Source organism: Candidatus Photobacterium acropomis (genome assembly GCF_030685555.1).
GTDB classification, from domain to species: domain Bacteria; phylum Pseudomonadota; class Gammaproteobacteria; order Enterobacterales; family Vibrionaceae; genus Photobacterium; species Photobacterium lucens.
On record NZ_CP131609.1, the window covers coordinates 1,093,256 to 1,323,941 of the forward strand.

Genomic DNA, 230,686 nt, shown 5'->3' on the forward strand with positions numbered 1-230,686 from the left:
TGCTCAATAAAATGAGTGGTTTGTCATGATCGTGTTGCAATAGTGCTTCGGCATGCCAAGCCAATTGTTTATGGGTATGACGTAAGAAGTAATCGGCTTTAAAGCGTTGCCATAACACCTCAATTTCACGAGGTTGGAAACCTTTGCTACGTAAAATGGCTGACGCTAGTTGTTGATTGTGGCGAATGCGATCTCGTACATCTGGGGTGTTTTCTAGCCCTCGACGTAACGCTTTTTGAGTGGAGTAATACAGCTCCGCAAGCAAGGTGCGTTTCCAGCTGTTCCATAAGTCTTGGTTAGTGGCGCAAATATCGGCAACGGTTAAACAAACAAGGTAATCAAGGCGCTCTTCATCACGTACTTGCTTAGCAAACTCTGCTACTACTTCAGGATCGTAAATATCACGACGTTGTGCTGTGACAGACATCAGTAAGTGCTTTTTCACCAGCCATGACACGATGTTGGCTTCGGGGCGTGAAAGCCCGTGTTGAATACAAAACTCATAGGCATCTACTGCCCCAAGCTCTGAGTGATCACCTTTTCGACCTTTGGCAATGTCATGGAAAATAGCGGCGAGGATTAACAGTTCTTTTTTGACAATACGAGGATAGACCTCACAGCAAATCGGATGGCGTTGTTTGTTTTCGGGAGCAGCAAACTTATTGAGGTTTTTGATCACTCGAATACTGTGCTCATCCACGGTATAGACATGGAATAAGTCAAATTGCATCTGACCGACAATGTGACTCCATTGCGGTAAGTATGCAGACAAGACGCCATGACGATGCATTAATCGAAAGGCTTTTTGCAACGCATTCGGTTGTCGTACTAGTTCCATGAATTTTTCACGGGCAGCAGGAATATCTATGAGAAAACGATTTAAACGACGACGAGCAGTGCGCAATTGACGTAGTGTTGGCGCAGCAATACCTTCAATTTCGGAGTTTTTCGCTACATGTAGAAACATATCTAAAATGGTTTCTGGACGAGCTTGAAATAAAGCGGGTTTGGTCGCTTCAATTAAGTGTCCACGAATTTGAAAGTCTTCATCTAATACAACTGGCGCGACATCTCTTTTGTTAGTGATAATTGCTTGATCAAACAGCTGAAGCAGCATTTTGTTAAGCTCAGCAACGCGACGTAGGGTGCGATAGAACTCTTTCATCATCATTTCAACCGCTTGATTCCCTTCACCTTGGTAGCCAAGATTTGCAGCGACTGATGCTTGATGATCAAAGGTTAAGCGGTTGTCATAACGACGCAGTTCAATATGTAAAGCAAAGCGGATCCGCCAGAGTTCATTTTGGCACTCAACGAGTTCTCGATATTCAGCATCAGTAAGAAAACCATGACGACTCATTTCAAATAAGCTGGTGGCACCAAAATGACGACGAGCAACCCAACTTAAGGTGTGAATATCACGAAGACCACCGGGACTCGATTTAATATCGGGCTCAAGATTATAAGTGGTGTCGTGATAGCGAGCGTGACGGACTTTCTGCTCTTCAAGTTTGGCTTGATAGAACACATGGCTAGGCCAAAATTTTTCTGAGTTTAAGACTTCAGTAAGGTGTTCGAAGATGGCTTTGTTACCGCAAAGATAGCGGGCTTCGGTAAGGTTGGTTGCAACGGTTAAATCGTCTTTACCAATGTTAAAGCAATCATGCACGGTACGGACACTTTGTCCTACTTCTAAGCGAAGATCCCACAAAAGCGTAACAAATTCGCTTATTTTGGTACCGACAGCGTCTTCAATCGGGTCTTCACTTAAAATAAGAATATCAACATCAGATAAGGGGTGGAGTTCACTTCGACCATAACCGCCAACCGCGACTAACGCTAAATCTTCCTGTTGCGAAAACCCATAAAAATGCCATAAACGTTGGAGTAATTGATCGATATAGCGGCTACGTTCAGTGACGAGATCGGCAATAGGAACATGTTGGAAAAAACGTTGTTTTTGATGCTCTGCAAACGCTGTTAGTGCTTGGCGTAGTTTTTCTTGGGTAATGTCTTGATCTGCGTAGCTATCAAGTTGAAGAGAAAGAGTATCCGTCATTGCTGTCCATGCCATTGTTGAATCTTAGCTTTACTATAACCACAACCACATCGGAACAACATGTATAGATAGAAAAAAACCGACACATATGGTCGGTTTTTATTATCTTGTTAACTGAGTAACCATTATGCGTTGTGCATTAGGCGAGGCAGTGATTCTTCTTTACGTAGTGTTAAGATCTCACAACCTTCTTTTGTTACTAGTAGCGTGTGTTCCCACTGAGCTGATTTCTTACCGTCTACAGTGTAAACAGTCCAGCCGTCTTGATCATCTGATTCACAGCCAAATTTACCCGCGTTGATCATTGGCTCAATCGTAAAACACATGCCTTCTTTCAATACAGTGCGATCGCTGTTTTTGTAGTGAACCACTTGTGGCTCTTCGTGGAACTCGTTACCAATACCGTGACCACAGTAGTCTTTAACGATAGAGAAACGGCTATTACCCGCTTTAATGAATTTTTGAATAGCAGTACCGATATCGCCAACACGTGCGCCTGGTTTTACTTTCTTGATCGCTAAGTACAGGCTTTCTTGTGCAACACGGCAAAGACGCTTGTCTTCAAGTGATACTTCACCCACTTCAAACATCTTAGAAGTATCACCGTGGTAACCATCTTTAATGACTGTGACGTCAATGTTGATGATGTCACCATCTTTAAGCACAGCAGGCTTGTTGAATTTACCATTAGCTTCAGGTACTTCTTCATCCGCTTTTGCTGGAATACCGTGACAAACAACGTGGTTGATTGAAGTACAGATTGATTTCGGGAAACCGTGGTAGTTTAGTGGTGCAGGGATCGCTTGTTGCTCTTTAGTGATGTAGTCATGACAAATACGATCAAGCTCTTCGGTAGTTACACCAGCTTTAACGTGGGGTTCGATCATTTCTAGCACTTCAGCAGCCAAACGGCCCGCTACGCGCATTTTTTCGATTTCTTCAGCCGTTTTGATCTTAATGCTCATATAATCGTCTCTATTCGGATGTTTTGCTATAACGCTATGTTACCAGTCGCTAGGGGAGAATGGAAAGATAAGATTAATTCTCATAACCAGATTTGACTGGATTTAGCGACTAAATATGTGGTATAAAGCGCGCCGTGATCAGTGATTTTGTTACTTTCATACTAAGTGTATTTTTGCTTTAGCACTAATATATAGGTACGAAGGTGCAACTTAATTGAGTCATACATACTTAATTTTATTATTCACACATATCGACACATCTGCCGGGGTGCTCGGTTATCTTCGATTAGATAACGATAGCTTATTGCTGTCATCGGGTCGGTTTTAAGATGGGATATGTGGACGCCTAACCCCATAGAGGATTATTCAATGGCAACTGTATCAATGCGCGACATGCTTCAGGCTGGTGTACACTTCGGTCACCAAACTCGTTACTGGAACCCAAAAATGAAGCCATTCATTTTCGGCGCTCGTAACCGTGTACACATCATCAACCTAGAAAAAACTGTACCAATGTTCAACGAAGCACTAGCTGAAATTGAAAAAATTGCAGCTCGTAAAGGTAAAGTTCTTTTCGTTGGTACTAAGCGCGCAGCTAGCGAATCAATCAAAGAAGCAGCAGTAAGCTGTGACCAGTACTACGTAAACAACCGTTGGTTGGGTGGTATGCTGACTAACTGGAAAACTGTTCGTCAGTCAATCAAGCGTCTTAAAGATCTTGAAGCTCAATCTACTGATGGTACTTTCGAGAAGCTAACCAAGAAAGAAGCGCTAATGCGTACTCGTGAAATGGAAAAGCTTGAGAAATCACTAGGTGGTATCAAGAACATGGGCGGTCTACCAGACGCAATGTTCGTAGTTGGTGCTGATTGTGAGCACATCGCAATTAAAGAAGCTAACAACCTAGGTATCCCAGTATTTGCTGTTGTTGATACAAACGCAGATCCAGACGGTGTTGACTTCGTTATCCCAGGTAACGATGACGCAATCCGTGCGATCCAGCTTTACACTGGTGCTGTAGCTCAAACTGTTAAAGAAGCTCGCAACCAAGATATCGCTGTTCAAGCTGAAGAAGACGGTTTCGTAGCTGAAGCTTAATAAGTACTTGGTACTTTACAGAGCCTCTTAAGTTACCTTGTGTAAACTAAGAATGGTTACCAGGGGCCGCTAGAGGCCCCTGATTTTTACTCAAAGAATTAAATCTGAGGATTATGACAATGGCAACAGTTACAGCTGCCCTAGTTAAAGAACTGCGTGAGCGTACTGGCGCAGGCATGATGGAATGTAAAAAAGCGCTAGTAGAAGCTAACGCTGACATCGAGCTAGCAATCGAAAACATGCGTAAGAGCGGTGCTGCTAAAGCTGCTAAAAAAGCGGGTAACGTAGCTGCTGAAGGTACTATCATCATCAAGAACAACGAAACTACTGCAGCTCTTGTAGAAGTTAACTGTCAAACTGACTTCGTTGCTAAAGATGGTAACTTCCTTGCTTTCGCTAACGAAGTAGCTGACGCTGCTCTAGCTAGCAAAGCATCTGTTGAAGAGCTTCAAGCACAATTCGAAGAAGCACGTGTTGCTCTAGTTGCTAAGATCGGTGAGAACGTTTCTGTTCGCCGTGTTGCTTACATCGAAGGCGAGCAAATCGCTACTTACCGTCACGGTGAGCGTATCGGTGTTGTTGTTGCTGGTAACGGTAACGAAGAAACTCTTAAGCACGTTGCAATGCACGTTGCTGCATCTAAGCCAGAGTACGTTAACCCATCTGACGTACCAGCAGACGTAGTTGCTAAAGAGCGCGAAGTTCAAGTTGAAATCGCAATGAACGAAGGCAAGCCTAAAGAAATCGCTGAAAAGATGGTTGAAGGCCGCATGAAGAAGTTCACTGGCGAAGTTTCTCTAACTGGTCAAGCTTTCATCATGGAACCTAAGAAAACTGTAGGTGACGTGCTTAAAGAAGCTGGTGTTTCTGTTTCTGGTTTCGTTCGCCTAGAAGTTGGTGAAGGTATCGAGAAGCAAGAAGGCCTAAGCTTCGCTGAAGAAGTAGCATTGGCTCAAAAAGGTTAATCCTTTTTAGCGAATAGCTTATAGAAGACCGTAGCCATGGCTGCGGTCTTTTTACAACTCCATATCTCAAGTTAGCCTGGAAGGTAAAACACATGACCACAAATCCAAAACCAACTTATCAACGAATTTTGCTTAAGCTAAGTGGTGAAGCACTACAAGGCGAAGAAGGTTTCGGCATTGACGCACAAGTTCTTGACCGTATGGCTCAAGAGATCAAAGAACTCGTTGAATTAGGCGTACAAGTAGGCCTAGTTATTGGTGGTGGTAACTTATTCCGTGGTGCAGGCCTTGCAGAAGCAGGTATGAACCGAGTTGTGGGCGACCACATGGGTATGCTAGCAACTGTAATGAACGGCTTAGCAATGCGTGATTCTTTGCACCGTGCCTATGTGAACGCTCGAGTAATGTCAGCTATTCCTCTTAACGGTGTGTGTGATAACTACAACTGGGCTGATGCGATCAGCCAATTACGTCAAGGTCGTGTAGTTATTTTCTCTGCGGGTACGGGTAATCCTTTCTTCACAACAGATTCAGCTGCGTGTCTACGTGGTATTGAAATTGAAGCAGATGTTGTACTGAAAGCAACCAAAGTGGACGGTGTTTACACAGACGATCCAGTTAAAAACCCAGATGCAACTCTTTGTGATAAGCTAAGCTACCAAGACGTGCTTGAAAAAGAATTAAAAGTAATGGATTTAGCGGCATTTACACTTGCTCGTGACCACAAGATGCCTATTCGCGTATTCAACATGAATAAGCCAGGTGCACTACGTCGTGTAGTAATGGGTGAGCAAGAAGGTACGCTAATCACTAGCGCTTAAGCACAGTGGACAACTGATTAACTAAAAAAGTAATAATAGCTTTTTTATTGTGACCGAATAATCAAGGGTATTTATCGTGATTAACGAAATCAAACAAGACGCGCAATCGCGCATGGAAAAAAGTGTTGAAGCACTGAAAAACCAACTAGTGAAAATCCGTACAGGTCGTGCACACCCAAGCCTACTTGATACTATTTCTGTTGAGTACTACGGTGCAAACACGCCACTAAACCAAGTTGCTAACGTTGTTGCTGAAGATGCACGTACACTAGCAATCACAGTATTTGACCGTGAACTAGCGCCTAAAGTTGAAAAAGCGATCATGATGTCAGATCTTGGTTTAAACCCAATGTCTGCTGGTACTGTGATCCGTGTTCCACTTCCACCGCTAACAGAAGAGCGTCGTCGCGATCTTGTTAAGATTGTACGTGCAGAAGCTGAGCAAGGTCGTGTTGCTGTACGTAACATCCGTCGTGATGCTAACGCGAACGTTAAAGCGCTACTAAAAGACAAAGAAATTTCTGAAGATGATGATCGTCGTGCACAAGACGAAATTCAGAAACTAACTGATGACGCTATCAAGAACATCGATGCTGTTCTAGAAGTGAAAGAAAAAGAGTTAATGGAAGTTTAAAACGTAACTAGTTTTAAATGATTAGGAGCGCTGTGCGTGCAGCACGGCGCTTTTTTTTGAGGGATAGAGATGGCAGAGCATTCAATCGAGGCTGGGCTTTCGGCAGATTGTCTTCCAAACCACATCGCAGTGATTATGGATGGTAATGGTCGTTGGGCAAAAGCCAAAGGCAAAGCTCGGGTGTTTGGCCACAAGGCTGGCGTAGAAGCCGTGCGAAAGACAGTCTCTACTGCAAATCGTCTTGGTATTAAAGCATTAACGCTCTTTGCTTTTAGTAGTGAAAACTGGCGTCGTCCAGAAGCTGAAGTTTCACTATTGATGGAGCTTTTCATGACCGTATTAAGTCGTGAAGTAAAAAGGCTACATAAAAATAATATTCGATTACGTATCATCGGTGATACGACGCGTTTTAGCGGACGCTTACAAGAAAAAATTGCCACGGCAGAAGCATTAACCGCAGATAATACAGGTATGGTGCTCAATGTTGCTGCCAATTATGGTGGTCAATGGGACATTCTTGAAGCTGCTAAACAGCTAGCACAGCGCGCCGTTGATAATGATCTTGATATCAGCGAACTCACAGAGCAGGATTTAGAATCCGGTCTTTCAACCTATGGGCTTCCTGATGTTGATCTGTTGATCCGTACCAGTGGCGAGTGCCGAATCAGCAACTTTATGCTGTGGCAAACCGCTTATGCTGAGTTGTATTTTACTGAGCAACACTGGCCTGATTTTGATGAAGCGAGTTTGATGAACGCAGTAGCGTGGTTTGTGACTCGTGAGCGCCGTTTTGGTTGTACAGGCGAACAGATACAAGCATTGTTAAAATAAAAGTTATTATTTTTCGCCAATGCGCAGAGATGTGCGTTGGCGTTATTATTTACAACAACTAAGGCTTTGAGCCTATACAATAATTATATAGAGGACGCAGTTTGCTAAAGCAACGAATAATTACCGCATTAATCCTCGCACCACTTGTCATTGCGGGTATTTTCTTCTTACCATTTCCTGCCTTTGTTGCTGCGATTGCAGCTGTAACCCTTGTTGGTTTTTGGGAATGGACTCAATTTGTTAATGCATCATCTCGTATTAGTGCGATGGTTCTACCTGTGATTGCATTGGGTGCAAGCCTAGTGTTATTACCAGTAGATGCAACATCACTATCAGCATTAAGTGGTGGTCTACATAGCGTATTACTGATCGGTGGCATTTGGTGGTTAATTGCTTCTTTCTTAGCGATAACCTATCCCAAAACCGATAAGTTATGGGCATCTAATTCTTTTGTAAAACAACTTTTCGGCCTACTAACATTACTGCCATTTTTTTGGAGCATTTTAATGTTACGTGCAGTGGATTACAGCAATGATCCTTATCATGGTGCTAAGCTAGTTTTACTGGTGTGTTTCCTTGTTTGGTCAGCAGATACTGGTGCGTATTTCTCTGGCAAACGCTTTGGTAAACACAAAATGGCGCCAGCAGTTAGCCCGAATAAAACGATCGAAGGCTTAATTGGTGGTGTGGTGTTAGCGGTTATCATTACTTGGATTGGCGCGAATTTACTGGCGATTCCATTTGTATCGATTTCAAGCTTGTTATTGATTGCTATTATTACTGTAGTGATTTCAGTGTTAGGCGATTTGGTTGAAAGCATGTTTAAACGTGCTTCTGGCGTGAAAGACAGTGGTAATATTTTACCAGGTCATGGCGGTATTTTAGATCGTATTGATAGCCTAACCGCAGCAATACCCGTTTTTGCATTACTCTATCTCTGGTTAATGTAAGCCATCTCTTTTTTAAGGCAGCCATTACGCTGCCTTTTTTGTAAATGTAAGTGAATTTATGCGTAAGTTAACGATCCTTGGTGCCACAGGCTCGATTGGTAGTAGTACTTTAAATGTTATTGCAAATAACCCTGAATTATTTGAAGTAACGGCGTTAGCAGCAGGTTCAAATGTCGATAAGATGTTTGAACTTTGTCAGTTATGGAAGCCACAATATGCAGCGATGTTTGATGTTGATGCTGCAAAATTACTTGAACAAAAACTACAACAGCACGGGTTAGATGTTCGTGTTCTGTCTGGCGAACAGGGTGTTTGTGATGTAGCAGCATTAGAGTGCGTTGATACTGTGATGGCTGCTATTGTTGGCGCGGCGGGTTTATTACCTACGATGGCTGCGGTGAAAAAAGGTAAGCGTATTTTGCTTGCTAATAAAGAAGCGCTGGTGATGACAGGTCAAATGTTCATTGATGCATGTGAAAAGCACGGCGCTGAACTGTTACCTGTTGATAGTGAGCATAATGCGATTTTCCAATCGCTACCCGCTGAGATCCAACAGCGTATGGGACGTTGTGATTTATCCGCATCGGGTGTGAGTAAAGTGTTGCTCACGGGCTCAGGTGGTCCGTTTAGATATACTGATATTAGTGAGCTTGATGATGTAACGCCGGCAATGGCGATAGCGCATCCGAACTGGTCTATGGGACCTAAAATCTCTGTGGATTCAGCCACAATGATGAATAAAGGTCTAGAGTATATTGAGGCGCGCTGGTTATTTAATGCTAGCCGTGAGCAAATGGATGTGATTATTCATCCTCAATCAGTGATCCATTCGATGGTGCAGTATAAAGATGGCTCAGTGATCGCTCAGATGGGATTGCCGGACATGTGTACGCCGATTGCTTGTGCGATGGCTTATCCTGAGCGTGTAGAGGCAGGTGTTGCGCCACTAGATTTTAGTCAAGTCGGTGAGTTTACATTTTTGAAGCCGGATTTTGACCGTTACCCGTGTTTGAAGCTAGCCATTGATGCCTGTTATCAAGGTCAAGCAGCAACAACAACATTGAATGCTGCGAACGAAATTGCTGTCGCTGCGTTTCTATCCGGTCAAATTCGTTTTACTGATATTGCTAAAGTGAACAAAAAAGTGCTAGAAATAGCCGTGCTTGTGGAACCTCAAGATATTGAAGAGGTAATGGAAATAGATAAACAAGCTCGTCAACTGGCTTCCGATATCATCATCAAGGAATTTGCATGATTGAATTTATCCGCAATTTAAGTGCTTTTTTAGTTGCTCTTGGGATCTTAATCGCAGTTCATGAATTTGGACATTTTTGGGTTGCACGTCGTTGTGGTGTGTATGTAGAACGATTTTCTATTGGTTTTGGTAAGTCGTTATGGCGCCGAGTTGGTAAGGATGGTACCGAATATACCCTTGCGATTATCCCATTAGGTGGATATGTAAAAATGCTTGATGAGCGGGTGGAAGAAGTACCTGCTGAAAAGCGTCATATGGCGTTTAATAATAAAAAGCTTTGGCAGCGAAGTGCGATTGTTGCGGCAGGTCCGCTAGCTAACTTCTTGTTTGCGATTTTTGCCTATTGGGTAGTTTATCTTATTGGGGTTCCTGCACTTAAACCTGTTATTGGTGAAGTTGCGCCACAATCGATCGCGGCGCAAGCAGGAATCACACCTGGAATGGAACTTAAATCAGTTTCAGGAATCGAAACTTCTGATTGGGAATCTGCCAATATGGCAATGGTTTCTCATATCGGTGATAAAACAATGCAGATCACAGCAACCGAGCCTAATAGCAATGTTGTTGTTACTCGCACTTTAGATTTATCACATTGGTCTTATGATCCTGAGTCACAGCAAGTGCTAAATACCTTAGGTATTATGCCTTATCGACCTGCAATTACGTTAAATGTCGCGCAATTGGTGGATAATAGTGCTGCAGTAGATGCAGGATTTAAATTAAATGATAAGATTGTAGCAATTGATGAAAAACCTGTAACTGAGTGGCAGCAGTTTGTTGATGCCGTGCGTACGCACCCAGAACAACAATTATCTGTTGAAGTCTTACGTGATGGGCAACCAGTGGTGTTATCACTTGTACCTCACAGTAAGGTTGAGCCTGACGGTAGTAAAATTGGTTATGTCGGTTTAGCGCCATCTATTGAACCATGGCCTGAGTCGTACAAAATTAATTTACAGTTTGGTCCACTTGAAGCAGTAGTGAAGGCTACTGAAAAGACAAAACAGCTAGTAACCTTAACATTCGATATGGTAACGAAGTTGTTTACAGGTGATGTTGCAATAAAAAACCTAAGCGGGCCTATTTCCATTGCGAAAGGGGCGGGGATGACTGCCGATTTTGGTTTAGTGTATTTTCTCGGCTTTTTGGCATTGATTAGTGTCAATTTAGGTATAGTTAATTTGTTACCGCTACCAGTGTTAGATGGAGGGCATTTAATGTTCTTCGCTATCGAAGCGGTGACTCGTCGTCCTGTCTCAGAACGAATTCAGGATATTGGCTATAGAGTGGGATCAGCCATTTTGGTTGCGTTAATGGCCGTTGCGCTATTCAATGATTTTACCCGTCTTTAATAATGCGTTTTTAGCAAGGAATAATCAGAACAGTAATGGCGATTAAAAAACTGTTGGTCGCATCGCTGCTTTTAACCAGTAGCGTTGCGCATAGTGCGGAAGATAATTTTGTAGTTGATAACATTCGTTTTGAAGGGCTTCAGCGTGTCACGTTAGGTGCTGCATTGTTAAAGATGCCAGTTCGCGTTGGAGATACTGTTAATCAACAGGATATTTCAGAACTAATTAAATCACTTTATGCTTCTGGCAACTTCGAAGATATTAAAGTTTACCGCGACGGTAATACACTTCAGATAGATGTGACTGAGCGTCCTACTATTGCCAATATCACTTTCGCTGGTAATAAAGCGATCAAAGCTGAACAGTTAAAAGAAAACTTGGAAGCGTCAGGCTTACGAGTAGGCGAGGCTTTGGATCGTACAACGCTACGAAAGATTGAAAAAGGGCTTGAGGATTTCTACTACAGTGTTGGTAAATACAACGCGACAGTAGAAGCGGTTGTGACACCTCTACCTCGTAATCGTGCTGATGTTAAATTTGTTTTCACTGAAGGTGTGTCTGCAAAAATTAAGCAGATTAACATTTTAGGTAACCATGTTTTCAGTGATGATGAATTACGCAGTAAGTTCACACTTAAGGACGATGTGCCTTGGTGGAACTTTATGGCGAATGAGAAGTATCAAAAGCAGGTGTTACAAGGCGATTTAGAAGCGCTGCGTTCTCAATACCTAAATAATGGTTACTTAAAGTACCGTTTAGAAGAAACACAAGTATCGATCTCGCCAGATAAAAAAGGCGTATACATCACCCTTAAGATCCATGAAGGTCATCAGTACAAAGTTAAAAATGTACAGTTCCGTGGTGATGTAGAAGGTCGTGTTGCAGAGTTTGATAAGTTAGTAACGTTTAAACCAAACTCGGTTTATAACGGTGCGGAAGTTACTGCGCTAGAAGAAGCGATTAAGCGTGATCTAGGTGAAGCGGGTTATGCCTACCCTAAAGTAACGACTTACCCTGAGTTTGACGATAAGAACAATGAAGTATCTTTGATTGTTAACGTTGAACAAGGTAAGCGTATTTACGTACGTAATATTGAATTCCGTGGTAACACCAATACGAAAGATGAAGTATTACGTCGTGAAATGCGTCAGATGGAAGGTACCTGGTTAAACGCAAAAGCGATTGAAACAGGTAAAACGCGTCTGAATCGTACTGGTTTCTTTGAAAATGTTGATGTACAGACTGTACGAGTACCTGGTTCAGATGATCAGGTAGATATCAAATACAACGTAAAAGAAGCAAACTCAGGTAGTGTTAACTTTGGTGTTGGTTACGGTACTGAATCAGGTATTAGTTTCCAAGCAGGCCTTACTCAAGATAACTTCTTAGGTACAGGTAACCGTTTTGGTATCAATGCACAAACTAATGATTACTCTAAGAACATTAGTCTAGAGTACAACGACCCATACTTCACGATTAATAACGTGAGCTTAGGTGGTCGCGTTTACTACAACGAGTTTGAAGCCTCTGATGCGAATATCTCGGACTACACTAACCAAAGCTATGGTACGAGCTTAACTTGGGGCTTCCCATACAATGAGCTAAACTACTTCAACTTTAGCTTAGGTTACGATCATAACAAGATCTCTAATACGCAAGATTATTATCAAATCCAGCAATTTAAGAAGATCCATGGTTTTGATCTAGATAGTGACAGTGCGATTGAATTGGATGATTTCAGCTGGACATTTGGCTGGACACGTAACAATTTGAACCGTGGTTACTTCCCGACATCAGGTAACCGTCAAGATTTCTCATTTAAGATGACAATCCCAGGTTCTGATTCACAGTACTTTAAAGCGAACTATAACGTGCGCCAGTACATTCCATTAACGGAAAAACAAGATTACACCTTATTACTACGTGGTCGTTTAGGTTACGGTAACGGTTATGGTAAGACGGATAACGGTAGTGATCAGTTAATGCCATTCTACGAAAACTTCTATGCCGGTGGTTTTAGTACGATCCGTGGTTTCCGTTCAAATACCGTAGGTCCAAAAGCCGTGTTTGTTGGTGGTTGTGGTGTTAATGGACAAGGTAACAACAACTGTGCAACAGGTACAGATGATGCTGCTGGTGGTAACGCAATTGCTCTTGCGAGTATGGAACTTATTGTTCCGACTCCATTAGTATCAGATGAGCTTAAGAATCAAATTCGCACCAGTTTCTTTGTTGATGCAGGTTCTGTTTGGGATACCGAATATAACTTGAACTATAAGAGTAGCGATGGTCAAAAACTGGAAGACTATTCTAAACCAGATATGATCCGTGCGTCTTACGGTGCAGCATTACAGTGGATGTCGCCAATGGGTCCACTTGTATTCTCGGTAGCTAAGCCTATCAAGAAATATGAAGGGGATGATGAGGAATTCTTCACATTCACCATTGGTCAGACATTCTAATTTTTGAGGAGAGAACTTTTGAAACAATGGATTAAAGCAGCAAGTCTTGGCTTGGTAATTCTATCTTCGTCAATGTACGCTAATGCAGCTGAAGCTGCACAAAAAATTGGTTACGTATCTACCGGTCAGGCAATGTCTGAGTTAGCTCAGCGTTACAAGGTTCAAGATAAGTTGAAGAAAGAATTTAGTGGTCGTGTAGCGGCACTACGTTCAATCGAAACAAAGATGAAGAGCAAAATCGACAAGATGAAGCGTGATGGTGAGCTAATGAGCTCAGATCAACGTCAAAAGCTTCAACGTGAACTTGCTCAACTTGACTCTGATTACAAGCTAAAAGCACAAGCACTAGCAGAAGATCAACGTCGTCGTGGTATGGAAGAAGAGCAAAAGCTTGTTAAGAAAATCCGTACAGCAATCGACTCTGTAGCGAAGAAGAATGGCTACGATGTTGTACTTGATGCACAAGCAGTTTTATTCGCAAATAAGAAAGATGATCTTTCTTCTAAAGTGATTGCTGCGGTAAAATAATCAGTAACACAAAGCAATAATGACCGATATATTGGCATTTCACCCAATATATCGGTGGTTATGGTATCAAACAGCCACTTTTGTGGCTGTTGTTACAATAGGTATAAGGTAAATATGGCTGCAATCACTCTTGCTAAACTAGCTGAAAAATTAGGTGCGGAACTTCGTGGCGATGGTTCTGTGGAAATTCATTCTATTGCTGGAATGGGCAAGGCAGTGGAAGGTCAAATAACGTTCCTTTCTGATAGCAAATACCGCAAGCAACTTACTGAGTGCAAGGCTGATGCAGTAATGCTACGAGAAGCGGATGTAGAGTTCTTCCAAGGTAATGCATTAGTCGTTAAGGATCCTTACTTAAGCTATGCATTAGTTGCACAGTTACTCGATACAACACCGGCTGCAGCCTCTGATATTGCCGCTTCTGCGTTTGTTGATCCTACTGCTGAGCTTGGTGACAATGTAGCGATTGGTCACAATGCAGTGATTGAAGCAGGTGTTAAGCTTGGCAATAACGTACAAGTGGGCGCAGGTTGTTTTATTGGCAAAAACGCAGTGATTGGTGATAACACTAAGCTTTGGGCTAATGTAACTATCTACCACAACGTAGAGCTAGGTAGTGATTGTTTAGTGCAATCAAGTACTGTTATTGGCGCTGATGGTTTTGGTTACGCTAATGATAAAGGCGAATGGGTTAAAATTCCTCAGCTTGGCTCGGTTCGTATTGGTAATCGTGTTGAAATTGGTTCATGTACTACAATTGACCGTGGCGCACTCGATGACACCATTATCGAGGATAACGTTATCATTGATAACCAAATGCAAATCGCCCATAACGTGCAGATCGGATATGGTACAGCGATGGCGGGTGGTACAATTGTCGCAGGTAGTACCAAAATTGGTAAATACTGCATCATTGGCGGTGCGTCGGTATTAAATGGCCATATTGAAATTGCTGATGGTGTGACTATCACTGGTATGGGCATGGTAATGCGTAGTATTGAAGAAAAGGGTATGTATTCTTCTGGTATTCCATTACAAACCAATCGCGAGTGGCGTAAGACTGCAACGCGTGTTCATCGTATTGACGAAATGAATAAGCGTCTAAAGGCTGTTGAGAAAGAATTAGCAGCAAAAGATAAGTAAGATTTTACCTAATAAGTTAACGCGCCTACCTTTGTGTAGGCCGTTTTGCATTGATATTGAATATTATTTTATTCTCATTAAGACAGGAATTTAGTTTTGACCAGCGAAAATAAGACGCTAAACATCACAGAAATTCAGGAACTGCTTCCTCACCGTTACCCATTCCTAATGATTGATCGTGTGATCAACTATGATGAAGGTAAGACGTTAACAGCTATTAAAAATGTTTCTGTCAATGAGCCTCAATTTACTGGTCATTTCCCTAATATGCCGGTATTCCCAGGCGTCATGATCCTAGAAGCAATGGCACAAGCAACAGGTTTACTAGCATTTAAAACCTTTGGTGCGCCAGCTGAGAATGAACTGTATTACTTTGCAAGTATCGATAAAGCGAAATTTCGTAAACCAGTAGGCCCTGGTGATCAACTTGTACTAGAAGTTGAATTTCTAAAAGAGCGTCGTGGTATTGCTATGTTTAACGGCGTAGCGAAAGTTGACGGCGAAGTAGTATGTTCTGCTGAACTTAAATGTGCACGACGAGTATTCTCATGATCCATGAAACCGCACAAATTCACCCGTCAGCAGTCATTGAAGACGGTGTAAAGATTGGCGCTAACGTGAAAGTTGGCCCATTCACTTATATTGCCACTGATGTTGAAATCGGTGAAGGTACTGAAGTGATGTCACATGTTGTGATCAAAGGTCCAACTGTGATCGGTAAAGATAACCGTATCTTCCCATTCGCGGTTATCGGTGAAGAGTGCCAAGATAAGAAATACCAAGGTGAAGCGACACGCCTTGTGATTGGTGATCGCAACGTGATCCGTGAAAGCGTACAAATGCACCGTGGTACGGTACAAGACAAAGGTGTGACTATCGTCGGTAGTGATAACCTTTTCTGTGTTAACGTCCATATCGCTCATGACTGTGTTGTTGGCGATAACATTATTATGGGTAACAACGCGACATTAGCTGGTCACGTTACCGTTGAAGATTACGCAATTATTTCTGCACTGTCGCCAGTACACCAATTCTGTACTGTAGGCGCACATAGCTTTATCGGTGGTGGCTCTATCGTTGTTCAAGACGTACCACCATTTGTGATGGCACAAGGTAACCACGCAAAACCATTCGGTATCAATATCGAAGGCTTAAAGCGTCGTGGTTTTGAAAAGCCTGAGCTACATGCTATTCGTCGTGCTTACAAAGAAATTTACCGCTCTGGTAAAACACTAGCAGAAGTGAAGCCAGTACTTGAGGAAATGAGTCAAGATTTCCCATCAATTGGTTTATTCTTGAAGCTATTTGAAAACTCGACACGCGGTATTATTCGCTAATGACGAAGCCACTTCGAATAGGAATTGTCGCCGGGGAAATCTCCGGCGATATTTTAGGTGCCGGTTTTATTAAAGCGGTTAAAGCGCAATACCCAGACGCAGAGTTTGTTGGTGTTGCGGGGCCTCGTATGCAAGCTGAAGGTTGTGAAGCCTTGTTTGATATGGAAGAGCTTGCCGTGATGGGCATTGTTGAAGTATTAGGTCGCTTACCTCGATTATTTAAGGTCAAAGCAGAGTTAGTTAAATACTTTAGCGATAATCCACCAGATGTGTTTGTTGGTATTGATGCCCCTGATTTTAACTTACGCCTAGAAAAAGATTTAAAAGATCGCGGTATTAAAACCGTTCATTACGTCAGTCCATCAGTATGGGCATGGCGTCAAAAGCGCATTTTTAAAATCGAAGCTGCGACCAACCTTGTACTTGCATTCTTACCGTTTGAAAAAGCGTTTTACGATAAGTTTAATGTTCCTTGTGAGTTTGTCGGCCACACTATGGCAGATGCAATCCCATTGCAAACTGATCAAGCTGCAGCACAAGCGTTATTAGGGTTAGATTCTGATAAACGCTGGCTGGCGGTATTACCGGGCAGCCGTGGCAGTGAGATGGAAATGCTTGCCCCACCGTTTATTGAAACGTGCAAACAGCTTAAAGTTAAGCATCCAGAGTTAGGCTTTGTCGTGGCGCTTGTTAATCAAAAACGTCGTACTCAATTTGAACAAGCGTGGCAACAGACAGCACCAGAGCTTGATTTCGTGCTGGTGGATGATACAGCTCGTAACGTGATGATTGCCTCAGATGCAGTGTTACTCGCATCGGGGACTGTGGCGCTCGAGTGCATGTTGGTTAAACGTCCTATGGTGGTGGGCTATAAAGTCAAACCATTAACGGCGTGGCTAGCGAAGAAAATGCTTAAAACCAAGTATGTATCGTTGCCGAATATCTTAGCAGACGAAGAGCTAGTCACAGAGCTGCTGCAAGAAGATTGCACGCCAGAGAAGCTTTATCACGAAGTTGATAAGATCCTCTACGGTGATACATCAGCGTTGATGGCAAAATTTGAACAAATGCATAAAACCATTCGTTGTAATGCTGATGAGCAAGCAGCGAATGCAGTATTAGCTTTAATTGATAGAGCGTAATATGGCTGAGAAAAAAGAATTTGAACCGTTTGTTTACCCTCAAGCTAATTGTATTGCAGGGGTAGATGAAGTCGGTCGTGGTCCGTTAGTGGGGGCAGTTGTAACAGCAGCGGTAATTTTAGATCCGAATAACCCTATAGAAGGCTTAACGGATTCTAAAAAACTGACCGAGAAAAAACGCAATCTGCTGTTTGATGAAATCAAAGAAAAAGCCTTGTCTTGGTCATTAGGTCGTTGTGACGCTGATGAAATTGACGAGCTGAATATCTTGCAAGCGACCATGGTAGCGATGCAGCGTGCAGTGGCAGGTTTACATGTTCAGCCTGATTTTGTGTTGATTGATGGTAACAAAGTTCCTGAATTGCCAATGGCTGCCCAAGCTGTAGTGAAAGGGGATCTACGTGTCGCAGAGATCAGTGCCGCATCCATTATTGCCAAAGTGACGCGCGATCGTGAGATGGAAGCATTAGATGCTGAATATCCACAATATGGTTTTGCTAAACATAAAGGCTACCCAACTAAAGCGCATTTTGAAGCGCTAGAGCAACATGGTGCGATTGATCAGCACCGTAAAAGCTTTAAGCCTGTTAAACGTATTCTTGGTTTAGATTAAGTCTGCTCATCAGAATGACAATATCGATGGCATAGCATTCAGCTGTGCCATTTTTTTATTGCCTCAATACCTCTCATATCCGGTTTCGGGTATAATTTTCTTAATTCAGTAACGTAACAAATTAGGTTGTCATGGCAGAACCACGTTTTATCCACCTTCGTGTGCATAGTGATTTTTCGATGATTGATGGTTTGGCGAAAGTAAAGCCAATTGTCAAAAAAGCATCGGATCTCGGTATGCCAGCACTCGCTATTACAGACTTTACTAACCTGTGTGGTTTGGTGAAGTTTTACTTCGCTGCCCATGATGCTGGAATGAAGCCAATTATTGGTGCTGACTTCAAAGTTCAGTCTGCAGAAATGGGAGACGAGTTATTTGAACTCACCATTTTAGCGGCAAACAATGAAGGTTATAAAAATCTAACTTTATTGATTTCAGAAGCCTATCAGCGTGGACATGTACAACACCTGCCAGTTATTGACAAAGAATGGCTGATTACTCACCGTGAAGGTTTAATTGTCCTGTCTGGTGGCAAAAATGGTGATGTGGGTAAAGCCTTGCTGAAAGGCAACCAGAAAATGGTGGACAGCTTTGTCAGTTTCTACAAAACCCATTTCCCTGATAGTTACTATTTAGAGTTGGTACGCACAGGTCGTGCCGATGAAGAAGCTTATTTACATTTTGCGGTTGAACTGGCTGAAAAAGAAGATTTGCCCGTTGTTGCCACCAATGATGTGCGCTTACTGACGGCAGATCAATTTGATGCACACGAAATTCGTGTTGCCATCCATGATGGTTATACGCTTGTCGATCCTAACCGACCAAAGCTCTACAGCGCACAGCAGTATCTTCGTAGTGAAGAAGAAATGTGTGAGCTGTTTGCTGATATTCCAGAAGCGCTGCAAAACTCGGTAGAAATTGCTAAACGCTGTAACGTTACTGTGCGTTTAGGGGAGTACTTCCTGCCAAACTTCCCAACCGGTGATATGAGTATCGAAGACTTCTTGGTCATGAAATCCAAAGAAGGCCTTGAAGAGCGTTTAGAGTTCCTTTTCCCCGATCCAGAAGTACGTGCAGCGCGTCGTCCTGAATACGATGAACGCTTGGATGTGGAGCTTCAAGTTGTTAACCAGATGGGGTTCCCAGGTTATTTCTTGATCGTAATGGAGTTCATCCAGTGGTCGAAAGATAATGATGTGCCAGTAGGCCCTGGTCGTGGTTCAGGTGCGGGCTCATTAGTCGCTTATGCCCTGAAAATTACCGATTTGGATCCGTTGGAATTTGACTTACTTTTCGAACGTTTCTTGAACCCTGAACGTGTCTCCATGCCCGATTTCGATATCGACTTCTGTATGGATAAGCGTGACTTGGTTATTGATCACGTGGCTGAAATGTACGGTCGTGATGCGGTATCGCAGATCATTACGTTTGGTACTATGGCGGCAAAAGCGGTGATCCGTGATGTCGGCCGTGTACTGGGTCACCCGTATGGTTTCGTCGATCGTATCTCTAAGTTAGTGCCAGCCGAGCCGGGCATGACACTGGCCAAAGCGTTTGATGCCGAACCTCAGCTAGGTCAATCTTATGATGCGGATGAAGAAGTCCGTGATTTGATTGATATGTGTCGCATCCTTGAAGGGGTAACACGTAACGCTGGTAAACACGCTGGTGGTGTTGTGATCTCGCCAACCACGATCACTGACTTTGCGCCATTGTACTGTGATGCGGAAGGTAATAACCCGGTTACCCAGTTTGATAAGAATGACGTTGAAACCGCAGGCTTGGTTAAGTTCGACTTCTTGGGACTTCGTACATTAACCATCATCGACTGGGCGTTGGGGCTGATCAACCCTCGCTTAATTGAGCAAGGTAAAGAGCCGGTCAATATCGCTGCTATTGCGATGGACGATCCAAAATCTTTTGCCATGCTGCAACGCTCAGAATCTACCGCAGTATTCCAGCTTGAATCCCGTGGTATGAAAGATCTGATCAAACGTCTTCAGCCTGACTGTTTCGAAGATATGATCGCATTGGTGGCACTGTTCCGCCCAGGACCTTTGCAATCAGGCATGGTAGATAACTTCATTGACCGTAAGCACGGTCGAGAAGCGGTGTCTTACCCTGATGAAAAATGGCAACACGAGTCACTAAAAGACATTCTTGATCCGACTTACGGCATCATCCTGTATCAGGAACAGGTAATGCAGATCGCACAGGTACTGGCTGGCTACACCCTTGGTGGTGCGGACATGTTACGTCGTGCGATGGGTAAGAAAAAACCGGAAGAGATGGCGAAACAGCGTGCTGTTTTCGAAGACGGGGCGATCAAGAACGGGGTTGATGGCGAACTGGCAATGAAAATCTTTGACTTGGTGGAGAAATTCGCCGGTTACGGATTTAACAAATCGCACTCAGCCGCCTATGCCTTGGTGTCTTATCAAACGCTATGGTTAAAAGCCCACTATCCAGCCGAGTTTATGGCAGCGGTAATGACCGCAGATATGGATAACACCGATAAGATCATTAGCTTGGTTGACGAATGTCACCGTATGAATCTGAAACTGCTGCCACCTGATGTCAACAAAGGTTTGTACCGCTTTAACGTTGATGACGAAGGTGCTGTGGTTTACGGTATCGGTGCGGTGAAAGGTGTCGGTGAAGGCCCGATCGAGAATATTATTAGCGCCCGTGATAAAGGCGGCCACTTTAAAGATTTATTCGATTTCTGTGCCCGTATCGATACCAAAAAAGTGAACAAGCGTGTACTTGAAAAGCTGATCAAATCAGGGGCTATGGATCGCTTAGGTCCTAACCGTGCAGCTATGTTAGCAACACTGGATGATGCCATTAAAGCGGCAAGTCAGCATCACCAAGCTGAAGCTTTTGGTCAAACCGACATGTTTGGTGTTCTAACTGCAGCGCCTGAAGAAGTAGAGCATAAGTATGCCAATATTCCAGAATCTCCTGATAAAGTTTGGCTGGAAGGCGAACGTGAAACCTTAGGTTTGTATTTAACTGGTCACCCGATCAATGCTTATATTCCTGAGTTAAAGCATTACACGACTTGGCGTTTGAAAGATGCGCAGCAAACTGGGCGTGATAAAGTAGCTACGGTTGCAGGTTTAGTGATTGCAGCCCGAGTGATGACAACCAAACGTGGCACCAGAATTGGTTTGATGACATTAGATGATCGTTCAGGTCGAATGGAAGTCATGCTATTCTCTGATGCCTTAGATCGTTACATTGATCTGCTTGAAAAAGATAAAATAGTGGTGGTATCAGGACAGGTCAGCTTTGATGATTTCAATGGTGGCCTTAGAATGTCAGCGCGTGAAGTGCTCGATATATCAGAAGCGAGAGAAAAACATCTCCGTGGTCTTGCGATTTCAGTCACCGAACAGCAGATCGATGAGCAGTTTTTCGCCCGTTTCAGCCAAGTGCTGGAACCACACCGAGCAGGTACAGTACCTGTGAACGTGTACTATCAGCGCTCGAATGCCCGTGCCAAACTCACATTAGGAACAGAATGGCGAATTACGCCAGCAGATCAGCTAATTTCTGATCTAAAAACACTCCTAGGTGATAAGCAGGTCGAGCTTGAGTTTAATTAAGTTAGCTTAATGGTTTATGATAGGGTAATAAGAACCCTATCATCTTCATAAGCAAAAGGATTTTAAGTGGTATGAGCCTGAACTTCCTCGAGTTTGAACAACCGATTGCAGAACTAGAAGCAAAAATTGAAGCATTACGTGATGTATCTCGTCGTGATGAATCTAACTCGGTTGATCTAGAAAAAGAAATTGAGCAACTAGAAAAGAAAAGCCTAGAGCTAACCAAGAAAATCTTTGGTGATCTTGGTGCATGGCAGGTTGCGCAACTCGCACGCCATCCTCAGCGCCCATATACTTTTGATTACATCGAGCACATGTTCGAAGAGTTTGATGAATTAGCAGGTGATCGTGCTTTTGCTGATGATAAAGCATTAGTGGGTGGTATTGCGCGTATTGATGGTCGCCCTGTTATGGTGATTGGTCATCAAAAAGGTCGTGGTACGACTGAAAAAGTAAAACGTAACTTTGGTATGCCAAAGCCTGAAGGTTACCGTAAAGCACTGCGTTTAATGAAAATGGCAGAGCGTTTTAATATGCCAGTGATCACTTTCATTGATACTGCAGGCGCTTACCCAGGTGTGGGCGCGGAAGAGCGCGGTCAATCAGAAGCGATTGCAATGAACCTTAAAGTTATGGCTGGTCTAAAAGTGCCAGTGATCTGTAACGTTGTAGGTGAAGGCGGCTCTGGTGGTGCACTTGCGATTGGTGTGGGCGATTGCGTGAACATGCTGCAATACTCAACTTACTCTGTTATTTCTCCAGAAGGTTGTGCATCAATCTTATGGCGTGATTCAGACAAAGCACCACAAGCAGCAGAAGCAATGGGTATGACAGCTCCTCGTCTTAAAGAGCTTGAGCTAATTGATAACATCATTGAAGAGCCACTAGGTGGTGCGCACCGTAACGTGCCATTGATGGCTAACACACTAAAAGCACAGCTGAAAGCAACGCTTGAAGAGTTAGATACAATGGACACTGAAACGTTACTTGAGCGTCGTTACCAGCGTCTAATGAGTTACGGCTACTGCTAAAATTACAGTACGCTATCAATTGAAGAGGTCAGCATAATGCTGGCCTTTTTTGTATTTCTCGTTTAGTACGGCTTGTTGCTGCGTTAAACTGGTGTTTTATCCCAATGTTGAAAGAAGCCATGTTGTATTCCTCTTTTTCTCGCCAACTACTTACAACTCACAATGTCGACAGTAAACGTTTTATCCTCGCTTTTAGTGGTGGGTTAGATTCGCGAGTATTACTGGATTTAATGGCTCGATTTATCGCTCAATTCCCGATCTATTCTTGCCATGCCGTTTATGTACATCATGGCTTGAGTAACAATGCCGATGTGTGGGCTGAGAAGTGTTTAGCATGGGCTAAGCAATGTGGGATCAGCTGCGATGTTGAACATGTGATGGTTGAGACGGGAAACCGTATTAGTCTTGAACAAGCGGCGCGAGAGGCTCGCTACAATGCATTAGCAAAACATATTCAACAGGGAGATACCTTATTAACGGCTCAACACAGTGATGATCAAATAGAGACTTTTTTGCTGGCGCTTAAACGTGGTAGTGGTCCTGCAGGCTTAGCTTCAATGCCGACTATTTTGCCTTTTGCAAAGGGTAAACATTTAAGACCATTATTGAATGTGACTCGTGCTGAGATTGAACAATATGGTAAGGAGCACCAACTGGAATGGGTAGAAGATGAGAGTAACCAAGATGAACGTTATGATCGTAATTTTATCCGCCACCAAATCACTCCTCGTCTGGTAGAACGTTGGCCGGGCATTCATAAAGCGGTTGCACGAAGCAGTGCATTGTGTGGTGAACAAGAAGCGTTATTAGAAGAACTATTATCGACGCAGTTGGCTCAAGCAACACAATCCGATGGTAGTTTATTGCTGGCTGACAATACAACTCAACGTATAGGTATGGCGTTGATCCGACAGTGGCTAAGGCAACAAAAAGTGGTGATGCCGTCTTTAGCTCAGCTAGAACAACTTTGGTTTAATGTGGTATTAGCAAAACAAGATGCTAACCCTAAGTTATGTTGGGCAAATGTGGAAGTGCGCCGTAGCCAAGGGAAACTGTATTTACTTCAGCAATGGAGTGATATCAGTCAATGGCAAGCTCCTTTTGAAATTGATGCTATTTGTCATCTACCGCAGGAGCTAGGGACATTACAATTATCTCAAAGTAGCAATGATAAGGTACTTCGATATCCACGGGCTGATGAAAAAGTGACAGTACGTTTTTGCTATCAAGGTGATCCTATTAAACCGCTTGGTCGCAGCGGTAGCCGTAAACTGAAGAAATTGTTTCAAGAATACCAAGTTCCGAGTTGGTTACGCAGTCGAACGCCTTTCATTTTTTATGGTGAAAAGCTGGTTGCTGTCGTTGGGTATTTTGTTGTTGCTGATTTTGCTGGTGATGATCTTGCGATCATTACGTCGAATTTAACTGATTAATTTTATTAATCTTCAAGAAAGGTCACATAAATTATATTCAATTGGTTTATATGCTATTTACTAGTTAATTAAGCGTTACATTTGCTGTATTTTTAGCGCTTTATTTTTTGAACTGAAGGAATGCAAATGCGGATTGGAGTTTTATGTGGTGGCAGATCGAGTGAGCGAGAAGTTTCATTAAAGTCAGGAGCACAAATTGTATCTGCGGTGAAAGCTCTAGGTCATGACGTGGTGCAGTTAGATCCGTGTAGCATTGATCTCTCCATGCTGAATCTTTATAAGCTCGATAAAGTTTTTATTGCATTACATGGCGGGTTAGGTGAAAGCGGACATATCCAAGCATTGCTCGATATTTTGCAAATCCCTTATGTAGGCAGTGGTGTATTAGCATCTGCGATTTCATTAAATAAGCTAAAAACCAAAGAAGTGTGGTCGGCAAATGGTTTATTGACCGCACCTTGGGTATTGGTACGTAAATCGACATCTCAATCAGATATTTTAAAGAGCTGTGGTGAAATCACATTTCCAGTTGTGATCAAGCCTTTAAATCAAGGCTGTAGTATTGGCGTTGCAAAAGCTGATAATGAAGAACAATTATGGCAAGCACTGCTAGCAGCATTTGAATATGATGATGAAGTGTTGGTAGAGCAATTCATTGTTGGGCGTGAATACACCTGCGCAATATTGAATGATGAAGCACTACCTGTAGTACAAATTTGTTCAGATACATTTTTTGATTGGAGTGCCAAGTTCGGAACACAAAGCGCGACGTATCATTGTCCATCAGATCTGAGTGAGCAAGAAGAAAAGAACATGCAGCAAGTTGTTAAGGCTGCATATAAGGCCTTAGGTTGTCGAGGTTGGGGGCGCGTAGATGTGCTGTTAACCGAAAATAACGATGTGTATTTAATTGAAATGAATACCATTCCAGGGATGACAGAGCGTAGTGTTTATCCAATGGCTGCAGCCCAAGCCGGTTTAACTTATAACGATCTCATTGCTAAGTTACTCGATAAAGCACAATTTGATACGATTTAATTCAATTTCTTAAAACACCGTGATAGCCATACTATCACGGTGTTTTTTTATGCTGATGTATTTGGATTCTTATAGATGGATATATATGAGAACCACCTGATGTTGTTTTTTTTATCTATTTGGTAACTTTTTATTGCGAGATAATATAAAAAGCATTAATGTACTAGTTCACTGATACGTTGGCTGTAAGGAAGAGATATGAGCAAACCATCCACACTTGGCGGTGCATGCATTATTGCAAGCGTTTGTGTTGGCGCAGGCATGTTAGGTTTACCGAGTGCAGGGGCGGGCGCATGGACATTTTGGAGTGTTATTGCGATCTCATTGACCATGGTCATGATGACCCTATCAGGTTGGTTACTGCTAGAAGCATTAAAGCATTATGATTTTAAGGTTTCTTTTAACACCATTACCAAAGATGTGTTGAACCGTAAAATCAATGTTGTTAATAACCTATCGTTGTATTTTGTTGGTTGTATTTTGCTTTATGCCTATATCTCATCATCGGGCATGATTTTTAGTAATTTGCTGGGCATTAATGAAAAGCTAGCGTCGGTTTTATTTGTAGCGGTATGTTCTGCATTTGTGCTGCATTCTACTCGTGCCGTTGATCGTATTTCTATTTTGCTCATTATCTTCATGTTGGTGAGCTTCTTAATCGGTATCTCTGGTTTAGCGGCCAATATCCAATTACCTGTACTGCTCGATACTACCCACTTGCATTCAAGTTATTCACCGTATGCATTAGCCTTGTTACCGATTGCATTAACCTCGTTTGGTTATCACCACTCTGTCAGCACCATGCGTGATTACTACCGAGATGAACACCGCGCAAAGAATGCAATTTTAGGTGGCACTTTTATTGCGTTAGGTTTCTATCTGGTATGGGTGCTATGTATTTTTGGTAACTTGCCGCGTGATGCGTTTGGCCCTGTAGTTTCTGCTGGTGGCGGTATTGATGCACTGACTCATGCTCTTGATAGCGTAATTGATTCAAATAGTGTGAAACAGGCTATTCGTATTTTCTCTATTGCTGCTGTTGTGTCGTCATTTATTGGTGTTGGTTTAGGTGTCTTTGATTACCTAGCAGATTTATTTGGCTTTGAAGATACCAAGCAAGGCCGATTGAAAACGTGGGCGATTACTTTTGTTCCACCATTACTGTTTTCATTGGTGTCACCATTTGGTTTCCTTGCTGCAATTGGTCTAGCAGGTGCTGCGGCAACTATCTGGGCATGTATTATTCCGGCATTGTTAGCGAAGAAAACCCGTCAATGTAAAGCGTCGAAAGAAGGTTTTGTGGTGCCGGGTGGTAATGTGACGGTATATGTCGTGATTGGTTTTGGTGTAGTCACTGCCGTTTTCCATATTATGGCAATGGCAAATTTACTACCGATTTTTAAAGGCTAATAACAGCTTAATTCAGAAATAAAAACGGAAGCTTTTAGCTTCCGTTTTTTTGTTTAGCGAAATTGTTTGGCTTCAGGTAAGTATTCAAACCCAGCACTTGCCAGTTTATCGATCAGCTTTTGACGATCGATATCGTAGAATTTCACTAGTTCATCAAGATCTTGGAAATCATCACGGATTTTCATGTTAACGATGCTCATCAACATAATAGGATCCATGGATTCAAATTTAGCTAAGTCCATTATTTGTCCTCATGATCACTAATTAATAAATTAGCCGCAGCAAAAGCCGCACGTTCACGCACTTCTAACGGTAAGTTGGTATCTTCAGCAATGTCATTGAAGGTTTTGATCGCACAAGCAATAGCTGCTGGAATATAGCCTTGATCGCCACTGCCAATTTGCGCATAGGTAGCACGAATAAGCTCGCCGCATTGATAAACTTGCATAATTATCCCTCTTTAGAAAATGTTCAAAAAGATAACAATATCTATTTGAATACTCTCATTATCTAGAGAGAGCATCATAGCGTTAAATGAAATAAAAACGTAGCTGTTATGGTGGTTAGCGCAACGGAATGATTATTTATTACGCTTGTGTTGATAGAGTTGACGATCGGCACGTTCAATCAGTGACACCATCGAGTCACCTTGCATGAAAGTGGCTGTGCCATAAGAAAAGCCAATATTGAGGGCATTTAGGATCGGGCTTTGATCAATGTAGTCACTGATCCTCGCTGCCACTTTTACTTCCGAGCGAGGACTTGCAGGTTGCAGTAAAATAATAAATTCATCACCACCAATTCGGTAGCAACGATCAGAATTTCGGATTGCATGTTTTAAAGCTTGAGAAAACGCTTTAATAACCTTGTCACCATCAAGATGACCAAAGTTATCATTGATCTGTTTGAAGTTATCTAAATCACAGATAAACAGCACGAGTTCTACACTGCGCTTTTCACTCATCGCAATGGCGTGGTGAATATCTTGCTCAAAGCACATTCGATTACATAAGCCTGATAACTGATCCATTAATGCCATATTTTTTACTTTACGGTATTCAATGGCGTTAAATAATGGGCCAGCAAACAGACGGTGATATGTATGCAGTAAGCTGATTTCGTCATCATCTAGAGGATATAAGGTGGAGTATTGCAGAGTGCCTAAACAGCTATCACCAAAACGAAGCGTAAAACTTTTTTGGTGAGGACTCGCTTGTCCTTTGCGGATCAAGGTGGTGGTTTTATCTAAGGTCCAAACCAAACGGCAAATATCAATTTGTTTATCAAGCTCGCGACACAAGATCTCAAACAGTGAACGGATCTCTAATTTTCCTTGTAGCTTTTGTAGGATCAACAGGCGTTGATCTGCGGCTAAAGGTTTTTGCTTTAGCTTAAGAGAAGGAGATGAGGTTACGTGTTTAAATAAAGCGTGTTCCATCACTACAAGATCATTAACTATTTAATTTGTCACTATAGGGGATCTAAAGAGTAGATCAATCGTAGCAACAGGTTTATGCAATGATTTTAACATGTTACATAAAAAAATGGGGGAGATGTTGAGGTTTTTATTAATAAAAAAGCTGCCATATTCGGCAGCTTTTTCAATATGTTATGAAGCTTTTGAATTAAGCAAGTTTTTGCTTAAGGAATTCAACAACATCATTAACAGCCACAGCTTCTTTAGTACCAGTGCGACGGTTCTTATATTCCATCTCACCGTTTTCTAGGCTACGGTTACCGATAACGATAGTGTGTGGAATACCGATCAATTCGTGATCTGCAAACATAACACCTGGGCGTTCTTTACGATCATCAAATAGCACGTCGATACCCGCAGCAGTTAGATCAGCGTACAGTTTTTCTGCCGCTTCTTTCACTTCTTCAGACTTCGCCATGTTCATAGGAACGATAGATACTTGGAAAGGTGCGATTGCGTCAGGCCAGATAATACCGTTTTCATCGTTGTTTTGTTCAATAGCAGAAGCTACAACACGAGAAACACCGATACCGTAACAGCCCATTTCTAGGATTACGTTCTTACCGTTTGAGTCTAGTACGCCACAGTTCATCTTCTCAGAGTACGTAGTACCTAGTTGGAAGATGTGACCTACTTCGATACCACGCTTAAGCATTAGCGTACCTTGACCACATGGGCTTGGATCGCCTTCTACTACGTTACGTAGATCTTCAACACGACCTAGTTCAACGTCACGGCCCCAGTTGATGCCAACATGGTGTTTACCATCGATGTTTGCACCTGCAGCAAAATCGCTCATTACAGCAACTGTGCGGTCAACGATGAATGGTAGCTCAAGACCAACAGGACCTAGTGAGCCTGGACCTGCGTTAACGAACTGGCGAATTTCTTCTTCTGTTGCCATTTCCAGTGGAGAAGCAACACAATCTAGGTTTTCTGCTTTAATTTCGTTCAATTCGTGATCACCACGAATTAATAGCGCTACGATAGGCGCATCGATCTCATCAGAAGCTTTAACAAATAGCGTCTTGATTGTTTTTTCGATAGCGATACCGTGTTGCTCAACTAACTCATCGATAGTTTTCGCATTTGGTGTATCGATAACAGAAAGCTCAACCGTTGGCGCTGCACGATCGTGAGCAGGGGCTAGTGCTTCTGCTTTTTCGATATTTGCTGCGTAGTCAGATTCAGTTGAGAATGCAATTAAGTCTTCGCCGCTTTCTGCTAATACGTGGAACTCTTGAGAGCCATTACCACCGATTGCACCAGAGTCAGCCCATACTGGACGGTACTCAAGACCCATGCGATCGAATGCTTTACAGTAAGCGTCATGCATTGCATCGTAAGACTTTTGTAGACCTTCTTTGTCAATGTCAAAGCTGTAAGCATCCATCATGCAGAATTCACGTGCACGCATTACGCCGAAACGTGGACGACGCTCGTCACGGAATTTAGTTTGGATTTGGTACAGGTTCAACGGAAGTTGCTTGTAAGAGCTAACTTCGTTGCGTACTAGGCTTGTGATCACTTCTTCTGCTGTTGGACTAAGCACAAACGGACGAGTATGGCGGTCAGTAAAGCGAAGTAGTTCAGGGCCCATTTTCTCAGAGCGGCCTGTTTCTTCCCATAGTTCAAACGGCTGAACAACGGGCATCAAGGTTTCGATTGCGCCTGCATTGTCGATCTCTTGGCGAACGATGTTTTCGACCTTACGCAGTACACGCAGACCTGTAGGTAGCCAGGTGTATAGACCTGAAGCCAGCTTACGGATCATACCTGCACGTAGCATTAGCTGGTGGCTAATAACTTCTGCGTCGTTTGGAGTCTCCTTCAGAGTAGAAAGAAGATAATTACTGGTACGCATTGATGGTATCCGTTGATTAATTAAATTAAAAAAGAAGGGATAAATCCCGCCCGTCAGCGATCTGACGATAGCCGAATATCTTACCAGCCTACACGCTATTCGCCAAAGAGAACTGTATAAGATCTGCTATTGATTAACTTTCTCGATCTGATTAACGGTTATTTGTTGTTCAGTCACCGAGAAGTGCACATTAAAATCAAACAAGTGGACAGCATATTGCTTAGGATCTGGCTTGCCTTTCTTATAAGCCGGACGAGGATCTTGGGCTAATACTTCACTGATCACGGTTTGATAATAGGCTTTATTTTTTGCTGGTAGTTGATTGAGTGCGGCTTCGCTAAAACACACTGGCATGAGATCCGGTGTGCTTGATGCAAAGCCACCTTGTGCGTGTGGCAGACTGTCGGAATAAGGAATATAAGGTTTTATATCAACAATAGGCGTGCCATCAACCAGATCGACCCCACCTAATTCGATGATCACATTGCCGTTTTCATGGCGAATCCCTTTTAATTCGACCGCTGACATACCAATGCCATTTGGACGAAATGTGGCACGGCTAGCAAACACGCCAATACGTTCATTGCCACCTAAACGAGGGGGACGAACAGTTGGGCGCCATCCTGCCTCTAAATTCTGATCAAATAAAAATAACAGCCATAAATGGCTAAATTGTTCGATGCCTCTTACCGCTTCTAATGAATTTGCTGCACCTTGCAATATAATTTCAGAACGTGCACTCGGTACTAACCCTGGCTGTCTAGGAACTGCAAATTTTTCTTTATAAGGGGAGAGGATAATACCGATAGGATCAATGCTATAAGACATGAAATGAAGCCAGCTAAGAAGTCAAAAGAGCTGAGAATATAACATAAAAAAGGGTAGGTGCTGAGACCTACCCGATAAGTGTATGGTTATAAAACGCTGAGATTACCAGCCTTTAACCACACCACCATTGAAGATGTTTTTCGCTGAGTTATAGACATCTTCAGATTGGTATGCTTGAACGAATTTCTTCACGTTTTCCGCATCTACATTGTTTGCACGAGAGACAATCAGGTTCACGTATGGCGATTCTTTATCTTCTACAAACACGCCATCACGCTCTGGTGTTAAGTTAATGCTACTTGCGTAAGTGGTGTTGATGATCGCCAGTGCTACATCATCAAGTGAACGTGGAAGTTGTGCCGCTTCTAGCTCAACAATCTTCAGATTTTTCGGGTTTTCAACAATATCTAATACAGTTGCTGTTAAACCTGAACCGTCTTTTAGCTTAATAAGGCCTTGCTGTTGAAGTAGTAACAATGAACGACCAAGGTTAGTTGGATCGTTTGGTACAGCTACTTTGTCGCCCTCTTTTAGCTCATCAACAGTTTTAATCGAGTTTGAGTAACCTGCGATTGGGTAAACGAATGTATTACCTGCAACAGCAAATTTGTAACCACGATCTTTAATCTGCTGATCAAGGTATGGCTTATGTTGGAATGCATTGGCATCAATTGAGCCTTCTTCTAGTGCCGCATTTGGTGATACGTAATCAGTAAAGGTCACAAGCTCAACATCAAGACCATATTTCTCTTTTGCTTGTTTTGCCGCAACTTCAGCAACTTGCTCTTCGGCTCCTGCCATGACGCCAATTTTTACCTTGCTGTTATCAACCACGGCTTCTTTTTCACCACAGCCTGTTAATGATAGGGCTGCTGCAACACCGGCAAGAGCAAAAACATGTTTTAGATTAAACGCCATACAACTTCTCCTTAAAATGGGGTTTTCCTTAAAGTGTTTTGATTATCGATGATCAACACGTTTTACGAGGTAATCACCGACAGATTGAATAATTTGTACCAGTACGATCAGAATGACGACAGTGATAGCCATCACAGTGCCATCAAAACGTTGGTAGCCATAACGAATACCTACATCACCTAGACCGCCGCCACCAACGGTCCCCGCCATCGCTGAATAGCTCACTAAAGTAACTAAGGTGATCGTAACCGCATTAATGATGCCCGGTAACGCTTCTGGCAATAGTACTTTCTTAATGATCTGTAGCGGTGTTGCTCCCATAGATTGGGCTGCTTCCACGAGGCCAGATGGAATTTCTAACAATGCCCCCTCTACTAAGCGAGCAATAAAAGGAATAGCCCCTACCGCTAAAGGTACAATTGCTGCTGCAGTACCAATTGAGCTACCGACTACAAAGCGGGTAAAAGGAATGATGGCAACCAGCAAGATAATAAAAGGAATAGAGCGACCGATATTGACGATAATGCCAAGGATGTTATTAACAACGGTATTTTCTAATAAGCCATTCTTCTTAGTTAAGTGAAGGGTAACACCCAGCGGAATACCAATAACAAAACCAATTAGCCCTGATACAAACACCATGGTTAATGTCTGTCCCAGTGCTTCAATAAGTAAATCAATCAGGCGGGTATTTTGTTGCCACCATAGGGTTAAATCATTAAGCGACATAGCCAAGTACCTCAACATTCACTTTATTTTGACGAAGAAAATCAACCGCATTATCAACGGCGGTGTGATCGCCAAAAAATTCTGCCAGCATCAATCCAAACTTCACACCGCCTGCGTAATCCATATCAGAGCTAAGAATGCTGATATCTAAGTTAAACTTACGGGTTACTTGGCTGATCAATGGGGCATCTACAGAAGCACCAGTGAACTCTAAACGAATCAGAGGGAATGAGTTTTCAACTTGAGTTGGAGTCATACGTGCTTGGTAATCAGCAGGAATCGACAGATCTAATGTTGAGCGAATAAAGTCTTTAGCTAATTCAGTTTTAGGATGTGAGAAAATATCACCAACCGATCCTTGTTCCACTAATTTACCGCCGCCGATAATCGCTACTTCACTACAGATACGTTTCACCACATCCATTTCATGAGTGATCAGCAAAATAGTCAGATTGAGCTTACGGTTAATTTCTTGAAGTAGTTCAAGAATTGAATGTGTGGTTGCTGGATCTAATGCGCTGGTGGCTTCATCACACAGTAGCACTTTGGGATCGGATGCCAATGCACGTGCAATCGCAACACGTTGCTTCTGACCACCACTTAAATTTGATGGGTAACTTAAGTGTTTATCTTCAAGCCCGACTAAAGCTAAGAGCTCTGTCACTTTTGCTTTAATCGTTGATTTATCAGTATTGGCAAGCTCTAGCGGCAAAGCAACATTATCAAAAACTGTGCGAGATGAAAGAAGGTTGAAATGTTGGAAAATCATGCCGATTTTACGGCGAGCTAAAGTGAGCTTCTGATTAGATAGGGTAGTGAGATCGACACCATCGACAATCACTTGCCCATTAGAAGGGCGCTCTAACAAATTAACACAACGGATCAGAGTACTTTTACCTGCGCCCGATGAGCCAATAACCCCGAAGATAGTTCCTTGCTGAATCGTAAGGTTGATATCGCTTAATGCGTTAATAGCCTTATCGCCTTGATAGAAGACTTTATTGAGTTGTTTTATTTCTATCATTGAACGTCCTGCTCCTAGATAAAACTATTGGATGATATTAAATATCTATTGTATAAATTTACGGTCGATTGTTTTAATGGTGTTAAATAAGCAATCATCCTGTGATTCTGATGCTATGTTCTATCACAAAAACTGTCAATAGCTATTTTTACGTCTAGACGTCTAAATAAACTCCTACCAATGAGTTAGTGAATAACGAGTACTTTTCACTATTAACTCGTGCCATAATCTAAGAAATTGTGATTTATGAGGGCTAACCTTTGGCCAAACCTGCAGTCTTTATTGACCGTGATGGCGTAATTAACGTTGATCATGGCTATGTACATACCGTTGATGATTTCGAATACGTCGATGGTGTGTTTGAAGCATGTAAAAAATTAAAAGAGATGGGCTACCTATTAGTATTGGTAACAAACCAATCAGGTATTGCTCGTGGTATGTTCACTGAAGACGAATTTCTATCTTTGACAGAATGGATGGATTGGAACTTTGTTGATAATGGTGTTGAGTTTGACGGTATCTATTACTGCCCACACCATGCAACAAAAGGTCAAGGTGATTACTTACAAGACTGTAATTGTCGTAAACCAAAACCAGGCATGTTTATCTCTGCCCGTGATTTCCTCAAGATTGATATGGCAAAGTCAGTCATGATTGGTGATAAAGCAGATGATATGAAAGCAGCAGCTGCTGCCGATGTTGCCGTTAAGGTATTAGTGCGTACAGGTAAACCAATCACCGAAGAAGGTGAAGCATTAGCAAACGTCGTATTAGACAGCATTGCAGATGTTCCAGCTTGGTTAGCACAGCAATAATGTCCATCGAATCTTGCTAAAGATGATTGAGAAATTGAGAAAAGCAGCGTTTTGACGCTGCTTTTCTTTTTTAGAGCTTCAAAATGTCTGCGTTAGTGAAAAAACACCCTATTTTGTGATTGTTGTTTGAAAAATGGACAAACGATTGCGGTTGAAGAAAAAACCTTAAAAAAACTATTGTCAGCAAAAAAAATATTCCTATAATGCGACCTCACTGACACGGAGCAAGCCACTGGCAAGCAACGTAATCAGTATTGTTCTTTAACAATTTGACCATGCAATCTGTGTGGGCACTCGTTGAATGATTAGTCAAAAGATTTATCAATGATACTAGTGACCAATACGATAACTTTTATTTAATAAGAGAAGTCGGCACAGTCAATTCATTCATCATTTATGATGAATTAACAGTATTCATTGAGCCGGTCGCCTTTTTACAAGAGCGGCCAACAAAACTTTAATTGAAGAGTTTGATCATGGCTCAGATTGAACGCTGGCGGCAGGCCTAACACATGCAAGTCGAGCGGCAGCGACATGATAGAAGCTTCGGTGGAAATTATGGGCGGCGAGCGGCGGACGGGTGAGTAATGCCTGGGAATATGCCCTGATGTGGGGGATAACTATTGGAAACGATAGCTAATACCGCATAATCTCTTCGGAGCAAAGAGGGGGACCTTCGGGCCTCTCGCGTCAGGATTAGCCCAGGTGGGATTAGCTTGTTGGTGAGGTAATGGCTCACCAAGGCAACGATCCCTAGCTGGTCTGAGAGGATGATCAGCCACACTGGAACTGAGACACGGTCCAGACTCCTACGGGAGGCAGCAGTGGGGAATATTGCACAATGGGGAAACCCTGATGCAGCCATGCCGCGTGTATGAAGAAGGCCTTCGGGTTGTAAAGTACTTTCAGTAGGGAGGAAGGCAGTGTCGTTAATAGCGGCATTGTTTGACGTTACCTACAGAAGAAGCACCGGCTAACTCCGTGCCAGCAGCCGCGGTAATACGGAGGGTGCGAGCGTTAATCGGAATTACTGGGCGTAAAGCGCATGCAGGCGGTCTGTTAAGCAAGATGTGAAAGCCCGGGGCTCAACCTCGGAACAGCATTTTGAACTGGCAGACTAGAGTCTTGTAGAGGGGGGTAGAATTTCAGGTGTAGCGGTGAAATGCGTAGAGATCTGAAGGAATACCGGTGGCGAAGGCGGCCCCCTGGACAAAGACTGACGCTCAGATGCGAAAGCGTGGGGAGCAAACAGGATTAGATACCCTGGTAGTCCACGCCGTAAACGATGTCTACTTGGAGGTTGTGGCCTTGAGCCGTGGCTTTCGGAGCTAACGCGTTAAGTAGACCGCCTGGGGAGTACGGTCGCAAGATTAAAACTCAAATGAATTGACGGGGGCCCGCACAAGCGGTGGAGCATGTGGTTTAATTCGATGCAACGCGAAGAACCTTACCTACTCTTGACATCCAGAGAACTTAGCAGAGATGCTTTGGTGCCTTCGGGAACTCTGAGACAGGTGCTGCATGGCTGTCGTCAGCTCGTGTTGTGAAATGTTGGGTTAAGTCCCGCAACGAGCGCAACCCTTATCCTTGTTTGCCAGCACTTCGGGTGGGAACTCCAGGGAGACTGCCGGTGATAAACCGGAGGAAGGTGGGGACGACGTCAAGTCATCATGGCCCTTACGAGTAGGGCTACACACGTGCTACAATGGCGTATACAGAGGGCTGCCAACTCGCGAGAGTGAGCGAATCCCATAAAGTACGTCGTAGTCCGGATTGGAGTCTGCAACTCGACTCCATGAAGTCGGAATCGCTAGTAATCGTGAATCAGAATGTCACGGTGAATACGTTCCCGGGCCTTGTACACACCGCCCGTCACACCATGGGAGTGGGCTGCACCAGAAGTAGATAGCTTAACCTTCGGGAGGGCGTTTACCACGGTGTGGTTCATGACTGGGGTGAAGTCGTAACAAGGTAGCCCTAGGGGAACCTGGGGCTGGATCACCTCCTTACCTAAAGACTTAACTGTTGAATGCAGTGTCCACACAGATTGCTTGGTTAATAGTAAAGAACGCAAAAAGACTTGGGTCTGTAGCTCAGGTGGTTAGAGCGCACCCCTGATAAGGGTGAGGTCGGTGGTTCAAGTCCACTCAGACCCACCACTTTCTCTTAGATGAAAGTGGCGGTTTTAAGTCTTTTATATCGTTGGGGTTATAGCTCAGCTGGGAGAGCGCCTGCCTTGCACGCAGGAGGTCTGCGGTTCGATCCCGCATAGCTCCACCACTCTTTAAACACATTCTCTTGAGTGTTTTTAAAAAGTGGTTATCTAACGATAAACACAATGCTCTTTAACAATCTGGAAAGCTGACTAGTAAATTCAATCGAATAGATTGATTTATAGTTTTCATCGAAAGATGAAAACGAGTTCTCAAAAACAAACACATTCAAGTGTCTGTTGTTTGCTTTCACTTTTTAAAAGTGAAGACAAATAATGGAGTCCGGCGAAAAACCAACGTTTAATACTTTCTTGATCGAAGTGTTAGACATAAACCTTGGTTGTTTGACCAACTTATTTCACTTTTTAAGTGAAGACTAAGAGTGAAACCTCTTGGGGTTGTATGGTTAAGTGACTAAGCGTACACGGTGGATGCCTTGGCAGTCAGAGGCGATGAAGGACGTATTAACTTGCGATAAGCCCAGATGAGGTAGTAAAAACCGGTGACTCTGGGATTTCCGAATGGGGAAACCCACTTACATAAGTAAGTATCGTGTTGTGAATACATAGCAGCACGAGGCGAACCGGGGGAACTGAAACATCTAAGTACCCCGAGGAAGAGAAATCAACCGAGATTCCGGCAGTAGCGGCGAGCGAAACCGGATTAGCCCTTAAGCTAGTTTGATGTTAGGTGAAGGTTCTGGAAAGTTCCGCGATACAGGGTGATAGCCCCGTAACCGACAACATCTTATCAGTGAAAACGAGTAGGACGGGACACGTGTTATCTTGTCTGAATATGGGGGGACCATCCTCCAAGGCTAAATACTCCTGACTGACCGATAGTGAACCAGTACCGTGAGGGAAAGGCGAAAAGAACCCCTGTGAGGGGAGTGAAATAGAACCTGAAACCGTGTACGTACAAGCAGTAGGAGCCCACTTGTTGGGTGACTGCGTACCTTTTGTATAATGGGTCAGCGACTTAATTTTAGTAGCAAGGTTAACCGTTTAGGGGAGCCGTAGGGAAACCGAGTCTTAACTGGGCGAATGAGTTGCTAGGATTAGACCCGAAACCGAGTGATCTAGCCATGGGCAGGTTGAAGGTGAGGTAACACTTACTGGAGGACCGAACCGACTAATGTTGAAAAATTAGCGGATGACTTGTGGCTAGGGGTGAAAGGCCAATCAAACTCGGAGATAGCTGGTTCTCCCCGAAAGCTATTTAGGTAGCGCCTCGGACGAATACTACTGGGGGTAGAGCACTGTTAAGGCTAGGGGGTCATCCCGACTTACCAACCCTTTGCAAACTCCGAATACCAGTAAGTACTATCCGGGAGACACACGGCGGGTGCTAACGTCCGTCGTGAAGAGGGAAACAACCCAGACCGCCAGCTAAGGTCCCAAAGTTATAGCTAAGTGGGAAACGATGTGGGAAGGCTCAGACAGCCAGGATGTTGGCTTAGAAGCAGCCATCATTTAAAGAAAGCGTAATAGCTCACTGGTCGAGTCGGCCTGCGCGGAAGATTTAACGGGGCTAAGCTATACACCGAAGCTGCGGCAATGAAGTTTTACTTCATTGTAGGGGAGCGTTCTGTAAGCCGTTGAAGGTGAGTTGTAAAGCTCGCTGGAGGTATCAGAAGTGCGAATGCTGACATGAGTAACGATAAAGGGAGTGAAAAACTCCCTCGCCGGAAGATCAAGGGTTCCTGTCCAACGTTAATCGGGGCAGGGTAAGTCGACCCCTAAGGCGAGGCCGAAAGGCGTAGTCGATGGGAAACGGGTTAATATTCCCGTACTTCTTATAATTGCGATGGAGGGACGGAGAAGGCTAGGTGAGCCTGGCGACGGTTGTCCAGGTCCAAGTATGTAGGCTGATGGTTTAGGCAAATCCGGACCATCTTAAGGCTGAGATACGATGTCGAGTCACTACGGTGATGAAGTCATTGATGCCATGCTTCCGGGAAAAGCTTCTAAGCTTCAGATTATAAGAAATCGTACCCCAAACCGACACAGGTGATCAGGTAGAGAATACCAAGGCGCTTGAGAGAACTCGGGTGAAGGAACTAGGCAAAATGGTACCGTAACTTCGGGAGAAGGTACGCTCCTAGCGGTGATGAGACTTGCTCTCTAAGCTGCCGGGAGTCGCAGATACCAGGTGGCTGCAACTGTTTATTAAAAACACAGCACTGTGCAAAATCGAAAGATGACGTATACGGTGTGACGCCTGCCCGGTGCCGGAAGGTTAATTGATGGGGTTAGACTTCGGTCGAAGCTCTTGATCGAAGCCCCGGTAAACGGCGGCCGTAACTATAACGGTCCTAAGGTAGCGAAATTCCTTGTCGGGTAAGTTCCGACCTGCACGAATGGCGTAATGATGGCCACGCTGTCTCCACCCGAGACTCAGTGAAATTGAAATCGCAGTGAAGATGCTGCGTCCCCGCGGCTAGACGGAAAGACCCCGTGAACCTTTACTATAGCTTGGCACTGAACATTGACCCTACATGTGTAGGATAGGTGGGAGACTGTGAAATAATCGCGCTAGCGGTTATAGAGTCGTCCTTGAAATACCACCCTTGTATGCTTGATGTTCTAACGTCGACCCCTTATCGGGGTTACGGACAGTGCCTGGTGGGTAGTTTGACTGGGGCGGTCTCCTCCCAAAGAGTAACGGAGGAGCACGAAGGTGGGCTAATCACGGTCGGACATCGTGAGGTTAGTGCAATGGCATAAGCCCGCTTGACTGCGAGACTGACAAGTCGAGCAGGTGCGAAAGCAGGTCATAGTGATCCGGTGGTTCTGAATGGAAGGGCCATCGCTCAACGGATAAAAGGTACTCCGGGGATAACAGGCTGATACCGCCCAAGAGTTCATATCGACGGCGGTGTTTGGCACCTCGATGTCGGCTCATCACATCCTGGGGCTGAAGTCGGTCCCAAGGGTATGGCTGTTCGCCATTTAAAGTGGTACGCGAGCTGGGTTTAGAACGTCGTGAGACAGTTCGGTCCCTATCTGCCGTGGGCGTTGGATGATTGAGAGGGGCTGCTCCTAGTACGAGAGGACCGGAGTGGACGAACCGCTGGTGTTCGGGTTGTGTCGCCAGACGCATTGCCCGGTAGCTAAGTTCGGAATCGATAACCGCTGAAAGCATCTAAGCGGGAAGCGAGCCTCAAGATGAGTCATCCCTAGACCTTTAAGGTCTCTAAAGGGTTGTTGAAGACTACAACGTTGATAGGTCGGGTGTGTAAGTGCTGTGAGGCATTGAGCTAACCGATACTAATTGCCCGTGAGGCTTAACCATACAACACCCAAGGGGTTTTATACGGACTCCAAGAACACTTGAACGTGTGTTTGAGAATCAGCTTTCTAAGATTGTAACGAATTTGCTTGGCGACCATAGCATTATGGACCCACCTGATCCCATGCCGAACTCAGTAGTGAAACGTAATAGCGCCGATGGTAGTGTGGGGTCTCCCCATGTGAGAGTAGGACATCGCCAGGCTTCAAATTTCACTTTTAGCTAATAGCTGGAAGTTATAAAATTAGATATCTATTTGAACTATGGATATCGCATGTGGTGTTATCGCTCTTAGCCATCCATGGCTTCGCGATATTAGAACATCCATGTTCGTCGGAGCGGTAGTTCAGTTGGTTAGAATACCGGCCTGTCACGCCGGGGGTCGCGGGTTCGAGTCCCGTCCGCTCCGCCACTTTATTTAGACACAGTTAAGTCTTTAAAATAACTACAGGGGTGTAGCTCCAATTGGCAGAGCAGCGGATTCCAAATCCGCGTGTTGGGAGTTCGAATCTCTCCACCCCTGCCATCTTCGAAAGCCTCGTCAGAAATGACGAGGCTTTTTTGCATTTGTGTTTCAGAAAAAAGCCTCAGCAATAAAGTTGAGACCTTAATTATTTGAAGAAATATGCTGAGATTAATAGTTCAGTGAATCTTCTGTGATAACATCTGCGGCTTTTTCGCTAAGCATATAAATGGCAACGGCTGGAAAGAAACCTGGGATTTTTGGGAAGACACTGGCGTCTACAACTCTTAATCTCTCTGTGCCGTGGACTTTAAAATTACTATCGAGCACAGCCATAGGATCGCTTGCTGAACCAATCTTTGCCGTACAAGATGCATGGTGTCCCCATGATTCATTCATAATAAAGTTCTGTATTTCTCTATGCGTATCGACATGTCTACCTGGCCACACTTCTTTATGGTAAACCTTGCCGAAGGTGAGATTGGTTGAATGCTGTGCTGTACGTCGTAATAGTTGAACTCCTTTCATGATTGCTTTGAGATCTTCGTAGTGTTGATTGCTTGGCAGAACGCCAGCTTGGGGATCTCCAAAGTATTTGAAGTTAATGATCGGTGTATCGAGAGGATCGGCACTGCGAAGAGAAACGGTACCACGGTTATTACTGTGTCCTTTTAAGATCAACCAAGTATATTGGTTATCAGGATCAAAGGTATGGTTACTGTAGCCAGGATAATAGCCTTTAAATGTTCCTCCTAACGCAAACATGTATAGATCAGGATCTAGCTGTTCTATCGCATTATTAATGGCAATTTTATTACCATGGATATCATAGCGTTGTGACTTGGTAACCATGCTGATCAACGCACCGGGTTGGGTGTAAACGCCTTTTTGATGATGTTCCCAATTGTAGTGGCAATGATCTTTATGATCGGGATTGTAATTACAGTTACGTAATGCAGGGAAGTTGAGTGGACCAAAATCAAAGATCCAAAAACGGAGCCTTTTCTCAAAAACAAGAGGGACTTCGTAACGATCTTGTAGGTTTTTACCAACTCCTGGCAGATTGACGGTTACGGGAATATTGTGTCGTGCCAGCTCATTACGATCACCTATACCTGATAACATCAGTAACTGAGGGGTATTAAATGCGCCTGCTGATAAGATCACTTCTTTATTTGCACGGTAATAGGTTGGGGCGGGAATGATGCTATTACCTGAGTTTCGATCTGCTTTATAAAGGTGTGCACCGTGCAAGACTTCAATACCTTCTGCTTGTGGTGTTAACCCAGGCTGATGAACCATGATGACTTTTGTCGCTAAGGTATTGGTTTTTAGAGTTAATGGATAACCTGCATCAATAGTGTTGAGGATCCTACCTGCAACGCCACCTCTTCGACCTCTTTCATTGACAGCAACGGGAACTTGATAGAGCCCTTCTGGTTCTCGGCCATCACGTAGTTTATTAATATTCTTGAACGGAAAGAATAAACTTGGGTGATCTGGGCTACCTCTGTCGGCTTGGATACCAGCTCCTGCGATAATGCCTAAGTAGCTAAATTTAACGATAGGAGAGAGTGGTGAATATAAGCCACCGTTAGCATGTGGGGCGAGTAAGGCATTGTGATTGATGGGTAACCAGCCTTGTGTGCCGTGTCCTTGGTGTTCATTCTTGCCATATAAATTACGTTCTACTTTTGTCAGATAGTGACGCATATTATTCGCAGACCAAGAATCATCACCTGTAATTGCTGCGATATTATTCCAATCACTATTATGAGGGATAACTGAAATCATCGCATTTACAGCTGTTGATCCACCAATGGTCGATCCTCTTGGATAGAAAATCCCTTCCGCATCTTGGGGGCAGCCTGCTTTTTGTGGGCAGTGTTTGCTATCTGCTCGATTTCGATTGGGATCGCTGTAGTGATTGACGAAGTATTGCCATGATAGGCGGGGATGCTCACTGGCTTTAACATGCAATACAGGAGCATCCATTAAATCTTTATCTTCTTCTCGTAAATCACCGGCTTCAACAAGTAATACGGTAAAGCCTCGTTCTGCAAGACTTGATGCAAGGGGGCCTCCGCCAGCACCTGCACCGACCACAATATAGTCATAACTTTCTGTGTAATTTGTTGCGCTTGCTAAAAGTGGAAAAAAGAAGAATATGAACATTAAAAAATGGCGTAAAAATGTAGGATAACGATATATATTCATTTGATAACACCTTCATAAAGTTAATACTCTCACCAAAATTAACGGTGTATTTAAATAAAATATGAAACTTATAAATTAATTAAATTAGTAATTATTTATCTTTATTAGGGTTAAATAGTTATATCTTTATCTTGGATATATTACGACCAATACTGATACGGGATAATTCATTGTTATTGTTTTTAGTATTATGAATTAAAAGCTGTTTTTCAGAGTGAATGCTTAGATTGCTAGTATTTAATTGAAAGTGGTTCATTTGGTTTCCTATTGAGGTTTGTTTAATAGGTTGACCGTGTAAAGCCGGTGAATAATTCAGCTAGTCCTTAAAAATATAGTTATTAATACATAATGTATCAATAATGAGAATATTAATAAGTTTATTGGTGTTTTAACTATTCAGCTAAGCTAATGAAATAGCGTATTTCTTTGTTTTTATATTGAGTCAACATTTTTAATTGCTAATTTACCGGGTTTGAATAGTTATTTTTCTGCTCTGTTATGGTGAGGAATAACCTAAAGAGATATGATCCGAGTGATGGGATTGACGGGGGACTAACAATTAACTATCGAGCTTAGGCTATGTTAAGTGGTAATCTAGTTCAGCTAACTTTAACTTATTAAGGATATTTTATGCCTCATCTTCGTTTTCGTGCTGTTGAATTTGATACGGTAAAAGCACTATCAACGGCATTGGTTGATGATTTACAGCCGTTAATGTCATGCCCTCGAGAAGATTTTACACTAGAGCACATTCCTGCTTCATTTATCTTCGATGGCGAAGTATCAGATGCTTACCCGTTTGTTGAAGTATTATGGTTTGATCGTGGGCAAGAGACGCAAGATAAAGTCGCTGCTGTAATTACCGCAGCCGTTCGTAAAGCGGTAGATAATGTAGAGCAAGACGTGGCTGTGATTTTCACTGCGTTAACAGCAACTGCTTATTACGATAATGGACAACATTACTGATCCTTTTCTCCTCAAACAGGCAATGTCACGTTTTTAATTCTTCACTTTCTTATTTTGTCAGCTCATTTCTGATGAGCTGACTTGCTCTGTTTAAGGGTTAATATGGCACGTTACACAAAAACAAAACTGGTTGCTGGTGTCGGAGTTGTTGCTGGTGCTTTAGGCTTAGGTGCGTTTAATACATCATTTGATATATCTACTCAGCCAGATGTCACCAATGAGGTTTTTGCTCCTCATTTTTCATATCGTTGTATGGAAAGCGTGATAGCACCACCATTAGACATTGATGGTGAGTTAACGGTAGCTGTTTGGAATATTTATAAGCAACAGCGCAGTAATTGGCGTAGTGCGTTAGAGCAATATGCTCACGGAACGGATTTAGTATTATTGCAAGAAGCGAGCTTAAATACGGATTTAAAATCGTATTTAGATGCGAATAGCTGGACAGTGAGAATGGCGAATGCGTTTCGATTTCTTGATACACCAGCAGGTGTAATGAATTTATCGCGTGTGGATGCAAAGCAAACTTGTGCTTATTTAGCGATGGAGCCTTGGCTTCGCTTGCCAAAATCAGCATTGCTGTCTGAATTTTCACTATCAAATGGGCAAACATTGGCTGTAGTGAATTTACACGGGGTGAATTTTGCGTTGGGATTGGATGAATATAAAGCGCAGCTTAATAGCTTAAAATCAGTATTAGCAAACCATACTGGACCCATTATTTTGGCGGGGGATTTTAACACTTGGCGTCAAGGCAGGATCAAAGTGTTGAAGTCATTTGCCCATTCGTTAGGCTTAAAAGAAGTGAGTTTTGCAGATGATCAACGTATTCGTGTATTAGGTAAGCCGTTGGATCATTTGTATTATCGAGATTTGAGGCTAGTGGCATCAGAAGCACCACGAACGGATGCTTCTGATCATAATCCACTATTAGCAACGTTTAGATTAAATCACTAATTATTTTAGCTTGCTGTGTTAGGCCACAAGGATCAAAAGTGGCCAAACAATCAGTGTTAAAAGCCAAGGTAGTACAGCAACGATGATAGCTTGAGAGCGATCAAAATCTGTCCAAGCACCTACAGCTGCATAAGTTAATGCGATATACCACGGCGCTAGCAGTGGAATAGTCGTTGCAAACGGCGCCCAAGGATTATTTAACGGCAGTTTTAATAACCCATTGATACTATTTAAATCAGCGGCATTCGGTAGAATATTGGCATGATTAAAGAGCACGTTAATATAACTGGCAATATCACCAATAAATGAAGGCAGCATGATAAAACAAGATGCTGCTAACCATTTACCATAGCTATGTTGATATTGACTGCCCTTGGTTGCCATTTTCAGCCATAACGCTAATAGAAAAATAACTGCCGTTCTACCGATAAAATCACTAAAGACTTCACCTGCTAATAGCACTTCCTTTGTTAGCCATGCTTGTTTAACTTCTTCGTTAACACTGCCTAATTGGCTTTGCATCGCTTGTTGTAACCAAGCGAGATCAACGTGATTAAAATACCCGCCCCATAAGATAAATGAGCCAAGAATAATGATCAGATAGGGTAAGAACGCCCATTTAGGACGTTCATGTACCGCGGCAAAACAATCAATCGGTGAGCGGAAAAGATCAACGAGAGCGATGAATGGATTTTTCGAGGGTGTCATGCTTTAACCTTGCTTGTATCTACGACCAGTTTGAGTGTTTGGCCTTGTTTTAGATACTTTTTATTATCGAGATTATTCCATTTTACTATTTGTTTTACCGTAACTTTGTGACGTTGAGCAATAACACTCAAGCTGTCACCACTTTTCACTTTATAGCTAATCGTTTTGGATTTACTCGTCGGCTTGATATTACTTTTTGCCGAAGACATCGTACTGACTTTTAGCTTTTGACCTAAGCGTAATGTGGCTTTCGTTGATAGCTTGTTCGCTTTTGCAAGCGAGCTAACTGAAGTATTGTATTGACGAGCAATCGCCCATAAAGTATCGCCAGGTCCCACGATATGATGGGTCTGTTTGATTGCCGTACGGTGTTGTACGTTAACCAGAGAGGTTGACGATGATGGCACTTTTAGCTTCTGACCAATACGGATATGACTGCTCTTTAGGTGGTTTGCTTGTTTAAGCGCAGCCACGCTGGTGTTATGACGCTCTGCAATCACACCTAAGCTATCACCAGATTTAACCGTATAAGTTGTTGTCAGTGTGCTTAATGATTTACGTTTGTTATTGGCAAATGCACGATTAAATTCATTTACGTGATTAATCGGTAGCAGTAAGTGATTTAAACCGTTAGGAGCGGTAACACCACGACGATAAGCTGGGTTTAGATCTTTGATTTCCGCTGTACTAATACCTGCAAATTTGGCCGCAATATCTAAATCCATTTGAGTGTTGGGTTTGACGAGCGCAACCGCAGGTTTATTACTGATTGCAGGCAAGTGCAAGCCATACTTGTCTTGGTGTTTGATGATATCAGCGATAGCGTATAGCTTTGGTACATAGCTACTGGTTTCTTGAGGTAAATCTAATGACCAGTAATCCGTTGGTTTACCAAGAGCTTTATTTTTCTTTATTGCACTAAATACTCGGCCTTCACCAGTATTATAGGCAGCTAATGCGTATTGCCAGTTACCATCAAATTTATCGTGAAGATAATTGAGTAGCTTCAGCGCCGCTTCTGTGGATTTAACAATATCGCGGCGACCGTCGTACCAGCTATTTTGTTTTAAGCCAAAACGGCGACCAGTATCAGGAATGATCTGCCAAAGACCTGCTGCAGCACTGCTAGAGTAAGCATTGGTATCAAAGGAGCTTTCTACAATAGGAAGAAGGGCGATTTCTAACGGCATGCCACGTTTTTCAACTTGCTCTGTGATGTAGTACAGAAATGGCTGGGCACGCTCGGCAATGATTTCTAAATTACGTGGGTGTTTTAAGTACCAGTTACGGTAGTAACGGATACGTTTGTTATTCGGGATTGGGGTATCGATTTGCATGGCAATGCGATCCCAGACATCTTTTTGCTGCTGAGGTGTGATTTTTTTTACCTCAGGGATTTCCTTATTTGGTTGAGTTTCAAACAAAGGAGGAAGGGTTACTGTTGCAGGCTTTTCAACGACAGTACTCGTATCGTTAGTATCGGCTTTTTTTGCAGGGGGCTGCGTGGTTTCACAGCCGACAAGCAAAAGCACGCTTGCTAATAGAATTCGTGATTTCATGACAGTCGTCTTTTTATAAAGTGGCTGGAGATAATACTTGTCCAACCACCTTAGTGACAAGACTTCGTCAATTAAAACTTATCCTTCCAGCGTCGAAGTGCTGCGAATGTCTCAAGATCAGAGTCGTCATACGCTTTGTCTGCGACAGAACGTTTGATGCTTGGCTGATCACAACGAAGGAATGGATTGATCAACTTTTCTAAGCTTAATGTTGATGGCAACGTACTTTCCCCATTTGCACGAAGGCGAATTACTTTATCGCGATATTTCTGCAAATGAGGGTTGTCTTGCTCAGCAACAAGGGCAAAAGCAAGGTTGCTTGCGGTGTATTCATGGGCACAAAAAATTTCTGTTTCGTCAGGAAGTGCCGCAATTTTTTGTAGTGAATCGAACATTTGGGCAGGCGTGCCTTCAAATAAGCGACCACAGCCAGCAGAGAAAAGTGTGTCACCACAAAATAGTTTCTCATCTCCCACGTATACAACGTGCCCTAGTGTATGGCCTGGTACGCTCATGACCATAAAACGTTCACCGAAAATATCGACTTGGTCGCCATCTTCGACAGGTTGGGTGATACCTGGGATTGGCTCGCTTGCAGGGCCTACGACTTTGATTGTCGGGAAACGGCGTTTTAATTCGCTGATCCCACCGATGTGATCAGAATGGTGGTGGGTGATAAGAATAGCGTCCAGCGTAAGATTATTTTTTTCTAATGCTTCAAAAACCGGGGTTGCATCGCCCGGATCGACGACAACACAATGATTTTCTTTGTTGTGAATGAGCCAGATGTAATTGTCATTAAATGCGGGTATGCTTTTAACTGTTAGCATGAATTTCTTCTCCAGCCTTATTCAGGTGTTGAGCAGTACTATTATGAAGCCAGCGCGTACAGTAACACATATCGAGGTGCCTTATTCATGGTCTGATGTGACCAATGGAGAATGGGTGGCACAGTTATTACAAGCTCGAATCGATGAGTGGTGTCCGAAGCTGTTTGGTTACCATATGTTAAAGCTTGGTGGCTTAAGTGCAGAGCTGACCAGTGGTCATTGTAATATCCAGCATCAAATTAGTGTAGATAAATTCAGTACTTATCGTAGCGTAGAAGCTGAATCTTTTGAATTACCCTTTATTGAAAAGTCATTTGATGCCTGTTTGCTTATTCATCAACTTGATTATTCATCTGATCCCCATCGCTTGTTGCGTGAAATAGATAGAGTAATGGTTGATGATGGCTATTTATTGCTAAGTGGCAATAATCCATTGAGTATTAATGGTATTTTCGGACTGTTACCGTGGAATCGTAACAAAGCCCCTTGGAATGGTCGGATGTATTTATCGTCACGAGTGATTGATTGGTTAGGGGTGTTAAATTATGAAGTTATCTATCACGAAACGTTTGCCGTTTTACCGGCTACTCGTCATCTCGCGTGTTCAACTTGGTTAGAAAATATGCTATCTGAGCCATTGTCAGCAATTGGTAGCATGTATTTTATTGTGGCTCGAAAGCGCACGTTTCCATTAAAGCCGATAAAACCGAAATGGAAAGTGAGGCGGCAGTTGGCTCCGTTACAAGTCAATTGTCGTACCGAAGCCAGAAGTGAAGCAGTAAAGCAAGAGTCGTCGTTAAATTAACTTGCTTGATAGCCTTCGTCAGTGTGATTGGGAGATTCAGCAGCAGCTCTTGCAAGCTCATCACAACGTTCATTCTCAGGATGACCCGCATGTCCTTTTACCCAATGCCATTGCACTTGATGGCGTTGGGTTTCTGTATCTAACCGTTGCCATAAATCCGCATTTTTAACCGGTTTTTTATCTGCTGTTTGCCAACCACGTTTTTTCCAATTATGGATCCATTGGGTAATTCCTTGGCGTACATATTGGCTATCAGTGGTAAGATCAACGCGACAAGATTCTTTAAGGCTTGCTAGTCCTTCAATGGCTGCAAGTAGCTCCATGCGATTATTTGTTGTCATGAAAAAGCCGTCGCTGAGCTCTTTTTCATGTTGTTTGTATCTCAGTACCGCGCCATAGCCACCAGGGCCTGGATTTCCTAAACAAGAACCGTCTGTGAAAATTTCTACCTGCTTCATCATATTTGGTAGTATTGCCCTAGATAAAAACTTAAGTCTGACACATAAGCCACTATGAAAGCCACTAACCAACGCATTATTGTATTCGATACAGAAACCACCGGTATGAATATGAGCGGCCCGCATTACGAAGGCCACCGTATTATTGAAATTGGTGCGGTTGAAATCATCAACCGTAAATTGACCGGTAACACTTTCCACGTTTACATCAAACCAGATCGTCCTATCGATCCTGAGGCTATTGATGTTCACGGTATTACTGATGAATTCTTAGTCGGTAAACCGAGTTACGCTGAGATCCACCAAGAGTTTATTGATTTCATCGATGGCGCAGAGCTTGTCGCTCACAACGCGTCGTTCGATATCGGTTTTATGGATTATGAATTTCAGTTAATGGGTTCTGATCTAAAGAAGACCGAAGATATTTGTAAGGTGACCGATACCTTGGAAATGGCGAAACGCTTATTCCCTGGTAAACGAAATAACCTTGATATTTTATGTTCTCGTTATGGCATAGATAACTCTCACCGAACGCTGCACGGCGCTTTGCTCGATGCCGAGATCCTGGCTGACGTTTACTTAATGATGACTGGTGGTCAAACATCATTAAAGTTAAGTAGCGACAGTGAAGGTGATAGCGATACCGAATTTGCAATTAAGCGTTTAACGGGGGAGCGAAAAGGATTAAAGGTTATCCTTGCTGCTGCCGATGAACTAACTGCACATGAAGAAAGGCTTGATTTGATCGGTAAAAAAGCTGACGTTCTTTGGCGTCTGTAGGAGAGTTATGCTAAAGCGGTTATGGATATGTTTGGCTGTTTGGCCATTGTTTGCTTGGGCGCAAGGCAATGATCAAATGACGTGGCTTGATAACCGCTTTCGTGTTGATCCTACCATTAAACAAGTCTCGTTTATGGTTAAACGTGAAGAGCCGAGCCGCCCAGTTATTTTAGTTGCTCCTGATGGCTCGAAGTATTATTCAAGTCGCCATCCGAAAAATGTCTCTTGGTACTCTGAAGACGATCTCGACATTATTTCTATTGATTCACCAATGGCTGGACCTTGGCAAGCTATTGGGCGGGTATCGCAAGATAATCGTATTACTTTGCTGTCGAATCTTCGTTTAACCGCTGATACTTTACCGCAAAATTTATATCAATCCGAGGTTCTGAAATTCTCTGCCAAGTTATTACAAAACGAACAACCGTTGACGGTTCATGACTTTTTGGATCGGGTGAAATTACGGATTTTGTTTTATCCATTCATTGCTGATGAGCAGGTGTTGCCTAACAATATGCAGCCAGAGCCGACAGTGATTGGCGATTTTGCAGATGATGGACAAGATCGCGATGAAAAAGCTGGAGACGGTATTTTTACTCTATCGCTACCTGTTAATGTTGATCCGGGTAAATACCGTGTGGTGATCAAATCGATGAATGGCGTATTCTCACGGGCGTTAGAGCAGGAAGTACTGGTTTATCCTAAGCCTTTTTCTGCCACTTTAATTAAAAGTCATAATGCACAAGATCCTCATCAGCTGGTGGTGTTACCCCAAGATGATGCGTTAGTGGTTGGCTCTTTGGCTTCTTACATTCAATATTCATCACCTAAGAATAAACAGCAGATCATTCAACAGCGGGCATTACCGACTGAGAATGAGTTGTCTATTGCATTACCTAATGACGATGTGACAGGAAAATATGCATGGAGTGGCTGGGTGTATGGGACAGATCGATTGCATCAAAGAGAGCTGATTTTCCCATTAGTAAAAAGCCATTTTGCCGTTGTAAAGAATATTCGAGCTGAAAACCATGTCGTTGATCAGGCTGCAATAGAAGCGGAAAGGCAACGCCAGCAAATTTTGCATGATATTGAGCAGCAGAAGCAGTCTCGCGAGAAAACAATACGTATTATGATTATAGGTAATATTGCGATTATTTTCTTCATTGTCGGCAGTATTTGGGGCTGGAGAAGGTTCAAAAAACGCCGTAAAGAGAAGCAAGATGAATTGGTATTGCCATCGTAATACGTTCGTGATGTTTCATTTAATAACGCAAGATATGAAAAGGGAGGCAATGAGCCTCCCTTTGTTTTAATTGTTGTTAGGGCATAGTATCTATGCTGCGTTGTTAATGGAGCGCTTTGGGTGAGTATTAGGCTTTGCTGCGAGCGCTTGTGGCTCAAAGTCATCAACATTGATAGTGCGCAGGCGACCACGTTCGGCTCGGCGTAGTAGCTCAGCCTCAGCTTGTTCAAGTACACCTAGCTCTAATCCTTTGTCTGCCACTTTCCCTAATTGCATAAATGGCAGTTTCTCATTGGCTGCGGTGCAAACTCGATCATAAAGAGGCTCTGCCGCTAAGATATCTTTAAGGGCTGCTTCCATCATACCGACAGGGTTATGCTCGGTTGCTTCAAGGAATTGACCACGACCTAAACGTTCACGTGTTGCTGACGGTGTTTGTGCTAAACGTGCTACCGCATGATCTAAATTATCATTCGGTTTAACACGGCGTTGCCCTAGTGGGAATAAGACAACACGTAGTGCGCCCGCAATAAATTTGTTTGGGAAGTTTTTCAAGAACCCATCTAATGCCTTTTCTGTTTGGTAGAGTGAGTCTTGTAATCCCCAATGTACTAGCGGCAAGTCTTGTGTTTGATAGCCTTCATCGGCATAGCGTTTAAGGATTGCTGATGATAAATAGAGTTGGCTTAACACGTCACCAAGGCGGGCGGATAAACGCTCTTTACGTTTGAGTGAGCCACCAAGTACCGCCATCGAAATATCAGCAAGTAAAGCAAGATTAGCACTGTAACGGTTAAGCTGCTGGTAGTAACGAGCCGTTTTATCTTTACGTGGTGCTGATGAGCCGTAGCCATCGGTAATACCTAGCCAGAAAGAACGTACCATGTTGCTGATAACAAAACCGACATGGGCAAAGACGGTTTTATCAAAGCTATCTAATGCTTGTTGTGGATCATCATTATAAGCGGCATTCATTTCTTCTAATACATAAGGGTGACAGCGGATCGCCCCTTGTCCAAAGATGATCATTGAACGAGTGAGGATATTCGCTCCTTCAACGGTAACGGCAATCGGCGCACCTTGATAACCACGTGCTAAGAAGTTACTTGGTCCCATACAGATCCCTTTACCACCGGCAATATCCATCGCATCAATAAGCCCTCGTTGGCTTCGATGAGTACAGTGGTATTTTACAATGGCAGAAATCACTGAGGGTTTTTCACCTAAATCAATACCTGTCACCGTTAACGTACTTGCAGCATCAAGCACATAAGCATTACCGACTATACGAGCAAGTGGCTCTTCAATACCTTCCATTTTACCGATTGGCATTTTAAATTGACGACGAATACGTGCATAAGCGCCAGTGGCAATCGCTGCAGTTTTTAAGCCGCCCGTTGCGTTAGACGGTAGGGTAATACCACGACCTACAGATAGACATTCAACCAACATCCGCCAGCCTTGTCCTGCCATCTCTTGACCACCAATGATGAAGTCGATAGGGACAAAGATTTTATTACCTTTAGTCGGTCCATTTTGGAACGGTAAATTGAGAGGGAAATGGCGACGACCAATTTCTACACCTTGAAGATCTGTTGGGATCAACGCACAAGTAATACCAAGATCTTCTTGATCGCCGAGTAAGTGTTCAGGATCAGAGAGCTTAAACGCAAGGCCAAGTACTGTCGCAACAGGGGCTAGGGTGATGTAACGCTTATTCCATGTTAGCTCCATACCAAGCACTTCTTCACCTTGCCAGATGCCTTTTTTGACGATACCAAAATCAGGGATTGAGCCAGCATCAGAGCCAGCTTCTGGACTCGTTAGGGCAAAACACGGAATTTCTTTACCTTCAGCTAAACGAGGTAGGTAGTAGTCTTTTTGCTCTTGCGTGCCATAGTGTTGCAGTAATTCACCTGGACCTAATGAATTAGGCACACCAACGGTTGATGATAGTACACCTGACACCCCGGTTAGTTTTTGAAGTACTAGCGATTGGGCATAAGCTGAAAACTCTAATCCGCCATATTGCTTTTTGATGATCATGGCGAAGAACTTATTGTCTTTTAGATATTGCCAGACTTCAGGGGGCAGATCGGCAAGCTCATGGGTAACTTGAAAGTCATTAACCATACGGCAGACTTCATTAACTGGGCCATCTAAGAAGGCTTGCTCTTCTGCTGATAATGTAGGAGCTGGAATATCGTGGAGTTTTTTCCAGTCAGGATCACCGCTAAATAAATCAGCCTCCCACCATACAGTACCGGCATCAATGGCTTCTTTCTCTGTGCTCGACATTTCTGGCATGACATTTTTGAATGCGTTGAGTGCAGACTTACTGAGGTATTTTTTTCGAATAAAAGGAGTATTAAGAGGGATCGCTATCGCTGCAAAAACTATCCAGCTAAATAGACCGGTGATCGACAATGCGCTGCCAACAGCTAACGCTGCAGCAATTGTTACAGTAAATGTTTTTAGCGATGCGCGATGATACGCCAAGATGCAGAGTGCACCGATAAAGCCAATGACATACGCAAGCGTAACCATAGTGATTCTCCTTAATCTGTGTAGCAATACTGTTTACACATAATCAGGAATAGTTAAGCGAGACCTGACTTCATTATGGGGAGTTCAGTACTTTGCTACGCATTCTCTTATATTATTGTAGGGTAATTATTATTTAAGGTAAGAGGTCTTACCACTTAATATTGATTGTAATGTGTTTTTTAACAAAATGTAAATTAAATTCTTTTTATGAAAGTAAACTGTTACGTATACAAAATGCGGTAGAGTCAGGTTTTTATTGGGATTGATCGAGATCATCGTGATTATTTTTTTCACTTGCAGATTTTTAGCAGAGCGTTAACATATGCCGTATTGTGATGCTGTTCACGTTATTACAGGTGGTTACACTTTAATCATCGCAGCGGAATAGTATTTCCTTTTGTTGCCTTTCCCGATTCCGACTGACACATGCCCGCCGGACCCCCTACATCGGGTTGACATCAATTCCTGTTTATCAAATGTACGCAAAGTGCAAGAGGTTTTGTTGTGTTGTTATTTCATGCTTTATCACAGGCGTGGAAGGATGGTTATTCCTTCTCTAAATTTCGTGCCGATATTGTATCGGGTATTACGGTAGGTATTGTGGCTATTCCTTTGGGAATGGCATTGGCAATTGCTGTCGGTGTACCACCACAACACGGATTGTACACGGTGATTGTAGCGGGCTTTTTAGCTGCATTATTAGGTGGTTCACGATTTAATATCACAGGTCCTACTGCGGCCTTTGTGGTTATCCTTTTACCTATTACCCAAAAATACGGCTTATCAGGCTTGATGTTGGCGACCATGATGTCGGGGATCATCTTGCTATTAATGGGCGTATTTCGCTTAGGTCAGCTGGTGGCATATGTGCCATATCCAGTCACGACAGGTTTCACGGCGGGTATCGGCTTTGTTATTGCTTTTTTACAGCTTAAAGATTTATTAGGCCTACATATTCAAGGTAGTCCAATCCATTTTCCTGAAAAAGTAATGGCATACGCACACGCAATGCCAACTGCAAACTATGCTGATGCCATCGTAGGTATCGTGACGATTTTTGTCTTTATTGGTTGGGCAAAATTAAAAACACGTATTCCACCACACCTTGTCTCATTGCTTGTTGGTACGATTTTAGCGTTAGCATTAAATAAATTTGGTCCTGAGCATGTTACTTTGCTTGGTGAGAAATTTAGCTACACCATTGGTGATATTGTAGGTCATGGTATTCCACAAGAAGCGCCACAATTTATGGCGTTATGGAAATCAGATACTTTCAATTGGGCTACTGTGATCGAGCTAATGCCATCTGCATTAACCATTGCCATGCTTGGTTGTATTGAATCATTACTGTGTGCTGTTGTGGCTGACGGTATGACAAGCAAGAAACATAATCCAAACGCTGAGTTGGTTGGTCAGGGTATTGCGAATATGGTGGTGCCTTTCTTCGGTGGTATTCCAGCAACAGCAGCGATTGCGCGTACGGCAACAAATATTCGTTCAGGTGCGTTTTCTCCAGTGTCTGGTATGACTCATGCGTTATTTGTGTTAGCAGCAATGATTGTATTAGCACCTGTGCTTTCTTATGTACCTATGAGTGCACTAGCGGGCTTGCTGATCATGGTTGCTTGGAATATGTCTGAAGCACCACATTTTGTGCATACGTTAAAAGTAGCACCTCGTCGTGATGTTGCGGTATTGATGACTTGTTTCATCCTAACGGTGGCATTTGACATGGTTGTGGCTGTGATTGTTGGTCTATTATTGGCTGGTGTGTTGTTTATTCAGCGTATTGCAACATTAACAACGGTGACAATTACTCATGATGAACATCCGCATTTAAACTTTGGTGATGATGTGGTGGTTTATGATATCAATGGTCCGCTGTTCTTTGCCGCGAGTGAGAAAGCGTTTTCTGTGATTGAGCATGCAACCACTGAAACCCGTGCAGTAGTGCTTGATTTTAGTGATGTATCAACTATTGATATTACGGCTATTCATGCTTTTGAAACAGCACTCGATCGTTTATCAGAGCTACCAGTATATTTAGTGGGTGTGCAATCTCACGTTGAACGTAAGCTCTATCATGCGGGTGTATTTGAAGCGGAGAATGTGTATTTATCGCACTCTGTTGGTCAATTACAGCAAGTTTTAATGATTAATTCTCACAATGGCTCGGTTAAAGAGTCGACACTGTAAGTTATTTGTATGTAAACTGCGAATAACGGTGTATTTAAAACATCAAGCGGGTATTTACCCGCTTGATTTGTATCTAAAGAATAATAGAGAGAATGGCTTATGTATCAGGATTTGATCCGTGCTGAACTAACTGAAGCGGCTGACGTACTAAATCGCTTTTTAAGTGATGATAAGAACATGGCTGATATTGAAGCGGCAGCTAAGTTATTAGCGGATTCTTTCAAACAGGGCGGTAAAGTGCTGTCTTGTGGTAATGGTGGCTCTCATTGTGATGCAATGCACTTTGCTGAAGAGCTAACAGGTCGTTACCGTGAAAACCGTCCAGGGTACCCAGGTATTGCTATTTCAGATCCAAGCCACTTATCGTGTGTAAGTAATGACTTCGGCTATGAGTACGTATTTTCACGCTACTTAGAAGCAGTGGGCGCAAAAGGTGACGTTCTATTTGGTCTGTCTACATCAGGTAACTCGGGCAACATTTTAAAAGCGATTGAAGCGGCGAAAGCGAAAGGCATGAAGACTATCGCTTTAACGGGTAAAGATGGCGGTCAAATGGCAGGCCTAGCTGACGTGGAAATCCGTGTTCCTCATTTTGGTTACGCAGATCGCATTCAAGAAATTCATATTAAAATTATCCATATTTTAATTATGCTAGTTGAAAAAGAAATGGCGGCAGAATAAGTCAAGCTTAGCACTGACCGTTGAGAAGTATCGTTAATGAATAACAAAAGGGCATAAAGGAATATGTGTGAATTGCTAGGCATGAGCGCAAATGTGCCAACCGATATTTGTTTTAGTTTTACCGGTTTAATGCAGCGTGGGGGCAATACCGGCCCTCACCGTGATGGTTGGGGGATTACCTTTTATGAAGGTAAAGGCTTTCGTACGTTTAAAGATCCAAACCCAAGCTGTCAATCGCGTATTGCTGAACTTGTCCAAGAGTACCCAATAAAGAGTCGTGCAGTGGTGAGTCATATTCGCCAAGCCAACCGAGGGGCGGTGAATTTAGAAAATACCCACCCATTTACTCGCGAGTTATGGGGAAATTACTGGACTTTTGCGCATAATGGTCAGTTGACGGGATATGAGAGTTTAGAAACAGGCAGGCATCAAGCGGTCGGTGATACTGACAGTGAGATCGCTTTTTGTTGGTTATTGAATCAACTTGAAACGAAATTCCCGGTACTGCCTGATGATTTGAATCCTGTTTTTAGCTATTTTGCAGAGTGTTGTGATCAGTTACGTCAGCTCGGTGTTTACAATATGTTATTAAGTAATGGTGAGTACGTACTTACCTATTGTACTAATAACTTACATTGGATCACTCGTCGTGCGCCGTTTGGTAAAGCATCTCTTATTGATGAAGATGTCACGATTGATTTTCAGCAAGAAACGACACCTAAAGACGTGGTGACAGTCATCGCTACTCAGCCTTTAACCAATGATGAAAATTGGCACAAAATGGCAACAGGAGAATTTATTGTGTTCCATTGCGGTGAGCCTGTATTTAATCAGCTGGTGGCTGAAGAGAAATAGCTGCGTCATTTTGTAATCGATATGACTGAAATGCGATAAACAGAAAGAGAAAAGGCGATCAGATGATCGCCTTTTTTTATTGAGCTGCGTAACCTTGGGGGGGAAGCGTTTCACCATCTAACACGGCTTTGCCATCAACCATGGTTAAGCGTTTTTCAGCTAACCACTGAGTCACAAGCGGATAAATTGCATGCTCTTGCTTTTGTACCCGAGCCGTTACTTCTTCAACGGTATCATTGGCAAAAATAGGAATTTTTGCTTGCAGAATAACAGGTCCGCCATCGAGCTCTTCTGTAACAAAGTGCACGCTAGTACCATGTTCAGTATCGCCTGCATCTATCGCACGTTGATGGGTGTTTAATCCTGGGTATTTAGGCAATAAAGAGGGATGAATGTTTAACATTTTCCCTTTAAAGCGACGGACAAAATCACCGCTTAAAATACGCATAAAACCAGCAAGGATCACCACATCTGGGTTGAATTGCTCAATACGTTCAGCCAATGCATCATCGTATTGTTCACGGTTGTCATATTGTTTAGGTGCGATATGTATCGCTTCAATATTGGCAGCACGTGCACGCTCTAACCCGTACGCATTCTCTTTATTTGAGATCACAGCAGTAATTTGACTATTTTTAATTAAGCCATTGCTGCATGCGTCAATAATCGCTTGAAGATTACTGCCGCTACCTGAAATAAGGACGACGATATTAGTCATGGTATTACTTGATCTCAACTTGTTCTTCGTTCTCAGCCGTATTGGCAATTTCACCTAATAGCCATGCGTTTTCGCCTTCAGCATTTAGGATATCAATAGCTTGTTGTGCTTGCGCTTGTGGTAGGGCAATCACAAGGCCAACACCACAGTTGAACGTGCGGTACATTTCGTAAGTTTCTACGTTACCTGCCGTTTGTAGCCAGTTAAAGATGGCAGGCCATTGCCAGCTATCACCATTAACAACAGCTTTTGTGCCTTTTGGTAGCACGCGTGGGATATTTTCCCAGAAACCACCGCCAGTAATATGAGAAATCGCGTGAATATCACAGCTTTCCATCATTTTTAGCGTCGATTTTACGTAAATCTTAGTTGGTGTTAACAGGTGATCAGAAAGCGTTTTACCTTCTAACTCTTCGTTTAAGTCAGCATTTGAAACTTCAATGATCTTACGGATAAGTGAGTAACCGTTTGAGTGAGGACCACTTGAACCAACAGCGATAAGTGCATCACCAGCTGTTACTTTTGAACCATCAATGATATCGGCTTTTTCAACGACGCCGACACAGAAGCCAGCAACATCGTAATCTTCACCGTGGTACATGCCTGGCATCTCAGCAGTCTCACCACCGATCAATGCACAACCTGATTGAATACAGCCTTCACCAATGCCTGTTACAACACTTGTTGCTGTATCGACATCCAGTTTGCCTGTCGCGTAGTAATCAAGGAAGAACAGAGGCTCTGCACCTTGAACGATAAGATCGTTAACACACATAGCAACAAGATCGATACCGATAGAATCGTGCTTGTTTAAATCCATCGCTAAGCGAAGTTTAGTACCTACGCCATCAGTACCTGATACTAAAACAGGCTCTTTATATTTGGTTGGCAGTGAACAAAGTGCACCAAAACCACCAATTCCCCCCATCACTTCTGGGCGATGCGTACGCTTTACCACCCCTTTAATACGGTCTACTAATGCATTACCAGCATCGATATCAACACCAGCATCTTTGTAACTAAGAGAAGAGTTTTTGTTGCTCACAGATGATCCCTCAACGTATTAAAGTAAAAAAGCAGGGGTATGATAACAGCAGTCACAGCCTAAAGGAAAACGTTTGCGTCATTTTTTTTGACTGGATATTAAGTAAACAGTCAAACGTTTACTACTATCAGCAATCGTTTGGCTTAGTATATAATAATGCGATTTTATTTTTTATTTGCTCGGGAGTCAGAAGATGAAAGTTGTTGAGGTAAAACACCCACTGGTTAAACATAAGATTGGTCTTATGCGCGAAGGTGACATCAGCACTAAGCGTTTCCGTGAGTTAGCAACTGAGGTTGGTAGCCTACTGACATATGAAGCGACTTCAGACTTTGAGACAGAAAAAGTGACCATTGATGGTTGGAACGGTCCAGTTGAGATCGACCAAATCAAAGGTAAAAAAGTGACGGTAGTACCTATTCTTCGTGCCGGTCTTGGCATGATGGACGGTGTACTTGAACATATGCCAAGTGCACGTATCAGTGTTGTTGGTATCTACCGTGATGAAGAAACACTTGAGCCTGTACCATATTTCAACAAGCTAGCATCAAACATCGATGAGCGTATTGCGCTGGTTGTTGATCCGATGCTGGCAACAGGTGGTTCTATGATTGCGACACTAGATCTGTTAAAAGAGCACGGTTGTACGCAATTTAAAGTTCTAGTACTAGTGGCAGCACCTGAAGGTATTGCAGCACTAGAAAAAGCACACCCAGATGTTGAGCTATACACTGCAGCTATCGATGAGAAGCTAAATGACAAAGGCTACATCGTTCCAGGTCTTGGTGATGCCGGTGATAAGATCTTCGGTACTAAGTAATTAGTAAACAAGATTTAAATAAAAACCGGACGTGATGTCCGGTTTTTTTATTGCTGTTTTTCGTGTTTATTAACGAAAAGAGTAAGCGAGAGCTAAGCTACTCTCGCCTATGGTGGCATTCATTATAGATGCTCTGTATCTTCAATTTGCGCATTATCAACGATATGATTTTCACCTAAATCTTGTGGCAAGATCAGGTTCAGAACAATCGCAACAATACCGCATAAGCTCACACCTTGCAGGCTGAACTCACCAATACCAAATGCCATCCCACCAATACCAAATACTAGCGTTACTGCAACAATCACAAGGTTACGGGCTTTGTGTAAATCGACTTGGTTTTTGATCAGCGTATTTAGACCAACGGTTGCAATAGAGCCGAATAGTAAGATCATGATCCCACCCATTACAGGCACAGGGATGGTTTGTAGCATTGCGCCTAATTTACCTACGAACGCTAACACTAATGCCGTAATTGCCGCCCATGTCATGATCACAGGGTTAAATGCTTTGGTTAGCATTACCGCACCCGTTACTTCAGAGTAAGTCGTATTAGGCGGTGCACCTACCATAGAGGCTGCAATCGTCGCAATACCGTCACCCGCCATTGTGCGGTGTAGGCCTGGCTTTTTCAGGTAGTCTTTACCTGTTACGTTGGAAATCGCTAGCATGTCACCTACGTGCTCAACTGCAGGTGCAATGGCAACAGGGATCATGAAAAGGACTGCGTTAATATTAAACTCAGGGAAAGTGAAGTTAGGAAGTGCTAACCAACTCGCATTATGCACCGGGGTAAAGTCCACCACACCGAACGCTAAACTTGCTAAGTAGCCTGAAGTGATACCACCTACAATCGGTACTAGCTTTAGCATGCCTTTGGCAAACACACTTAAGCCAATAGTCACGATTAATGAAATGGCTGAAATCCATAGCGCAGTGTCATGTGCGATAAGCTGAACACCACCGTCACCTGTTTTACCTACAGCCATATTTACAGCAGCTGGCGCTAAACCTAAACCGATGACCATGATCACTGGGCCGACAACCACAGGTGGTAGCAGTTTATGAATAAATCCCACACCACGAACTTTGATAATGCCACCCAAAATGACATAAACGATACCCGCCATCATTAGGCCACCCATGGTGCTTGCAACACCCCAAGCTTGGATACCGTACATAATTGGTGCAATAAATGCGAAAGAAGAGGCTAGGAAGATAGGAACAGAACGTTTGGTAACAAGCTGAAAAAGGAGGGTTCCTACACCAGCACCAAAAAGTGCCACATTGGGGTCAAGCCCAGTAAGTAACGGAACAAGAACGAGAGCACCAAATGCGACGAATAACATTTGGGCACCTTGTAATACCTGCATCATACTCAAAATCACCTTGTCATAAAAAAAATCGCGCAATGCTATCACAAAAAGCAAACGATTACCTAGTGTGTTAAGAGAAAAAAACTGCTAATTATTTAATGACTGATATTTGTGACTAGAGAAGTTTTTTAAAGCATGTGGTTTGTTTCTTGCAGGCTGTATTGTTTTGGTTCAGGAAAAAGTACATATTGTAGGATAAATTGATGGTAAGCCGTGTTTCTATACAAGACGTCAATCGGTTTAGGAGCTCGCTGATATTCAATTTCTTTTTGCCAACTTACTTTAGTAAATAATGAGTGCTTTATGTTGCGATTTGCGTTGTTGTTTTTAGCGTTACTGGCTTTACCGATTAAAGCTGCGACGGTTAGTAATTTATATCAGGCTCAAGTAGTCATGCCAGCTGGTGGACAGAATGCTGATCAAACAGCACGAGAGCAGGGCTTTAAACAAGTGCTGATCAAAGTGACGGGGGATCAAAATATTGCTAAGAATACTGTAGTAGCTCAAGCGTTAAAAAACAGTTCGGGTTATGTTAGCCAGTTTAGTTATGGTCAAGACAATGGTCAGCAGACGCTGAACTTAACCTTTGATAAGGTGCAAATTAAACAATTATTAACGCAAGCAAAAGCTAATTACTGGAGTGAACAGCGTCCTGATATTTTAGTTTGGATGGTTGATGATAACGGTAATAGTCGTGATATTTTGTGGGATCAATCGGCTAATGCTTTAGTGGCTGACACTAAGCAAGCAGCGAATGTTCGTGGTGTACCTGTTACTTTCCCTATTGGTGATTTTAATGATGTAACTGCACTGCACGTATCTGACTTATGGGGCAGTTTTGTCGATCCTATTTCAAGTGCGAGTAAGCGCTATAACGCTGGTGGATTGCTATTAGTAAAGGCGATTCAGCAAGGTGATGACAAGGTTGAATTATCATGGCAATTATATACGCAAAAGCCGAGCACAATTGCGACAGACACTCAGCCCATCACAGGTAAAGCCAGCGGTACATTAGCACAAGCAAGCAGCGATATGATGAATCAGGTTGCTAATCATCTGGCGCAAAAATATGCCTTAGCATTGGGTAGCAGTGCTGCAGGTAAAGTGAATATTGAAGTTGATAATGTTAACTCAACAGAAGATTTCTTTACGTTAGAGCGCATGCTTAATCATATGACGACAGTAAGTAGTGCAAATGCTGTAAATATTAAAGGTGACAAAGTCATTTTCCGCATGAACTTGTCAGCGTCGACGGCAGAGTTTAAACGTGAATTAAGTCATGATAGCCGTATTAGTGCAGATGATTATGCTGTAACTAATAATAATTCAGCGGTAACAACAGCATCTGCAACTGATGTGAGTACTTCATCAAATGCCGTTGATGTTAGTGCAACTCAAGTACAGCCACCAGTGCAACAAAGCGAGAACTATGTAGCGCCAGACAATATTTATACTTGGCATAATTAAATTTCGTTTAGCGTTACAGTAAGAAAGCCCTCAGTGTGAGGGCTTTTTAGTCTTTGAATTATTCTTTTGGTGGCTCAAAACGTTCACGCTCTTCTCGTTCTACTTGCGATAAGCGTTGTAACTTTATTCCTAATTCTTTAGCTCGAAGGCGGGCAAAAAGAATGTTACTGAGAAACGCAACAGAGACGATGATAAACTCAATGGCTGCTAACCAGCGTTCCCCTTCATCAATGGTCAAAATGGTTAATGCATGTAAGAAATAGAACATTAAAATAAAGTTCGACCATGCATGGGTATAAGGTTTCGCTGCTAGCATGCCACGTAAAGGTAATAGCATCGGCAATATCCAAAGCGCAGCCATTACCCAATTATTTAAATGTGGATGAGGAGAGATCACGATCTGCCATAGGGCGACCCATAGCATCAAACTTAAATTGGCACAGAGTGCAAATCGGTGGATAAATAAAGTGCGAGGTTGCATTGGAGGCATCGAATCATCCTTTTCGTAAGCCATTAATATCAGGAGTGATGAAGTAGCGTTGCCGTGTGTGCTAAGCGTCTTCCTAATGCTTGTGCTAACTCAATTTCATCTTTATGCAATTGCTTATTGGTGCCTGTATTGAGGTGCGAAGCACCGTATGGGGTTCCGCCATGCTGCGTGGTATGCAAGGTTGGTTCGGAATACGGAATCCCCACGATTAACATGCCATGATGTAACAAGGGCAAAAGCATCGATTGCAACGTGGTTTCTTGACCACCATGCATAGACGAAGATGAAGTAAAGACACAAGCAGGTTTATCTATCAATGTGCCTGATAACCATTGTTGGCTGGTGCTATCGATAAAGTGTTTCAGTGGTGCGGCCATATTACCGAAACGTACAGGGCTTCCCATCGCTAGCCCAATACACTCTTTTAGATCTTGATGAGAGACCAAAGGATCCATGTAAGGTTGCTGATGATCATTTGGATTAATATCAGCAACCGTTCTTAGTACCGCTTCACAGCCAGAGATTTGCTCAATACCACGACCAATATGACGGGCTAATTGGCGAGTGTTCCCGTGTTTGCTGTAATAAAGGACTAAGATTTTCTGCATTATAGAATATCCAATACTTGCACTGGTGGACGACCTAATGCAGCTTTATCACCATTGACGACAATAGGGCGTTCGATCAGTTTTGGATGGCTTGCCATTGCTGTGAATAATGCGCTGTCTGTAACGTCATCATTACCTAGGCCTAATTCTTTATATTCTGCTTCTTTCGTTCGCATCATTTTACGCACAGAGTCTAAACCGAGTTGACGGTACAGCGTTTCTAACTCTGTCACACTAGGTGTTTGCTCAAGGTATTTTACAACCGTTGGAGTAATGCCTTTCTCTTCTAATAGCGCTAACGTTTCACGGCTTTTTGAACAACGAGGGTTGTGATAAATAGTAACTGACATGACATCTCCTAATTCTATGCGTGATCTATTTTTTACTTAATTGTTATGTAGTTATTGTAATCGTATTAAATACGCTGGCTACTAAAATTTATTTCTGTAGCGCTTTAAATCGTTGACGTTCAAAGCGTAGTTGATCAATACGAGCATCGTAACGAGCTTGATCCATTGAGCCTAGCTTTGCCATTTGCGCAGCTTGAGTATAGTTATTAATGGCTTTATCCCATTGAGCACGAAGCGCCAGAAGTTCGCCTAATGCTGCAAGCTCTGCACTACGATTACCGAGCTTGGCATAGTTCTTCGCCAGTAATGTCCAGCCATTGGTATCTTTGGGGTGATCGTAAGCATAACGGTTTAGAATTTGGATACTTTGCTGATATTTCCCTGATTCTAAATAGGCGTTAGCTAAATTTAAGCGCAGTACCTTACTGTTTGGATTGCCTTTTAGTGCTGTTGTTAAACGTGAAATTGCACGGTCATATTGCTTTTGGTACAGATCAAGATCGGTTGCCGCATCAATAAAGAATAGGTTATTGGGTTCACTTGCCAATAATGGGTCTAATAATTGATGTGCTTGTTTGTATTTACCATTATCAAGATAGACCAGCGCTTTGCCGTAATTGAGTTCTTTACGACGATTTGGCGCGGCTTTTTTCAGCTCTCTATTTAACCAGTTTAGTGACGATGCCTCACTAAAGTTAGCATTACGCGCCACGATACGGGAACGCGCTAATAAGTAACGCTCAGAAGGTGGCAGTATCACTGTTGGGTAGTTACGAGCACGCATACGACTATCGGTGAGACGGGACTCTGGCAGTGGGTGAGTGAGTAACATTGCTGGTAGTTTAGAGGTATAGCGATATTGATCGGCTAAGCGACCAAAAAAGCGCGGCATTGCATGTGCATCAAAGCCTGCTTTTGCCAATGTTTTGATCCCAATGCGATCTGCTTCTTTTTCATTACTACGAGTAAAATTGATTTGCCCTTGCATACCAGCAGCTGTCGTTGCGTGCATTGCCGCTAATCCCGCTTCTGGTGCTGCAACGGTTAATAATAATGAACCAATTAATGCCGCCATAGTGATCGGAGAGTTTCTAGCGTCGGCTTCCATTTTTCGCGCTAAGTGGCGTTGGGTAACGTGAGCGATTTCGTGGGCCATGACAGAGGCGAGCTCGCTTTCGGTTTTGGCATGCAAAAACAGCCCTGAGTGGATAGCGACATAACCACCAAAGAAAGCAAACGCATTAATTTCTGGGTTTTGAATTAAAAAGAAATTAAAAGGTGTACGCACATCATCTGCACTGGCAACCAGTTTATGACCGAGCGATTGAACATAGTCAGACAATAGCGGATCGTTAATCACCGGCTGGCTGGCACTTAATATCCGCATATAAGCGTCGCCATATTCCAGCTCTTTATCAATAGTTAACGTCGAGGCGGCAGTCGTCCCCATTTCAGGTAAGCGATTAGCATCACTAGCAATAGCTGGAAGACTGCTACTAAGTAGAGCAGAAAGCAAAAGATAGGTTGGTGCTTTGGTAAATCGAAACATGGGAAAGATACTACCACCTTGTAAGTTATCTTTAATATCTAAAGAGTTAGGACAACGAATGACTCCATAGGTTCGTTATTGTGAATCATGTCCTTTATCTATCTCGCATCTTGGTTGTGCTTGAGGTTACAATACGGCAATAGAAAATCTCTGTCACTTAAAGCAATGGAAATTTTATCGCTTGATTTAACGACACAACGCTGCCCATTGGCATTGTTGCTAGCAAAACGTGCGTGCGCAAAACTTCTTTCTGAACAACAGCTTGAACTGCGTATTTCTGACAGCGGTGCAAGAAGCGATATTCCTCGTTTCTTGCTTAACCATGGATACATTATTGACACTGTAGTTAACGATAATACTCAGCTTGTCATGTTAGTGAAAAAAGGACACGTCTCTACATGTTGAACATGTTAAATCGCTGGTATCAGCGTCGATTCTCAGATCCCCATGCCGTCAGCTTAGTCGCCATTTTGCTCGGTGGTTTTCTTACGATTTATTTCTTTGGTAGCTTAATTACGCCACTGCTAGTCGCAATTGTATTGGCGTATTTATTAGAGTGGCCCGTTGCAAGGTTAACCAAACTAGGGCTGCCGAGAACCTTCTCTGTGATGCTAGTTTTACTGCTCTTTGCTGGATTAATGAGTTTAGCATTGTTTGGTTTAGTGCCGACTATTTGGCATCAGGTGGTGAATTTAACTGCAGACGTGCCGAAGATGTTTAATGACTTACAAGTGTATGTATCAAGCCTGCCTGAGCGTTATCCTGATTTTGTCCAGCCTGCGCAAGTTGTTGATTTGATGAATAACTTACGTGAAAAAGTACTGGGAATGGGAGAAAGCGTTGTAAAAGGCTCACTGGCATCACTAGTTAGCCTTGCGACATTAGGTGTGTATTTGATTCTGGTGCCATTGCTGATCTTTTTCTTATTAAAAGATAAAGATGAAATGATGCAGACCTTACTAAAAGTGCTACCTAAAAACCGTCGTCTAGCGAGTAAAGTCGGCAGTGAAATGAATGAGCAGATCTCGAATTATATTCGCGGTAAAGTCATTGAAATCTTAATTGTTGGCATCGCGAGTTATGTTACTTTTGCGGTGATGGACTTACGTTATGCAGTGTTACTTGGCGTGCTGGTTGGTCTATCTGTCTTGATCCCTTATATAGGTGCGGCAGCTGTAACTGTGCCTGTTGCGATGGTGGGGTTATTTCAATGGGGATGGACGCCGGATTTCTGGTGGCTACTGTTAGCTTACGGCATTATTCAAGCATTGGATGGCAATGTATTAGTTCCAATTCTATTTTCTGAAGCGGTGAATTTACACCCAGTAGCGATTATTGTCGCAGTATTAGTATTTGGCGGTTTGTGGGGATTCTGGGGCGTATTCTTCGCAATCCCATTAGCAACATTAGTCAAAGCCGTATGGGGCGCATTGCTTTCTGCTGAAGATGAACTTGATGATGTAGAGCACGTATAACCTATGAAAAAGGCCGCAAGATGCGGCCTTTGTTATATCTATCAATGAGCATGCTTAAGTGATGCTTATTGATTTAAATAATCCAATACCACTTGATGGTGATCTTTGGTTTTAAACTTGTTGAAGACATGTTCAATGGTGCCATTTTCATCAATTAAGAAGCTGATACGGTGTAAACCGTCATATTCGCGACCCATAAACTTCTTCAAGCCCCACACCCCAAATTGTTCTGCAACGGCATGATCTTCATCAGATAATAGGGTGAAGTTAAGGTTATCACGCTCAATAAATTTAGGTAGGCGTTTTACTGGATCAATACTGATACCAAGTACAACCACATTTTTCTCATCAAGTTCAGCTTTGCTGTCACGTAGACCACATGCTTGAACTGTACAGCCTGGCGTCATGGCTTTCGGATAGAAATAAGCCAATACTTTCTTACCTTTAAAATCACTTAGGCTAACAGGCTCGTTATCTTGATTCATTAAAGTAAATGCCGGTGCTGGTGTGCCAGCTGTGAGCGTATTCATAGAAATATCCTTTTAGTTATTGTGATTCAATACACCAAGGTGTCTGAATAAATTAAGGCTGACAATGAAGTTTATGTACGTTTTAGTTAGCTTTTATGACCAATAAAATTCACTGAACCAGAAGCTGAAACTGATTGGCACAAGGTTTCAAATTCTTCTTGTAGCGTCATCAAATTACAGTTTTCCGGCAAGTTAGTGTTTATTTGAAGCACTAGCTGGTTCATTACGCCTTCTGATTGACTCTCAAGTGTATTGGCACTTAATGCTGAAATATCAATATGACGACTTGCCATGAAATGAGTAAATTGCTTGATCAGACCTGGGCTGTCATTTGCTTCAACATGGAAATCTGCCGTATAGGGGAAGAAGCGCTGCTTATGCTTGTTTGTACGTTTCATTACCGTGATCAGATCGTGCTCTTGGCCTTTTAGAGGTAACGTTGATTCAATACGAGAAATCGCATTGTTGTTACCCGATAGCAGCATGATCAGGGTAAACTCAGAACCAAAAAGGGCAATACGGCTATCGACAATATTACAGCCACATTGAGTGACGAGATGGGTGATCTCATCAGAGATACCTGGGCGATCAGTACCTACAGCAGTTATGACAAGGTAATGTTCCATGTTGGTCTTCAGTGTTAAAGAATTATCTAAGCATGTTAGCACAGAGTCATGCTGAAACGATTGCAAATTTCGTTAGAAAAAAGCGAAGACTTCGCGCAGTTTTTGGTGGCTTTTTGAACAAAAAAGTACCTATATTATTCTGTTGTTCAAGATTTGACTTTCAAAGTCGAAAATTGTGACGAAAGCAGACGATAAAGCACGTTAGTTCACTGTTTTCACTCAGCCTTTGCTTGAGTTTATAGTCACTCAAAAGTACCATGACAAAGTTATACCCTAACCGCTTTAGCATAGATCCCCACAAGGTGATGGTGAGAGAGCCGTTTGGATATATAAGAAGAGGGGAGATGGACATGTTTACAGGAAGCATGGTTGCGCTATTAACGCCACTAGACGCTACAGGCGAAGTAGATTATGTCGGCCTGCAAAAGCTGGTGGACTACCATATTGATGCAGGCACTGATGCGATTATTGCCGTAGGTACTACGGGTGAATCAGCAACATTGACGGTTGATGAGCATATTAAAGTGGTGCTAAAAACACTGGAATATGTTGATGGACGCGTGCCAGTTATCGCAGGTACGGGTGCTAATGCGACACATGAAGCCATCACAATTACTAAGCTTTTCTCTGGTACGGGTGTTGCGGCATGTTTAAGTGTGACGCCTTACTATAATAAACCGACTCAAGAAGGTTTATACCAACATTATAAAGCGATTGCTGAAGCAACAGATATTCCGCAAATTCTTTACAATGTACCGGGACGAACTGCGGTAGACTTACTACCTGAAACTGTTGCGCGTTTAGCGAAGATTGAAAATATCATCGGTATTAAAGATGCAACAGCAGATTTATCTCGTGTGAAAAAAACACGGGAACTTTGTGGTGAAGATTTCATCCAATTAAGCGGTGATGATGCTACAGCTGTAGATTTTGTCGCTGAAGGTGGTCACGGTGTTATCTCTGTTACAGCAAACATTGCAGCAGCAGACATGGCAACAATGTTTAAATTAGCATTAAGTGGCCAAATTGACGCTGCACAAGAAATTAATCAGCGTTTAATGCCGTTACATAACAACTTATTTGTTGAAGCTAACCCAATTCCTGTGAAGTGGGCAGCGCATCAACTAGGTTTAATTGAAAACGGTGATTTACGACTTCCGCTAACTGTTTTAAGCGAGTCACAGCAACCGATTGTTAAGCAGGCTCTTTTGGATGCCGGTGTGCTTTAAGTTGCACAAGCGTAGGAGCGCAGGAGCATAAATGAATTATAAATATCGGCTAGCATTAGCTGCATTCATGGTAACGAGTTTGTCAGCCTGTTCTAGCGGGTCAGAAGCTCGCCGTCAGGCAAATCAGGATTTTAACTATCTTGAAACTCAACCTTTAGAATCATGGACTTTGCCAGCAGGGGCTGCCCCTTTCAGTAGTGCAGCTTACGTTATACCTAGCCAGAGTTTTAAAGGCGAAGTTGGCGCTAGCGTTGATATTCGACCACCACAGCAGGTTTTAAATCTCATTCCTGGTATGCGCTCAAGCGTGGATCAAGATGGTGTGACTGTACAATTGCCTCGTAGCTCTGATCTTTCTAAGTTATGGCAAGTGACTCAGAGCTTGATCAGTAAAAACAATATTGGCATTGCTAAACAAAGTGCTGATCAAATTGATACTGATTGGGTGAGTTGGACTAACAAAGATGAAGATAGCGAGATTGGTAGTCGCTACAGCATTGAAAAGTCACCATCAACCAATAGCTACCGTATTATCTTAACGGACTGGCGTGAAGACGGTAAAACAATGCCAGTAACGGCTGATAATAAGCGTCGTTACAGCATTTTGATGACTAACTTAGTTATGTCTAAGTATGATGAAGATATTCGTGAACAAGCACGTTTAGCCGCGGCTCAACAGCTTAAGCATGTTCCAATTTCATTAGGCGTGGATCGCAGTGGTTTACCAGTGCTGATTGCACGTGCATCTTACGATGACATGTGGGAGCGTCTACCAACTGTATTATCAAAGCTTGGCTTTACAGTTGAAGATCGTAACCGTTCACAAGGTTTAATTGATGTTAAGTACCGTGAACCAGATGACGAATTCTGGCAAGAGTTGGGTACTAAGCCAATGAAACTGACGGATGATAAATACCGCATTCTAGTCGGTGATTTAGGTAACCGTACTTCTATCAATATTACTGATAGTGAAGGTAAGCCTGTAACTGATGATATTTTAGAATCAGCAGCGCCTGCATTTGCAGCTGGCTTTCAAAAGTAAGCATTAGCTTGATAAAAAAAACCGCTTTGTTTAAAGCGGTTTTTTTATATCTTTATTTTAAGCTAGCTGTAATTAAGTGCTATTGATTACTTAATTTCTACACCTTGGGCTTGAAGATCGGCATGGTACGACGAACGTACAAATGGACCACAAGCAGCATGAGTAAAGCCAAGATCAAGTGCGATTTGTTTTAGCTCATCAAATTCTTCAGGCGGCACATAACGCTCAACAGGTAAGTGGTGACGGCTTGGTGCTAGGTATTGACCCAGTGTTAGCATCGTCACGCCATGAGCACGCAGATCTTTTAATACTTCAATGATCTCTTCTTTGGTTTCACCTAAACCCATCATCAAACCTGACTTAGTAGGAACATTTGGGTGAAGCTCTTTAAATTTCTTCAGCAGATCTAAAGACCATTGGTAGTTCGCGCCCGGGCGCGCTTTACGGTATAAGCGTGGCGCTGTTTCAAGGTTGTGGTTGAACACGTTAGGTGCTGTATCACGGAAGATATCTAACGCACGATCCATACGACCACGGAAATCAGGTACTAATGTTTCAATATGAATTTCTGGGCTTTTTGCGCGGATTTCATTAATACAATCAACAAAGTGTTGCGCACCACCGTCACGTAAGTCATCACGATCAACGGATGTCACGACTACGTAGCGTAGTTTCATGTCAGCAATAGTTTGTGCAAGGTGCGCTGGTTCTTCAGCATTAGGTGGTAGTGGACGACCATGGGCAACATCACAGAATGGACAACGACGCGTACAGATAGCACCTAGGATCATAAAGGTTGCTGTACCGTGGTTAAAACATTCGGCTAAATTTGGGCAAGAGGCTTCTTCACAAACAGAGTGAAGCTTGTTTTTACGCAGTGCAGATTTAATTTCCTGAATACGTTGGCTGTCAGACGGTAACTTAATCTTCATCCATTCAGGTTTACGTAACACTTCTTTTGGCGTTTCTTCATCCGCAACATTACGAACAGGGATCAAAGCCATTTTGTCGGCATCGCGATATTTGACGCCTTGTTCAATTTTAATTGGTTTACTCATGGTTGATTGCTTTCCGTCATCCACTCGACTTTCGGATAATCGAGTAATTTAGTTAATTCTTCAACGAGTACAGGCTGAACTTCCGTCAGTTCAGTTGGGCCATTGAGTAACGCCGTTTGCGTCATCTCCATTCCTGCATAACCGCATGGGTTAATACGAAGAAAAGGCGCCAAGTCCATATTTATATTGAGTGCCAGACCGTGAAAAGAGCACCCACGTCTGATCCGCAAGCCAAGTGAGCATATTTTTTGATTATTAACATACACACCAGGGGCATCAGGGCGAGCGTTAGAGCGAATCCCAAAGCGGGATAAGGTATTGATTACCGTATTTTCAATGTGTGTGACTAAATCACGCACACCGATTTTTTTCCGGCGTAAGTCGATCAAGATATAAGCCACTTGTTGACCGGGACCATGGTAAGTCACTTGACCGCCACGATCGCTTTGTACAACTGGGATATCTCCTGTGTTGAGCAGGTGCTCGACTTTGCCTGCCTGTCCTTGGGTAAATACAGGTGAATGTTCAACTAGCCAAATTTCATCTGCTGTGTCTTCAGTACGGTTATTGGTGAAGTCATGCATGGCATCGAACGTCGTTTGGTAATCACGACGACCAAGGTTTTTAATAATAAGTGCTGTGTGCAATTTACTACCCAGATATTAATGAAGATGCCAATCATAAAGAAGGCTAGGTCTGGGCATTATACCTAAACTTGGTGCAGATGTATTGTTAACGAGTGATGAAGGAGTTATGGATAATAAGTGAGAATTATAAGAAGGTTTACTGATAGAAATAACAGGCGACGTTGTGCGCCGCCTGATGTCGTTGTTTATAGTACAACGCGAACGATATCGATATCGCCTAACTCTTTGTATAACGTTTCAACTTGTTCAATGCTTGTCGCTGTGATGTTGATTGAAACGGCGCTGTAAGTCCCTTTGCTACTTGGGGTAACTTTAGGTGTGTAATCGCCAGGTGCATGGCGCTGGACTACTTCTACAACACGATCTGCAAGTTCAGGTTTGTTTTCACCCATTACCTTGTAGGTAAAGCTACAAGGGAATTCAAGTAGATCTCTTAGTTTTGGTTGCTCTTGTTCTTGCATATAGAACTCCAAGGTTCGCTTTCAATGTTGTCTTGCAACACCGCTATTATGACTAATATAAGTGTAAGGCAGGCATCTTAATGTGTCAGTCGGTGTAAAACAAGTGGTGGATGATGTCTGTAGGACGTTGGAAAAGTAATGTTTGTCTTTAGTTATGAAAACAAAAGGGAAGCCGAAGCTCCCCTTTTTGAATTGTGCATGAATAGTAATAGATTACTTAAACCAGTTTTGCACTAGCATCATGATGTAATCAACCATACGGCTAAATAGGCTACCTTCTTTTACATCGTTTAATGCAACAAGTGGGTATTGTGCTACTTCTTGATCGCCAACACGGTAAGTTAGAGTACCCACTTCTTCACCTTTGGTGATTGGGGCTTTTAGCTCTTTGGTTAGTACAAAGCTTGCTTTTAAATCTTTCGCTTGGCTACGTGGTAGTGTCACGTAAGTATTTTCAGCCACACCTAGGTTTACTGTGTCAGTATCACCCATCCATACTTTTTCAGTTTCGATGGTTTGATCTTTCTTATTTGGTGACAATGTTTCGTAGAAGCGGAAACCAAAGTTTAACAGCTTTTTACTTTCAGCTAGACGAGCATTCTTGCTTGCCGTGCCCATTACAACCGCAACAAGACGCATGTTGCCTTCAGTTGCAGTACTTACGAGGCTGTAGCCCGCATTATCTGTGTGGCCTGTTTTTAGGCCATCAACGTGCATGCTTTTATCCCAAAGTAAACCGTTACGGTTGTATTGAGTGATGCCGTTGTATGTAAATGATTTCTCAGCGTAGATCTTAAATTCATTCGGTAAATCACGGATCAGGTGGCGAGCCAGAATAGATAGATCGTATGGTGTTGTGTACAGATCTGGACGGTCTAAACCGTGAACGTTAGCAAAGTGCGTAGATTTCATGCCAAGATTCTTCGCCCAACCATTCATGAGATCAACGAATGATTCTTGAGAGCCCGCAATGTGCTCAGCCATAGCAACACACGCATCGTTACCTGAATCAACAATGATACCGCGGTTTAGATCGCTAACTTTGACGGTTTTTCCCACTTCAAGGAACATTTTTGATGAGCCAGGGAAGTTTTTAGCCCATGCATTCTTGCTGATAACAACATTGTCGTCTGGTGAGATATTACCGTTTTTAATTTCTTGACCGATAACATAGCTGGTCATCATTTTCGTCAAACTAGCAGGTGCCAGTTTTTCGTATTCATTATGACCGGCAAGGATTTTGCCAGAGTTATAGTCTACAAGGATATAGCCTTTTGCCGCGATTTGTGGAGCTTCAGGTACGACTGCTGGTGATGCAGCAACAGTAGCTGAAGCCAGCAAAGTGGCAGAAATGGCTACAGAACGGAAAAGCGCAGCTGTTTTCTTCATGGTTATTATAACTTTAGTTTATCTAAGACAAGAAATGGTGCTCACTATAGCAGATAACCTTCTGCCAATCAGTGGAATGAAGGAAGATCCCTATTTATTGACATTAAGCGGACGTAATCCGTGCAATTGCTGGTGTTTAACGTGCTGTTGTGAACAAAAATTAGCTTGTATGTTCTGGTTTTTACACTCTGAACATACAAGCCGTAATTATGATTCCTAAATTAAAATTAGGTTCATATTATCTGTTAGCCGTAATGATAAAGGCTTTTGGATAGTGATGAGCTTTCGCTTTAGTGAGTTGCTTTTCTGCATCGTTATGATCCATGAAAGGACCTAAACGTACACGGTAGACTGTGCGATTATCCACTTGCTCAATATCAACATTTGTATTGTATTGACGCTTAAGCGCGTTACGCATGTCTTCAGCTTTCGCCAAGCTATTTACCGCAGCTAATTGAACAAAGTAGTGATGAGGAATAGGTGAATTCTTCATCGCTTCTTTGCTAGAAGGCTTCGGTATATTAATCACTTCAATTTTTACAGGGGCTGTGCCGAGGCTAATGACGCCAATTTTTGCAGCCGCCGCCATACTTAAATCGATGATACGACCATCATGGAATGGGCCGCGATCGTTAACGCGTACGATAGTAGATTTACCATTACGCATGTTAGTTACACGTACAAAGCTCGGTAGCGGCAACGTTTTATGTGCTGCCGTCATGGCGAACATATTGTATGTTTCACCGTTAGAAGTTTTATGACCGTGGAACTTCTCGCCATACCAAGAGGCATAACCTGTTTCAGTGTAACCTTTGGTGTTTTTTACTATGTGGTAGCGCTTACCGCGTAGGGTGTAATCTTTATTACCTGCACGGCTATACGGTTCATAGTGTGGCACTACAGGTGGTACTTTTGAAAAATCAGGTACAACAGATGGTGCTCGGTCATCTTTTAACGAATAACGGCCAGCATTGGGATCGTCATTCGTTGGAGTATTCGGTTTAAATAATAAGCCTGGGGTGGCGTGTTCTGCTTTTGTCTCTGGCTGCTGAGGTTTATCTGGCGAGGAGCTACATCCTGCAAGTAGAACAAAAAACAATAAAAAAAGTGAACGCATTTAGGTCGCCTTAGACAACATTTTTCTGTGAGTGTGGATAGACATCAAAATACCGAAGCCAGCTAAGAGGGTCATCATGGATGTACCGCCATAACTCACGAGAGGTAATGGAACGCCTACAACAGGCAGAATGCCACTTACCATACCGATATTTACAAATACATAAACAAAGAAACTTAAAACAATACTGCCAGCCATCATGCGTCCGAACGCTGTTTGAGCTCGGCTTGCTAACAATAATCCTCGACCTAAGATAAAGAGATAAATTGTTAATAAACCAATTACACCGGTTAAGCCCCATTCTTCTGCAATCACCGCAAAAATGAAGTCCGTATGTCGCTCAGGAACGAATTCAAGCTGAGATTGAGTACCGTGTAGCCAACCTTTACCACTAATGCCACCAGAGCCAATAGCGATTTTTGATTGAATAATATGGTATCCCGCACCCAGTGGATCTGACTCTGGATTAAACAAAGTCATCACACGTGTTCGCTGGTAGTCGTGCATGAGGAAGAACCATAACACAGGAATAAAGGCACCGAGTAATACTAAAGCACCGATAATCAGTCTCCAGCTAATTCCTGACAGAAACAGAACAAAAATGCCGGATGCTGCCACCAAAATTGATGTACCTAAGTCTGGTTGTTTAGCGATTAATATTGTCGGTGTGAATATCAATACTAATGCGACGAAGATATTCCGCATGGATGGTGGTAGTGGACGATTACCGATAAACCTTGCCACCATCAAAGGTACAGCGAGCTTTAATAGCTCCGATGGCTGAAAGCGAACAAAACCTAAATTTAGCCAACGCTGGGCACCTTTTGATACCTCGCCAAATGCTAATACACTGAATAATAACAGTAAACCGACACCAAACAGGTAAGGTGCCCAAGCTTCGTAATGGCGTGGGGCGATTTGTGCAAGCAGCACCATGATGCCAAGTGACATCAACATGCGCATGGCTTGACGTTCCATCATGGCAACATTTTGACCACTTGCGCTCCACATGATGATCAGGGCAAACCCCATCAGGGTTAAGATCCCTAGTAATAGTGGCACATCGATATGTAAGCGTTCACTTAGTGTTCGCTTGGTACCGGTTGCCGCCATAATACTCATTGTTGTACCTCTGTTGTTTCTGACGCCGTGAGTGCTGAGTTGGACTCAGATTTACCTTCAGGGTTCGGTTTGATCAGCATATGGTCGAAAATTTTTCGCGCAATTGGACCACCATTACTTGAACCACCACCGGCATTTTCTAACACCATAGAGACCACTACTTCAGGTTTATCAAATGGCGCAAATGCGGTAAATAAAGCATGGTCGCGAAGGCGTTCTTCTAGCTCATCGGCATTGTATTTTTGGTTTTCAGCAAGGCCAAATACCTGTGCTGAACCTGATTTTCCACCGGCTTCGTAAGGCGTATCATAAAACGCTTTACGTGCTGTACCACGGGTGCCATAGAGTACACGGTGCATGCCTTCACGGGCGATTTCCCATGTCTCAGGTGAGACTTCTGATATTGGTGGGAAGTCTTTAAACTCAGCCGGTTTTTCTACTTCTTCATCGACAATATCTTTCAGTAGGTGTGGGCGATGGACAACACCGTTATTAACCAGCACAGATGTTGCTTTTGCTATCTGTAGCGGTGTTGCAGTCCAATAACCTTGCCCGATACCGACAGGGATCGTATCGCCTTGATACCAAGGACGTTTATGTCTTGCTTGTTTCCAGTCGCGAGTTGGCATATTAGCTTTACTTTCTTCATGAATATCAATGCCTGTGTATTCACCGTAACCAAAACGGTTCATCCATGTAGAAAGTTTGTCGATACCCATATCGTAAGCAACTTGATAAAAGTAAGTGTCCACTGACTCTTCAATCGCTTTGTAAATATTAACTGGGCCGTGCCCCCAACGTAGCCAGTCACGGAACTTACGACTGGTTGAGTTAGGAATTTGCCACCAACCGGGATCGTTACGGGTAGTTTTTGGTGTTACCACGCCTTCGGTTAATGCAGCGACTGCAATCATTGGTTTAACCGTTGATGCTGGTGGGTAGATACCCAGCGTGACACGGTTAACCAGAGGGCGATCAGGGTTGTTTAGTAACTCACGGTACTTTTTACCTGAGATCCCTTTAACAAATAGGTTTGGATCGTAACTTGGGCTCGACACCATAGCTAAAATCGCATCGTCTTTTGGATCGAGTACAACGACAGAGCCACGCTTGTGCTTGATGATTTCTTTGCCCGTTTCCGGATCTAACTTGCGTTCAGTTAAGAGCTCTTGAACATAGAGTTGAAGTCCGAGATCGATATTTAGTTTGATATCTTTACCCGGAATTGGTGGCACGTATTTTAAGGTGCGAATAATCCGCCCACGGCTATTCACTTCCACTTCTTGATAGCCAGAAGTACCGTGTAAGAGATCTTCGTAGTAACGTTCGATACCCAGTTTGCCGATATCACGAGTGGCTTTATAGTTGCTAAGCTTTCCATCTTGATCGAGCTTTTTAAGATCACGATCATTAATTTTAGCGACATAACCTAGCACATGAGTCAGTGAGTCGCCATATGGGTAGTAGCGTTTAAGGTAAGCTTTTACTTCAACACCAGGGAAGCGATGCTGATTAACGGCAAATAATGCTACTTGTTGTTCATTTAAGCCTTCAAGGATCGGTACAGATTTAAAACGACGGGTGCGACGACGTTCTTTTTTGAATCGTTCGATATCTTCATCGGTTAATCCCAATACTGATTTTAGATCAGCATAGGTACGCTCCATATCGGGCACTTTTTCGATGGTAACTTCGAGATTATAAATAGGGCGGTTTTCAGCTAGCAGTATGCCGTTACGATCATAGATAAGACCGCGGTTTGGGGATACTGGGACAATTTTGATCCGGTTATCATTGGAACGGGTTTTATAGTCTTGGTGTTGTTCAACCTGAATGTTGAATAGGTTGAACAATAACACGCTGACCAAGACAATAATTCCAATGAATGAGACAAGAGCTCGACGGAAAAATAGCGCCGACTCAGCGCGATGGTCGCGGATCTGGGTTCGCTTTTGTCTCATCTATGGTTATTCCCTGTGGTACGGATGGTTAGCCGTGATGCTCCATGCACGGTATAAGCTTTCAGCCATCACAACACGCACTAACGGGTGCGGTAGTGTTAATGGTGATAGTGACCAGCTTTGTTCTGCGGCTGCTTTACAAGCCGGCGCAAGACCTTCAGGTCCGCCAATTAAAATTGACACATCGCGACCATCCAGTTTCCAAGCTTCTAGTTGACCTGCTAGCTGCTCGGTATCCCAGCGTTTACCTGGAATATCTAAAGTAACGATACGGTTACCCTTAGCAACGGCAGCTAACATTGCTTCACCTTCTTTTTGAAGGATACGTGCAATATCAGCGTTCTTACCGCGCTTACCCGCTGGAATTTCAATCAGTTCCAACGGCATATCTTTAGGGAAGCGACGGCTATATTCTTTATAACCTTCTTCAACCCATTTTGGCATTTTAGTGCCGACTGCGATTAATTGAAGCTTCATGACTCTCTTAGCTCCAAAGCTTCTCCAGTTGGTACATTTGGCGTGCGTCTTCTTGCATGATGTGTAGCATCACGTTGCCCATGTCAACGATAACCCACTCACCATCATCTTCGCCGCTGATACCAAAAGGAGGGAAGTCAATTAACTTTGATTCTTTGTTAACGTGATCAGCGATAGAGCAAACGTGGCGGTTTGAAGTACCAGTACAGATCACCATTACATCAGTAATGCTTGATTTACCTTGTACATCAATAGTTACGATGTCTTGTGCTTTAAGATCGTCAATTTTATCAACAATGAAATCGTGTAGTTCTTGAACTTGCAAAGGGATTCCCTCAATAAGCGTTAAAAATGTGTGGTCGTTAAGTTCTATTTTACTACTGGATTAGAGGTGTAAAAAGTTTTCCGACCGCAATAAGGTCGGCAGTATACCATGCTCTTATCTGACAGCGATAAAAGGACAAGGTTCATACGATGATTTTTCGACCGCTTAAGGGAAGATTCAGGAAAAAACGGTCAACAATGACTGATGACCGTTGAAATGCGAGGGTTATGCGTGGTGTAAGTGAGTGTCGAAACCACAAATTTCAGCACATAGCGTACTTAACGCAGGCCAAGGATTGGTGTCGTAGTCGGTTTTCACTTGGAGCTCTAATTGGGTGAGCTGACGAATAATACCGACAAGTCGTGTCAATGGCAGACGATGCAGCGCACCAATATACATTTCACGGCGGTTTTGCCACACTCGAAATTGCTCAAAAATAATATTAAGTGGTGTCCCTTTTTTACCCATTTCCTGCATTTTGTAGAGTTGGGTTAACTCACGTTGCAGGGTACGTAACAAGATAGTGGCTTCCACACCTTCTCCTTGTAGCTGACGTAATACCCGTTGGCTACGTTTGGCTTGTCCAGCTAATACAGCATCAACAAGTTGGAATGGGGTGTAGTGGTTATGGCGACTGAGTGCTTCTTGTAAGCGAACAATATTCAATTCACCATCGGGATAGAGCAAAATTAACTTGTGTAAACTTTGAGCTAATGCCAATAAATTCCCTTCGTGCCACTGTGCCAGCATTTGTACTGATTCATGATCGGGCTTTAAACCTAATACTCGACAACGAGCTTGAATAAAGCGCGGCATTTGTTTGGCATCAGGGGTATTACATGGCACATACAAACCAATTGCATCAAGCGCTTTAAACCACTTAGTTGCTTCTTGTTTCTTATTTAAATAAGGGCCAGTAAGCACTAATAAAATATCAGGGTTTAGATGCTCGATAACCTCTAGTAATGCTTTAGCTTGATTGGCATTTAAGCCAGTGTCAGGTACATCTAGTTCAATGATTTGCTGGGCTGAAAATAGACTCATGGCTTGGCAGCAGTCGAGCACAAGGTTCCAATCCAGCTGGTTATCAATGGTGAAGTGATGGCGCTCAAGAAAACCTTGCTGTTGGGCTAGTTGCTTGATGCTATCACCACACTCTTGTTTGAGTAGTGGCTCATTACCAAATAATAGGTAGGCCTGACGCAGCCCTTTATCAAGTTGCTGCGTCAGTTGTTCTGGGTAAACTCTCATTGTGCGTTATGGCTGCTGTGCTGAGTCTCTGATGCTTTCGTTGGCAACGTTGTGATTGTTGTTTTGCCTGTGTCATCTGAAGATTCTTGTTTATCTTCTTCGTTTAAGATCTCTTTAAGTTGAGAGTCGAGCTTATCTTCTTCAATTTTCTTAAAGACAGCAGTTAGACGTGCCAGTTTACGCATGATCTGTTGTGCTGCTTGTTCACGCATTACATTGACTAACTCATCTTGTTCAACCGATTTTGCGAGTGCGGTTAATGGGTTATCAAGGAAAGTACGAGTGACTTTCGTGGTGTAAGTCTGTTGACCTTGATTTGGGATCGTCACCGAGTAGTTAACCGTTAGGGTTAAATCGTATTCCGCTTTACCGTTGTTTTGGTATAGCGATAGGGTACGCTCGCCCGTTGATTCACTGTTGATATTTAGATTCGGTACGTCTTTTGCTGGTGCAACTTCACTAATGCCATGTAATTTAAATTGGTATCGCACCATACGCGTCATTTGGCCGTATGGGTCAAAGCTGGTTAATGACAGTTTAGCAATGCCGTCAGGCAGCATGTAATTACCACGAAGGTGGAAGCCACAAGAAGCTGTTGTTAGCGCGAGAAGAGTGATGATAAGTAGTCGAGTAAGGCGGTTTGCCGAGAAAAAACTTTTCACGAAAGTCAGCTCCTTGAAGTAAAAAGCAGTGCGCAAAGCGCAACAAGTAAAAGTATGACTGTAATTATAAAGATCCCCGCAGAAGCGGGGATCTTGAGCTTATTGCTATGTTAGACGAGCTAACAAAGAAAAGTAACCTTGATTAGTTCGCTACGATGTTTAGTAGCTTACCAGGAACGTAGATCACTTTACGAATCGTTAAGCCATCAGTGAACTTAGTCACGTTCTCATCATTTAAGCCTAGCTCTTCTACTTGCTCTTTGGTTGCGTCAGCTGCAACAGTCAGTTTTGCACGTAGTTTACCGTTAACTTGAACGATGATCAGTTTCTCATCTTCCACTAATGCTTTTTCGTCAGCTTGTGGCCATTGTGCATTATCAATGTCAGTTTCGCCCAGCGCCGTCCACATTTCAAAACAGATGTGTGGAGTGATTGGGTAAAGCATAGCAACAATCGCTTTTAGTGCTTCATCAAGAATTGCACGATCTTGTACAGACTCTTGAGGTGCCTTAGCAAGCTTGTTCATCAGCTCCATGATAGCAGCAATTGCAGTATTGAATGTCTGACGACGACCAATATCATCACTTACTTTTGCAATAGTTTTGTGAATATCACGACGAAGTGCTTTTTGATCGGCCGTTAGTGCTGCTGCATCAACAGCTTCTGCTGCGCCTTTCTCAGTGTGTTCACGCACTAGTTTCCAAACACGCTTAAGGAAACGGTTAGCACCTTCAACGCCAGACTCTTGCCATTCAAGTGTCATGTCAGCAGGTGATGCAAACATCATGAATAGACGTACTGTGTCAGCACCGTACTTGTCTACCATCTCTTGAGGGTCGATACCGTTGTTCTTAGACTTAGACATTTTGATCATGCCTGAGTGTTCAACATTACGGCCATCAGTATCAACCGCTGAAGTGATGCGACCTTTACCATCACGCTCAACAGTTACTTCTGTTGGGGCAACCCACTCTTTACCACCTTTATCTGTGGTGTAGAAGAATGCATCAGCAAGAACCATACCTTGACATAGTAGCTGCTTGAACGGCTCGTCAGATGTTACGTAGCCTGCATCACGTAGTAGTTTATGGAAGAAGCGAGAGTACAGTAGGTGCATACATGCGTGCTCAATACCACCAATGTATTGGTCTACAGGTAGCCAGTAGTTCGCTTTTTCTGGATCTAGGATATCGTCAGCTTGTGGTGAACAGTAACGTGCGTAGTACCAAGAAGATTCCATGAAGGTATCAAACGTATCGGTTTCACGTAGTGCTGGCTCACCGTTAAAAGTGGTTTTCGCCCACTCTTTATCAGCTTTGATTGGGCTAGTTACGCCATCCATTACCACGTCTTCCGGCAGAATCACTGGTAGTTGATCTGCAGGTACAGGGTGAACTTTACCATCTTCAGTGGTTACCATTGGGATTGGTGCACCCCAGTAACGTTGACGAGATACACCCCAGTCACGTAGACGGAAGTTAACTGTCTTCTTACCTTTACCTTCAGCTTCAAGTTTTGCTGCAATAGCATCAAATGCTTGTTGGAAGTTTAGGCCATCGAACTCACCAGAGTTGAATAGGATACCTTTTTCAGTGTATGCCGCTTCAGCGATATCTAGCTCGCTACCATCTTCTGGCTTGATAACTGCCATGATGTCGATGTTGTATTTAGTTGCAAACTCGAAGTCACGTTGATCGTGCGCAGGTACTGCCATTACCGCACCAGTGCCGTAATCCATCAGTACAAAGTTTGCTACGTATACTGGTACTTCACGACCATCTAATGGGTGGATAGCGGTTAGGCCTGTATCCATGCCTTTCTTTTCCATGGTTGCAAGATCAGCTTCTGCAACCTTGTTGTTACGGCATTCGTGAATGAAATCTGCAAGCGCTGGGTTATTTTCAGCGGCTTTTGCTGCAAGAGGGTGACCTGCTGCGATGCTTACGAATGTTACACCCATTAGTGTGTCAGGGCGTGTTGTGTAAACTTCTAGATCGTCGTTGTCTTTAACTTTGAATGTTAGTTCAACACCTTCAGAGCGACCAATCCAGTTGCGCTGCATGGTTTTCACCATTTCAGGCCAACCGTCTAGTTGATCAAGATCGTCAAGTAGCTCTTGTGCGTACTCAGTGATCTTAATGAACCATTGTGGGATCTCTTTTTGCTCAACTGGTGTGTCACAACGCCAACAACAACCGTCTTCAACCTGCTCGTTAGCAAGTACAGTTTGGTCGTTTGGACACCAGTTAACAGATGAAGTCTTCTTGTAAACAAGGCCTTTGTTGTAAAGCTTAGTGAAGAACTCTTGCTCCCAACGGTAGTATTCTGGCGTACATGTTGCGAACTCACGGTTCCAATCGTAACCAAAACCTAATAGCTTAAGTTGGTTTTTCATGTACTCGATGTTTTCGTAAGTCCATGGCGCAGGTGCAGTCTTATTTTTCACTGCCGCATTTTCAGCAGGTAGACCAAATGCATCCCAGCCGATTGGCTGCATTACATTTTTACCTTGTAAGCGCTGGTAGCGAGAGATAACATCACCGATAGTGTAGTTACGCACGTGACCCATGTGCAGTCGACCACTTGGGTACGGGAACATGGAGAGACAGTAGAATTTTTCTTTATTAGGGTCTTCACTAACAACAAAGGTTTTTTTGTTGTCCCAATGTTCTTGAACTTTCTGTTCAATGTCCTGTGGACGATATTGTTCTTGCATCGATGACATCCGGGATATTGTGAGTTTGATATAAACACATTCAAATTAATCGGCATAGAATAACCAAAGGTAAAGGTGTCAACAATAGCTGAAGGCAATTCGATACCTTTAATCTTGTATTTGGCGGTATTTCAGCACGCTTTTAGTCAATATAGGCTAAGGAGAAACATCATGACTCAACAAAAAGCACATTACGAAGCGCTATTAGAAAAAGTCACCGAGACATTAAAAAATAGCCCACAAGAGCTTAAGAAGTTTATTGAGACGACTGAACTGTATGGTAAAGCCGCCAGCGATATGACTAAAGATGAGCTTGCATTAATTGAAGCGTATTTAAAAAGTGATCTCAAAACCTTCAGTGAAGAAGCAAAAAATAGCCCAGAGCCTTTCAAAGAAAGTCCATTCTATAAGTTAGTAAGTGAAACTATTTGGCAGCACCTTGCTGAAATTACTGATAAGACCCAGTTAGAGTGGCTTGAAGTCATGGATGATATTAAACATAAAGGGGTATATCACTCAGGCGAGTTAGTCGGGCTTGGGCATTTAGTTTGTGAGAAATGCGGTCATCAACAAACCATTACACATGTGACTCGTATTGAGCCATGTATTAAATGTGGCTGTAAAGAATTTAGTCGTCAGCCACTAGAGCCGTAAAGAGTTCGTTTTAGTTGATAAGAAAAACGCAGCCCGAGAGCTGCGTTTTTTATATCGAGTGTTTAGGTTTGATTAGATATCGTCTGGACGCTCTAAGGTTTCAACCACCACAGCATTGTCTTCTGCTGGTGTTTTAATGGTTTCAGCTGGCTTTACTGTTTTTGCTTCTTGAGCAGGTTTTTGTAGCCCTTGAGGTACCATCTTGTCGTAGCCTTTCACATTACGTGTTGCTTCGGTCATTGGCTCGAAAGTGAATTTTTGACCAGCGAGTGATGCTTCAATCATGGCACCACCTTTAGCTTTCGTGAAGATAGCAACGCCATTAATGTAGCTGCGTGTTGCGTATTCACCGTTAGAGCCAGCACCAGCACCTGCTGTCCCCGCTTTTGCCGATGCGCCTTCATCTAAGGCGACAGCTGATGCTTGAGCATCTAGCTCGAAGCTACCGCTAACAAAATTGTCGTACGCGCGCTTGTCTTGGAAGAACAGGATCTCACTGTAAGCCTGTCCACCAAACTGTAAGCCAATAGATACTTGGAATAGCTTAGTAAAGCCAGTTGCTTGGTTCGCTTTAAAGACAACACCATTACCGTAAGCACCACCAACCCAAAAACCGCCTTTACCAACTGAAGGGAAAACGGCATAACCATAAGCGCTTTTAAAGAAAGGCTGAGTTTGTGGTGATTGATAGAACAAGTCGAGTGCTTTTTGTGTATCACTATCTTGTGCTAACGCAGATGTCGAGCTCAGCATCATGATACAGGTACATAAGGTAATAAATAGTTTATGTATCGTTTTCATTAATCCGATCCTTGCAGGTTACGTAAGGCTTTAGGGGAGTGCCTTGCGAATCATAGGTTCTTTGTATGTTGTGTTTATAAGTATTTGGTTATTTATTCAACCAACATACCATGTGATTAAAAAAAGGTGAAGCCTAAATCTTCACCTTTTTGTTCACTTTACTCGGTTTCTAACTCTCGAGTGTCACGGAAATGTCCGCGTTGTCGACGGATCAGGATCCACGATAAAGCAAAAGCCCATAAGCCATAGAAGTACAACGGCCAGCTACCAAGAGTAGTGTATGGTGTCATACCAATCGTTGGGATAACTGTTGCTTTAAGCACACCAGTGACGAACTGCGGTAACTTTTTAGTGATATGGCCTTCGTGGTTAACGACAGCTGTGATCCCCGTATTGGTTGCACGCAGTAGAGGTTTACCGAGCTCTAGGGCGCGCATCTGGGCGATTTCCATATGTTGGAAAGGACCAATAGAGCGACCAAACCATGCATCGTTCGATAATGTCAGCAACATTTCAGTGTGATTAGTGATGTTTTCACGCATCTGCTCACTAAAGGCTACTTCATAACACAATGCTGGGGCAATCGAATAACCATGTGCTTGAATATTTGGCTGTATGTAAGCACCACGGCTAAATGACGACATTGGTAAGTTAAATAAGGGTGCAATAGGGCGAAGTAAATCACCAAATGGCACGAACTCACCAAAAGGTAGCAGGTGATGCTTACTGTATCGTGTCGCTGTGTCGTAGTTATACGGGCCGTCAGCATCTACACCTAGGGTTAAAATGTTATTAAAGAACTGACCATCGGGTTTTTGATCAAGAATACCGGTGATCACTGTGCTGTTATTAGCTCGAGCTGCATCATCTAAGCCCTGTAAAAACACGGGAATGTGAGCTTCTAAGGCAGGAATCGCTGCTTCTGGCCAGATGATCAGATCAGACCCCCAGTTTTCACGGGTTAGATCCATGTATTTCATCAAGGTCGGCCAGCGCTCATTCGGATCCCATTTCTTTTCTTGCGGGATATTGCCCTGAATTAATGCCACAGTGACACTGTTTTTCGGATCCGGTTTCACCCACTGTGCTTTTCCAGCCCAGAATGATAGACCAATGATCACAACAGGGATTAATAATGGTTTCCAATTGCGGTAACTAATTGCAGCAACAATAGCGCCTGATATGAGTACGAGAGCAAGCGTAATACCCTCGACACCAAAGATTGGTGCGATGGAGGCTAATGGGCTATCAATTTGACTGTAACCCATCCATAGCCAAGGAAAGCCGGTAAACAACCAGCCACGGATCCAATCTAAGATAAGCCAGATCACAGGGCCTGTTAGCAGCAGCTGGTGGAATGGACGATGGCGGTTAATACGATTATAGAGATAACCGAAAAGCGCGGGATAAAGTGCAAGATAGCCAATTAATAGGCTCATCAAGAATACGCTAGCGATCTTTGGCATACCGCCAAAGTTATCAATACTAACGTGTACCCAGCTAATACCGGTACCAAACATGCCTAAACCGTAAAGGAAACCGATCAAAGCAGAGCGTTTAGCCGTTTTATGCTGGAGTAAGAAGAAAAAGGCAATGAGAGATAATGGCGCAAGTAGCCAATAGTTATAAGGTGCAAAAGAAAGGGTGGCAATTGCACCCGCTGGAACAGCTGCGAGCAGCTGTCCCAACGTTAGTAATGATTTTTTTGTCATTCTTTAAGAAGTAATAGTCGGTTGAAACGCTTCGTCAGGAACCGTTACTTGTAACTGGATAACACGACGGCTATCGGCAGAAGTCACTTTAAACGAGTAACCATCAACTTCAACAACTTCACCTCGGGTTGGTAGGTGACCAAAACTCATCATAACCAGTCCGCCGACGGTATCGACTTCTTCATCGCAGAATGAGGTTTGGAATAGCTCATTGAAATCTTCAATGGTTGTCAGTGCTTTTACCGCATAGGTGTGTTTACTTAACTGACGGATATCTTGCTCTTCTTCGTCATCGAATTCATCTTCGATTTCGCCAACGATTTGTTCAAGGATATCTTCAATGGTGATAACACCGGAAACACCACCAAACTCATCAACCACAATCGCCATGTGGTAGCGCTCTTCGCGGAACTCTTTTAATAGACGGTCAACACGCTTACTTTCCGGCACAACAACGGCAGGGCGTAGCACTTTGTCCATATCAAAAGGTTCGCTATCAGGAAGCAGATAACGTAGAAGGTCTTTGGCTAGCAAAATGCCTTCTACGTGGTCTTTATCATCACTGATCACTGGGTAACGAGAGTGTTGGGCTTCAACGATTAAATCAATCAGATCTTCTAACTTCTGAGAACGCTCAATCGTGATCATTTGTGAACGTGGGATCATAATGTCACGTACACGCATTTCAGAAATTTCCATTACACCTTCGAGCATGTCGCGAGTGTCGTGGTCGATCAGATCGTTTTCTTCTGAATCTCGAAAAACTTCAACCAAGTCTTCACGGTTTTGTGGTTCACCTTGAAATAGTTGGCCGATACGTTCAAAGAAGGACTTTCTACTCGGACCTTCAGATGTTTGGGGGTTATCTTCGTTCATTATTTACTTTCAGCAAATAGCTTGTCAGCTAAGTGGACGATGCCACGGAAATGCGATCCATCTTATGATGAATCGCGGTATTAAACATTATTGCTTTTCAGAGATGTAAGGATCAACAAAACCCATGTTTTGCATGATTTCTGTTTCTAAACCTTCCATTTCTTCAGCTTCATCATCTTCAATATGATCATAACCTAGCAGATGAAGACTGCCATGTACAACCATATGTGCCCAATGTGCTTTTAGCGGCTTATTCTGCTCAAGTGCTTCTTTTTCTACCACTTGTCGGCAAATAATTAAGTCACCTAATAGTTCCAATTCAATGCCCGGAGGGGCTTCAAATGGAAAAGATAACACGTTGGTTGGACGATCTTTACCACGGTATTCAAGGTTAAGCTCATGGCTTTCAGCTTCATCCACTAAGCGGATAGTTACTTCAGCATCAGCTTGAAAAGGGGTAACGGCTGCGTCTAACCACTGTTGGAATTCAGCTTCAGTTGGTAGTCCATCTTGGCTTTCAGTGGCGTATTGTAAATCAAGGTAAATAGCCATTAGTTACTCTTTTCTGATTCTACTTTTGCCGCCGCTGCAACAGCGACTAATGCGGCTTCTTTCGCATCTTGCTCAGCGCGACGGCGTTGTTCTGCAAGTTTGCGTTGTTTCTGATCTTCACTTTCCCATGTTTCGTAAGCTTGAACAATACGAGCAACAACTGGATGGCGAACAACGTCATCGGCTTGGAAGAAGTTAAAGCTGATTTCATCAACATCAGATAATACTTCAATTGCATGACGTAGACCTGAACGAGCCCCTCGTGGTAAGTCGATCTGGGTAACGTCACCGGTGATCACTGCACATGAGTTAAAACCAATACGGGTTAGGAACATTTTCATCTGTTCAACCGTGGTATTTTGGCTCTCGTCTAGGATAATAAATGCATCATTAAGGGTGCGTCCACGCATATATGCTAATGGGGCAACTTCAATCACATTTCGTTCAATTAATTTTTCTACTCGCTCGAAACCTAACATTTCAAATAGCGCATCGTAGAGTGGGCGAAGGTAAGGATCGACCTTCTGGCTTAGGTCACCCGGTAGGAAACCTAATTTTTCACCAGCTTCTACTGCTGGACGCGTTAATAGAATACGGCGAATTTCTTGGCGCTCAAGCGCATCGACAGCTGCAGCAACGGCAAGGTAGGTTTTACCTGTACCTGCTGGACCAATACCAAAGGTGATATCGTGCGTCACCATATTAGCAATGTATTGTGCTTGGTTTGGTGTACGTGGCTTAATCACACCTTTTTTGGTCTTGATGTGAATTTCTTTACCGTATGGGATAGAAGATTCTGTTGTTTGCTCTAATACGCCGGATTCTTTGATCGCAAGGTGGATTTGATCCGGTTCGATATCAGGAATGTTGTTACGCACAGGTGCAGTATCAACGTAAAGATCTTTAATGATATTGGTAGCCGCTTCGGCTGTATGCGGTTTTCCCACAACGCTAAAGTTATTGCTACGGTGATTGATCTCAACACCCAAACGGCGTTCTAATTGTTTGATATTGTCGTCGAAAGGGCCACAGAGGCTGGAAAGGCGCTGGTTATCGGCAGGTTCCAGGGTAAATTCTACAGTAATTATTTTGCTCAAGGTTTGCCTCTCATTTAGGCCGCCGAGTGGCGGCCATATACATAGGGCAGAAGACGTACTCTAGTAATACGTAATGCTTTAATAAAGCGGTTACGGTTTACTCTGGAGTATAAACGCCTACACCCAATTCATCTTCTTTACGAGTCTTCGCCATCATTTCTGCTGGAGTCATCGCAACACGAAGATTCATTTCAGCTTCTGTACGTACTAGCTCACCACGTAGTGAGTTAGTAAATACGTCAGTGATCTTCACGTCTACGAATTGACCAATTAAATCAGCAGAACCTTCGAAGTTAACAACTCGGTTGTTCTCAGTACGACCACGAAGCTCCATTACGTTCTTCTTCGATGGACCTTCTACAAGGATACGTTGTTCAGTACCTAGCATTTGGCGTGAGTAACGCATAGCTTGAGTATTGATCTGTTGTTGTAGTTCGTACAAGCGTTCTTTTTTCACTTCTTCTGATAGATCACACGGGTAATCAGCCGCTGGTGTACCAGGACGTGCAGAGAAAATGAAGCTAAAGCTCATGTCAAAATCAACGTCACGGATCAGCTTCATAGTATCTTGGAAGTCCTGATCGGTTTCGCCAGGGAATGCCACGATAAAGTCAGAGCTGATCGTAATATCAGGACGTGCTTGACGTAGTTTACGGATTTTAGACTTGTACTCGATAGCCGTGTGTGGACGCTTCATCATAGTTAGGATGCGATCCGAACCACTTTGTACTGGTAAGTGTAAGAAGCTTACAAGCTCTGGCGTATCTTTGTACACTTCGATGATGTCATCAGTGAACTCGATTGGGTGACTTGTTGTGTAACGAATACGGTCAATACCATCGATAGCTGCAACTAAACGTAGCAGTTCAGCAAATGATGCAATTTCACCATCGTGCATTACACCACGGTATGCGTTTACGTTTTGACCTAGTAGGTTAACTTCACGTACACCTTGCTCTGCAAGTTGGGCAATTTCAAATAGTACGTCATCAAGTGGACGGCTAACTTCTTCACCTCGTGTGTAAGGAACCACACAGTAAGTACAGTATTTAGAACAACCTTCCATGATAGAAACGAACGCTGTTGCGCCTTCTGCACGAGGCTCAGGTAGGCTGTCAAATTTCTCAATTTCAGGGAATGAGATATCCATAACAGGCGCATCGTCAGATTGCGACTGTTTAATCATTTCTGGTAGGCGGTGTAGAGTCTGTGGACCAAAAATAACATCAACGTAAGGGGCACGTTGACGAATAGAATCGCCTTCTTGGGTTGCTACACAACCACCGACACCGATCACAAGATCCGGCTTCTTATCTTTTAATGTTTTCCAACGACCTAATTGGTGGAAAACTTTCTCTTGTGCCTTTTCACGGATCGAGCAGGTGTTAAGTAGCAGAACATCTGCTTCTTCTGGGATTTCCGTTAACTCAAAGCCATTCGCTGCATTAAGAAGATCTGCCATTTTAGATGAATCGTATTCGTTCATCTGGCAGCCCCAGGTTTTGATCAGCAGTTTCTTCGCCATCTCTAACTCTTCGCTCGTAGTGTTGATTTCATTACATTCAGATTACGGGCTGACAGGGGACATAGATTGTCGTTACCTGTAGCAAGCCGCGTATTGTACTGCTTTAAACACGCTCTGACTAGATCATCACCACCCCGAATAAATTGTGGGTTTATTCTTAATTAAGGATAAAGATGGAATGATTTAAAAAGTGATTGTTCATTATAGACTTTATCTAGCGTTACCATACCCAGTTGACGCATCTGACGACGGATCCATAGAGTACGTTGGTAAACATAATTGCTCATTGGTGAGGCTTTGATCTTATAAGGATTCGGTAATACCGCTGCCAACTGTGCTGCTTGTTGTGCGCTTAAACGACTAGCTGGAATATGGAAGAAGTGCTCACTGGCAGCCTCAACACCATAGATCCCTGGACCAAACTCAATAATATTTAAGTACACTTCTAGAATACGTTCCTTACCCCAAACGATTTCCATTAATAGTGAGAAATACAGTTCGACACCTTTACGAATAAATGAATGAACAGGGAATAAAAACATATTTTTAGCCGCTTGCTGGCTAATCGTACTTGCGCCGCGATCAGGGCCATTTTTGCCTGCGTGTTTTAATACAGCTAGGGTTGCTTGCACATCAATACCGTGGTGCTCAGGAAAGGTTTGATCTTCTGAGGCAATGACAGCTAACTGCATATTCTTAGAGATTTTATCTAAATTGACCCACTCATGTTGAATATGTTCAGGATAACCTTGAGGTGGGAATAAGGTTCGGCTGATCTCCCAGCCCCAGAATGGCGGATTTACAAACTTGAAGATGACAACGAGAACAATTGGGAACAACAGAGCAAATAAAAAGAGTTTTAAAAAAAAGCGCTTAAGCATGATGAATATTGTTCCCTTAGATAAAAATAGCAGCACAAAAAGAAAGAATGTTAAGTGTGGTTACATTCCCTGTTTATTGAATTTTCTTATACAATTCGAGTCAATATGATGTTTTCTTGGATTATAACCAAATAATAAGCCTGAACGTAATAGGTAGGTAAATAATGGAACAATACGATGTCATTGTTGCTGGTGGCGGCATGGTTGGTGCAGCAACAGCACTTGGCTTAGCAAAATTAGGGCTCGAAGTTGCAGTTTTAGAAGGCTTTGCTCCTCAGTCATATACAGACTCACAGCCAATGGACTTGCGTGTTTCCGCAATTTCACCTAATTCAGTTGCTTTACTTGAACGTTTAGGCGCTTGGAATGAAGTTAAACAGATGCGCTTGTGTCCATTTAAGCGTCTGGAAACATGGGAAAGTCCTGAATGCCGAACACGTTTTAATGCAGATGAAATGAACTTAGCGCAACTAGGCTATATCGTTGAAAACCGTGTTTTGCAATTAGCATTGTGGCAACAGTTTGAAAGTATCGATAACCTAACTTTGTTATGCCCAGCTAAGATGGTATCTGCGACGCATACTGAAGGCGGTTATATTGTTGAGCTAGAAGACAAACAAACATTACAGTGTCGATTATTAGTCGGTGCTGATGGTGCGAATTCTCAAGTGCGTCAACAAGTAGGGATCGGAGTGACTGCATGGGATTATCGTCAACACTGTATGTTGATCAATGTTGAAACTGCCTTGCCACAACAAGACATTACTTGGCAGCAATTTACACCAGTAGGCCCTCGTTCATTCTTACCTTTACCTGGACATCAAGGATCACTGGTTTGGTATGACAGTCCTGAGCGTATCAGACGTTTATCGCATATGACAGCGACTCAGCTTCATGCTGAAATATCAGCGGTTTTTCCTGATGAATTAGGTGAGTTTAAGGTAATTAATCATGGCAGTTTCCCATTAACGCGTCGCCATGCACAAACTTACTATAAACCCAATGTGGTATTACTAGGAGATGCAGCTCACACCATTAACCCATTAGCTGGGCAAGGCGTGAATTTAGGCTTTAAAGACGTAGATGTACTACTACAGGAAATAGAGGCTGCTGGTGAGCTATGGACTGAGACTAAGGTGCTACATAAGTATGAGCAACGTCGTCGTCCTGATAATCTTGTGATGCAAACGGGAATGGATTTTTTCTACGTTGCTTTTAGTAATAATTTAGCGCCAATTAAGTTTTTACGAAATGCAGGATTACGTATTGCCGATCATGCTGGTGTAATGAAAAAGCAAGTATTGAAGTATGCAATGGGCATTTAGATAATAATTATTGATAATCGAGATAGCAAAAAGCCGAGAGACATTGTCACTCGGCTTTTTATTTATCTGAACAATTATCATTGTGTAATGACATTTTGCAGATAAAAGAAAACCCACTCAAAGAGTGGGTCTCTAAATAATGGTGCGGAAGGAGAGACTTGAACTCTCACACCTTGCGGCGCCAGAACCTAAATCTGGTGCGTCTACCAATTCCGCCACTTCCGCATAATTGACAGCGTTAGCAATCAATTAAAATAATGGCAGGTCTACCTGGATTCGAACCAGGGAATGGCGGCATCAAAAGCCGCTGCCTTACCGCTTGGCGATAGACCTACAGCGCTTGTTAACACAAGACTTTTAAAACTAGAGAGAATGGTGCGGAAGGAGAGACTTGAACTCTCACACCTTGCGGCGCCAGAACCTAAATCTGGTGCGTCTACCAATTCCGCCACTTCCGCATATTGTCAGTTACGAATAACTGTTGTTTCTCTAGTTGTATTGTTCAAAACAGCAATTGGTAAAACTGAGTTGAAGAATAATGGTGCGGAAGGAGAGACTTGAACTCTCACACCTTACGGCGCCAGAACCTAAATCTGGTGCGTCTACCAATTCCGCCACTTCCGCATAATTGACAGCGATAGCAATCAATTAAAATAATGGCAGGTCTACCTGGATTCGAACCAGGGAATGGCGGCATCAAAAGCCGCTGCCTTACCGCTTGGCGATAGACCTACAGCGCTTGTTAACACAAGACTTTTAAAACTAGAGAGAATGGTGCGGAAGGAGAGACTTGAACTCTCACACCTTGCGGCGCCAGAACCTAAATCTGGTGCGTCTACCAATTCCGCCACTTCCGCATATTGTCAGTTACGAGTAACTGTTGTCTCTAGTTTTATTATCAAATCAGTAATTGGTAAAAGCTGATCTGAAGAATAAATGGTGGCTACGACGGGATTCGAACCTGTGACCCCATCATTATGAGTGATGTGCTCTAACCAACTGAGCTACGTAGCCAACATAGAATACTGAAGTTTATCAATACTCTTTAAATAATGGCAGGTCTACCTGGATTCGAACCAGGGAATGGCGGCATCAAAAGCCGCTGCCTTACCGCTTGGCGATAGACCTACAGCGCTTGTTTAACACAAGACTTTTAAAACTAGAGAGAATGGTGCGGAAGGAGAGACTTGAACTCTCACACCTTGCGGCGCCAGAACCTAAATCTGGTGCGTCTACCAATTCCGCCACTTCCGCATATTGTCAGTTACGAGTAACTGTTTTCTCTAGTTTTATTATCAAATCAGTAATTGGTAAAATCTGATCTGAAGAATAAATGGTGGCTACGACGGGATTCGAACCTGTGACCCCATCATTATGAGTGATGTGCTCTAACCAACTGAGCTACGTAGCCAACACAGAATACTGAGGTTTATCAATACTCTTTAAATAATGGCAGGTCTACCTGGATTCGAACCAGGGAATGGCGGCATCAAAAGCCGCTGCCTTACCGCTTGGCGATAGACCTACAGCGCTTGTTTAACACAAGACTTTTAAAACTAGAGAGAATGGTGCGGAAGGAGAGACTTGAACTCTCACACCTTGCGGCGCCAGAACCTAAATCTGGTGCGTCTACCAATTCCGCCACTTCCGCATATTGCCAGTTACGAATAACTGTTGTCTCTAGTTGTATTATCAAATCAGTAATTGGTAAAACTGATTTGAAGAATAATGGTGCGGAAGGAGAGACTTGAACTCTCACACCTTACGGCGCCAGAACCTAAATCTGGTGCGTCTACCAATTCCGCCACTTCCGCATAATTGACAGCGATAGCAATCAATTAAAATAATGGCAGGTCTACCTGGATTCGAACCAGGGAATGGCGGCATCAAAAGCCGCTGCCTTACCGCTTGGCGATAGACCTACAGCGCTTGTTAATTCACAAGACTTTTAAAACTAGAGAGAATGGTGCGGAAGGAGAGACTTGAACTCTCACACCTTGCGGCGCCAGAACCTAAATCTGGTGCGTCTACCAATTCCGCCACTTCCGCATATTGTCAGTTACGAGTAACTGTTGTTTCTCTAGTTGTATTGTTCAAAACAGCAATTGGTAAAACTGAATTGAAGAATAATGGTGCGGAAGGAGAGACTTGAACTCTCACACCTTACGGCGCCAGAACCTAAATCTGGTGCGTCTACCAATTCCGCCACTTCCGCATAATTGACAGCGTTAGCAATCAATTAAAATAATGGCAGGTCTACCTGGATTCGAACCAGGGAATGGCGGCATCAAAAGCCGCTGCCTTACCGCTTGGCGATAGACCTACAGCGCTTGTTAACACAAGACTTTTAAGACTAGAGAGAATGGTGCGGAAGGAGAGACTTGAACTCTCACACCTTGCGGCGCCAGAACCTAAATCTGGTGCGTCTACCAATTCCGCCACTTCCGCATGTTGTCAGTTACGAATAACTGTTGTCTCTAGTTTTATTATCAAATCAGTAATTGGTAAAAGCTGATCTGAAGAATAAATGGTGGCTACGACGGGATTCGAACCTGTGACCCCATCATTATGAGTGATGTGCTCTAACCAACTGAGCTACGTAGCCAACATAGAATACTGAAGTTTATCAATACTCTTTAAATAATGGCAGGTCTACCTGGATTCGAACCAGGGAATGGCGGCATCAAAAGCCGCTGCCTTACCGCTTGGCGATAGACCTACAGCGCTTGTTTAACACAAGACTTTTAAGACTAGAGAGAATGGTGCGGAAGGAGAGACTTGAACTCTCACACCTTGCGGCGCCAGAACCTAAATCTGGTGCGTCTACCAATTCCGCCACTTCCGCATATTGCCACTTACGAATAACTGTTGTTTCTCTAGTTGTATTAATCAAATCAGTAATTGGTAAAACTGATTTGAAGAATAATGGTGCGGAAGGAGAGACTTGAACTCTCACACCTTACGGCGCCAGAACCTAAATCTGGTGCGTCTACCAATTCCGCCACTTCCGCATAATTGACAGCGATAGCAATCAATTAAAATAATGGCAGGTCTACCTGGATTCGAACCAGGGAATGGCGGCATCAAAAGCCGCTGCCTTACCGCTTGGCGATAGACCTACAGCGCTTGTTAACACAAGACTTTTAAAACTAGAGATAATGGTGCGGAAGGAGAGACTTGAACTCTCACACCTTGCGGCGCCAGAACCTAAATCTGGTGCGTCTACCAATTCCGCCACTTCCGCATATTGTCAGTTACGAGTAACTGTTGTCTCTAGTTTTATTAATCAAATCAGTAATTGGTAAAAGCTGATCTGAAGAATAAATGGTGGCTACGACGGGATTCGAACCTGTGACCCCATCATTATGAGTGATGTGCTCTAACCAACTGAGCTACGTAGCCAACACAGAATACTGAGGTTTATCAATACTCTTTAAATAATGGCAGGTCTACCTGGATTCGAACCAGGGAATGGCGGCATCAAAAGCCGCTGCCTTACCGCTTGGCGATAGACCTACAGCGCTAAAATAGCGATTCTCAACTCTATTGAGAATGGTGCGGAAGGAGAGACTTGAACTCTCACACCTTGCGGCGCCAGAACCTAAATCTGGTGCGTCTACCAATTCCGCCACTTCCGCATATTATCAGTATAATAAACTGACTTTCAATTTTACGTTGAAAATTGAATGGTGGCTACGACGGGATTCGAACCTGTGACCCCATCATTATGAGTGATGTGCTCTAACCAACTGAGCTACGTAGCCATTTTCCAATTTATCACTGTAACTCTTAGTGAGTCACTGTGTCGGGAACGGGGCGCATTATGCTCATACCAGCGAAAACCGTCAACAGTTTTTTTGAAAATATCGGGAAAATCCGTTTGTTCGTCGGATATTTGGACGATGTGTGCGAATGACAAACTGAAATCGACTTTGTCAGCCTAAAATATTGATAAATGTGAGGTGCATCAATTAATTTTAGTGACGGTAGAATTACGAAATGTTGGTTGTTAAATACAAAATAAGCCAGCTAAACAGCTGGCTTATGAATGTTTATATGCTTTTGACCGGTGATAAATTACACGTTGAAGCGGAAGTGAACAACGTCACCATCTTTAACGATGTATTCTTTACCTTCAAGACGCCATTTACCTGCTTCTTTAGCACCAGCTTCACCACCACAGTTGATGTAGTCGTCGTAGCCGATAACTTCAGCACGGATGAAACCTTTTTCGAAGTCAGTGTGGATAACACCCGCCGCTTTTGGTGCTGTTGCACCTACAGGGATAGTCCATGCACGTACTTCTTTCACGCCAGCTGTGAAGTAAGTTTGTAGTGAAAGTAGCTCGTAGCCAGAGCGGATTACGCGGTTTAGACCTGGCTCTTCGATACCAAGATCAGCTAGGAACTCTTCACGATCAGCGTCATCAAGCTCTGCGATTTCTGATTCAATTGCCGCACAAACAGGAACAACAACAGCATTTTCCTGTGCTGCACGATCCATCACTGCGTCTAAGAATGGGTTATTTTCAAAACCATCTTCGTTTACGTTCGCAATGTACATGGTTGGCTTAAGCGTTAGGAAGTGCAGGTAATCAATCGCTGCTTTTTCTTCTTTTGTTAGCTCAAGCGCACGTAGCATGCCACCTTCAGTTAGGTGAGGTAGCATTTTCTCTAGTACTTTGATTTCGAATTTAGCATCGTTGTCACCACCTTTAGCACGCTTAGCTAGACGTTGTAGCGCACGCTCACAAGTGTCTAAGTCTGCCATTGCTAGCTCAAGGTTGATGATATCCATGTCTTCTAGCGGATCGATACGACCTGCAACGTGTACGATGTTGTCGTTTTCGAAACAACGAACAACGTGACCAATAGCATCTGTTTCACGGATATTTGCTAGAAATTTGTTACCTAGACCTTCACCTTTAGATGCACCGGCGACTAGGCCCGCGATATCAACAAATTCCATTGTCGTTGGCAGAATACGTTCTGGTTTAACGAAAACTGCTAGAGCATCCATACGTGGATCTGGAACAGGTACTACACCTGTATTTGGTTCAATAGTACAGAACGGGAAGTTTGCTGCTTCAATGCCTGCTTTTGTTAAGGCGTTGAATAGAGTTGACTTACCAACGTTTGGTAGACCTACGATACCGCATTTAAAACCCATGGTTTAAAACCCTTTTGGTGATTATTCTGTGTAACAACTCAACTATAGTACGGATGATCGTACTATAGCGGCAAAATAGAAGTCGATTGGCTTGGCTATTCTGCTTTAAATGAATGTAGGCGGTTTTGCGCCTTTGTTAAGCCGTCTTTGAGCAATAAATCAATACAGCGAACAGATTCATCTACTGCTGCATCAATTAATTCTTGCTCTTTAGCTGGTGCTTTACCAAGTACGTAGCCAGCGACTTTGTTTTTATCGCCTGGATGACCGATAGCGATCCTCAAGCGATAGAAATCTTTATTGTTGCCCATCTTGCTGATGATATCGCGAAGGCCATTATGACCACCGTGACCGCCACCTTTTTTGAATTTCGCAACACCCGGAGGGAGATCGAGTTCATCGTGAGCAACAAGAATTTCTTCAGGTTTTATTTGGAAGAAATTTGCTAATGCAGCCACAGACTTACCTGACAGGTTCATGAAAGTGCTAGGGATCAATAAGCGAAGATCCTGTCCGTTGACTGTAATTCGACCCGTTAAACCAAAGTATTTTGGATCGGGGCGAAGCGTTACATTGTGAACGCGTGCTAGCTCTTCTACTACCCATGCACCTGCATTATGGCGAGTTCTAGCATACTCTTGACCCGGATTTGCTAGGCCAACAAGTAAACGAATATTATTACTCACGTTTATCTCTCTTGTTATATACGCCAGTAACTATGCCGATTGTACTTGTGTTGAAAGTAGTGATGAGTTACTGGGAGTCGGGCTCAAAACGCGCCACATATTATATCAAATTAACTAAAATTGATACGACTGTGCTTTAACGGTTATTTTTGACAGCTTTATAAAAGAAAACGCCCCGCAAAAGCGAGGCGTTAAATAATAGCGACGTTAATGTTTTACTTTTAACGTATTGAGCGTATTAGTGCTCAAACATTGCTGAGATAGACTCTTCGTTGCTAATACGACGAATCGCTTCAGCTAGCATGCCTGATAGTGTTAATACAGAAACTTTACCTGTTGCTTCGATTTCTTTCGTCAATGTAATTGAGTCAGTTACGATGATTTCATCAATCACAGATTCACGGATGTTCTCTAGTGCACTACCTGAGAATACTGGGTGAGTTGCGTATGCAAATACACGTTTCGCACCACGTTCTTTTAGTGCTTCTGCTGCTTTACATAGCGTACCGCCAGTATCGATCATGTCATCAACAATGATACAGTCACGGCCTTCAACATCACCGATTAGGTGCATTACTTGAGATACGTTGGCACGTGGACGACGCTTATCGATGATAGCGATATCTGTGTCATCAAGTAGTTTTGCAATAGCGCGAGCACGTACAACACCACCGATGTCTGGTGATACAACAACAGGATCTTGAAGATCTTTTGCTAGCATGTCTTCTAGAAGAACTGGGCTACCAAATACGTTATCTACAGGGACATCGAAGAAGCCTTGGATTTGCTCAGCGTGTAGGTCAACAGTAAGAACACGGTCAACACCCACATTAGAAAGGAAATCAGCAACTACTTTTGCAGTGATTGGCACACGAGCAGAGCGAACGCGGCGGTCTTGACGAGCATAACCAAAGTATGGAATTACTGCTGTAATACGGCCAGCTGAAGCGCGGCGTAGTGCATCGATCATAACAACCAGTTCCATTAGGTTGTCGTTCGTTGGTGCACAAGTTGATTGGATAATGAATACGTCGCTACCACGTACGTTTTCATTAATTTGTACACATACTTCACCATCGGAGAAACGGTTAACCGTTGCATCTCCCAATGAAATATAAAGACGATCAGCGATGCGTTGGGCTAGTTCTGGTGTTGCGTTACCAGCAAACAGCTTCATATCAGGCACGGTGTAAACCTCAGGTTGCGTCCAAGTTGTAATTACTGACAATCCGTAGAATGTGCGGCTAAGGCTGTCATAAGAGGAGACGTGTTGACACCTTTTGCGACAAATCCGTGGAGCCAGTCAGGTAAAATTTTCAAAATTGCGTTGGCTTCTTCCTGCGTATTAAACTCCGAAAATACACAAGCGCCAGTGCCGGTCAATCTTGATGGCGCGTATTCTAACAGCCACGAAAGCGCCTGATCAACCTCGGGATTAAGACTTCTTACAATTTTCTCGCAATCGTTTTCGTAAACGCCATGTAACAGGGCTTCCAGACTGCGTTTTTTTGTATTTCTTGGAAGGTCGGGATGGGTGAAAATATCAACAGTTGCGATGCTAATATCGGGTTTGGCTACTAAAAACCATTTTTCGTCGGGTTCTGCGGGCTGTAATTTCTCACCAACACCTTCAGCAAATGCACTAGTACCACGGACAAAAACGGGTACATCGGCACCTAATTTCAAACCGATTTCAGCCAATTCATCAACAGAAAGGTTGGTTTGCCATAAATGGTTAAGGGCGACGAGTGTGGTTGCTGCATTAGAAGAGCCGCCACCAAGACCACCACCCATAGGTAGAATCTTATTGATATGGATGTCTGCACCTAACTCACAGTTAGCGGCTTGACGCAGTGCTTCAGCTGCTCGGTAGATCAAATTATCTTCTGTTTTAACACCTTCAATCGCTGGTGTTAAAAGGAGCTGGTTATCACGGCGTGGTGTGATCGTGAGGGTGTCGCCGTAATCCACAAATTGAAAAAGGGTTTGCAGATCGTGATAGCCATTTGGGCGTTGACCCGTGATGTATAAAAATAGATTGAGTTTAGCGGGTGCTGGCCATTGGCTAGCAACATCAAAAGGGATGTTTTGACTCATGCAGTGCTCGTATTTTTGAGAATAACGGTAAAATTTCTTACAAATTAGTTAGCTAACCAGTGCGAAATTTTAATTTTAATTTTGAGTTTGCCTTGATTTAGCACCATTTGGGTTGGTAATGCAGGGCTTTGGTCATTATACGTGTTGTAATGCATTTCCCATACCTGACCGTTAATGTCTTTAGCTAAATAAGCAACTTGATCGTTGTTGTTCAATTGGTAAGTATCAGCACCTGTTGGTAAGCCGATTAGCCAATCTCGCATTTGTGAAAGCGGTAATTGAATGCCTGTTAACTGTTGTACTAGTTGCGTTGCATCGGTGCCGTGATAGGTTTTCCCGTCTGGGTCAACTAAGGTTACGCTATTAGGCTTAGCGTCTAAATTCAGCACGGTTTTATACATTTTAGTCAGAATTAACTGGTATTCATCGTTGTGATTTTTCCAGTTAAATGTCAGTGATACACGTTGCTCTGGACTTACATAACCAAACACGCCTTTCGCTTGATAATCGGTGAGGCGTTTTAATTGGGTTTGATGGGTTTCCCAATCTACTTTTTGGGTGTTTTTCGGCGTTTGTGCACAGCCTGATAATAAGGCAAACGTGATAGCGATAAAGGCTAAATTACGTAATCTCATGATGAAAGCTCGTAATAAGAATGAGCCAAAACAATAGCGATTATTTTAATTAAAGCCAAATAATAACCAAAAATAATGGGGAGATTAGGCGATTAAGGCAAGAAAAATGCCATCATTATTGATTGATTTCGTCAGCTACCTTTTATTACGTCAGGGCATCAAGTAAAATCCCTCCCTCTTAGATTTTTTTCACCGGCGAAGTGGGTACACCGTCTCCATGACCTTGCTTGCATTAGGAATCAACCACAAAACAGCTTCTGTTGATTTACGTGAAAAAGTGGCATTTTCTCCTGAAAAGCTCACTTTGGCGTTGCAGCAGCTGAAAAACCACCCTGAGGTATTAAGTGGGGTTATTGTTTCTACTTGTAACCGTACTGAAGTTTACTGTGAAATTTCACAGTCAGGGCCGGGTGTGATCATTGACTGGTTGACCAAATTTCATCAGATCACAGCCGAAGAACTGATGCCAAGCCTGTACTTTCATGAAGAGCAAGCAGCAGCACGTCATTTAATGCGTGTTGCTTGTGGCCTAGATTCGTTAGTATTGGGCGAGCCGCAAATCCTAGGACAGGTGAAGCAGTCTTATTCGGAATCAAAAGACATTGAAGCAGTAGGTGGCACCTTAGAAAAGCTGTTTCAAAAAACCTTTACAGTAGCGAAACGCGTACGTACGGAAACAGATATTGGTGGTAATGCCGTATCTGTGGCTTATGCTGCGTGTTCTTTAGCGCGCCAAATTTTTGAGTCTTTATCCGGTGTTACTATTTTACTGGTAGGTGCGGGTGAAACGATTGAATTAGTTTCTCGTCATGTTGTTGAACAGGGCTGTAACAGTTTAATTGTGGCTAACCGTACTCGTGAGCGTGCTGAAGGTATTGCGCGTGAATTCGGTGCTGAGGTGATCAGCTTAGAAGAAATTCCTGAGCATCTTCACCGAGCAGATATTGTGATCAGCTCAACGGCGAGTCCATTACCGATAGTTGGTAAAGGCATGGTCGAAGCGGCACTGAAGCAACGTCGTCACCAGCCTATGCTGTTGGTCGATATTGCTGTTCCACGTGATATTGAACAACAAGTTGGCGAATTGAACGATGCTTACTTATATTCTGTTGATGATCTTCACTCGATTGTAGAGAAGAACCGTGAGCAGCGTAAGGTTGCGGCTATTCAGGCTGAAGCCATTGTAAGTGAAGAAAGTGCAGCGTTTATGCAATGGCTACGCTCACTAGAAGCTGTTGATAGTATTCGTGATTATCGTCAATTTGCCGACCAAATTAAACAGGAGTTGCTACAACGTAGCCTCCAAGCCATTGCTAATGGTACCGACCCTGAGAAGGCCTTAGCAGAGCTCAGTAACAAACTGACCAATAAGCTTATCCATGCTCCAACCAAAGCTATGCAGCAGGTCGCTAAAAATGGCGAGTCTGACAAATTAGTGGTGATCCGTGAAGCTCTCGGTCTGGATTCCTATAACGATTAGTAGTTGATCGCCTTTGGCTTTCGCTAAGCATGATTAGAAGATTATGAAGCAATCAATTTTAGTTAAATTAGAAACTCTTGTTGAACGTTATGAAGAAGTTCAACATCTCCTTGGTGATCCGGATGTACTTGCGGATCAAAACCGTTTTCGTGCGTTATCGAAAGAATACTCACAGCTAGAAGAAGTGACTAAGTGTTTCCAAGCTTACCAACAAGCGAAAGAAGATTTAGTTGCTGCTGAAGAGATGGCACAAGAAGACGACGCAGAAATGCGTGAAATGGCACAAGAAGAAATCAAAGAAGCGAAAGCTGAAATTGAGCGTCTAGCAGATGAACTTCAAGTGCTATTGCTGCCAAAAGATCCAAACGATGATCGCAACTGTTTCGTGGAAATTCGTGCTGGTGCTGGCGGTGATGAAGCGGGTATTTTCGCCGGTGATCTATTCCGTATGTACAGCAAGTACGCAGAGCGTCGTGGCTGGCGTGTAGAAGTGATCAGTGAAAACCGTGCAGAGCAAGGCGGTTACAAAGAAATGATCGCAAAAGTGAATGGTGAAGGTGCGTACGGTATCTTAAAGTTTGAGTCAGGCGGTCACCGTGTACAACGTGTTCCTGCAACCGAATCTCAAGGCCGTGTTCATACATCAGCATGTACTGTTGCGGTACTACCTGAAGTGCCAGAAGCTGAAATTCCAGAAATTAACACGGGCGATCTGAAAATCGATACATTCCGTTCATCAGGTGCGGGTGGTCAGCACGTTAACACCACCGACTCTGCTATTCGTATTACCCACTTACCAACAGGTATTGTGGTGGAATGTCAAGATGAGCGTTCACAGCATAAGAACAAAGCGAAAGCGATGTCGGTACTTGCTGCACGTATCATTAAAGCGGAAGAAGAAAAACGTAATGCAGAGGAAGCGAGCACTCGTCGTAACCTACTAGGTTCAGGTGATCGCTCTGACCGTATCCGCACTTACAACTACCCACAAGGTCGTGTATCGGATCACCGTATTACCCTAACACTTTACCGTTTAAATGAAGTGATGGAAGGCGATCTAGACGCACTAATTCAACCTGTTCTACAAGAGCACCAAGCGGATCAGCTTGCTGCAATGGCTGAGCAAAACTAATGCCTCGTAGCATTGAACAGGTTTTAAAACAAACAACAGCACAATTATCAACGGCGGGCTCAGATAGCCCGCAGTTAGATAGTGCTGTTTTGCTATGTCACGTACTCGATAAACCGCGTAGCTATTTACTGACATGGCCAGAAAAACAACTTGATGATGCTCAATATGAGGCATTTCAAGCGTTAGTCACCCGTCGTATTAATGGTGAGCCTGTGGCTTACATTATTGGCGAACGTGAGTTTTGGTCACTGTCATTAAAGGTTTCACCATCAACGTTGATCCCTCGTCCTGATACTGAGCGTTTAGTTGAACTGGCATTGGAAAAAATTTCAGCTTCAGCCACTAAAGTATTGGATTTAGGCACAGGTACAGGTGCCATTGCTTTAGCGATTGCATCAGAATGTCCAATGTTGCAGGTAACAGGCATCGATCTACGCCAAGAAGCGGCTGATTTAGCGCTGGAAAATAGCCAACGTTTATCAATTTCAAATACTCGTTTTTTAGCGGGTAGCTGGTACTCACCGTTACAACAAAATGAAACTTTTGATGTGATTGTGAGTAATCCGCCTTATATTGATGAAGCCGATCCGCACCTTGTTCAAGGCGATGTTCGTTTTGAACCTAAGAGTGCGTTAGTGGCTGACGATAGCGGTTTGGCTGATATTCGTATTATCAGCGATCAAGGACGACAACACTTGGCAATCGGTGGTTGGTTATTAATGGAGCACGGCTTTGAGCAGGGCTCTGCAGTACGTGAAATTTTAGCGCAGCTTGGATACCAACAAATTTCTACCAGTCAAGATTATGCAGGACTCGATCGAGTAACGATGGGTTGCTGGCAAGGAGAAAAATAGATGATGATGTATATGGCGATGAAACACATTCACTTAGTGGCCATTGCACTGAGTGTGCTGTTATTCGTAACCCGCTATATCATGATGATGGCAAACTCATCACTGCTGAATAAAAAGTTTTTTAAAGTCACTCCTCACATTGTTGATACGATTTTATTAGCATCAGGTGTGGCACTTATCTTTATTACTGGTTTTATGCCGTTTACTGCAGCAAATGGCTGGCTAACAGAAAAACTGACTTGTGTATTGGCTTACATTGCCCTTGGTTATGTCACGCTACACATGGGTAAGAATAAAGTCTTTAAGACGTTTGCCTTTTTAGGCGCGTTGGGTTGGGTATTTTTAGCTGCACAATTGGCGATCACTAAGACGTCGATTTTCGGTTAAGTTAGGTTAGATCATGATGCAGTTTAATGAAGATGAACTCAATTCTCGCCCATTAGTGGACGGGGCTATTGAGATGATGGCGGAAATTGATCCTGAATTTCCAGCCCATTGGGTGCAATTAAAGTTATCTCAATTAGCTCAAGAAGCCGAACACGCGTTAATGGAAGAGCTCGATCCTCGCCTTCGTTTAGAAGGGCTATTACGCTTATTTTATCGTGAGTGGGGTTTTCAAGGCGATCATCAGCAATACTTTTCATCAGATAATGTATTTTTAGATAAGGTATTGGAGCGCCGTAAAGGGATCCCTGTTAGCTTAGGTGCACTGTTTGTTTATCTAGCGCAGCATCTTGATCTACCTGTAGAAAGTGTAGGCTTCCCGACGCAGTTTTTATTAAAGGCGACATGGCCGGAAGGGGATGTGCAATACATCAACCCGTTTGATGGTGAGTTTGTAAGCACTCATATTTTACGTAGTTGGTTGATTGGTCATCGAGGCCCGTTTACTGAATTAAAGCCGGAATATTTAGAAACACAGCAGAATCACGAAATTCTTGTTCGTTGGTTAACTGTGATGAAAAGTGCGCTGCTTCGAGAAGAGCATTTCACTGACGCTTTACGTTGTAGTGATTTAGCGCTGTTATTTAGCCCTGGCGATCCTCATGAGATCCGCGACCGTGGCTATATTTATCAGCAACTCGACTGTAGTCATGCTGCTGCGATGGATTATTCATATTTTATTGAACAATGTCCTGAAGATCCGGCTGCCGATTTACTCAAAACGCAAGTAGAGACGCTCTTTGATGAGCCTTTGACTCTGCACTAAAAGAGAATAACGAATATGATGGAACAAAAAACTGTTCGCATTGGCGACATTGATGTAGCGAATGATAAGCCATTTGTCCTATTTGGCGGTATGAACGTGCTTGAGTCTCGCGATTTAGCGATGCAAATCTGTGAGCACTACGTAAAGGTTACTGACAAGTTAGGTATTCCTTACGTATTTAAAGCGTCGTTTGATAAAGCTAACCGTTCATCTGTGCATTCATACCGTGGTCCTGGTATGGAAGAAGGTCTGAAGATTTTCCAAGAGATCAAAGATACGTTTGGTGTAAAAATCATCACTGACATTCACGAGCGTGAACAAGCACAACCTGTTGCTGATGTGGTTGATGTAATTCAGCTTCCTGCATTCCTTGCTCGTCAAACTGATCTTGTTGAAGCGATGGCGAAAACAGGTGCTGTGATCAACGTGAAAAAACCACAGTTCATGAGCCCAGGTCAAGTGGGTAACATCGTTGAGAAATTCGCGGAATGTGACAACCACAATGTGATCTTATGTGAGCGTGGTGTACTGCACGGTTATGATAACCTAGTGGTTGATATGCTTGGTTTTGATGTAATGAAAAAAGCATCAAAAGGCAGCCCAATTATCTTTGACGTAACCCATGCGCTACAGTGTCGTGATCCTCTAGGTGCGGCTTCTGGCGGTCGTCGTGAGCAAACTGTTGATCTAGCTCGCTCTGGTATCGCAACAGGTATCGCTGGCCTATTTATGGAAGCGCACCCAACACCTGATCAGGCACTATGTGATGGTCCATCTGCATTCCCACTAGATAAGCTTGAGCCATTCTTAGCGCAAATTAAACAACTTGATGATTTAATTAAGAGCTTTGCTCCAATCGAAATCAACTAAGTTTATTGCGTTTGATGAAATTCGAAACCCAGTGATGGATACCATTACTGGGTTTTTTTATACATATTATTCGTTGAGGTAGTTGTTCTGTATGATAATTAATCTAAATATGAAAATTCAAAAAATATAAAAATACGATATTTAATTCTGTTTTTATTGTTTGTTTTTGAAGCTATATACTGCTTTTTATACTTATTATAGTGACTATGCTTTTGGGGTATCTGGTTTTATGGTGTGATGTTTGTCGCATTCATTTTGAAACTTGTTATGGGTAGTTTCATACTTGCCGCAGCATTTTATTCGATCAGAGAGTTTCCCGTGTCACTAACAACCACTCAAGAGCACCCCGGACAAGAAGTAACAACACGTTTATCTAAATGGACTCAGCATGACACCCGTTGGATGTTGAGCTTATTTGGTACATCTGTTGGTGCCGGTATTTTATTTTTACCGATTAATATTGGCTCTGGTGGTTTTTGGTCTTTGATCGTCATGGCGTTATTGGCAGGACCTATGACATTCTGGGCGCACCGAGGATTAGCTCGTTTTGTGCTGTCATCATCTTCATCTGATGCCGACTTTACTGATGTGGTAGAAGAGCATTTTGGCACAGGCTATGGTCGTTTAATTTCTCTATTGTACTTTCTGTCAATTTTTCCAATTCTGCTTATTTATGGTGTGGGTTTAACCAATACCGTTGATAGCTTTATTGTTCACCAATTGGGTTTAGAAGCGCCATCACGTGTGCTGTTATCTGGTGGTTTAATCTTTGTGATGATCACTGTGATGTTAGCGGGTGAAAAAGCGATGCTAAAAGCATTTGAAGTGATTGTTTACCCGTTAGCATTTATCTTGGCGGGGATCTCAATTTACTTGATCCCAAGCTGGCACATGCCAAACCTTAATTTCAACCAAAGCTTTGTTGAGTTCAGTTCATCGCTATGGTTAGCCATTCCTGTAGTGGTATTTGCGTTTAGTTATACGCCTGTGGTTTCTGGTTTTGTTAATGCTCAGCGCCGTCAGTATGCCGATGGGGCTAAGCAAAAATCAGAATCAATTTTAAAGCGTACGTCAGTGATGTTGATTGCGTTTGTCCTGTTCTTTGTTTTCTCATGCGTGTTGAGTTTAACTCCTGAGCAACTACAGCAAGCTAAAGCAGATAATGTCTCTGTGCTGTCTTACCTTGCAAACGTAAAAGACAGTCACTTTATTATGTTGCTAGGCCCACTGATTGCATTTATTGCGATCACCTCGTCATTCTTAGGACACTTCATGGGCGCACGTGAAAGCTTTAATGGCATTGTGGCGAAGCAAACAAAATTACCACTGAAAACTATTGATAAGATCGGTGTGGTGATCATGTTCTTCTCTATTTGGTTTGCAGCGGTAATGAACCCGAGCATTTTAGGGATGATGGAAGCGTTATCTGGCCCTGTGATTGCGATGATCTTATTTATCATGCCGATGCTAGCGGTATACCGTATCGAGAGTTTGAAAATGTACCGTGGCAAGATCAGCACTTGGTTTATTTTGCTGATGGGCGCATTGGCTGTGGCAGCGATTCTTTTTAGTTTGATTTAATCGCAAACAGATATGAGATAAAAAGAAGGCTTGCGTTATTAATAGCGCAAGCCTTTTTGTTATGTGTTGAGTCCTAATGACTAGAGCTTAAAGCGACGGATTTCTTGCTGTAACTCGTTAGATAACTGAGATAACTCTGCCGCCTGTTGTGCAGCTTCATTGGCTTCAATGGCAAGCTCATTTGATACATCGCGAATTCCCTCTGTATTGCGGGTGATCTCGGATGTCACTGATGATTGCTCTTCTGCCGCAGAGGCAATTTGTGTTGCCATATCATTGATGTTGTTCACTGCAGTCGTAATTTGCGCCAAGCTTGCAGAGGCTGAACTTGCATCATCAACACTGGTTTCAGATAAATGGCGACTATCTTCCATGATCCCAACAGCTTGACCGGTAGTTTGCTGCAGCGTTTCGATCATTTGTTGGATTTCTTGGGTTGATGCATGGGTACGCTGGCTTAATACTCGAACTTCATCGGCAACCACGGCGAAACCTCGACCTTGCTCGCCAGCACGCGCAGCTTCAATAGCCGCGTTTAATGCCAGTAGATTGGTTTGCTCGGCAATGCCTTGGATGGTTGAGAGGATCGTAGTGATGCTTTGGGCGTGATTATTAAGTTCACTGATCACCGTTGTCGCGGTATCAACTTCTTGCGCCAAACTAGAAATAGATTGCTGGCTTTGGTTTACCTGAGTCGCACCGTGATCAGAAGCTGCAACCGTTTCTTCGGCGGTACGTGCGGTATTTTCTGCGTTGTAAGCGATTTCTTTCGTTGCGGCTGACATTTCATTAATCGCTGTCGCAACCATATTGATCTCATCTTGCTGGTGCAAAATACGAGAGCTGCGCTCTTGAGCTTGGGTCGCAGTCACTTTTGATTGTTGGCTCAATGAATCAGATACACGGCTTAAACGCATCACCATTGCGTGCATATTGCTAACAAATTGGTTGAAGTTATTAGCAAGCTGTCCCACTTCATCATTGCTCTTTGGCTCAATACGTTGTGTTAGATCGCCTTCACCACTCGCAATTTCTGCTAGTGCTTTTGATACGCGATCTAAATCGCGGAATAGGAAGTTAACTAACCATGCCACACTACAAATAACCAATAGCGCAATAACAACAGCAGCTAGTATTAACTTCAATAGTAGCGCCTTATGAGCGGCTTGTTCTGTTTTGGTATCTAAGCTAATAGCGATCAGCCACTGAGTATTTGGAATACTTGCGAAGTAAAGCTGCTTAGCTTGACCGTTAATGGTTAGCTTTGCAAAGTCATGGCTCTGCATTTGTTGTTCAATAGAGTTGATTGATAAGTCATTGCTATAGCGAGTAATAGGCTGGAGCAGTAATTGTTTATCAGGATGTGCGAGGAAAGTGCCATCTTGCTTGTTGATCAGCATGGCGAAGGCATTTTCACCAACGTTTAAATTAATGACATCATTAATCAATTGGGTAATTAAGATATCAGCACCAAGTACACCGGCAAAAGTCCCATTGTGATACACAGGTTTCGCTATGGTGATCATCTGTGCCTTGGTTAAGGTGTCGAGGTAAGCGGGAGAAATAATAGTGTTATTGGCTTGCTGAGCTTGTTGATACCAAGGACGAGTACGAGGATCGACAGATGATAGATCGCGTTCAGCATAAGAGCTGGTGGCAATACCGACTTTACTTCCGAAATACAAATCTTCAAATTGACCCGCTAAACGCGCTTGTTTTAAAAAAGGGACGATCGCAGCATTAGATGTGTTTTCTTCAACAGAATTAATGATATTACTTCGAATCGCAACCCAATCTCCAATACTCTCACTCACAGCTTGAGTGAGATTTTCAGCTCGTTCATAAAGTTCATGCTCAGCTTGTGAGTCAATTTGGCTTGCGGAGAGCCAAGTAAGCGCAGTCGCCATCACTATGACAGCAGATAAACTGGCAACGATTAATTTTTGTTTTAATGTTAACTGCATTATATATCCCTAAAATCCAGTTGAATGTTAATGGATTCTAGAGTTTGTTGCGTTCTGGTGCATTGTAAATAATATATTTATCAATAAAGTTATTGGTTTTGGTGATATTGGTCCCATTTTTATTGGTTGTAACGTATAAAATTATGTTTGCGACTGCTCAAAATACCATTACGATGGTGACTGTTTATGTAATTTAGTTACATATCTTTTGGATGTTTAGACGTCTAGATGTTGACTCTGTGATCGCATCCATTTAGTCTAACCGTCAATTTATAAATAGATGTTAAGTAGTCGTCATGCCAAGCACAGCCAAAAAAGATCAAAATATTCCACCATCCGCACTTGCCTTATTACCGTTGGGCATTTTCTTAGCCTTATTCATTGGAGTAGGTACCTACCTAACAATGCAAGGTGTTGATTTCGCTTTTTATCAATTACCAGCACCCGTTGCTGCTTTACCAGCGGTAGTCGTTGCCATTTTATTGAGTAAAGAAAAGTTAAATAAAGCGATTGAGCAGTTTATCCGTGGTGTAGGCCACAGCGATATTATTGCTATGTGTATGATCTATTTATTGGCTGGTGCATTTGCTTCTGTGGCGAAAGCCTCTGGTGGGGTAGATGCTACGGTTAACCTAGGATTAGCGTTAATTCCTGCAAGTATGATCTTGCCGGGCTTATTTGTGATCTCAGCGTTTATTGCGACAGCAATGGGTACTTCAATGGGTACGATTGCCGCTGTAGCTCCGGTAGCATTAGGTATTGCCCAAGCATCTGGCATGGATGTGGCGTTAACTGCAGGTGTTGTACTCAGTGGTGCAATGTTTGGTGATAACTTATCAATTATTTCTGATACCACGATTGCAGCGACCCGCTCGCAAGGCTGTCAGATGAAAGATAAATTCCGTGAAAACGTGAAAATTGCTATTCCAGCAGCGATTGCCGCCATTGTGTTATTTACTTTCAATAGCTCAGTGACGCAATTACCAGAAACATCCCCAATTGAATGGCTAAAAGTGATGCCATATATCACGATCTTGGTACTGGCGGTATCGGGTGTAAACGTGTTCGTCGTACTATCTATTGGTATTTTACTAGCCGGCGGTGTGGGTTTAACATCAGTGGCGGATTACAGCTTAACGAGCTTTGGTAAAGATATTTACGGTGGCTTTGGCAATATGCAGGAGATCTTCCTGTTATCTATGCTAATTGGTGGTATTAGTGAACTAATGCGCCAGCAAGGTGGTTTGGCATTTTTAACGCAAAATATCAGCCGTGTGATTAATGTCTTTAGTTCAAAACACAAAGCGTCTGAAAACCTACGTGCGAGCGAGTTTGGTATTGCAGGTTTAGTGAGTTTAACTAACCTTTGTACTGCAAATAATACGGTAGCAATCATTGTTTCTGGTGGAGTGGCGCGTGAACTGGCTGATGAAAACGGGGTAACACCACGTCGCTCTGCAAGTTTGCTCGATATCTTCTCATGTGTGATCCAAGGGGTTTTACCTTATGGCGCACAAGCGTTGTTATTAGGCTCGGTATTTGAGTTATCACCATTAGATGTGGTGGCACATTCTTACTACTGTTTCTTCTTAGCAATAGCAGCGATTGTGGCGATCATCATTAAGCACCCAAGTAGAAAACTGACGACGGTATAACGTGACGTAACTCACTATAAACTAGCATTGATGATAACTATTTGATTAAAGCCCAGTATTTTCTGGGCTTTTTTGTGCCTAGATGTGACATTAACAATAGTTTCGTGATTAATCAGGTGATCTAGCTAACAAAACGTTTAAATGGAAAAGTCATAAAATTTTATTTCGTTACACTGACGATGTTGGTCACATTGTTTTACTTATAACGGCATATTTTTGTGGTTAAAGTGTGACCATATGACTTGTACCGATTTAGCGCTCACACCATTGCGTTTGAAATCGCCATTAGAAAACATGTTTAAGGTGGATACCATGAAGCAACGCCTATTTGCTAAAACAGCATTAAGCGCCGCTCTACTTGCGCTTCTTTCTGGTTGTGCAACAACAGCGGAAAAAGCCTCTCCAGCATGGGATGCTGATACAACTTATCGAATCACTATCCTTCATACTAACGATAACCATGGTCGTTTCTGGCAAAACCAGAACGGTGAATATGGTATGGCTGCGCGTAAGACGTTGATTGATAAGATCCGTGCTGAAGTTGAAGCGCAAGGTGGTACGAGCTTATTGCTTTCTGGTGGTGATGTGAACACAGGTGTTCCAGAATCCGATCTGCAAGATGCAGAGCCAGATTTCAAAGGTATGAACATGTTAGGTTACGATGCGATGGCATTAGGTAACCATGAATTTGATAACCCACTTGATGTATTACGTAAGCAAGAAGAGTGGGCAAACTTCCCAATGCTTTCTGCTAACATTTACGACAAGAAAACTGGTAAGCGTTTATTCCAGCCGTACCAAATTTTTGAGCAGCAAGGCATTAAAATCGCTGTGATTGGTTTAACTACAGAAGATACAGCGAAGATCGGTAACCCTGAATACATCGGTGGTGTTGAGTTCCGTGATCCTAAAGCGGAAGCGAAGGAAGTGATCGCTGAGCTTGAGAAAACAGAAAAGCCGGATGTGATCATTGCTGCAACGCACATGGGGCACTATGAAAACGGTCAGCGTGGTATTAATGCACCGGGTGATGTGGCACTCGCACGTTATCTGAATGAAGGTGATTTGGACATGATTGTGGGTGGTCACTCACAAGAGCCTGTTTGTATGGAAAGCCCAAATGTGGCGAAGAAAGATTTCCAACCAGGTGATAAATGTGTACCAGATCAGCAAAATGGTACGTGGATTGTGCAAGCGCACGAATGGGGCAAATACGTAGGTCGTGCTGACTTTGAATTTAAGAACGGTGAATTATCGCTGGTGAGCTACGATTTAGTGCCTGTTAACTTGAAGAAGAAAATTAAGTTAGATGATGGTTCAAGTAAGCGTGTGTTTATTCAAGATGAAATCGCACAAAACCAAGAAGTGTACAACTTCCTAAAACCGTTCCAAGAGCAAGGCCAAGAGAAGCTGAATGTGAAGATTGCACAATCTAACGGTAAGTTAGAAGGTGATCGTAATTTGGTGCGATTTGAGCAAACCAATCTAGGTCGTCTAATCGGTGCATCACACATGGAACGTGCGAAAGCTGATTTCGCTGTGATGAACTCTGGCGGTGTGCGTGATTCCATTGAAGGTGGTGACATCACTTATAAAGATGTACTGATCGTACAACCTTTTGGCAACATCGTAACTTACACTGATATGACGGGTAAGGAAGTGTTGGACTACCTAAATGTAGTTGCGACTAAGCCTGTTGATTCTGGCTCTTACGCACAGTTCTACGGTATTTCAATGACTGTAGCGAATGGCAAAGTAAGTAACGTGAAAATCGGTGGAAAACCATTAGATATGAATAAGACGTATCGTTTCACCGTACCTAGCTACAATGCAGCAGGTGGTGATGGTTATCCGAAAATCAATAACCATGATGGTCACGTTAACACGGGCTTTGTGGATGCAGAAGTACTGAAACAATACTTAGAAACGCATTCACCAATTGATGTAAACAAGTTCGCACCAAAAGGTGAGATTGTTTATAAGTAAGCCGTAATAATGGTTTGAAAAAGCGCACCTTGAATTGTTCAGGTGCGCTTTTTTGTTATACAAAATTGCTGTGCTATAGCTCAGTTGTATGAACTAGCGATATAATCAGGATTGGTAAACAGATGTTCTTAATTTCTTTGATAGCACTTTTGGCTATATGGGGGAATTAACCACAGCTGTTTGAGTGAAACAGAGAGCGAAATCATCATGACTCCAGCGATTAAATTAGCGAAAAAACAAAAAATTTCTTACCAAGTACATCAGTATGATCACGATCCGGCTAACACCAATTTTGGTCATGAAGCTGCGGAAGTACTGGGCATCGATCCTAACCGTGTATTTAAGACATTATTGTTTTCGTTAAATGGCGATCCTAAAAATCTTGCAGTAGCCGTCGTGCCAGTCTCTGGGATGTTAGATTTAAAAGCAGCTGCAAAAGCCGCTGGTGGCAAAAAAGCTGAAATGGCAGATCCTAAATTGGCTGAGAAAGTAACAGGTTATATCGTGGGTGGTATTAGCCCATTAGGTCAGAAAAAGCGCTTACCGACCTTAGTTGATAGCGGTGCAGAAAACTTCGACACAATTTTTGTTAGTGCAGGTCGTCGTGGTTTAGATATCGAGCTGGCGGCGAAAGATCTTGTTGCTTTAACGGGCGGTAAATTTGCCGAGATAGGTAAAGCCGAGTAATACATCGAGCTCGCTCAATACGGATATAGAGAGTGAATATTAGTGTCAGTGCCGAATTTAAACTTATTACGAACCTTGCATGTGCTGTTGGATGAATGCCATGTTACCCGTACTGCTGAGCGTTTACATATCACGCAGTCAGCGGTGAGTCGGCAACTGACACACTTGCGTGAAATCTTTTCTGATCCTCTATTAATACGAGAGGGAAATCGTTTATTACCCACACCTCGTGCCTTATCGCTTCAACAAAAAATCACTGAATTACTTGCCGATTGTGATGCTGTTTTTGAGCCAGAGCAATTCTCTCCGCAAAACTGGCGTGGCAAGGTTGTTTTGTCATCATCCGATTATGTTGCCCAATATATTTTTCCAGATATTGTTGAGTTATTAACTATCCAAGCACCGCAGGTGGATGTGCGTTATCAGTTGTGGTCGCCAAGTTATACTGAGCAATTGGGCGATCTTGATATTCAGCTAGTCTCCACCATGGCACCCGCTATTCCTGAGGGATTATCAGGTGTGCAAATTGGTACTGATCAAGCGGTATGTGTAATGAGTCAACATCATATATTGGCAAAGCAATCATCATTAACACTCGATGAGTTCACCACTTATAAGCATGTATCGGTCAGTGGTGGTGGTGATAAAGATAGCTTTGTTGATACTCAGTTACGCTTGCTGGGTTGTGAGCGTCATATTCATACTTTTGTTCCTTTCTTTGGCTCGGCTCTTAATACGCTTTGCCGTACTGATATGTTATTGGTGATCCCAGAGCATATTGTTGCCAACATGCAGCGGTTTTATGATGTGGTGTATAAGCCGTTACCCTTTCCAAGTATACGTAATCAATATTGGCTACTGTGGCATCCCAAATATGATAATGAATTGTCTCATCAATGGTTACGAAAGCATGTGCTAACGTTAATGAAGACATCCATGTATTCAATGACGCAATAAATTATCGTTGTTCATCAATTGAATTGTCGTTAGCTGGTCATGATTTAAAGTCATAGCTTTGATGATTTCTTTTGATTTCTACTTATGCCCCACGCTTGGTAATTTGACGCCCTGAAAGGAGAATTATTATGACAATCAGTGTGTGGCTTTCTTTATTCTTAATTTGTCTATTAGGGGCAATGTCACCAGGCCCCAGTTTAGCGGTAGTGGCAAAGCATAGTTTGGCTGGCGGACGTCAACATGGCTTAGTCACAGCGTGGTCACATGCCTGTGGTGTTGGGCTATATGCATTATTAACTCTGTTGGGGTTAGCTGTGGTCTTAAAGCAATCACCAACGCTGTTTAATGTGATTAGCTATGCAGGTGCTGGTTACTTAGCGTATTTAGGGGTTAATGCATTACGCTCAAAAGGGGGCGTGGCTGAAAAATTAGCGGCAGGTAAGCCATCATCGTTGTTCGAAGCGGGTCGTGATGGTTTGATGATCTCATTATTAAACCCCAAATTAGCCCTTTATTTTCTTGCCTTGTTTAGCCAGTTTGTTGCGTTAGGCAATGAGCTAAGTAGCCAAATGGTGATTGTTATGACACCGCTACTGGTCGATGGATTATGGTACACCCTTGTCGCTTGTGTGCTTTCATATCCAAAAGTTTTGCAAGCGTTAAGAAGTCGGGCGCAATTGATTGATCGGTTATCTGGCGTGGTGTTGATTGCGTTGGCATGTCGGGTGCTTTGGTCAGTTTAAAAGTATAAAAAGAGCGGTGTTTAACCGCTCTTTTTGTTTATTTGAATGGTTATGAGCTGCGACGATTTAAATGATGCTCACGTGTTTCCAATTTCTTTTCAGGGCTTTTTTTCAGCATCACATACAGCGCACCTGTACCACCATGTTGGCGTTGGGCTGAATGGAAACAAAGCACATCGGAAATTTGCTCTAACCATGTAGTGACATAGCTTTTCATCAATGCAGGTGGATTTGAACGCTCGCCTTTACCGTGAACAATGATCACCGTACGAATATCTAAACGTTGTGACTGTTTGAGGAAGGAGAGGATCTCGTCACGGGCTTGTTGGAGTGACTTCTTATGAAGATCCAAACGCCCTTGAATATCGTATTTACCTTGGCGCATTTTACGGAATACAGCTTCTTGCACCCCGTCTCGCTTAAACTCGATCATATCATCAGGTTTTACCATAGTAGCGTTATCTAATGATAGGTACTCAGAGTCACTTTCTGCCAAGCTTTGAGCGGCAATACGACGCGCTAATTGCGATTCAGACACTGTGTGTTTTTGCGAAATGGTCACCGTGTCTTGTTTGATTGGCGCAACATCGGCCATCATCTCTTTAAAAAGATCGAATTCATTATTATCTGACATAGGACTTTCACTTTAGGAACCGATGACTTTGATTATACAAGTGCAACCAGATCTTGCCTAGCCGAAGGAAAGGGATAAAAAGGAAGAAAAAGACCAGGGCTAAAGAGAGAAAGCCCTGGATGCAATATGCGTATTGCTAAATGTTGCTAGTGAGGAGGATTTGCCGTCGATGCTTTGTAAATAAAGTAGCCGCCAAAAAATAACATGAGTCCGAGGGCACCAAAAATGACAAGCATAGAAGCTAATCCGATACTGTTTCCAAATAAAAGATCTAACCAGAAATCCATGTGTATCCTTAAAGTGTCGACGTAATGACTACTATTTAAACAATGTGACGATTGTGTTTTTATGATCTAGAACAAGAGTAAAAAGTCTGTTTCATTGTTGTATGCATTAATGCGCTATAGATCACTTAAGTTACCGAAAAATCGCAATTTTGCTCGCTTGATAAGCAAAAGAATTAGTTACAAAAAAAAATACCGTATAGGGGTTGATAAAAACAATTTCGGGAGTATTATAAGCGACCTCAACGGCGCAGAGCGTTGTTGGTTTCGTCGGTGAATAGCGCAGTTTGGTAGCGCATCTGGTTTGGGACCAGAGGGTCGGGGGTTCGAATCCCTCTTCACCGACCACTATTTCAAGTAGTGGTATAAAATTACCGTTACTTACAAGTCGGTGAATAGCGCAGTTTGGTAGCGCATCTGGTTTGGGACCAGAGGGTCGGGGGTTCGAATCCCTCTTCACCGACCACTATTTCAAGTAGTGGTATGAAAATTACCGTTACTTACAAGTCGGTGAATAGCGCAGTTTGGTAGCGCATCTGGTTTGGGACCAGAGGGTCGGGGGTTCGAATCCCTCTTCACCGACCACTATTTCAAGTAGTGGTATAAAAATACCGTTACTTACAAGTCGGTGAATAGCGCAGTTTGGTAGCGCATCTGGTTTGGGACCAGAGGGTCGGGGGTTCGAATCCCTCTTCACCGACCACTATTTCAAGTAGTGGTATGAAATACTGTTACTTACAAAGTCGGTGAATAGCGCAGTTTGGTAGCGCATCTGGTTTGGGACCAGAGGGTCGGGGGTTCGAATCCCTCTTCACCGACCACTATTTCAAGTAGTGGTATAAAAATACTGTTACTTACAAGTCGGTGAATAGCGCAGTTTGGTAGCGCATCTGGTTTGGGACCAGAGGGTCGGGGGTTCGAATCCCTCTTCACCGACCACTAATTAAGAAGCCTCGTCGAAAGACGGGGCTTTTTTTGTGTCAGTTATATTTTATTGAATAAGCAGTTTGGTAGCGCATCGCAGCTCTGGGTCAATAGCGGACCAGAGGGTCGGGGGTTCCTGATCTATTCAAAACCTGCTCTTCACTGACCACTAATTAAGAAGCCTCGTCGAAAGACGGGGCTTTTTTTGTGTCAGTTATATTTTATTGAATAAGCAGTTTGGTAGCGCATCGCAGCTCTGGGTCAATAGCGGACCAGAGGGTCGGGGGTTCCTGATCTATTCAAAACCTGCTCTTCACTGACCACTAATTAAGAAGCCTTGTCGAAAGACGGGGATTTTTTGCATCTATCATATTTTATTGAATAGGCAGTTTGGTAGCGCATCGCAGCTCTGGGTCAATAGCGGACCAGAGGGTCGGGGGTTCCTGATCTATTCAAAACCTGCTCTTCACCGACCACTAATTAAGAAGCCTCGTCGAAAGACGGGGCTTTTTTTGTGTCAGTTATATTTTATTGAATAAGCAGTTTGGTAGCGCATCGCAGCTCTGGGTCAATAGCGGACCAGAGGGTCGGGGGTTCCTGATCTATTCAAAACCTGCTCTTCACCGACCACTAATTAAGAAGCCTCGTCGAAAGACGGGGCTTTTTTTGTGTCAGTTATATTTTATTGAATAAGCAGTTTGGTGGCGCATCGCAGCTCTGGGTCAATAGCGGACCAGAGGGTCGGGGGTTCCTGATCTATTCAAAACCTGCTCTTCACTGACCACTTATTAAGAAGCCTCGTCGAAAGACGAGGCTTTTTTGCATCTGTCATATTTTGTTGAATAGGCATTTTGGCAGCGCATCGCAGCTCTGGGTTAATAGCGGAGCAAAGGGTCGGGGGTTCCTGAACTATTCAAAACTCGCTCTTCACCGAGCACTTATTAAGAAGCCTCGTCGAAAGATGAGGCTTTTTTGTATCAGTTATATTTTATTGGATAGGCAGTTTGGTAGTGCATCGCAGCTCTGGGTTAATAAGTATTAAGCTACGAAGAACTTGTGATGGCTTCCCAATCTTCACATTGTGCTGTTGCGCCTTTTGTGATCCTTTCGACCTTAAAGCCTGCTTTTTTCATTAATGCAGGCAGTCCTTGCTCACCAATTAAATGAAATGCACCGACAACAACCATAAAACGTCCTGATTGATAATCTGGTGATAACGTTAAGGTTTCAGCCCAATGACGATTGCGAGCAAAGATCAATGCTTCATTGGTTTCTGGATCATATTGGGTGTCATTAAATAACGTCTTAAATTTTTCACTGTCACCTTGTTTCCAAACATCCACAAGACACTGTAAAGAGGCTTTGGTTTGTTGCCATTGCTCGATGGTTTCCACCAACATGCTATTACCATTGTGTGGCAAGTTTTGCAGCAAGCTTAATTGATACTCTACACTCTCTAATGATTTGATCGGAATATGCTGTTTTTCTGCTCGTTTTAATAACACGTAATCAATGCCTTGATCGGGTGATAGGTTAAGCTGATTAGCGAGCATTAATTGAAGATAAGTCGCTGTTAGCCAAGGAGGCTGACTTGTCAGTAATTCATAAGGGAGTGAGAGAGACTCGGCGATAGTTTTAAGCTTTGCTAACTGCTCATTATTTAGTGTTTCTTGAGTATAAGGCGGCTTATTATTTTGCTCTGTTGGTGTGGTGGTAGGCTGAAGAATATTGGCTTCCACTATGAGCGCATCGGCTTTTTTCCACTGTGATAAAAAGGCTTGAGGTAATGGGAACATGTCTTGTTCGCCCGCATGAATCGATCCTAATACATAAAATTGGCGATGATTATCATAGATCTTCCAAACAATGGGTTCAGCCAGTGCCTGATGAGAGATAAAAGGAAGAAGTAGTAATGCTTTGGAAAGCAAGGATTTAAACATTTGTTATCGAGCTCCTAAAAATAAGCACTGCTTTAGTTATAACAAAATTATTAGGGGACGTAATAAAAGAAGGCTACCGAAGTAGCCTTTGATCTGATTAAGCAACTTGCTTAGTTTGATTGGCGAAGGCTAGGATGAAGCCAGAACCACCAAACAATAAATGCGATAGCGGCAATACCAAGTAATAAAAACATATTATTTCTCCTCTGTTGCTTGAGGCTGATAGCTTGGTTTAAATAAACGTAAGCGATTGGCATTGGTTACTACGGTAATGGAAGATAACGCCATTGCTGCTCCTGCAATCACAGGGCTTAATAATGCACCTGTAATTGGGTAGAGCACACCAGCTGCAACTGGAATACCTAAGCTGTTGTAAATAAAGGCACCAAATAGGTTCTCCTTCATGTTACGTAAGGTTGCTTTTGACAGTTCTAGCGCATCAGCGACACCATGAAGAGAGTGACGCATTAAGGTAAACTGGGCACTTTCAATCGCTACATCGGTACCGCTACCCATCGCAATACCTACCTCAGCTAACGCCAGCGCTGGGGCGTCATTGATACCATCACCCACCATTGCAACACGTTTACCTTGTTGTTGAAGCTGCTTTATTTGCGCCGCTTTGCCATCAGGTAATACGTCAGCTACCACATCGTTAATACCTAGTTTCTTAGCAATAACCTGCGCAGTTTTATAGCTATCACCTGTTAGCATGACCACCGTTAAGCCCATCTCTTGCATACGTTTTACGGCACTTAATGAGTCGCTACGTAGTGGATCACTGATACCAATAATGCCAACTAACTGATTGTTTTGCGCTAAATAAACCGGTGTTGCGCCTTGTGCTGCAATACGATCAAAATCATCTTGTGCCTGACTGATTTCGATATTGTGTTTACTCATGAGCTTTTCATTACCCAGCATAACTGCTTGCGCATTGACGATCCCTGAGACACCCATACCTGCTATTGCTACAAAATCACTGACGGGTTCAAGTGCTAATCCTTTTTGCTTTGCTGATTGAATAATAGCATTAGCTAAAGGATGTTCTGAGCCTTGCTCTAAACTTGCCGTCAGTTGTAGCAGCTGATCTTCGTCTAAGTTGTTGTAGCTATGAATGTTTACAACTTGTGGTTTACCTTCAGTAAGCGTACCTGTTTTATCTAATACAACAGTATCGATATTCGCAGCTTGCTGCATCGCTTCAGCATCTCGAATTAAGATCCCTAACTCAGCGGCACGACCAACCCCGACAGTGACAGACATTGGCGTTGCAAGGCCAAGTGCACAAGGACAAGCGATGATCAGAACGGTAGTTGCGGCAACTAACATATACACTGATGATGGTGCAGGGCCAAAGTAATACCAAACCATTGCGGTAATTATGGCAATGATCATCACGCTTGGAACAAAGATACTTGAAATAGTATCGGCTAAACGTGCAAGAGCGGGCTTACTGCTTTGCGCTTGGCGAACGAGCTGGATAATACGTGCCAACATGGTATCGCTGCCAATGTGCTCTGCTTTAAATAGTAATGAGCCTTGTTGGTTAATGGTACCTGCTCGAACTTTATCTCCAGTTTGTTTATGTACTGCTAATGGCTCACCCGTTAGCATGGATTCATCAATATAGGTATTGCCTTCAATGACAACACCATCAACAGCTACTTTCGCGCCAGGACGAAGGCGTAAGATCATATCGCTTTTAACATCACTCAATGGACGCTCTGTTTCGATCCCATCTTCAACTACAATGGCGGTTTGTGGTTGAAGATCAATAAGGCGTTCTAATGCTTTTGATGTTTGACTACGAGCACGAGCTTCAAGTGCATGACCTAAGGTGATCAAACCGATGATCATGGCTGTTGCTTCGAAATATACATGACGAGCTGCAACTGGGAACATGTCAGGCTTAATTACAACTAACATCGAAAATAGCCAAGCAGCGCCTGTCCCAAGAGCAACTAATGTATCCATCGTTGCACGGTGGTGTTTAAAGGCTTTCCAGCTATTGATATAAAAATCTTTACCAACAGTAACTAATAACAATAGAGTGATTAACCCAACGAATCCCCATGCAAATTGGCTGGTGGTTGAATCAATCATCATACTGCCACCAAAAATTCCCCACGCCATCATAGGAATACCTAAGCCAAGGGCAATAAAGGCATTTCTGAGGTGAGTTTTAAAGGTTTGAGTATTTTGCTCTTGCTGACGTTGACGACGCATTTGCTCATCTTCACTCAGTTCTGCATCATAACCTGCCGCTTTAACCGCTTGGATCACTTGCTCAATATTAGGATTACCAGCGACTAAAGCAGTACGCTCAGCCAAATTAACATTAACATTTTCTACACCAGCAACCTGTTTTATCGCTTTTTCAACAGATGCCACGCAGCTTGCGCAAGTCATGCCTGATAGTAGTAATTGTTGTACGTTGTTAGCAGTTGGTTTGATCGCTTCAGACTGCGTTTCTTCTACTGTTAACTTTGGCTCCGTTTCAACAGTCTCTTTAACTGCATCGGAGACGGTTGGCGTTGACATATTAAATGTAATACGTTGCTCTGCGTGGTAGCCCGCATCGGTAATCATCGTAATCACATCAGAAGCTGAGTGTGTTGTGAGGAGCTTGGCATGGGTTTTATCGAGCTCAAGAATGTCGATATTACCTACTTCATTAAGTTTATCAGTCAGCTTTGCGACACATCGACCACAAGACAGCCCAGATAGCGTAAAAGTTAGTGTATGCGCAGCAGGTTGTGGGACTTCTGATACCACCTGATACCCTAGTGATGTAATGATATCAGTAAGTGTTTGCTCACTTAATGCGCCCGTCACCTCTGCTTGTTGTTTGGTAACGGTATAGCTGAAGATATCATCACGTTGGCTGAAGGTATTTTCAACTTTTGCCACACAGCGACCACAAGATAGACCTGATAGTGGCAATTGATAACGAAAGCCGATTTGATAGCCTAATGTATTGATTTGTTCGTAAATGGCTTTAAGTGGACTATCGCTAGTTAGCGTGATTTGCTTGGTATCGATATCGACAATCTGGCAGTCAGGCAATTGTTCTAATGCTGAACGGATTTTCCCTACACAATTCATGCAATGGACGTTAGCAAGTGGGAGAGTAATGGTATTCATTGCGAGCCCTTACGCCTTAAAATAAGAAAGAATAGACTAAGAATAAACCTTCTAGTTACTGTAGGGTCAAGGGCTGTTTTTGTTATTTATACTAATAAAAGTAAGGTAAGGGGATAAAGATGATTAATATTAGTGAAGTTGCTGAAAAAACAGGCTTATCAGCGAAAACAATTCGATTCTATGAAGCCAAAGGGGTTATTTCACCTGCACCGCGCGGCGCAAATGGTTACCGCTATTACAATCAAAACCATATTGCGGAGCTACTACTGATTAAGCGTTCACGGATGATTGGTTTTTCATTAGATGAATGTCGAGAATTGTTGGCTTTATCAACAGATTCTGGCCGTCAAAGTCGTGATGTGAAAGAAAAAGCTCAGCAGAAACTTAAAGAGATCGATAATAAAATTAATGAATTGCTGCAAATGAAGAAGACACTGGAAGCATTAACGGTGCAATGTCCAGGGGATAAAACGGCAAGGTGTCCGATTTTAGAAGGGTTAACGAAAGCAGAATAAGCAGGCGCTGCAGGAGTAGCGCCTATGCTTTGGTGATTTATGACTCACTGTCTGTCATTGCAAGCGTGCCATCATATGGGATCACCTGTAATTTAGGCTTTGGATGCGAGCCATACATGATTAATTCATCTTTATTTAAGCGTTCTATCGACAATTGATGCCAGAAACGTTTATTGACCATATTTAGGCTCTCAATGGCAGAGTCGGTGATCTTCTTAGTATGGTCTTCATTACTTGTCACTAAGATCGCAGCATTACCAAACGCATAAAAATACATGCCTTTTAATACGGTATAGCCATTATCTTGCTCTGGATCTGGGTAATCAATCAAGGTGTATTGACCAAATTTACAACTGCCAAATTGCTCATGTCCTGGTGTTATTAACTTATAGTTAAAGTCGCATCCCATGCCATTAATAATGGGAAATAGCATAAGAGCAACTAATGCCATGATCAGGTATTTAATTTTTTTCATGTAGCTTACCTGCTGAATCGATGAATACCGTGCCTTTGGCAGGCAAGTCTTTTGGTAACTTATTTAAGTTAAGCAGCTCAATGTTACCACAGATTTGCTGGTTATTAACGGATACACAAGGAGGCGATTGCCAGCTGCTTGTCCATAACCCAATCCAGGCTAGGACCGCAACAATACAAGCGGCGTAGCCAAATTTAGCCATTTTTGACAATGGGGTGATCACAACGACATTATCGTTGTCAGTATCTGGCTTGCTCGTTGTTGTTTCATCTTTATTGTTTGAAGCTAAAGATGGCGTGTCTTCCGCGATATAGTCAGCTTCAACCATGACTTCTGGTTGAATTTGATGTTGGATAAAGGTGTTCTTAGCGATAGTGAATCCAGCACCTTTAATAGTAATGATGATTTCATTTTTTGTTTTAAAGGCTTTACGCAGGTTCGCGATAGCTACGTTTAATGAATTAGGCACAACAACTTTATCAGGCCAGCCGATTTCTAATAATTTGTCTCGGCTGATGATCTCGCCACTATTATCGATTAAATATTGCAGTATCTTTGTTTCACTAGCACTTAGTTTCGTTGTTGTTTCAGGTGTAGAATAAGCGCTTTTTTGGGGTTCAAAGCTATCTTTACCCTGCTTATATATAATCATCGAGTTACCTATTCACTATCAATAAAAGACAATACGGTTTAAGCCGTGTCTTTTGTTATCTTTATCATTGTTATTATTTATAGTGCTAAATGTACTTATCTATATATTTAGATTGCTATAGATAAGGTGGATTCTTTTAGCGATTGGCAAGTCATTAATGAAGCATTCACTAACATGTATAGTGCTTCAGAAAAAACAAAAAACATTGTTTTTCTTTATTGCCTGCGCTGATGCTAACAAAAAAATTTATTTATGGAAGGGATAATAAAACGATTGAGAGCGGATTTGTGTGGATAAATTAACCTTGAATTGTTTTTTATACAGTTAAAGGATACTTAATTTGAACCTTTTTATATAAATCAATATAGCGATGATGTTGAATTTATCTTGTTGTATTTATTGGTTTTATATATTTTTATGTTGTTTTTTTATCTTTTTTTACCTCAATTTTTTGCGATAAAAGTGCTTCTATTTTTCTTTATTCCATTTTTTTTCTGAAAGCGGAAATTTTCAGAAGTCATTTTTTTGACGTTAGTGAAAAAACGCCAAATAATTGTGAACATCATTTTTTATTACTTGCCATAATGTCGGCTTAGTCACAAAATGCATCCCGTTCCTGACAAAACTGCTTTGCGTTACACATCAAAAAAACAGTGCGCACTTAAAGAAGCAGACAATAAGAAAAAGCTTATTAAAAAGTTTAAGCATTACTCAATGGAGTTAAACATGAAATTGAAATCTCTATCTCTATCTGTACTAGCAGCTTTATCTCTAGGTGTTGCTACATCTGCAATGGCAGCTGATGCAACTACTAGCACTACAGCTACTGCACCTGCACAAACAGCACCTGCTTACGATCAATCTGGTTTCTGGGTTGGTGGTGCACTAGGTATGGGTTACGTATCTAACAGCGATATTTCTAAGTTCCCTGGTTCTGCAAACGGTGAAGCACCAAGCGTTAAACTAGACGCTGGTTACGACTTCAACAAGTACTTCGGTATCTACGGTAGCTACGACTACATGCACGACCTAGGTAACGCAGACATGCACCTAGCAACTCTAGGTCTAAAAGGTAACCTACCTCTAACTCAAAAACTATCTGCGTTCGGTAAAGTTGGTGCAACTTACATCTACGCTGATAACAAGAACTTCGCAGACAACGCGCTACACATGAAGTCTGACAGCTTCTCACCAACAGCTGGTCTAGGTCTGTCTTACCAAATCACTCACGCACTATCTACTCAAATCGGTGCTGATTACTACCAAGACCTACGTACTTCACACGGTCACGCTGATCTAACTCAAGCGTACTGGGGTATGACTTACAAGTTCGGTCAACCAGCAACTCCAATGGTTGTTACTAACAACGTTGAAGTTGTTAAAGAAGTAGCTGTTGAGTCTCAAGTACCAACTCGTTCTTCTTACGTTCTACCATACCAAAATGGTCAAACTAAGCTAAACGACTACGGCCGTTACAACCTAGGTGAAGTGATTGCAACTATGCAAGCTAACCCAGAAGTTAACGCTCAAATCATCGGTCGTGCAGACAAAGTTGGTTCAGCTAAGATCAACGAAAAGATCTCTGCAGAGCGTGCTGCAAACGTTGCTAACTACCTAGAAGCTAACGGTATCGACGCATCTCGTCTAACTGTTTCTTCTGTAAGCTACAACGATCCAATCAAAACTGACGCTGCTACTAAGACTAACTACGTACAACGTTCAGTACAGATCATCCTTAAGTAATTAAGACTGATCGCATCTATCTAGCGTTTTCTCGCTAAGATAAATTCAATGCCGGTGAATTTTCACCGGCATTATTTTTCAAATCACATTCTCATTAGATCACTTTTAATAAGTCGCGCTATGCGGAGGGTCTTCTACGGTCTTCAATCAGCGATTTAATGAGACTGAAATTAAAAAGCATTTAGGGGTACTAATGAAAAAAGCAACGCTATGTTTACTAGCATTAATCACTATTTCATTAACCGGTTGTTTTTCTAATCAGCAATTAGATAAATCAGCACAAATGGTTGGTGGCTGGAAATTAAAGGGAGGCATTGAAATCCCTGGTATTACTAAGCGCCGTCCATCATTGAATATCGAACCTAATATGGAAGTTACAGGTTTTACCGGCTGTAATTTATTTAAAGGTAAAGTTGAACCTGATGGTGATTTCTCACTGCCAGCTGTAACACATAAGATGTGTTTGCCTGAGTTGGTTAAACAAGAGAACGAAATGCTTAATGTATTGCGTAGTGCAACCAGTATTGAAGTGATTAACAGCAGTTTAATCGTTGATGCTGGTGACAAGTTCCTTGTATTTGAAAAAACCAATGCAAGTTAATCAGTGAATATGATTTAATTTTATAATAGAGAGCCCAGCCATCGTGCTGGGCTTTTTCATACTCAAAAAGGATTGAAAATGTCAGTGTTCACACCAACTCAAGTTGTATTTACCCAAAACCAGTGGCAGATAGAAAGCCAAGTACTAATGATGCTCCCAAATAATGGGCTGTATTATGTTGTGACTCAATGTACGTCTTTTCATCCTATCAGTCATATCTGGCCTGATCATCCTGCTGATAAGGGGCAAATTAGCTTTGATGATCAGAGTATTGAGGTAATAGATTGTGTTGTTGGTGCCGTAGAGTTATCAACCCAAACGCTTTTTGTTGCTCAAGATATTCCGGTTAAGCGTGATACAGAAGGTTGGGTGTTTGTTGTTGTGCATGTCATTGCTACCAATGCCGCTTTGACAGTGGGTGATACCGTGACATTGACTGTGGATAAAGCCTATCAGCAAAGTTTGAGTCGTGGGCACAGTGCAGGCCATTTATCTTCATTGGCATTGAATAAAGTGCTTCATGAAGCATTTTGGCGCAAAGAGCCGAGTCGTAAAGATGAACTGGGCTATTACGATTTCCACAGCTACGCCCAAGAAAAAAGTGAAGTTACCCCAGATCTCAGCACAGATACTTATCGTTTAGGTAAGACATTACGTAAGCGTGGTTTAAACAGTGCCGAATTATTAACAGCCTTAGATGATGTAGCTATTAAAATGAATCAGCAGCTTTCACTGTGGTTAGCGTTAAAAACTCCTGTTGTAATGCGAAGAGAAGGTGAATACTTAACAGATTCTCGTTACTGGCAATGCGATCTTGCTCAAGAAGGGAGCCTTGAAATCCCGTGTGGAGGCACGCACGTTTCTTCATTAGCAGAATATTCTGCTATTACGGTGAGTTTTGAAGTGATTTCAGAGCAAGAAATTGTGATGCGGACAGAATGCATTAAAGCTTAAATATCGCTTTATTCTGCTGATTTGGATAAATTTAGCTAAATAATGAGTAAGATCTTGATTTGTAATATACTAGATCAGTGCGTAAATAACAGTAAATATAAGATTATTATATCGTTTAAAATCCAAATACAGCACATGTAACTTATGCTTTCGGGAAGTGTAATTATAAATATTCTTTTGATACCTGATCGCTGATCATCTTTGTTTTATACGATGATCACCACTTAGCTTGTTGATCATCACGAAGATCCTGTTTGGTGGTAAAATAGAGAAATGGTGTCTTACTGCACATAGTATTTTGTGAGCAAGATGAAATTCTATGATGGATGGAATTGTATTTTTTTATGACAGGCTCAATAATCTGACTGTCACATTATTGATGCGCTGAGGTTATAAGGCATGACAGATAAGGCTGATAATATTTGTCCGCAATGTAGCAGTATTTTAAGTTGGAAAAATCATGGCTATTTTTGTGATTTTTGCCAGCAAGAAGTGAAGAAAACGGTATTTTGCCCTGACTGTAATGAGCAATTAGAGAAGTTACAAGCTTGTGGCTCTGCGAGTTATTTTTGCAATCACTGTAACGAGTTAAAATCTAAATCTCGGGTAAAAGCACAGTTTAAAATGGGTACACAAGCTTAAATAAAGCGAGTGTAACGAGAGAAAGAAAAATGGCGCTGGTAGAAAGCGCCATTTTTATTACTAGATCTTAAAATTATTTGATCACGCTTGAGTGGATCTCGCCATCAGTTACTGTCGTGATTAAGGTATCCCCCGTTTTCACTTGGGAGGCTTTTCTTATTACGTCGCCTTGCTCATTTCGAGTAATGGAGTAACCACGCGCTAAGGTTGCCAGTGGACTGACGGTTTCCAATTTTTCTGCTGCCACTGATAATTTGTGGCGAACATTCAGCAGTTTCCTATCTAATGCATCATAGAGGCGCTGTTCACTACGTTCTAAATTTCGTTGTGCATTTTTTACCAATAAAGCAGGGGAGTAGAGCGAGAGTTTATAGTTATTATGCTCGATATGTTGCTGATGATTTTGCAGTTTTTTTGCCATTGCTTGGGTTAAACGCTGGCTTATCTCATCAAGATGTTGTTGTTGCAAATTTAGACGAAGCTGCGGATGCTGACGCTCTAAACGATGCTGTAACTGGGTTGTTTGACGTAGCGACTGTGACAAATACGTAGTGATCGCATGACGCAATTGTTGTCTTTTACGATCAAGCAGTTGTGTTTGGTGAGTCATATCACGACTGATCAATTCAGCGGCGGCAGAGGGGGTTGGCGCACGAAAATCGGCAACAAAATCTGCAATAGTCACGTCTACTTCGTGACCAACGGCACTCACGATCGGAATTTGGCTTGCAGCAATTGTACGTGCGACGATCTCTTCGTTAAACGCCCAAAGATCTTCTAATGAACCACCACCGCGACCAACAATTAACACATCACACTCTTGTCTTGTATTAGCGCGACCAATGGCTTGTGCAATAGATATTGCAGCGCCTTCACCCTGTACCATGGTTGGATAAATTACAATGGGCAGACTAGGATCTCGGCGCTGTAACACATGTAAAATATCGTGCAGCGCAGCACCTGTTTTTGAGGTAATGATCCCTACACGTTTAGGTTGCTCTGGCAGTGGCTTTTTCAACGATTGTGCAAATAAACCTTCTGCCGCAAGCGACATTTTTAGTTGTTCAAATTGCTGTTGAAGACGTCCATCACCTTCTGGCTGCATACTTTCAATGATCAGTTGGTAATCACCACGTGGTTCATACAATGATAGGCGTGCTTTAACTAAAACCTGATTACCGTTGCCGGGTTTAAAAGTGACGTGGCGATTGCTGCCTTTAAACATTGCGCATTTTACTTGGGCGCGTGCATCTTTAAGGGTGAAATACCAATGACCAGAAACGGGCATTGAAAAATTAGACAATTCACCAATCAACCATACCACGCCCATTTCATTTTCAAGAATAAGACGAACTTGAGCATTAAGGCTAGAAACGGTGTAAATACGGCTATTAGTTTGGCTTTGCGGGGAGAAAGTGGTCACTGGGAATGGTACCTGCTATCGAAGGAAGTAGAAGGCAGGCGGTCAAAATAAAACCGAATAAGTCATAAAACACACAGGCAGATCTATGGACAGATCTTGGCCGTATTTCCTTGACCGCATCACCGGATAGTTAACCGAAATATACTACTTATCAATCAAAAAGTGTCAAGAAAAAAAATAAAAAAAATTCTAGCCAAACGTTTGCTTCGTACGTATAATTCGACCGCAATATTTTATCCTTCTTTTAAAACCTATTCGGTGTGAGATATTGCAATGTTACGAATTAAACAAGAAGCTTTAACCTTCGATGATGTTTTGCTGGTTCCAGCCCATTCAACCGTTCTACCTAACACTGCCGATCTGCGCACTCAACTGACTAAAGATATTGCTCTAAATATCCCTATGGTGTCAGCGTCAATGGATACTGTGACTGAAGGTCGTCTTGCAATTGCCCTTGCGCAAGAAGGCGGTATTGGTTTCATTCACAAGAACATGTCTATTGAACAACAAGCGAATCAAGTTCGCATGGTGAAGAAGTTCGAAGCGGGTGTGGTTTCAGAGCCTGTTACTGTAAAGCCAACTGCAACCATTGCAGACGTTAAACGTTTAACTGAAGAAAATGGTTTTGCAGGTTACCCTGTCGTGACTGATAACAATGAACTAGTTGGTATTATCACTGGTCGTGACGTTCGCTTTGTGACAGATCTTTCAATGAAAGTTGAAGATGTTATGACATCTAAAACAGAGCTTGCTTCTGCAAAAGAAGGCGCATCACGTGAAGAAGTTGAAGCTATCATGCAACAACATCGCGTTGAAAAAGTGCTTCTTGTTGATGATGAATTCCGTCTAAAAGGCATGATCACAGCAAAAGACTTCCAAAAAGCAGAGCGTAAACCAAACGCATGTAAAGATGAGCGTGGTCGTTTACGTGTTGGTGCTGCTGTGGGCGCTGGCGCAGGTAATGAAGAGCGTGTTGCAGCACTGGTAGAAGCGGGTGTTGACGTATTGCTTATCGATTCTTCACACGGTCACTCTGAAGGTGTACTACAACGTATTCGTGAAACACGTGCGGCATTCCCTAATCTTCCAATCGTTGGTGGTAACGTAGCAACTGCTGAAGGTGCACGTGCACTGATTGAAGCTGGCGTAAGTGCAGTGAAAGTGGGTATTGGCCCTGGTTCAATTTGTACTACACGTATCGTGACAGGTGTAGGTGTACCACAAATTACAGCTATCTCAGAAGCGGCATCTGTTGCTGATCAATACGGTATTCCTGTTATTGCTGATGGTGGTATCCGTTTCTCTGGTGATATGTGTAAAGCGATTGCTGCTGGTGCATCATGTGTCATGGTTGGCTCAATGTTCGCAGGTACTGAAGAAGCACCGGGTGAAGTTGAACTGTACCAAGGCCGTGCATACAAATCTTACCGTGGCATGGGCTCACTAGGTGCGATGTCTAAAGGCTCTTCTGACCGTTACTTCCAAACAGATAACGCTGCTGACAAATTAGTACCAGAAGGTATTGAAGGCCGTGTGGCATACAAAGGTCACATGAAAGAGATCGTACACCAACAAATGGGTGGTTTACGTTCAAGCATGGGTTTAACTGGCTCTGCAACTATTGAAGATCTTCGTACTAAAGCTGAATTTGTACGCATTACTGGCGCAGGTATGAAAGAGTCACATGTACATGACGTGACTATCACTAAAGAAGCACCAAACTACCGTATGGGTTAATCGTTCATTCTGCTAATTAGAATTAACGAAAGTAATACAGAGCATCGGGAGCAGAATATCTGCTCCCAATCGATAAAAATTATTTGAGAACACTCACTAATGACCACGACCACTAATATTCATGATCAACGCATCCTTATTTTGGACTTTGGCTCGCAATACACACAGTTAATTGCACGTCGTATCCGTGAGATCGGTGTTTACTGTGAACTTTGGAGCTGGGATGTTGATGAAGCCGATATCCGTGAATTTGCGCCAAACGGTATTATTCTTTCTGGTGGTCCTGAAAGTGTAACGGAAGCCGGTTCTCCACGTGCACCACAATATGTATTTGAAGCAGGTGTACCTGTATTTGGTGTGTGCTACGGCATGCAAACCATGGCTGAGCAACTAGGTGGTAAAGTTGCTGGTTCATCTGAGCGTGAATTTGGTTACGCACAAGTTAAGATCGTTGAGCCAACACACTTCCTTGAAGGCATTCAAGACGCAGTAGCAGAAGACGGCACTGCATTAATGGATGTATGGATGAGCCACGGTGACAAAGTGGTAGAGATCCCATCTGATTTCGTGAAAGTTGCAGAAACTGAAACTTGTCCATTTGCAGCAATGGCAAATGAAGAGAAGCGTTTCTACGGCGTTCAGTTCCACCCAGAAGTAACGCACACCCGTCAAGGTATGAAGTTAATTGAAAACTTCGTCATGAACATTTGTGGTTGTGAAAAACTGTGGACGTCAGCAAACATTATTGAAGATGCTGTTGCACGTATTAAAGAGCAAGTAGGTGACGATGAAGTGATCCTTGGTCTTTCTGGTGGTGTTGATTCATCAGTGGTTGCGATGCTTATTCACCGTGCAATTGGCGACAAGCTAACGTGTGTATTTGTTGATAACGGTTTACTTCGTTTGAATGAAGGTCAGCAAGTAATGGACATGTTTGGTGATAAGTTCGGCCTAAACATTGTTCATGTACAAGCTGAAGATCGTTTCTTATCTGCACTTGCGGGTATTGCTGATCCTGAAGCGAAGCGTAAGAAAATTGGTCACGTATTCGTTGACGTATTTGATGAAGAATCTAAGAAACTATCAAATGCGAAGTGGCTAGCACAAGGTACAATTTACCCTGATGTGATTGAGTCTGCTGCATCGAAAACAGGTAAAGCGCACGTTATTAAATCTCACCATAACGTAGGTGGTTTACCAGACGATATGGAAATGGGTCTTGTTGAGCCATTAAAAGAGCTATTTAAAGATGAAGTACGTAAGATCGGTCTAGAGCTAGGCCTACCTTACAACATGCTTTATCGCCACCCATTCCCAGGTCCGGGTTTAGGTGTACGTGTACTTGGTGAAGTGAAGAAAGAGTACTGTGACTTACTACGTCGTGCTGATGCGATCTTCATTGAAGAGCTTCATAAAGCAGATCTTTACAATAAAGTATCACAAGCATTTACCGTATTCTTACCAGTTCGTTCTGTTGGTGTGATGGGTGACGGTCGTAAATATGATTGGGTTGTATCGCTACGTGCAGTAGAAACAATCGACTTTATGACAGCACACTGGGCACACCTGCCTTACGATTTCCTAGGTAAAGTATCGAACCGTATTATCAACGAAGTCGATGGTATTTCTCGCGTAGTTTACGATATTTCAGGTAAGCCACCTGCAACGATCGAATGGGAATAATCTTCTCCTGTAACTAAACGCTAGTTAACATTTTTGAAACCCTAATAAGTCATTTATTAGGGTTTTTTTATTGCTGTATTTGATATCGATATCCAATCACTTTTCTCCTCAATTTTCTCTTTTATGCTTAATTTGTTATCTAACTAATCAGTAAATCATCATTAGGTATAGTCATCAAACACCGATCTGTTTCAATTTGGATGACAGAATGTTTTGCTAAATAAAATATTATGTTGGTTTTTTGTTTACAGTTAATACTTATTTACAAAGTATTGTTATAACTTTTGGTTATTCGTTAGATGATGTCGCTTTTTTTTATTTTCTTTTCGATACAATCGTTCAACCTAAGTTCAGCAACATAATGCTGAAAGGAAAAACAATGAGATCTGCTTCAAAGTAGATCCACTATGCAGACACAATCAACATAGGGGCACGGAGTTGCCATGAACGAAAAAACATTGAATCAAGCGCCTAAGCCATCAAGCGCTATGGATAAGTTTTTAAATGGTATCGAGCGAGTAGGTAATAAGATCCCTGATCCTGCTTTGCTATTCTTCTGGGGTTTGATCGCAGTTTGGGTTCTTTCTGCGGTGATGTCTCAGTTTGACTTTGGTTTAGTTCACCCAGTTACACAACAAGTTGTACAAGTAAATAACCTATTAACGGGTGATGCATTAGCAAGTTTCCTTGCTAATATGGTGAAGAATTTCACAGGCTTTGCACCGCTAGGTATTGTACTTGTAGCAATGCTAGGTGTTGGTGTTGCTGAAGCATCTGGCTTTATTAATACCGGCCTTAAGAAAATGCTTAACGTTACGCCTGTTAAGCTACTTACACCTATGCTTATTCTTGTTGCTATTGTGTCTCACACCGCAGCAGATGCTGGTTATGTTCTGGTTATTCCACTAGGCGGTATTATTTTCCACGCTGCGGGTCGTCACCCATTAGCGGGTATTGCGGCAGCATTTGCTGGTGTATCAGGTGGTTTCTCAGCAAACTTTATTCCATCAGGTATTGACCCATTACTAGCAGGCTTTACGCAAGAAGCTGCACGTATTATGGATCCGGATTACATCGTAAACCCATTAGCGAACCTTATGTTCACGGGTCTATCATCATTTGTTATCGTGGGTATCGGTTGGTACATCACAGATAAGATCATTGAGCCTCGTCTAAGCAAAACAGCTATCGATGAAGATGCAGAAGAAGCACCTGATATGGGTTCTTTCACTGAACTTGAAAGTAAGGCATTTTCTTACGCAGGTTGGGCAATGGTAGCAGGTATTGTATTACTTGTTGCTGCGGTATGGCCTGAGTCATCACCACTGCGTTCGCCAACGGGTGAAATTGCGGCGTTCAATGCGCCAGTGATGCAGTCAATTGTTCCGCTAATCTTTATCCTGTTTGTGATCCCTGGGATCATCTACGGTAAAGTGGCTGGTACCTTTAAGCAAAGTAGCGATGTTATCAAAGCGATGTCTACCACAATGGCGGGTATGGCTGGCTTCATGGTAATGGTATTCTTCATTGCTCAGTTCCTAGTGGCGTTTACGCAATCTAACCTAGGTACATTACTAGCGCTATCTGGTGCACAGTTACTGCAAGAGATGAACTTACCGGGTCAGGTAACTATCGTTGGTATGATCCTACTAACAGCAAGTGTGAACTTATTGGTGGGCTCTGCATCAGCGAAATGGGCATTGATTGGTCCTATTATGGTTCCAATGCTAATGGCAGTAGGTATTTCTCCTGAGCTAACACAAGCTGCATACCGTGTAGGTGACTCTGTATCTAACATCATTTCACCTATGATGGTGTTCTTCCCACTGGTTGTTGTTTACATGCAACGTTATGTGAAGAGCTCTGGTATCGGTACGCTAGCGTCTATGATGATGCCATACTCAATTGCAATGCTAGTGGGTTGGACCATCTTCCTACTGGCTTACTGGGCGTTAGGTATTCCACTAGGTGTTCAAGCACCATACACTTACAGCTTATAATTTAAGTTACTGATAATTTAAATTTCAGCAGATAAAAGAAAAGCCTCGCTAAATATAGTGAGGCTTTTTTCTATTTAATGTTTGAAGATATTACGTAACTATTTTTTTAAACACGGATTTTAATTACTTGTTGAAGTGCTCTACGTGGAAGCGTAGGTGATCTTCAATAAATGTCGCCATGAAATAGTAGCTGTGGTCGTAACCATCTTGCATGCGGATCTCTACTGGGTAGTTATTCGCTTTAGCCGCTGCAGCTAGGCTCTCTGTACGTAATTGACCTTCAATGTAGAAGTTATCGTGAGTACCTTGATCAACTAGCATCGGTAGTTTTTGCTCAGCTTTACGCATTAGCTCACTTGAATCGTACTGTTTCCAGTTTTCAGTGTTGCTACCTAGGTAACCTGTAAATGCTTTTTGACCCCAAGGACAGTTCATTGGGTTAGCAATTGGGCTAAATGCGGATGCAGAAGTGAAACGCTCTGGGTTACGCATTGCAATCATTAATGCGCCGTGACCACCCATTGAGTGACCGCTGATCGCACGTTGCTCTGATACAGGGAAGTGCGCTTCAACAAGTGCTGGTAGTTCATTAACAATGTAATCGTACATGTTGTAATGACGGTTCCAAGGCGCTTCTGTTGCGTTTACGTAGAAGCCCGCACCTAGACCAAAGTCGTAGCTACCTGCTGGATCATCTTCAACACCTTCACCGCGAGGGCTAGTGTCTGGTGCTACAATCGCTACACCTAATTCTGCTGCGATACGTTGTGCTCCTGCCTTTTGCATGAAGTTTTCATCGGTACAAGTTAGACCTGATAACCAGTAAACCACAGGCACTTTTTGACCAGCAGCTGTTTGTGGTGGTAGGAAAATCGCAAAACGCATATCACAGTTAAGGACTTCTGAACGGTGCGTATATTGTTTATGCCAACCGCCAGCAGTTTTGTTACAGCTAATGTTTTCTAAAGGCATGGATATATTCTCTTAGTCAGATTAGGCGCAGAGATAGGGTACAGAAGATGACCTCTGCGCACATTTATTTATTATTATGTAATTATATTATTTGTCGAAGTGAATAATAGTACGGATACTCTTACCTTCGTGAAGCAAATCGAATGCTTCGTTGATCTTGTCTAGACCCATGTTGAATGAGATGAAGTCATCTAACTGGAACTCACCCGCCATGTAACGATCTACGATACCTGGAAGCTCTGAACGGCCTTTAACGCCACCGAATGCAGAACCACGCCATACACGACCCGTTACTAGTTGGAATGGACGAGTAGAGATCTCTTGACCTGCACCTGCAACACCAATGATCACAGACTCACCCCAACCTTTGTGACAACACTCAAGTGCAGAACGCATCACGTTTACGTTACCGATACATTCGAATGAGTAGTCAACACCACCGTCAGTCATCTCAACGATCACTTCTTGGATTGGTTTGTCGAATTTCATTGGGTTGATACAATCAGTTGCACCTAGTTTACGTGCTAATTCGAATTTCTCTTCGTTGATATCAACAGCAATGATGCGGCTTGCTTTAGCCATTGTTGCACCAATGATAGCTGCTAGACCGATACCACCAAGACCGAATACAGCAACAGTGCTACCTTCTTCAACTTTAGCAGTGTTTAGTACCGCACCCATACCTGTTGTTACACCACAACCTAGTAGACATACTTCTTCTAGCGGTGCTTCTTTGCTGATTTTCGCTAGTGAAATCTCAGGAAGAACCGTGTACTCAGAGAAAGTTGAACAACCCATGTAGTGGAAGATAGGTTGACCATCTTTGTAGAAACGCGTTGTGCCGTCTGGCATTAGGCCTTTACCTTGTGTCTCACGTACCGCTTGACATAGGTTTGTTTTACCAGACTTACAGTATTTACATTCACCACATTCTGCAGTGTAAAGTGGGATAACGTGATCACCAACTTCTAGACCTGTTACACCTTCACCAACCATTTCAACAATACCGCCGCCTTCGTGACCAAGGATTGCTGGGAAGATACCTTCTGGATCGTCGCCTGATAGAGTGAATGCGTCAGTGTGACATACGCCAGTAGCAATGATGCGAACTAACACTTCACCTTTACGAGGAAGCATTACATCAACTTCTTCGATTGATAGTGGTTGGTTTGGACCCCATGCAACAGCTGCTTTTGATTTGATAAATTTGTCAGTCATTATTTTTCTCTTCTAATTTTTGCTACGTCGTTTTATATCTGCGTAGTGATTAATTCGGTGGAATCGAAAATTTCTCTCTCTCGATTCGATGGAGACTATTGTATTTATTTCTGGATAAATGATAATTAGGTTAAGTTGCAAATAACTTTTACCTAGCGGTAATAATGTTTGTTGGTATCAAAGTGTAGGTAAGTAAGATGTTCCAATGGGAAGGCGTGACTGAGTTTGTTGCGGTAGCTGAGACAGAAAGCTTTACAGCAGCATCGAAACGATTAGGCATTTCAACGGCGCAAGTGAGTCGACAAGTCAGTGCGTTAGAAAATCGATTGAATACGAAACTGTTCTACCGTACGACCAGAAAGGTATCGTTGACGGAAGAAGGCAGTGTCTATTACCAACATTGTCGTCAGGTATTAGATGGTTTAGAAGAAGCAGAGCGCGCACTGAGTAACTTGCGTGGCACACCTCAAGGCTTAATTAAGTTAACAGCACCTGTGACGTACGGCGAAAAATACATCATGCCGTTGGTGAACGACTTTATGCTGCAATACCCAGAGCTTGAAGTGAATATTGATTTAACCAACCGTCAGGTCGATCTCGTTGAAGGTAGCTTTGACTTGGCAATCCGTCTTGGTCGTTTAACCAGTTCATCTATGATGGCTAAGCGTTTAACCACGCGTACTATGTATGTGTGTGCTTCGCCTGCGTATTTAGCAAAATTTGGTGTACCGCATTCTCTCTCTGAATTACGTCATCATAATTGTTTGATTGGTAACCTCGACCATTGGCGTTTCCAAGAATCAGGTAAAGAGAAAAGTGTTCGTGTGTCGGGTAACTTAAATTGTAATAGTGGTTATGGCTTACGTGATGCGGTACTCAAAGGGATCGGTATTGCGCAATTACCTGACTATTATATTGATAAAGACTTAGACTCAGGTGCGATTGTGCCGATCTTGACGAATTACCAAGAGCCAGAAGAAGGTATTTGGGCGTTATATCCACATAACCGCCACTTATCACCAAAGGTACGTATGCTGGTAGACTTCTTAGCAGAAGAGTTACCTAAAATTAGTCATTATGACGTGTAAGTAGAACAGTAAACGTAATCGAAAGTATAAGTAATGACGATTCAAATAGAGCACAATGACGAATTCTTTATGCGTCGTGCAATGGAATTAGCCACTAAAGCTGAAGAAGAAGGCGAAGTGCCTGTTGGGGCGGTGGTTGTTCATAATGGTCAGGTTGTCGGTGAAGGCTGGAACCGATCGATTGGACAACATGATGCAACCGCCCATGCTGAGATCATGGCATTGCGCCAAGCGGGTAAAGTGCTAGAAAATTACCGCTTATTAGATACTACCGTATATGTCACTTTAGAGCCTTGCCCTATGTGTGCCGGTGCTATGGTACATAGCCGAGTAGGGAAAGTGGTGTATGGCGCAGACGATCTAAAAACAGGCGCTGCAGGTAGTACTATGAACTTACTCAGTTATGAAGGTGTGAATCATCATGTTGGGTTAGTGTCTGGTGTCTTAGCGGATGAATGTCGAGCACAACTGCAAGCGTTCTTTAAACGTCGTCGAGCAGAGAAAAAGGCAGCGAAGCAATTAGCTAAACAGCAAGCTGAAAATAATGACTCAATTGAGTAAGCCGCTCTTATCTAGATAAAGAAAAGCTCAGATTTAATCTGAGCTTTTTTGTGTCTTTATTCTGAGGTTGTGGCAGCAACAGCACCGGAGGTTGTCGATTCGGCACTTGAGACTTTCTTCGATGTCTGTGCCGCTGCTGATGGTTTAGATTGTTGGGTAATCGGTGCGGTGATGGTTTGTAAGCCATCCACAATCTCTACATCATCACCATCATGGGCATTACTATGGGTTTGTTCAAAACCAATGATGCTTTGATAGTAACGACGAATACCTTCAACATAGTTCACCGCTTCCGTACCACGGGCATAACCGTAACGGGTTTGGGTGTAATACTTACGCTGCTGTAATAATGGTAAACGCTGTTTAACATCAGCCCATGTATCAGGGTTGCCGTTTTGCGCTTTAGTTAAGCGGCGGGCATCCATCATATGTCCAAAGCCAATATTATAAGAGGCAAGGGCAAACCACACTTTCTCATGGCTATTGATACTGTCAGGAACACGAGCGATCATCTTACGTAGATACTCTGTACCACCTCGGATACTTTGCTCTGGATCTAAACGATCAGTCACGCCAACAGATTTCGCTGTTGGATTAGTGAGCATCATCATGCCGCGAACCCCTGTTGGAGATACCGCTTGTGGGTTCCAGTGAGATTCTTGATACGCTAATGCTGCAATTAAACGCCAGTCAAACTCATTGGCATACTTCTTAAATAGCCCTTGCCATTTAGGTAGTTTGTCATCCAAAGCGCGTAAGAAGGCACGGGTATCAACGTAGTCAAATTGCTCTACATGACCAAAGTATTTTTCTTCTAATTGCGCTAACTCACCGGTTTGCTTTAAATGACCAAAAAACTCGATCAATAACGCATACAGGCTATCGTTGTTGCTGTCTTTAACAAACCAGCTAATTGGTTCATCTTCTGTAAGCTCAAGTGCAATGGCAATTTCTGGGTGAGTACGCTGCAATAGTGCAACATCGACAGAATCTGCAACCGTGTAATCAAGCTCACCATTGGCCACTTTACGGAGTAGATCGTCAATATCGGTTTCTTTGATCGATTGCCAAGTCAGATTGGGGTATTTCTTTTTCAGCTCTTCCAATTGACGTTCATGACTAGAGCTAGCGACGACCGCTAAAGAACGGTGAGTGTTAGCGAGCTCTTCTAGATCACGGGGACGACGTTTGCCTTTTTTATACACCACCACTTGGCTCGCGTAATAATAAGCAGGCGCTGGGTGGAAGCCATCAAGACGTTGAGGCGTTACGGTTAAGCCCGCAGCCACAATATCGACATCACCGTTTTTAAGTGCAGGGAATAAGCCTGATAGGGTAAACATGGTTTGCATTTCCAGTTTTACACCTAATTCTTTGGCAAAACGCTGTGCTAGCTCGTAATCAAGCCCGGTTGGGCCATCTGCACCAATATAATAGGACAGTTGATTGTTTAATGTCCCTACACGTAATACACCGCTTTCGCGAATGCGCTCTAAAGCATCTTGTGGTTTATCTTGCCACTGGCAACCACTTAACAGCAGAGTAAACATCAGCGATATAACTAAACGGTACATCTTGGTAAGAGAGTGGAGATATATCAACAACACAGACCTATTCTAAAAATGAGCTGCCATTTATATCAAAGAGGAAGAAACCGGAAAAGCCGAACCGGAAACTTGAGTGTGATAATTCATGGATTGATACAAAAAAACGAACATCAATTGATTTATCGGTTATTTTTTGCTCAAAAAATCATGTTAATGTCAAAATTACTGATAATTTGCTGATGATTGAAAAAAAAACACGCAAACGGTTGCGTCAGGTGTTACGTCACAAAAAAAAATCCCTTATACTGCGCAGGTGCTAAAGCTTTAACTCGTGAATGAGTTAAAAAACAGGGATGAGTAAGAGGTGACATTGACGTAATTCAGCCAACATTTGTTGGGGATTAGGCCAATATCACTTTTCTTTAACTGCTAATCGAGAGACGTTTGCACATGGAAATTTTGCGTGGTTCACCCGCTCTGTCTGAGTTTCGCGTTAATAAGCTACTAGAGCGTTGTCGTGAATTCGATCTGCCTGTGTCAGGTATTTATGCTGAGTTTATGCACTTTGCTGATGTATCTGCTGCCCTTACTGCTGATGAGCATAGCAAACTAGCGAGTCTTCTTACTTACGGTCCAACGATTGCAGAGCATGAGCCATGCGGTACGTTGTTACTGGTTACACCTCGTCCAGGAACCATTTCTCCTTGGTCTTCAAAATCGACTGATATTGCACGTAACTGTGGCTTACAAAGCATTAAACGTCTTGAGCGTGGTACGGCATATTACATCCAATCAAGCAGTGCACTTTCTGCCGCACAATTAGAGCAAGTTAAAGCCTTAATTCATGACCGAATGATGGAAGTGGTCATGGATCAATTTGAATCGGCTGTTGCTTTATTTAAGCAAGCAGAGCCAGCGCCTGTGAAAAGTGTTGATATTCTTGCTGGTGGCCGTAAAGCCCTTGAAGATGCCAATATCACTCTTGGTTTAGCATTAGCAGAAGATGAAATTGACTACTTAGTAGAAAACTTCACTAAGCTTGGCCGTAATCCAAATGACATTGAATTAATGATGTTTGCCCAAGCGAACTCTGAGCACTGTCGTCATAAAATCTTTAATGCAGATTGGACAATTGACGGTGTTGCGCAAGAAAAATCATTGTTCAAGATGATCAAAAACACCTACGAGAAAAACCATGACTACGTATTGTCAGCATACAAAGACAATGCAGCAGTAATGGAAGGCTCTAAAGTAGGGCGTTTCTTCCCAGATCCTGACTCTCGTCAATACAACTACCACCATGAAGATACCCATATCTTAATGAAGGTGGAAACTCACAACCACCCAACTGCCATTTCGCCATGGCCGGGCGCATCAACAGGCTCTGGTGGTGAGATCCGTGATGAAGGCGCAACGGGTATTGGCGGTAAACCAAAAGCAGGTTTAGTTGGTTTTACGGTATCTAACCTAAAAGTACCGGGCTTTGAGCAGCCTTGGGAAACCGATTTTGGTAAGCCTGAGCGTATTGTGACAGCACTTGATATCATGCTTGAAGGTCCACTTGGTGGCGCGGCATTTAATAATGAGTTTGGTCGTCCAAACCTATTAGGCTACTTCCGTACTTACGAAGAAAAAGTGACTTCTCATGCAGGTGAAGAGATCCGTGGTTACCATAAGCCGATCATGATCGCTGGTGGTATGGGTAATATTCGTGCTGAACACGTACAGAAAAAAGAAATTCCAGTTGGAGCGAAGCTAATCGTGTTGGGTGGCCCTGCAATGAATATTGGTCTTGGTGGTGGTGCTGCATCATCAATGGCATCGGGTCAATCGGCAGAAGATTTAGATTTTGCATCTGTACAGCGTGAAAACCCAGAAATGGAGCGTCGCTGTCAGGAAGTGATCGACCGTTGTTGGCAAATGGGTGACGCCAACCCAATCGCCTTTATTCACGATGTAGGTGCGGGCGGTATTTCAAACGCATTACCTGAGCTTGTTGATGATGGTGAGCGTGGCGGTAAATTCCAATTACGTGATGTGCCGAACGATGAACCAGGTATGAGCCCACTAGAGATTTGGTGTAACGAGTCTCAAGAGCGTTATGTATTAGCGGTAGCCGCTGAGAACATGGCTGCGTTTGACGCAATTTGTAAGCGTGAGCGTGCACCGTATGCGGTTGTAGGTGAAGCAACAGAAGAGCGTCACTTAACCCTAGAAGATAGTCATTTCGACAATACGCCAATTGATATGCCTATGGATATCTTATTGGGTAAAGCGCCGAAGATGCACCGTGATGTGAAATCACAAAAAGTTGAAGGTCAGGCTATTGATCGTAGTGGCATTGATCTAGCTGAAGCAACCCAACGTATCCTACGCTTGCCTGCTGTTGCTGAGAAAACCTTCCTTATTACTATTGGCGATCGCACGGTAACAGGTTTAGTTGCACGTGATCAGATGGTCGGCCCTTGGCAGGTACCTGTTGCTAACTGTGCGGTAACAGCAGCAAGTTATGACAGCTACCACGGTGAAGCAATGGCAATGGGTGAGCGTACACCTGTAGCACTGCTTGATTTTGGCGCTTCGGCTCGTCTAGCGGTAGGCGAGGCGGTAACGAATATTGCTTGTAGTGATATTGGTGATATGAAGCGTATTAACCTATCTGCTAACTGGATGTCACCAGCAGGTCACCCAGGTGAAGATGCAGGTTTATATGAAGCCGTGAAAGCTGTCGGTGAAGAGCTATGTCCTGCGCTAGGTCTAACTATTCCAGTTGGTAAAGACTCAATGTCAATGAAGACCAAGTGGCAACAAGACGGTGAAGAGAAAGAAGTGACGTCACCATTATCGCTGATCATCACTGCATTTGGTCGTGTTGAAGATGTTCGTAAAACTGTGACACCTCAGCTGCGCACAGATAAAGGTGATACAAGCCTGTTATTAGTTGATTTAGGGTGTGGTAAAAACCGCCTAGGTGCAACGGCACTGGCGCAGGTTTACAAACAACTTGGTGATAAGCCAGCAGATGTTGATAGCCCTGAATTACTAAAAGGCTTCTTCTACGCAATGCAATCTCTAGTACGTGATGAAAAACTACTGGCGTACCACGACCGTGGTGATGGTGGTTTATATGTAACGTTAGCGGAAATGGCATTTGCAGGCCACACGGGGGTTGAAGTTGATATCAATACAAGCGGTGAAGATGCCATTGATGATGTGCTAGCAAGCCTATTTAATGAAGAGTTAGGCGCTGTTATTCAAGTACGTACTGATGATCTTGATTTGGTTCAGTCGGTACTGGCTGCGAATGGTCTTGAAGCATGTAGTCATGTAATTGGTACCGTAGTTGAAGAAGATGTGGTGCGTATCTGGAATGGTAACGATTTAGTACTAGAGCAAAACCGTACCGAACTTCGTGCTGTATGGGCTGAAACTACTTACCAAATGCAAGCGATGCGTGATAACCCAGCGGGTGCATTACAAGAGTTTGAAGCGAAGAAAGATACCCAAGATCCAGGTCTAAATGTGAAGCTAACATTTGATATTAATGAAGATGTCGCGGCTCCATTTATTGCTCCTGCTATTAACCTTGGCGCGAAACCACAAATGGCGATTTTACGTGAGCAAGGGGTTAACTCTCACGTTGAAATGGCGGCAGCATTTGACCGTGCCGGCTTTGATGCGAAAGATGTTCACATGAGTGACATTCTAGCGGGTAACGTGAAACTTGATGGTTTCAACGGTTTAGTTGCATGTGGTGGTTTCTCATACGGTGACGTATTAGGTGCAGGTGAAGGTTGGGCGAAATCAATCCTGTTTAACAACATGGCACGTGATCAGTTTGAAGCTTTCTTTAATCGTAACGATACCTTAGCGTTAGGTGTGTGTAATGGTTGTCAGATGATGTCTAACCTACGCGACTTAATTCCAGGTGCTGATTTATGGCCGCGTTTCGTCCGCAATGAATCAGAGCGTTTTGAAGCACGCTTTAGCTTAGTGGAAGTACAACAAAGCCCATCATTATTCTTTAATGAAATGGTTGGCTCTCACATGCCAATTGCGGTATCTCACGGTGAAGGTCGTGTTGAAGTACGTAATGCGGAGCACCTAGCCGCGCTAGAGCAAGCAGATACAGTCGCACTTCGTTACATCGATAACTACGGCAAACTAACAGAGCAATACCCGGCGAACCCGAATGGTTCACCAAACGGTATTACTGGTGTAACCACCACCGATGGTCGTGTAACGATTATGATGCCGCACCCTGAGCGTGTATTTAGAACTGTTGCGAACTCATGGCACCCAGATGACTGGAGTGAAAATAGCCCATGGATGCGTATGTTTAGAAATGCACGTGTCAATATTGGTTAAAAATACATTTGCTTAACATAATGAGACCGCCCGAAAGGGCGGTTTTTTTGTTCTATTTGAGTGATTATTCGATGTTTGTTTCCATTGTTGATAATAATCACATTAAAAAATGAAAAGGGAGGGTTATAATTGCGAAAATAGGATGTAATGGAAATACTATTTCCCAAAAGGAATTATTAATGGGGCAGGATATACCCACACCAATGCGTTTACGTATTGCATCGAAAATACTGGCATTGCTTGTTGCATTAAGTCTTTTTCGTCAGGCAAATTTATTTGAACATTTCTTTAGTGACTCACCGATCGCTATCGTACCCGACATTATTCTTTGTCTTGTTTTCATTTCTGGTCTCCTTGCTTGCATTGGATTATTCAAGGAAGCGAAATGGGGTTTTTTCCCATTGTATTTTTATATTCCAGCGACAACGATGTTTTTAAAACTTAGTTTTATTCCTTATCTTCCTGATTTAGTGCCGATTACATATCGTGGACATACTATCTTAGCGATAAATAGCTTAGTGCTGATTTATTCTGTTTTTTTATTATTACGACGAATGGATAGAAACCTGATATATGAAGTTTAAAGAGACTTAAATTTAGAGATGGGATCTGTAATAATGAGTTTAATTAAATCAGTTGGTTGAAAGTAATTTTATGACTTCAGCTATGTAAAGGATGATGATGATGAAAAAGATTGAAGCCATTATTAAGCCATTTAAGCTTGATGACGTGCGTGAAGCACTAGCAGAAGTGGGTATTACTGGCATGACCGTTTCTGAAGTGAAAGGATTTGGACGTCAGAAAGGGCATACCGAGCTATACCGTGGTGCTGAATACATGGTTGATTTTCTACCGAAAGTAAAAATTGAAATTGTTGTGTGCGACGAAGTGGCAGAGCAGTGTATTGATACTATCGTAGAAACAGCACAAACAGGTAAGATTGGTGATGGTAAGATCTTCATGTTTGATATTGAGCGCGTGGTACGTATTCGTACTGGTGAAGAAGACGAAGACGCAATCTAATACCATTTACAAGATTTTAAAAAGAGGCATTACATTTATGTAATGCCTCTTTTTATTTATCTGTATATTGCCAGCAGTGTTAGTTCACATCAGGTACCACAGGGTTATAACGACCTGGCTTGTAATTCATCGCAAGCACAAGGTTTAGCATCACAGCGCCAAGAATAGATAGCAGTAAAATAGTTGGGCTGACAAAGAAGAAAGACGCCACTAATATACTAATATCAATCGACATTTGGATTTTACCTGCTGAGATCCCAAATTTGTCCTGAATAAACAGTACCAGTACATTGAAGCCGCCCAAACTGGTGTGATGACGAAATAAGATCAGCATACCTAATCCCATCAATAAGCCACCAATGACAGCGCAATAAACCGGATTTAGCCAGCTGATTGTGAGCACATAATGCATGTTATCAACCATCAGTGAGACAAGCGCACCAGAGAGAATGCTGGTGATAGCAAAGCTTCGTCCCATTCTAAACCATGCCATTAAGTAAAACGGACAGTTCATCAAAAAGTACAGCTTACCAAAAGAGATATCGACAAAATGGGTAAGTAACAACGCAAGGCCCGTGGTGCCTCCCGTTAAAAGCTGACTTTGCTGAAGGAAAAAGATGCCCTGCGCGACAATGAATGTCCCTGTTAAAATCGCAATGAGATTTTCGTGCAGAGGGTGTTTACTACTACTCAATCGGGGTACTCCTTGTAAATAATGGCGCAATAGTAAAAGTTAATAAGAATTTATAAAAGTAGCTAACTGAAATACATAACCATGGGTTGTAATCTATTGTTTACATTTTTGTAAATAACTTTATCCTGAAAAAACTTGCCTTATCGATAAAATAAAAAGCTTGTTACGTGAGTAATTTCAATATGAAAAAAATTCATGACATATTGAAAATAAACTGACGTAATCTTGAATAAAAAAAACATTTAGGACTACCTGATTTAGATCAATTTCGGTAAGATAGGCGATAATTAACAAGCAAGACGAAAACGTTTGCGTCCGCGTGGCGCCTAGCATTGCGATTTTTAAGTTTTTGCTCAAAATGGTATTTAAATTAGCTGAATCAGGAGATACAGATGCTAAAGCGCGATATGAATATTGCTGATTATGATGCGGAACTATTTGCGGCCATTCAGGAAGAGACAGCTCGTCAGGAAGAACACATCGAGTTGATTGCTTCTGAAAACTACACTAGCCCACGCGTGATGGAAGCTCAAGGCTCTCAGCTAACAAACAAGTATGCTGAAGGTTACCCAGGTAAGCGCTACTACGGTGGTTGTGAGTTTGTTGATAAAGCAGAGCAGCTTGCTATTGATCGTGCTTGCCAACTGTTTGGTGCAGAATACGCGAACGTTCAGCCACACTCAGGCTCACAAGCAAACAACGCTGTTTACATGGCACTGTTAAATGCTGGCGATACTGTATTAGGTATGAGCCTTGCGCACGGTGGTCACTTAACGCACGGTTCACCAGTAAACTTCTCAGGTAAGCTATACAATATCATTCCTTACGGTATCGATGAGAACGGTCAAATCGATTACGCAGAAGTTGAAGCTTTAGCCCTTGAGCATAAGCCAAAGATGATCATCGGTGGTTTCTCTGCTTACTCTCAAGTTGTTGACTGGAAACGCATGCGTGAAATCGCAGACAAAGTAGGCGCGTACTTCTTTGTTGATATGGCACACGTAGCTGGTCTTATAGCTGCAGGTGTTTACCCGAACCCAGTACCGCATGCACACGTTGTGACAACAACAACGCATAAAACACTAGCAGGTCCTCGTGGTGGTTTGATCCTTTCTAACGAAGGTGAAGATCTTTACAAAAAACTGAACTCTGCTGTATTCCCTGGCGGTCAAGGCGGTCCTCTAATGCACGTTATCGCTGCAAAAGCGGTAGCATTTAAAGAAGCAATGGAGCCAGAGTTTAAAGAATACCAAGCTCGTGTTGTTGAAAACGCGAAAGTAATGGTTGGTGAGTTTATCGAGCGTGGTTACAAGATTGTATCAGGTAGCACAGAAAACCACCTATTCCTTGTAGATTTGATCGATAAAGACATTACAGGTAAAGAAGCTGATGCTGCACTAGGTGCTGCTAACATCACTGTTAACAAAAACAGCGTACCAAATGATCCACGTAGCCCATTCGTAACCTCGGGTATCCGTGTAGGTACACCATCAATCACTCGCCGTGGCTTTACTGCAGAAGATGCACGTCAGCTAGCGGGTTGGATGTGTGATGTATTAGACAACATCGATAACGAAACTGTTATTGCTGAAACAAAAGCAAAAGTTCTTGATATTTGTAAGCGTCTACCTGTTTACGCGTAATACAAATTGAGAATCTAATGGCATAATCTCTGTGTTATGGCGATAAAGGCTTACTCTTAGGGTAAGCCTTTTTTAATATTTGCAGATTTTAAGTTACGCACAATAAACCAACTATTAATTGCTTTTTAAGCAGAATTCGTAGAAAAAAAGGGCGAATATTCTCGTTAACGGTTTGAAATAGGTTACACTGAACCGATTGAATGTAGGAGGCTAAATGCATTGTCCTTTTTGCGGTGCGAATGACACCAAAGTAATCGATTCTCGATTGGTTGCAGATGGCCACCAAGTGCGCCGACGCCGCCAATGTTTAGCTTGTAATGAACGTTATACTACGTTTGAAACTGCCGAATTAGTGATGCCTCGCGTGGTAAAAACTAACGGTAATCGCGATCCTTTTAATGAAGAAAAACTTCGCGGTGGTATTCAACGCGCATTAGAAAAGCGTCCAGTTAGTACTGATGATATTGAGCGTGCAATCAACAATATTAAATCGTGTTTGCGTGCGACAGGAGAGCGCGAAGTGCCTTCTGAGATGATCGGTAATTTAGTGATGGAAGCATTAAAAGAGCTCGATAAGGTCGCTTATATCCGTTTTGCTTCGGTTTATCGCAGTTTTGAAGATATTCGAGAGTTTGGTGAAGAGATCGCCAAACTTGAGCGTTAAGTGTCATTGTGATGTTTACCAGTCTTGATACTCGCTTGATGCTGCATGCCATCCACCTTGCAAAACGTGGTCGTTTTACTACAGCTCCTAATCCCAATGTTGGCTGTGTGATTGCTCGTGGCGAAGAAATTGTCGGTGAAGGATTTCACTACCGTGCTGGTGAACCCCATGCTGAAGTGTTTGCTTTAAAACAAGCGGGTGAATTGGCAAAAGGGGCAACGGCTTACGTGACGCTTGAGCCTTGCTCTCACTACGGACGAACACCACCTTGTGCTGAAGCCTTGATTAAATCAGGGATCAGTAAAGTGATTTGTGCCATGGTTGATCCTAATCCTATGGTTGCAGGTCGCGGTGTGGAGATGCTGCAAAAGGCAGGCATTGATGTTCAAGTAGGGCTACTGAACGAAGAAGCTCAAGCGTTAAATCTGGGCTTTATTAAATCAATGACCAAGAAGATGCCCTTTGTTGAGCTGAAATTGGCATCGAGCCTTGATGGTAAAACAGCGTTAGCCAATGGTGAAAGCAAATGGATCACAGGCCCTTGTGCCCGTGCTGATGTACAGCGTCACCGAGCACAAGCTGGCGCGATTTTATCGACCAGTGCGACAGTGATTGCCGATGATCCATCGCTTAATGTGCGTTGGTCTGAGTTGGGTGAGCAGGTACAAGCACAGTACGCTCAAGAAGATGTTCGTCAGCCGACTCGGGTGATCATCGACAGTCAAAATCGTTTAACTCCGGCATATCAATTGTTTCATCTTCCGGGGAAAACGATTTTAGCTCGTACCGAAAAAGGTGATGAAGACTGGCCAGAATCAGTATCACAATGGGTTGTACCTACCCGTCAAGATAGTCAGCAGATTGATTTGACCGAACTGATGCGACAGCTAGCTGAAGCTGGTATTAACCATATTTGGGTTGAAGCCGGCGCAGGACTTGCCGGCGGCTTACTTGATGCACAACTTGTAGATAGTCTTATTTTGTATCAAGCGCCTAAACTCATGGGCGCTGATAGCCGGAGTTTAATGAATTTACCAACACTCACGGCGATGGATCAGGTTATCGATCTTAATATTACTGATGTACGTATGGTTGATTGTGATTTGAAAATTACTGCAACCATTAAACGTAGTTAATTTATAGAACAAAAATTCAAGGATTTACCATGTTCACCGGGATTATTGAAGCGACTGGAACTATCACAGCATTAACACCAAAAGGTGCTGATATCTCTGTGACGGTAGATTCTGGCAAGCTTGATCTAGCAGATGTAAAGCTAGGTGATAGTATCGCAACTAATGGTGTGTGCTTAACGGTTGTAGCACTAACAGGCAAAGGTTATGTTGCTGATCTGTCATTAGAAACATTAAAACGTACTGCATTTGCGACTTACCAAGCAGGGCAAGTGGTGAATTTAGAAAAAGCCATGTTGCCAACAACACGTTTTGGCGGCCACATGGTGTCAGGTCACGTTGATGCTGTGGCAGAAATTATTGAGCGTCACCAAATCGGTCGTGCGATTGAGTTTTGGGTAAAAGCGCCTGCACATCTTGCGAAATACATTTCAGAAAAAGGCTCGGTTGCGGTAGATGGTATTAGCCTAACGGTGAATGAGATCAATGGTGATGAATTCAAACTAACTATTGTTCCGCATACTGCATTAGAAACGACGATGGATGCATTTAAACCAGGTCGTAAAATTAACCTTGAGGTTGATGTAATTGCCCGTTACCTAGAGCGTTTAATGTTAGGTGATAAGGCTGCTGATAAAAAATCACAAGTCACCATGGATTTATTAGCAAGAAGCGGTTTTCTTGGCTAAATAAGAGATTGTTAGCTAATTAGCTAAGGTACATAAGTATTTAAGGGTAGTGTTATGGCTTTAAGCAGCGCAAAAGAAATTATTGATGATATTCGTCAGGGCAAAATGGTTATTCTGATGGATGATGAAGATCGTGAAAATGAAGGCGATCTTATTATTGCATCTGAGAAAATTACGCCTGAAGCCATTAACTTTATGGCAACTCATGGTCGTGGTTTGATTTGCTTAACATTAAGTAAAGCGCGTTGCCAAAAATTGAATCTACCTTTAATGGTTCAAGACAACACAGAGCAGTTTGGTACGCCTTTCACTATTTCTATCGAAGCGGCTGAAGGGGTTACAACGGGTATTTCTGCCGCAGATCGTTCTCGCACAGTACAAGCTGCGGTTGCACCTAACGCAACAGCGGCAGACATTGTAATGCCGGGTCATATCTTCCCTCTAATGGCACAAGAAGGTGGCGTATTAACTCGTGCTGGTCACACTGAAGCGGGTTGTGATGTAGCACGTTTAGCAGGCCTTGAGCCATCAAGTGTGATTGTTGAGATCCTTAATGAAGATGGCACCATGGCGCGTCGTCCTCAGCTTGAAGTATTCGCAGAAAAGCATGGTCTGAAACTAGGTACTATTGCAGATCTGATTGAATATCGTAATAACCACGAAACCACAATTGAGCGTGTGGCTGAGTGCCGTTTACCAACCGAGTTTGGTGAGTTTGAGATGATCACTTACCGTGACAAGATTGATAACGAAGTACACTACGCACTGCGTAAAGGTGATATTAAAGAAGGTGATGAAACGCTAGTACGTGTTCACCTACAAGACACTTTTAAAGATATTTTGCAATCAGGTGCAACCCAGTGGACGCTGCCTGCTGCGATGAAACGTATCAGTGAAGAAAACGGTGTGTTGGTGGTGCTAAGTAAGCAAGAATCAACTGAGTCGATCATTCACAAAGTGAAAAATATTGCCGCTGAAGAAGCCGGTCAACCTAAGGTGAAAGTGACGAAGAAAGATCCTTCTCGCCAAGTGGGTGTCGGCTCTCAAATTCTGTCTGATTTGGGCGTGAGCAAAATGCGCTTATTATCATCAAGCACTCAACGTTATCATTCGCTCTCAGGCTTCGGTTTAGAAGTTGTTGAGTACATTTGTGATTAAACTCACCGAAAGCAAGTGATAAAATAAACCATTCTCGGCGGTAATTACCTTGTCTTATTCTGGGTAATTATCGCTTTTAAGTACTGTTTATTGGTCGTATCAAGGACAGATAAGCAATAAATATTAACAAATATGTTGAAACCGACGGTTGTCCGTAGCAGAGATATTGCAAAGTGTGGTAGACTCCCGCGGTTTCTCAAACCGGAAAGACATAGTCACAGGAAGGCCCATGAAGGTAATTGAAGGCGCCATCGCGGCACCAAACGCAAAAGTTGCTATCGTAATTGCACGCTTCAACAGCTTTATTAACGAAAGCTTACTTTCAGGTGCACTAGATGCGCTGAAACGTCAAGGACAAGTTAGCGAAGACAACATCACAGTTGTTCGTTGTCCTGGCGCTTACGAGCTACCACTAGTTGCTCAACAGATCGCTAAAAGCGATCGTTACGATGCTATCGTTGCTCTAGGCTCAGTTATTCGTGGTGGTACACCACACTTCGATTATGTTGCCGGTGAGTGTAATAAAGGTCTAGCACAAGTTGCACTTGAGTATAATACTCCAGTTGCATTTGGTGTGCTGACTGTAGATTCTATTGAACAAGCCATTGAGCGTGCCGGTACCAAGGCTGGTAATAAAGGGGCAGAGGCTGCACTAAGCGCGCTCGAAATGGTTAATGTCCTGTCCCAAATCGAATCCTAATAATGGGGGTTACTGTGAAACCAGCCGCACGTCGTAATGCACGTCAGTTTGCTGTACAAGCTATTTACTCTTGGCAACTTACTAAAGGTAATGTTGCTGATATCGAACAACATTTTCTTTCTGGCGACAAGTTTGAAGAAGAAGAACATCAAGCTGATGCGCCAGTACTAGCTGCACCACATACTGATGTTAGCTACTTCCGTGATCTGTTCACAGGCGTAGTACTAAGCCACCAAGAACTTGATAGCAAGATGCGTCCATACTTGTCTCGTCCTCTACAGGATCTAGACCAAATGGAACTAGCACTACTTCGTCTTGCAATGTACGAAATGGTTAAACGTGAAGACGTACCATTTAAAGTTGTTATCAACGAAGCAATCGAACTAGCTAAGCTATTCGGTGCTGAAGATAGCCACAAGTTCGTAAACGGTGTACTTGATAAAGCTGCACCAACACTTCGTAAAGAAAAGTAATTTTCTGAAGTACGAGAGTAGATAAAAGAAGTCAGCATTGCTGGCTTTTTTTTTATCTACTTTTGTAAATGCCCAAGCTACTTGAAGTCACTTGGGTATATTTTATCGTGACAACAAACTCACCTTAAAAGTGAGTGGGAATGGATGAGTAAAGCGATAATGGCAACAGGTGAATTTGATTTAATTGGGCGCTATTTCGAGCATCAGAAGATCAATCGTCCGGATGTTGATCTTGCGATTGGTGACGATTGTGCGTTACTGCGTGTGCCCGATGGATATCAGTTAGCGATCAGTACCGATTCGCTGGTGGCGGGCACGCATTTTCTTGAAGATACCGATCCTAAGCTGGTGGCACATAAAGCCTTAGCTTCAAATTTAAGTGATTTAGCTGCTATGGGCGCAACCCCTGCTTGGGTGTCTTTGGCGCTAACCTTACCATCGTTTGATGAACAATGGCTCAGTGCGTTTTGTGACGGCTTTTTCCAATTAGCAGAGCAATATAATGTGCAGTTAATTGGCGGTGATACCACTAAAGGGCCACTTAGTATTACATTAACCGTGCAAGGCTTTGTACCTGTGGGGCAAGCATTAACTCGCAGTGGTGCAAGCTTAACAGATGCAATATATGTTACCGGTCAATTAGGTGATAGTGCTGCAGGTTTAGCGTTATTATTAAAAGATAAACAGTGTGATAATACAGTATTGTCACAAGCATTAATGACGCGTCATTTTATGACTGTGCCGCAAGTTGAAGCAGGTATATTACTGCGCGGTAAAGCATCGGCAGCATTAGATATTTCAGATGGTCTTATCGCCGATCTTGGTCATATTTTAAAACGCTCTAATGTTGGTGCTGCAATTTATACAGAAGCACTACCAATATCTGCTGAGCTTGCTGCGTTTTGTGAAACGCCAGAGCAAGCACAACAGATGGCGCTGAGCAGTGGTGAAGAGTATCAATTGTGCTTTACTGTGCCAGTAGAGCAGTGTGATGACGTTGAAGCATTAATGGCGAAACAAGGTATTCAGATCTCTCGAATTGGTCAATTAACCGAGAATAAAGGCATTGTACTGCTTAATAATGGTGAGCCAGTTAATTGGCAATTATCCGGTTGGGATCATTTCGAGAGCGAAAGTAAATAAGGTATAGAACGTGTCAACCAATCCTAAAGATTTATTAAAAATGAGTAACCCGTGGCACCTATTAGCGACAGGGTTTGGTAGTGGTTTAGCGAAATATGTGCCGGGCACAATGGGGACATTAGCCGCGATCCCGTTCTACCTGTTGTTAGCCCAATTGCCTTTTGGTTGGTACTTAGTCGCTGTGCTTGTTGCAGCATTAATTGGCGTGAAAATTTGTACTATTACTTCTGGTGACATGAAGGTACACGATCACGGTAGTATCGTATGGGATGAGTTTGTTGGCTTTTGGATCACCATGGCAATAGCACCAACGGTAAGCTGGCAATGGGTACTAACTGGTTTTATTCTATTCCGTTTCTTTGACATGGTAAAACCTTGGCCTATCAGTTGGTTAGATAAGCATGTCAAAGGCGGCTTTGGGATCATGGTCGATGACATTCTTGCAGGCTTCATGGCAATGATTGCTTTATGGGTCGTAGGCTATTGGCTTGGTTTTTAATAACTGACTTCTTGAGTATTAAGTTTTTCGAAGAATAGTTTTTTAGTTGTTTTTATTCTGTAAATGGATATAGCTTAATTCTTTTGCTATCTATTATTGTTCTCAAATAGTTGATTGTAGATAAAAATAAAAAAGGCATGTTCTAAATGAACATGCCTTTATTGCTTTTTAACTTATGATCTTATTGTTTGATCACTTTCACTTTGTACACGCCATCAATGTTGTAAACACCGTGGATATCTGTTTCAAAGCCTGGGAAGTGATTACCAATTTCACATAGCATTTCAAGGAAATCTAGCACTGGACGAGATTGTTCCGTTACCATTTCACCCGGAAGTACAACAGGTACACCTGGAGGATAAGGTAGGATCATATTGGCACTGATTTCATTTACCATTTCGGATAGTGGAATTTCGCGCACTTGACCTCGTAACTCCTCTTGCCATGCGTCATGCGGTGTCATCTTCATTTCTGGTAATACATCAAATGCTTTGTACATCAGTTCTGGCAATTGGAATTTCACAGTGAGATCGTGAATACCTTGTGCTAGATCTTGAACACGCATATTGGCGTAGAACTGAGGATCTTCTTGGTATAGAGATGGTAAGAATGACTTGATAGTCATGTTACGATCGTAGCCACGTTTAAACTCAGTTAATGCACGAAGAAGCTGCATTGCTTTTGGTTTATCAATACCAATTGAGAACAAGAATAATAGGCTGTATGGACCTGTCTTTTCAACAACGATACCGTGTTGGTCAAGGAACTTAGCCACAATAGAAGCTGGAATACCTGTTTCAGATAGTTCGCCTTCTTCGTTCATTCCTGGTGTCAACAACGTGATTTTGATTGGATCAAGGAACATATGATCCTCATCGATGTTCTTGAAACCATGCCATTTTTCATTGGGTTTTAGGTTCCAACATTCTGTTGTTTCAATGTTCTCTGGTTGCCATACATCAAAGAACCAACCATCACATTCCGAACGTAGCTTTTTGATCTCTTTACGGAAACGAATCGCACGATCGATTGAATCTTGAATTAAACGACGACCAGCGTTGCCATGCATCATTGCCGCAGAAATTTCAGCAGACGCCACAATACCGTATTGTGGTGATGTTGAGGTGTGCATCATGAATGCTTCGTTGAAAGATTCTTCTTCAAGTTGACCTTTAACATGGATCATTGAAGCTTGTGAGAATGCGGCCAATAGTTTGTGTGTTGATTGAGTTTCATAAAACACTTTCCCCGGGATAGCTTCACCACTCATACCGCACTTACCTTCGTAAATAGAGTTAAAGTTAGTGTAAGGCACCCAAGCACTATCAAAGTGGATAAACTTAGTATCCAGCGACTCTTTGATAAATTGGGTATTGTAGAACAAACCATCGTAAGTAGAGTTAGTTACTACTGCATAACCTGGCTTTGTTGCACCTGGCGTATTTGCTACTTTTTCAGCAATCACTTCACGGCTAAATTCACTTTTAGGAATACCACCTAAAATACCGTAAGCATTACGTGTTGGGCGGAAGTAAATTGGAACCACATCGGTCATCATCATCATATGAGTTAATGATTTATGACAGTTACGGTCAACAAGTACTGTGCTGCCTGCTGGTGCTGAGAACATACCCACAATCTTGTTCGCGGTAGAAGTACCGTTGGTAACAATGTACGAACGATCAGCATTGAATGTACGCGCAATGTATTGTTCAGCTTCTTTATGAGGGCCTGAATGATCTAATAGTGAACCAAGTTCTGGCATTGAAATCGAAATGTCTGCTTTGAATGTATTTGCACCATAGAAATCATAGAAAATACTCCCCACAGGGCTCTTGTTAAATGCAGTACCTGACATATGGCCTGGAGTACAAAAAGTATATTTTGCCTCATCAACATAGTTAAATAATGCTTTTGTTAGCGGTGGGAGAATACTGTCTTTGTAATCTTGATTCGCTTGATCAATCTTGTGTGCAATATCTTTTGCGCTACCTAGGCTGTATTCGAAGAAATAGATATTTAAACGAAGATCGGCAAGGTTAATATCAAGAGTAGAGTGCTCATTGGCAAAAGCGAATAGCGGTAACTTCTCATTCACTTTATTAATTTGCTGGCACAGATCTAGAGAATAGGTATCCCAATCGAAGATAACGCCACTGATACGTGGGTTCATTTCCAGTAACTTCAGTAAATCTTTTTCATCAACAGGGTAGACAGTCTTGTAACCTAAAGCCGTCAGTGATTGTTCTAATTCTTGTACTGGGTATTTTTTAAAGAAAACGCCTAAGTTATTTAATATTGCAATAGTATTCATTTTTGAATTTCTCCAAAGTGAGAGAGGGCGCATCATGCCCATATTGGTGATGTATTGATGCGCCTTAAATTAATTTAAAAAGTGAGTGGTAGAGCGAGATTACGCTTTGTTCTGTTGCTCTAGTTGTAAGTGCTGACGGAAGCCAAGCTTGCGAGCATAGAAAATAAAGATGGCTAGAGAGACCACGAAGGTTGCTGCTAATGCTGATGGGTCGGCACCAATCAGTGCGATGAAGCAGAAGATACAAGCTACCCCAGAGAACAACATCACAAAGACATTACGGGTTGTCATACCTTCGTAACGGATTAAGTTCACCGCAGAGTAGAAGTAAGGCAGCATCGTTAGCAATACAGCATCTGATGTTAAGATATCGAATAAGTTAGAAGCGTGGCTGTCACTTGAACTGAACACCGTAATAGCAATCATTAAGATAGTCATCATAACTGAAGCTAAAACAAGACCTTTCTTCGCCACACCATTTTTATCGGTTTCGCCAAATACAGCAGGGAAGTTACCGTCATTAGCTGCACGTTTACCCGCCTCACCAACTAACATCATCCATGAACCTAATGATGTAAAGCATGCTAAAGCAGTAAAGGCTGCAACAAATGGAGCACTCCACTTACCAAAGATTGCTGTTGTTGCAAGTGCAAATGGTGCGCCTGATGCCGCAACTTCAGAAGCTGGGAACATACCAGCGATAACTTGAGTTGAAAGGATGTAAATAACACCCGCAATAACAGTACCTAACAGTGTTGCAAGTGGAACTGTTTTCTTCGGATTTTTTACCATACCCGATGATACTGCCGCCGATTCAACACCCACGAATGACCAAAGAGTAATCAGTACGGCACTTACAATTGCGTGTGAATTAGAGCCATGAGATGTGTTCCAGTTTTGCATATACATTGCAGAGTCGAAATGACCCCAGCCAATGATAGCTGTACCAATAATTGGAATAAGGATTAGAACAAGGCCTAATGTACATAAGCGGCTTACCCAAGAACCACCAAGTAAGTTGATTACAGTAAAAATCCAAACTGATGCAATCGTAGCAATTGCTGCAGGGATCGTATTATTTAAAATGGGGAAGAAAACTGAAAGGTAAGATACCCCTGTAATCGCAATGGCAAGATTACCAATCCAGTTTGCGTGGTAGTAAAGAACACCTGTTTGGAAGCCAAATGCAGGAGATACCTCACCAGCATAAGCAATAGGGCCACCTTCTTGAGGATTGCTGGTTGCAAGACGTGCATAAACAAATGCTAATGATAGAGCACCAATTAAGCAGATAATCCAGCTAAAGATAGAAATGGAACCTACTTTTGCTAGTGTTGAAGGAAGTAGTGCAATACCACTCCCCATCATGTTACCAGCAACAACACCAGTACAGGCTATTAAACCTATTTTTTTAGATGTATCAGACGACATGTAACAATCTCCAATATGTCGTGATATTTGAGGACTCTCAAATATGTTTTATTTCAAGATATGAACAAAAACACTTCTTCTTAATCTGAGTAAGAGGAATTGATTTTTAAATTACAGGAGTTTTTTTTAAGTTTTTAATCATTTTCTACTCAAGAATTGAAAGATGATATTTTTACATTTTTTTACATGTGAAAATTTACAAGTTATTGAATTTTAAATTTTTTATCTGGGTGTGAAAAAATAATTTATTTATAATGGTGTTAACTGCATTTAATAAACCGCTATTGTTATCTATATAATTTAAATTTCTTTATTGCTAGAGTCCAAAATTTACACTCTTTTTGTAACAACAATATTAACGGTTGATACATTGATTATATCGGCTACCTTTTTATTATTATATTTTTAGTCCTATTGCGACATAAAAATAAAAAGTTGCTGGTATGAATCAGCAACCTTATATTTTTATTTAAATTGAACCTAAGGTTAAATAGAATGAAACACTAAGCTTTGACAAAGTATTTCTGTTTCATAAGATGGTGATAAATATTTAGCAATACTAAAGTTTTCATTTGCTTGCTGATGTTGATTCTTAATATCAAAAATTTTGCCCTGGAGAATATAATAAAGGGCTGAGTTTTGTTTTGATTGTTGCCTTGATAGCGATAAGTAATGTTGTGACAAGTCAAAATTACCTTGATAGAGCTGATTCAAAGCAAGTGCATTGAGCGTTTGAGTTGGTAGTGATGATAAGGAATTTTGTTGAGAAATATTCTTAACTAAGTCATGTGCATAATTCATTAATTTTGGCATTGATGTTTCTTTGTTATCTAGAGTAAGAATAATTGCGTAGCTAATATAACGTTTTGCAAGCAAGTAACTGTTATTGGGTGAGTCTGAAATAAGTTTATTTATATCAGTTAGGTAGCTTTTATTTACTTGTCCATCGTCATTAATTAGGTCTGGTAATGATAGGTATTTATAAAGCAGGGTTGATTCAGTAATTACAGGTACATTAGTAACGGCTATTTGGTGATCATGGGTTAAGGTTTGAATGAGTTCATTGAGTAATTGATTGAGGGATGTGTAGAGTTTTTTACTTTGTAAAAGCAGGCTTTTTTTTAAATCAGAATGATGAGATATATTATTATAAAGTTCTATATGTAATTGATTATTATCACTAATATATAGCGAAAGTGTTTTTCCAGCTTCTGAATTAGGATGTAGACTACTGGTGTAGTCAGTGTAAGTAAACAGCGTGCTTTCTATCATTTTCGCTATAGAATATACCTGATTAGATGAAGAGGTTATTTCTATGTTTATTTGCCGTGGGTTTTTTAAGCTTTTGGTTGATGCATTATCATTGTTCGCCCAACTAGCGAAGACAAGGGTAAGCACTAACATAGATAATATTCCCACATCGAAAAGCCAATGGTTAAGCTTTAAGTTTTTGATTTTATTGCTTACTGAGGCTGGTGAGATATCTTTCTCTGGTTTGCTAAATGCACGTGTCATCGGCCCCGCTGGAAATGTGGTTCCGAGGTTATTGTTGTCATTCGTATGCTCGTTAGATGAATGAAACTCTTCTAATTTAAAGCCAGTATTAGGGTCAATGTAAATTTGTTGTACATCAGCGTCTAATTTATAGCCTCGTTTGGGAATGGTAATGATCCAATGATCTTCATCTAACTTTTTTAAAATTTTTCTTAATTCAAAAATGGATTGAGTAACAACTTGATCGCTAACAACGGCACCATCCCAAACCTCATCAATTAACTCATCTCGCGTAAATACAATCCCTTGATTTTGAGCCATAAATGATAGAAGTTTAGTAATTCTTGGTTCAAGAATATATGTTTTACCTAATTTGTTCAGACTGTTTTCTGTTGTTATTAATAAACAATCATTTATTTTGAAATTTCTCCAAGCCATAACTGAATTTCTTTAATTTAGAATTTAGATAAAATTATTCATATATTATTTACTTTGAGTTGATTAGTGAATGAATAATCGAAGTTATTAAATGTAATTTCATTTTTCATTTTCAATGTAATTAAATAAACATTCACTTTCTTTATTTCTTGTCATGGATCACGTTTTTTATTTTTGGAATATTTATTTTAGATTAAATGGTAAATGCAAACATAAAAGTAAAGTTGCATTTTATTGTTGAGTGTTTCTTGTATGTAATTAAGTGATAAGGAAATGTTATGTTGGATAATAATGAAGTAGATGAAAATAGATTAATCGCTGAACGTAGAGCGAAGCTTGAACATATAAGAAAAGAGAGTAAAGCGAGTGGTCACCCTAATACCTTTCGTCGTTTGAAATTAGCTAAAGAATTAATTAAAGGTTTTGAAAATAAATCAAAAGATGATTTGATATGTAATACTTATACGACATCTGTAGCAGGGAGAATTATGGCTAAGCGTGGCCCTTTTATGGTGCTACAAGATGTATCTGGTCGTATTCAAGTATATGCAAATAAGCAAGTACAAGAAGAGTTAAAAGAAAAATATCATGGTTTAGATATTGGCGACATTATCGGTGTTAAAGGACAAGTGCATCGTTCTGATCGTGGTGAGCTTTACGTCAATATGGATGAATATGAATTACAAACAAAGGCGCTACGTCCGTTACCTGAAAAATTTCATGGTCTAACAGATCAAGAGCAACGTTATCGCCAGCGTTATGTTGATTTGATCATTAATGAAGAATCTCGCAATACAATGATTATGCGTTCTAAAGTCGTTGCCGCGATTCGTCAATTCATGCTTAAACATCAATTCATGGAAGTAGAAACTCCTATGATGCACCCGATAGCCGGTGGTGCGTCTGCGCGTCCTTTTATCACTCATCATAATGCGTTAGATATTGATATGTATCTTCGTATTGCGCCTGAACTGTACCTAAAACGTCTTGTTGTCGGTGGTTTTGAGCGCGTATTTGAAATTAACCGAAACTTCCGAAATGAAGGTATTTCACCACGCCATAATCCTGAATTCACAATGATGGAATTCTATATGGCATATGCTGATTACAATGATTTAATCGATTTTACTGAAGATCTGTTAAGTTCTGTTGCGAAAGAGTTATGCGGTACAACAGCCTTGCCATATGGTGAGCATGTCATTGAGTTTTCAGGCCCATATACTCGCATGACGATGTTAGAAGCAATCCAGTATTACAACCCTGACAATCGTCGTATTCAAGATTTAAGCTACGAACAAGTTAAAAATAAAGAGTTGATGGTTGATATTGCCACAGAAGTAGGCATTGAAGTTGAGTCATTCTGGACATGCGGTCAATTGCTTGAAGAAATCTTTGGTGAGACAGCAGAGCCTAAGTTATTGCAGCCTACATTCATAACCGGTTATCCCGCTGATATTTCACCTTTAGCACGTCGAAGTGATGAAGACCCATTTATTACCGATCGCTTTGAGTTCTTTGTTGGTGGCAGAGAAGTAGCGAATGGTTTCTCAGAGCTTAATGATGCTCAAGATCAAGACAGCCGTTTTAAAGCGCAGATGGTAGCCAAAGATGCGGGTGATGACGAAGCAATGCAATATGATGAAGATTATATCCGCGCATTAGAGTTTGGTTTACCGCCAACAGCAGGCCAAGGTATTGGTATTGATAGGTTAGTGATGTTATTTACTAATTCTCATACTATTCGTGATGTTATTCTTTTCCCATCCCTACGACCAATTAACTAATTTGCAATTAGCGCAATAGAGGCTCATTGTTCTGTAGCGTTATAACGGTAGTTGGAACTCCAACTGCCGTTTTTTAATGCCATATATTTACTTAATACAAACATCTTCTTAGAAGACACATATTCATGTGTCGCATTCCTAATAAAATGATTTATTTCTCATCATTAACCTGACGGTTTAACTAGTCTCAAATTATGTAGATAGAGAGAAGAGATTGCTCTATGAGCACCTATCTAAAAATAATCAGTGTGGGTTTATTAACCTTTGCTTCAATGGCTGATGGACAAGTTTATCCATCAACGGCAACCGCTTGGGTATTGACTGGGAATTGGCAACAACCTACCGCGATATCTGAGTTAAATTCAATTATGGATGTTAGACGCTGGGAAGCAGAGCATGCTGATGCGGTGTTTGGGAGTTTACAAGATGTCGCTCTGAATAAAAAAACTATCGCCATGGGTTATATCTATGTCCATAAGCTTGATTGTAAACCCGATGAGCAGCAAGGTTGGCTCCATTATCATGCTTATCAAGAAGGACAAGATCCTGAAAATGGTTATATGCATTATAAGAATGACACTCAACTTACCGTTCCCGATCAAAGTAAAGGGCTTGATTATCTTTTAAATGGTGAGCCGATGTTGAGCTTGCTGATCCGCAACAATAACTTTGCGACTGCTAGATTTCCTCTTACCGTTAATGCCAATGAGCAGATTATTCTTCATGCTGCTTATCCTTTTGAAACCCTGGTAGTTGAAAGTACCGATCATCCTGAACTATGGATTGCTAACGCCAATAAAGAAGGTGATATCGCAGGGCTCGAAAAAGCTGATGTACATTGGATCCAACGGGAAGGGAAATGGTTTGGCCGAATTAATCAGCGTTGGTTACCCACTCATGCGATGTTCCAGGGGCGTGAATTAAATACTGGAAATAAAGCCTTAAAGGCAGGTTATCGGAGCTGGGTAGTTGCATTGAACTGGAAGCATAAGGAAGAAGTGAAAGGAGTTAATATTGAACCTTGGCTTGAAATTATTAACACATCGGGGAGCTTATCTACTGCCACTATGATGTTTCCAGGATGGGATCCTAACAATGATCCTAATGGAGATGGTTATGTGGATGATGATGAGTTTCTACAAAGAGCTAATCAATCGGCGAGTGCACGATTTAAACACCAAGCAAGGGTGATCCCAACCGGAAAAATGTGGGCTGGAAGCTGTTGGTATCGCACCAATTTTAACGATGATGCTTTTAATCAAAACCATGCGAATTGGTACAAGTATGACTGGAAAAGACAAGGCTTAACAGGCGCTTACAATGATGATATGGCAAAGCTGTTTAGTGCCAATCAATTTAAAGTGCTAATTGGTGGGCAAATACTGGAAGCGCCTATTGTCGCTGGAACATCAAAAGCGGCAGGTTATTATGCCGCGAAAATGTCAGACTTTTTTGAGCGAGTGAAAAAGACAACTGGCAGTCATTGGTTGTCAGCCAATATTTCTGAGCTGAATTTATGGGAATACCCTGATTGGCCTGAACAATTAAGAGGGGTGGTGGATGTCTGGCTTCGAGAGCATTATTTAAGTCCAGCAATTGGTTTAGAGCGATTGCAGTCTTATTGGGAGAGCTATGCGCTAGCTGCGCTTGGCGATAAAAGCTTGATTATGACTACTACTCGTGGTGGTAAAAGTCAGCAACAGCCACTGAGTAAACAAGCGTGGGAGTCGGATATCTACACAGGGCTTGCGCTGTATTATCTGTTTAATATCCCCGATAAAACCTATTATCACAGTTGGAATCAGACTTTTGTTTATGGCAGTAGTAATACAGAAGCGGATCAAAATGCATTAGGAAAAGCGATTTGGTATCAAGGTGGGGTTCCTAAAAATTGGGCATATCAGCCACAGAAATTACTCGCTATTGATATCGGTAAGCCAGCATCGATCCCTAAAGGTTTTGATCCAGTTCACTGGCAGTCGAAAACAGGAAAAGCACTGACAACTGACCGCAAAATTTCAGATATAAAATTAGAGCCTGCGAATTGGTTTTGGCTTTATAGAACAGGTTGGTTTAAGGATGTGCCTAAAGATGGTGTGATTGCTCGGCAATATACTCAAGGCTTAGTGTTATATCGTGGAACAAAGTACCGTAACCAGATGGAATTTTATCAAACAGAGCCAATACGCGTCTCATTACCAGGGTATTATCAGCGTGTAAATTATGATGGTTCGCTTGAAAAACCTACTCAATATGTAGATATAAAAGGCTATGAAGGGGTTATCTTAAAAAAGGTCGATGATTAGCTGAGATATGATGGGATTGCCGTGATAAGGGCTAAATTAGGCAATAAAAAAGGTTTTCACTAAGAGTAAGTGAAAACCTTCTTGTTACTATTTATGCTGATGCGAAATAGTGGCGTTAGCTAAATAGTTTGATAGCTAGGTTATTATTATTTCGCAAGGTAAGCGCGAATTTGTTTCTCGATACCTTTGCCATCAATTTCTAACATTTCGTGTAGTTCAGCTTGTGTACCTTGTTCAATGAAACGATCAGGCAAACCAATGTTCAGTACTGGCTTAATACATTTTTCTTTCATTAAGAACTCAACCACACCGCTGCCCGCACCGCCAGCAATCGCATTTTCTTCCACTGTTACGATAACATCGTGAGTCTTCGCTAATTCAATAACTAACTCTTCATCCAGAGGTTTGACAAAGCGCATGTCAGCAACCGTTGCATTCAGGCTGTTAGCCGCTTCTAATGCGTAACCTAGCATGCCACCAAAGTTTAGAATGGCCACGTTTTCACCGTGACGACGGATCACGCCTTTACCAATCTCAAGTTCAGTCATGGTTTGCTCAATTTCAACACCCATACCAGTACCACGAGGGTAACGAACTGCACTTGGCCCTTGGTGTTTATGACCCGTGTAAAGCATCTGACGACATTCGTTTTCGTCACTTGGTGCCATGATCACCATGTTAGGAATACAGCGCATAAAGCTAATATCAAACGCACCTTGGTGAGTCTGACCATCTGCGCCAACAAGACCTGCACGATCGATAGCAAACATGACAGGTAAGTCCATGATCGCCACATCGTGAATAAGTTGATCATAACCACGTTGCAAGAAGGTTGAGTAAATTGCTACAACAGGGTGGTAACCACCAATTGCCATACCTGTCGCGAGCGTCACTGCGTGTTGTTCGGCAATTGCGACATCAAAGTATTGATCTGGGTATTCTTTTGAGAAGCGTACCATACCAGAGCCTTCACGCATTGCGGGTGTGATCGCCATAAGCTTGTCATCAACGGCAGCCATATCACATAGCCAATCACCAAAGATCTTAGAGTAAGTCGGGCTCGCACTTTTCGATTTCGGCAGTGGATTTTGGCTTAAATCGAATTTTGGTACAGCATGGTAATTGATTGGATCAGCTTCAGCTGGCGCATAGCCTTTACCCTTCTTCGTCATAATATGAAGAAATTGCGGGCCTTTAAGGTTACGCATGTTTTTCAGTGTTTTAACTAGCTCATGAACATCGTGACCATCAATAGGGCCAATGTAGTTAAAACCAAGCTCTTCAAACATGGTGCTTGGAACAACCATGCCTTTGATATGCTCTTCTGCACGCTTAACCATTTCTTTAATGGGTGGCGCACCAGATAACACCTTCTTACCACCTTCACGGATCGAAGTGTAGAAGTTACCTGAAAGCAGATGTGCTAAATGATTGTTTAATGCGCCAACGTTTTCAGAAATCGACATTTCATTATCGTTTAAGATAACGAGCATGTCGCTGTGTACATCACCCGCATGGTTCATGGCTTCGAATGCCATACCCGCAGTGATTGCGCCATCACCAATAATGCTGACAACTTTACGACCTTGGCCTTCTTTTTCTGCTGCGATCGCCATACCTAAACCAGCACTGATAGAGGTAGATGAGTGACCAACAGAAAGCGTATCGTACTCACTTTCACCACGCCAAGGGAAAGGGTGTAAACCGTCTTTTTGACGAATGGTTGCCATGTCATCACGACGACCCGTTAAGATCTTATGTGGGTAAGCTTGGTGGCCAACATCCCAGATCACCTGATCAAAAGGGGTGTTGTAGACATAGTGCAAGGCAACCGTGAGCTCGACAGTGCCAAGCCCTGATGCAAAGTGGCCGCTGGTCTGACTAACAGATTTCAACAAGTAGGTACGAAGTTCATCACATACTTGTGGAAGGCTTTCAGCTGGCAATAATCGTAATTCATCTGGCGTGTTAGCAAGGGCCAGATGAGGGTATTTTGAGATATCCAAGGTCATAACAGTTTCGGCGCTTATACGGATTTAGCTCTTGCGTTCGATAATGTATCGGGCAAAAACTTCTAATTGGGATGTATTGTAGGGTATAGCCGCTAATGCTTGTAGTGCTTCTTGATAAAGTTGCTGCGCTTTTTCTTGCGCGCCTTCAAGGCCAAGCAAAGCGGGGTATGTGCTCTTATCAAGTTCAAGATCTGAGCCTTGTGGCTTACCGAGTGTTTCGGTATCGCTGATCACATCTAAAATGTCATCTTGAACTTGGAAAGCAAGGCCAATTGCTTCGGCATATTTATCAAGGTGCGGCAAAATCGCGATACCTTTCTCACCAGCAGCTAGCGCCCCTAAGCGAACGGCACATCGGATCAATGCCCCTGTTTTGTGTCTGTGGATTAATTCTAGTTGTTCTAATCCAACATGTTTGCCTTCAGCATCAAGATCTAAGGCTTGTCCAAGGCACATGCCAGCAGCACCTGATGCTTTTGCTAGTTCACTTACCATAGCAATACGTTGGGTATTACCATCTTGGCTCAATTGACCATTTGCTAAAATTTCAAATGCCAAGGTTTGTAGCGCGTCGCCAGCTAAAATCGCTGTCGCTTCATCAAATGCAATATGGCACGTTGGTTGACCACGACGTAGCGCATCATCATCCATAGCAGGCAAATCGTCATGGATTAATGAATAGGCATGAATACATTCAACCGCGGCTGCTGGTGTATCAAGATCATCTTGAGTCACACCTAACATTTCACCTGTTACATAGGTCAAAAATGGACGCGCACGTTTACCACCCAGTAATGTTCCATACTGCATGGCTTTAAGTAAGGCTTTATCCGCAAAAGGTTGCGTTGCTAGCCAATGGGCTAATACTTCATTGCTGCGTTGTTGATAGCACTTAAGGGATAGTGATAAAGAAGAACTATTCGTCATGGCTAGGTTCAAAATCAGTCAGTGGAGCTTCATCATCTGCCTGAAGCAAAATTTCTACACGTTGCTCTGCTTGCGTCAGTTTTTGTTGACTGCTACGAGCAAGGGCAATGCCTCGTTCGAATTTTTTTAGCGCATCTTCGAGTGGAATATCGCCAGATTCTAGTTCATTGACAATGGCATCTAGCTCATCAAGGGCGGCTTCGAATGCCATATTTTCTGGTTTTTTTGCTGCCATATCATTTTCACTCTTATCTAAGTGCAGGAAAAATAACGTAGAGAATTACTGGGGTCAAATTATGTCACAGTAATCTGTGTCGCAGACAGTAATTTTCATAAATAGTCATCATTTATTGGTTAAGAAAAAGCTAAATGAAAAACTGTAGTGGTCGATAAAGAGTTACTTTGCGGAGGAAATTCATAACTCGCTGCCAAATTTAAGCAAATTAAATCATGAATCTGGTGGTGGCTTTAAAGTTTTGACTTAGTTTAAATCGTATTATCTCTGTGAAGGATCTTTATGTGTTAATTGAGTGTCAATAAACGCAAGCCAGTTATATTTACCTAGCAAAAAGAGGAACATGCTTTGGATTTGGCAACGCTTATAGGATTGCTTGGGGCATTCGCATTTATTGTCATGGCGATGCTGCTTGGCGGCGATCTCGTGATGTTCTTTGATGTACCATCGGTATTGATTGTATTGGGCGGGAGTACTTTTGTTGTCTTGATGAAGTACAACATTGGTCAATTTTTTGGTGCAGCAAAAATCGCTGTCAAAGCCTTCATGTTTAAAACCGACAACCCTGAAGAGCTTATTGCAAAAATTGTAGAAATGGCAGATGCCGCACGTAAAGGGGGATTTTTAGCCCTAGAAGAAATGGAAATTGCTAATCCATTTATGCGTAAAGGCATTGATATGTTGGTAGATGGGCATGATGCGGAAGTGGTACGTGGCACACTGCAAAAAGATATTGCTTTGACTAATGAGCGACATGAACAAGGCGTGGGTATTTTTTCATCGTTTGGTGATGTTGCCCCTGCGATGGGCATGATTGGTACCTTGATTGGTTTGGTTGCCATGCTTTCAAACATGGATGATCCAAAGTCAATAGGTCCTGCTATGGCGGTAGCGTTGTTGACAACCTTATACGGCTCAATGTTGGCAAACATGGTAGCGATCCCTATTGCAGATAAATTAACCTTGCGTAAAGAGCAAGAGCGTCTAAATAAGCGTCTTATTCTTGATGGCGTGTTAGCAATCCAAGATGGACAAAACCCGCGTGTGATTGATGGTTACCTGAAAAATTATCTTCATGAGAAAAAGCGCAGCAGCATCATTGACGAGTAAGAGACGGTCAAATGGAAGAACAAGCATGCAAATGTAAAAAAGGAGCGCCACCGTGGATGGCGACTTTTGCCGATCTTGCGACCTTGCTGATGTGCTTCTTTGTGTTGTTGTTGTCGTTTTCTGAAATGGATGTGTTGAAGTTCAAGCAAATTGCAGGTTCGATGAAATATGCTTTCGGGGTGCAAAACATGCTGGAAGTCAATGACATTCCTAAAGGCACTAGCGTGATAGCTCAAGAGTTTCGCCCTGGTCGTCCAGAGCCAACACCGATTGAAGTGATCATGCAGCAGACCATTGATATGACGCAGCGAACGTTGGATTTTCATGAAGGCGATTCAGATCGTGCTGGTGGTACACAACGTGATGCTGGCAATTTAACCGGTGGTCAAAGTAAGAAAACCGCGACAGAGAATAATGAGAACGAGCAAGAAGAGCTCGATAAAATGCAAAATCAGCTAAAAGAAGTGCTCACCAAAGCCTTAGAGCGTGAAATTAGCGATAAAGTGATTGAAATCGAGAATCTTGGCCAACAATTGGTGATCCGTATTCGTGAAAAAGGCGCATTTCCTGAAGGTTCGGCTTTTCTGCAGCCAAAATTCAAGCCATTGGTTCGCCAGATTGCGTTATTAGTGAAAGACGTACCGGGTATTATTCGGGTTTCTGGTCATACTGCTAACGATCAGATGGATTCAGAGCTTTACCGCTCTAACTGGGATCTATCAGCGCAGCGTGCGGTATCGGTAGCGCAAGAAATGGAAAAAGTGAAAGGGTTTGATCACACCAAAATGCGTGTGGTGGGATTAGCTGACACTATGCCGATTGCTGATAACAAGACCAAGGAAGGACGAGCGAAAAATCGTCGTGTCGAAATCTCTATTATGCAAGGTAAACCTCACGAGACAGATGAAATAAGCAGTGATTTTATTTCGCAATAATCTGTGTTTATAAGTGGTATAAATAACTGATAACGGCAGTCGCAATACTGCCGTTATTTTTTATATTCATAATATGAAGCAAAAGAGATACATGGCATAGCTGAACGCGCATTTTATGAATGAGAGTTGCCGCTTTAGATGATCGTGACTAAGGTAAATATAATTGAAAGCTAATGACGCGCAGCAGTGACGACAGAAGATAACTTAGTGAGTTTTCATATCTTTGTTTCAGTGGTCGAGAGCTTGCTGTATAATTCGCGCCTTTAATTCCGTTTGGTACTCTCCATTACTTTGCGCGATATGATCTGCTATATCATCCGTAAAAAATGGGTTCTATTCTGTACTGTTAGCCCAGTGAAGCGAAGCGTGTTATGAAATTTATTGTTAAACCACATCCAGAGATTTTTGTTAAAAGTGATTCAGTGCGTAAGCGTTTTATCAAAATTCTTGAGTCTAATTTACGCATTATCCTAAAGCGTCAGTCTGAATCTGTTAGTGTCTATAACCGTCGTTTTTCACTGGAAATTAATGAGCCGGATGAATCGAAGCGCGACATGGTTCTAGCGGTATTGACACAAACACCGGGTATTCACCACACGCTTGAAGTACAGCAAACGGAATTTACTGATCTTCATAATGTCTTTGAGCAAACCCTCGCACTTGTTGCGCCTGAGCTTGAAGGTAAAACATTCTGTGTACGTGCAAAACGCGTGGGTAAGCACGACTTTACATCGATCGAAGCTGAGCGTTACGTCGGTGGTGGTCTTAACCAAGCGATTGAAACGGCAAAAGTACGTCTGAAAAAGCCTGACGTTACCGTTAATATCGAAATCGAACATAACTTACTTAACTTAGTGCTTTGCCGTCACGAAGGTCTAGGTGGTTTCCCGCTAGGTACACAAGAAGACGTGCTAAGCTTGATTTCTGGTGGTTTCGACTCCGGTGTATCAAGTTACTTACACATCAAACGTGGTAGTAAAGTTCATTACTGTTTCTTTAACCTAGGTGGCCCTGCACACGAGATCGGTGTGAAGCAAGTCGCTCACTACCTATGGAACAAATACGGCTCTTCAGCGAAAGTTAAATTCATCGCTATCGATTTCGAACCTGTTGTTGGTGAGATCTTAGAGAAAGTGGATGATGGCCAAATGGGCGTGATCCTAAAACGTATGTTCATGCGTGCTGCGGGTAAAGTTGCCGATAAATTTGGTATCGAAGCATTAGTGACAGGTGAAGCATTAGGTCAGGTATCAAGTCAGACTCTAACCAACCTTCGTCACATTGATGGCGTGACAGATAGCCTGATCTTACGTCCACTTATTAACTGGGATAAAGAAGATATCATCAACCTAGCGCGTGAAATTGGTACTGAAGATTTTGCCAAGACGATGCCAGAGTTCTGTGGTGTGATCTCTAAGAGCCCAACAGTGAAAGCCGTGAAAGCGAAGCTAGAAGCGGAAGAAGAGAAGTTTGATTTCTCTATTCTTGATCGTGTTGTTGACGAGGCACGTGTGATGGATATTCGTGACATCGAAAAACAAAGCCAAGAGCAAGCGCCTGAAGTTGAGTTAGTAGATCAAGTGGCTGGCGATGCTATCGTACTGGATATTCGTAGCCCTGACGAAGAAGACGAAAGCCCATTAGAGCTTGAAGGTATTGAAGTGAAGCACTTACCTTTCTATAAACTAGCAACACAGTTCGGTGACTTACCACAAGATAAGACTTACCTATTGTACTGTGATCGTGGTGTGATGAGCCGTCTACAAGCGCTTTACTTAAAAGAAAATGGTTTTGAGAACGTAAAAGTTTACCGTCCTCTATAATCTGAATGCTTGTATTTAAAAGATAAAATAAAGCCTCGCAAATGTTGCGAGGCTTTTTGTTTTCTAACCGTTTAAGCTATTAATATTAAGTGCGAGGCAACACGTCATAATGCATGTTTGGCCATACCACCATAGGATCGGCAACTTCAGCAGCTTTAGCTTTATTTTCTAATTGAGTCACGATCTCTAACGCAAACTCTTGTGCTGTGCCCGGGCCTTGGCTGGTGAGTAAACGGGTATTTTTATCGTAAACGACACGTTTTACACGCAATTGCTTTTCTGGAATTTGACTTTGGAAAGCAGGGTGGCAGGTCATTAACGATTGAGGAAATAGCTCATTAGGCATAAACATGACCGCGGGTGTAGCACAAATAGCCGCGATCAGTTTGCCGTCGTAGTGATGTTGTTTTACAAACTCAATGACCAGTGGGCTATCACGAAAATGCTCTGCGCCTTGCAACCCTCCCGGTAACACTACACAGTCAAACTGCTCATCAGCAATGTCGATTAATGGGGTATCAGCAACGAGCTTGATCCCTCGTGAGCCATCTATAATCAGCGCGCCATCTTCAGCGCTACTTGCAACGACGACCTCAAAACCAGCGCGTTTTAGAATCGCAATGGTATTGATAGCTTCCATTTCTTCACTGCCAGGGGCAAGACACACAGCTACACGAGGAAGCATTTTTGTTTGCTCATGCATGATATGAGGACTCCATTGATTTGATGTGTTGCCATAACTGCTGGTTGGCAGGTATAGCAATATCGTATTGTTTCGCTCGGCGAATAAGATAGCCCGTAATATAGTCTATTTCGGTTTGACGCTGATAAAAAACATCACGGTTCATAGAAGAATAGTTGTTAGCTGTTGCGTGAATAACCATTAATGCTTGATCGTAAAGTATTTGCGCCGTGGTTTGATAGCCTTCAGTCGTCATTACCAGCGCCACTTCATTACAAATCTGCTTTAACTGGCTTTGATATTGCGCTTGTGCCAATTCACCATTAGGACATTGGTTGATTGCTGTTAATGGATTGATAGCACAGTTAATCGCCAGCTTTTGCCACAATGGCTGCATGATGTCGGTGTGCCATCTGCAAGGTGTTAAAACCTGATCTAGTAGATCTGCAATGGTTGAAAAATCTCGAGGCGTATTTGTTTGCATTGCACCGATATAGGTTTGTCCATGACCAGTATGCCTTAACAGCCCCTCTGATTTGAGCGCTGCTTGTGAGGTTGTAGCGTACAAAATATCGTGGGTAGGTAACAGCTGCTTAATGATTTCTTGGCTACCAATGCCATTGTGCATGATCACGATAATACAAGAAGCTGGGATATGGTTAATTATTGGTGCTAATGCCATTTCCACTTGAAATGATTTAACGGTAACAAGCAGTAAGTCACTTTGAGAGAGGTGTTCAATGCTATTAGCAGTAAAGAGAAAGGGTTGTGGGTTACCATTTAGGGCTTGGTAATTAACCGAATATTCAGGGTTAGAACAGCGAGTCCAAACTTGGACATCATGTTTTTGCTGCTTTAATACAACAGCCCAAAGAGAGCCAATGGCTCCGGCACCTAATACTGTGATTTTCACGTTTACATCCATTCTTCGCTATCTTGCGTAAGATACTAACATTATTGGTAAATCACAGGATCAAAAAAGGCGCTATAAAAGCGCCTTTTAAGCCATTTACAAGAAATATTAGAACTTGTAAGAAAGGCTGAAGTAGTGAGCAACACCAGATGTCTTGCCTGCAAAACCACCATCTTTTAGGCCGTATACATCTTTGTATGCTTTTAGGCCGTAACCAATTGCGTAGTGATCTGAGTGCCAGTATAGACCGTTAAACATTGCACCACCGTTTGATGTATTTAGGCCTGCAACTTTCTTATCCATACCAAATTGGTAGTCGATGTAACCTTGGTAAGATAGGAAGCTACCGTTTGCAAATGTGTAGAAAGGTTTGAACCAGTTTGTTGAAACTTGGTAACCGTTCCAGTCTTTAGCATTCATGTCGTAGAAAGAGTAAACGTTGAAGCCAATTTTACCTAACCACGGCACCATGATGTCTGAACCAAGACCAATTTTAGCGTTGTTAACACCTTGGCCTTCATAAGAAACAATATTGCCATCTTTATCTGTTACCGCTTTTGTGTAACCTGCGTTGCCTGAGTACTCAAAAAGTGTAGCGATGTACAGTTCTTGTACAGGGCCAAAAGATAAATCAGTACCTGTCATTGCATCTAGTGATAAACGAGGTGCAAATTTCATGAACATTTTTTCAGCGCCGTTTTTGTCACTGTTCTTACTGTTAGTAAGGTTGAAAACATCAACGTAGCCGTATAAATCAAAAATGCCTGAACGACCGCCAAATTCCATTTCTAGGTAATCATGATCAGATTCACCTGGCAGCTCATTAACAGCGTACATTAAATTGAATTGCATCCACTTGTAATCGTTCTTGTGGATGTCATCAGAGTAGTCAGCTGCATTTGCTAGTGATGGTAGAGCTGTTGCTGCTAAAACGCTCAGTGCTACTAATGATTTGCGCATGTTTTTATCTCGCTATGGTGGTCTATAGTTCGGGATTTTGGCCGCCCCGTTTTTGTGCTTCTAATTCTATTGCTTAATCTCTCACTTGGGAATGTAACGTTTGCGCAAACCTTTGCTTTTTGTGATCTGGATCGTCTGAAATCTATTACATTTACAAAATAAGTGTGATCTTTGTGTGCTTTTTTTACGCATTTAGTGAACTTTTTATGAGGTTGATGTTCTGAGGAAATTTTTTTGATGGCAAAAATATGCAATTTGCATAAAAGATGTAGAGGTAAGATCCCTGCTTTCAACAGAAATCTTACCTAAAGTGCGAGAGGATTATTGTTCTTCGATAGCGGTAGGAGATTCAGCAGATGTTAGCGCTGAATTTTTCGCAACTAGGCGGATTAAAATCAGTACAGGAATACCGATCAGTGCCGTGGTTAAGAAAAAGATGTTATAGCCAAAATGGTCAACATACATGCCAGAGAAGCCTGCAATGAATTTTGGGAATAGCAACATGATCGAACTGAATAACGCGTACTGAGTTGCAGAGAATGCCACATTGGTTAAGCTAGACATAAAGGTAATGAAGGCGGCTGTTGCAATACCGGCACCTAAATTATCAGCTGAAATGACTAAAGTTAGCATTTCGATATTGTTACCAATGTAGGTGAAGATCATAAATAATAAGTTAGTGATCGCAGACAATAATGCACCTAGTGCAAGAATGCGCAATGTACCAAATTTACTCACTAAAATACCACCTAAGCCCGCACCTACTAACGTCATGATCACACCAAACACTTTTGATATTGATGCAACTTCACTCTTGGTAAAGCCCATATCAACATAGAATGCATTCGACATCACGCCCATGACCACATCGGAAATACGGTAACAGCTGATCAGCAATAAGATCAGTAAGGCATTCTTGCCATAGCGTTGGAAGAAATCTTGAAATGGCATGATCACAGCAGTATAGAACCATGCACCTAATTTAGCCTGACGTTTGCCTAAGCCTTTTTGCTCAAGTTTTTGCTGGTATTCATCTTCGATCTTTTCAATAGATGAACTATCAATATTGGGCTCTTTAACTAATAGGGTAGTAATCACACCAATCAGCATCATCCCTGCCATGATAAAGTAAGCCGCTTTCCAACCTGATGGATCATAGCCACTGTCTGAGCCAAACCATGCTGCAAATGCGAGCGCACCTGCACCTGCCATGATCATTGCTAAGCGATAACCTGCCATATAGGTCGCAGAAAGTGCCGCCTGTAAACGCACAGTGGCTAATTCAATACGAAATGCATCAATAACAATATCTTGGGTTGCAGAAGCAAACGCGACAACGATAGCAAAGAGGGCGAATTGTATGAGATCCGTTTGTGGGTTACTGGTTGCCATTCCGCACAGTGACAAGATGATGATCAGCTGTGAAAACAGCATCCAGCCTCGGCGGCGACCAAAAAGTTTGGAAAAAATCGGCAGTGGAAAACGGTCTACTAATGGTGACCATGCCCACTTAAAACCATAAGCCAGCGCTACCCAACTAAAAAAGCCAATACTGGTACGGCTGACATCAGCTTCACGCAACCAAAAAGAAAGCGTTCCGAACACCAGTAGAATAGGTAAGCCGGATGAGAACCCGAGCGCGAACATGATCAGAGCTTTAGGATTTAAATACACACGCCAGCCGGTGGTATTATCCTGTTGTATGGCTTTATCCATATTTTCCTCATAGCACAAGCATCCATTGCAGATACTTGCCAATAGTGAAACTGTTATTTTTTCTTTATAAACGAGATCTTAGCAGCAATAAACTAAGTTCGCATTGGTTCAGTGTTAATTCGACACCAAGTTATGAAGTTAATTCAGCAGTACTTGGGTCTAATGAATAGACCAAGACTTTAGGATAAGAAAGTTTTTGTGGAAAGCGAGCTGTGCGGAAACGCCACCTATGAATGTGGGTATAGGTGGCATTATTTATTATTTAACGATTTTCATCGATTCAATAATGATTGGCTTTTGCGGTACGTCTTGCATACCTGTTGCAGGGCTAGAGCCTGTTGGAATTTTTGCCATGTCTTCTACAACATTAAAACCGTTGATCACTTTACCGAAAACAGCGTAACCAGGATTGTTTCCAGCGGCATTTAAGAAACTGTTATCTTTGTAGTTAATAAAGAATTGGTTCGTTGCTGAGTTAGGATCTTGCGTACGCGCCATAGCAACGGTCGCTGTATCATTTTTCAAGCCGTTGGTTGCTTCATTTTTGATTGGTGCATGAGTCGGACGTCTGTTCATGTCCTTATCAAAGCCACCACCTTGTGCCATAAAGCCAGGGATCACACGATGGAAGATCGTACCGTTGTAACTGCCTTCTTCTACATAACGTAAGAAGTTCTTGCTAGTAATTGGTGCTTTTTCATCATTTAACTGAATAGTAAAATCACCTAAGTTTGTTGTTACTAAAACTTTAGTAGCAGCACTAACAGGTAAAGCAATCAGTAAACATAGTGCGAGTAAAAAACGTGGCATTAAAGATTCTCCGTTAAATATTGACGTAATTCGCCATCATTGGCGATTTCATTGAGCACTGAATTCATCATTTTTTCTAAGCTTTGCGCAATGTTTTCACGTTTCACTTTTAATGGCTCTTGTTTGGTAGAACGTGCTGAATATTGCTTACTAAATGTGCCTTTTGGTGTGGTTACCACAAGCGCAATTTGTAGTTCACTATTCATGTCGTACTTAACAAGGCCTTGTTTTACGTTAACTAGCGCTTTTTCAATATTAATAGCAATGTTTGATGACGCAGAAGGTGTTACTTTGATCCCTTCACTTGCCAATTGCTTTGTTAAGGCATTCTGAAATGTTGCTGCGATATTTTCAGCAGGTTGGAATACCTCAACATTTTTCGCACCGCTATCGACAACACCAATATATTGCTGGCTTCGTGAGTCTTTACTCGACATCTGCACGCTTAGGTGATTAGCTGTTTGTGATGCAATCACTGGTGTGAGTGTTAGAGCTAATGGTGGCTGTACAGGGTTGCTTGCACATGCACTCATTAATAAAGCAGTTGCAATAACGATGTATTTTTTCATGCTCTCCATTTCCTTTGCGCTAGTTGTATAAATATAAACGAAAAAATCGAATGTTATTAAACATCACAAGCAATTAATTCGCGTCATAACGACGTTAGATTATTTTGTTGATTGTAATACTACAAACTTATTGTTTTGACCTATCAGTTTCACATTGCTAAATACGCGTTTTAACTTCTCATGGTAGCCTAATTGGCGATTACCAATCACAATCATCTCACCACCTTTACGTAAGGTACGTTGCGCATCACAAAACATTTGCCAAGCAATATGATCTGTTACGGTATTTTGCTGGTGAAATGGGGGATTACAAAGCACCAAATCAGCACTATCAGGCTCAAAACTATCTAAACAGTTATCGTTAACTACGGCTAACTGTTGTGGATTTTCTAGGTTAATGTTGGCATTTTCTCGACATGATGCCGCAGCCATAAAGCTCTCATCAACACAGATGACGCTTGCTTGTGGATTGAGTTGAGCGGCTTTAATACCAATTACACCATTACCACAGCCAAGATCGATAATGTCTTGGTATTTTGTATCTTGTGGAATGAAATCTAATAGTAAGCGACCACCAATATCTAAACTGTCACTAGAAAAGACATTCGCATGGTTAGTGATTGTTAACTTATGCTCTGGCACATCCCACTTTACTGGATGGGGGAGGGGCTTAGCTAAGTTTGGATTCACCTTACAAAAGATCAAACGGGCTTTTTTTACTGCTAATGACGTTTTGGTTTCACCTAAAAATTTTTCAAATAGTTTTAACGTCGATGTATGAATCTCTTTCACTTTACCAGCGGCAATCACCATGCAATCAGCAGGAAGTAAATGACAAAGTTGCTGTAATTGCCAACTTAATAAGCGATTATTTTTAGGCTGTTTTAGTAATACTAACTGTGGGTTTTGCGGTAAATCCGCCAGACAATCAATGATTGAAATCGGTGGTAGTTGATTACGCTCTAAGTTCTCTTGGCAGGCTTGTTTAGCAATAAAAGAGTCTGTCACGCTAGTCACAGGTGCTTGATTGGCAAACCAACAACCGAGCGCGCCAAAGCTATCGTTCATGATCAGAATTGGGCGTTCAGAATCGAGTTCCATCTCTTGGCAGTGATTGATCAGATACTCATCTGCGGCGTCCCATGCTTGCAGAGTTTCATTTTTCCTTACTGGAAAGCGTTTTAGCGTTAAGGTGCGTTGATGTAAGGTTAGCTCTGGTTTCATTGCGGATAACTTTCAGGTATGTTTACGAAATAGTCGGCTATTTTCGCAGAACACCACGCGAGTGCAAAGGAAATACGACATCAAAATAAGAATAAAGTAGAGAAAGATTTAGCAATACCGTGATATTGCTAACGGAGGTTTATCATGATCCAACAACGTATTGAACATAAGCTTAATGAAGCGTTTTCACCTAAGCACTTAGAGGTGTTAAATGAAAGCTATATGCATAATGTTCCACCGGGCTCAGAGAGTCACTTCAAAGTAGTTGTGGTGAGTGAGCAATTTAATGATCAACGTTTGATTGCAAGGCATCGTTCAATCAATAGTGTACTTGCTGATGAATTGGCAAACCATATTCATGCGTTAGCGATTCATACTTATACCGAAGCTGAATGGGCAGAATCGATGACAGCACCAGCGTCGCCATCTTGTCGAGGTGGCTCACAAATTGGGTAATTAGCTCATAACATTATGAATAAAAGGTCGTTTTTATAACGGCCTTTTTTATTATCTCTGTTTACTATAGCGCCCAGCATTTTATTTTGAATTTAGCATGATCCGTTAAAAGTCCATCATTCGTTTAATACTTTGAAGTGCTCATCAATATTCACGAAACGAATGTTTGTTTGTTATTTTTATGTTTGATATTGGTTAATTTGAGCTTGATTTAATAGCGATTTTGTTAAAAAAAGCATCAAAAATAAATGCAATAGTAAGCTGCGTTATTTTTAAGAAATGTGCGCTTGGTCAAATTTATTGAGTTATGAAACTATTGCGCTTCAATTGTTGCTTGGTTTTCAGTCGGAATCGCGCGGATTAGCATAGAAAAAACGACTGGAATAATGGTAGAATCGCCGCCTTGAAAAATTACTCACCGCAATATTTGTGGTGCGGTGGTTAACTAGATGTTGCGGTATTGGTGCTTTACAGGTGAGGTCTTACCTGTAGACCGATTTCGAATCATGGAAAGTCGTGTCTTAATTGCGCAATAGAAAATTCTTTTTCCCTTTAATGTAGTGCAAGTGCGTATGATTACAATAAAAAAGGGTTTGGATATCCCAATTGCAGGGACTCCTACCCAGGCGATACATGATGGCAATGCCATCTCTAAAGTCGCCTTGCTTGGCGAAGAATATGTTGGTATGCGTCCTACAATGCATACTCGCGTAGGGGATGTAGTGAAAAAAGGTCAGGTTCTTTTTGAAGATAAGAAGAATCCGGGCGTGAAATTCACTGCTCCAGCTAGCGGCAAGGTAGTGGAAATCAACCGTGGTGCTAAGCGTGTTCTGCAATCTGTAGTGATTGATGTAGAAGGCGACGAGCAAATCACATTTAATAAGTATGAGTCAGCTCAACTTGCTCAACTTGATCGCGCTGTAGTTGTTGATCAGTTAGTTGAATCTGGTATGTGGACTGCGCTTCGCACTCGTCCATTTAGCAAGGTTCCAGCAGTAGGTTCTGAGTCTCAAGCTATTTTTGTGACTGCAATGGATACAAATCCATTGGCTGCGAATCCAGAAGTTATCATCAATGAGCAAAGCGACGCTTTCATTGCTGGTTTGACGATCCTATCTCGTCTAACAAGCGGTAAAGTTTACGTTTGTAAATCTGGTGCTAGCCTTCCTCGTTCATCTGAAGCAAATGTTGAAGAGCACGTATTTAACGGTCCGCACCCAGCGGGTCTTGCAGGTACGCACATTCACATGCTTTACGGTGCAGATGCAAACCACATTGCTTGGAGCATCAACTACCAAGACGTTATTGCGTTCGGTAAGTTGTTCCTAACTGGTGAGCTATTCACAGATCGCGTTGTTTCTCTTGCGGGTCCAGTTGTCAACAAGCCTCGTCTAGTGCGTACTCGCCTAGGTGCTTCTGTTGAGCAACTAACTGATTCAGAAATGATGCCTGGTCAACTACGTGTTCTTTCAGGTTCAGTGCTTAACGGCGTGAAAGCTGATGGTCCACATGCTTACCTAGGTCGCTACCACCTACAAGTATCAGCACTGCGTGAAGGCTATGAAAAAGAATTCATGGGCTGGATTGCACCTGGTAAGAACAAGTTTTCTGTAACTCGTACATTCTTAAGCCAGTTCTTCCCTGGTCAGTTGTTCAACATGACAACAACAACGAATGGTTCTGAGCGTTCAATGGTGCCAATTGGTAGTTACGAAAAAGTAATGCCGCTAGACATCGAACCAACATTGCTACTTCGTGATCTATGTGCTGGTGATTCAGACAGCGCGCAACAACTTGGTGCATTAGAACTAGATGAAGAAGATCTAGCACTATGTACATTTGTTTGCCCTGGTAAGTATGAGTTTGGTCCACTGCTACGTGAGTGCTTGGACAAAATTGAGAAGGAAGGGTAATTCATGGGTCTCAAGAATTTCCTCGAAGATATCGAACACCACTTTGAACCAGGTGGTAAGCATGAGCGTTGGTTTGCACTATACGAAGCATTCGCAACAATCATGTACACACCAGGTCAAGTAACGCGCACTTCTGCGCACGTTCGTGACAGTATCGACCTTAAGCGCCTAATGATCATGGTATGGCTTGCGGTCTTCCCAGCAATGTTCTGGGGTATGTACAACGTGGGTGACCAAGCGATTGCTGGTCTTAACCACCTTTACACTGCTGACAAACTAGCGGGTGTTATTGCTGCTGATTGGCATTACTGGTTTACCCAAATGCTAGGCGGTACCCTATCAGTTGACGCTGGTTGGGGCAGTAAGATGCTGCTTGGTGCAACGTATTTCCTACCTATCTACGCAGTTGTATTTGCTGTGGGTGGTTTCTGGGAAGTGTTGTTCTGTATGGTGCGTAAGCACGAAGTTAACGAAGGTTTCTTTGTAACTTCTATTCTTTTCGCATTGATCGTTCCACCTACACTACCACTTTGGCAAGCAGCACTAGGTATTACCTTTGGTGTTGTAGTCGCAAAAGAAATTTTTGGTGGTACAGGTCGTAACTTCCTTAACCCTGCACTTGCAGGTCGTGCATTCCTATTCTTCGCATACCCAGCTCAGATCTCTGGTGATCTAGTATGGACTGCGGCGGATGGTTTCTCTGGTGCGACTCCGCTAAGTCAGTGGGCTCAAGGTGGTCAAGCAGGCGTTGTTAACACTATCACTGGTCAAAACATCACTTGGATGGACGCATTCATTGGTCACATCCCAGGTTCTATCGGTGAAGTTTCTACTCTAGCTATCCTTATCGGTGGTGCATTCATCGTTATTATGGGTATTGCTTCATGGCGTATCATTGCCGGTACTATGATCGGTATGATTGCAGCAGCAACACTATTTAACATCATCGGTTCTGATACTAACCCAATGTTCAGCATGCCTTGGCAGTGGCACCTAGTTCTAGGTGGTTTTGCATTCGGTATGATGTTCATGGCAACAGACCCAGTATCTGCAGCGTTTACCAACAAAGCAAAATGGTGGTATGGCGCATTGATTGGTGCGATGGCTGTAATGGTGCGTGTAGTTAACCCTGCATACCCAGAAGGCATGATGCTAGCGATCCTATTCGCTAACTTATTTGCACCTCTATTTGACAACCTAGTTGTTCAAGGCAACATCAAGCGGAGACTGGCTCGCCATGGCAAGTAATAAAGATAGCATTAAAAGAACGCTGCTTTTTGTTGTTGTATTGAGCTTAGTGTGTTCAGTAATCGTATCTGTGGCGGCTGTTTCACTACGTTCTAAGCAGCAAGAAAATGCGGTACTAGACGTACAGCGCAACATTCTTTCTGTTGCAGGACTACTAACACCAACAACAAATGTTAAAGAAACATACGGTCAATTCATCGAGCCTAAGCTTGTTGATATTAAGACTGGTACTTATGTTTCTGAAGTTGACGGTCAAACAGCAGCACAATACAACCAACGTGCAGCAGCGAAAGATCCTAAAGAATCGACTAAGCTTCCAGCTAGCGAAGATTTAGCGAAGATCATTCGTCGTGCGAACGTGGCAACTGTATACCTTGTTAAAGATGCAGCTGGTCAAACAACAAAAGTGATCCTACCTATCCACGGTAACGGTCTATGGTCAATGATGTACGCTTTCGTAGCGGTTGGCATGGACGGTAATACTGTTGACGGTATCACTTACTACGATCAAGCAGAGACTCCGGGATTGGGTGGTGAAGTTGAAAACCCAACATGGCGTGAGCAGTTCGTTGGTAAGAAGTTGTACGACATGAACTTCAAGCCTGCAATCAAGATTGTTAAAGGTGGCGCGCCAGCAGGTAGCGAACACGGTGTTGACGGTCTTTCAGGTGCGACACTAACAAGTAACGGTGTACAGCACACCTTCGATTTCTGGTTTGGTGCTCAAGGCTTCGGTCCTTACCTTGCTAAGCTACGTGCAGGAGATCTGAATAATGGCTGATGCTAAAGAAATGAAAAAGATCCTATTTGGACCTTTTATCAGTAATAACCCAATCGCCCTTCAGATCCTTGGTGTATGTTCGGCGCTAGCGGTAACAACAAAACTAGAAACAGCGTTTGTTATGACAATCGCAGTAACTGCGGTAACTGCATTCTCTAACTTATTTGTTTCGCTTGTACGTAATCAAATCCCGAACAGCGTGCGTATCATTGCTCAAATGGCAATCATCGCATCACTAGTAATCGTGGTAGACCAGGTACTAAAAGCGTACCTATACGATATCTCTAAGCAGCTATCTGTATTCGTTGGTCTTATCATTACTAACTGTATCGTAATGGGTCGTGCAGAAGCATACGCAATGAAGTCTGCGCCACTACCATCATTCATTGACGGTATTGGTAACGGTCTTGGCTATGGTTTCGTACTGATCACAGTAGCTTTCTTCCGTGAACTATTAGGTTCTGGCAAGCTATTCGGTATGCAGGTTCTACCACTAGTTTCTGACGGTGGTTGGTACCAGCCTAACGGTCTAATGCTGTTAGCTCCGTCTGCTTTCTTCCTAATCGGTTTCATGATCTGGATTATTCGTACTTTCCGTCCAGAACAAGTAGAAGCGAAGGAGTAAGGGGAACATGGAACATTATCTTAGCCTATTAGTTCGTTCGATTTTTATCGAGAACATGGCGTTATCTTTCTTCTTAGGTATGTGTACATTCCTTGCGGTATCTAAGAAAGTTAAGACCTCTTTTGGTCTTGGTGTTGCGGTAATCGTAGTACTTACGATCGCAGTACCTGTAAACAACCTTGTTTACACATACTTATTGAAAGATGGTGCACTAGTTCAAGGTGTTGACCTTAGCTTCCTGAACTTCATTACTTTCATCGGTGTTATTGCGGCGTTAGTACAGATCCTAGAAATGATTCTGGATCGCTTCTTCCCGCCTCTATATAACGCACTAGGTATTTTCCTACCGTTGATCACAGTTAACTGTGCAATCTTCGGTGGTGTATCGTTCATGGTACAGCGTGACTACAACTTTGTTGAATCAATCGTATACGGCTTCGGCTCTGGTACAGGTTGGATGTTAGCAATCGTTGCACTTGCGGGTATCCGTGAAAAGATGAAATATTCAGATGTACCTGCAGGTCTACGTGGTCTAGGTATTACCTTCATCACAGTTGGTCTGATGGCGTTAGGCTTCATGTCTTTCTCTGGCGTACAGCTGTAATCAGGATAAGTAAGGAATATCAATGGATATTATTCTTCTTGGCGTAGTCATGTTCACCTTGATTATCCTGGCTCTAGTTTTAGTAATTCTATTTGCTAAATCTAAGCTAGTACCAACAGGTGACATTACTATCTCAGTAAACGGCGATCCAGAAAAAGCGATCAAAACTGGTGCAGGCGGCAAGCTACTAGGTGCTCTAGCGGGTAACGGTATCTTCGTATCATCTGCATGTGGTGGCGGTGGCTCTTGTGGTCAGTGTCGTGTAAAAGTTAAATCTGGCGGCGGCGATATTCTGCCAACAGAATTAGATCACATCACCAAGGGTGAAGCACGTGAAGGCGAGCGTCTTGCGTGTCAGGTTAACGTGAAGTCTGATATGGACATCGAGCTACCTGAAGAAATCTTTGGTGTGAAGAAGTGGGAATGTACTGTTATCTCTAATGATAACAAAGCAACCTTCATCAAAGAGCTTAAGCTACAAATTCCAGATGGCGAATCAGTACCTTTCCGTGCTGGTGGTTACATCCAGATTGAAGCACCTGCTCACCACATTAAGTACTCTGACTTTGATGTTCCAGAAGAGTACCGTGAAGACTGGGATAAGTTTAACCTATTCCGTTACGAGTCTAAGGTTGATGAAGATATCATCCGTGCTTACTCAATGGCTAACTACCCTGAAGAGTTCGGTATTATTATGCTAAACGTGCGTATTGCTACGCCGCCGCCTAATAATCCAGACGTACCACCAGGTCAAATGTCATCATTCATCTGGTCACTGAAAGAAGGTGACAAGTGTACTATCTCTGGTCCATTCGGTGAGTTCTTCGCGAAAGACACTGATGCAGAAATGGTATTCGTAGGTGGTGGTGCAGGTATGGCGCCAATGCGTTCTCATATCTTCGACCAACTTAAGCGTCTGCACTCTAAGCGTAAGATGTCTTACTGGTACGGTGCACGTTCTAAGCGTGAAATGTTCTACGTTGAAGATTTCGATATGCTTGCTGCTGAAAACGATAACTTCGTATGGCACTGTGCACTGTCTGATCCACAGCCTGAAGATAATTGGGATGGTTACACTGGCTTCATCCATAACGTGCTTTACGAAAACTACTTACGTGATCACGAAGCACCTGAAGACTGTGAATACTACATGTGTGGTCCACCAATGATGAACGCCGCTGTTATCAGCATGCTGAAAGATCTTGGTGTAGAAGACGAAAACATCCTACTAGATGATTTCGGTGGCTAATACATAGCCCTTCGATCACAATAAAATTGGCTGGCCAGTGAATGGTCAGCCTTTTTTCTTACTAACCTTTTTAAAACCTGTTTTTTATTGTGGTTACTTGTCAATAAGTCGATTGATAAGTACTCAGACTAAAGAACAACATGAACGATGGAGTATGAAGTGAAGCGTTTCCTGCTGTGCGGTGCGTTGATGTTATCAACGATAATGCTGTTGACGGGCTGTGGTGACAGTCGTCAGCAGATTGATATTAATGGACAAACAATGGGGACTTACTACTCAGTAAAACTCATTAAGCAAGATGGGTTGCCTAGTCCTGAAACGATCAAAAAAGAAATTGATAAGCGTTTAGAGCTTGTTAATGATCAAATGTCGACTTATCGCCCTGATTCAGAATTAAGCCAATTTAACCAGTTACAATCTACACAACCTTTTGAGGTTTCTGCGGCAACAGCAAAAGTGATCAGTGAAGCACTACGCATTTCTAAGCTAAGTAATGGCGCTTATGATGTAACAGTAGGTCCATTAGTGAACTTATGGAGTTTTGGCCCAGAAGCTCGTCCTGAATCAACGCCAACAGATCAAGAGATCGCAACGCGTAAAGCTGAGATCGGCTATCAACATTTAAGTGTTATTGATGGTAATAAGTTAGTAAAAGATCTACCAGATTTGTATGTGGATCTGTCTTCGATTGCCAAAGGCTATGGTGTCGATGTGGTGGCAGATTACTTAAAAGATGATCTGCATGTGAAAGACTTCATGGTTGATGTGGGTGGTGAAGTTCGTCTACAAGGTAATAACCGTTCAGATGTGCCTTGGCGTATCGCAATTGAAAAACCGATTGCTAATGAACGCGCAGTACAGGATATTATCCAAGCGGGTGATATGGCTATTGCGACATCGGGTGATTACCGTAATTACTTTGAAGAAGATGGGGTGCGTTATTCTCACTTGATCAACCCACAAACAGGAAAACCGATTGCAAACCATGTGGTGTCTGTTACTGTGATTGCGCCATCTTGCATGACGGCAGATGCTTACGCAACCACTTTCTCTGTTATGGGAGAAGAAGAGTCGTTAGCATTAGCGAATAAAGAAAAGTTACCTGTCATGTTGATTGTAAAGACCAAAGATGGCTTTGTTGAATTTAAGTCTGATACGTTTGAGCAATACGTCGTTAAAAAATAAATGAGGTGATCATGGTTGTTTACTTAACAACATTTGCTGTATTTCTTTTGGTCATTGTTGCAATGGCTGTTGGTTATATCTTTCAACGTAAAACCGTAAGCGGTAGTTGTGGTGGTTTAGACGGTATTGGTATCGCGAAAGAATGTGATTGCCCAGAGCCGTGTGATGCGCGTAAAAAGCGTGAAGCTCGTGCTGCTCGTCAAGCTGAGTGGAAGAAAAATCAAATCATCTAATCATTATTATGCGTAGATGAGTAAATAATAAAAGCCTGAGTTTGACTCAGGCTTTTTGCTATTTAACCAATTGGTTACGACCATTTTGTTTGGCGCTATAAAGATTATCATCAGCGACTTTGAGTAATTCATCGATGTCTTCCAATCCTGTGGTTGCGCCTATGCTAATCGTGACTTCAATATTCTGTTCAAGGTATGGAATAGTGATAGATTCAATACGTTGACGTACTAGCTCTAGCGTAGTTATAAAGGTTTGGTAATTACCGCAATGTTTAATACAAAACTCTTCACCACCAAAGCGTGCCACAATCGCTTCAGGAAAATGTGCATCAATGATTTTACTCACGGTAATGAGTACCGCATCACCACCATCATGGCCATAGGTATCATTCACTTTTTTGAAGAAGTCGATATCAATCATGGCGATATTGCGTTGTTGTGTTTCCGATTGGCAACAGCTATGAGTGAAGAAATAGCGACGATTCCAAAGCCCAGTTAATGCGTCTTGGTTAGCCATACGGTAGAGTTTATCGGAAGTATCTTTCATATTAAGAATATGGTGGATACGACAGTTAAATTCTTCTTGATTGAAAGGTTTGTATAAAAAGTCATTAGCACCCGCTTTCAAAAATTGGGCTGTCATGGTGCTGTCGTTACTGCCAGATAAACCCAATACCGCCATTTTATTTCGACTGTACTCACGACGAATTTCACGGGTCATGGTAATGCCATCTTTTTCCGGCATATCGTTATCGGTGATCACTAAGCTAATATCTGGGTTATCTTCAATGATCTGTAATGCTTCGTTGCCATCAGAGGCTTCGTATACGGTTAGGTTTTGTTTCTCTAATAAGTTACTGACATGGTTTCGTACCGTATCTGAGTCATCTACAACTAATGCCTTATGGGCGAGGTTAGACTTTAATCGCAGTAGTAAAGGGACTAAATAGGCAACAGAAGCTGCGCTGTCTTTGAGTAAGTAATCTAATACCCCTTTAGCAAGCACCTTTTCTCGGATTTCATCATTGAATTGTGCCGTAAGTACGATTGATTTGATGTTATGACTTAATACTAAATCAATAATTTCACCATCTTGGGCATCAGGAAGGCAGTAATCGAGCACTGCGCAAAGATAACGTTCAGGATCGGCCAACAGGGAGTGAGCTTGTGCTAAATTTTCGGCAAACACTGCTTTAAAGCCTGCCTGTTGTAATTGATCTTTAAGATAATGACGAAATGCGCGGCTATCTTCTACAACAAGTACTTGATGTTGCAAAATAAACTCCTTTTCTAGCTGTACGCATAAAGTGATAGACAATATATTGATATATATAACATTAGATGTAATGAGTTGATTATCAAATATTTCTCAGACTTGCGATTTTGTGATCTTGCAGCGAAATATTTCATCTAGATTGAATTTTAAATAATGCACCATTTTTCGTTTTCCAACGATTGTGATTCATCGCTATAATAGCTGTATGTATAAACAGTGTGTTTTGAGCGTAAATGTGGCGAAAGTAGCAGAGCAAAAAGCGGTACAGCGAAAGATCATTCACGTCGATATGGACTGTTTCTACGCAGCGGTTGAGATGCGCGATGATCCTGCTTTGCGTGATGTTCCCATTGCGATCAGTGGTCGCTCTGCTCGTGGGGTAGTGAGTACTTGTAATTACCTTGCGCGTAAATACGGCATTCATTCAGCCATGCCCACTGCTCATGCTTTAAAGCTGTGTCCACATTTGACTTTAGTACCGGGAAGAATGCAGGTATATCGTGAGGTTTCACAGCAAATACGCGCTATTTTTGAACGTTATACCGATAAGATAGAACCGCTCTCACTTGATGAAGCGTATTTAGATGTCTCTGATTGTGAAATGCTTCATGGCTCAGCGACACTTATTGCACAAGATATTCGTCGAGCAATAGAGCAAGAGTTACAACTTACCGCATCTGCAGGTGTTGCCCCTGTTAAGTTTATTGCGAAAGTGGCTTCTGATCTGAATAAGCCCAACGGACAATACGTGGTTACTCCTGAAGAGGTTGATAATTTTGTTGCAGATCTAAAGCTGGAAAAAATACCCGGTGTTGGGAAAGTGACGATACAAAAATTGCATGAGAAAGGCTTATTTGTTGGGCGTGATGTGCAAAATTACGATCGCCACTTATTGTTGCAACAGTTTGGGAAGTTTGGACAATCGCTGTGGTCACGTGCTCATGGTATTGATGAGCGTGAAGTGATTGTTGAACGGCAACGAAAATCGGTTGGGGTAGAGCGGACTTTTAGCCAAAATATTTCCAGCTATGAGCAATGCTGGCAAGTGGTAGAGCAGTTATACCCAGAGCTGGAGCAACGATTACGTAAAGTGCGTCCTGAGCTTGATATTGCTAAACAAGGGGTGAAGTTAAAGTTTGCTGATTTTCAACAAACGACCGTTGAGCATATTTATCCAAAGTTAGATAAAGTGCAGTTTGTGGATTTACTTAAAGAAGCGATGACGAGGCAAAACAATCGTGAAATTCGCTTAATAGGTTTAAGTGTTGGATTAGAAGTAGGATTAAAAGCACAGCAGCTTTCTTTTGGTTTCTAGTCTTTGCTAGAATCAATGACATAAAAAACGGGCTTAACGTCTTTTAGCGTTAAGCCCGTTGTTGTTTCTGGGTTACATTACTTTTTAACAGGAATGTTTTTCAGTACAGCGATCATTTGATCCCAGAACATTTGTACGGTATCAATCTTCACTTTCTCATCTGGTGAGTGTGGGAATTTGATCGTAGGGCCAAATGAAAGCATGTCCATTTCAGGGTATGGTTCTTTAAACAGACCACACTCAAGACCGGCGTGGATCACCATGATGTTTGGCTTGTTACCGTACATCTCTTGGTACATATCACGGAACACATGCATAATTTCAGAATCAGCATCTGGTTTCCAGCCTGGGTAAGTACCAGAGAACGCACATTCTGCACCAGCTAATGCCGCTAGTGATTGCAGCATGCTTTCTACATAGCTACGACCAGAATCCGTTAATGAACGCACTAAGCAAAGAACGATAACTTTATCGTTTTCAGTCGTGATAACACCCATGTTTAGTGAAGTTTCAACTACACCTTCAATGTCATCACTCATGCGGATCACACCGTTAGGGCATACGTTAAGTACATTGATCAAACGTACTTGATCTGCCATTACCATTACATCTGCTGGTAGCTCAGCAGACTCAGTAAATAGGTTGATGTCAGTTTCTACGTGGCCAAGCTCAGCACTTAATAGCGTTTGGAAATGCGCGAATAAGTTATTTAGTTGATCAACATTGGCTGCCGGCAGCGTAACAATCACAGATGCTTCACGTGGGATAGCATTACGTAGGCTACCACCTGTGAAGTTGTTAATACGTAAGCCAAGCTCATCTGCGTGACCTGCTAAAAAGCGTGCTAGTAATTTGTTAGCGTTGCCACGACCAGTGTGGATATCACAACCTGAGTGACCGCCTTTTAAGCCTTTTAATACAAGTTTTACTGCTTGGTGATCGGCTGGTGTCGTTTCACGAGTAATATCCAGTGTGATAGCGCCATCTACGCCGCCAGCACAACCCATGTACACTTCGCCTTCTTGCTCAGAGTCAGTGTTTAGTAGGATGTCACCTTCTAACCAACCTTCTTTTAGGCCGAAAGCACCTGTCATACCTGCTTCTTCATCAATGGTTAGCAGCACTTCTAATGGGCCATGTTCAATGTCTTTCGCGGCAAGAACAGCAAGACAGCTTGCCATACCCATACCGTTATCAGCACCCAGTGTTGTGCCTTTTGCCGTTACCCACTCACCGTCGATGTATGGTTGGATAGGATCTTTAGTGAAGTCGTGTACGGTTTCTTCATTTTTCTGTGGAACCATATCGATGTGTGCTTGAAGTACTACACCTTTACGGTTTTCCATGCCTGCAGTTGCAGGTTTTTTAATAATCACATTACCTGTTTCATCACGACGAACGTCTAAGCCTTCTTTTTTAGCAAATTCAACAATGAATTGTGCAAGTTGTTCTTCATGCTTAGATGGGTGAGGGATAGAACAGATTTGATCGAAAAATTGCCATACGGCTTTAGGTGATAGTTGACTGATTTCAGACACGGAAGCCTACCTTTATACAATATTGGGCTAGTGACACTTGTCAGGCTATTAGCCGCCAAATGACATAAATATGTAGCGATAAAACCTATCGCATTTTTTTTAGCATATCATTCTGACTAATGCGGAGGTAGAGAAAAAAGTAAAATCTTAAACCGCAAATACGATAATGCATAAGTATGAATCATGTTTAATGATCACTCATAACAGATACATCACTGTAAGTTATTTTAGATATTTATTTGTTTTATCTAGATTATGGAACTATGTTTTACTTTTAAAAATGAAAAAAAATTACATCAAAAGTTATTTAACAATGTTTTTTTACGAAAAGTGTGACGAGCTTAAAAAATAACTTGAAAGTAAATTACGAAATGGTTATGATTTCTACAATCTCAGAGAGATGATGAATTAATGACTGTACATGTTCAGGATGAACCCGAGATATCGCCTCCAAGGAACCGAGATAAGTGCGGCCTAGATGGTCAATACGATCCAAGGATTAAGTAAATATAGTTATGTACTTAATTGGGATTACTTATTTGTAAGGTGATTTAAAAATGAAATTATTTGATTCTATTACACACTTTTGGAATAACCGTTCTGTATACACAGGTAACTTTACTTACCCTAGTTACTTCGGTTACTAAGAATTTTGTTATCTAGTTGCTGACTAGCTAACTGAACTGTTTGTTCACCCCCTAACTTGAGAATACTAAATAATCGTTATCGGTTATTTGCAACATTCGCCGCCACTTCGTATTGAAGTGGCGTTTTTTTATTTATGACTTGCCATTTTATTCCCACTCGTAACTGCATTTCTTCATTTATGATGAATTTTTCAACGATCTCGCTGGTTTTATTCTTATAAATATAAAAAACTACAATTATTGCTATTTGGAATATAGTTGCTAATGCATTGATTTTATATTGCTAATTTCCTGTTACAAAAAGGCAAATGGAGCAAATAAAATTAATTCGCTTTAGAACGGTGTTTTTACTCGATATTTTCTGGAAATTGATAGATCTGATGTTTATAATCGCGCTCAAATTGAGAACGCAAACGTTTTCTATTTTTGCATAATACCTAACGTGTCTATCTCCAAGGAACCGAGAAACATGCTTGAGAAGTTATTTAAACTGAAGGAACACGGCACTGATGTGCGCACTGAGTTGCTTGCAGGCTTAACCACTTTCCTGACGATGGCTTACATCATTTTTGTAAACCCAACTATGCTAGCCAATACAGGAATGGATAAAGGTGCAGTGTTTGTTGCAACTTGTTTAGCGGCAATGATTGGCTGTTTCGTGATGGGCTTTTTTGCAAACTATCCTGTGGCTCAAGCGCCAGGTATGGGGCTAAATGCCTTCTTTACCTACACTGTGGTGTTAGGTATGGGCTACACATGGCAAGTGGCATTAGCGGCAGTTTTCTTATCGGGTTTATGTTTTATCGCCCTGAGCCTATTAAAGGTGCGAGAGTGGATCATTAATTCGATCCCCTTGGCGTTAAGAACTGGGATCTCAGCCGGTATTGGTTTATTCCTTGCGTTTATCGCTCTACAAACCTCGGGCATTGTGGTTGATAATCCAGCGACGTTAGTACAAGTAGGCGACTTAACTAGCTTCCCTGTAATAATGGCTGCGCTTGGTTTCTTCTTAACCATTGCGTTAGTACATCGTGGTTTTAAAGCGGCTGTGTTGATTGCCATTTTAGTGGTAACGGCATTAGGTATTATGTTTGGTGAAGTGAGCTACGGCGGCATTATGTCTATGCCACCAAGTATTGCTCCAACCTTTATGCAATTAGATTTTGCAGGTGCAATGGAAGTTGGTTTGATTTCAATTGTGTTTGCTTTCTTGTTTGTCGATTTATTTGATACTGCAGGAACATTAGTCGGCGTAGCGACCAAAGCTAACTTGATTGGCGAAGATGGTAAGCTGCCTCGTTTAAACCGCGCACTACTAGCAGACAGTACTGCAACGTCAGTTGGTGCGTTATTGGGTACATCGAATACCACTTCTTATGTCGAGAGTGTGTCCGGTGTCGCAGTCGGAGGACGTACTGGTCTTACTGCGGTAACGGTTGGTGTATTATTCCTCCTTGCACTATTTTTTGCACCGCTTGCTGGCATGGTCCCAGCGTACGCAACAGCAGGTGCATTGTTCTACGTAGCAATTCTTATGATGTCTGGCCTTGTGGCAATTGATTGGCGTGATCTAACAGAAGCAGCACCAGTTGTTGTGGTTTGTTTATTGATGCCATTAACTTATTCAATTGCTGAAGGTATTGGCCTTGGTTTCATCACTTACGCTGCAGTTAAAGCGATGAGTGGTAAGGGACGTGACGTAAATATCAGTGTTTGGGTAATTTCAGCGCTGTTCCTTTTGAAAATTATTTTTCTCTAAGTTTTAGATTAATAAAGCTTTACTAATTTATGGCGATTTTCGAATCGTTGATCCAGAGGTTCTTTGTTTATGAGTAATAAATTCATCATCACTTGGGATAACATGCAAACCTACACACGTCAGCTGGCTGAAAAGCTACTTCCAGCGGATCAGTGGACAGGTATCATTGCTGTTAGTCGTGGCGGTTTGGTTCCTGCTGCTATTTTGGCGCGTGAACTAGGTATTCGTCACGTAGATACGGTATGTATCTCAAGCTACGATCATGATCATCAACGTGACATGCGTGTGATCAAGAAAGCAGAAGGTGATGGTGAAGGCTTTATCATCGTTGATGATTTAGTTGATACAGGTGGTACGGCTGAGAAAATCCGTGAAATGTACCCACGTGGTAAGTTCGTAACCGTATGTGCAAAACCTGCTGGTAAGCACTTAGTTGACGATTACGTTGTAGATATTCCACAAGATACGTGGATTGAGCAACCATGGGATATGGCGGTAACGTTCGTTGATCCAATCGCTAAGCGATAAGCTATTTCTCTTTATCAAGGCTTATCGCTGTAGGGCGGTAAACTAAGATTGATTAATAAGACGCCGATAAGGCGTCTTTTTTTGTTTTAAATCGACATACGTAAGTGATTTTGGGTATATCATCACTACACATCATAAAGACTACGTGGAGAGTGCCGTGTCTGAGCCATCCCCTGAAAATTTGTCCGAAAAGTTATTTGCCCCAAGACCTACCTCTAAAGAAACATCGAGTTTAGTGAAAATTGCTCATGTACGCAGTGGGCGAGTGAACAATGCGCTGGATGGTGAGAGTAAGGCTGGCTGGTACCGTGTTTTACGTCGTCCTCAATGGATTTGGCAAGGTGTCGATCCTATTCAGCTTGAAGCGGTTTTAGCACGCATTGCGAGCTCAACAGCGCAGCGTACAGATGAAAACCTATTAGATACCGTGATTGGTTATAAGCCGGGAAACTGGAGTTATGAATGGTCACAGCTGGGTGCAAGTTACCAAAAACAAGCTCGTTTATTGCTAAATGAAGGCGAGAAATTAAAAGCCTCAGAGTTGTTATTAAAAGCCAGTACCCATTACAGCATTGCTGCCTACCCTTATATAAAAGGGGATCAACTGGCCGATCAGGCAGAGTTACAAGCCAATCAAAGCTATCGTGAAGCGATTGAGTTACGTCCGCATGATATGCGTACTATTAACGTAAAATATGAAGGCAAAACCTTTGAAGCTTTCATTCATTTACCACGTACCGATAAATTATTGCCAACTGTTATTGTCAGTGGTGGCTTAGACACACTGCAGTGCGACTTATGGCGTTTATACGAAGATTATTTAGGCCCTGCAGGCTATGCCATGGTGACACTTGATATGCCATCAGTGGGGCATTGTGATCGTTGGAATTTAACGGAAGATACCAGCCGTTTACACCAAGCACTATTACAACAAATTCGTGATGTACCTTGGGTCGATCATCATAAAGTTGCCATGCTGGGTATTCGCATGGGCGGCAATGCAGCCATTCGTTTGGGCTTTATGGAGCCTACACGTTTAAAAACATGTATTAGTTTAGGTGGGGCGATTAATAGTGTGTTGACTCAGCCAAAGCTGATTGAGCAAATTCCGCGTATGTTCTTAGATGTTTTAGCATCACGTATGGGCAAAAATGGTCAATCTGAAGCGAGTATTATTTCACACTTACCTGCATGGTCTTTGAAAAATCAGGGCATCTTAGGCCGTCGACGTATTGATATGCCAATGTTAGGGATCAGTTTGAAAAACGATCCTGTGTGTCCTGAGATGGATAATCAGCTGATTGCGCTTTCAAGTTACGGTGGTAAAGCACTAACCTTACCTGAGAAGCCGTTACATGATGGCTATCATCGCTCGATGATAGAAGTTGTGAAGTGGTTAGATGAGAAACTCGCCTAATTGCTGGTAAAGAAATCATAGTGCCATAAAGATGACGGAATAATACCTCAAGTATTGTTCCGTTTTTTTATACTGCTTTGATATTGTTAAAAAATACGTATACCTACATTGGCATTTCACCAAACATCAACCATAATGTAACAAATAATGATAATGATCTCGTTGCACATCATGATGATGAAGCAATGTCATCATTGATCATGCTTATTTTGTTGAGTATGCGCTTACTCATAACTGCAGTTGACTATGGATGGATTAGCAATGACGACGACAACTCTGTTTCCGCCTCATGGGCGTTTAATGACAAAATTAACTGCATTAGGACCTTATTTACGAGAAAAAAAATCACAAGAAGGTTACTTTTTCTTTGATTGTTTAGCGAGCTGTGTGAATGCAGACAAAGAGCCTGAAGAGCGTGAATTTTGGGGCTGGTGGTTGGTATTAACCGCGACCGATAACGGCTTTGAATACAGCTATGACTTTGGGCGTTATGATCTCAGTGGTGAATGGAACGAAGGCAAATTACCCGCTAAACACAAAGATGCGGTGATGAAAACCTTGGTCGATTTCCATGAAAAGTTGACACCTTTTATTGTTGATGAGTGCCAATTAACACTTTCAGCGTCTTCTAATTTAACGCAAACTCAATTAACCGAATTGGCATAAATAAAGTTAGATATTTTATATACCCAAGCGACTTCAAGATGCCTGATTCAGAGCGAGGTCACTGAGTTGAATTCAAGGAAGGCAACGAAGCTGAATAGCGAGCTCTTTCCAAGTTGTCTATAAAACCCATAAGCTAGCTTATGGGTTTTTTTGTGTCTTTTTTTTACAAATTGTTGTTTGAGACAACGGAATTTATTGGCCTTGATGTGTTTTTGTGTAATTTATGGGCGTTTCAGTGTGTTAATTAAATATTTGCCCATTTATATTTATTTCGTAACGGTTTTTCTCTTGTGCTTTGTCAGCGGTATTGATAAAACAAAGTACTTTTTATTTCTTTTTATTTTGTTTGATCCCCATGGCAGATACCAAAAATACCAATGCTCGAGAGCAAGACCTTGCAGCATCTGCTGCATCACAAACAATTGTTGTTAAATTGGGCACCAGCGTTCTAACTGGCGGTACGCTAAAGTTAGATCGTGCTCATATGGTTGAGCTTGTCCGTCAATGTGCGATGCTTCGTCGCCAAGGACATAAAGTGATTATCGTGACTTCTGGCGCAATTGCGGCAGGCCGCGAGCATTTAGGTTACCCCGAACTGCCCAAAACAATGGCAAGTAAGCAATTGCTTGCTGCTGTTGGTCAAGGTCGTTTGATCCAAGAATGGGAAACCTTGTTTGGTATCTATGGGATCAACATCGGTCAAATGTTGTTAACTCGTGCCGATTTGAATGACCGTGAGCGTTACTTGAATGCTCGTGACATGATCGTTGCACTATTAGATAACGGCATTGTTCCTGTTGTGAATGAAAACGATGCGGTTGCGACAACTGAAATTAAAGTGGGTGATAACGATAACTTATCAGCGCTTGTGGGTATTTTAGGTGGCGCAGACAAACTGTTATTAATGACAGATCAACCGGGTTTATTTACTGCAGATCCTCGTAGTAATCCTGATGCTGAATTGATCCGTGAAGTTCATACGATTGATGAGACATTACGTAAACTAGCTGGTGGTAGTGTAGGCGGTTTAGGTACTGGCGGTATGGCAACCAAGTTGCAAGCGGCCGATGTAGCGCGTCGTGCGGGTATTGAAGTGATCATTGCTGCTGGTCGTCGCCCTGATGTGATCATTGAACTAGCGGAAGGTAAATCTGTAGGTACACGTTTTTTACCATTGGAATCACCACTAGAAAGCCGTAAACGTTGGATTTTGGCTGGTCCTCCTCCAGCGGGTGATATTGTTATTGATGACGGCGCTGTCACTGCAGTGCAACAACGAGGCAGTAGTTTACTTGCGAAAGGGATCACCATGGTAAAAGGTGACTTTGAGCGTGGTGAAGTTGTGCGTATCTTTGATAAAGATAATAACCTATTAGCACGTGGTATTTGCCGTTACTCAAGTGTCGATATGGCAAAAATTGCAGGTAAGCACAGCCAAGACATTCATCAAGTATTAGGCTATGAATATGGTCACGTGGCGATCCATCGTGATGATATGGTAGTGATTTAAAACGACATGTATCTATAAATACAGATAAGCATTGGCTACACGACAGGGATTAGAACGAGGAATTATTGTGAATCTTGAATTAATGGGACAAGCAGCACAGCAAGCTGCCTTCGAGTTAGCAACGACCGCTACAGCAATTAAAAACAAAGCATTAGCTATTATTGCGGATGAATTAGAAAGTAATAAAGACATTATTTTAGCGGCAAACAAGCAAGATATTGATGCAGCTGTTGAGTCTGGCATGTCTGAAGCGCTGGTTGATCGTCTATTGCTAAATGAGTCACGTTTAGCGGGTATCGCTAATGATGTGCGTAATGTGATTAACCTAAACGATCCTGTCGGTGCTGAGCTTGATAGCCGTGTACTTGAAAATGGTATGCGTTTAAGCCGCCGTCGTGTGCCACTTGGTGTGGTTGGCGTTATTTACGAAGCGCGTCCAAACGTGACTATCGATATTGCCGCGCTATGTTTGAAAACAGGTAACGCTAGTATTTTGCGTGGTGGTCGTGAAACCTTCCACTCAAACATGGCATTGGTAAAAGTGATCCAAGTTGCATTAGAAAAAGCAGGCCTACCTGCATCTTCTGTGCAATACATTGAGCAGCCAGATCGTGAGCTAGTATCACAGCTACTTAAATTAGATCAGTACGTGGACATGATCATTCCTCGTGGTGGTGCGGGTTTACATAAAATGTGTAAAGAGAACAGCACTATTCCTGTGATCATCGGTGGTTTTGGTATCAGCCATATTTATGTTGACGATAGCGCAGATCTCACACGCTCTTTAGATGTGGTTGAGAACGCAAAAGTACAACGTCCATCAGCATGTAATGCGTTAGATACGTTATTAGTGAATGAGAAAGTAGCAGAAGCGTTCTTATCTCGTTTAGTTGAGCGTATGAATAAGGCAAAAGTAACGCTGGTTGCCGATGACACGGCTTACAATTTACTTGAAGGTAAGGCATCTTCACTGCGTAAAGTGTCGGAAGGTGACTTTGATACTGAATGGCTAAGCTACACGCTAGGCATTAAAGTGGTTAACAATGTGGATGAGGCGATTTTCCACATGCGTAAACATAATGCGAGCCACTCAGATTCGATCCTAACTAACAACTTACAAGCAGCAGAGCGTTTCGTAAATGCGGCAGGTTCTGCGGCAGTTTATGTGAATGCGTCAACACGCTTTACTGATGGTGCGCAATTTGGTTTAGGTGCGGAAGTTGCAGTATCAACCCAGAAGCTACATGCTCGTGGTCCAATGGGCTTAGAAGAGCTAACTAGTTATAAGTGGGTGGGTGTGGCTGATTACTTAAGCCGTGCTTAATTCTTGATTAATATGTAAAAAGCTGCCAATTAGTCATTACTATTTGGTAGCTTTTTTTATGTCTGTGATATTGGCTTTTCGCCTAGGCTTTGTCGTCTTTATCTTGAGGTTCGGTGTCTTTTTGTTTGCTAAGAGGATGCTTATCATCAAACAATTTGTGCTTTTTCTGCACTTCAAACTTCATGTAAGCGGTATATTTTAGCGCTGCAATATTGCTGGCAATCACGGCAACAATAATAAAAGAAATTACCCACGGATTAAAAAGCCATTCCATATTAGCCTCATTGATAGTGCGATAAAGAGTATTTTCAGCATAACACCGATATTGCACACTTGGCTTAATATTCGTCATAAAAACGATAATAAAAAGCAGCCCGTTATTTACTTATGAAGTAAATAACGGGCTGCTTATGCATTGAAGTATGGTGCAATTACAGCGCTTTTTCTAACACCTTTTGGTACATGTCAGTAAGCTTTTCAAGATCTGCCACTTTCACACACTCGTTCACTTTGTGGATTGTCGCATTAACAGGACCAAGCTCGACGACTTGTGCGCCAGTTCGAGCAATGAAACGACCGTCAGATGTGCCGCCTGTGGTTAATAGCTCAGGTTGCTGGTGGTTTACTTCTTCAATTGCAGCAACTACGGCTTCGACCAATGTGCCTTTGTCGGTTAAGAATGGGTGACCACTTAACGTCCATTTTAGATCGTAATCTAAACCGTGGGCATCAAGTACTGAATGTACACGACGCTTGATTTCAGTATCGGTTAACTCGGTGCTGAAGCGGAAGTTAAACTGCACCTGAAACTCACCTGGGATCACGTTGGATGCACCTGTGCCAGCTGCAATATTTGGGATCTGGAAACTGGTTGGTGGGAAGTACTCGTTACCATTATCCCATGTGATCGCAGCAAGCTCTGCGAGTGCTGGTAGTGCTTTATGAACGGGGTTATTGGCAAGGTGAGGGTAAGCAACATGACCTTGAATACCTTTCACCGTTAAATCACCTGTGATTGAACCTCGGCGACCATTTTTCACCACATCACCGACATTCAGCGTACTTGATGGTTCTCCAACAATACACATGTCGATTTTTTCATTGCGTGCTTCAAGGGTATCAACCACACGAGTCGTCCCATTGATGAAAGGGCCTTCTTCATCAGAGGTGATTAAAAGCGCAATAGAGCCGTTGTGATCAGGATTTTCAGCGATAAAGCGCTCAATTGCCACAATCATACACGCCAGTGAACCTTTCATATCAGCCGCACCACGACCGTGTAGATAGCCATCGATAATTGTTGGTTCAAACGGTGGGGTATGCCATTGCTCTACTGGGCCTGAAGGGACAACGTCAGTATGACCTGCGAACACAAACAGTGGAGCTTGTGTACCACGGCGTGCCCATAGGTTAGTCGTATCTTCAAATACCATGGTTTCAATAGTGAAACCGAGTTGCTCTAGGCGAGCGATCATTACATCTTGGCAGCCAGCATCTTCAGGGGTGACCGAAGGGCGGCTCATTAAATCTTTAGCGAGTGCAATAACTGGGCTATCAGACATCCTTGTATCCTTGTTATTGTTGAAAAATTTCTTGGTATTGAGCTGGTTTAAAACCTAGATAGTACGCGTCATTGTGTACTAATAGTGGACGCTTGATCATCGCTGGTTGCTCTAACATCAGCGTTAATGCGTTGTCGCGGTTTAAACTGTTTTTTTGCTCATCAGTTAATTGACGGTAAGTAGTACCACGTTTGTTCAGCATGGCTTCCCAGCCAAGTGCAGCTTCAAAGGTTTCGAGTTGAGCACGATCTAAACCATCAACACGGTAATCATGGAAAGTGTATTCAATGTTTTCTGCTTCAAACCACTTTTTCATTTTCTTAATGGTGTCGCAATTTTTGATGCCGTAGGCAATAGTACTCATAGAAGGCTCTAACTTGTTATTTTTGTGATGAATGGTCTTTTATAACGAGATTACACAATGACCGCAAGCATTGATCCTAGGCTAAAAAGGACGGTGAATTAAAAAAGTAAAATTTAGAAATAAATTTACGGAATATTTTTACTTCTTTTTACGCTTGAGAAAGTAAAGATAGTGCAGGCTTGATCGAACTCAACATAAAAAATTCTTAGGGGGTAATAATAAGCACAGTATTTTATGGAGGCCTCAATGGAACTGAATCCGGTTTTTGCCCGTCGACTTTATTTAGCATTATTAGTGGAACATACCGAGCGACCTAACGTCCCTCGTTTAATTGAACAAACAGGTTGGCCTCGTCGCACCATTCAAGATGTCTTAAAAGCTTTACCTAGCATTGGTATCGAGCTGTGTTTTATTCAGGATGGTCGTCGTCATAATGATGGTTACTACACATTGAGTGATTGGGGACCGTTTGACTTAGAGTGGATTAAGGCAAGAGAGCCTGATTTATTGGCGGCATTAGCGCCATAAATAAAAAACCGCATTCGCTATTAATAGCAATGCGGTTTTTTGTTAATGAAAGCAGCTTGGTTGAACTACTTGCGCTTATTGGCCTTGTGATTCTAAATACAAGATGGTTGCAGCGGTGCGAGACTTAACCTGTAGCTTTTTGAGCAAGCTTTTCATATGCACTTTCACAGTGGCTTCTGAAATAAATAACTGCTCAGCAATTTGACGGTTTCGTTGGCCTTTGGCGACTTCTTGGAGAATTTGCAGTTCACGTTCGGTAAGTTGACTCAGTATATCGTCTGTTGAATGCTGCTCTGCCAAACATTCTTTCACCACGTTACTGTAAGCTTTGCCACCACACAGCGCAGACTTTAACAGCTCGATGAGTTCATCAGGCTCGGTATCTTTAAGTAAGTAACCATCAGCACCTGCATTGAGCAGCGTTTTAATATCACTGCGGCTATCAGAAACCGTTAATACTACAATACAGGCAAGAATCCCTTCATCACGCATGGCATTTAACGTATCTAAGCCGGACATGCCTTTCATGTTTAAATCGAGCAAAATCAAATCTGGTGATTGTTCATGGGCAAGAGCAATTGCATCATTACCGTTACTGGCTTCACCGACTAATTGAAAGTCTGATTCCATGCTGAGCAACTGACCGATCCCTCGACGCATCAGAGGGTGATCGTCGACAATCATGACTTTCCAACATGTCATATTGTTATCCTTTTTGTAGTGGAAATATCAGGCTGATAGTACTGCCGTGATGGGGTTGTGAATCTATCTGTAAGTCACCATTAAGCCGTGATGTACGCTCTTGCATAATGCTTAGACCATAATGATCCCGTTTGCTTGCTGTTGGGTCAAATCCTTTACCATCATCACCGATCGTAACATGCACATTTTGCGCTGTTTGATAACAGGTGACGGTGATTTCATCGGCATCTGCATGTTTAATTGCATTGAGTACCGCTTCACGAATGATCTGTAATAAATGCACTTGGTTATGGGCATCTAACGCCATGGATGGTAAGTGGTTATCTATCACCAATAAGGCGTCGGTTTGATTTTCCAGAGGTTCAAGCATTTGGTTTAACGCTTCACCAAAGTTAGCATCTTTAATGGTGAGGCGGAATGTACTGAGCAGCTCACGTAATTGGGTATAGGCGCTACTTAATCCTTGTTCTATATCTTGCACGGTACGGTTGATATCGTCACCATGCTCAATTTGATTTAACTCTCTTTTTAAGAGGGTTAATTGGATTTTTAAATAAGACAGTGATTGTGCTAGTGAATCATGCAGCTCTCGGGCGATAGTGGCACGCTCTTCCATGAGTAACAAATGCTCAGCTTGTTTCTGAGCGCGGTTGTAATAAATACCACGGGCGAGAATTTGTGAAATATTATCGATCAATGCTTGATCTGGACACGGCAACGTATATTGCCACCATAACCGTCCCATTAATTCACCATCGATATACAGTTCATTACTGTGCCAGTTTTGATTAATACGGCTACCAGCATGGATCTCCGTAGTGCTACCTGTTGTTTCTTCAATGATCAGTCGAGCTCCCGTTACTCCATCAATCGCAATCATGGTTTCTAACATGTTAGTAAATTGCTCCGTGGTCAGTCGGCTAACTGATAGCTGTTGTGAGCAGTTGTAAAGCACTTGCAGTGATTCATTGGCATGACGTAAACGGCGAGTTTTCTCTGTGACGCTACGCTCTAACCCATCATAAAGTTGCTCTAACTCACAGGACATTTTGCTAAATGTCTGCGCTAAGATCCCCAATTCATTTTTACTGTTATTACAAACACGGAACTGAAAGTTTTTACGCTTTACTTGTTTACAGGCATTTACTAAATCATTGAGTGGCGCAACGATTTGTAAACGTGTGTAGCGGATGGTGTAGAACACAATCAGTAATATCGTGGTTAACCCCATGGCACCGATGGTTGCTAATCGTTGAAGTTTAATTTCAGAAGATTCTTGTAGTTCTGCGACAAACTTATCAACTCGATGAACAAAAGGGGCGACATGCTGAATGAAAGATTTATTGTTTTCTGTTTCTAAGATGGGGTGTAGCTCGTCCCAGCGCAGTACTAGCTGGTTGTACTGTTGTTGGATATCACTAGGTACAAACCAATGATTGAGCTCTTTCATCGAAGGAGAATGTAACGATTGTTCAAACTGCTCAATGTGCTCAGACAGTAATGGTGAATGTGTCTCAACATCAAAAGCTAAGCGATAAGTTTGCATACGCATTGAGCCTGCGATGTTAATGGCTTCGGCATCATTCAAGCTAGATGTCAGTGTCATCAATGCGAGTGAAGTCGTTGAAATTGAGATGAATAAAATCAGTACCATTGAGCGAGCGATAGTGCTTGTTACCGAGTTTGTTTTTTTCTTTGCCACATGAATCCTTTTCAATAAGTCCCATTCGCAATTCTTCATAACGCACATGAATACGATGCATTAAATTATCGAATAATGTGAGTTTTATCTTATCTATTTGTTGATCTAGAACAAATAACCCTATCAATTACCCCTTAGGTGGTATTTAAGCAATTATTTCATTATTTAAAATTGATGTATAAAAAGATGAATAAAATATTAACATTTGTGATTTCGATGAATTGCATGAATATATATTAATATTGCAACTTTTTATTCTTTTTTGTCATTTAGATCCAAAGCGAGAGGTGAAGATGGTGGATCGTTCTCGACGACAATTATTTACTCGTCGAACTCAACCTAGCTTACCGCGTTTGCCTTGGTTGAAAAATGAAGCTGAATTTACGGATATTTGTTCTCGCTGTGAACGTTGTATCAAAGCATGCGAAACAAACATCCTTGTTAAAGGTGATGGTGGCTTTCCACAAGTGGATTTTAGCCAAGGCGAAGGAGAGTGCACATTTTGTTATCAGTGTGCCGATGTTTGTCCTGAACCATTATTTTTAGCACAAACAGAACAACCGTGGGCAATCACTGCAACCATCAATGAGGGGTGTATGGCATCGAAGAATATCGAATGCCGAAGTTGTGGTGACATGTGTGAACCACAAGCGATTCAATTTCAACTTCAAGTTGGAAAGGTCGCGATGCCAACGGTGTCTAGTGATGATTGCAACGGATGTGGTGCTTGTGTTTCTGGTTGTCCTGTTTCAGCCATCACCATAGCGCGTGTAGATGCAAACACCCAGTAATTCGTTTTAAAAGAGAGTCTGTATGTCTTTACAAGAAGTTCATATTTCCAGCCTTGTGGTGCATGTCAAACCTGCATATTTACAAGAGATAAAGCAACAGATTTTAGCAATGCCGAATACTGAAATTCCCGGCGACAGTGAAGAAGGGAAGATCATCGTAGTTCTTGAAACAGCAAACCAAGGCTACGTGACCGACACCATAGATAAAATCAATAACTTAGAAAATGTGTTAACCACTTTTTTGGTGTATCACCAAATTGAGCACTTTGAGACGCAACCTGAGGGCAACTCATGAAGATGACAAGACGTGCATTTGTTAAAGCAAATGCTGCCGCATCAGCCGCGGCTGTTGCAGGTATTACCTTACCCGCTTCAGCAACTAACTTAATTGTTAGTTCTGATGAAACAAAAATTAAATGGGATAAAGCGCCTTGTCGTTTTTGTGGTACTGGCTGTTCTGTTTTGGTGGGTACCCAAAATGGTCGCGTTGTTGCTACTCAAGGTGATCCTAAAGCACCAGTAAATAAAGGTCTTAACTGTATCAAAGGTTATTTCCTTTCAAAAATTATGTACGGCAAAGATCGCCTACAAACGCCAATGCTTCGTATGAAGAACGGTCAGTACGATAAAGAAGGTGAGTTTACTTCAGTATCGTGGGATACCGCGTTTGATGTAATGGCTGATAAGTGGAAAGCGGCACTGAAGAAACAAGGTCCATCGGGGGTGGGCATGTTTGGTTCAGGTCAGTGGACGGTGATGGAAGGTTATGCCGCGTCAAAAATGATGAAGGCAGGTTTCCGTTCTAACAATATCGATCCAAATGCTCGCCACTGTATGGCATCAGCGGTGGTGGGTTTTATGCGTACCTTTGGTATTGATGAGCCAATGGGATGTTATGACGATCTAGAACATGCTGATGTGTTCGTTCTATGGGGTTCAAACATGGCAGAAATGCACCCTGTATTATGGACGCGTATGACGGATCGCCGTTTAAGTCATCCTCATGTTAAAGTGAATGTCCTTTCTACCTATCAGCATCGCTCATTTGAATTGGCTGATAACGGCATGATCTTTAAACCGCAAACTGACTTAGCTATTGCCAACTTTATTGCGAATTACATTATTCAAAACGATGCGGTTAACTGGGACTTTGTGAATAAGCACACCCACTTCAAACGCGCACAAACAGATATCGGTTATGGTCTACGTGACGATAACCCACTACAACAAAAAGCTGCACATCCAAACTCTGGTGATATGTTCCCAATGACATTTGAGGAATATAAAGCCTCTGTAGCGGAATACACCGTAGAAAAAGCATCAGAAATGTCAGGTGTGGCACCTGAAAAACTGATTGAGCTTGCGAAATATTATGCAGATCCAAAACTAAAAGTGATGTCACTTTGGACGATGGGGATGAACCAACATACCCGTGGTGTTTGGATGCAAAGCTTGGTTTATAACCTGCACCTACTAACTGGTAAAATTGCAACGCCGGGTAATAGTCCATTTTCACTAACGGGTCAGCCATCAGCATGTGGTACCGCCCGTGAAGTGGGCACGTTTGCTCACCGTCTTCCTGCAGATATGGTTGTTGCTAACCCGAAACACCGTGAAATTGCAGAAAAGATTTGGAAACTACCAGAAGGTACGATCCCACCTAAGCCGGGCTATCACGCGGTATTACATGATCGCATGTTAAAAGACGGCAAGTTAAATGCGTACTGGGTGATGTGTAATAACAATATGCAAGCAGGACCTAACATCAATGGTGAACGTTTACCGGGTTATCGCAATCCTGAAAACTTCATTGTATGTTCTGATCCGTACCCAACGGTAACAGCGCAAGCTGCTGATTTGATTTTACCAACCGCAATGTGGGTGGAAAAAGAAGGGGCTTACGGTAACGCTGAGCGTCGTACCCAAGCTTGGTATCAACAGGTTGAAGCACCGGGTGAGTCGAAATCGGATCTATGGCAAATCATGGAATTCTCTAAGCGCTTCAAAGTAGAAGAAGTGTGGGGTGAAGAATTACTGGCTAAGATGCCAGAGTACCGTGGCAAAACCATGTATGACATCCTGTTCCGCAATGGCCAAGTTGATAAATTCCCATTAACGGAAACTCAACCGTTAAATGACGATGCGCAAGCGCAAGGTTTCTATGTTCAAAAAGGCTTGTTTGAAGAATATGCGTCATTTGGTCGTGGTAAAGCCCATGATTTAGCACCGTATGATACTTACCATCAAGTACGAGGCTTACGTTGGCCTGTGGTTGATGGCAAAGAAACGTTATGGCGCTTTAAAGAAGGCTCAGATCCTTACGCGAAAAAAGGGTCTGATTGGGATTTCTACGGTAAACCTGATGGTAAAGCGTGGATTATTTCAGCGCCTTACGAAGCCCCGCCGGAAGTGCCTGATAACGAATACGATATGTGGTTATGTACTGGACGTGTATTAGAGCACTGGCATACAGGTACCATGACTCGCCGTGTACCTGAGCTGTATAAAGCGGTTCCTGATGCGCTGTGTTATTTACACCCAGAAGATGCCAAGAAACGCGGTTTACGCCGTGGTGATGAAGTGAATGTCGCTTCTCGTCGTGGTGAAATTCGCTGCCGTGTTGAAACACGTGGTCGTAACCGTCCACCGGTTGGACTGGCATTTGTTCCATTCTTTGATGCACGTATTTTGGTCAATAAACTGATCCTTGATGCGACTGATCCGCTATCAAAGCAGACCGATTTTAAAAAGTGCCCAATTAAAATCAGCAAGGTTTAACCCTGCCTATGGCGAGTGCATCAACCACTCGCCTCATTTCAGAATTAGCCTGTTGGCGGAGAACATCATGAAAAGAATCTTATTGGCTGTATTAGCGGTGAGTGCATTAATGGCTGGGGTTGTACAAAGCGAAGAGTCAACACCAGCGAAACCTGTGTCAGAAGCGATAGCAAAAACTAAACTACTCAATCCAGGTGGTATTGGTGGCCTTGAATCATTACGTGGTTCAGCAGAGTTAGAAGACACTCGTCCTGCCGATCCAATGAAGCATTATCCGAAAGATCAAGGTGTGATTGATAACGATTATGTGTATCAGCCACCATTGATCCCACACACGATCCGTAATTACGAAGTGTCACTAAATGCAAACAAATGTCTTGCTTGTCATAGCTGGAAAAATGCCAAAGAGATGGGCGCAACCAAAATCAGTGTAACGCACTATGTGTCACCGCAAGAAGGACAGGTGCTATCCGATGTATCACCAAGTCGTTACTTCTGTCAGCAGTGTCACGTACCACAAGCAGATGCTAAGCCATTAGTAGAAAATGACTTCAAACGTGTTAGTGCATTGCAGTAACCAAAGTAAGGGATGATATATGAAGTTATTAAAAACGTTTTGGTTACGCTTAAAAACACCGAGTAAAGTGGCTGTGGGTTTAGTGTTATTCATGGGTTTTATTGGCGGCTTATTGTTTTGGGGCGCATTTAATACCGCGATGGAAAAGACCAATACCGAAGAGTTCTGTGCTGGTTGTCACGCACCAATTGTTGAAGAAATTCAAGAAACGATCCACTTTTCTAATCGTTCTGGTGTTCGTGCTATTTGTTCGGATTGTCACGTTCCTCATAATTGGACAGACAAGATCGTTCGTAAAGTACAGGCATCAAAAGAAATTGTGGCTCACTTGATGGGAACGATTGATACCCCTGAAAAATTTGCAGAGCGCCGGGGGCATTTAGCTGAACGAGAATGGAAGCGAATGAAGGACAATAACTCACAAGAATGCCGTAATTGTCACGAGTTCAATTATATGGATTTCTCAGAGCAAGCGCCTCGTAGTGCTAAGCTACACTCAACAGCATTAGCATCAGGGGATAAAACTTGTGTAGATTGTCACAAAGGCATCGCACATAAACTCCCTGATATGAAAAATATTGAAGGCTGGCAATAAACCTAAGGAGAGACGATGAGCACACTTGAATCGGTGATCTGGCATATATTGGGTTACGCAGCGATGCCAGTGATTATTTTATCTGGGTTTGTTGCAGTTGCTGCTATTTGTATTTGGCTGTTATCACTCGGTAAAGATAAAAACATTACTAAGTAATGTAATGACATTAATGAACACTAGAGTAAGCCACCTTTAGCTGATACCTAAAGGTGGCTTTTTCTTTTTTGTGGTTTGCCATTGTTGGTAACTGATCACCAGCATTGTGCCCCAAACAAGATAAAGAGGTAGCCACTCAAACACAAGATGGGTTAATGCTAGCGACTGTTTTAAGTTCGTCGCTAGCTCAACTATATGTAATAGGAGGGTGATGGTTAAACCAAGCTGACTGAATAATTTAAAACTGTTTTTATTCATAATGGGTAATTTTCAAAAGAATTTCACTCAATATAAATACAAATGAGAATTAATATCAATTGTTATTTTTGATTAAACCATCTTGAATGAGTCGCTCGCGCAACATTTCAGCACGTTTTCTATTTACCCCAAAATCATAATAGCCAATACGTGAGGCTGAACGCACATCGAGATGATTTCCTGTTTGTGTGATTTCCAGATCATCGACGAAACGAAAGACTTTGCTGGTGGCTTCAATATGCAAATAGTGGGTTGCTTGATCTGCTAGTTTAGTGCCCGGCAATGTTAACGCTGCTTGCTTTATTGCCGCCCAATCGTGCATGCCTTTTGGTGTAAGTACAAACGGAGAAAGCGTAAAGTCATGACGCTTATCAAGGGTCGAAACACAATTGGGTTTATCACCACAAGGAAGCGCAATTTGGCTCATCCAAACGTCTGTGCCTCTATCACTACAACCAGTTAGTAATAGTGCGAATAAAATAAGAGGAGAGCGAAAACGAACCATCAGCAATACCTTTATATTAAAGTGTTGGCAGTAGTAGGTAAGCCAGAAAACCTATCCAAGAAAGTGCTAATAACCCCCATGCTAATTTGCTTTGTTGGTAAATCGTCTCTGTGACGACTTCAGGTACATTATCCGCATCATTTGAGGCTTTAGTACGCGCTATTTTTTTCTTTAATTTATCTTGCTCACGGGCTTTGGCTTTTTGTTGTTTTTTATATTGCTCAATACCTTTTTGGATCCCAAGCGCAATCAGCCTTGTTTGTTCTTTGGTTTGCCCTTCTTTTTGGGTTCCTTTAGCGATACGCATTGCTTCTGCTTGAGTTTCTGGTGAAGGTGTTGATTGCTTTCGGTTTGCCATCATTGCGTCCCTGATAAATAGAATCTGTTTGATGATTATATCTCAGAAATAGCCTTGATGATGTCGCAGAGACTAAATCGCCACAAGAGTTGGTTTTTATCTTACTGATTACGTAGGAAAATTTCAGAAATCGGTAAATGGATTGTTAACACTGTTTTATACGTGTAACATTATGTTTTTAAAGAATTTAGTTATACCTTTTAATATCTGTGATCTATGTATAAAAAACGCTGTTTTTGTTTCTTTTAGATCAAAAACTGTGATGTTTACGGCATTATAAAAAACTGAAAAGTGCGTTTCAGCACAAAACGCCGTCCTTATTATTCAAAAATCGAAAGAATAGATTAGAGTCGTTTGTGAACTACAGAGATGTTTATTAAGCTCTGATCTAAATTTCATTGGATAGTACTTTGAGGGAAGTGACTTGTTATATCCGATAGATGCTTATGATCAGCATGGACAATTAAAAATTAATAAGATGCTGTGGTTCGTGTTGCTCTTTAATGCTAAAGCTTGGTTAGTGTTTGTTATGGCGGGAGTAAGCAGAACACAAGGGGGAGAACTTCTTGAGCTTATTTACCCAATCCGTGAAACCTTATACCTCGGTATGGCAATTGGTAGCCCAGCTATTCTTTTAATGTGGTTATCAGGACAACGAAATAAAAATAACAAATTAATAAATTTTCTGTGGCGGCAGGGAAAGAGCACATTACTCGCTGCTTACAGTATTGATATTTTAATGCAAATACATCACTTAGTTATCAGTCATGGTGCGTTTAGCTGGATTCGAGCCATAACCTTGCTGTTAACCACGTGGCTTGGACTTTACCTTCTACGAAGCTCACGGGTAAGGGATTTATTTGCAGATTAGCCTGTGAAGGGGAAGTGTAATGAATGATTTCGGTCGAGGACAATTACTACTAAGTACGTTGCTAAGCCCGCTAGCGATGGCGGATTGGCTACTTGATGTTAGCTTTGAGCTGAGTAGTTGCTGTAAATCAAAACAGACAGTGAACACCTCACTATCATTATTACCGGGTGAAGAAACCGTATTCTTTAATGGCTTAAGTCAAAGTCAGCATCACTTATGTCGTGAAGTGGTAGGTAGCGCACAATTACTTGATGTTTCTCCTGATGAAGTAAAAATTGCTTTTCAAATTCAAGAGCGTCTTGATGATGGTGGTTGGCGTACTATCTTAGCGAAAACCTTATCGACAGGTCTTAACATGCCAATTCTGTTTGAAACGGAAGATTGTGAATTAGAAGAGCGTGTTAAATTGCAAGTTGAAGTGATGACTGCATAATTACTGCATTTCCTTTTACCTCATAAATAAACAATAACGCCTTCTTTTATAAGAAGGCGTTATTGTTTTTAGGGGCTAATAACTACGCACATTCGTGTAAAAATATGCAAAAAATATCACTGATGTATCAGGATCAAATGATTTACTAATTTATATCGTTATAATTACTTTTCATTCTTGATTAGAAGTCCTGTTAGGAGAAGACACCTATGAGTATTGCCCAACCAGCAATCGTTCCAGATCGCGGCGCTTTTGCCCTTTATGTTGTAATGAATGTTGTTGGTAATAAGCAAAATGTTATTGCTCAATGCCAGTCTATTCATCAATTGCTTGCTGATTTGAATGCAGAACAGCAAGACGCCAAACTTCATGCCAGCGTTGCTTTCGGTAAAGCATTTTGGGAGTCTTTGGGTCAGCAAAGCCCTGCTGAATTAACAGAGTTTCGTCAGTTAGGTAAGGGTGATACCGTTGCACCAGCCACTGGTGGTGATGTGCTATTACATATCCACTCTAATCGTCATGATCTTAACTTCTACGCATTCCGCGTCTTTTTCGAAAAAATGGCACAAGATGTAGAAGTATTAGATGAAACATACGGTTTCCAATACTTAGATCATCGTGACATGACAGATTTCATCGATGGTACTGAGAACCCACAAACAGCAGAAGATCGTGCTAACGTGGGTGTGATTGCAGAAGGTGAGTTTACTGGTGGTAGTTATGTAATGGTACAGCGCTATGTTCATAACCTACCAGCATGGCATCGTTTGAATGTTCAAGCTCAAGAGAAAGTGATTGGCCGTACGAAAGTTGATTCTGTAGAGCTAGAAGATGTTCCAGCTGCATCACACGTAGGCCGTGTTGATATTAAAGAAAATGGTAAAGGCTTAAAGATCTTACGTCACAGCTTGCCATATGGCTCTGTAACTGCTGATCACGGCTTATTATTCATTGCATACTGTCATCGTCAACATCACTTTGATGCGCAGCTTGAAAGCATGTTTGGTGAAACCGATGGTAAGACAGATCAGATGCTACGTTTCTCAAAACCTGTAACGGGCGCATACTTCTTTGCACCATCAATGGCAATGTTAAACGGCTTATAATGATCCGCTGATTATTTGAATAAAAGCTCGCTACAAATATTGTTTGTAGCGAGCTTTTTTATTGGCTCTGATAAACAAAAAGCGCTACCGAAGAAGCGCTTTTTATCAGCTATAAAACTGAGCTTATTTCTTAACGCGTAGAACTGGTGTTTCACCAACGTTTACTGCGCCAGAAAGCTTAGTTAGCTCTTTGATCTCGTCCATGTTAGAGATAACAACTGGAGTCAGAGTTGACTTAGCTTTCTCTTCTAGTAGTGCAAGATCGAATTCGATGATAGTGTCGCCAACTTTAACAGTTTGGCCTTCTTCAGCGATGCGAGTGAAACCTTCGCCTTTAAGTTCAACAGTATCAATACCGAAGTGAACGAAAAGTTCGATGCCATCGTCAGACTCAATAGAGAAAGCGTGGTTAGTTTCAAAGATCTTACCGATAGTACCGTTTACTGGTGCAACCATTTTGTTGCCAGCTGGTTTGATAGCAATACCGTCACCAACGATTTTTTCAGCAAATACTACATCTGGCACATCTTCGATGTTAACGATTTCGCCAGAAAGAGGTGCGATGATTTCAATTGCACCAGCTTCATTGCTGTCGTCAGAAACCAGTTTCTTCAATTTGTCAAACAGACCCATATCGATGCTCCTAAGCGTTGTTATATTATCTGCAGCTATTAATTAGCAGATGGTCTTTTCTGCGATGAATTTTTCTACGTGCTCTTCGATTTCAGCAGCAGTAGGTAGAGACAATGCGTGCTCTGCCATAGCTTTAACATCAGCGAAGTTAGCGTTACGGATAACTTTCTTGATGCGAGGGATAGAAATCGCACTCATGCTGAACTCGTCAAGACCCATACCTAAAAGCAGTAGAGTTGCACGTTCGTCGCCAGCAAGCTCACCACACATACCTGTCCACTTACCTTCAGCGTGAGAAGCATCAATTACTTGCTTGATCACTGTAAGTACAGCAGGAGATAGCGGGTTGTAAAGATGAGAAATCAGCTCATTACCGCGGTCAACTGCTAGAGTATACTGGGTTAAGTCGTTGGTACCAATACTAAAGAAAGAAACTTCTTTCGCTAGATGGTGTGCAATAGCTGCAGCTGCTGGTGTTTCAACCATAACACCGATTTCGATGTTAGCGTCAAAAGCCAAGCCTTCAGCAGTTAATTCTGCTTTAAACTCTTCAATAGCAGCTTTAAGTGTGCGAACTTCTTCAACCGAGATAATCATCGGGAACATGATACGGATCTTACCGTGTGCAGATGCACGAAGAATAGCACGGAATTGATCACGTAGGATTTCACGACGGTCAAGGCTGATACGAATCGCACGCCAACCCAAGAATGGGTTCATTTCTTTTGGTAGATCTAGGTATGGAAGATCTTTATCACCACCGATATCCATAGTACGGATAATCACTGGCTCACCGTGCATTGCTTCTGCTACTTCTTTGTACGCTTGGTATTGCTCTTCTTCTGTAGGTAGAGCATCGCGATCCATGAACAGGAACTCAGTACGGTATAGACCTACGCCTTCACCACCATTACGGTTTACGCCGTCACAGTCTTTAACTGTACCGATGTTACCGCAAACTTCTACTTGCTTGCCATCAAGCGTAATTGCAGGAAGATCTTTTAGCTTAGCTAGTTCTTCTTGCTCAGCTTTGTGTGCTTCGCTGATAGCTTTGAATTTGTTTAGTTCATCATCAGTTGGGTTGATAACAATCTGGTTGTTGATTGCATCAAGCACTAGCATATCGCCAGATTTAACTTTTGATGTGATATCGTTTGTACCCACAATCGCTGGGATCTCAAGAGAGCGAGCCATGATTGAAGTATGTGATGTACGACCACCGATATCAGTGATAAAACCACGAACGTAATCAAGGTTGATTTGTGCAGTTTCAGAAGGTGTTAAGTCGTTAGCAACTAGGATCACTTCTTCGTTGATTGCACTTAGGTTGATCACGTTGATGCCTAATGCATTTTTAATGAAACGGCTACCGATATCACGGATATCTGCAGCACGTTCTTTAAGGTACTCGTCATCTAAAGACTCAAGCGTTTGTGCTTGCTCTTCGATCACTGAGTAAATCGCATAGTCAGCCGATGTTTTGTCTTTAATAAGGGCTATGATTTCTTCTTCTAGCTCCTCATCTTCAAGCAACATGATGTGACCTTCAAAGATCGCTTCTTTCTCTTCACCAAAAGTGACTCGTGCTTTTTCTTTGATTACTTCTAGTTGCTCAGACGATTTCTTTCGAGCGTCGAAGAAACGTTGAATTTCGTTATCGATTTGGTCTGCAGAGATTGGTGTTTTGTTTAGAACAATCTCTTCTTCTTGCAATAGTAGTGCTTTAGCAAAAGCAATACCTGGAGATGCCAAGATACCTGAAATCATAGCTTTACCTTTAATTAACTAAAAACTGAAAACTCGTTTGTATATAAACGTAGCTTAGATTTCGCGGAACATTGCAACTGGAGAACCGTCGTGATCTTCTTTCAGCTGAATTAGAGCATCAACAGCTTCTTGAGCTTGTGCACCTTCACCAGAAATAGTGATTTGTGCGCCTTTGATTAGGCCAAGAGTTTGAAGCTTGAATAGGCTTTTAGCACTTGCGCTCTTACCGTTAGCAGTTACAGTCACATCTGCATCGAATGATTTAGCTTCTTTAACGAACTGAGCCGCTGGACGAGTGTGTAAACCATTTGGTGCTGTGATTTCAACTTGCTTCTGATACATAATTCACCCCGATAGATATAGTATTTTATTTAATATTTACTTTATTTATAACAAGCATAAGTTTATCGCTTTGCTTGTATTGCTGCAGTATAAACTACCTAATAGCATCATGTCTTAGCTTTAATCCAAGTCAAAGTTTTTTGAGAAACTTGCTAGTAAGCGACAAATGCGCAGTTTTTGCTCCTTTATTTCGGAGCTTAAAATAAAGCGTGCGAGTTTTATATTAAAGCTCAGTTCAAAATGCAACAAAAAAGCCCACGAAGGGGCTTTTTTCACGTTTATATCCCGATTAAACATCGGAAAATGTGATCACTGTTGTGTTTCTTTTTCTGTGAAAATGCCTGCAAATAGTGCTGTCGATAGGTAACGCTCACCAGAGCTTGGTAGTACAACAACAATATTTTTATCTGCAAATTCAGGGCGAGCCGCAATATTATTAGCCGCGACCACTGCAGCGCCTGATGAGATACCTGCAAGAATACCTTCTTCTTCCATTAGGCGGCGTGCCATTTCAATTGCATCATCAGAGCTTACTTTTTGAACTTCATCAATCAGTTCAAGATCAAGGTTGCCAGGGATGAAGCCTGCACCAATACCTTGGATCTTATGAGGTGCAGGTTGAACCGTATCACCATTTAGGGTTTGAGTGATCACTGGTGATTCTAAAGGCTCAACTGCAACTGTCGTGATTGCTTTGCCTTTTTGTTGCTTAATAAAGCGACTTACACCTGTTAACGTACCACCTGTACCTACACCTGATACAAATACATCAATCTCACCGTCTGTTGCATCCCAGATCTCAGGCCCTGTTGTTTTTTCGTGGATAGCAGGGTTTGCAGGGTTATTAAATTGCTGTAACAGAAGGTACTTGCTTGGATCTGAATTTACAATCTCTTCGGCCTTATCAATAGCACCTTTCATACCTTTAGGCGCTTCTGTTAGTACTAAGTTTGCGCCCAGTGCTTTTAGTAGCTTACGACGCTCAAGACTCATGCTTTCAGGCATCGTTAGGGTTAACTTATAACCACGAGCCGCTGCAACGAAAGCCAGAGCAACGCCGGTATTACCACTGGTCGGCTCAACTAGCTCAATACCTTCTTTTAATAGACCTTTTTTCTCAGCATCCCAAATCATATTGGCACCAATACGACATTTAACGCTAAAACTTGGGTTACGCGCCTCAACTTTTGCGAGAACTTTGCCATTGCTGACACGGTTAAGACGTACTAGTGGAGTATTACCAATGGTTAGCGAGTTATCTTCGTAAATCTTGCTCATGCTTCGTTCCTTCGTGACACGTTAAAAGTAATATAAATTAAGCATATACTGGATAAGTTATTTGAAAAGTAATAAATGGTTATATCTTATTGTTATCAATATGTGAATTGTATTAAATTAAAGATATATAGCGGGAGGAAAAGCGTCAAGCGCCTAATTTACAAATATCTTTTACTTGAAAAAGGATAATAAAGAGGAATTTATTGGTTGTGATAAAAAATAAAAAAGAGCACAAAAATGTGCTCTTTGGATTAATTGAGAGAATGCTATTTGTTAGTAACGTTTGAATTGATCACGATAATGATCAATCCACATCACGGTTGCACCACAAACGGCAACAGGCATTACCAATAAGTTAATAATTGGTGTCATAGTGAAGAACATCACGACAGCGCCAAAGCTAAGCGCACGCCCACGATTTTCTTTTAGTGCATCTCTCATTTCAATGAACGGCACTTTGTGGTTGTCAAAAGGGTAATCCACGTATTGAATGGTCATCATCCACGCACTAAATAAGAACCAAAGCACAGGTGCGAGGGTTTGACCAATGGCTGGGATCCACATTAGGATCAATAAGCCGATCGCTTTCGGTAAATAGTACTTTAATTTTGTCCATTCCCGTCCCATGGTACGAGGCAGATCTTTAATTAGGGCTTTGAAGCCATCCTCTGGTGGAGTTTGTCCAGTCAATTTAGCTTCAAGGTACTCAGCTAACAGCCCATTAAATGGTGCTGCTATCCAGTTGGCAATGGTGCTAAAGAAATAGGAAAACGTCACTAAAGCTGCAATAGCAATAAGCGGCCATAATACATAAGACAACCATTCCAGCCAGCTTGGTAAATAACTAAGCCAACCATCAATCCAGCCACTTAAATGTGTCAACAAGGTTGCAAATGCACCACCTAATAAAAGGATGTTGATGAGTAGTGGAATGATAACGAAACGACGGATCCCCGGTTGGGTCACCAATTTTAACCCTTGAAAAAAGTAGCCAGCACCGCTGGTTGTTGATTTGATGACATGCTGTTGTGACATTCATTTCTCCTTAACGGCTCTTCCTTGATTGCTCTATTGTCGAAATAAGGAAGAGGATATAGGCAGCATGTTAACGGGCGAGATAGGATGGAATCAAATTTGAATATGGTTGTCACAGTTTTGACACACCACGAAATACTTTCATTCATAATGAAAAGTGGTGTAAAAGTGTGCAAAACTCACGTTGTAAAGACTATCTTGTCTGAATAGCGATATTCAACTTCTCATTCTCATTTGAGTTTTGGTACAGTAAGTCATCGGCGAGAAATTCTAACTAGAGATTTTGTCTGCCTAGTAGATTTTTTTCTATTATTAACCCCGTCTAGGGATAACGAGTTAATTTCAGAGTATTCGTATGCAGGAATTGCGTCTGGTTCTTATTATTGTTGGTGCGCTTGCTATTACAGCGCTGCTTTTCCATGGTCTATGGACAAGTCGAAAAGAAAAACCGGCAAAGTTTGGTGAAAAGCCATTAGGTAAAATTGATGAAGCGCCTCTTGAGATTCAAGATGACGTAGAAGAAAGTGTCAGCGAAGCGCGTGTCGTGAGTACACCACAGGAAGTGGTCGAAAAAACAAAACCGACAAAGCGTAAAGAGCCAGGATTTAGTTTTGGTGAGCGTCCGCAGCAAGATCCATTATTAGGTAATATCGAGCTAGACGATAATGATGACGATTTACCAAAAATGTCAGCAAAAGATAGTGATGATGTTCCTGTAAAAGCTACGCCTCAACCCGTTCAAGTTGAAAAGCCACAAGTTGAAGTTCAACCAGTGGTTACGCCAACCGCGCCTGTTGAACCTGTTCAGCAGTCTGTTCAACCTCAGCCACAAGCGGCTCCTGCGATGGTTGCAGAACCTGTTATCGAAGCTTCGGCTCCTATTGTTGAAACTGTTGCCCAACCAGCACCTGTTCAAGTATCACAGCAACCAGAAGTTGCACCAACTCAAGCGCCTATTCAGCAGCCTGTAATTACAGAGCCAGTTGTACAGCAAGAGCAACCTGTGGTGGCTGAAACACCGGTAGCGATTGAACCTGAAGTTGTAGAGCAACCAATTGAAAAATCAGTTGCTGAGCCTCAACCTCAATTTGTTCCGGCAGAAGAGCCTGTTCAAGCTGAAGTGGTAGCTCCTGTTGTCGAAGAAGTCGCTACAGTTACAGTGTCTGAACCAGAAGTTGTGGAACCAGTTAAAACCAAACAAGAACCAAGCTTTACGTTCATGCCAGAGCCAGAGCCAGAGCCAGAGCCAGAGCCAGAGCCGTTACCACCAAGTTACATCTCACTTTGCGTACATGCACGAAGCGGTAAGATCTTACGTGGTCCGTCATTGTTTGCATGCCTAGAGCGCCATGGTTTGATCTTCGGTGAAAACTCAGTATTCCATCGCCACGCAGATTTAGCAGGCACTGAACCTGTTATCTTCTCTGTGACGAACTTATTGAATCCGGGCTCTTTCCCTGAAACAAATTATCAGCACTTTGAAACACCAGGTATTGGCTTCTTCTTAATGTTGCCTTGTCATGGTAAAGCATCAAGTAACTTCAATTTGATGTTACAAACAGCGCAGCAAATTGCCGATGAATTAAATGCAGATGTACTTGATCAAGACCGTGTCATGATCACGCCAAACCGTATTGCACAATATCGTGATAAGTCTGTGAAATACAATAATGCTTAATCCTTAATATAAGGATAAGAAATTAATAATCAGGCTCCTTTAAGGAGCCTGTTTTTTTATTTATATTTAGGTGCAATTAACACGTATCGTGTAACTAATATTATGATTGCGCACTAAAACAATCATCAAGATTTTGTTAGGTAGAAGAGAATGAGTATCGACCTTCAGCAAGAATTATTCACATTAAGAGAGCAATTGGATTACCACGGACACCGCTATTACGTGGAAGATAATCCAGAGATCCCAGATGCTGAATATGACCGAATGATGCAGCAATTGCTTAAAATTGAAGCTGATCACCCTGAGTGGGTAACGGTAGATTCTCCTAGTCAACGAGTTGGTGGTACCGCATTAGAAGGCTTTACCCAAGTTAAGCACGAAATAGCAATGCTATCGTTAGATAATGCGTTTAATGATGATGATTTACGTGCATTCCAAAAGCGTTTACAAGATAGACTTCGTTCAGGATCTGAGCTGAGTTACTGTTGTGAACCAAAGCTTGATGGTTTAGCTGTGAGTCTAATGTATGAAAATGGTGTGTTAGTTCAAGCGGCAACACGTGGTGATGGTGCAACAGGTGAGAATATCACCCACAACGTTCGTACTATTCGAGCGATTCCATTGAAGCTACAAGGTACTGATTGGCCTGCGCGTCTAGAAGTGCGTGGTGAAGTATTCATGCCGAAAAAGGGCTTTGAAGCACTGAACGAAAAGGCGCTGAAAAAAGGTGATAAGACATTTGCTAACCCACGTAATGCCGCAGCAGGTAGCTTACGTCAGCTTGATCCGAAAATTACCGCAACACGTCCACTCAGTTTTTATGCCTATGCTGTTGGCGTGGTTGAAGGCCGTGAACTTGCTGAAACGCAATATGAACGTCTGTGTCAGCTAAAAGCATGGGGACTTCCAATGTGCCCAGAAATTCGCAAAGTAGACAGTATTGAAGAGGTGATTGCTTATCATCAGAGTATTGGCGAAAAACGTCAGTCATTAGGCTATGAAATCGATGGTGTGGTGATCAAAGTCGATGACATTGACACTCAACTTCAATTGGGTTTTGTGGCTCGTGCACCTCGTTGGGCGATTGCTTATAAATTCCCGGCACAAGAAGAGATGACTGTTCTCAACAATGTAGAATTTCAGGTCGGTCGTACCGGTGCTATTACGCCTGTCGCTAAACTAGAACCCGTGTTTGTTGGCGGTGTAACAGTCAGTAATGCGACCTTGCATAACGCTGATGAAGTTGCACGTTTAGGTGTGATGATTGGCGATACCGTGATTATTCGCCGTGCAGGCGATGTGATCCCACAAATAGCTTCAGTCGTTGAATCTCGTCGCCCTGAAAATGCTCAATCGATTGTATTCCCAACCGAATGCCCTGTCTGTCAGTCTAAAATTGAACGTATAGAGGGTGAAGCGGTAGCTCGCTGTACTGGTGGACTGTTCTGCCAAGCGCAGCGAAAAGAGGCGTTAAAACACTTCGTATCACGTAAAGCATTAGACGTTGATGGCTGTGGTGCAAAGGTTATCGAACAACTAGTTGATCGTGAAATGGTAGCGACACCTGCCGATTTATTTAAGTTTAGCGCTGGTGAAGTGACCGTACTTGAGCGTATGGGGCCGAAATCAGCTCAGAAACTGGTTGATGCGCTGAAAGCTTCAAAACTTACAACGTTGCCGCGTTTTATTTATTCATTAGGTATTCGTGAAGTTGGTGAAGCAACGGCTGCAAACTTAGCCAATTACTTTGAAACATTAGAAGCAATTAGCCAAGCGACGAAAGAGCAGTTAATTGAAGTGCCTGATGTGGGTGATGTTGTAGCAGCACATATCTTTAATTTCTTCCGCGAAGAGCACAACATGGCTGTTGTGAAAGATCTTCAAGAAGTAGGTATTCATTGGCCTGAAATCGAAAAGCCAGAAGAGGGCATTGAATTACCATTAGAAGGTAAAACGGTGGTATTAACAGGCTCGCTTTCTCAATTAACGCGCTCTGATGCTAAAGCTACACTACAAAAATTAGGTGCCAAAGTGACAGGTAGTGTATCGAAGAAAACAGACTTGTTAGTTGCAGGTGAAGCGGCAGGTTCTAAATTAGCAAAAGCGCAAGAGCTTGATATTGAGATCTGGGATGAGCAAAAACTTGTCGATTTGATGTCGAAATAACAGCGTAAAAGTCGAGAACATACTTAGTTACAAAAAAACGCCCACCGTTTGGATGGGCGTTTTTTTATGAATAAAATGAAACAGTGTATAAAACTATGTGATCAATATATTCGGTTCAATCAGAGTAAGCAAAATACAAATAAAAATGTTAATAAAATGTTTGTTATTTTTGTGGCGTTTTTTTATTGAAATTCAAAATACGATCAGCATCACATTAAGTGTCTTTTGGTTTTTAAATTTTTGATTTTAAATGATTTTCCTGGTGGTTTTTGACGAGGTTAAAACATTTGAACTTGATCACTATAGGAGAGAAACTTTGCACTGAATCAAATTTTTAACACAAGAAATTAAGTTCTTATTGATGTTTTTCGCTGCGAAAGTAGTCTTAATAACGAAGTTACACAAAGTTCAATTTTGAACGAAAAAAAATATGAATTGGTCGAAATGATTCGGCTAACATATGGGAGATTTACTTGTAGCCTTCGGCGGCCAACCTTTCAGGTTACAGGTAAACAGCTTATATCTTTTAGGAGTTATTCCATGGAATCAAAGTTTTTTAAAGTTTCTGCTTTAACAGCAGCAATGTTAGGTGCAGTAGCAATGCCAGTAATGGCAACGGAAGACAGTGCAGCTGGCCCTGAGTATGTAGAACAAGTTAATGAGTTCCTTGAAGGTTCAACACTAGCTGGTGTTGCTGTTGTTGATACACGTTCACGTACTCGTTCAACTGGTGCTCCTGGCGGTGAAGATGGTGATGTGTGGAGCCGTTTAAACTATTCAGCATACAACTTAATTCTAGACTTTACTTCTGGCTACCACAATGGTTGGTTAGGTGCTGATATTGCTGGTTACCTTTCTGGTGATTTGTACAATGATAGTGCAATGAACGGTGGTACTGGTGAATACCTATGTAACGAAATTTCTGCTTGTAATAACTTAGACTGGGGTGCTGGTGAAGGCGGTCCTGTTAAAATTACAAAAGCAGCGCTTAAATTCAAAGCTGGCGAAAACGTAGACGGTCGTTTTGGTTTTACTCAAGCAAATGGTAACGGTGTTTTAGGTAACGTTTGGTCTTTCGTTCCTGGTACCTACCGTGGTGCTGAATTAAATGCAAACATTGGTAACTTTAAAGCAACTTACTTCATTGCTGATCAGTTTACAGCGCCTTGGCTACTAAGCGAGAACGATTACGCTCCTGCTCTTTGGGCTGATACAAGCTGGGGTATTGCGCACTCTCTAGGTCTACAAGGTAATGCAACTGATGACTTGTTCCTACAGTTTGGTGTTGGTCAAGTAACAGATGTTCGTTACGCAAATAGCATCGACTGGGGTGCAGGTGTAGTGAATTCTTACCACGATGAAACTGACACAACTGGTTACAAAGTTTACGCTAGCTACAAAATTAATGATTCAATGTCTCTTGCATACGACTTCTACGGTGTAAACGATGATGTTCAGTATGACGGTCTTGGTTACACCACAGGTCTGGCATTTAATGCAAGCTTTGGTCAGTTCTCTTGGATGACTAACCTTAACTACGCTAAAAGTGATAACGATCGTGATGTTAACCCACGTATGATCTACACATACGGTATGACTAACGGTACTTACTCTCTATGGTGGGATGCACTATCTGACTGGAACAAATCTGGTGAAGTATCTATCTACAACCGCCTATCATTTGACCAAGGTAATGGTTGGAACTACTACCTAGGCTTCGGTTACGGTTCTGGCGGTAAGTCAGCTGCTGAAGGTGCGAAAGGTGACTGGGATTACGAGAGCGAGTACGCTGTTAACGGTACAATCTCTTACTCTGTTCAGAGTGGCGCACTTAAAGGTTCAACAGTTCGCCTACATGGTACAGTGCTAGAGCGTGATGAGTACGAAGGTGCACCATCTGCAGACGAAACGGATCTACGTTTCCAAGTTATCATTCCTTACACTTTCTAATATAACTGAAAGCTAAAGAATATTTTTAAAGACCCACTTCGGTGGGTCTTTTCATATGTATTAAAAATAAGATAGTTACGACCTCACAATTTCCTATATTTAGTGAACTTGTTAGTAAATAGAGAGGTTGTTGTGAAAAATTTACTTCTTACATGTGTTTTGACTATTATTCTGGGTGTAGCGTCTTCTAGTGCTTATGCCAAAGCTTGTGAAGCTGGTGCAACAAATGGAATGGGGAGTGCAGGAGGTTATGGTCAAACAGCATGTGTACTACCGAATAGAGACACAATATTTGTACCTTGGTTTGTCTGTGAAATGAAAGACGGAAAAACAAATGATTTTTAAATAAATAATAGGGAAAGGATTCTCTCTATTTGGTTATTCATAATACAAGGCCTTTTGATACAACAGTGATTGATTATTGTAGATTTACCCCACAGTGCTAAAATACCTCCCATTAGATAGAGCGCAGTAGTCCTTACTGTGTAGTCCTTCATTCATAAGGTAATTTCAATGACGGTTAAAACTCGTTTTGCACCAAGCCCAACTGGCTTTTTGCATGTAGGTGGTGCTCGTACTGCACTGTACTCATGGTTGTACGCTAAACACATGGGCGGTGAATTTGTACTACGTATCGAAGATACGGATCTAGAGCGTTCAACTCAAGAAGCTATTGATGCCATTATGGAAGGTATGGAATGGTTAGAGTTGAACTGGGATGAAGGTCCTTACTACCAAACAAAACGTTTTGATCGTTACAATAAAGTTGTTGATCAGCTGCTAGCAGAAGATAAAGCGTACAAGTGTTACTGTCCTAAAGAGCTACTTGACGAGATCCGTGAAGAGCAAATGGCGGCAGGTGTTAAACCTCGTTATGACGCAAATCACCCGAAAGTAGTTGCGGCTAACGCTGCAGCGACAGAAAACTCTCCATTCTGTATTCGTTTCCGTAACCCGAAAGAAGGTACGGTTGTATTTGACGACAAAATCCGTGGTCGTATCGAAATTGCTAACAGTGAGCTTGATGATCTGATCATCCGTCGTACTGATGGTAGCCCAACATACAACTTCTGTGTGGTTATCGATGACTGGGATATGGGTATTACTCAAGTTGTTCGTGGTGAAGATCACATCAACAATACACCTCGCCAGATCAATATTTATGAAGCACTAGGTGCGCCAGTGCCTGAGTTTGCACACTGTGCAATGATCCTTGGTGATGACGGTGCGAAATTGTCTAAGCGTCACGGTGCTGTAAGCGTAATGCAATACCGTGATGAAGGTTACCTACCTCAAGCGCTACTAAATTACTTAGTTCGTTTAGGTTGGTCTCACGGTGACCAAGAGATCTTCTCACTACAAGAGATGATCGATCTATTTAGCCTAGAGTCAGTAAGTAAGTCTGCATCAGCATTCAATACTGACAAGCTATTATGGTTAAACAACCATTACATTAAAACAGCAGAGCCTGAATACGTTGCTAAATACCTACAATGGCATCTAGATCAGAAAGAAATTTCACTTGAAAATGGTCCTGTGATTGCAGAAGTGATCAAGCTAGTAGGTGAGCGTTGTAATACGCTGATCGAACTTGCTGAGCAATCTCGTTACTTCTACCAAGACTTCAATGAGTTTGAAGCTGGTGCTGCGAAGAAACACCTACGTCCTGTAGCAAAAGAAGCACTAGAGCTTGCACTTGCTAAAGTTGAAGCTCTTGATGAGTGGACAACTGAAAATCTACACGGTGTGATTGCACAAGTTTGTGAAGAGCTTGAGCTAGGCATGGGTAAAGTGGGTATGCCACTACGTGTTGCTGTAACTGGTCAAGGCCAATCACCTTCGGTTGATGCAGTAATGCAGCTTATTGGTAAAGAGCGCGTTGTTGCTCGCATTAAGATGGCACTTGCATACATTACAGAGCGTGAAGCAAACGCATAAGGTTGTTGTGCTTAAACGAAAAACGGAGCTTTGATGCTCCGTTTTTTATATCTAGTATTTAGAATCTTGCATTCACAATAGGGAAAACAGGAAGATCTTTGCTGACGAAAGTACCTGAACGGTCGTAGTTAATTAAACCTATCTGAATACCCTTATTAATATGATCAGTAGCATTCATAAAGCCAAATTGAAGTCCATTTAGGCTTCCTGCATAGTTAAATAGCCCAAATTGACCACCTGTGAAATTATTGGCAGTGTAATTTATTAAACCAAAATCAGCCCCTTTTGCTGTACCTTCATTAAGGTTAGCAAGACCAAATTCAACCCCTTTCATGCTATTACGCGTTCGGTTTGCACCATAAAACATACCAAGATTAATGCCGGTAAAGTTGTCAATATCAGATAGCCCTAATAGTGAGATGTTTAAACCTTTTACATTGTGGCTTCGACCATAAAGAGCACTTAAACGAACCCCTGAAACATCACCTGCTGGTAAATTTATACCAGGAACTGACACTTGAACTGGTGTTGCAGCATATGCAGAAGAGGCGAACAGTGTAGCTGTGACGAGAAGAGAGGTTAGTTGGAACTTCATGTAAATAATCCTTAGTGTTTGTGCTTTTATTTGGACTATTTAATCGTATATAAAGATTTATGATGTCAATGAAAGGTGAATAAATAATATTTATATTTGATGTGTATAAGAGTTGTGAGACAGTGATTATGTTGAACTAATTCACAAACCGAGCAATAACTGATTTGATATATTGACACTAATTAGTTGAGATTTTATTGTAACTGCGTTTGGGGCTATAGCTCAGCTGGGAGAGCGCTTCGCTGGCAGCGAAGAGGTCAGCGGTTCGATCCCGCTTAGCTCCACCAAATTCTTAAACCTTGCGTAAGCGAGGTTTTTTTATACCTGCTATTTAATAAAGAAAAGCCTCGCATTACACCTGTTTACGGGTAAGTGCGAGGCTTTCTTGTTTACGCGAATGAATTAGAATCGTGCGTTAACAATAGGGAATACAGGTAGGCTCTTGCTTACGAAAGTACCCGATTTGTCGTAGTTAATTAGACCAATCTGAATACCCTTATTGATATGATCGGTTGCATTCACTAGACCAAACTGGAGGCCATTTAGTGAGCCTGCATAGTTAAACGTACCAAATTGTGCGCCAGTAAAATTACCACCTGTGTAGTTTACTGCACCAAAATCAGCACCTCTTGCATTGCCGTCGTTCCAGTTAGCTAGACCGAACTCGAGACCTGTCATCATTGAGCGAGTACGGTTCACACCAAATGCTAAACCAAAGTTTAAACCTTTAAACGTATCGATATCAGAAAGACCTAATAGAGAGAAGTTCACACCAGTCACTGAACTAGTGTGTCCGTATAAAACGTTTAAGCGAGCACCTGTAACATTACCTGAAGGTAAATTAACACCAGGAACAGAAAGTTGAACAGGTGTGTTAGCCATAGCTGCAGCTGGAGCAAGAAGTGCTGCTGAAACAATAATTGAGGCTAATTTCATTTTCATAAAGACGTCCTAAATATGCTTATAACATCAACGTTATAAAGTGCAACTAGTATAAACTTAAAGCAATAAAAACACCGTTCAAATACTGTAAGCTTATGTTTCAAAATGATCTTCTTATACTTAGATTACTCTGATTTAAAACAGGAAAATATTGATTACTGTAAAACGTGAGTGATTTTTTGATGTAATGATAAATGTAATAAGACGCAGTTATTGTCTGTGTGAATGTCGTGTAGATTTAAAGAGTTAAATATTCAGGGAGTGATGAATAGAAGTGATAAATAGTGGTTTTGGAAATGAAAAAACCAACCTTTCGGCTGGCTTTCATAATATGGCGCTCCCTACTGGAGTCGAACCAGTGGCCTTCCCCTTAGGAGGGGGACGCTCTATCCATCTGAGCTAAGGGAGCATGTGAGTATTATACGGTATATTCTTAAAAAATTAAGGAAATACTCCTAAGGCCTTGTTTGCTTGGTTAGTAAATCACCAGGTTGAATGCTTGCCGCTAACTGTGGCTGATTAACGATAAGTTCTGATGATTTTTCATAAACTCTATCAACAGTTAAACTGATATCCGTTTCTACCATACGATTTCTTGGTATCCCTTTTTGATCGATAAAGCCTGCACTGTGCCAAAGCTTTAACCTGTCACCTTGTTTGACGCCATGAACACGACCTACGTTCATTTGAGCGATATTGTTATGAATGTTGATCACCTCAGGCAAACTGGCGCGGCAAGATAATGCACTTTCAATATCTAACATCATATTTTGGCTTATACGTTGAATGCTTTGACCGTATGGAGAAACCCAAAATCGCGCTGATTGAGTATCAACATGGCTTGAACGTGAAAACGGCCATAAGCCAATTTCTCGGTAATTGTTTTGATAAATTATCTCGCCTGTTTTGCCATCCATGATTTCGAGGTTAACGGCAAATTGACGATTGACTTGGTCTTTCTTAATTAACTTTTCATCAAGTGTTGCAGTCAAATCAGTGATCTCGCCACCAATGAGATATTGTGCGTCGTGATCTTCTGCAAGCATTGTCATTGCAGAAGCATCTGTTGCGCTAAAAGGTATAGTCGTCGTGCCTGTTACAATAAAGCTTTGTGATCGTTTTTGTATTTGTTTACCTAGAATAGAGGCAAAGTCTTTCCCTATTTTATAGACACTGCCCATTGCTGCTTGCTGTGGCTCAGTAATCGAGAAGCTCCCTAGCAAAATCCCTTTTTTGTATTGGGTCTTGTGGCAACTTTTTGCCGATGGATAAATATCAATACGGCTAGTGATATACATCTTGCCGCCAGCTTTCTTTTGTTCAAGGATGGTAATATTACGAACTTCGTTACCACTGAATCGGTATTGCTGGCGAGGTTCTGATAAATAAGGCTTTAATGATGATAGGCTTGCGATCTCACCGCCTGCATGTTTCATTGCTTGGTATACTGCATCTTCCAGCGCATTTACTCGCGCCGTTTCTTCACTTTCTAAAATGACGGCTTCACCAGTCACTTCTACCCATTGGGCCGAACTGTAACTGGAAAATAGCAGGCAAAATATGCCTAAGTAACGAGAAAATTTTTTATTCATAGCAGTCCGTTTAGGTATGTTTTTTGCTTTTTATTAATGCGATGAAAATAAGAATGCAAAGAGTGTTCCCAATTAGGCACTTACATTAAAGAATTTGAGTTTTGAAACGATATAAAAGAAAACATTATTTGAAGGCGGGTTTATAAATGAAGAAATGGATCGTAATTGTGTTGTCGTTAGCACTGACAGCCTGTGCCACGCCTCCGGTTTATAATGGTAAAGAGCGATATTCTTCAGGGACGTACTCTTTAACCGATACCCCTCGCCATACGGTTGATTACTTTGTTGAAGGGCTAGCCAATCAGCTTGTCACTTCTAATCAATATCTCACTGCGAGTACACCATTAGCTGTGACGTCATTTGTTGATCTGCAAGATATGACAGAAACTAACTGGTTAGGTAACGTGGTGAGTGAAAACTTCATGTACCAGATGCAGCAACGTGGTTTCACTGTTGTGGATTATAAATCGACAGGAGTGATCAAAGTGACCAGTGATGGTGATTTTAGTATTAGCCGCAATTGGAGAGAGTTAGCCTCACAGCAGCCTGTCGATTATGTGCTAACTGGTACCATGTTGCGTCAAAGTGGTGGTGTATTGGTGAATGCCCGCATTATAGGTATGCGATCGAATGTTGTGATTGCGACTGCACAAGGCTTTTTACCTGCTGAACGTATTGGTCGTGATTTAGATTTTATGAATAAGATCCAACTGCGAAATGGTGTGATCATGCGCTCTGATGTGCGTCATCGACCTGATAATAATGTGATTTTAAAGCCTTAGGGAGTAAGGAATGAAACTGTATGTAGCCGTTGCTGCCGCTATCTTATTATTGTCTGGTTGTAGTAATACTTCCTCTGGTGGAATAAAGCCGCCAGGTCCAGATTTAACGCAGAGTAAAGATGTGATCCATGCTGTGGGTTACGCATCGATCAGTGAGCAGAAAGGTAGAACCAAGGAAGAGAAAAGCATTCGGGCAATGCGTGCATCAAAGCTTGATGCTTATCGTGAACTGTCTGAGCAAATTTATGGTCTTCGTATTAGTGCGACTACATCACTGGATGATCAGCAATTAGGTTATGAAAATACCGACGGCGCGGTTGATGGGGTGATCCGTGGAGCAAAAGTGATCCGTAGCTACCCTGTCGGTGATAGCTATGTGACAGAAATGGAGCTCAATATCGGTTTAATGGAGCGCATGAAGCAACACGGAGAAGTATTCCATGTGCCGAATAAACAAGAAGTGATGTTCTAGTAATTATGCTTTGAGATTGGTGCCTAATGACCGAACATTTTGTGCGATACCTTCGCTGTTATAGGTCATTTGGTGCCGTCCACGGCTTTGTTGGAATAGATTATTTAGCTTATGAAAGCTCAAGTGGGCACGTTGTAACACCTCGCCGTTAATATCATTATATTGCTGACATTCTTGTACGAGATTTTGGATTGCAGCAACCTGTGATTGGTATTCTTCAATCTGTGTTAATTGTTCACGTTCTTCATGGGAAGAAAGCAAGTAATCGTGCTGTTGGATTTTGTAGATCAGATCAAGCTTCTCTTTGGCAATTTGTTCGATCTCTAATGCTTTGCGGCGAGTAATTGCCACTCTTTCTTGTTTAAGCAGATCGATTAAGGACAATAAGGTAGTTTGTTGTACTTCGAGTAGTTGCCCAAGTGTCTGTTTCATTGCACTGATCTCAGTCGTAATATGCAGGTACTATATTAAAGCCCGTTAAGCTCGTCTTCGAACTTTAACATATTTGCTGCAAGTTTATCGGCATCAATAGTATATGAGCCATTGGCAATCGCTTGTTTGATCTCTGCCACTTTTCCTGCATCAAAGCTTGGCTCAGTTG

203 protein-coding genes, 40 tRNA genes and 3 rRNA genes (2 of these 246 cut by a window edge) are annotated in these 230,686 nt (G+C 42.3%); 123 read left to right on the top strand and 123 right to left on the bottom strand.

Annotation, left to right across the window (positions count from 1 at the left end):
• Both glnD and map read right to left on the bottom strand, forming a co-directional pair.
• Positions 1 to 2,059, bottom strand: partial view of a bifunctional uridylyltransferase/uridylyl-removing protein GlnD gene (gene glnD / locus Q7657_RS11950; protein WP_107167237.1) — the 5' portion only. 563 nt of this gene lie to the left of the window's left edge; the window shows 2,059 of its 2,622 coding nt (coding positions 1-2,059); it begins with the start codon at positions 2,057 to 2,059; its stop codon lies beyond the left edge, outside the window.
• A 125-nt stretch (positions 2,060 to 2,184) separates the two neighbouring features.
• Entirely contained in the window at positions 2,185 to 3,024 is an 840-nt protein-coding gene (map, locus tag Q7657_RS11955) for a type I methionyl aminopeptidase (RefSeq protein ID WP_053989492.1), read from the bottom strand.
• A gap of 369 nt (positions 3,025 to 3,393) precedes the next feature.
• Here map and rpsB point away from each other — a divergent pair, with 369 nt between their 5' ends.
• From rpsB to Q7657_RS12055, 20 genes are all read left to right on the top strand, one after another.
• Positions 3,394 to 4,122 carry a 30S ribosomal protein S2 gene (rpsB, locus tag Q7657_RS11960; protein ID WP_008986228.1) on the top strand — a complete coding sequence of 243 codons (729 nt, stop codon included), beginning with the start codon at positions 3,394 to 3,396 and terminating at the stop codon, positions 4,120 to 4,122.
• Between the two features lie 119 nt (positions 4,123 to 4,241).
• Positions 4,242 to 5,087 (top strand): translation elongation factor Ts, encoded by an 846-nt coding sequence (tsf, locus tag Q7657_RS11965; protein WP_107167205.1) that lies wholly within the window; start codon positions 4,242 to 4,244, stop codon positions 5,085 to 5,087.
• 92 nt (positions 5,088 to 5,179) lie between these two features.
• Positions 5,180 to 5,908, top strand: a complete 729-nt coding sequence (pyrH, locus tag Q7657_RS11970) for a UMP kinase (RefSeq protein WP_008986230.1) — start codon at positions 5,180 to 5,182, stop codon at positions 5,906 to 5,908.
• Positions 5,909 to 5,984: 76 nt separating this feature from the next.
• Complete coding sequence (gene frr, locus Q7657_RS11975) at positions 5,985 to 6,542, top strand: ribosome recycling factor (protein ID WP_008986231.1); 558 nt, start codon at positions 5,985 to 5,987, stop codon at positions 6,540 to 6,542.
• Positions 6,543 to 6,611: 69 nt separating this feature from the next.
• Positions 6,612 to 7,373: an undecaprenyl pyrophosphate synthase gene (uppS, locus tag Q7657_RS11980; protein ID WP_053989490.1), complete on the top strand. Its 762-nt coding sequence runs from the start codon at positions 6,612 to 6,614 to the stop codon at positions 7,371 to 7,373.
• Between the two features lie 101 nt (positions 7,374 to 7,474).
• Positions 7,475 to 8,323: a phosphatidate cytidylyltransferase gene (locus Q7657_RS11985; RefSeq protein WP_045065461.1), complete on the top strand. Its 849-nt coding sequence runs from the start codon at positions 7,475 to 7,477 to the stop codon at positions 8,321 to 8,323.
• A 58-nt stretch (positions 8,324 to 8,381) separates the two neighbouring features.
• Complete coding sequence (gene ispC / locus Q7657_RS11990; RefSeq protein ID WP_107167204.1) at positions 8,382 to 9,578, top strand: 1-deoxy-D-xylulose-5-phosphate reductoisomerase; 1,197 nt, start codon at positions 8,382 to 8,384, stop codon at positions 9,576 to 9,578.
• Positions 9,575 to 10,930, top strand: coding sequence for a sigma E protease regulator RseP (gene rseP, locus Q7657_RS11995; RefSeq protein ID WP_053989487.1), 1,356 nt, complete (start codon positions 9,575 to 9,577; stop codon positions 10,928 to 10,930). The genes ispC and rseP overlap by 4 nt, the downstream gene beginning before the upstream one ends.
• A 35-nt stretch (positions 10,931 to 10,965) precedes the next feature.
• Positions 10,966 to 13,392 (top strand): outer membrane protein assembly factor BamA, encoded by a 2,427-nt coding sequence (bamA, locus tag Q7657_RS12000; protein WP_053989486.1) that lies wholly within the window; start codon positions 10,966 to 10,968, stop codon positions 13,390 to 13,392.
• A gap of 18 nt (positions 13,393 to 13,410) precedes the next feature.
• Positions 13,411 to 13,920, top strand: coding sequence for an OmpH/Skp family outer membrane protein (locus tag Q7657_RS12005; RefSeq protein WP_008986237.1), 510 nt, complete (start codon positions 13,411 to 13,413; stop codon positions 13,918 to 13,920).
• 114 nt (positions 13,921 to 14,034) lie between these two features.
• Positions 14,035 to 15,063: a UDP-3-O-(3-hydroxymyristoyl)glucosamine N-acyltransferase gene (gene lpxD, locus Q7657_RS12010; protein ID WP_107167203.1), complete on the top strand. Its 1,029-nt coding sequence runs from the start codon at positions 14,035 to 14,037 to the stop codon at positions 15,061 to 15,063.
• Positions 15,064 to 15,159: 96 nt separating this feature from the next.
• A complete protein-coding gene (gene fabZ / locus Q7657_RS12015) occupies positions 15,160 to 15,615 on the top strand; it encodes a 3-hydroxyacyl-ACP dehydratase FabZ (protein WP_008986239.1) in 456 nt (151 codons plus the stop codon).
• Positions 15,612 to 16,400, top strand: coding sequence for an acyl-ACP--UDP-N-acetylglucosamine O-acyltransferase (lpxA, locus tag Q7657_RS12020; RefSeq protein ID WP_008986240.1), 789 nt, complete (start codon positions 15,612 to 15,614; stop codon positions 16,398 to 16,400). Before fabZ ends, lpxA begins: the two co-directional genes overlap by 4 nt.
• The gene (gene lpxB / locus Q7657_RS12025; protein WP_107167202.1) at positions 16,400 to 17,542 is read left to right on the top strand and encodes a lipid-A-disaccharide synthase; all 1,143 of its coding nucleotides are present in this window, start codon (positions 16,400 to 16,402) and stop codon (positions 17,540 to 17,542) included. The genes lpxA and lpxB overlap by 1 nt, the downstream gene beginning before the upstream one ends.
• A 1-nt stretch (position 17,543) precedes the next feature.
• Complete coding sequence (rnhB, locus tag Q7657_RS12030; RefSeq protein WP_053989482.1) at positions 17,544 to 18,155, top strand: ribonuclease HII; 612 nt, start codon at positions 17,544 to 17,546, stop codon at positions 18,153 to 18,155.
• 131 nt (positions 18,156 to 18,286) lie between these two features.
• Positions 18,287 to 21,766: a DNA polymerase III subunit alpha gene (gene dnaE / locus Q7657_RS12035; protein ID WP_107167201.1), complete on the top strand. Its 3,480-nt coding sequence runs from the start codon at positions 18,287 to 18,289 to the stop codon at positions 21,764 to 21,766.
• Positions 21,767 to 21,837: 71 nt separating this feature from the next.
• A complete protein-coding gene (accA, locus tag Q7657_RS12040) occupies positions 21,838 to 22,797 on the top strand; it encodes an acetyl-CoA carboxylase carboxyl transferase subunit alpha (protein ID WP_008986244.1) in 960 nt (319 codons plus the stop codon).
• 119 nt (positions 22,798 to 22,916) lie between these two features.
• A complete protein-coding gene (gene tilS, locus Q7657_RS12045) occupies positions 22,917 to 24,230 on the top strand; it encodes a tRNA lysidine(34) synthetase TilS (protein WP_107167236.1) in 1,314 nt (437 codons plus the stop codon).
• A gap of 126 nt (positions 24,231 to 24,356) precedes the next feature.
• Positions 24,357 to 25,268: a D-alanine--D-alanine ligase family protein gene (locus Q7657_RS12050; protein WP_107167200.1), complete on the top strand. Its 912-nt coding sequence runs from the start codon at positions 24,357 to 24,359 to the stop codon at positions 25,266 to 25,268.
• 198 nt (positions 25,269 to 25,466) lie between these two features.
• A complete protein-coding gene (locus tag Q7657_RS12055) occupies positions 25,467 to 26,678 on the top strand; it encodes an aromatic amino acid transport family protein (protein WP_107167199.1) in 1,212 nt (403 codons plus the stop codon).
• A 53-nt stretch (positions 26,679 to 26,731) separates the two neighbouring features.
• Here the strand turns inward: Q7657_RS12055 and Q7657_RS12060 are convergent, their stop codons facing one another.
• The 8 genes from Q7657_RS12060 to metN form a co-directional block, all read right to left on the bottom strand.
• Positions 26,732 to 26,920, bottom strand: coding sequence for a DUF4250 domain-containing protein (locus Q7657_RS12060; RefSeq protein ID WP_053989477.1), 189 nt, complete (start codon positions 26,918 to 26,920; stop codon positions 26,732 to 26,734).
• Entirely contained in the window at positions 26,920 to 27,126 is a 207-nt protein-coding gene (locus Q7657_RS12065; protein ID WP_053989476.1) for a YaeP family protein, read from the bottom strand. Before Q7657_RS12065 ends, Q7657_RS12060 begins: the two co-directional genes overlap by 1 nt.
• A 132-nt stretch (positions 27,127 to 27,258) precedes the next feature.
• Positions 27,259 to 28,116: a GGDEF domain-containing protein gene (locus tag Q7657_RS12070; RefSeq protein WP_053989475.1), complete on the bottom strand. Its 858-nt coding sequence runs from the start codon at positions 28,114 to 28,116 to the stop codon at positions 27,259 to 27,261.
• A 187-nt stretch (positions 28,117 to 28,303) separates the two neighbouring features.
• The gene (locus Q7657_RS12075) at positions 28,304 to 30,019 is read right to left on the bottom strand and encodes a proline--tRNA ligase (protein WP_107167198.1); all 1,716 of its coding nucleotides are present in this window, start codon (positions 30,017 to 30,019) and stop codon (positions 28,304 to 28,306) included.
• Between the two features lie 126 nt (positions 30,020 to 30,145).
• A complete protein-coding gene (gene tsaA / locus Q7657_RS12080) occupies positions 30,146 to 30,847 on the bottom strand; it encodes a tRNA (N6-threonylcarbamoyladenosine(37)-N6)-methyltransferase TrmO (RefSeq protein ID WP_107167197.1) in 702 nt (233 codons plus the stop codon).
• A gap of 102 nt (positions 30,848 to 30,949) precedes the next feature.
• Positions 30,950 to 31,765, bottom strand: a complete 816-nt coding sequence (locus tag Q7657_RS12085) for a MetQ/NlpA family lipoprotein (RefSeq protein ID WP_107167196.1) — start codon at positions 31,763 to 31,765, stop codon at positions 30,950 to 30,952.
• Between the two features lie 42 nt (positions 31,766 to 31,807).
• On the bottom strand, positions 31,808 to 32,494 hold the full coding sequence (locus Q7657_RS12090; RefSeq protein WP_008986254.1) for a methionine ABC transporter permease: 687 nt from the start codon (positions 32,492 to 32,494) through the stop codon (positions 31,808 to 31,810).
• Entirely contained in the window at positions 32,484 to 33,518 is a 1,035-nt protein-coding gene (gene metN, locus Q7657_RS12095) for a methionine ABC transporter ATP-binding protein MetN (protein WP_107167195.1), read from the bottom strand. Before metN ends, Q7657_RS12090 begins: the two co-directional genes overlap by 11 nt.
• Before the next feature lie 260 nt (positions 33,519 to 33,778).
• On the opposite strand from metN, the gene gmhB reads away from it, so the two are divergent.
• The 8 genes from gmhB to Q7657_RS12135 all read left to right on the top strand — a co-directional run bounded on the left by gmhB (position 33,779) and on the right by Q7657_RS12135 (position 40,363).
• Positions 33,779 to 34,333 carry a D-glycero-beta-D-manno-heptose 1,7-bisphosphate 7-phosphatase gene (gene gmhB / locus Q7657_RS12100; protein WP_107167194.1) on the top strand — a complete coding sequence of 185 codons (555 nt, stop codon included), beginning with the start codon at positions 33,779 to 33,781 and terminating at the stop codon, positions 34,331 to 34,333.
• 458 nt (positions 34,334 to 34,791) lie between these two features.
• A 16S ribosomal RNA gene (locus Q7657_RS12105) occupies positions 34,792 to 36,342 on the top strand.
• Positions 36,343 to 36,415: 73 nt separating this feature from the next.
• Positions 36,416 to 36,492, top strand: a tRNA-Ile gene (locus Q7657_RS12110).
• 45 nt (positions 36,493 to 36,537) lie between these two features.
• A tRNA-Ala gene (locus Q7657_RS12115) sits at positions 36,538 to 36,613 on the top strand.
• A 337-nt stretch (positions 36,614 to 36,950) separates the two neighbouring features.
• Positions 36,951 to 39,840, top strand: a 23S ribosomal RNA gene (locus tag Q7657_RS12120).
• A gap of 85 nt (positions 39,841 to 39,925) precedes the next feature.
• Positions 39,926 to 40,041, top strand: a 5S ribosomal RNA gene (gene rrf / locus Q7657_RS12125).
• The 16S, 23S and 5S rRNA genes sit together here with 4 tRNA genes alongside, the layout of an rRNA operon.
• A gap of 131 nt (positions 40,042 to 40,172) precedes the next feature.
• A tRNA-Asp gene (locus Q7657_RS12130) sits at positions 40,173 to 40,249 on the top strand.
• A 37-nt stretch (positions 40,250 to 40,286) separates the two neighbouring features.
• Positions 40,287 to 40,363: transfer RNA gene (locus tag Q7657_RS12135), tRNA-Trp, on the top strand.
• A 108-nt stretch (positions 40,364 to 40,471) separates the two neighbouring features.
• Here the strand turns inward: Q7657_RS12135 and Q7657_RS12140 are convergent.
• Positions 40,472 to 42,517, bottom strand: coding sequence for a GMC family oxidoreductase (locus Q7657_RS12140; RefSeq protein WP_107167438.1), 2,046 nt, complete (start codon positions 42,515 to 42,517; stop codon positions 40,472 to 40,474).
• Positions 42,518 to 43,147: 630 nt separating this feature from the next.
• Between Q7657_RS12140 and Q7657_RS12145 the strand changes: the two genes are divergently transcribed.
• Both Q7657_RS12145 and Q7657_RS12150 read left to right on the top strand, forming a co-directional pair.
• Complete coding sequence (locus Q7657_RS12145; protein WP_053986466.1) at positions 43,148 to 43,483, top strand: DUF1904 domain-containing protein; 336 nt, start codon at positions 43,148 to 43,150, stop codon at positions 43,481 to 43,483.
• A gap of 102 nt (positions 43,484 to 43,585) precedes the next feature.
• Complete coding sequence (locus Q7657_RS12150; RefSeq protein WP_107167437.1) at positions 43,586 to 44,440, top strand: endonuclease/exonuclease/phosphatase family protein; 855 nt, start codon at positions 43,586 to 43,588, stop codon at positions 44,438 to 44,440.
• An 18-nt stretch (positions 44,441 to 44,458) separates the two neighbouring features.
• Here Q7657_RS12150 and Q7657_RS12155 read toward each other — a convergent pair whose 3' ends face one another.
• The 3 genes from Q7657_RS12155 to gloB form a co-directional block, all read right to left on the bottom strand.
• Positions 44,459 to 45,148 carry a YIP1 family protein gene (locus tag Q7657_RS12155; protein WP_053986468.1) on the bottom strand — a complete coding sequence of 230 codons (690 nt, stop codon included), beginning with the start codon at positions 45,146 to 45,148 and terminating at the stop codon, positions 44,459 to 44,461.
• Positions 45,145 to 46,707 carry a LysM peptidoglycan-binding domain-containing protein gene (locus tag Q7657_RS12160; protein ID WP_107167436.1) on the bottom strand — a complete coding sequence of 521 codons (1,563 nt, stop codon included), beginning with the start codon at positions 46,705 to 46,707 and terminating at the stop codon, positions 45,145 to 45,147. The genes Q7657_RS12155 and Q7657_RS12160 overlap by 4 nt, the downstream gene beginning before the upstream one ends.
• A gap of 71 nt (positions 46,708 to 46,778) precedes the next feature.
• Complete coding sequence (gloB, locus tag Q7657_RS12165; RefSeq protein WP_107167435.1) at positions 46,779 to 47,537, bottom strand: hydroxyacylglutathione hydrolase; 759 nt, start codon at positions 47,535 to 47,537, stop codon at positions 46,779 to 46,781.
• Between the two features lie 43 nt (positions 47,538 to 47,580).
• Here gloB and Q7657_RS12170 point away from each other — a divergent pair, with 43 nt between their 5' ends.
• Entirely contained in the window at positions 47,581 to 48,342 is a 762-nt protein-coding gene (locus tag Q7657_RS12170) for a methyltransferase domain-containing protein (RefSeq protein WP_181319909.1), read from the top strand.
• Here the strand turns inward: Q7657_RS12170 and rnhA are convergent.
• A complete protein-coding gene (gene rnhA / locus Q7657_RS12175; protein WP_107167434.1) occupies positions 48,339 to 48,803 on the bottom strand; it encodes a ribonuclease HI in 465 nt (154 codons plus the stop codon). The genes Q7657_RS12170 and rnhA overlap by 4 nt on opposite strands.
• A gap of 51 nt (positions 48,804 to 48,854) precedes the next feature.
• On the opposite strand from rnhA, the gene dnaQ reads away from it, so the two are divergent.
• Together dnaQ and Q7657_RS12185 are read left to right on the top strand one after the other, a co-directional pair.
• Positions 48,855 to 49,580, top strand: a complete 726-nt coding sequence (dnaQ, locus tag Q7657_RS12180; protein WP_008986265.1) for a DNA polymerase III subunit epsilon — start codon at positions 48,855 to 48,857, stop codon at positions 49,578 to 49,580.
• Positions 49,581 to 49,587: 7 nt separating this feature from the next.
• Complete coding sequence (locus tag Q7657_RS12185; RefSeq protein ID WP_258178305.1) at positions 49,588 to 50,826, top strand: TIGR03503 family protein; 1,239 nt, start codon at positions 49,588 to 49,590, stop codon at positions 50,824 to 50,826.
• A gap of 90 nt (positions 50,827 to 50,916) precedes the next feature.
• On the opposite strand, the gene fadE is transcribed toward Q7657_RS12185, so the two are convergent.
• Entirely contained in the window at positions 50,917 to 53,373 is a 2,457-nt protein-coding gene (gene fadE, locus Q7657_RS12190) for an acyl-CoA dehydrogenase FadE (protein ID WP_107167433.1), read from the bottom strand.
• A 504-nt stretch (positions 53,374 to 53,877) separates the two neighbouring features.
• Here fadE and dauA point away from each other — a divergent pair.
• The 3 genes from dauA to Q7657_RS12205 all read left to right on the top strand — a co-directional run bounded on the left by dauA (position 53,878) and on the right by Q7657_RS12205 (position 57,105).
• Positions 53,878 to 55,569, top strand: a complete 1,692-nt coding sequence (gene dauA, locus Q7657_RS12195; protein WP_107167432.1) for a C4-dicarboxylic acid transporter DauA — start codon at positions 53,878 to 53,880, stop codon at positions 55,567 to 55,569.
• Between the two features lie 99 nt (positions 55,570 to 55,668).
• A complete protein-coding gene (lpcA, locus tag Q7657_RS12200) occupies positions 55,669 to 56,250 on the top strand; it encodes a D-sedoheptulose 7-phosphate isomerase (protein WP_008986269.1) in 582 nt (193 codons plus the stop codon).
• 63 nt (positions 56,251 to 56,313) lie between these two features.
• The gene (locus Q7657_RS12205) at positions 56,314 to 57,105 is read left to right on the top strand and encodes a class II glutamine amidotransferase (protein WP_053986475.1); all 792 of its coding nucleotides are present in this window, start codon (positions 56,314 to 56,316) and stop codon (positions 57,103 to 57,105) included.
• A gap of 76 nt (positions 57,106 to 57,181) precedes the next feature.
• Here the strand turns inward: Q7657_RS12205 and purN are convergent, their stop codons facing one another.
• Positions 57,182 to 57,823: a phosphoribosylglycinamide formyltransferase gene (gene purN, locus Q7657_RS12210; RefSeq protein WP_107167431.1), complete on the bottom strand. Its 642-nt coding sequence runs from the start codon at positions 57,821 to 57,823 to the stop codon at positions 57,182 to 57,184.
• Positions 57,824 to 57,827: 4 nt separating this feature from the next.
• Positions 57,828 to 58,868, bottom strand: a complete 1,041-nt coding sequence (purM, locus tag Q7657_RS12215; RefSeq protein ID WP_107167430.1) for a phosphoribosylformylglycinamidine cyclo-ligase — start codon at positions 58,866 to 58,868, stop codon at positions 57,828 to 57,830.
• 193 nt (positions 58,869 to 59,061) lie between these two features.
• Between purM and upp the strand changes: the two genes are divergently transcribed.
• A complete protein-coding gene (gene upp, locus Q7657_RS12220) occupies positions 59,062 to 59,688 on the top strand; it encodes a uracil phosphoribosyltransferase (protein WP_008986273.1) in 627 nt (208 codons plus the stop codon).
• Positions 59,689 to 59,810: 122 nt separating this feature from the next.
• On the opposite strand, the gene Q7657_RS12225 is transcribed toward upp, so the two are convergent.
• Positions 59,811 to 61,064 carry a uracil-xanthine permease family protein gene (locus Q7657_RS12225; RefSeq protein WP_107167429.1) on the bottom strand — a complete coding sequence of 418 codons (1,254 nt, stop codon included), beginning with the start codon at positions 61,062 to 61,064 and terminating at the stop codon, positions 59,811 to 59,813.
• A gap of 303 nt (positions 61,065 to 61,367) precedes the next feature.
• On the opposite strand from Q7657_RS12225, the gene Q7657_RS12230 reads away from it, so the two are divergent.
• Positions 61,368 to 62,531, top strand: coding sequence for a DUF2066 domain-containing protein (locus Q7657_RS12230; protein WP_107167428.1), 1,164 nt, complete (start codon positions 61,368 to 61,370; stop codon positions 62,529 to 62,531).
• Between the two features lie 58 nt (positions 62,532 to 62,589).
• Here the strand turns inward: Q7657_RS12230 and Q7657_RS12235 are convergent, their stop codons facing one another.
• From Q7657_RS12235 to bepA, 4 genes are all read right to left on the bottom strand, one after another.
• Positions 62,590 to 63,021, bottom strand: a complete 432-nt coding sequence (locus Q7657_RS12235; protein WP_107167427.1) for a DUF2069 domain-containing protein — start codon at positions 63,019 to 63,021, stop codon at positions 62,590 to 62,592.
• Between the two features lie 29 nt (positions 63,022 to 63,050).
• On the bottom strand, positions 63,051 to 63,629 hold the full coding sequence (wrbA, locus tag Q7657_RS12240) for an NAD(P)H:quinone oxidoreductase (protein ID WP_107167426.1): 579 nt from the start codon (positions 63,627 to 63,629) through the stop codon (positions 63,051 to 63,053).
• Positions 63,629 to 63,979, bottom strand: a complete 351-nt coding sequence (gene arsC / locus Q7657_RS12245; protein WP_107167425.1) for an arsenate reductase (glutaredoxin) — start codon at positions 63,977 to 63,979, stop codon at positions 63,629 to 63,631. The genes wrbA and arsC overlap by 1 nt, the downstream gene beginning before the upstream one ends.
• 88 nt (positions 63,980 to 64,067) lie before the next feature.
• Positions 64,068 to 65,528: a beta-barrel assembly-enhancing protease gene (bepA, locus tag Q7657_RS12250; RefSeq protein ID WP_107167424.1), complete on the bottom strand. Its 1,461-nt coding sequence runs from the start codon at positions 65,526 to 65,528 to the stop codon at positions 64,068 to 64,070.
• Between the two features lie 165 nt (positions 65,529 to 65,693).
• On the opposite strand from bepA, the gene Q7657_RS12255 reads away from it, so the two are divergent.
• Both Q7657_RS12255 and Q7657_RS12260 read left to right on the top strand, forming a co-directional pair.
• Positions 65,694 to 65,933 (top strand): sulfurtransferase TusA family protein, encoded by a 240-nt coding sequence (locus Q7657_RS12255; protein ID WP_053986483.1) that lies wholly within the window; start codon positions 65,694 to 65,696, stop codon positions 65,931 to 65,933.
• A complete protein-coding gene (locus tag Q7657_RS12260; RefSeq protein ID WP_107167423.1) occupies positions 65,927 to 67,003 on the top strand; it encodes an AI-2E family transporter in 1,077 nt (358 codons plus the stop codon). Before Q7657_RS12255 ends, Q7657_RS12260 begins: the two co-directional genes overlap by 7 nt.
• Positions 67,004 to 67,068: 65 nt before the next feature.
• On the opposite strand, the gene bcp is transcribed toward Q7657_RS12260, so the two are convergent.
• Both bcp and Q7657_RS12270 read right to left on the bottom strand, forming a co-directional pair.
• The gene (gene bcp / locus Q7657_RS12265; RefSeq protein WP_008986282.1) at positions 67,069 to 67,533 is read right to left on the bottom strand and encodes a thioredoxin-dependent thiol peroxidase; all 465 of its coding nucleotides are present in this window, start codon (positions 67,531 to 67,533) and stop codon (positions 67,069 to 67,071) included.
• An 86-nt stretch (positions 67,534 to 67,619) separates the two neighbouring features.
• Positions 67,620 to 68,159 carry an ACT domain-containing protein gene (locus Q7657_RS12270; protein ID WP_107167422.1) on the bottom strand — a complete coding sequence of 180 codons (540 nt, stop codon included), beginning with the start codon at positions 68,157 to 68,159 and terminating at the stop codon, positions 67,620 to 67,622.
• 350 nt (positions 68,160 to 68,509) lie between these two features.
• Between Q7657_RS12270 and dapA the strand changes: the two genes are divergently transcribed.
• Together dapA and bamC are read left to right on the top strand one after the other, a co-directional pair.
• Positions 68,510 to 69,388: a 4-hydroxy-tetrahydrodipicolinate synthase gene (gene dapA / locus Q7657_RS12275; RefSeq protein ID WP_053986486.1), complete on the top strand. Its 879-nt coding sequence runs from the start codon at positions 68,510 to 68,512 to the stop codon at positions 69,386 to 69,388.
• 31 nt (positions 69,389 to 69,419) lie between these two features.
• On the top strand, positions 69,420 to 70,430 hold the full coding sequence (gene bamC, locus Q7657_RS12280; RefSeq protein ID WP_107167421.1) for an outer membrane protein assembly factor BamC: 1,011 nt from the start codon (positions 69,420 to 69,422) through the stop codon (positions 70,428 to 70,430).
• A gap of 86 nt (positions 70,431 to 70,516) precedes the next feature.
• Here bamC and lipA read toward each other — a convergent pair whose 3' ends face one another.
• The 12 genes from lipA to leuS all read right to left on the bottom strand — a co-directional run bounded on the left by lipA (position 70,517) and on the right by leuS (position 83,616).
• Positions 70,517 to 71,488: a lipoyl synthase gene (lipA, locus tag Q7657_RS12285; protein ID WP_008986286.1), complete on the bottom strand. Its 972-nt coding sequence runs from the start codon at positions 71,486 to 71,488 to the stop codon at positions 70,517 to 70,519.
• Positions 71,485 to 72,135: a lipoyl(octanoyl) transferase LipB gene (gene lipB, locus Q7657_RS12290; RefSeq protein ID WP_107167420.1), complete on the bottom strand. Its 651-nt coding sequence runs from the start codon at positions 72,133 to 72,135 to the stop codon at positions 71,485 to 71,487. The genes lipA and lipB overlap by 4 nt, the downstream gene beginning before the upstream one ends.
• A 185-nt stretch (positions 72,136 to 72,320) precedes the next feature.
• On the bottom strand, positions 72,321 to 72,596 hold the full coding sequence (gene ybeD, locus Q7657_RS12295; protein ID WP_053986490.1) for a DUF493 family protein YbeD: 276 nt from the start codon (positions 72,594 to 72,596) through the stop codon (positions 72,321 to 72,323).
• A gap of 213 nt (positions 72,597 to 72,809) precedes the next feature.
• The gene (locus Q7657_RS12300; RefSeq protein WP_107167419.1) at positions 72,810 to 73,985 is read right to left on the bottom strand and encodes a serine hydrolase; all 1,176 of its coding nucleotides are present in this window, start codon (positions 73,983 to 73,985) and stop codon (positions 72,810 to 72,812) included.
• A gap of 238 nt (positions 73,986 to 74,223) precedes the next feature.
• Complete coding sequence (locus Q7657_RS12305; RefSeq protein ID WP_107167418.1) at positions 74,224 to 75,102, bottom strand: septal ring lytic transglycosylase RlpA family protein; 879 nt, start codon at positions 75,100 to 75,102, stop codon at positions 74,224 to 74,226.
• Positions 75,103 to 76,224: a peptidoglycan glycosyltransferase MrdB gene (gene mrdB, locus Q7657_RS12310; RefSeq protein ID WP_053986493.1), complete on the bottom strand. Its 1,122-nt coding sequence runs from the start codon at positions 76,222 to 76,224 to the stop codon at positions 75,103 to 75,105.
• On the bottom strand, positions 76,221 to 78,185 hold the full coding sequence (gene mrdA, locus Q7657_RS12315; protein WP_053986494.1) for a penicillin-binding protein 2: 1,965 nt from the start codon (positions 78,183 to 78,185) through the stop codon (positions 76,221 to 76,223). The genes mrdB and mrdA overlap by 4 nt, the downstream gene beginning before the upstream one ends.
• 6 nt (positions 78,186 to 78,191) lie before the next feature.
• On the bottom strand, positions 78,192 to 78,662 hold the full coding sequence (gene rlmH, locus Q7657_RS12320; protein ID WP_008986293.1) for a 23S rRNA (pseudouridine(1915)-N(3))-methyltransferase RlmH: 471 nt from the start codon (positions 78,660 to 78,662) through the stop codon (positions 78,192 to 78,194).
• 7 nt (positions 78,663 to 78,669) lie between these two features.
• Positions 78,670 to 78,987: a ribosome silencing factor gene (gene rsfS / locus Q7657_RS12325; RefSeq protein WP_023933315.1), complete on the bottom strand. Its 318-nt coding sequence runs from the start codon at positions 78,985 to 78,987 to the stop codon at positions 78,670 to 78,672.
• A 225-nt stretch (positions 78,988 to 79,212) separates the two neighbouring features.
• Complete coding sequence (holA, locus tag Q7657_RS12330; protein WP_053986495.1) at positions 79,213 to 80,238, bottom strand: DNA polymerase III subunit delta; 1,026 nt, start codon at positions 80,236 to 80,238, stop codon at positions 79,213 to 79,215.
• A complete protein-coding gene (locus Q7657_RS12335) occupies positions 80,235 to 80,900 on the bottom strand; it encodes an LPS-assembly lipoprotein LptE (RefSeq protein WP_107167417.1) in 666 nt (221 codons plus the stop codon). The genes holA and Q7657_RS12335 overlap by 4 nt, the downstream gene beginning before the upstream one ends.
• A 142-nt stretch (positions 80,901 to 81,042) precedes the next feature.
• Positions 81,043 to 83,616, bottom strand: a complete 2,574-nt coding sequence (gene leuS, locus Q7657_RS12340; RefSeq protein ID WP_107167416.1) for a leucine--tRNA ligase — start codon at positions 83,614 to 83,616, stop codon at positions 81,043 to 81,045.
• 171 nt (positions 83,617 to 83,787) lie between these two features.
• On the opposite strand from leuS, the gene Q7657_RS12345 reads away from it, so the two are divergent.
• A complete protein-coding gene (locus Q7657_RS12345; RefSeq protein WP_008986298.1) occupies positions 83,788 to 84,270 on the top strand; it encodes a zinc ribbon-containing protein in 483 nt (160 codons plus the stop codon).
• A 72-nt stretch (positions 84,271 to 84,342) separates the two neighbouring features.
• Here the strand turns inward: Q7657_RS12345 and Q7657_RS12350 are convergent, their stop codons facing one another.
• The 7 genes from Q7657_RS12350 to mtgA form a co-directional block, all read right to left on the bottom strand.
• Complete coding sequence (locus Q7657_RS12350; protein WP_107167415.1) at positions 84,343 to 85,071, bottom strand: lipid-binding SYLF domain-containing protein; 729 nt, start codon at positions 85,069 to 85,071, stop codon at positions 84,343 to 84,345.
• A gap of 158 nt (positions 85,072 to 85,229) precedes the next feature.
• Positions 85,230 to 86,783, bottom strand: coding sequence for an apolipoprotein N-acyltransferase (gene lnt, locus Q7657_RS12355; RefSeq protein WP_053986500.1), 1,554 nt, complete (start codon positions 86,781 to 86,783; stop codon positions 85,230 to 85,232).
• A 3-nt stretch (positions 86,784 to 86,786) separates the two neighbouring features.
• Positions 86,787 to 87,659: a CNNM family magnesium/cobalt transport protein CorC gene (corC, locus tag Q7657_RS12360; protein WP_053986501.1), complete on the bottom strand. Its 873-nt coding sequence runs from the start codon at positions 87,657 to 87,659 to the stop codon at positions 86,787 to 86,789.
• 87 nt (positions 87,660 to 87,746) lie between these two features.
• Positions 87,747 to 88,211: an rRNA maturation RNase YbeY gene (gene ybeY, locus Q7657_RS12365; RefSeq protein ID WP_107167414.1), complete on the bottom strand. Its 465-nt coding sequence runs from the start codon at positions 88,209 to 88,211 to the stop codon at positions 87,747 to 87,749.
• Positions 88,211 to 89,308, bottom strand: coding sequence for a PhoH family protein (locus Q7657_RS12370; RefSeq protein WP_045065027.1), 1,098 nt, complete (start codon positions 89,306 to 89,308; stop codon positions 88,211 to 88,213). Before Q7657_RS12370 ends, ybeY begins: the two co-directional genes overlap by 1 nt.
• A 97-nt stretch (positions 89,309 to 89,405) precedes the next feature.
• Entirely contained in the window at positions 89,406 to 90,833 is a 1,428-nt protein-coding gene (gene miaB / locus Q7657_RS12375) for a tRNA (N6-isopentenyl adenosine(37)-C2)-methylthiotransferase MiaB (RefSeq protein WP_107167413.1), read from the bottom strand.
• A gap of 161 nt (positions 90,834 to 90,994) precedes the next feature.
• Positions 90,995 to 91,714, bottom strand: coding sequence for a monofunctional biosynthetic peptidoglycan transglycosylase (gene mtgA / locus Q7657_RS12380; RefSeq protein ID WP_107167412.1), 720 nt, complete (start codon positions 91,712 to 91,714; stop codon positions 90,995 to 90,997).
• A gap of 164 nt (positions 91,715 to 91,878) precedes the next feature.
• On the opposite strand from mtgA, the gene Q7657_RS12385 reads away from it, so the two are divergent.
• On the top strand, positions 91,879 to 93,039 hold the full coding sequence (locus Q7657_RS12385) for a 2-octaprenyl-3-methyl-6-methoxy-1,4-benzoquinol hydroxylase (protein WP_107167411.1): 1,161 nt from the start codon (positions 91,879 to 91,881) through the stop codon (positions 93,037 to 93,039).
• Between the two features lie 140 nt (positions 93,040 to 93,179).
• On the opposite strand, the gene Q7657_RS12390 is transcribed toward Q7657_RS12385, so the two are convergent.
• The 33 genes from Q7657_RS12390 to lolB all read right to left on the bottom strand — a co-directional run bounded on the left by Q7657_RS12390 (position 93,180) and on the right by lolB (position 101,626).
• Positions 93,180 to 93,264: transfer RNA gene (locus tag Q7657_RS12390), tRNA-Leu, on the bottom strand.
• 33 nt (positions 93,265 to 93,297) lie between these two features.
• Positions 93,298 to 93,372: transfer RNA gene (locus Q7657_RS12395), tRNA-Gln, on the bottom strand.
• Between the two features lie 40 nt (positions 93,373 to 93,412).
• Positions 93,413 to 93,497: transfer RNA gene (locus tag Q7657_RS12400), tRNA-Leu, on the bottom strand.
• Positions 93,498 to 93,578: 81 nt separating this feature from the next.
• Positions 93,579 to 93,663: transfer RNA gene (locus Q7657_RS12405), tRNA-Leu, on the bottom strand.
• 33 nt (positions 93,664 to 93,696) lie between these two features.
• Positions 93,697 to 93,771 (bottom strand) — tRNA-Gln (locus tag Q7657_RS12410).
• Between the two features lie 40 nt (positions 93,772 to 93,811).
• Positions 93,812 to 93,896: transfer RNA gene (locus Q7657_RS12415), tRNA-Leu, on the bottom strand.
• Between the two features lie 80 nt (positions 93,897 to 93,976).
• Positions 93,977 to 94,053 (bottom strand) — tRNA-Met (locus Q7657_RS12420).
• Positions 94,054 to 94,092: 39 nt separating this feature from the next.
• Positions 94,093 to 94,167, bottom strand: a tRNA-Gln gene (locus tag Q7657_RS12425).
• A 41-nt stretch (positions 94,168 to 94,208) separates the two neighbouring features.
• Positions 94,209 to 94,293, bottom strand: a tRNA-Leu gene (locus Q7657_RS12430).
• 80 nt (positions 94,294 to 94,373) lie between these two features.
• Positions 94,374 to 94,450: transfer RNA gene (locus tag Q7657_RS12435), tRNA-Met, on the bottom strand.
• Between the two features lie 39 nt (positions 94,451 to 94,489).
• Positions 94,490 to 94,564: transfer RNA gene (locus tag Q7657_RS12440), tRNA-Gln, on the bottom strand.
• A gap of 41 nt (positions 94,565 to 94,605) precedes the next feature.
• Positions 94,606 to 94,690: transfer RNA gene (locus tag Q7657_RS12445), tRNA-Leu, on the bottom strand.
• Between the two features lie 78 nt (positions 94,691 to 94,768).
• Positions 94,769 to 94,853 (bottom strand) — tRNA-Leu (locus Q7657_RS12450).
• Positions 94,854 to 94,886: 33 nt separating this feature from the next.
• A tRNA-Gln gene (locus Q7657_RS12455) sits at positions 94,887 to 94,961 on the bottom strand.
• Between the two features lie 42 nt (positions 94,962 to 95,003).
• A tRNA-Leu gene (locus tag Q7657_RS12460) sits at positions 95,004 to 95,088 on the bottom strand.
• 81 nt (positions 95,089 to 95,169) lie between these two features.
• Positions 95,170 to 95,254, bottom strand: a tRNA-Leu gene (locus tag Q7657_RS12465).
• Positions 95,255 to 95,287: 33 nt separating this feature from the next.
• Positions 95,288 to 95,362: transfer RNA gene (locus tag Q7657_RS12470), tRNA-Gln, on the bottom strand.
• Positions 95,363 to 95,402: 40 nt separating this feature from the next.
• Positions 95,403 to 95,487 (bottom strand) — tRNA-Leu (locus Q7657_RS12475).
• Positions 95,488 to 95,567: 80 nt separating this feature from the next.
• Positions 95,568 to 95,644, bottom strand: a tRNA-Met gene (locus Q7657_RS12480).
• Between the two features lie 39 nt (positions 95,645 to 95,683).
• Positions 95,684 to 95,758, bottom strand: a tRNA-Gln gene (locus Q7657_RS12485).
• Positions 95,759 to 95,799: 41 nt separating this feature from the next.
• Positions 95,800 to 95,884: transfer RNA gene (locus Q7657_RS12490), tRNA-Leu, on the bottom strand.
• An 81-nt stretch (positions 95,885 to 95,965) separates the two neighbouring features.
• Positions 95,966 to 96,050, bottom strand: a tRNA-Leu gene (locus Q7657_RS12495).
• 33 nt (positions 96,051 to 96,083) lie between these two features.
• A tRNA-Gln gene (locus Q7657_RS12500) sits at positions 96,084 to 96,158 on the bottom strand.
• A gap of 40 nt (positions 96,159 to 96,198) precedes the next feature.
• Positions 96,199 to 96,283 (bottom strand) — tRNA-Leu (locus Q7657_RS12505).
• Positions 96,284 to 96,364: 81 nt separating this feature from the next.
• Positions 96,365 to 96,441 (bottom strand) — tRNA-Met (locus tag Q7657_RS12510).
• 39 nt (positions 96,442 to 96,480) lie between these two features.
• A tRNA-Gln gene (locus Q7657_RS12515) sits at positions 96,481 to 96,555 on the bottom strand.
• A gap of 37 nt (positions 96,556 to 96,592) precedes the next feature.
• Positions 96,593 to 96,677, bottom strand: a tRNA-Leu gene (locus tag Q7657_RS12520).
• A 49-nt stretch (positions 96,678 to 96,726) separates the two neighbouring features.
• A tRNA-Met gene (locus Q7657_RS12525) sits at positions 96,727 to 96,803 on the bottom strand.
• Between the two features lie 313 nt (positions 96,804 to 97,116).
• On the bottom strand, positions 97,117 to 98,208 hold the full coding sequence (ychF, locus tag Q7657_RS12530) for a redox-regulated ATPase YchF (protein WP_107167471.1): 1,092 nt from the start codon (positions 98,206 to 98,208) through the stop codon (positions 97,117 to 97,119).
• 95 nt (positions 98,209 to 98,303) lie between these two features.
• Positions 98,304 to 98,894 (bottom strand): aminoacyl-tRNA hydrolase, encoded by a 591-nt coding sequence (pth, locus tag Q7657_RS12535; RefSeq protein WP_053988641.1) that lies wholly within the window; start codon positions 98,892 to 98,894, stop codon positions 98,304 to 98,306.
• A 238-nt stretch (positions 98,895 to 99,132) separates the two neighbouring features.
• Positions 99,133 to 100,080: a ribose-phosphate pyrophosphokinase gene (locus tag Q7657_RS12540; RefSeq protein ID WP_005370023.1), complete on the bottom strand. Its 948-nt coding sequence runs from the start codon at positions 100,078 to 100,080 to the stop codon at positions 99,133 to 99,135.
• Positions 100,081 to 100,112: 32 nt separating this feature from the next.
• The gene (ispE, locus tag Q7657_RS12545; protein WP_107167472.1) at positions 100,113 to 100,991 is read right to left on the bottom strand and encodes a 4-(cytidine 5'-diphospho)-2-C-methyl-D-erythritol kinase; all 879 of its coding nucleotides are present in this window, start codon (positions 100,989 to 100,991) and stop codon (positions 100,113 to 100,115) included.
• Between the two features lie 44 nt (positions 100,992 to 101,035).
• Positions 101,036 to 101,626: a lipoprotein insertase outer membrane protein LolB gene (lolB, locus tag Q7657_RS12550; RefSeq protein ID WP_107167473.1), complete on the bottom strand. Its 591-nt coding sequence runs from the start codon at positions 101,624 to 101,626 to the stop codon at positions 101,036 to 101,038.
• 217 nt (positions 101,627 to 101,843) lie between these two features.
• On the opposite strand from lolB, the gene hemA reads away from it, so the two are divergent.
• The 7 genes from hemA to Q7657_RS12585 all read left to right on the top strand — a co-directional run bounded on the left by hemA (position 101,844) and on the right by Q7657_RS12585 (position 108,753).
• Complete coding sequence (gene hemA / locus Q7657_RS12555; RefSeq protein WP_008986311.1) at positions 101,844 to 103,106, top strand: glutamyl-tRNA reductase; 1,263 nt, start codon at positions 101,844 to 101,846, stop codon at positions 103,104 to 103,106.
• Positions 103,107 to 103,149: 43 nt separating this feature from the next.
• A complete protein-coding gene (gene prfA / locus Q7657_RS12560; RefSeq protein WP_053988638.1) occupies positions 103,150 to 104,238 on the top strand; it encodes a peptide chain release factor 1 in 1,089 nt (362 codons plus the stop codon).
• Positions 104,238 to 105,092, top strand: coding sequence for a peptide chain release factor N(5)-glutamine methyltransferase (gene prmC, locus Q7657_RS12565; protein ID WP_107167474.1), 855 nt, complete (start codon positions 104,238 to 104,240; stop codon positions 105,090 to 105,092). Before prfA ends, prmC begins: the two co-directional genes overlap by 1 nt.
• A gap of 6 nt (positions 105,093 to 105,098) precedes the next feature.
• Positions 105,099 to 105,479 (top strand): SirB2 family protein, encoded by a 381-nt coding sequence (locus Q7657_RS12570; protein WP_053988667.1) that lies wholly within the window; start codon positions 105,099 to 105,101, stop codon positions 105,477 to 105,479.
• Positions 105,480 to 105,492: 13 nt separating this feature from the next.
• The gene (locus Q7657_RS12575; protein ID WP_023933294.1) at positions 105,493 to 106,302 is read left to right on the top strand and encodes a SirB1 family protein; all 810 of its coding nucleotides are present in this window, start codon (positions 105,493 to 105,495) and stop codon (positions 106,300 to 106,302) included.
• A gap of 15 nt (positions 106,303 to 106,317) precedes the next feature.
• Positions 106,318 to 107,172 (top strand): 3-deoxy-8-phosphooctulonate synthase, encoded by an 855-nt coding sequence (gene kdsA, locus Q7657_RS12580; RefSeq protein ID WP_181319912.1) that lies wholly within the window; start codon positions 106,318 to 106,320, stop codon positions 107,170 to 107,172.
• Between the two features lie 318 nt (positions 107,173 to 107,490).
• Entirely contained in the window at positions 107,491 to 108,753 is a 1,263-nt protein-coding gene (locus Q7657_RS12585; protein ID WP_107167475.1) for an SLC5/6 family protein, read from the top strand.
• Positions 108,754 to 108,833: 80 nt separating this feature from the next.
• On the opposite strand, the gene Q7657_RS12590 is transcribed toward Q7657_RS12585, so the two are convergent.
• Positions 108,834 to 110,717 (bottom strand): methyl-accepting chemotaxis protein, encoded by a 1,884-nt coding sequence (locus Q7657_RS12590; RefSeq protein ID WP_107167476.1) that lies wholly within the window; start codon positions 110,715 to 110,717, stop codon positions 108,834 to 108,836.
• A gap of 296 nt (positions 110,718 to 111,013) precedes the next feature.
• Between Q7657_RS12590 and Q7657_RS12595 the strand changes: the two genes are divergently transcribed.
• The 5 genes from Q7657_RS12595 to Q7657_RS12615 all read left to right on the top strand — a co-directional run bounded on the left by Q7657_RS12595 (position 111,014) and on the right by Q7657_RS12615 (position 116,745).
• The gene (locus tag Q7657_RS12595; RefSeq protein ID WP_107167477.1) at positions 111,014 to 112,372 is read left to right on the top strand and encodes a Na+/H+ antiporter NhaC family protein; all 1,359 of its coding nucleotides are present in this window, start codon (positions 111,014 to 111,016) and stop codon (positions 112,370 to 112,372) included.
• 312 nt (positions 112,373 to 112,684) lie between these two features.
• Positions 112,685 to 114,358: a bifunctional UDP-sugar hydrolase/5'-nucleotidase UshA gene (gene ushA / locus Q7657_RS12600; RefSeq protein WP_107167483.1), complete on the top strand. Its 1,674-nt coding sequence runs from the start codon at positions 112,685 to 112,687 to the stop codon at positions 114,356 to 114,358.
• 207 nt (positions 114,359 to 114,565) lie between these two features.
• A complete protein-coding gene (gene ybaK / locus Q7657_RS12605; RefSeq protein ID WP_107167478.1) occupies positions 114,566 to 115,045 on the top strand; it encodes a Cys-tRNA(Pro) deacylase in 480 nt (159 codons plus the stop codon).
• Positions 115,046 to 115,087: 42 nt separating this feature from the next.
• Positions 115,088 to 116,002, top strand: a complete 915-nt coding sequence (locus tag Q7657_RS12610; RefSeq protein ID WP_107167479.1) for a LysR family transcriptional regulator — start codon at positions 115,088 to 115,090, stop codon at positions 116,000 to 116,002.
• A 128-nt stretch (positions 116,003 to 116,130) separates the two neighbouring features.
• A complete protein-coding gene (locus Q7657_RS12615; protein ID WP_107167480.1) occupies positions 116,131 to 116,745 on the top strand; it encodes a LysE family translocator in 615 nt (204 codons plus the stop codon).
• A 49-nt stretch (positions 116,746 to 116,794) separates the two neighbouring features.
• On the opposite strand, the gene smrA is transcribed toward Q7657_RS12615, so the two are convergent.
• Both smrA and Q7657_RS12625 read right to left on the bottom strand, forming a co-directional pair.
• A complete protein-coding gene (gene smrA / locus Q7657_RS12620; protein WP_107167481.1) occupies positions 116,795 to 117,379 on the bottom strand; it encodes a DNA endonuclease SmrA in 585 nt (194 codons plus the stop codon).
• A gap of 146 nt (positions 117,380 to 117,525) precedes the next feature.
• Complete coding sequence (locus Q7657_RS12625) at positions 117,526 to 117,666, bottom strand: DUF3149 domain-containing protein (RefSeq protein ID WP_023933279.1); 141 nt, start codon at positions 117,664 to 117,666, stop codon at positions 117,526 to 117,528.
• Between the two features lie 268 nt (positions 117,667 to 117,934).
• Between Q7657_RS12625 and Q7657_RS12630 the strand changes: the two genes are divergently transcribed.
• The 6 genes from Q7657_RS12630 (at position 117,935) to Q7657_RS12655 (ending at position 118,602) form a co-directional block, all read left to right on the top strand.
• Positions 117,935 to 118,011 (top strand) — tRNA-Pro (locus Q7657_RS12630).
• Positions 118,012 to 118,052: 41 nt separating this feature from the next.
• Positions 118,053 to 118,129: transfer RNA gene (locus Q7657_RS12635), tRNA-Pro, on the top strand.
• A 42-nt stretch (positions 118,130 to 118,171) separates the two neighbouring features.
• Positions 118,172 to 118,248 (top strand) — tRNA-Pro (locus tag Q7657_RS12640).
• 41 nt (positions 118,249 to 118,289) lie between these two features.
• Positions 118,290 to 118,366: transfer RNA gene (locus Q7657_RS12645), tRNA-Pro, on the top strand.
• A gap of 41 nt (positions 118,367 to 118,407) precedes the next feature.
• Positions 118,408 to 118,484: transfer RNA gene (locus Q7657_RS12650), tRNA-Pro, on the top strand.
• Between the two features lie 41 nt (positions 118,485 to 118,525).
• Positions 118,526 to 118,602: transfer RNA gene (locus Q7657_RS12655), tRNA-Pro, on the top strand.
• Positions 118,603 to 119,630: 1,028 nt separating this feature from the next.
• Here Q7657_RS12655 and Q7657_RS12660 read toward each other — a convergent pair.
• Both Q7657_RS12660 and Q7657_RS12665 read right to left on the bottom strand, forming a co-directional pair.
• Complete coding sequence (locus Q7657_RS12660; protein WP_107164824.1) at positions 119,631 to 120,527, bottom strand: TraB/GumN family protein; 897 nt, start codon at positions 120,525 to 120,527, stop codon at positions 119,631 to 119,633.
• Between the two features lie 195 nt (positions 120,528 to 120,722).
• Positions 120,723 to 123,674 carry a copper-translocating P-type ATPase gene (locus Q7657_RS12665; RefSeq protein ID WP_107164825.1) on the bottom strand — a complete coding sequence of 984 codons (2,952 nt, stop codon included), beginning with the start codon at positions 123,672 to 123,674 and terminating at the stop codon, positions 120,723 to 120,725.
• A gap of 119 nt (positions 123,675 to 123,793) precedes the next feature.
• Between Q7657_RS12665 and cueR the strand changes: the two genes are divergently transcribed.
• Positions 123,794 to 124,189 carry a Cu(I)-responsive transcriptional regulator gene (gene cueR, locus Q7657_RS12670; protein WP_107164826.1) on the top strand — a complete coding sequence of 132 codons (396 nt, stop codon included), beginning with the start codon at positions 123,794 to 123,796 and terminating at the stop codon, positions 124,187 to 124,189.
• Positions 124,190 to 124,226: 37 nt separating this feature from the next.
• Here the strand turns inward: cueR and Q7657_RS12675 are convergent, their stop codons facing one another.
• On the bottom strand, positions 124,227 to 124,664 hold the full coding sequence (locus Q7657_RS12675; protein WP_053988626.1) for a hypothetical protein: 438 nt from the start codon (positions 124,662 to 124,664) through the stop codon (positions 124,227 to 124,229).
• Complete coding sequence (locus Q7657_RS12680; RefSeq protein WP_107164827.1) at positions 124,651 to 125,316, bottom strand: winged helix-turn-helix domain-containing protein; 666 nt, start codon at positions 125,314 to 125,316, stop codon at positions 124,651 to 124,653. The genes Q7657_RS12675 and Q7657_RS12680 overlap by 14 nt, the downstream gene beginning before the upstream one ends.
• A 726-nt stretch (positions 125,317 to 126,042) precedes the next feature.
• On the opposite strand from Q7657_RS12680, the gene Q7657_RS12685 reads away from it, so the two are divergent.
• The 4 genes from Q7657_RS12685 (at position 126,043) to Q7657_RS12700 (ending at position 129,256) form a co-directional block, all read left to right on the top strand.
• Entirely contained in the window at positions 126,043 to 127,059 is a 1,017-nt protein-coding gene (locus Q7657_RS12685) for an OmpA family protein (protein WP_107165198.1), read from the top strand.
• A 193-nt stretch (positions 127,060 to 127,252) separates the two neighbouring features.
• Positions 127,253 to 127,660 carry an META domain-containing protein gene (locus Q7657_RS12690; protein WP_008986331.1) on the top strand — a complete coding sequence of 136 codons (408 nt, stop codon included), beginning with the start codon at positions 127,253 to 127,255 and terminating at the stop codon, positions 127,658 to 127,660.
• A gap of 78 nt (positions 127,661 to 127,738) precedes the next feature.
• Positions 127,739 to 128,614 (top strand): metal-dependent hydrolase, encoded by an 876-nt coding sequence (locus Q7657_RS12695; protein ID WP_107164828.1) that lies wholly within the window; start codon positions 127,739 to 127,741, stop codon positions 128,612 to 128,614.
• Between the two features lie 399 nt (positions 128,615 to 129,013).
• Entirely contained in the window at positions 129,014 to 129,256 is a 243-nt protein-coding gene (locus Q7657_RS12700) for a zinc ribbon domain-containing protein (RefSeq protein ID WP_053988622.1), read from the top strand.
• A 73-nt stretch (positions 129,257 to 129,329) separates the two neighbouring features.
• Here Q7657_RS12700 and xseA read toward each other — a convergent pair whose 3' ends face one another.
• Positions 129,330 to 130,679, bottom strand: a complete 1,350-nt coding sequence (gene xseA, locus Q7657_RS12705) for an exodeoxyribonuclease VII large subunit (protein ID WP_107164829.1) — start codon at positions 130,677 to 130,679, stop codon at positions 129,330 to 129,332.
• A 273-nt stretch (positions 130,680 to 130,952) separates the two neighbouring features.
• On the opposite strand from xseA, the gene guaB reads away from it, so the two are divergent.
• The 3 genes from guaB (at position 130,953) to Q7657_RS12720 (ending at position 136,099) form a co-directional block, all read left to right on the top strand.
• Positions 130,953 to 132,416, top strand: coding sequence for an IMP dehydrogenase (guaB, locus tag Q7657_RS12710; RefSeq protein ID WP_107164830.1), 1,464 nt, complete (start codon positions 130,953 to 130,955; stop codon positions 132,414 to 132,416).
• Positions 132,417 to 132,515: 99 nt separating this feature from the next.
• Positions 132,516 to 134,099 (top strand): glutamine-hydrolyzing GMP synthase, encoded by a 1,584-nt coding sequence (guaA, locus tag Q7657_RS12715; protein ID WP_107164831.1) that lies wholly within the window; start codon positions 132,516 to 132,518, stop codon positions 134,097 to 134,099.
• 443 nt (positions 134,100 to 134,542) lie between these two features.
• Positions 134,543 to 136,099 (top strand): AbgT family transporter, encoded by a 1,557-nt coding sequence (locus Q7657_RS12720; protein WP_053988618.1) that lies wholly within the window; start codon positions 134,543 to 134,545, stop codon positions 136,097 to 136,099.
• A 123-nt stretch (positions 136,100 to 136,222) separates the two neighbouring features.
• On the opposite strand, the gene fghA is transcribed toward Q7657_RS12720, so the two are convergent.
• Positions 136,223 to 137,071, bottom strand: coding sequence for an S-formylglutathione hydrolase (gene fghA / locus Q7657_RS12725; RefSeq protein ID WP_053988617.1), 849 nt, complete (start codon positions 137,069 to 137,071; stop codon positions 136,223 to 136,225).
• An 87-nt stretch (positions 137,072 to 137,158) separates the two neighbouring features.
• On the bottom strand, positions 137,159 to 138,289 hold the full coding sequence (locus Q7657_RS12730; RefSeq protein WP_008986339.1) for an S-(hydroxymethyl)glutathione dehydrogenase/class III alcohol dehydrogenase: 1,131 nt from the start codon (positions 138,287 to 138,289) through the stop codon (positions 137,159 to 137,161).
• A 197-nt stretch (positions 138,290 to 138,486) separates the two neighbouring features.
• On the opposite strand from Q7657_RS12730, the gene Q7657_RS12735 reads away from it, so the two are divergent.
• The gene (locus Q7657_RS12735; protein WP_107164832.1) at positions 138,487 to 139,377 is read left to right on the top strand and encodes a LysR substrate-binding domain-containing protein; all 891 of its coding nucleotides are present in this window, start codon (positions 138,487 to 138,489) and stop codon (positions 139,375 to 139,377) included.
• A 33-nt stretch (positions 139,378 to 139,410) separates the two neighbouring features.
• Positions 139,411 to 139,938, top strand: coding sequence for a tRNA adenosine(34) deaminase TadA (gene tadA / locus Q7657_RS12740; RefSeq protein WP_107164833.1), 528 nt, complete (start codon positions 139,411 to 139,413; stop codon positions 139,936 to 139,938).
• Between the two features lie 56 nt (positions 139,939 to 139,994).
• Here tadA and mltF read toward each other — a convergent pair whose 3' ends face one another.
• On the bottom strand, positions 139,995 to 141,488 hold the full coding sequence (gene mltF / locus Q7657_RS12745; protein WP_498827391.1) for a membrane-bound lytic murein transglycosylase MltF: 1,494 nt from the start codon (positions 141,486 to 141,488) through the stop codon (positions 139,995 to 139,997).
• 447 nt (positions 141,489 to 141,935) lie between these two features.
• Between mltF and purL the strand changes: the two genes are divergently transcribed.
• The 3 genes from purL to glnB all read left to right on the top strand — a co-directional run bounded on the left by purL (position 141,936) and on the right by glnB (position 146,876).
• The gene (purL, locus tag Q7657_RS12750; RefSeq protein ID WP_107164835.1) at positions 141,936 to 145,853 is read left to right on the top strand and encodes a phosphoribosylformylglycinamidine synthase; all 3,918 of its coding nucleotides are present in this window, start codon (positions 141,936 to 141,938) and stop codon (positions 145,851 to 145,853) included.
• A gap of 179 nt (positions 145,854 to 146,032) precedes the next feature.
• Positions 146,033 to 146,437: a hypothetical protein gene (locus tag Q7657_RS12755; RefSeq protein WP_053988613.1), complete on the top strand. Its 405-nt coding sequence runs from the start codon at positions 146,033 to 146,035 to the stop codon at positions 146,435 to 146,437.
• Between the two features lie 100 nt (positions 146,438 to 146,537).
• The gene (glnB, locus tag Q7657_RS12760) at positions 146,538 to 146,876 is read left to right on the top strand and encodes a nitrogen regulatory protein P-II (protein WP_008986345.1); all 339 of its coding nucleotides are present in this window, start codon (positions 146,538 to 146,540) and stop codon (positions 146,874 to 146,876) included.
• A gap of 79 nt (positions 146,877 to 146,955) precedes the next feature.
• Here glnB and Q7657_RS12765 read toward each other — a convergent pair whose 3' ends face one another.
• A complete protein-coding gene (locus Q7657_RS12765; protein ID WP_107164836.1) occupies positions 146,956 to 147,570 on the bottom strand; it encodes a YitT family protein in 615 nt (204 codons plus the stop codon).
• Between the two features lie 392 nt (positions 147,571 to 147,962).
• On the opposite strand from Q7657_RS12765, the gene glyA reads away from it, so the two are divergent.
• The 9 genes from glyA (at position 147,963) to pgpA (ending at position 155,672) form a co-directional block, all read left to right on the top strand.
• Entirely contained in the window at positions 147,963 to 149,213 is a 1,251-nt protein-coding gene (gene glyA / locus Q7657_RS12770; protein ID WP_053988611.1) for a serine hydroxymethyltransferase, read from the top strand.
• A gap of 214 nt (positions 149,214 to 149,427) precedes the next feature.
• A complete protein-coding gene (gene nrdR, locus Q7657_RS12775; RefSeq protein WP_008986348.1) occupies positions 149,428 to 149,877 on the top strand; it encodes a transcriptional regulator NrdR in 450 nt (149 codons plus the stop codon).
• 11 nt (positions 149,878 to 149,888) lie between these two features.
• Positions 149,889 to 151,013 (top strand): bifunctional diaminohydroxyphosphoribosylaminopyrimidine deaminase/5-amino-6-(5-phosphoribosylamino)uracil reductase RibD, encoded by a 1,125-nt coding sequence (gene ribD / locus Q7657_RS12780; protein WP_107164837.1) that lies wholly within the window; start codon positions 149,889 to 149,891, stop codon positions 151,011 to 151,013.
• Positions 151,014 to 151,042: 29 nt separating this feature from the next.
• A complete protein-coding gene (locus Q7657_RS12785) occupies positions 151,043 to 151,699 on the top strand; it encodes a riboflavin synthase (protein ID WP_053988609.1) in 657 nt (218 codons plus the stop codon).
• Positions 151,700 to 151,753: 54 nt separating this feature from the next.
• On the top strand, positions 151,754 to 152,857 hold the full coding sequence (gene ribBA, locus Q7657_RS12790) for a bifunctional 3,4-dihydroxy-2-butanone-4-phosphate synthase/GTP cyclohydrolase II (RefSeq protein ID WP_107164838.1): 1,104 nt from the start codon (positions 151,754 to 151,756) through the stop codon (positions 152,855 to 152,857).
• Between the two features lie 229 nt (positions 152,858 to 153,086).
• Positions 153,087 to 153,557: a 6,7-dimethyl-8-ribityllumazine synthase gene (gene ribH, locus Q7657_RS12795; RefSeq protein ID WP_008986352.1), complete on the top strand. Its 471-nt coding sequence runs from the start codon at positions 153,087 to 153,089 to the stop codon at positions 153,555 to 153,557.
• Positions 153,558 to 153,559: 2 nt separating this feature from the next.
• Positions 153,560 to 154,030, top strand: coding sequence for a transcription antitermination factor NusB (nusB, locus tag Q7657_RS12800; protein WP_005370080.1), 471 nt, complete (start codon positions 153,560 to 153,562; stop codon positions 154,028 to 154,030).
• A 159-nt stretch (positions 154,031 to 154,189) separates the two neighbouring features.
• Positions 154,190 to 155,173 (top strand): thiamine-phosphate kinase, encoded by a 984-nt coding sequence (gene thiL, locus Q7657_RS12805; protein WP_107164839.1) that lies wholly within the window; start codon positions 154,190 to 154,192, stop codon positions 155,171 to 155,173.
• 10 nt (positions 155,174 to 155,183) lie between these two features.
• Positions 155,184 to 155,672, top strand: coding sequence for a phosphatidylglycerophosphatase A (pgpA, locus tag Q7657_RS12810; RefSeq protein ID WP_008986354.1), 489 nt, complete (start codon positions 155,184 to 155,186; stop codon positions 155,670 to 155,672).
• Positions 155,673 to 155,853: 181 nt separating this feature from the next.
• Here pgpA and cadA read toward each other — a convergent pair whose 3' ends face one another.
• From cadA to Q7657_RS12825, 3 genes are all read right to left on the bottom strand, one after another.
• Positions 155,854 to 157,986: a lysine decarboxylase gene (gene cadA, locus Q7657_RS12815; protein WP_107164840.1), complete on the bottom strand. Its 2,133-nt coding sequence runs from the start codon at positions 157,984 to 157,986 to the stop codon at positions 155,854 to 155,856.
• 99 nt (positions 157,987 to 158,085) lie between these two features.
• Positions 158,086 to 159,417, bottom strand: coding sequence for a cadaverine/lysine antiporter (gene cadB / locus Q7657_RS12820; RefSeq protein WP_107164841.1), 1,332 nt, complete (start codon positions 159,415 to 159,417; stop codon positions 158,086 to 158,088).
• 486 nt (positions 159,418 to 159,903) lie between these two features.
• On the bottom strand, positions 159,904 to 161,349 hold the full coding sequence (locus tag Q7657_RS12825; protein ID WP_107164842.1) for a winged helix-turn-helix domain-containing protein: 1,446 nt from the start codon (positions 161,347 to 161,349) through the stop codon (positions 159,904 to 159,906).
• A 278-nt stretch (positions 161,350 to 161,627) separates the two neighbouring features.
• On the opposite strand from Q7657_RS12825, the gene lysS reads away from it, so the two are divergent.
• Together lysS and Q7657_RS12835 are read left to right on the top strand one after the other, a co-directional pair.
• Positions 161,628 to 163,133 (top strand): lysine--tRNA ligase, encoded by a 1,506-nt coding sequence (gene lysS, locus Q7657_RS12830; protein ID WP_107164843.1) that lies wholly within the window; start codon positions 161,628 to 161,630, stop codon positions 163,131 to 163,133.
• A gap of 221 nt (positions 163,134 to 163,354) precedes the next feature.
• The gene (locus tag Q7657_RS12835; RefSeq protein WP_107164844.1) at positions 163,355 to 165,439 is read left to right on the top strand and encodes a hypothetical protein; all 2,085 of its coding nucleotides are present in this window, start codon (positions 163,355 to 163,357) and stop codon (positions 165,437 to 165,439) included.
• A gap of 146 nt (positions 165,440 to 165,585) precedes the next feature.
• On the opposite strand, the gene dxs is transcribed toward Q7657_RS12835, so the two are convergent.
• From dxs to xseB, 3 genes are read right to left on the bottom strand one after another with little or no spacing between them, the layout of a single operon-like run.
• Positions 165,586 to 167,451, bottom strand: a complete 1,866-nt coding sequence (dxs, locus tag Q7657_RS12840; protein ID WP_107164845.1) for a 1-deoxy-D-xylulose-5-phosphate synthase — start codon at positions 167,449 to 167,451, stop codon at positions 165,586 to 165,588.
• 24 nt (positions 167,452 to 167,475) lie between these two features.
• Positions 167,476 to 168,378, bottom strand: a complete 903-nt coding sequence (ispA, locus tag Q7657_RS12845) for a (2E,6E)-farnesyl diphosphate synthase (RefSeq protein ID WP_053988604.1) — start codon at positions 168,376 to 168,378, stop codon at positions 167,476 to 167,478.
• Positions 168,368 to 168,613 carry an exodeoxyribonuclease VII small subunit gene (gene xseB, locus Q7657_RS12850; protein ID WP_008986358.1) on the bottom strand — a complete coding sequence of 82 codons (246 nt, stop codon included), beginning with the start codon at positions 168,611 to 168,613 and terminating at the stop codon, positions 168,368 to 168,370. The genes ispA and xseB overlap by 11 nt, the downstream gene beginning before the upstream one ends.
• A gap of 348 nt (positions 168,614 to 168,961) precedes the next feature.
• Between xseB and pomA the strand changes: the two genes are divergently transcribed.
• The 3 genes from pomA to thiI all read left to right on the top strand — a co-directional run bounded on the left by pomA (position 168,962) and on the right by thiI (position 172,481).
• Complete coding sequence (gene pomA, locus Q7657_RS12855; RefSeq protein WP_053988603.1) at positions 168,962 to 169,723, top strand: flagellar motor protein PomA; 762 nt, start codon at positions 168,962 to 168,964, stop codon at positions 169,721 to 169,723.
• 11 nt (positions 169,724 to 169,734) lie between these two features.
• Positions 169,735 to 170,658, top strand: coding sequence for a flagellar motor protein MotB (locus Q7657_RS12860; protein WP_107164846.1), 924 nt, complete (start codon positions 169,735 to 169,737; stop codon positions 170,656 to 170,658).
• 371 nt (positions 170,659 to 171,029) lie between these two features.
• On the top strand, positions 171,030 to 172,481 hold the full coding sequence (gene thiI, locus Q7657_RS12865; RefSeq protein WP_008986362.1) for a tRNA uracil 4-sulfurtransferase ThiI: 1,452 nt from the start codon (positions 171,030 to 171,032) through the stop codon (positions 172,479 to 172,481).
• A gap of 85 nt (positions 172,482 to 172,566) precedes the next feature.
• On the opposite strand, the gene Q7657_RS12870 is transcribed toward thiI, so the two are convergent.
• The 7 genes from Q7657_RS12870 to Q7657_RS12900 form a co-directional block, all read right to left on the bottom strand.
• Positions 172,567 to 173,184, bottom strand: a complete 618-nt coding sequence (locus Q7657_RS12870; RefSeq protein WP_107164847.1) for a DJ-1 family glyoxalase III — start codon at positions 173,182 to 173,184, stop codon at positions 172,567 to 172,569.
• Positions 173,177 to 174,076 (bottom strand): 2-dehydropantoate 2-reductase, encoded by a 900-nt coding sequence (gene panE, locus Q7657_RS12875; RefSeq protein ID WP_258178086.1) that lies wholly within the window; start codon positions 174,074 to 174,076, stop codon positions 173,177 to 173,179. Before panE ends, Q7657_RS12870 begins: the two co-directional genes overlap by 8 nt.
• Before the next feature lie 108 nt (positions 174,077 to 174,184).
• Entirely contained in the window at positions 174,185 to 175,036 is an 852-nt protein-coding gene (locus tag Q7657_RS12880; protein ID WP_107164849.1) for a nucleoside-specific channel-forming Tsx family protein, read from the bottom strand.
• A gap of 321 nt (positions 175,037 to 175,357) precedes the next feature.
• Positions 175,358 to 176,752, bottom strand: coding sequence for an AmpG family muropeptide MFS transporter (locus Q7657_RS12885; protein ID WP_053988597.1), 1,395 nt, complete (start codon positions 176,750 to 176,752; stop codon positions 175,358 to 175,360).
• 258 nt (positions 176,753 to 177,010) lie between these two features.
• Entirely contained in the window at positions 177,011 to 177,562 is a 552-nt protein-coding gene (locus Q7657_RS12890) for a peptidylprolyl isomerase (protein WP_060989829.1), read from the bottom strand.
• A complete protein-coding gene (locus Q7657_RS12895; protein ID WP_107164850.1) occupies positions 177,562 to 178,131 on the bottom strand; it encodes a YajG family lipoprotein in 570 nt (189 codons plus the stop codon). The genes Q7657_RS12890 and Q7657_RS12895 overlap by 1 nt, the downstream gene beginning before the upstream one ends.
• Before the next feature lie 99 nt (positions 178,132 to 178,230).
• Positions 178,231 to 179,355 carry a methyltransferase gene (locus tag Q7657_RS12900; protein WP_107164851.1) on the bottom strand — a complete coding sequence of 375 codons (1,125 nt, stop codon included), beginning with the start codon at positions 179,353 to 179,355 and terminating at the stop codon, positions 178,231 to 178,233.
• Between the two features lie 144 nt (positions 179,356 to 179,499).
• On the opposite strand from Q7657_RS12900, the gene bolA reads away from it, so the two are divergent.
• The 9 genes from bolA to nqrM all read left to right on the top strand — a co-directional run bounded on the left by bolA (position 179,500) and on the right by nqrM (position 187,649).
• Positions 179,500 to 179,811: a transcriptional regulator BolA gene (bolA, locus tag Q7657_RS12905; RefSeq protein WP_008986370.1), complete on the top strand. Its 312-nt coding sequence runs from the start codon at positions 179,500 to 179,502 to the stop codon at positions 179,809 to 179,811.
• 572 nt (positions 179,812 to 180,383) lie between these two features.
• Positions 180,384 to 181,724 carry a Na(+)-translocating NADH-quinone reductase subunit A gene (locus tag Q7657_RS12910; protein WP_107165199.1) on the top strand — a complete coding sequence of 447 codons (1,341 nt, stop codon included), beginning with the start codon at positions 180,384 to 180,386 and terminating at the stop codon, positions 181,722 to 181,724.
• A 3-nt stretch (positions 181,725 to 181,727) separates the two neighbouring features.
• On the top strand, positions 181,728 to 182,972 hold the full coding sequence (locus Q7657_RS12915; protein WP_008986372.1) for an NADH:ubiquinone reductase (Na(+)-transporting) subunit B: 1,245 nt from the start codon (positions 181,728 to 181,730) through the stop codon (positions 182,970 to 182,972).
• A complete protein-coding gene (locus Q7657_RS12920; RefSeq protein ID WP_008986373.1) occupies positions 182,962 to 183,753 on the top strand; it encodes a Na(+)-translocating NADH-quinone reductase subunit C in 792 nt (263 codons plus the stop codon). Before Q7657_RS12915 ends, Q7657_RS12920 begins: the two co-directional genes overlap by 11 nt.
• Positions 183,746 to 184,378, top strand: coding sequence for an NADH:ubiquinone reductase (Na(+)-transporting) subunit D (locus Q7657_RS12925; RefSeq protein ID WP_008986374.1), 633 nt, complete (start codon positions 183,746 to 183,748; stop codon positions 184,376 to 184,378). Before Q7657_RS12920 ends, Q7657_RS12925 begins: the two co-directional genes overlap by 8 nt.
• Before the next feature lie 7 nt (positions 184,379 to 184,385).
• The gene (nqrE, locus tag Q7657_RS12930; protein WP_005370126.1) at positions 184,386 to 184,982 is read left to right on the top strand and encodes an NADH:ubiquinone reductase (Na(+)-transporting) subunit E; all 597 of its coding nucleotides are present in this window, start codon (positions 184,386 to 184,388) and stop codon (positions 184,980 to 184,982) included.
• A gap of 22 nt (positions 184,983 to 185,004) precedes the next feature.
• A complete protein-coding gene (gene nqrF / locus Q7657_RS12935; RefSeq protein WP_008986375.1) occupies positions 185,005 to 186,231 on the top strand; it encodes an NADH:ubiquinone reductase (Na(+)-transporting) subunit F in 1,227 nt (408 codons plus the stop codon).
• A 159-nt stretch (positions 186,232 to 186,390) separates the two neighbouring features.
• Positions 186,391 to 187,416: an FAD:protein FMN transferase gene (locus tag Q7657_RS12940; RefSeq protein WP_181319775.1), complete on the top strand. Its 1,026-nt coding sequence runs from the start codon at positions 186,391 to 186,393 to the stop codon at positions 187,414 to 187,416.
• An 11-nt stretch (positions 187,417 to 187,427) separates the two neighbouring features.
• Positions 187,428 to 187,649: a (Na+)-NQR maturation NqrM gene (gene nqrM, locus Q7657_RS12945; protein ID WP_008986377.1), complete on the top strand. Its 222-nt coding sequence runs from the start codon at positions 187,428 to 187,430 to the stop codon at positions 187,647 to 187,649.
• Positions 187,650 to 187,707: 58 nt separating this feature from the next.
• Here the strand turns inward: nqrM and Q7657_RS12950 are convergent, their stop codons facing one another.
• Positions 187,708 to 188,925, bottom strand: coding sequence for a response regulator (locus tag Q7657_RS12950; RefSeq protein WP_107164853.1), 1,218 nt, complete (start codon positions 188,923 to 188,925; stop codon positions 187,708 to 187,710).
• A gap of 235 nt (positions 188,926 to 189,160) precedes the next feature.
• Between Q7657_RS12950 and dinB the strand changes: the two genes are divergently transcribed.
• On the top strand, positions 189,161 to 190,240 hold the full coding sequence (dinB, locus tag Q7657_RS12955; protein WP_498827392.1) for a DNA polymerase IV: 1,080 nt from the start codon (positions 189,161 to 189,163) through the stop codon (positions 190,238 to 190,240).
• A 77-nt stretch (positions 190,241 to 190,317) separates the two neighbouring features.
• Here the strand turns inward: dinB and Q7657_RS12960 are convergent, their stop codons facing one another.
• Positions 190,318 to 191,778 carry an aminoacyl-histidine dipeptidase gene (locus Q7657_RS12960; RefSeq protein WP_053988588.1) on the bottom strand — a complete coding sequence of 487 codons (1,461 nt, stop codon included), beginning with the start codon at positions 191,776 to 191,778 and terminating at the stop codon, positions 190,318 to 190,320.
• 1,116 nt (positions 191,779 to 192,894) lie between these two features.
• On the opposite strand from Q7657_RS12960, the gene Q7657_RS12965 reads away from it, so the two are divergent.
• The 6 genes from Q7657_RS12965 (at position 192,895) to Q7657_RS12990 (ending at position 199,629) form a co-directional block, all read left to right on the top strand.
• Positions 192,895 to 194,184 carry an NCS2 family permease gene (locus Q7657_RS12965; RefSeq protein ID WP_053988587.1) on the top strand — a complete coding sequence of 430 codons (1,290 nt, stop codon included), beginning with the start codon at positions 192,895 to 192,897 and terminating at the stop codon, positions 194,182 to 194,184.
• Between the two features lie 69 nt (positions 194,185 to 194,253).
• Positions 194,254 to 194,712 carry a xanthine phosphoribosyltransferase gene (gene gpt / locus Q7657_RS12970; RefSeq protein ID WP_053988586.1) on the top strand — a complete coding sequence of 153 codons (459 nt, stop codon included), beginning with the start codon at positions 194,254 to 194,256 and terminating at the stop codon, positions 194,710 to 194,712.
• A 157-nt stretch (positions 194,713 to 194,869) separates the two neighbouring features.
• Positions 194,870 to 196,129 carry an esterase FrsA gene (gene frsA / locus Q7657_RS12975; protein WP_053988585.1) on the top strand — a complete coding sequence of 420 codons (1,260 nt, stop codon included), beginning with the start codon at positions 194,870 to 194,872 and terminating at the stop codon, positions 196,127 to 196,129.
• Between the two features lie 261 nt (positions 196,130 to 196,390).
• Positions 196,391 to 196,795, top strand: coding sequence for a sigma factor-binding protein Crl (gene crl / locus Q7657_RS12980; RefSeq protein ID WP_107164855.1), 405 nt, complete (start codon positions 196,391 to 196,393; stop codon positions 196,793 to 196,795).
• 355 nt (positions 196,796 to 197,150) lie between these two features.
• Positions 197,151 to 198,305 carry a glutamate 5-kinase gene (gene proB / locus Q7657_RS12985; protein WP_053988583.1) on the top strand — a complete coding sequence of 385 codons (1,155 nt, stop codon included), beginning with the start codon at positions 197,151 to 197,153 and terminating at the stop codon, positions 198,303 to 198,305.
• Positions 198,306 to 198,387: 82 nt separating this feature from the next.
• Positions 198,388 to 199,629: a glutamate-5-semialdehyde dehydrogenase gene (locus Q7657_RS12990; protein WP_107165200.1), complete on the top strand. Its 1,242-nt coding sequence runs from the start codon at positions 198,388 to 198,390 to the stop codon at positions 199,627 to 199,629.
• A gap of 82 nt (positions 199,630 to 199,711) precedes the next feature.
• On the opposite strand, the gene Q7657_RS12995 is transcribed toward Q7657_RS12990, so the two are convergent.
• The 3 genes from Q7657_RS12995 to Q7657_RS13005 form a co-directional block, all read right to left on the bottom strand.
• Entirely contained in the window at positions 199,712 to 199,903 is a 192-nt protein-coding gene (locus Q7657_RS12995) for a DUF2897 family protein (protein ID WP_053988581.1), read from the bottom strand.
• Positions 199,904 to 200,060: 157 nt separating this feature from the next.
• A complete protein-coding gene (dapE, locus tag Q7657_RS13000) occupies positions 200,061 to 201,191 on the bottom strand; it encodes a succinyl-diaminopimelate desuccinylase (RefSeq protein ID WP_107164856.1) in 1,131 nt (376 codons plus the stop codon).
• A gap of 13 nt (positions 201,192 to 201,204) precedes the next feature.
• The gene (locus Q7657_RS13005) at positions 201,205 to 201,555 is read right to left on the bottom strand and encodes an ArsC family reductase (protein WP_053988579.1); all 351 of its coding nucleotides are present in this window, start codon (positions 201,553 to 201,555) and stop codon (positions 201,205 to 201,207) included.
• A gap of 246 nt (positions 201,556 to 201,801) precedes the next feature.
• Here Q7657_RS13005 and Q7657_RS13010 point away from each other — a divergent pair, with 246 nt between their 5' ends.
• Positions 201,802 to 202,083 (top strand): winged helix-turn-helix domain-containing protein, encoded by a 282-nt coding sequence (locus tag Q7657_RS13010; RefSeq protein ID WP_053988578.1) that lies wholly within the window; start codon positions 201,802 to 201,804, stop codon positions 202,081 to 202,083.
• Between the two features lie 75 nt (positions 202,084 to 202,158).
• Here Q7657_RS13010 and Q7657_RS13015 read toward each other — a convergent pair whose 3' ends face one another.
• Together Q7657_RS13015 and narQ are read right to left on the bottom strand one after the other, a co-directional pair.
• The gene (locus Q7657_RS13015) at positions 202,159 to 202,785 is read right to left on the bottom strand and encodes a response regulator (protein WP_053988577.1); all 627 of its coding nucleotides are present in this window, start codon (positions 202,783 to 202,785) and stop codon (positions 202,159 to 202,161) included.
• Between the two features lie 4 nt (positions 202,786 to 202,789).
• On the bottom strand, positions 202,790 to 204,487 hold the full coding sequence (gene narQ, locus Q7657_RS13020; RefSeq protein ID WP_258178102.1) for a nitrate/nitrite two-component system sensor histidine kinase NarQ: 1,698 nt from the start codon (positions 204,485 to 204,487) through the stop codon (positions 202,790 to 202,792).
• 293 nt (positions 204,488 to 204,780) lie between these two features.
• Here narQ and napF point away from each other — a divergent pair, with 293 nt between their 5' ends.
• From napF to Q7657_RS13050, 6 genes are all read left to right on the top strand, one after another.
• On the top strand, positions 204,781 to 205,278 hold the full coding sequence (napF, locus tag Q7657_RS13025; RefSeq protein ID WP_107164858.1) for a ferredoxin-type protein NapF: 498 nt from the start codon (positions 204,781 to 204,783) through the stop codon (positions 205,276 to 205,278).
• Between the two features lie 22 nt (positions 205,279 to 205,300).
• A complete protein-coding gene (locus Q7657_RS13030) occupies positions 205,301 to 205,573 on the top strand; it encodes a chaperone NapD (RefSeq protein WP_053988574.1) in 273 nt (90 codons plus the stop codon).
• Positions 205,570 to 208,056, top strand: coding sequence for a periplasmic nitrate reductase subunit alpha (gene napA / locus Q7657_RS13035; protein WP_107164859.1), 2,487 nt, complete (start codon positions 205,570 to 205,572; stop codon positions 208,054 to 208,056). The genes Q7657_RS13030 and napA overlap by 4 nt, the downstream gene beginning before the upstream one ends.
• Before the next feature lie 67 nt (positions 208,057 to 208,123).
• On the top strand, positions 208,124 to 208,633 hold the full coding sequence (locus Q7657_RS13040) for a nitrate reductase cytochrome c-type subunit (RefSeq protein WP_161118749.1): 510 nt from the start codon (positions 208,124 to 208,126) through the stop codon (positions 208,631 to 208,633).
• Between the two features lie 19 nt (positions 208,634 to 208,652).
• Complete coding sequence (locus Q7657_RS13045; protein ID WP_008986397.1) at positions 208,653 to 209,228, top strand: NapC/NirT family cytochrome c; 576 nt, start codon at positions 208,653 to 208,655, stop codon at positions 209,226 to 209,228.
• A 15-nt stretch (positions 209,229 to 209,243) separates the two neighbouring features.
• A complete protein-coding gene (locus tag Q7657_RS13050; RefSeq protein ID WP_081001685.1) occupies positions 209,244 to 209,384 on the top strand; it encodes a TIGR02808 family protein in 141 nt (46 codons plus the stop codon).
• A gap of 36 nt (positions 209,385 to 209,420) precedes the next feature.
• On the opposite strand, the gene Q7657_RS13055 is transcribed toward Q7657_RS13050, so the two are convergent.
• Genes Q7657_RS13055 through Q7657_RS13065 form a run of 3 tightly spaced genes read right to left on the bottom strand, consistent with a single transcriptional unit; the run spans position 209,421 to position 210,505 of the window.
• Positions 209,421 to 209,642 (bottom strand): hypothetical protein, encoded by a 222-nt coding sequence (locus Q7657_RS13055; RefSeq protein ID WP_107164860.1) that lies wholly within the window; start codon positions 209,640 to 209,642, stop codon positions 209,421 to 209,423.
• 55 nt (positions 209,643 to 209,697) lie between these two features.
• Positions 209,698 to 210,147 (bottom strand): DUF1499 domain-containing protein, encoded by a 450-nt coding sequence (locus tag Q7657_RS13060; RefSeq protein WP_107164861.1) that lies wholly within the window; start codon positions 210,145 to 210,147, stop codon positions 209,698 to 209,700.
• A gap of 16 nt (positions 210,148 to 210,163) precedes the next feature.
• Positions 210,164 to 210,505, bottom strand: coding sequence for a DUF2956 domain-containing protein (locus Q7657_RS13065; protein ID WP_053988570.1), 342 nt, complete (start codon positions 210,503 to 210,505; stop codon positions 210,164 to 210,166).
• Between the two features lie 424 nt (positions 210,506 to 210,929).
• Between Q7657_RS13065 and Q7657_RS13070 the strand changes: the two genes are divergently transcribed.
• From Q7657_RS13070 to Q7657_RS13080, 3 genes are all read left to right on the top strand, one after another.
• On the top strand, positions 210,930 to 211,376 hold the full coding sequence (locus Q7657_RS13070) for a DUF2919 domain-containing protein (RefSeq protein WP_107164862.1): 447 nt from the start codon (positions 210,930 to 210,932) through the stop codon (positions 211,374 to 211,376).
• A gap of 19 nt (positions 211,377 to 211,395) precedes the next feature.
• Positions 211,396 to 211,809, top strand: a complete 414-nt coding sequence (locus Q7657_RS13075; protein WP_107164863.1) for a hypothetical protein — start codon at positions 211,396 to 211,398, stop codon at positions 211,807 to 211,809.
• A gap of 209 nt (positions 211,810 to 212,018) precedes the next feature.
• Positions 212,019 to 212,915, top strand: a complete 897-nt coding sequence (locus Q7657_RS13080; RefSeq protein ID WP_107164864.1) for a Dyp-type peroxidase — start codon at positions 212,019 to 212,021, stop codon at positions 212,913 to 212,915.
• A 123-nt stretch (positions 212,916 to 213,038) separates the two neighbouring features.
• On the opposite strand, the gene crr is transcribed toward Q7657_RS13080, so the two are convergent.
• From crr to cysZ, 5 genes are all read right to left on the bottom strand, one after another.
• Positions 213,039 to 213,548 carry a PTS glucose transporter subunit IIA gene (gene crr, locus Q7657_RS13085; RefSeq protein WP_008986405.1) on the bottom strand — a complete coding sequence of 170 codons (510 nt, stop codon included), beginning with the start codon at positions 213,546 to 213,548 and terminating at the stop codon, positions 213,039 to 213,041.
• Between the two features lie 42 nt (positions 213,549 to 213,590).
• Positions 213,591 to 215,315 carry a phosphoenolpyruvate-protein phosphotransferase PtsI gene (ptsI, locus tag Q7657_RS13090; RefSeq protein WP_053988566.1) on the bottom strand — a complete coding sequence of 575 codons (1,725 nt, stop codon included), beginning with the start codon at positions 215,313 to 215,315 and terminating at the stop codon, positions 213,591 to 213,593.
• Between the two features lie 54 nt (positions 215,316 to 215,369).
• On the bottom strand, positions 215,370 to 215,657 hold the full coding sequence (locus Q7657_RS13095; protein WP_008986407.1) for an HPr family phosphocarrier protein: 288 nt from the start codon (positions 215,655 to 215,657) through the stop codon (positions 215,370 to 215,372).
• Between the two features lie 309 nt (positions 215,658 to 215,966).
• Positions 215,967 to 216,935, bottom strand: a complete 969-nt coding sequence (cysK, locus tag Q7657_RS13100) for a cysteine synthase A (RefSeq protein WP_053988565.1) — start codon at positions 216,933 to 216,935, stop codon at positions 215,967 to 215,969.
• 273 nt (positions 216,936 to 217,208) lie between these two features.
• Entirely contained in the window at positions 217,209 to 217,970 is a 762-nt protein-coding gene (gene cysZ / locus Q7657_RS13105; RefSeq protein ID WP_107164865.1) for a sulfate transporter CysZ, read from the bottom strand.
• 355 nt (positions 217,971 to 218,325) lie between these two features.
• On the opposite strand from cysZ, the gene zipA reads away from it, so the two are divergent.
• The 5 genes from zipA (at position 218,326) to gltX (ending at position 225,702) form a co-directional block, all read left to right on the top strand.
• Complete coding sequence (gene zipA / locus Q7657_RS13110; protein WP_498827393.1) at positions 218,326 to 219,648, top strand: cell division protein ZipA; 1,323 nt, start codon at positions 218,326 to 218,328, stop codon at positions 219,646 to 219,648.
• Positions 219,649 to 219,798: 150 nt separating this feature from the next.
• Positions 219,799 to 221,814: an NAD-dependent DNA ligase LigA gene (gene ligA / locus Q7657_RS13115; RefSeq protein WP_107164867.1), complete on the top strand. Its 2,016-nt coding sequence runs from the start codon at positions 219,799 to 219,801 to the stop codon at positions 221,812 to 221,814.
• Positions 221,815 to 222,354: 540 nt separating this feature from the next.
• Positions 222,355 to 223,764: an OprD family porin gene (locus tag Q7657_RS13120; protein ID WP_107164868.1), complete on the top strand. Its 1,410-nt coding sequence runs from the start codon at positions 222,355 to 222,357 to the stop codon at positions 223,762 to 223,764.
• A gap of 132 nt (positions 223,765 to 223,896) precedes the next feature.
• Positions 223,897 to 224,109 carry a hypothetical protein gene (locus tag Q7657_RS13125; RefSeq protein WP_053988560.1) on the top strand — a complete coding sequence of 71 codons (213 nt, stop codon included), beginning with the start codon at positions 223,897 to 223,899 and terminating at the stop codon, positions 224,107 to 224,109.
• Positions 224,110 to 224,277: 168 nt separating this feature from the next.
• Positions 224,278 to 225,702 carry a glutamate--tRNA ligase gene (gltX, locus tag Q7657_RS13130; RefSeq protein WP_107164869.1) on the top strand — a complete coding sequence of 475 codons (1,425 nt, stop codon included), beginning with the start codon at positions 224,278 to 224,280 and terminating at the stop codon, positions 225,700 to 225,702.
• A 58-nt stretch (positions 225,703 to 225,760) separates the two neighbouring features.
• Here the strand turns inward: gltX and Q7657_RS13135 are convergent, their stop codons facing one another.
• Complete coding sequence (locus tag Q7657_RS13135; RefSeq protein ID WP_107164870.1) at positions 225,761 to 226,297, bottom strand: LA_2272 family surface repeat-containing protein; 537 nt, start codon at positions 226,295 to 226,297, stop codon at positions 225,761 to 225,763.
• A 211-nt stretch (positions 226,298 to 226,508) separates the two neighbouring features.
• Here Q7657_RS13135 and Q7657_RS13140 point away from each other — a divergent pair.
• A tRNA-Ala gene (locus tag Q7657_RS13140) sits at positions 226,509 to 226,584 on the top strand.
• A 115-nt stretch (positions 226,585 to 226,699) separates the two neighbouring features.
• Here Q7657_RS13140 and Q7657_RS13145 read toward each other — a convergent pair.
• The 3 genes from Q7657_RS13145 to Q7657_RS13155 form a co-directional block, all read right to left on the bottom strand.
• Positions 226,700 to 227,239 carry a hypothetical protein gene (locus Q7657_RS13145; protein WP_107164871.1) on the bottom strand — a complete coding sequence of 180 codons (540 nt, stop codon included), beginning with the start codon at positions 227,237 to 227,239 and terminating at the stop codon, positions 226,700 to 226,702.
• A gap of 332 nt (positions 227,240 to 227,571) precedes the next feature.
• A tRNA-Arg gene (locus Q7657_RS13150) sits at positions 227,572 to 227,648 on the bottom strand.
• Positions 227,649 to 227,694: 46 nt separating this feature from the next.
• Complete coding sequence (locus Q7657_RS13155; RefSeq protein ID WP_107164872.1) at positions 227,695 to 228,831, bottom strand: flagella assembly protein FlgT; 1,137 nt, start codon at positions 228,829 to 228,831, stop codon at positions 227,695 to 227,697.
• A gap of 146 nt (positions 228,832 to 228,977) precedes the next feature.
• Between Q7657_RS13155 and Q7657_RS13160 the strand changes: the two genes are divergently transcribed.
• Positions 228,978 to 229,613 (top strand): FlgO family outer membrane protein, encoded by a 636-nt coding sequence (locus Q7657_RS13160; RefSeq protein WP_053988554.1) that lies wholly within the window; start codon positions 228,978 to 228,980, stop codon positions 229,611 to 229,613.
• 10 nt (positions 229,614 to 229,623) lie between these two features.
• A complete protein-coding gene (locus Q7657_RS13165) occupies positions 229,624 to 230,085 on the top strand; it encodes an LPP20 family lipoprotein (protein ID WP_107164873.1) in 462 nt (153 codons plus the stop codon).
• A gap of 3 nt (positions 230,086 to 230,088) precedes the next feature.
• Here the strand turns inward: Q7657_RS13165 and Q7657_RS13170 are convergent, their stop codons facing one another.
• Complete coding sequence (locus Q7657_RS13170) at positions 230,089 to 230,517, bottom strand: flagella synthesis protein FlgN (protein WP_008986420.1); 429 nt, start codon at positions 230,515 to 230,517, stop codon at positions 230,089 to 230,091.
• A gap of 35 nt (positions 230,518 to 230,552) precedes the next feature.
• Positions 230,553 to 230,686, bottom strand: partial view of a flagellar biosynthesis anti-sigma factor FlgM gene (flgM, locus tag Q7657_RS13175; protein ID WP_053988551.1) — the end only. It continues 178 nt past the right edge of the window; 134 of the gene's 312 nt are visible here — the last part of the coding sequence; its start codon lies beyond the right edge, outside the window — the gene reads right to left on this strand; its stop codon occupies positions 230,553 to 230,555.

What these genes read in the sequence shown, in the direction of transcription:
- map (WP_053989492.1), bottom strand. Translation starts at nt 3,024, where the DNA reads ATGAGCATTAAGATCAAAACGGCTGAAGAAATCGAAAAAATGCGCGTA.
- rpsB (WP_008986228.1), top strand. Translation starts at nt 3,394, where the DNA reads ATGGCAACTGTATCAATGCGCGACATGCTTCAGGCTGGTGTACACTTC.
- tsf (WP_107167205.1), top strand. Translation starts at nt 4,242, where the DNA reads ATGGCAACAGTTACAGCTGCCCTAGTTAAAGAACTGCGTGAGCGTACT.
- pyrH (WP_008986230.1), top strand. Translation starts at nt 5,180, where the DNA reads ATGACCACAAATCCAAAACCAACTTATCAACGAATTTTGCTTAAGCTA.
- uppS (WP_053989490.1), top strand. Translation starts at nt 6,612, where the DNA reads ATGGCAGAGCATTCAATCGAGGCTGGGCTTTCGGCAGATTGTCTTCCA.
- ispC (WP_107167204.1), top strand. Translation starts at nt 8,382, where the DNA reads ATGCGTAAGTTAACGATCCTTGGTGCCACAGGCTCGATTGGTAGTAGT.
- rseP (WP_053989487.1), top strand. Translation starts at nt 9,575, where the DNA reads ATGATTGAATTTATCCGCAATTTAAGTGCTTTTTTAGTTGCTCTTGGG.
- bamA (WP_053989486.1), top strand. Translation starts at nt 10,966, where the DNA reads ATGGCGATTAAAAAACTGTTGGTCGCATCGCTGCTTTTAACCAGTAGC.
- lpxD (WP_107167203.1), top strand. Translation starts at nt 14,035, where the DNA reads ATGGCTGCAATCACTCTTGCTAAACTAGCTGAAAAATTAGGTGCGGAA.
- lpxA (WP_008986240.1), top strand. Translation starts at nt 15,612, where the DNA reads ATGATCCATGAAACCGCACAAATTCACCCGTCAGCAGTCATTGAAGAC.
- lpxB (WP_107167202.1), top strand. Translation starts at nt 16,400, where the DNA reads ATGACGAAGCCACTTCGAATAGGAATTGTCGCCGGGGAAATCTCCGGC.
- rnhB (WP_053989482.1), top strand. Translation starts at nt 17,544, where the DNA reads ATGGCTGAGAAAAAAGAATTTGAACCGTTTGTTTACCCTCAAGCTAAT.
- dnaE (WP_107167201.1), top strand. Translation starts at nt 18,287, where the DNA reads ATGGCAGAACCACGTTTTATCCACCTTCGTGTGCATAGTGATTTTTCG.
- accA (WP_008986244.1), top strand. Translation starts at nt 21,838, where the DNA reads ATGAGCCTGAACTTCCTCGAGTTTGAACAACCGATTGCAGAACTAGAA.
- tilS (WP_107167236.1), top strand. Translation starts at nt 22,917, where the DNA reads ATGTTGTATTCCTCTTTTTCTCGCCAACTACTTACAACTCACAATGTC.
- Q7657_RS12050 (WP_107167200.1), top strand. Translation starts at nt 24,357, where the DNA reads ATGCGGATTGGAGTTTTATGTGGTGGCAGATCGAGTGAGCGAGAAGTT.
- Q7657_RS12055 (WP_107167199.1), top strand. Translation starts at nt 25,467, where the DNA reads ATGAGCAAACCATCCACACTTGGCGGTGCATGCATTATTGCAAGCGTT.
- Q7657_RS12060 (WP_053989477.1), bottom strand. Translation starts at nt 26,920, where the DNA reads ATGGACTTAGCTAAATTTGAATCCATGGATCCTATTATGTTGATGAGC.
- Q7657_RS12065 (WP_053989476.1), bottom strand. Translation starts at nt 27,126, where the DNA reads ATGCAAGTTTATCAATGCGGCGAGCTTATTCGTGCTACCTATGCGCAA.
- Q7657_RS12070 (WP_053989475.1), bottom strand. Translation starts at nt 28,116, where the DNA reads ATGGAACACGCTTTATTTAAACACGTAACCTCATCTCCTTCTCTTAAG.
- Q7657_RS12075 (WP_107167198.1), bottom strand. Translation starts at nt 30,019, where the DNA reads ATGCGTACCAGTAATTATCTTCTTTCTACTCTGAAGGAGACTCCAAAC.
- tsaA (WP_107167197.1), bottom strand. Translation starts at nt 30,847, where the DNA reads ATGTCTTATAGCATTGATCCTATCGGTATTATCCTCTCCCCTTATAAA.
- Q7657_RS12085 (WP_107167196.1), bottom strand. Translation starts at nt 31,765, where the DNA reads ATGGCGTTTAATCTAAAACATGTTTTTGCTCTTGCCGGTGTTGCAGCA.
- Q7657_RS12090 (WP_008986254.1), bottom strand. Translation starts at nt 32,494, where the DNA reads ATGTCGCTTAATGATTTAACCCTATGGTGGCAACAAAATACCCGCCTG.
- metN (WP_107167195.1), bottom strand. Translation starts at nt 33,518, where the DNA reads ATGATAGAAATAAAACAACTCAATAAAGTCTTCTATCAAGGCGATAAG.
- Q7657_RS12140 (WP_107167438.1), bottom strand. Translation starts at nt 42,517, where the DNA reads ATGAATATATATCGTTATCCTACATTTTTACGCCATTTTTTAATGTTC.
- Q7657_RS12145 (WP_053986466.1), top strand. Translation starts at nt 43,148, where the DNA reads ATGCCTCATCTTCGTTTTCGTGCTGTTGAATTTGATACGGTAAAAGCA.
- Q7657_RS12150 (WP_107167437.1), top strand. Translation starts at nt 43,586, where the DNA reads ATGGCACGTTACACAAAAACAAAACTGGTTGCTGGTGTCGGAGTTGTT.
- Q7657_RS12155 (WP_053986468.1), bottom strand. Translation starts at nt 45,148, where the DNA reads ATGACACCCTCGAAAAATCCATTCATCGCTCTCGTTGATCTTTTCCGC.
- Q7657_RS12160 (WP_107167436.1), bottom strand. Translation starts at nt 46,707, where the DNA reads ATGAAATCACGAATTCTATTAGCAAGCGTGCTTTTGCTTGTCGGCTGT.
- gloB (WP_107167435.1), bottom strand. Translation starts at nt 47,537, where the DNA reads ATGCTAACAGTTAAAAGCATACCCGCATTTAATGACAATTACATCTGG.
- Q7657_RS12170 (WP_181319909.1), top strand. Translation starts at nt 47,581, where the DNA reads ATGAAGCCAGCGCGTACAGTAACACATATCGAGGTGCCTTATTCATGG.
- rnhA (WP_107167434.1), bottom strand. Translation starts at nt 48,803, where the DNA reads ATGATGAAGCAGGTAGAAATTTTCACAGACGGTTCTTGTTTAGGAAAT.
- dnaQ (WP_008986265.1), top strand. Translation starts at nt 48,855, where the DNA reads ATGAAAGCCACTAACCAACGCATTATTGTATTCGATACAGAAACCACC.
- Q7657_RS12185 (WP_258178305.1), top strand. Translation starts at nt 49,588, where the DNA reads ATGCTAAAGCGGTTATGGATATGTTTGGCTGTTTGGCCATTGTTTGCT.
- fadE (WP_107167433.1), bottom strand. Translation starts at nt 53,373, where the DNA reads ATGGTTACGCTTGCGTATGTCATTGGCTTTATCGGTGCACTCTGCATC.
- lpcA (WP_008986269.1), top strand. Translation starts at nt 55,669, where the DNA reads ATGTATCAGGATTTGATCCGTGCTGAACTAACTGAAGCGGCTGACGTA.
- Q7657_RS12205 (WP_053986475.1), top strand. Translation starts at nt 56,314, where the DNA reads ATGTGTGAATTGCTAGGCATGAGCGCAAATGTGCCAACCGATATTTGT.
- purN (WP_107167431.1), bottom strand. Translation starts at nt 57,823, where the DNA reads ATGACTAATATCGTCGTCCTTATTTCAGGTAGCGGCAGTAATCTTCAA.
- upp (WP_008986273.1), top strand. Translation starts at nt 59,062, where the DNA reads ATGAAAGTTGTTGAGGTAAAACACCCACTGGTTAAACATAAGATTGGT.
- Q7657_RS12225 (WP_107167429.1), bottom strand. Translation starts at nt 61,064, where the DNA reads ATGATGCAGGTATTACAAGGTGCCCAAATGTTATTCGTCGCATTTGGT.
- Q7657_RS12230 (WP_107167428.1), top strand. Translation starts at nt 61,368, where the DNA reads ATGTTGCGATTTGCGTTGTTGTTTTTAGCGTTACTGGCTTTACCGATT.
- Q7657_RS12235 (WP_107167427.1), bottom strand. Translation starts at nt 63,021, where the DNA reads ATGCCTCCAATGCAACCTCGCACTTTATTTATCCACCGATTTGCACTC.
- wrbA (WP_107167426.1), bottom strand. Translation starts at nt 63,629, where the DNA reads ATGCAGAAAATCTTAGTCCTTTATTACAGCAAACACGGGAACACTCGC.
- arsC (WP_107167425.1), bottom strand. Translation starts at nt 63,979, where the DNA reads ATGTCAGTTACTATTTATCACAACCCTCGTTGTTCAAAAAGCCGTGAA.
- bepA (WP_107167424.1), bottom strand. Translation starts at nt 65,528, where the DNA reads ATGTTTCGATTTACCAAAGCACCAACCTATCTTTTGCTTTCTGCTCTA.
- Q7657_RS12255 (WP_053986483.1), top strand. Translation starts at nt 65,694, where the DNA reads ATGGAAATTTTATCGCTTGATTTAACGACACAACGCTGCCCATTGGCA.
- Q7657_RS12260 (WP_107167423.1), top strand. Translation starts at nt 65,927, where the DNA reads ATGTTGAACATGTTAAATCGCTGGTATCAGCGTCGATTCTCAGATCCC.
- bcp (WP_008986282.1), bottom strand. Translation starts at nt 67,533, where the DNA reads ATGAATACGCTCACAGCTGGCACACCAGCACCGGCATTTACTTTAATG.
- Q7657_RS12270 (WP_107167422.1), bottom strand. Translation starts at nt 68,159, where the DNA reads ATGGAACATTACCTTGTCATAACTGCTGTAGGTACTGATCGCCCAGGT.
- dapA (WP_053986486.1), top strand. Translation starts at nt 68,510, where the DNA reads ATGTTTACAGGAAGCATGGTTGCGCTATTAACGCCACTAGACGCTACA.
- bamC (WP_107167421.1), top strand. Translation starts at nt 69,420, where the DNA reads ATGAATTATAAATATCGGCTAGCATTAGCTGCATTCATGGTAACGAGT.
- lipA (WP_008986286.1), bottom strand. Translation starts at nt 71,488, where the DNA reads ATGAGTAAACCAATTAAAATTGAACAAGGCGTCAAATATCGCGATGCC.
- ybeD (WP_053986490.1), bottom strand. Translation starts at nt 72,596, where the DNA reads ATGCAAGAACAAGAGCAACCAAAACTAAGAGATCTACTTGAATTCCCT.
- Q7657_RS12300 (WP_107167419.1), bottom strand. Translation starts at nt 73,985, where the DNA reads ATGAAGAAAACAGCTGCGCTTTTCCGTTCTGTAGCCATTTCTGCCACT.
- Q7657_RS12305 (WP_107167418.1), bottom strand. Translation starts at nt 75,102, where the DNA reads ATGCGTTCACTTTTTTTATTGTTTTTTGTTCTACTTGCAGGATGTAGC.
- mrdB (WP_053986493.1), bottom strand. Translation starts at nt 76,224, where the DNA reads ATGAGTATTATGGCGGCAACCGGTACCAAGCGAACACTAAGTGAACGC.
- mrdA (WP_053986494.1), bottom strand. Translation starts at nt 78,185, where the DNA reads ATGAGACAAAAGCGAACCCAGATCCGCGACCATCGCGCTGAGTCGGCG.
- rlmH (WP_008986293.1), bottom strand. Translation starts at nt 78,662, where the DNA reads ATGAAGCTTCAATTAATCGCAGTCGGCACTAAAATGCCAAAATGGGTT.
- holA (WP_053986495.1), bottom strand. Translation starts at nt 80,238, where the DNA reads ATGAGAGTTTACCCAGAACAACTGACGCAGCAACTTGATAAAGGGCTG.
- leuS (WP_107167416.1), bottom strand. Translation starts at nt 83,616, where the DNA reads ATGCAAGAACAATATCGTCCACAGGACATTGAACAGAAAGTTCAAGAA.
- Q7657_RS12345 (WP_008986298.1), top strand. Translation starts at nt 83,788, where the DNA reads ATGACTCAACAAAAAGCACATTACGAAGCGCTATTAGAAAAAGTCACC.
- Q7657_RS12350 (WP_107167415.1), bottom strand. Translation starts at nt 85,071, where the DNA reads ATGAAAACGATACATAAACTATTTATTACCTTATGTACCTGTATCATG.
- lnt (WP_053986500.1), bottom strand. Translation starts at nt 86,783, where the DNA reads ATGACAAAAAAATCATTACTAACGTTGGGACAGCTGCTCGCAGCTGTT.
- corC (WP_053986501.1), bottom strand. Translation starts at nt 87,659, where the DNA reads ATGAACGAAGATAACCCCCAAACATCTGAAGGTCCGAGTAGAAAGTCC.
- ybeY (WP_107167414.1), bottom strand. Translation starts at nt 88,211, where the DNA reads ATGGCTATTTACCTTGATTTACAATACGCCACTGAAAGCCAAGATGGA.
- miaB (WP_107167413.1), bottom strand. Translation starts at nt 90,833, where the DNA reads ATGGCGAAGAAACTGCTGATCAAAACCTGGGGCTGCCAGATGAACGAA.
- mtgA (WP_107167412.1), bottom strand. Translation starts at nt 91,714, where the DNA reads ATGCTTAAGCGCTTTTTTTTAAAACTCTTTTTATTTGCTCTGTTGTTC.
- Q7657_RS12385 (WP_107167411.1), top strand. Translation starts at nt 91,879, where the DNA reads ATGGAACAATACGATGTCATTGTTGCTGGTGGCGGCATGGTTGGTGCA.
- ychF (WP_107167471.1), bottom strand. Translation starts at nt 98,208, where the DNA reads ATGGGTTTTAAATGCGGTATCGTAGGTCTACCAAACGTTGGTAAGTCA.
- ispE (WP_107167472.1), bottom strand. Translation starts at nt 100,991, where the DNA reads ATGAGTCAAAACATCCCTTTTGATGTTGCTAGCCAATGGCCAGCACCC.
- lolB (WP_107167473.1), bottom strand. Translation starts at nt 101,626, where the DNA reads ATGAGATTACGTAATTTAGCCTTTATCGCTATCACGTTTGCCTTATTA.
- hemA (WP_008986311.1), top strand. Translation starts at nt 101,844, where the DNA reads ATGACCTTGCTTGCATTAGGAATCAACCACAAAACAGCTTCTGTTGAT.
- prfA (WP_053988638.1), top strand. Translation starts at nt 103,150, where the DNA reads ATGAAGCAATCAATTTTAGTTAAATTAGAAACTCTTGTTGAACGTTAT.
- prmC (WP_107167474.1), top strand. Translation starts at nt 104,238, where the DNA reads ATGCCTCGTAGCATTGAACAGGTTTTAAAACAAACAACAGCACAATTA.
- Q7657_RS12570 (WP_053988667.1), top strand. Translation starts at nt 105,099, where the DNA reads ATGTATATGGCGATGAAACACATTCACTTAGTGGCCATTGCACTGAGT.
- Q7657_RS12575 (WP_023933294.1), top strand. Translation starts at nt 105,493, where the DNA reads ATGATGCAGTTTAATGAAGATGAACTCAATTCTCGCCCATTAGTGGAC.
- kdsA (WP_181319912.1), top strand. Translation starts at nt 106,318, where the DNA reads ATGATGGAACAAAAAACTGTTCGCATTGGCGACATTGATGTAGCGAAT.
- Q7657_RS12590 (WP_107167476.1), bottom strand. Translation starts at nt 110,717, where the DNA reads ATGCAGTTAACATTAAAACAAAAATTAATCGTTGCCAGTTTATCTGCT.
- Q7657_RS12595 (WP_107167477.1), top strand. Translation starts at nt 111,014, where the DNA reads ATGCCAAGCACAGCCAAAAAAGATCAAAATATTCCACCATCCGCACTT.
- ushA (WP_107167483.1), top strand. Translation starts at nt 112,685, where the DNA reads ATGAAGCAACGCCTATTTGCTAAAACAGCATTAAGCGCCGCTCTACTT.
- ybaK (WP_107167478.1), top strand. Translation starts at nt 114,566, where the DNA reads ATGACTCCAGCGATTAAATTAGCGAAAAAACAAAAAATTTCTTACCAA.
- Q7657_RS12615 (WP_107167480.1), top strand. Translation starts at nt 116,131, where the DNA reads ATGACAATCAGTGTGTGGCTTTCTTTATTCTTAATTTGTCTATTAGGG.
- smrA (WP_107167481.1), bottom strand. Translation starts at nt 117,379, where the DNA reads ATGTCAGATAATAATGAATTCGATCTTTTTAAAGAGATGATGGCCGAT.
- Q7657_RS12625 (WP_023933279.1), bottom strand. Translation starts at nt 117,666, where the DNA reads ATGGATTTCTGGTTAGATCTTTTATTTGGAAACAGTATCGGATTAGCT.
- Q7657_RS12660 (WP_107164824.1), bottom strand. Translation starts at nt 120,527, where the DNA reads ATGTTTAAATCCTTGCTTTCCAAAGCATTACTACTTCTTCCTTTTATC.
- Q7657_RS12665 (WP_107164825.1), bottom strand. Translation starts at nt 123,674, where the DNA reads ATGAATACCATTACTCTCCCACTTGCTAACGTCCATTGCATGAATTGT.
- cueR (WP_107164826.1), top strand. Translation starts at nt 123,794, where the DNA reads ATGATTAATATTAGTGAAGTTGCTGAAAAAACAGGCTTATCAGCGAAA.
- Q7657_RS12675 (WP_053988626.1), bottom strand. Translation starts at nt 124,664, where the DNA reads ATGAAAAAAATTAAATACCTGATCATGGCATTAGTTGCTCTTATGCTA.
- Q7657_RS12680 (WP_107164827.1), bottom strand. Translation starts at nt 125,316, where the DNA reads ATGATTATATATAAGCAGGGTAAAGATAGCTTTGAACCCCAAAAAAGC.
- Q7657_RS12685 (WP_107165198.1), top strand. Translation starts at nt 126,043, where the DNA reads ATGAAATTGAAATCTCTATCTCTATCTGTACTAGCAGCTTTATCTCTA.
- Q7657_RS12690 (WP_008986331.1), top strand. Translation starts at nt 127,253, where the DNA reads ATGAAAAAAGCAACGCTATGTTTACTAGCATTAATCACTATTTCATTA.
- Q7657_RS12695 (WP_107164828.1), top strand. Translation starts at nt 127,739, where the DNA reads ATGTCAGTGTTCACACCAACTCAAGTTGTATTTACCCAAAACCAGTGG.
- Q7657_RS12700 (WP_053988622.1), top strand. Translation starts at nt 129,014, where the DNA reads ATGACAGATAAGGCTGATAATATTTGTCCGCAATGTAGCAGTATTTTA.
- guaB (WP_107164830.1), top strand. Translation starts at nt 130,953, where the DNA reads ATGTTACGAATTAAACAAGAAGCTTTAACCTTCGATGATGTTTTGCTG.
- guaA (WP_107164831.1), top strand. Translation starts at nt 132,516, where the DNA reads ATGACCACGACCACTAATATTCATGATCAACGCATCCTTATTTTGGAC.
- Q7657_RS12720 (WP_053988618.1), top strand. Translation starts at nt 134,543, where the DNA reads ATGAACGAAAAAACATTGAATCAAGCGCCTAAGCCATCAAGCGCTATG.
- fghA (WP_053988617.1), bottom strand. Translation starts at nt 137,071, where the DNA reads ATGCCTTTAGAAAACATTAGCTGTAACAAAACTGCTGGCGGTTGGCAT.
- Q7657_RS12730 (WP_008986339.1), bottom strand. Translation starts at nt 138,289, where the DNA reads ATGACTGACAAATTTATCAAATCAAAAGCAGCTGTTGCATGGGGTCCA.
- Q7657_RS12735 (WP_107164832.1), top strand. Translation starts at nt 138,487, where the DNA reads ATGTTCCAATGGGAAGGCGTGACTGAGTTTGTTGCGGTAGCTGAGACA.
- tadA (WP_107164833.1), top strand. Translation starts at nt 139,411, where the DNA reads ATGACGATTCAAATAGAGCACAATGACGAATTCTTTATGCGTCGTGCA.
- mltF (WP_498827391.1), bottom strand. Translation starts at nt 141,488, where the DNA reads ATGTTTACTCTGCTGTTAAGTGGTTGCCAGTGGCAAGATAAACCACAA.
- purL (WP_107164835.1), top strand. Translation starts at nt 141,936, where the DNA reads ATGGAAATTTTGCGTGGTTCACCCGCTCTGTCTGAGTTTCGCGTTAAT.
- Q7657_RS12755 (WP_053988613.1), top strand. Translation starts at nt 146,033, where the DNA reads ATGGGGCAGGATATACCCACACCAATGCGTTTACGTATTGCATCGAAA.
- glnB (WP_008986345.1), top strand. Translation starts at nt 146,538, where the DNA reads ATGAAAAAGATTGAAGCCATTATTAAGCCATTTAAGCTTGATGACGTG.
- glyA (WP_053988611.1), top strand. Translation starts at nt 147,963, where the DNA reads ATGCTAAAGCGCGATATGAATATTGCTGATTATGATGCGGAACTATTT.
- nrdR (WP_008986348.1), top strand. Translation starts at nt 149,428, where the DNA reads ATGCATTGTCCTTTTTGCGGTGCGAATGACACCAAAGTAATCGATTCT.
- ribD (WP_107164837.1), top strand. Translation starts at nt 149,889, where the DNA reads ATGTTTACCAGTCTTGATACTCGCTTGATGCTGCATGCCATCCACCTT.
- Q7657_RS12785 (WP_053988609.1), top strand. Translation starts at nt 151,043, where the DNA reads ATGTTCACCGGGATTATTGAAGCGACTGGAACTATCACAGCATTAACA.
- ribBA (WP_107164838.1), top strand. Translation starts at nt 151,754, where the DNA reads ATGGCTTTAAGCAGCGCAAAAGAAATTATTGATGATATTCGTCAGGGC.
- ribH (WP_008986352.1), top strand. Translation starts at nt 153,087, where the DNA reads ATGAAGGTAATTGAAGGCGCCATCGCGGCACCAAACGCAAAAGTTGCT.
- nusB (WP_005370080.1), top strand. Translation starts at nt 153,560, where the DNA reads ATGGGGGTTACTGTGAAACCAGCCGCACGTCGTAATGCACGTCAGTTT.
- thiL (WP_107164839.1), top strand. Translation starts at nt 154,190, where the DNA reads ATGGCAACAGGTGAATTTGATTTAATTGGGCGCTATTTCGAGCATCAG.
- cadA (WP_107164840.1), bottom strand. Translation starts at nt 157,986, where the DNA reads ATGAATACTATTGCAATATTAAATAACTTAGGCGTTTTCTTTAAAAAA.
- cadB (WP_107164841.1), bottom strand. Translation starts at nt 159,417, where the DNA reads ATGTCGTCTGATACATCTAAAAAAATAGGTTTAATAGCCTGTACTGGT.
- Q7657_RS12825 (WP_107164842.1), bottom strand. Translation starts at nt 161,349, where the DNA reads ATGGCTTGGAGAAATTTCAAAATAAATGATTGTTTATTAATAACAACA.
- lysS (WP_107164843.1), top strand. Translation starts at nt 161,628, where the DNA reads ATGTTGGATAATAATGAAGTAGATGAAAATAGATTAATCGCTGAACGT.
- Q7657_RS12835 (WP_107164844.1), top strand. Translation starts at nt 163,355, where the DNA reads ATGAGCACCTATCTAAAAATAATCAGTGTGGGTTTATTAACCTTTGCT.
- dxs (WP_107164845.1), bottom strand. Translation starts at nt 167,451, where the DNA reads ATGACCTTGGATATCTCAAAATACCCTCATCTGGCCCTTGCTAACACG.
- ispA (WP_053988604.1), bottom strand. Translation starts at nt 168,378, where the DNA reads ATGACGAATAGTTCTTCTTTATCACTATCCCTTAAGTGCTATCAACAA.
- xseB (WP_008986358.1), bottom strand. Translation starts at nt 168,613, where the DNA reads ATGGCAGCAAAAAAACCAGAAAATATGGCATTCGAAGCCGCCCTTGAT.
- Q7657_RS12860 (WP_107164846.1), top strand. Translation starts at nt 169,735, where the DNA reads ATGGAAGAACAAGCATGCAAATGTAAAAAAGGAGCGCCACCGTGGATG.
- thiI (WP_008986362.1), top strand. Translation starts at nt 171,030, where the DNA reads ATGAAATTTATTGTTAAACCACATCCAGAGATTTTTGTTAAAAGTGAT.
- Q7657_RS12870 (WP_107164847.1), bottom strand. Translation starts at nt 173,184, where the DNA reads ATGCATGAGCAAACAAAAATGCTTCCTCGTGTAGCTGTGTGTCTTGCC.
- Q7657_RS12880 (WP_107164849.1), bottom strand. Translation starts at nt 175,036, where the DNA reads ATGCGCAAATCATTAGTAGCACTGAGCGTTTTAGCAGCAACAGCTCTA.
- Q7657_RS12885 (WP_053988597.1), bottom strand. Translation starts at nt 176,752, where the DNA reads ATGGATAAAGCCATACAACAGGATAATACCACCGGCTGGCGTGTGTAT.
- Q7657_RS12890 (WP_060989829.1), bottom strand. Translation starts at nt 177,562, where the DNA reads ATGCCACGTTTTTTACTCGCACTATGTTTACTGATTGCTTTACCTGTT.
- Q7657_RS12895 (WP_107164850.1), bottom strand. Translation starts at nt 178,131, where the DNA reads ATGAAAAAATACATCGTTATTGCAACTGCTTTATTAATGAGTGCATGT.
- Q7657_RS12900 (WP_107164851.1), bottom strand. Translation starts at nt 179,355, where the DNA reads ATGAAACCAGAGCTAACCTTACATCAACGCACCTTAACGCTAAAACGC.
- bolA (WP_008986370.1), top strand. Translation starts at nt 179,500, where the DNA reads ATGATCCAACAACGTATTGAACATAAGCTTAATGAAGCGTTTTCACCT.
- Q7657_RS12910 (WP_107165199.1), top strand. Translation starts at nt 180,384, where the DNA reads ATGATTACAATAAAAAAGGGTTTGGATATCCCAATTGCAGGGACTCCT.
- Q7657_RS12915 (WP_008986372.1), top strand. Translation starts at nt 181,728, where the DNA reads ATGGGTCTCAAGAATTTCCTCGAAGATATCGAACACCACTTTGAACCA.
- Q7657_RS12920 (WP_008986373.1), top strand. Translation starts at nt 182,962, where the DNA reads ATGGCAAGTAATAAAGATAGCATTAAAAGAACGCTGCTTTTTGTTGTT.
- Q7657_RS12925 (WP_008986374.1), top strand. Translation starts at nt 183,746, where the DNA reads ATGGCTGATGCTAAAGAAATGAAAAAGATCCTATTTGGACCTTTTATC.
- nqrE (WP_005370126.1), top strand. Translation starts at nt 184,386, where the DNA reads ATGGAACATTATCTTAGCCTATTAGTTCGTTCGATTTTTATCGAGAAC.
- nqrF (WP_008986375.1), top strand. Translation starts at nt 185,005, where the DNA reads ATGGATATTATTCTTCTTGGCGTAGTCATGTTCACCTTGATTATCCTG.
- nqrM (WP_008986377.1), top strand. Translation starts at nt 187,428, where the DNA reads ATGGTTGTTTACTTAACAACATTTGCTGTATTTCTTTTGGTCATTGTT.
- Q7657_RS12965 (WP_053988587.1), top strand. Translation starts at nt 192,895, where the DNA reads ATGCTTGAGAAGTTATTTAAACTGAAGGAACACGGCACTGATGTGCGC.
- gpt (WP_053988586.1), top strand. Translation starts at nt 194,254, where the DNA reads ATGAGTAATAAATTCATCATCACTTGGGATAACATGCAAACCTACACA.
- crl (WP_107164855.1), top strand. Translation starts at nt 196,391, where the DNA reads ATGACGACGACAACTCTGTTTCCGCCTCATGGGCGTTTAATGACAAAA.
- proB (WP_053988583.1), top strand. Translation starts at nt 197,151, where the DNA reads ATGGCAGATACCAAAAATACCAATGCTCGAGAGCAAGACCTTGCAGCA.
- Q7657_RS12990 (WP_107165200.1), top strand. Translation starts at nt 198,388, where the DNA reads ATGGGACAAGCAGCACAGCAAGCTGCCTTCGAGTTAGCAACGACCGCT.
- Q7657_RS12995 (WP_053988581.1), bottom strand. Translation starts at nt 199,903, where the DNA reads ATGGAATGGCTTTTTAATCCGTGGGTAATTTCTTTTATTATTGTTGCC.
- dapE (WP_107164856.1), bottom strand. Translation starts at nt 201,191, where the DNA reads ATGTCTGATAGCCCAGTTATTGCACTCGCTAAAGATTTAATGAGCCGC.
- Q7657_RS13005 (WP_053988579.1), bottom strand. Translation starts at nt 201,555, where the DNA reads ATGAGTACTATTGCCTACGGCATCAAAAATTGCGACACCATTAAGAAA.
- Q7657_RS13010 (WP_053988578.1), top strand. Translation starts at nt 201,802, where the DNA reads ATGGAACTGAATCCGGTTTTTGCCCGTCGACTTTATTTAGCATTATTA.
- Q7657_RS13015 (WP_053988577.1), bottom strand. Translation starts at nt 202,785, where the DNA reads ATGACATGTTGGAAAGTCATGATTGTCGACGATCACCCTCTGATGCGT.
- napF (WP_107164858.1), top strand. Translation starts at nt 204,781, where the DNA reads ATGGTGGATCGTTCTCGACGACAATTATTTACTCGTCGAACTCAACCT.
- Q7657_RS13030 (WP_053988574.1), top strand. Translation starts at nt 205,301, where the DNA reads ATGTCTTTACAAGAAGTTCATATTTCCAGCCTTGTGGTGCATGTCAAA.
- napA (WP_107164859.1), top strand. Translation starts at nt 205,570, where the DNA reads ATGAAGATGACAAGACGTGCATTTGTTAAAGCAAATGCTGCCGCATCA.
- Q7657_RS13040 (WP_161118749.1), top strand. Translation starts at nt 208,124, where the DNA reads ATGAAAAGAATCTTATTGGCTGTATTAGCGGTGAGTGCATTAATGGCT.
- Q7657_RS13045 (WP_008986397.1), top strand. Translation starts at nt 208,653, where the DNA reads ATGAAGTTATTAAAAACGTTTTGGTTACGCTTAAAAACACCGAGTAAA.
- Q7657_RS13050 (WP_081001685.1), top strand. Translation starts at nt 209,244, where the DNA reads ATGAGCACACTTGAATCGGTGATCTGGCATATATTGGGTTACGCAGCG.
- Q7657_RS13055 (WP_107164860.1), bottom strand. Translation starts at nt 209,642, where the DNA reads ATGAATAAAAACAGTTTTAAATTATTCAGTCAGCTTGGTTTAACCATC.
- Q7657_RS13060 (WP_107164861.1), bottom strand. Translation starts at nt 210,147, where the DNA reads ATGGTTCGTTTTCGCTCTCCTCTTATTTTATTCGCACTATTACTAACT.
- Q7657_RS13065 (WP_053988570.1), bottom strand. Translation starts at nt 210,505, where the DNA reads ATGGCAAACCGAAAGCAATCAACACCTTCACCAGAAACTCAAGCAGAA.
- Q7657_RS13075 (WP_107164863.1), top strand. Translation starts at nt 211,396, where the DNA reads ATGAATGATTTCGGTCGAGGACAATTACTACTAAGTACGTTGCTAAGC.
- Q7657_RS13080 (WP_107164864.1), top strand. Translation starts at nt 212,019, where the DNA reads ATGAGTATTGCCCAACCAGCAATCGTTCCAGATCGCGGCGCTTTTGCC.
- crr (WP_008986405.1), bottom strand. Translation starts at nt 213,548, where the DNA reads ATGGGTCTGTTTGACAAATTGAAGAAACTGGTTTCTGACGACAGCAAT.
- ptsI (WP_053988566.1), bottom strand. Translation starts at nt 215,315, where the DNA reads ATGATTTCAGGTATCTTGGCATCTCCAGGTATTGCTTTTGCTAAAGCA.
- Q7657_RS13095 (WP_008986407.1), bottom strand. Translation starts at nt 215,657, where the DNA reads ATGTATCAGAAGCAAGTTGAAATCACAGCACCAAATGGTTTACACACT.
- cysK (WP_053988565.1), bottom strand. Translation starts at nt 216,935, where the DNA reads ATGAGCAAGATTTACGAAGATAACTCGCTAACCATTGGTAATACTCCA.
- cysZ (WP_107164865.1), bottom strand. Translation starts at nt 217,970, where the DNA reads ATGTCACAACAGCATGTCATCAAATCAACAACCAGCGGTGCTGGCTAC.
- zipA (WP_498827393.1), top strand. Translation starts at nt 218,326, where the DNA reads ATGCAGGAATTGCGTCTGGTTCTTATTATTGTTGGTGCGCTTGCTATT.
- ligA (WP_107164867.1), top strand. Translation starts at nt 219,799, where the DNA reads ATGAGTATCGACCTTCAGCAAGAATTATTCACATTAAGAGAGCAATTG.
- Q7657_RS13120 (WP_107164868.1), top strand. Translation starts at nt 222,355, where the DNA reads ATGGAATCAAAGTTTTTTAAAGTTTCTGCTTTAACAGCAGCAATGTTA.
- gltX (WP_107164869.1), top strand. Translation starts at nt 224,278, where the DNA reads ATGACGGTTAAAACTCGTTTTGCACCAAGCCCAACTGGCTTTTTGCAT.
- Q7657_RS13135 (WP_107164870.1), bottom strand. Translation starts at nt 226,297, where the DNA reads ATGAAGTTCCAACTAACCTCTCTTCTCGTCACAGCTACACTGTTCGCC.
- Q7657_RS13145 (WP_107164871.1), bottom strand. Translation starts at nt 227,239, where the DNA reads ATGAAAATGAAATTAGCCTCAATTATTGTTTCAGCAGCACTTCTTGCT.
- Q7657_RS13155 (WP_107164872.1), bottom strand. Translation starts at nt 228,831, where the DNA reads ATGAATAAAAAATTTTCTCGTTACTTAGGCATATTTTGCCTGCTATTT.
- Q7657_RS13160 (WP_053988554.1), top strand. Translation starts at nt 228,978, where the DNA reads ATGAAGAAATGGATCGTAATTGTGTTGTCGTTAGCACTGACAGCCTGT.
- Q7657_RS13165 (WP_107164873.1), top strand. Translation starts at nt 229,624, where the DNA reads ATGAAACTGTATGTAGCCGTTGCTGCCGCTATCTTATTATTGTCTGGT.
- Q7657_RS13170 (WP_008986420.1), bottom strand. Translation starts at nt 230,517, where the DNA reads ATGAAACAGACACTTGGGCAACTACTCGAAGTACAACAAACTACCTTA.